Below are 215,592 nucleotides of genomic sequence, written 5' to 3'. Positions count from 1 at the left end.
AACGGTGCTGTTACTGTTACATTTACGGCTACTGATGAGTGTGGACTTACTAGTACTACTACAGCTACTTACTTAATTAAAGATACCGAAGCGCCAATTGTAGAGACAACTGCTGGTGATTTAGATAGAACTGTTGAGTGTTCTGATGCTAGTGCATTAACTACTGCACTTTCATTAGCTCCTACTGCTACAGATGATTGTAGTGCTACTGTTTTAAATTTAGTTAGTGATATTGTTAATCAAGATACAGATTGTCCTAATGGTTACGTACAAATTAGAACCTGGAACTTCACAGATTCTTGTGGTAATACTAGTGATAATTTTACACAAACAATAACAGTGGTTGATACTACAGCGCCAGAATTAATTTTACCTCCTAATGTTTCAGCTGAATGTAGTGACGATTTATCTCCTGCTTCATACGGAACAGCAACCGCAACAGATAATTGTGATGATAACCCTTCTGTAACTTTTTCCGATGCTATTACTGAAGGTAATTGTGTAGGCTCTTACACTATTACAAGAACATGGTCTACTACTGATGCCTGCGGAAATACTTTTGCTGCAGATCAAATTATAACAGTTTCAGATACAACAGCCCCTGAATTTGATCAGGCAGAATTACCTGAAAATATAACTGTAGAATGTAATGCAATACCAGAAGCGGTTGCATTAACTGCTACAGATAATTGTGGTGATGCTACTGTAACTTTTGAAGAAACTATTACTAACGGTAATTGTCCTTCAAACTACACAATAACCAGAACATATACCGCTACTGATAATTGTGGAATTACAAATACACACATACAAACCATTACTGTTCAAGATACCACTGCTCCAACATTTGTTGAAACCTTACCTGCAACTAATATTGTTGTTGAGTGTAATAATGTTCCTGAAGCAGAAACACTTACTGCTACCGATAATTGTGGTAGCGCTACAGTAACTGTTGAGGATGTGAGAACTGATGGTGATTGTGATTCAAATTATACATTGGCAAGAACCTGGACAGCAACTGATGCATGTGGGTTAACAACTACACACACGCAAATAATTACTGTTCAAGATACTACTGCACCAACATTTACTTCAGATTTACCAAGCAATATTACTGTTGAATGTGATGCAATTCCTGATGCTGAAACACTAACAGCTACTGATAATTGTGGTGATGCTACAGTAACAAGCGCAGATGCTATAACTAATGGTGACTGCCCTAATAATTATATTATTGCAAGAACTTGGACAGCAACTGATGCGTGTGGTTTAACAACAACGCATACACAATTAATTACTGTTCAAGATACAAAAGCACCGCTACCAACTACATCATATGATGAAAACTTAGAAGTTAGCTGTACTGATATACCTGAAATTCCGGAGTTAGAATTTGAAGATAATTGTTCTTCAAACTCAAACATCATAGTAGTTTTCAATGAAACTAGTACGTACCAAGAAGGTGTTTTTGAAGATTATCAAATAGTAAGAACATGGACCGTTAGAGATGAGTGTAATAATGAAGCAGTTTACACCCAAACTTTAGATGTAATACTTGATGAAGAAATTTTTAACATTGTAGCTCCCGATTGGTGTTTTGAAGAAGGTGTTATTGATATGAACACACTAATACCTGGTGATATAAACACAAATGGTACTTGGGAAATGATTGAAGGTGACACAAATGCCACCTTAACCCAGAACATTTTTGACCCTTCTACTTTAGAGTTGAGTTTAGACTTTTTACCTGATAGTGGTGGTATAAACTACCTATTTAGATATACCACAACACATGATGGTTGTATAAGTATAACTGAAGTAACCATGAATGTACATGCAGATTGTGTGGTTTTACCTTGTGGTGAAAAAGACGTAGAAATTTCTACTGCATTAACACCTAACGGAGACGCTTACAATGAAACATTTGAAATAGCTGGTATTGACTTGTGCGGATTTACATATCAAGTTCAAATTTATAACAGATGGGGCGCCTTAGTTTTTGAATCTGATGATTATCAAAATGATTGGGATGGATCAAGTTCAAAATCGGCTGTAGGTGCAGCTGGTAAAGTGCCTAACGGTACATATTATTACATAATAAAAATTAAAGATAGTGGTTTACCGCCATTTACAGGACCTCTTTACATTGGAACCAAATAAAACCTTAACCTATTATGACACGTATTAAACATTTAATAATAACTATAGTATTGTTTGGGAGTGCTTCTGGTATTGCACAGCAATTACCTCAATTCACCCAGTATATGTACAACACTATATCTATAAATCCTGCATACGCAGGTAGTAGAGAAGCTTTAAGCATTGTAGGTTTACACCGTAGCCAATGGGTTGGTTTTAAAGGTGGGCCAATTACGCAAACACTTTCTATTCATACCCCATTACGTAATGATAGAATTGGTTTAGGTTTATCATTTATTGAAGATGATTTAGGCCCGCAAAACTTCACCTATTTATATGGCGATTTTTCATATGCAATTCCTACAGGCTACAAAGGTAAATTAGCATTTGGTTTAAAAGCAGGTTTTACACAATTTAGCTTTGATACTGATTTTAGATTAGACCCTGATAACCAAAACGACCCATTAATTTATGGTACTGAAGATAGATGGACACCAAACCTTGGCGCTGGCATTTATTGGAGTACTGATAGAATTTACGCAGGTTTATCAGCTCCAAGAATTCTTAATAACGATTTTAGCAATAAAAACGATGACTTTGAAGCTTTAGAGCGTATTAGCTACTACTTTACCTTAGGTGGTGTTATAGATTTAAGTAACAGCATTAAATTTAAGCCCGCAGGTTTAATTAAAGCTACAAATGGTGCACCTTTATCTTATGATTTAACTGCTAACTTTTTATTTAATGAAAAATTATGGTTAGGTGGTTCTTACAGAATTAATGAACAAACAGCTGCTATTGGCGGTATTGCAGATTTTCAAATATCTAGACAATTACGTATTGGTTATGCTTATGAAAAACCAATTTCTGATATAGCAGATTACACTTCAGGAACACATGAGATACTTTTAATTTATGAATTCAAGTTCTTAAGTTCTAAACTAAAATCACCACGTTATTTCTAATTAAGGCATTTTATGAAATTAAAACATTACATATTAGTTTGTATAACGCTAACACTTAGTCTTTCTGTATTTGCACAACAAGGCAAGCAAAAAAGAGCCGATACACTTTTTAATAAGTTTTCATTTGTAAAAGCTGCTAAAGTTTACAGAGAACTTATTCAAAAAAACTATAATAAAGATTACGCAACAAGACGTTTAGCCGATTGTTACGCGTATTTAAGAGATCCTAAAAACGCTGCCAGATACTATAAAAGTGTTGTAAAACAAGACAATGTACCGGTAGAATATTACTATAGTTATGCACAAGCGTTACGTGGTATAAAAAAATATGAAGAATCTAATATTTGGCTTAAGCGCTATAAAGATTCTGGAGGCGTTGTAAATGCTAATGATTTTTCTAAAGACATCAATTTTATAACAAGTGTTTTTGGTGCTAAAAAACAATATTTTCTAGACAGAGTTAGGTTCAACTCTAAATACAGTGATTTTGGCGCTTTTGAGCATAATGGTAAAGTATATTTTGCTTCTGCAAGAGATGAGGGAGTGTCAATAAAACGTGTTTACGGTTGGAATGAACAACCTTTTCTAGATATTTATGTTACTGATGTAAAATCTAGAAGAAACGTAAATCATACCGGAAAATTAAAAGGAGATGTTAATTCTATTTATCATGATGGTCCAGTAACTATTACAAAAAATGGTAAGCACATGTATTTCTCAAGTAATAATTTCCAAAAAGATATTGAGAAAAAAGATAGTAAAGGTATGACAAATATGAAAATATACCGTGCAACATACCGTGATAGTACTTGGACTGATGTTGAAGATCTTTCAATAAACAGTGATAATTACTCAACACAACATGCTGCTTTAAATAAAGACGATTCTAAACTATACTTTGCGTCAGATAGACCTGGAGGTTTTGGCGGATCTGATATTTACGTAGTAGATATTAATCCTGATGGCTCTTTAGGTGAACCAAAAAACCTAGGAGGTATAATTAATACTGAAAGTGCTGAAGGTTTTCCTTTTATTAATCAAGAAGATGTATTGTTCTTTTCTTCCGATGGACATACAGGCCTTGGTTTGTTAGATGTTTTCGCAACTATTAAAGGTGAAAATGATGATTTTGTTGATGTTGTAAACCTTGGTATTCCTATTAATTCAAATAAAGATGATTTTTCTTTTACAATGAATCCTAACGGAATTACAGGTTATTTTGCATCAAACAGAAAAGGTGGTAGAGGTGATGATGATATCTATGCGTATCACCGAGAACCCACACTACATGTTGAAGGTGTGGTTAATGATGCTATTAACATGAACCCAATAGCAGGAGCCAAAATTACCTTATTTGATGATAAAGGTAATGAAATAGCCTACATGGAAACTGATGAAAACGGTTTCTATCAAATAAATATAGATAGAAATCAAGATTATAAAATAGTAGCAAGTCAAGAAAAATATATTGACGATTACAGAAATTTTACATCAAAAAACATACAAACAGAACTTGTTACTATTGATGCAAATATGCTTTTAAATCCTGTACAAGACGTTATAAAGCTTGCTGAATTAAACACCATTTATTTTGATTTTAATAGGCATAATATACGCGAAGATGCAGCCTTAGAACTTGATAAAATTGTTAACCTTATGCAAAATGATTATCCTGAAATGGTAATTAGAATTGAATCGCATACAGACTCCAGAGGATCTTTAACGTATAATGACAAATTATCAATTGACAGGGCAAATGCAACCTACGAGTATTTAATATCAAAAGGTATACACCCTGATAGAATTACAGCTCATGAAGGTTTTGGTGAACGTAGGTTAACCAACGGTTGTCAAGATGGTGAAAATTGTGAAGAAGAAGAACATCAATTAAACCGTAGAACTCAATTTATTGTTGTAAAAATGGAATAACCAATAAGCTAGTAATTACATACACCTTTACTAGCTTACTAGTAGTTTTTTAATTTAAATTATTCGCCCCTATGAAATTAAAAACATACATATTTAATGCTTTTGCTATACTAATTACCATAAATGCTTTTGCACAATACGGCGCGCAAAAAAAAGCTGATAACTTATTTAACACCTTTTCTTTTGCCAATGCTACAGAGGTATACCATAAGCTCATAGAAAAAAACTTCAATACAGAATATGCTACAAGGCAACTTGCTGATAGTTATGCTTATATGCGCAATGCAGATAGTGCTGTTGTGTATTATGAAAAAGTTGTAAAGCAAAACAATGCACCAACAGAGTATTTATACAAATATGCTCAAGTTTTGCGTGCAGTTGGCAAGTACAATGAAGCTAGAACATATTTACAAAAATTTAAGCAAGCTGGTGGCACAATTAATACCAATACATTAAATACCGATAAAGATTTTTTAAACACCATATTTAATGCCAAACAACAGTATTTTTTAAAAGATGTAAAATTTAACTCTAAATACAGTGATTTTGGTGCTTACCAAAATAATGGTACTATTTATTTTACATCATCAAGAACTGTTGGCGCATCAACTAAGCATGTATATGGCTGGGATAACGAACCTTTTCTAGATATTTACACAACAAATAGTATTACTGATAGTATTGTAAATAATAAATCTAAATTAAAAGGTAAAGTTAACTCTGTGTATCATGATGGGCCTGTTACCATTACAAAAAATGGTAAAACCATGTATTTTTCTAGAACATCTTTCAAGAAAAACAAATTAGATAAAGACAATAACGGCACAAGTAATTTAAAAATTTACAAAGCTACACTTGATAATGGTTCTTGGACAAATATTGAAGAATTAAGCTTTAATAACAATGCGTATTCAAATGCGCACCCTGCATTAAACCACGATGAAACAAAATTATATTTTGCTTCTGATATGCCAGGTGGCATTGGCGGATCAGATATTTATTATGTAGAAATATTAGAAAACGGAACTTATAGCAAACCTGTAAACCTTGGAAACACCATTAATACTGAAAAAAATGAGCGTTTTCCGTTTGTTAATAGCGAAGGTACTTTGTTTTTTGCCTCCGATGGGCACCCAGGCTTAGGTATGTTAGACATTTTTGCAGCAGTAAAAAATAGTAATAACAGTACTAATATTGTTAATTTAGGAATACCAGTAAATTCTAGTAAAGATGATTTTTCTTTTTTTATGAATGAAAATGGATTAACTGGTTTTTTTGCATCAAACAGACATGGAGGTGTTGGCGGCGATGATATTTATGCCTTTGATAGAATACCTCAATTAATACTTAAAGGCCATATTACAGATGCATCAACCAATACACCTGTAATAAACGCTAAAGTTATTTTAAAAGATTATAATGGCCATAAAATTGCCGAATTAACTACTGATGAAAATGGTAATTATGAAATAAATGTTGATAGAGACACAGATTATATGGTTGAAGTTACTAAAGATAATTTTATTGATAATGCTACAAAAGTTTCAACTAAGAACATTGAAAAAAGTACAACCACAATAACCAATAATGTATCTTTACAACCTGTACCTATTAAAGAAACTCCAAGTCTTGGTAATTTAAATACTATCTATTTTGATTTTAATGCTTCTAACATTAGAAAAGATAGTAGCGAAGAATTAGATAAAATAGCTGAAATAATGCTAATTAAGTTCCCTAATATTGATATAAAAATTGAATCGCATACAGATTCTAGAGGGCCAAGTAGTTATAATAAAGTATTATCACAAAAAAGAGCCAATGCTACGTTTAATTACTTAGTTAGTAAAGGTGTACCTGCAAATAGAATTAAAGAATATACAGGTTATGGCGAAGAACAATTGGTAAATAATTGTAACAATACTACTAAATGTAATGAAGCCGAACACCAATTGAATAGGCGTACGCAATTTATAATTATAACATCAAATGAAACCAATTAGAAATTCTATACATTTCTCACTTAAAAGCCTTTATATAATTTTATAAAGGCTTTTTTATGGACTAATAAAATATTTTAAAAACAATAAATCCTCCCTTATAAAAGAGAGGATTTATATACCTAAAGCTAAATTTAATAACCTTTTTAGTTATTAATATAACACTTAATAATGTAAAATAAACGTATAACGTGCCTATAAGCTATACGCTAATAAAATACATTATAAGGTTATGCTTGTACGTTACAATTAATTACTGTAACGTTATTTTTTAATGAAGATGTTGGTAAAATACCAACGCCCTTTTTCGTTTTGTTCAGCAGAAATATCACAATTTGTGAAATCGCCTTCAATGGTTGCTCTATGGCCATCACTTTTTAACCACGCTTTTACAACAGTTTCTGCAGAACTGTAGCCATAAGCTACATTTTCAGAAACAGACTTTGCACCAGCATTCGATTTTAAATAATCACTTCTAGTAAAAAAATTATGATGTGATACATCACCCGTATCAAGCATATAATCTGTATGTGTAAAAGCTACAGATTTTATTATTTGCAAATCATTTAAAGGATTTAATCCTATAGATAAGCGATGATTGTTAATGTGCTCTAAAACTTCAATTTCAATAGTTTTAGTTTGCGGAGTTATGGCACTTAACTCTAACGATTCAACTTTATCGTCAATGCTGTCTGTTGCGCATGATACGCATAATACAGCAAACAATGCCAATGTTGGCAGTTTAGCTAATAACTTCATAAGTAGGTAAATTTAGATTTGGTATTATAAATTTAAGCTTAACCTACTTATAAAGTGTTAACAGTATGTTAAAATCGATTAAAAACAAGCTCTTAATCGTATTATTATGTTTTTCATCGATTAATAGCAGTGGAAAATGTTAATAAAAAGCTTTTAAACGGTTATTTATGGAGATAATCGGTTTTTCAACCAATTATAATCATCTTGTAACTGATAGCGTATTCTATCATGAAGTCTGTTAGGTCTACCCTGCCAAAATTCAATTTCCACAGGTTTAACAATATATCCGCCCCAATGTTCTGGTCTTGGTATGTGCTTACCTTCAAATGTGTTTTCTAAATCTGAAAGTTTATTTTCAATATAGCTTCTATTTTCAATAATTTCACTTTGATTAGAAACCAAAGCTCCCAATTGACTACCTCTTGGCCTAGATTCAAAATAACCATCACTTAAATTTTTAGCTATCTTTTCAGCTTTTCCTTTAATAATTACTTGCCTTTCAGCTTTATGCCAAAAAAAAGATAAACAAACATTTGGGTTTTGTGCTATAGCTTTTCCTTTTTCGCTTAAGTAATTAGTGTAAAAAATAAAACCTTCATACGTGTATTTTTTTAGGAGTACTACCCTACTTTTTGGATAACCATCTAAACCAATTGTTGAAACAGTCATGGCATTATTTTCATCTTCAGTAAAAAACTTATCAACTTCAAAAAACCACTTTTGAAACAATTCCATAGGATTTTCTGGGGTATCATTTAAAAGTAGAGCGCCTTTTTCATAAGACTTTCTGTAATTACTTAAATCGTTTTCCATAAATTAAATTAATAAAAAACTTTACGTTATATTTTTATAAAATATTGTATATTAGTTACTAGTGTTAATTTTTGAAGCTAATATTGCTATAAGCGTCTCTCTTATTTTTTAAATACATTAACTATAACTAATTGTTTGTATTATGCGCTTCGAAACTACTAATTATTTCAAAAATAACCACAGCTATAAACATGTTTTATCATTTGGCACATTTTACTTGTGTGAAAATTTTTATGTAGCTGAAATTAATGAAGGTGCTCATGTTGACTATGAGAATTTGAAAGAATTAATGCAAGATTTAGTTAGCTTTTATGGTAAGAACTCTAAAATAGGTGTTATTGCCAACAGAATTAATGCCTATTCTACCAATCCACAAAGTTTTAATAAAATTGATGCAGAATTTAATATTGTATCGGCTAGTGCTTTTGTTTTATATAGTGATTTGGCATTTGGTAATGCATCAATTGAAAAAATGATTACCAACAAAAGCATTAAACGTTGTGAAAGTTTAGATGAAGCTATTGAATGGATTTCTAATTTAGAAGAGCTTGTGCTTAAAAGTTAAAAACTTTACCATCTTTTGCTAATACAACATTATCAAAAACTTGTTCAGCCTCTAATTTAAAATCGTTTATATCTTTATATCGTGTTGAATAATGCCCCAAAATTAATGTGCCTGCATTAGATTTTTTGGCTATTGTTGCTGCTTCTTTAGCTGTAGCGTGTTTTGTACGCTCTGTTAAATGTGCTTGCGATTCTAAAAAAGTAGATTCATGATACAATACATCAACGTTTTGTATTATGGGTACAATATCTTCTTTGTACATTGTATCACTACAAAACGCATAACTTTTGGGCTTTTTTGCAGGTTTAGTTACAGTTTCGTTTTTAATAGTAATACCGTTTTCATTAATTATATCAAACCCTTGTTTTAATTTACGGTAATAAGCCACATCAATATTAGCTTCATTTGCAGCATTAATATCTAGTCTTCTGTCGCCTTCTTTTTCTTTAAATAAAAAACCGTTTGTATATACTCTATGGTTTAATGGAATGGTATGCACTTCAACTTTATCATCTTGAAAAATACATTGTGAATTGGTTGTTGTTAATTCATGAAAAATAAGGTTATAGTTTGTCCATGAATCGGCTAACTTCATTTGTAAAGTAATGATTTCTTTAATGCCTTTTGGGCCATAAATATGTAAATCTGCCTCTCTACCTAATAATCTAAAAGTTGAAATAACACCAACTAAACCAAAAAAATGATCGCCGTGTAAATGCGAAATAAATATGTGTTTTATACGACTAAATTTTATTTTATGTTTTCTAAGCTGTACTTGTGTACCCTCACCACAATCAATTAAAAACATGTTTCCGCGCATCTCTAATACTTGAGAGGTTGGATTGGTTAAAATTCTTGGAGTAGCACTGTAACAGCCTAAAATGGTTAATTTCATAAAATTAAAATCCTAAGTCGCGTTCCATTTCTTCCATTTCAATAATATCATAGGCTTCCTGTAGTGTTGGAACAACAACAATTTCATCAGGAACTTCATCAAAATTTACTTTATTAGTAACTATTATAAATGAATGTTTTGAAGCTCTATGGGTATTTGATAATTGTAAAAACTCAATAAGTTCTTCTAGCTTTATAGGTTTTAACGTAGTTAAATTCACAATTACATTATTATTCTTAAACTTTGGGTATAATGCCTGAAGTTTTTTAACTAACTCAATTACAGTAGCTTTTTCTTGGGTTATTATAGTTGTATTGTCTTTTTGATCAAAAATCATAGCTTATTGTTTTATTTTAGAGGCTAACAAATAAATTACCGCCATTCTTATGGCTACGCCATTTTCAACTTGATTTAAAATTATTGATTGGTTAGAGTCTGCCACATCACTAGTAATTTCAACACCTCTATTTATAGGGCCTGGGTGCATTATTGTTATTTCTTTGTTTAGTGAGTTTAGCAGGGCTTTGTTTACTCCAAATTGTTGTGTGTACTCTCTGGTTGATGGAAAATAACTAATATCCATACGTTCATTTTGAACACGCAACATATTTGCTACATCGCACCAATTTAATGCTTTACGCAGGTTTGTTTCTACCTTTACACCTAACTCACTAATATATTTAGGTAACAATGTTTTAGGCCCGCAAACCATTACTTCTGCACCTTGTAATTGTAGTGCAAATATATTTGATAAGGCTACTCTACTGTGTAAAATATCGCCCACAATAACTACTTTTTTACCAGCAACATCACCTAATTTTTCTCTAATAGAATACGAATCTAATAAGGCTTGGGTTGGGTGTTCATGTGCTCCATCACCAGCATTAACAATACTTGCTTTTACATGTTTTGATAAAAATATACCTGCACCAGGATTTGGGTGACGCATAACTACCATATCAACTTTCATTGATAAAATATTGTTAACTGTATCAATAAGTGTTTCTCCTTTTTTAACTGAAGATTGCCCTGATGAAAAGTTTATAACATCGGCAGATAAGCGCTTTTCAGCCAATTCAAACGATAGTTTTGTTCTGGTTGAATTTTCAAAAAACAGGTTTGCAATGGTAATATCTCTAAGCGAAGGTACTTTTTTTATAGGCCTGTTAATCACTTCTTTAAAATGATCGGCTGTTTCAAAAATTAGCTCAATATCTTTTTGATTCAGATATTTTATTCCTAATAAGTGGTTTACACTTAATTCGCTCATTTTATTTGTTTAAATTTTAATGTTTTAAGTTTAAAATTATTTCATAATAAACTAAAACGTATTATTTTTCTATTAAATACACGGCATCTTCACCTTCATTTTCTTGCCAATGTACTATTACTTTTTCTTTATTAATGGCATCAACTTGCCTACCTCTGTAGTTTGGTTGTATAGGTAAATGTCTGCTAAAACGTCTGTCTATTAAAGTTAATAACTCAATTTCATTAGGCCTACCAAATGATTGAATTGCAGTTAAAGCGGCTCTTATACTACGGCCTGTGTATAAAACATCATCAATAAAAACAATGTTTTGGTTTTCAACTAAAAAGTTAACTTCGGTAGTATTAGCTTTTAAGGGTTTGTCACCTCTTCTAAAATCGTCTCTATAAAATGTAATATCTAACTGGCCTTGTTTAACATCTTTTACATTGTAAACGTTTTTAAGTATTTTAGATATTCTGTTTGCCAAATAAACGCCTCTTGGTTGTAAACCAATTAAAACGGTGTTTGAAAAATCGTTATGTTTTTCAATAAGTTGACAAGCCAATCGGTGAAGAATGATGTTTACTTCTTTTGTGTTTAGTAAAACTTTTTGACTCATATACTAATCCAAACGTGTTTGGAGAACAAAGGTAATGTAAAATTTTAGAAGTTGAAAGATTATATTGCTTAAGAAGTTTGATGTTTATAAAATGAAAAAGCCTTCAATTTCTTGAAGGCTTTTTAGTATTTGAATAGATTTTCGTTTTCACGAAAAATGAAAAGCTATTATTAAGCTTTACCGTCTAATTTATCTTTAAGAGCTTGTAAAGCATCATTAGCATCACCTAAAGTTGGTTTTGCTTCAGCAGCAGCAGCAGCAGCTTTTTTAGCAGCAGCTTTTACGTTTTTAGCTTCTTCTTCTCTAAAAATTGCTGTATGCGATGCTACAACACGTTTAAACTCTTTATTGAATTCAATAATTTTGAAATCAGCAGTTTCTCCTTTAGATAATTTACTACCGTCTTCTTTTTCTAAGTGTCTAGCAGGTACAAACGCTACTATATCTTCGTTAAATTTAACAGTTGCTCCTTTATCTACTAACTCTTCAATTGCGCCAGAGTGTGTAGTATCTAAAGCAAATTCAGTTTCGTATTTATCCCAAGGATTATCAGTTGTTTGTTTATGTCCTAAAGATAGTTTACGTCCTTCAACATCTAACTCTAAAACAACAACATCTAATTTGTCTCCAACAGCACAGAATTCACTTGGGTGTTTAATTTTCTTAGTCCAAGATAAATCAGAGATATAAATTAATCCATCAATACCTTCTTCTAATTCAACAAATACACCAAAGTTTGTAAAGTTACGTACAACACCTGTGTGTTTAGAGCCTAATGGGTATTTTTCAGTAATGTCAGTCCATGGGTCTGGAGTTAATTGCTTAATGCCTAAAGACATTTTACGTTCTTCTCTATCTAAAGTTAAGATAACTGCTTCAACTTCATCTCCTACAGAAACGAAATCTTGTGCTGAACGTAAGTGTGTTGACCATGACATTTCAGAAACGTGAATTAAACCTTCAACACCATCGGCAACTTCAATAAATGCACCGTAATCTGCAATTACAACTACTTTACCTTTTACTTTATCACCAACTTTAACCTCTTCAGCTAATGCTTCCCAAGGGTGTTTGCTTAATTGTTTTAAACCTAATTGGATTCTAGATTTATCTTCATCAAAATCAAGAATTACAACATTAAGTTTTTGGTCTAACTCAACAATTTCGTTAGGGTGGTTAATTCTAGACCAAGAAAGGTCTGTAATGTGAATTAATCCATCTACACCACCAAGATCAATAAATACACCGTAAGATGTTACGTTTTTAACAACACCTTCTAATACTTGACCTTTTTCTAACTGACCAATAATTTCTTTCTTTTGTTCTTCAATATCAGCCTCAATAAGTGCTTTATGAGAAACAACAACGTTTTTAAATTCGTGGTTAATTTTTACAACCTTGAATTCCATTGTTTTGTTTACGTACTGATCGTAATCTCTAATTGGCTTCACATCAATTTGAGATCCTGGTAAGAATGCTTCAATGCCAAATACATCTACAATCATACCACCTTTAGTTCTGCATTTTACAAAACCGTTAACAATTTCACCAGAGTCATGTGCTGCATTTACGCGGTCCCATGCTTTAATTACTCTTGCTTTTCTGTGAGATAATACTAATTGACCTGTAGCATCTTCACGTACATCAATTAATACTTCTACTTTATCACCAACTGCTAAGTTAGGGTTGTAGCGAAACTCGTTTAATGAAATTACACCTTCAGATTTTGCGTTGATATCAATAATTGCATCTCTATCTGAAATGTGTACAACTTTACCTTCAACAACTTCATCATTTAAAGTGTCTACAAAGTTTTCAGCTACTAATTTTTCAAATTCTTCAAGTTGTTTACCATCAACTTCATCAATACCTTCTTGATAATTGTGCCAGTTAAACTCTTTTAAAAATTTTTCAGGATTAGCTTGTGCTTCAGATACTACTGGAGCTTCTTTTACAGTTGAAGTTTCTTGAGTTTCAACTTCAGGATTTTTTGCTTCTTCAGCCATTTAATAAGTAAACAATGGTATTATTTTTTATATTGTAAATAAATACACATTGCAATTTGTATTCTGTATGCTTGAAAAGAATTAAGCAAATAACACACAGAAGTGTTAATTTTACTAGTGTTTCAGCCCTTTTATCTTTTCATAATTTGCTAAAAGGAGTGCAAAAATAAACATTTTTAACCTAAATACCTAAAAATGAAGTTATAATATTTTTTGTGACTAATAACTAAAACATGTGTCTCAATTAATGAAAACATAAATTTTAAATTAGTTTATACCTAATAAATTTAATTATATTTAACCTTAACATTAACATAAAATTTTAAACATGGCAGTAAAAGCAAAATACCAAGACGTTTTAGATTTAGGAGAATCTTTAAACATTCAAAACGGAGACGTACAAATTGAAGGTGATGTTCTTAAGGTGTGGGGAACAGCAAATACCCAGTACGAAAAGAACTTAATTTGGGATAAAATAAAAGAAATTGGTGGTGAAAACCCTGCAGATATTATGGCTGATATTAAAGTAGCCGACGAAACTGTGTACCACAGACACACAGTAAAAAGTGGTGAAACTTTAGGCAAAATAGCTAAGCATTACTACAAAGATGCCATGAAATACAAAGAAATTTTTGAAGCTAACTCTGATATTTTAAAAAACCCAGATGTAATTCACCCAGACCAAGAATTAATTATACCCAACCTATAATAAAGTACTTTTATTGTACATAAAAAAACATTAGTTTTACTAAAGTGCGTGTTTTGAAAGTATTTTTAAGCACGCATTTTTCATTCCTAAAACTCCTATTAAAGAAAACTAAAAAACTAAATTATTTATGATTAAAAAAATTACATACCTATTCCTATTACTACCTTTTACTTTAATAGCACAGCAAAAAATAGAAATAAAAGGTATTATTTTAGATGAATTTAATGAACCCGTACCCTTTGTGGCTGTTGGTATTGTAGAAAAATACATAGGAACAGCAAGTACTGAAGATGGTGAGTTTTCTTTTTTTATAACACAAAATGAACTTCAGGATTCTTTATCTATTTCTAGTTTAGGTTATGATCCCTTCAAAATAAAGGTAGAAGATTTTTTAAAATTGGAAAAAAAAGAAATCATCTTAAAAGAAACCGTTACCGAATTAAATGAAGTTACACTACTAATACCCAGCAACTATGTTGTTAATGCATTAAAAAAACTAAAAGAGAATACTATAAGTAAAACACATCAATTGGAGTTTTTATTTAGAACTGCCGTTACAGAAGGAGATCAAGCTAAACTTTTAGTTGAAAATTATATAAAAGTAAAAGACCGAGGTCCAGCTTTTTACTTTGGTGAAGTTGAAGTTGCTGAAAGTAGAAAATCTGCCGATTATCGTATATGGAAACCTAAACATAATTGGCATCAAATTAATGTTGTAGCACACATTAACCCTATAAGACCAAATGATTCTGGGCATGCTAGAAACATAAAAAAATTTATTTGGAAAAAAATTGGAGATTCATCATATGAAGGTGAAGATGTGGTAATTCTTGAAGGGCAAAACCCCAAAAAAAAATGGGAAAAAATAAAATTATTCATAGGTGTTGATACGTTTAAAATTTATAGAATTGAACGTGGTAATACATTATTTGTTTACAAAAATTATAAAAACGAAAAACTAGTTTTAAGTTATTATAAGCATGATTGGCACTTATCAAAAGACCGTATACCTAAAGAGTATTGGAACACACCAGTTATAAACTCTCATTTTAAAGGCGAAGCATTCTTATATAATGTTATTACAGATAAAAAGAATATTAAAGTTGTTCCTTACGGAATAAACGTTGATGCGCATTTAATTGATTTACCTTATAATGCCAATTTTTGGAATAATTTAAGTTTACCACCTGATACTAAATTTTATAAAAGTATTCGTGAAGGTTTAGAAGCAGCCTATGGTGTACCTTTAGAAAAACAATATGAATTAGTTAACGAAAAATAATTTTAGATAATTTCACAAAAAAAGCGCTTTATTAATAAAGCGCTTTTTTATGTTCATTCCGTGTCTTCTAAAGTCATTTTTACCAAGCCCAACACCTTATCAAATTGTTCATTTAAAGACAGTGTAGAGTTGTCTATTTCAATAGCATCATCTGCTTTTATTAACGGAGAGTCTTTTCTTGTAGAATCTAAATAATCGCGCTCTTGTACATTTTTAAGAACACTTTCATAAGTAATTTTATCACCTCTATCTGTTAACTCTTTGTAACGCCTTTGCGCTCTAGTTTCGGCAGATGCTGTCATAAAAATTTTTAATTCTGCATTTGGAAACACAACAGTACCAATATCTCGCCCATCCATAACAACGCCTTTATCTTTGCCTAATTGTTGCTGAATTGCTACTAATTTTTGTCTGACTTCAGATACTGCAGCTACTTTACTAACAAAACCTGATACTTCTAAGGTTCTAATACTTCGTTCTACATTACTGCCATTTAAATACACTTCAGCAAAACCTAACGCTTCATTGTATTTAAAACTAATTTCAACATTTTTTAACTGGTAAATTAAAGCTTCAACATTAAAATCATTGGTAGTAATTAAACCATTTTGCATGGCGTATAGTGTAACAGCTCTATACATTGCACCAGAATCTACATAAATGTATCCTAAATATTTGGCTATTTGTTTAGCTATAGTACTTTTTCCGGTTGATGAGACCCCATCAATGGCAATGGTTATTTTATTCATTTTTATAGTTTGAAGCGCAAAAATACTTCAATTTTACAGAAATTAATAACTAAAGCGTGTAAAGTAAACTTATTAATTTAAGTCTATTTGCAAACCAAAGAAGTTTGAATTTGCAGCACTTGTGTATTTTGCATGTGTATAACTAAAACGCATTTTATTCATTTTGATAGAAATACCTGCTGATAATCCTGAAAAATTGCGCTGATCTACAATACGCAACTCCTCTCCTCTTCTAAAATTATAGCCTAACCTAATGTTAAATCCGCCTTCTGGAAACAATTCAGCACCTAAAATGGTATGCCTAATAACTTGACCTAAGAAGCCAACTTTTTCATCAGATTGGTTTCCGTTTAAATCGCTAGTAATTCTTGCCGGGTTAGAACTTGCAATAGGCCATTGTTGTAAGTTTTCAAAAGTTACATGCCAACGAATAGGAACATTTTCTAACTTTTGCGATAAACCCAAACTTACTTCAAAAGGTAAACGTTCTTTTAAACCTGCATATGTTGTTATTTGGGTTCCAAAATTTCTAATAACTAAGGCAGCATTAAAATCTAAATACTCATTTATATATAGTAAGCCAACATCAACTGCTGCTCCAAATGATGTATATTGTTCTAGTTTTGAACTTATCAACTTTATGTTTCCACCTAAATAAAAATCTGAATATCCAATTTGACGAGCATAACCAAACGATAAAGCAGCTTCACCACCAGAAAATGTACCAGTAGCATTTCCTTGTTCATCATAACCATCAAAAGAGCCATAATTAATGTATGTTACACCTGCGTGAAATGTTTGGGTTCTTCTGTCTAAAGTATAAGCATATGCAGCGGTACCATAACTTATACCACCTAAATAATTGGTGTAATTTACAGCTAATTGGTTATCCATTTCTATATTAATTGTTGCAGGGTTAAATAAGGCCTGCGTAACATCATAATCTACGTTTGTTAGTACTTTACCGCCTAAAGCGGCTTGCCTTGGAGAAGTTATTAAGTTTAGAAATTGGTACGTATGTTCACCCCCAATTTGTGCAAAAATTATGGGGCAAAAACACAAACAATAAAACGTGATAATTTTTCTAAACATATATTTACTGTACAAATAACGTAAATCTATCTTAAAAACGATACTATGTTTTTTTTATTTCATAAAAAAATGTCATTGTAAACTGGGTGTTTAAAATGACATTTTTAACATTATGTATTTTTATTTAAAGTTTTTTAGCATTTTTTACTTTTTGATTTGTAAGTGCTATTTTAATAACATCGCTCATATCTTGCACGTAATGAAATGTTAAACCTTTTAAATATTCGGCTTTTATTTCTTCAATGTCGCGTTTGTTATCTTCACAAAGTAAAATTTCTTTAATTCTAGCGCGTTTTGCTGCTAAAATTTTCTCTTTTATACCACCAACTGGTAGTACTTTACCACGTAATGTAATTTCACCTGTCATGGCGATACTCTTTTTTACTTTACGTTGTGTGAATAATGAGATTAATGATGTTAACATGGTTACACCTGCACTTGGCCCATCTTTTGGAGTAGCTCCTTCTGGCACGTGAATATGCACGTTATACTTATCAAAAACCTCAGGATTTATACCAAATTCATCAGCGTGAGATTTTATATATTCCATGGCTATAGTGGCAGATTCTTTCATGACTTTACCAAGGTTACCCGTAATTGTTAAAGCGCCTTTTCCTTTAGATAAAATAGATTCAATAAACAAAATATCGCCTCCAACACGTGTCCAGGCTAAACCAGTTACAACACCGGCAACATTATTATTTTCGTATTTATCACGCTCTAATTTAGGGCTTCCTAATACATCAATAACATCTTCATTAGTTACTTTTATGTTGTAATCTTCTTCCATAGCTATATTTTTTGCTGCAAAACGCACCATTTTAGCTATTTGCTTATCTAAACCACGTACACCTGATTCTCTGGTATAACCTTCAACAATTTTTTCTAATTGTGGTTTTCCTATTTTAAGGTTATCGGTATTTAAACCATGTTCTTTTAATTGCTTTGGAAGTAAATGACGTTTACCAATTTCTACTTTTTCTTCAATAGTATAACCTGTTACATTTATAATTTCCATACGGTCTAACAACGCAGGTTGTATGGTTGCTAAACTGTTTGAGGTGGCAATAAACATAACTTTTGAAAGATCATACCCCATTTCTAAAAAGTTATCATAAAACTCATTATTTTGTTCAGGGTCTAAAACTTCTAACATTGCTGAAGAAGGATCTCCTTGATGCGAATTTGATAGTTTATCAATTTCATCTAAAACAAACACAGGGTTTGATGTGCCTGCCTTTTTTAAACTTTGAATGATACGCCCGGGCATTGCACCTATATATGTTTTTCTATGTCCTCTAATTTCAGCTTCATCACGCAAACCTCCCAAAGAAATTCTAACATACTCACGCCCTAAAGCTTCGGCAATAGATTTTCCTAAGGATGTTTTACCAACTCCTGGAGGACCATAAAGACATAAAATTGGCGATTTCATATCATTTCGTAGCTTTAAAACCGCTAAATATTCAATAATGCGTTTTTTTACATCATCTAAACCATAATGATCTCTGTCTAGTATCTTTTTAGCACGTTTTAAATCGAATTTATCTTTGCTAAATTCATTCCAAGGTAGATCTAAAAACAATTCTAAATAATTGCGTTGAATTGAATACTCTGCTACCTGCGGATTCATACGCTGTAATTTAGCTATTTCCTTTTCAAAGTGTTTAGCTACTTTTTCATCCCAATGTTTTTCTTGGGCTTTAGCTTTCATTTCTTCAATTTCTTCATCATGACTTACACCGCCTAATTCTTCTTGAATAGTTTTAATTTGTTGGTGTAAGAAATACTCGCGCTGCTGCTGGCTCATATCCATTTGAACCTTAGACTGAATATCATTTTTAAGCTCTAGCCTTTGGTACTCTACATTCATATGCTTTAATGTAGCTAAGGCTCGTTGCTTTAAATCGTTCATTTCTAAAAGAACTTGCTTTTCAGCAACAGATAAATTCATGTTTGAAGACACAAAATTTACCAAAAACGAATTGCTTTCAATATTTTTTATGGCGAAAGAGGCCTCACTAGGAATATTTGGACTTTCTTTTATGATTTCTAAAGCTAAATCTTTAATTGATTCAATTATAGCAGTAAACTCTTGATTGTTTTTGGCTGGTTTAGCTTCGGGTAAATCTCTAATAGTAGCATTCATGTAAGGGGCTTCTGTTAAAACTTCGGCTACCTTAAAGCGTTTTTTTCCTTGAATAATAACGGTTACGTTGCCATCGGGCATTTTCAAAACACGTAAAATACGAGCTACAGTGCCTGTTTCGTGAATGTCTTTTGCTGAAGGGTTTTCAACAGATTCATCTTTTTGAGCCACAACACCAATAACTTTACTGCCTTTGTTGGCATCATTTATTAGTTTTATAGATTTGTCTCTTCCTGCTGTAATTGGTATAACTACACCAGGAAACAAAACGGTGTTTCTTAAAGATAAAATAGGAAGCGTTTCTGGCAACTCTTCATTATTTATAGCCTCTTCATCTTCGGGTGTCATTAACGGAATTAACTCTGAGTTTTCATCAAATTCCTGAAATGACAAACTGTCAAGCGTTATAAAGTTAGATTTTTTCATATATATTTTTAAGTCAATATGTCATAATAAAACATACTCACTACTTTTTTTTTGATTACTAAAAACTATTAATCTTTTAAATATCAACACATTAACAATATAATGGTTGATATTTCATTATAATAAAGTCAATACTTATGCCATTAATTACATGTAGATATAAAACTTTTTTTTGAAGTACTAAAGTTTACCTGCGCGTTTTAAAACAAATAGCAATACAATTGGTACAGCCAATAATATTACCATGAGTAAGTTACGCTCAAACAACCATGATGCCATAAATAATGTTAATATATAACCACCAATAGCACCACCAAAATGCGCATCATGACCAATGTTGCCTAAACGTGTTTTCATGCCATAAATTGAATATAATAAATAACCAATACCAAAAACATATGCAGGAATTGGTATTGGAATAAAAAACATGTACAAACTCATTTCTGGTCTTAGTAAAATGGCAGCATATAAAACACCTGTTACTGCGCCGCTTGCACCTACAGCACTGTAATGATATTCGTTTTTATGAAAATAAAGTGATAATAAATTACCTAAAATTAAACTACCTAAATACACTAAAATAAAACCACCATTACCTAAAAAATCTATAACAATGTTAGCAAAAAAGAATAATGTTATCATGTTAAAAAGCAAATGTTGCATATCTACGTGTAAAAAACCAGAGCTAAACATGCGTATTTGCTCTCCACGTTGTATGCCTCCAACGTGAAACTTATATTTATCTAAAAAACCATAATCATTAAAACCTTTTAATGATACTACTACATTGGCTGCAATTATTACAATTGTTATTATATCTAAATTCATATTGAGTTAACGTTTAAAATTAAAATACCATATTTTTATTTTGTAAAAACATGTACTTTTGCGGCTACAAATCTAAAATTAATTCATGCAATTTATAATTTATATTATTGTTTATCCGCTATTATGGTTTATTTCTAAGTTACCTTTTAAATTGCTGTATTTAATTTCAGATGCTGTTTATGTGTTGCTTTATCATGTTTTTAGTTACAGAAAAAAAGTAGTAACCAACAACTTAAAGCTTGTTTTTCCTGATAAATCTGAAAAAGAAATAGTTTCTATAAGAAAAGCTTTTTACAAACACCTTTGCGATATGTTTTTAGAAATGGCTAAAACAATGTCTATTTCTGAAAAAGATTTAAAAAAACGATTTGCTATTAAAAACCCTGAAGCGTTAAAAAACCTTGAAAATTTAAATAAAAGTATTATAGTTTTATACGGACATTATGCTAGTTGGGAATGGTCTTTAGTAGTAGAAAAGTATATTAACTTTAAAGGACTTGGTGTTTATAAACCTTTGGCTAACAAATATTTTGATAAGCTTGTTAGATCTATTAGAGGTAAATATAATACCGAATTAATAAGCACCAAACAAACTATTAACAGAATTACCCAATTAGAAAATGCAGGCACCAAAACTATAACTGCTTTTTTAAGTGATCAATCTCCACGAGTAACCAAAGAAGTTTATTGGGGTAAATTTATGGGTATTGATGTGCCTTGTTTTACGGGTGCCGAACGTTTGGCTAAAAAACTAGATTTTACTACAGCTTATTTAAAAATAAACAAAGTAAAACGCGGGCATTATGAAGCCGAAGTTATTACGCTTGCTGAAGATTCAAAAAAATACCCAGACTACGCGCTTACCGATTTGTTTTTAGCCGAATTAGAACAACAAATATACAAGCAACCTGCTTACTATTTTTGGACACACAAACGCTGGAAACATAGCCACAAAAAACCTAAATAATTATTTTTTGGGGGTTGTATCTTCAAAATTTGGATTCATTAATACACGCCCTTCTTCTCTTGCCTTCATGTACACTGCTTTTGATGGTCTTGGGCGTATTCTGTATTTTGTAGGATACCCTGTTTCCCTAACAAAATCGTCTGGTGTTCTTTGTGTTGGTAAAAAATCGTTTGTGGTTTCACGCATGGTTTTTAATTTCATACGCATTTCATTTAAAACAAAATCATAATCGTTATTCTGCGCTAAATTATGCAACTCATAAGGGTCTTTTTCAATATCATAAAGTTCTTCTTCTGGCCTTGGTATTTCAAAACAATGCATTTGTGCTTTGGTTAAAGTACCTTTATTGCGCTCTTCCTTCATGCTTTTCCATGTTAAATCTCTAATAATATCTGCAGATGGCGTGTTTGGTAAATCTGGATAATAATTTTTAATGTACTTATATTTGCTGGTTCTAACAGCACGTGTATAATCTTCAAAATCATGAAAATGATCTTCAGCATACACATAATCTCTTACTTTTTTGCTTGTATCAATAAGTGTTGGTAGTAGATTAACACCTTCAAATTCAGGCAATGCTTTTAAACCTGCTATTTCTAAAAATGTTGGCGCAATATCAACTGAGCTTACTAAATTGGTATTTACAGTACCTGGTTTAATTTTAGCTGGCCATTTAATTATCCATGGTGTTTTTATACCACCATCATACAAGGTTGTTTTATCTCTTGGAAAAGCTCTACCGTTATCTGAAATAAATAATACAACGGTGTTTTCAGCAACGCCTTGTTTTTCAAGTTCTGCCATTACTTTACCAATGTAATCATCCATTCTAGAAATTTCATCATAATATAGGGCAAAATCTTTTTTTGTAGCTTCAGTTTCTGGCATGTATGGAGGAATTACAGCATCATCTGGACTGTAAGGATTATCACTAATACCCTCATAAAACGGACGGTGAGCATCAAAAGAAGCTAACCACGTAAAAAATGGTTTGTCTTTTGGTCTTTCTTTTAAAAGTTTAATCCATTCATCGCAACCACTGCCATCTCCTTTTAAACGTCTATCTAAACCAATTGGCGCGTCTATCCATTGCATTTCTAAAAGTGTATCAAAATCATCTCTTACAGGATCTCCCATATGATATTTACCTGCTAAACCTGTCCAATACCCTGCATTTTTTAAAGCCTGTACAAACGTGTTTTTATTTTCTGGTAATGGCCATGACAATTGTTCGGCATCAGTGTTGTGCGGATATAAGCCTGAAACAATACTTGTTCTGCTTGGGCTACAAGAACTTGTTGTTAAAAATGCTTCTTTAAAAAGCATGCCTTCATTAGCCATTTTATTTAAATGTGGTGTTTTTACACTTGGGTGCCCGTAAGGTTGTGTATCATCCCAACTAACATCATCTGCAATTATTAAAACTATGTTTGGTTTTTCAGTTTTTTGTGATGTATTTTTTTTTGAATTACACGATGTAAATACAATTGTAAAACAAGCTAGAACGTAAAATAAGTAGTTTTTTAATGTCATGGTAATATTGATGGTTTAGGTAAATTTAACCATAAAAAAAGGCCGTTTATACAAACGACCAATATTTACATAATTTCGATATTATTTTACTAATGTAGTATTTTAAATACCAGCAATATCACTAAGTTCTGTAATAAATTTATTAGCTAAGGCATCGGCTTCATCTTGTGATTTTGCTTCGGTATAAATTCTAATAATAGGCTCAGTGTTACTTTTTCTTAAATGTACCCAGTTTTCAGGAAAATCTATTTTTACCCCATCAATGGTTGTTAGTTGTTCATTTTGATATCTGTTTTCTATAGTTTTTAAAACAGCATCAACATCTAATTCTGGTGTTAATTCAATTTTCTTTTTACTCATAAAATAGTTAGGGTATGTGTTTCTTAGCTCACTAACCGTCATTTTCTTTTCAGCTAATAAACTTAAAAATAGCGCCACACCAACAAGTGCATCGCGCCCATAGTGAGATGATGGGTAAATGATACCACCGTTACCTTCGCCACCAATAACTACATTATTCTTTTTCATTAATTTAACAACATTTACTTCGCCTACAGCACTTGCTTCATAGGTGCCTCCGTGTTTTTCAGTTACATCGCGTAAAGCTCTGGTAGAACTCATGTTGCTTACTGTGTTTCCTGGTGTTTTACTCAATACGTAATCTGCACAGGCTACTAAAGTATATTCTTCACCAAACATATTGCCATTTTCATCCATAAAGGCTAATCTATCTACATCAGGATCTACTACTATACCAAAATCGGCATTGTGTTTTTTTACAGCCTCAGATAAATCGGTTAAATGTTCTTTTAAAGGTTCAGGGTTATGCGGAAAATGTCCGTTTGGTTCACAATACAATTTAATAACTTCAACACCTAAACGCTCTAAAAGTAGCGGAATTGCTATACCACCGGTTGAGTTTACACCATCAACAACCACTCTAAAATTAGCTTCTTCAATAGGTTTTACGGTTACTAAAGGTAAATCTAGCACTTCAATAATATGTAAATCTATATAAGCATCATTTTTAGTGATTTTTCCTAAACTATCAACGTTAGCAAAATCTGTGGTATTACTTTCTGCTAATTCTAATATTTTAGCACCTTCTTCAGCATCTAAAAATTCACCTTTTTCATTTAGTAATTTTAACGCATTCCATTGTTTTGGGTTATGGCTTGCTGTTAATATTATACCACCATCGGCATGTTCCATTGGCACTGCAACTTCAACGGTAGGTGTTGTAGATAATCCTAAATTAACCACATTAATACCTTGACCTATTAAGGTGTTCATTACCAAATTCTGTATCATTTTACCAGAAATTCTTGCATCTCTACCAACAACCACTGTGTAGTTGTCTTTTTTTCTGTTTTGTTTAACCCACGCACCATAAGCCGCTGCAAATTTAACAGCATCTATTGGAGTTAAATTTTCGCCAACTGCACCACCAATTGTGCCTCTAATTCCTGATATTGATTTTATTAATGTCATAATTATTAGTAGTTTTTGCAAACGTACATAATTTTTTTAGCTTGTATTTTAATTAAACTTAAAAAAATAAGAACAACATATTTACGTGAGGTTACGTAATTTATTAAGGTAATTATTTGTAATTTTCAAAAATGAATTATTTAGCCCACATCTACCTATCTGGCAACAATACCCTAATACAAATTGGCAATTTTATGGCCGATAGTATTAAAGGTAAAAAATACACAACTTACCCAAAAGAGATACAAATTGGTATTTTATTGCATAGACAAATTGATTTTTTTACTGATACACACAAAACTGTAAAAACAAGTAAAAAGAAGCTTCAAAAAAAATATGGGTTGTATTCTGGTATTATTGTAGATATTTTATACGATCATTTCTTGGCTAAAAACTGGAGTAATTATTCAAACACACCACTTGATGTTTATACCACTAAATTTTACAATAATTTAAATAAACATTATGAATTGCTACCAAGCCGCATAAAAAACATGATGCCTTACTTAATTACAGACAATTGGTTATTAAGCTACCAAACCACTAATGGCATTGCTAAGGTTTTAAACGGCATGAATAAGCGCACAAAAAACAGAGCTAAAATGAACGAAGCCATCATTGAACTAAATTTATTTTATGCTGAATTTGAAGTAGAATTCACATTGTTTTTTAAAGAATTAATTGTTTTTGCTGAAAACAAACTTGAAGAAATATCACTACAATTTGAAAATATTAGCTAGCTTTTTAACACCTTTAAATTGTCCTTTTATCTTATTTCTTTTTACAAATGAAATGTATTTAATAAATTAGTATTACAAACGAAATCACCTAACTCCCTATTCTACAGTGAAATTAAAAAAAGTTTTTAAAATTATATTTGGGGTAATTATATTTTTTACCCTACCAACTTTGCTTCTTTTTGGTTTTTTATATTTTAAATATAATGAAGATTTACCACAAGGAACCCAAGGCATTAAAGCCGATGCCCTTGCAAACAAAATGCTAGAGGCATTAAATTATGATGCCTATAAAAATACTGCTAATTTTGAATGGACATTTAAAAAAAGGCACCATTATAAATGGAATAAAGCCCTAAATGAATGTACTGTAATGTGGCAAGAGTATAAGGTTGTTTTAAATTTAAACAACCCAGAAAACCACAGTGCTTTTGTACATAGTTTTAAGGTTGATGGCGATTTAGCTGAAGAACTCATTGAAAAAGCTGTTAAATACTATAATAATGATTCTTTTTGGGTATTTGCACCCTACAAAGTATTTGACGAAGGTGTGCAACGTAAACTTGTAACACTACCTAATAATGAAAAAGGCTTGTTAGTAACTTACACAAAAGGCGGTAGTACACCTGGTGATTCTTACCTTTGGCTACTTGACACAAATGGTAAACCTAAAGCTTTTAAAATGTGGACCTCTATTTTACCAATTGATGGTTTAGAAGCCTCATGGGCAAATTGGACTACTACGCAAAGTGGTGCACAAGTACCAACCTTTCATAAATTACTAATTCTTGGTATTGAAATTACCGATATTGTTGGTGTTAAATAAAACAATAGCTATTTTACTTTTAAAACAATTTATTATTTACTTTTTTGGCCAACAAACTTGTGGGTATCAGATTTAAAAAGCACATTAAAACTGGTTAAACTACCGTAAATTCTTGTAATGTACTGTTGCAAGTCTACTTTTTGTTGTGCATCTAAATCACTAGCATTTATGCGTTGTTCCATAACACGCAATCTATCTCTAACCATTGTTATTTTATGAAAAAATTTATCAATAGGTAACTCATAAGGTTTTAAACTATCATCAGCTGGTTGTAAAATAAGTGTTCCTCCTTTGTACTTATCGGCAATTGCAACAACTTCGGTAGCGTCACTCCATTTCTTTAAAATATTAACCAAGCTTGTTTCAACATCTAAAAAACTAACAGTATCAACATCATCATGCGCTGCTTCAATAACATCAAAATCACTATTTAAATCAATAGTTTCTAATCCATTTTCAATAAATGTAACCCAATAATGTTGTGATGTAACATTGGTTATTACTCCTTTTCCGTATTCAGCATGGTTTATTCTAGAGCCAATTCCTAATAATTTCATATATCTATGTATTTAGTTCAAAATGTAACATCAAAAATAAAATAACCTTTATAATAGCAAAATAGTTAGTACTTTATTTTAACGCTTTTTAATTTCTTAATAAAACGTTAAATTTTTAAAAATAACATTAAAATAACAACCCCTTAATTTAGGTGGTTTAAAACTAGGTTTATCAAAAAAAGAACACAACAACATTCACAAAAAGCACCTTGAAAAACATATGAAAATATTTAACAAGCAGCACACCCATTAAAATTAAGGGGTGTGGGTAAAAACCAATAAAAAAAGGTAAAAGTTAAAGATTTCAAAAGCTATTTTTTTTATGATTTTCATGAATTATTTTCATTGAAAAATCAGTATTAACCATAAAAAATTAACATCATGAAAAAACTAAGTTTTGCCTTATTATTTGTTTTTGGAGTTTCATTTGCAAACAACACAAACCCTAACACCTTACCCCAAAGCGAACCAAAGGTTGGTGATGTTTTAGTTGTAAATGCTACCTCAAACACAAAATACAATCACGTTTTTTTTCCTAAACTAAATTTTATTGTGAAAAAAGGGAATTTAGCAACTTATAAGCCTGTACACGGTACAGAAGTGGTTGTTAAAGATGTAGAAAACAAAAACGGAAACACCTACGTTATTTTAGAGAAAAAGGATAATAGCAAATTCTTTGGCTACGTTAAACAAGTTAAAGCTAATTACAGTAGTTCTTTAAATTCTGGAGAGCTATCTAAAATGTAATAGTTTTAAAATATTTTAATTGACTAACTCACATAAAGCTGCATATATATGCAGCTTTTTTATTTAACAATTTTTAATATTTAACATAAACTACAAGCTATTTTTTTAAGAACGAAAGTTGTAAATTAGCACTTTTGCAAATTTATGAGTGAGTTTACAGATTTTATTGAAGTAAAAGGCGCCAGAGCCCATAACCTTAAAAATATTGATGTTGCTATTCCTAGAGAAAAGCTTGTAGTTATTACAGGGTTATCGGGTAGTGGAAAATCGTCTTTAGCATTTGATACTATTTATGCTGAAGGACAGCGTCGTTACATTGAAACCTTTTCTGCATATGCACGCCAATTTTTAGGAGGATTAGAACGTCCAGATGTTGATAAAATTGACGGCCTCTCACCTGTTATTGCTATTGAGCAAAAAACAACTAGCAAATCACCACGTTCTACCGTTGGTACTATTACTGAAATTTATGATTTTATGCGCCTCCTTTTTGCGCGTGCTAGTGATGCTTACAGTTATAATTCAGGCGAAAAAATGGTAAGCTACAGTGATGAGCAAATTAAAGAACTCATAAAAAAAGATTTTGAAGGTAAACGCATAAATATTTTAGCACCTGTAATACGCTCTAGAAAAGGACATTATCGTGAGCTTTTTGAGCAAATAGCTAAACAAGGCTTTGTGAAAGTAAGAACCGATGGTGAAATTAAAGACATCACCAAAGGCATGAAACTAGACCGTTACAAAACGCATGACATTGAAATAGTTATTGACCGATTGGTTGTAAACAACACACCTGACAACGATAAACGCCTTACCGAAACCATAAACACCGCCATGTATCATGGCGAAGATGTGCTAATGGTTATTGACCAAGACACACAAAAAGCACGTTATTTTAGTCGTAATCTAATGTGCCCAAGCTCTGGTATTTCATACCCAAACCCTGAACCCAATAATTTTTCATTTAACTCACCAAAAGGTGCTTGCCCAAACTGTAATGGTATTGGCGAACTTTACAAAGTAAACCCTAGCAAAATTGTACCAGATAATACACTTTCAATTAAAAATGGCGCATTAGCACCCCATGGCCCTGAAAAGAAAAGTTGGATTTTTAAACAATTTGAAACCATTGCTCAACGCTTTGATTTTAAATTAACTGATGCATACAAAGACATTCCTGAAGAAGCTAAACAAATGATTCTTTACGGTGGAAACGAAAAGTTTACCATTGAAAGTAAAACATTAGGTGTTACAAGAAATTATAATATAGATTTTGAAGGAGTTGCTAACTTTATTGAAAACCAATACAAAACAGCCGAGTCTACGTCATTAAAACGATGGGCAAAAGATTATATGGACAAAATTAAATGTCCTGAATGCGAAGGCAGTCGTTTAAAAAAAGAATCACTTTACTTCAAATTAAACAATAAAAATATTGCTGAACTAGCTAACACTGATATTATTGAGCTTGCTAATTGGTTTAAAGATTTAGATAAACACCTTTCTAAAAAGCAACTTAAAATAGCCGAAGAAATTCTGAAAGAAATAAAAGCTAGACTCCAATTTTTATTAGATGTTGGTTTAGATTATTTGTCTTTAAACCGAAGCTCAAAATCACTTTCTGGTGGCGAAGCACAACGCATTCGTTTAGCAACACAAATTGGTTCTCAACTGGTTGGCGTGCTATATATTTTAGATGAACCTAGTATTGGTTTACACCAACGCGATAATGAAAAACTTATAAATTCATTAGTATCATTGCGTGATATTGGCAACTCTGTAATTGTTGTTGAACATGATAAAGATATGATAGAACGTGCCGATTATGTAATAGATATAGGCCCAAAAGCAGGTAAATTTGGTGGCGAAATTATAAGTAAAGGCAATGTAAAAGAACTTAAAACACACAACACACTTACAGCACATTATTTAAATGGCACAAAAGCTATAGAAGTACCCAAAAAGCGCAGAAAAGGCAATGGTAACTTTTTAGAGCTAAAAGGCTGCACGGGTAATAATTTAAAAAATATATCGGTTAAATTTCCGTTAGGTAAAATGATAGGTGTAACTGGTGTTTCTGGCAGTGGAAAATCTACCTTAATTAATGAAACGCTCTACCCTATTTTAAATGCACATTACTTTAATGGTGTAAAAAAACCCATGCCCTACAAAAGCATTAAAGGTTTAGAGCATATTGACAAAGTTATAGACATAAACCAATCACCTATTGGGCGTACACCACGTAGTAACCCAGCAACATACACAGGTACTTTTAGCGAAATTAGAAGCCTGTTTGCTAAAACACCCGAAGCCATGATACGCGGTTACAAGCCGGGGCGTTTTAGCTTTAATGTTAAAGGCGGTAGGTGCGAAACTTGCCAAGGCGGTGGTTTAAGGGTTATTGAAATGAATTTTTTACCCGATGTTTATGTAGAATGTGAAACTTGCCAAGGCAAGCGTTTTAATAGAGAAACTCTAGAAATAAGATACAAAGGAAAATCTATTAGTGATGTTTTAGAAATGACTATTAATGAAGCTGTTGATTTTTTTGAACACATTCCTAAAATTTTCAAAAAACTAAAAACAATTAAAGATGTTGGCTTAGGGTACATAACGCTTGGACAACAAAGCACTACACTTTCTGGTGGTGAAGCACAACGCATTAAACTAGCCACAGAACTTAGCAAACGTGATACCGGAAACACATTTTATATTTTAGATGAACCAACCACCGGCCTTCATTTTGAAGATATTCGCGTACTAATGCAAGTTTTAAATAAATTAGCTGACAAAGGTAATACCGTTTTAATTATTGAGCACAATTTAGATGTTATAAAAGCCGTTGACCATATTATTGATATTGGTTATGAAGGCGGTAAAGGCGGCGGACAAGTAGTTGTTGAAGGCACACCCGAAGAAGTTGCTAAACATAAAAAAAGTTACACTGCTAAATTTCTTAAAAAAGAATTAAATTAGTCTGCACTACTATCAAAGCAAAACAATGTATTTTGCAAGTGTGTTTTCAGAAAAAAATAAAATAAAATATTGAAAATTATATGAGAAAAGAACTGCACCACAAAGGTTGGAACGAAATTAAAACAAACGATTCTTGGGCAATTTTTAAAATAATGGGAGAATTTGTTAATGGTTTTGAAAAAATGAGTAAAATAGGACCTTGTGTATCTATTTTTGGCTCTGCAAGAACAAAACCAGACCACAAATATTATAAACTTACCGTTGATGTTGCCGAAAAAATTGTACAATCTGGTTACGGTGTTATTACTGGTGGTGGCCCTGGTATTATGGAAGCAGGAAATAAAGGAGCGCACCTTGGTGGCGGCACATCGGTTGGTTTAAACATTGAATTGCCTTTTGAACAACATGACAACCCATACATAGACCATGATAAAAATTTAGATTTTGATTATTTCTTTGTGCGTAAAGTTATGTTTGTTAAATACTCACAAGGTTTTGTTGTTATGCCTGGTGGTTTTGGTACACTTGATGAACTTTTTGAAGCCATCACACTTATTCAAACACATAAAATTGGAAAGTTTCCAATAATTTTAGTGGGCACAGACTTTTGGGAAGGCCTTCTAGATTGGGTTAAAAAAACACTTTTAGATACCTTTAATAATATTAGCCCTAGCGATTTAGATTTAATTCACCTTGTTGACACTGCTGAAGAGGTTACTGAAATTTTAGATAATTTCTACAAACAATCGCAGCTTAGTCCTAATTTTTAAAAACACATAAAGCTACAAGCTAATTAATACTTACATAAAGTGATGTTAAGCTTGTAGTTTACTTATTTTGCTATATTGCAACCCCTTCAATATACTATTAACCTTTAATGTTTGCTAAATTTGAAGTTTCACTTTTTTAATTTTTTATTAATATCATTTACCTGTTGTTTACACAGTTTTAGTCAGAATAAAATTGACATAAAAGCTGCTTTTGATGTTGATAATAGAAACATAAAAATTTCACAAAACATAACATATTTCAACACTTCGCAAGACACATTAAAAACAATATACCTAAACAATTGGAGTAATAGTTACGCTACAAAAAAAACACCTTTAGCTAAACGTATTGCAGATGAGTATATAAACGATTTTCACCTTGCAAAAAGTGATGAACGTGGTTATAGTGTTGTAACTTCAATAACCCAAAATAATACGGCAATAGCTTATTGCGAACTGGAAAAACACCCAGACATAATTAAAGTAGATTTACAAGAACCACTTTTACCAAACACATTTTATAATATATCTTTAAATTATATTGTTAGAATTCCTGATGCTAAATTCACAAAATACGGCATTACAAACACCGGTGATATTAACTTAAGATATTGGTATATAACACCTGCTATTTACAACGGTAATTGGCAGTTTTACAGTAATAAAAATTTAGATGATTTGTATGTGCCTACTGCTAATATTTCTATGGAAATTGAATATCCGAAAGGCTATTTCGTTGCTTCAGAATTAAACACAGATAACCACACCCAAAACCATACAAATCAAACAATTACACTTTCGGGAAAAAACAGGGTTAATTCAAAATTATTTCTAACTAAAAACAAAATATTTAATACGGTTCAAAATGACAATATTGCATTAGTTTCTAGTATTAATGATGAAAAATTAGAGGTTATAGAAAAGGTTTTAATTACCGAAAAAATATTAAGTTTTATTGAAACAAATTTGGGTAAATACCCGCATGAAAAACTACTTCTAACACATGTAGATTATGACAAAAACCCTATTTATGGTTTAAACTTTTTACCAAAATTTTTAAAACCATACCCCAAAAATTTTCAATATGAATTAAAACTCTTAAAAATTTCATTATTAAATTATTTAGAAAATACGCTGTTAGTTAACCCACGCAAAGACCATTGGTTAATTGATGGCATCATGGTGTATTACTTAATGAAATATGTTGATGAACAATACCCAAACATGAAGTTTTTAGGATCTTTTGCCAATATTTGGGGCGTTAGGTCTTTTCATGCTGCAGATATGCAGTATAATGATAAATACAACCTTGTTTTTATGCTCATGGCCAGAACTAACCGCGACCAAAAGTTAACCATGGCTAAAGATTCATTACTAAAATTTAACACCAACATTGCTAATAAATACAAAGCTGGTATTGGTTTAAAATATTTAGATGATTTTGTAAATAATAATATTGTTGAAAACACCCTATCAGAATTTGTAAAAACCAACAAACTGCAACAAACTAATGCACTTGCTTTTAAAAATCTTATAAAATCTAAAACCACAAAAAATATAGATTGGTTTTTTACAGATTATATAAACACACGTAAAAAGATAGATTTCAAAATTAAAAAGATTTCAAAAACTGAAGATTCTGTAACCATAACTATTAAAAACAAACGCAACAATAGCATGCCCATATCATTGTATGCGCTAAAAGATGATAGTATTGTTTCAAAAACGTGGGTACAAAACATACAATTTAATAAAACACTAACTATACCTCGTAATAATGCCAATAAACTAGTTTTAAACTATAATGAAGTTATTCCTGAAATAAATATAAGAGACAATTGGAAATCTCTCAAAGGTTTCTTTTTCAACAATAAACCGCTACAATTTAGGCTGTTAAAAGACATTGAAGACCCACATTATAACCAAGTGTTTTTTATGCCCGTAGTAGAATTTAATAATATTTATGACGGATTAACTCTGGGTGTTAGAGCCTACAATAAAACCGTTTTACGTAAATTATTTAATTATAAAATTGAACCGCGTTACGCTTTAAAATCTAAATCTTTAACTGGTTCTGCCTCAATTTCAAACACGCATTATTTAGAAAACACCAATTTATACGCAATAAATTACGGTATTTCTGGAGGTTATGCCTCATATGCTGAAGATTTATTTGTTAGAAGAGTAACACCTTCATTATCATTTCTATTTAGAGATGATAGTGATTTTAGATCAAACAAACGGGCTTCTTTAGTATTTAGATATGTTGATATTCACCGCGATAAAGATGTAAATAATATACTAACATCAGATGAGCCCAACTACAGTATTTTTAATGCCAGATATATTAACTCTAATGATAATTTAATAAACTTTAACAAGTGGTATGCCGATTTTCAAATAGGAAAAAAATTCAGCAAATTATCGTTTAACTACGAATACAGAAAGCTTTTTGAAAGCAACAGGCAATTAAACATAAGGTTTTTTGGCGGTATGTTTTTAGAAAACAACAATGACCCTTCTTCAAACTTTTTCAGTTTTGCTTTAGATAGACCAACCGATTATTTGTTTGATTATAATTATTTAGGAAGATCTGAAGACACTGGAATTTTTAGTCAGCAATACATCACAGCCGAAGGTGGTTTTAAATCTAAGCTAGAAATACCCTATGCCAACCAATGGATATCAACCATGAATGTTAGTACAACCCTCTGGAAATACATTTTAGCATACGGTGATATTGGTTTCATAAAAAACAAACACAAGTCTGAGCATTTCATGTATGATTCTGGAATAAGACTTAATTTAGTAACCGATTATTTCGAAATATACTTCCCTGTATACTCCAATTTAGGTTGGGAAATTGGTCAGCCTAATTATGACCAGAAAATACGCTTTAAATTCACCGTAGATCCGCAAGTGCTACTTGGCCTGTTTAGAAGGCGATGGTTTTAATAATTATTAAATTATTATCAGTAAAACAGTGTTTTTTATTAAAAATATTCATTTAAAAACACTCATATTGAATATTTTTAAATATTCAACAACAACTTAGCACTTCAATATCTTGTAAAAAAGACAAATTTTTACTACTTTTGCAAAAGCACTAAAGCGTTCTTAATTATGCAAAGTATTCCTGATTTAAAAAACATTTCATTTGAAGATTTCAAAACCGAAGTTATAAATGATTATAAAGTTGCTGTTAGAAGTAGAGAATGTAGTTTATTAGGAAGACGCGAAGTTCTAACAGGAAAAGCAAAATTTGGAATTTTTGGCGATGGTAAAGAAGTACCACAACTAGCCATGGCAAAAGCTTTTAAAAAAGGCGATTGGAGATCTGGTTACTACAGAGATCAAACTTTTATGATGGCTATTGGCGAACTTACTGTTGAACAGTTTTTTGCAGGACTCTATGCCAATACAGATATTGAGTTAGAACCCATGTCTGCCGGTCGTCAAATGGGAGGCCATTTTGTAACACATAGTTTAGATAAAAATGGTAATTGGAAAGACCTTACAAAACAATTCAACTCTAGTGCCGATATATCACCAACTGCCGGCCAAATGCCACGTTTATTAGGTTTAGCACAAGCATCAAAAATCTTTAGACATGTTGATGGTATTAAAGCTTCAAATTTTTCTGTAAATGGTAATGAAGTGGCCTGGGGCACCATTGGAAATGCCAGCACCAGCGAAGGCTTATTTTTTGAAACCATAAACGCTGCCGGTGTTTTACAAGTGCCTATGGTTGTTAGTATTTGGGATGATGAATACGGAATTTCAGTACATGCTAAACACCAAACCACAAAAGAAAACATTTCTGAAATACTTAAAGGCTTTCAGCGCAATTCAGATGAAAAAGGTTTTGAAATACTACGCGTTAAGGGTTGGGATTACCCAAACCTTGTTGAAACTTACCAAGAAGCTGGTGCCATTGCCCGAGAAGAACATGTACCTATTTTAATTCACGTACAAGAACTTACACAACCCCAAGGACATTCTACATCGGGTTCGCATGAACGTTATAAAGGTCCTGAGCGCTTAGAATGGGAAAGACAGCATGACTGTAACCTAAAAATGCGTAATTGGATGATTGAAAGCGGTATTGCCACCAATGAAGCATTAACCGATATTGAAAGAACCATAAAAAGAGAAGTTCGCGAAGCTAAAAAGAATGCATGGAACACCTTTTTAAAACCAATAATTAAAGAAAAAACAGAACTCATTGCTATTTTAACACAACTAGCAGCAAAATCTGCCAACGGTGTTTTTATAACTAAACTTAAAGAAGGTTTAGTAAATATTGATGAGCCCGCTAGAAAAGATATTTTATCTGTAGCTAGAAAAGCTTTAAGATATACTATCACTGATACATCTGCTGAAAAAGAAATGCTTGCTAACTGGATAGATACCATCTTACAGCAAACACAACCTTTATTCAGTTCTCATTTATACTCTGAAACAGCTCACGCCAATACAAAAATATCTGAAGTTAAGCCAACTTATAATGATGATGCACCACTAGTTGATGGTAGAATTATTATTAGAGATAATTTTGATGCCATTTTCACTAATTATCCTGAAGCACTGGTGTTTGGTGAAGACACAGGTAATATTGGCGATGTAAACCAAGGTTTAGAAGGTTTACAAGCTAAATTTGGCGAACTTAGAATTGCCGATACTGGTATTAGAGAAGCTACCATTGTTGGCCAAGGCATTGGTATGTCATTACGAGGTTTGCGCCCTATAGCCGAAATCCAGTATTTAGATTATATATTGTATGCCATTCAAACCATTAGTGATGATTTAGCTACAACACATTACCGCACAAAAGGCAAACAAAAATCGCCTTTAATTATAAGAACCAGAGGTCACCGTTTAGAAGGTATTTGGCACTCAGGCTCTCAAATGGGCGGCATCTTACATTTAGCACGCGGGGTAAATGTTTTAGTCCCTAGAAACATGACCAAAGCTGCTGGTTTTTACAACACATTGTTGCAAGGCGATGATCCTGCTATTGTTGTAGAATGCTTAAACGGTTACAGGCTAAAAGAAAAAATGCCAAGTAATTTAGGGAGTTTAAAAACACCTATTGGTGTGGTAGAAACCATAAAAGAAGGAACTGATATTACTTTAGTTTCATACGGTTCTACCCTACGCCTAGTTGAACAAACTGCTAAAGAGTTACTTACTGTTGGTATTAATGCTGAAGTTATTGATGTTCAGTCGCTTTTACCTTTTGATATTAATCATGATATTGTAAAAAGTATTGAAAAAACAAACCGTGTTATGATTATTGATGAAGATGTTCCTGGTGGTGCATCGGCATATATTTTAGATGAAATTTTAAACAAACAAAAAGCATTTCAGTTTTTAGATAGTGAACCAAAAACATTAACAGCTAAAGCCCATAGACCCGCTTATGGTAATGATGGTGATTATTTCTCAAAACCATCGGCTGAAGATATTTTTGAAGCAATTTATGAAGTTATGCATGAAGTAAACCCTTCAAATTATCCAAAATTACGATAATGTCTAGCATTTATGAAAGCCGTAACTGTTAAGGAAATCAAAGCAGAACTTAATGAGCTATCACATAAAGAAATTCAAGAACTTTGTTTAAAACTTTCTAGATTTAAAAAAGAAAACAAAGAACTACTCACTTATTTACTTTTTGAAGCTAATAACGAAGCTGGATACATTAATAGTGTTAAAAACTATATTGATACAGAATTTGAAACCATAAATACTGATAGTTTTTATTACATAAGAAAAACTATTAGAAAAATTTTACGTAATATAAAAAAGTACATTAGATACTCTAAAAAGAAAGAAACTGAGGTTGAGCTTCTTCTCTATTTTTGTGAGAAACTTAAAAATTTCAAACCCAGTATTAGTAAAAGCACTCAATTACACAATATATATTACAGGCAATTAGAATTAGCCAAAAAACATATAAATACTTTACATGAAGATTTACAATATGATTTTAATGTAATGATTGAAAGTTTAAGTGAGTAACTACTTAGTTATCAGTATTATTAAACCCAATAGGTAAACCATATACCATTTTTACTATCTGACCTTGTTTTTTAGCCGGCTGCATTTTGGGTAAAAGTTTAATTATACGCTCTGCTTCATCATTTAATATTTTATGATCACCTCTTGTTCTAATATTTACAACTGCTCCTTTATCATCTACATCAAACATAATTAAAACTCTACCCTGTAATTTGTTTTTAATAGCTTCTTCTGGATACTTAAAATTACTAGATATATGAGCTCTAACCTTATTTTTAAAGCATGCTTTACTCTGTGAGTTTCCTTCGCAACCTGGTAAAACTGGTGCTATTTCAATGAGTTCAAATGGTATTGCTACATTTCTCATTTTTGCTGCTTCTTTTTCAGCTAATTCTTTTTCCACAGCTACTTTTTTTGCATCGGCAATTAATACCACAGGTTCATTGTTAATAGAGAATGCATTTAAAAACGTTCTGTTTGCATACCAATCATCTAAACGTGTATTAGTTAAATTATTAAAGGTCTTAACATAGCCTTCACAATCTTTAAATACCATATTAGTTAAACTAATATTTTTTAGGTTTTCAACTTCTGTATTAATTTTTTCATCAAATACAATTGCGGGTTTAAAACCTTTTATTTCACTATTGCTTAATTCAACTTTTGTATGTTCACCAATATAAACAGCTTCTTTAATTAAACCAGATGTCATATCTGATTTTACATTATCGCTATTATTTATGAATTTTAAATTTTCGGCTATCACTTGAGTGCCTTCTTTTGAAAAATCTATTTCTTCTCGTTTATTGTATGATTTAACAGTTAAACATCTAGAACCTGCACTACTTGATGCATAAGGATACCTAAAAGCTATAGCATTATTAATTTTTGATAGTGTTCCGGTGTTAAAACTAAAGTCGTTAGCGCTAGCTTTGTATGAAACAACATTTTTTAAGTTTACATTTCCTCCTAAAATTTTAAAAGAATCGCCAGCTGAATAACTAACCATAACATGTTCAATGGTAGTTTCGTTGCCAATACCAGCTAATAACAAACCACTTAAACTACCTGTACTACTATATGATTTTTTACCTGCATACTCAATTCTTACATATTTTAATATGCCCGAATTTTTAATAGTGCTAGCTCCACCATAATTTACAAGGCTGTAAAACTTAGGCTCTAAGTTTGAGTAGTAACGCATCATTGTGGCCATGCCAAAAGTATTTAATTTACCATCACCTAATAAAATTAGGCCACCCCAATCTCCTCCTCGCTTAATGCTTTTATTAGATGTAAAAACTATTGGGTCTGTTTCTGAGCCTTCAGCAATTAATTGTGCGCCTTTTGCTATAGTTAATGTGGCTTTGGTTTTATAATCACCCATAATTACAGTTCCTGGTTCTATACTTAAAGTAGTGCCTTCTTTTACAAACACATTGCCCACAAGTAAATACGTTTCGCGCTTGTAAAGTTTTGTATCTTGAGTTATTTCACCGCTTATAATTTGCGAAGGTTCATTATAACTTTTACTATTTGGATTAAAGTCTGTCCAAATTTGTAACCAATCTGTTTCTTTAACTAATGCCGCTTCTTGTTGTGAGAAACTGTTAATAATTGAAAAAAACACTACAAAAATTATCAAATAAAAATTTTTCATATTAAAAAAATGTTAATAATAGCTATTTCAAACATATAATTAATATAGTTTAAATACAAATTTAACAGGTAAAAAACATAAAAAGAACATTTTTTCTTACAATCATAAAGTTTTTTAATACACTTTAAATGAATACAAATACATGTACTTTTTTTGACTGCTTCTATCAATAGTTTTATATTTGCCATCTTAACTATATGTACACTTTATGAAGATTTCATACAATTGGCTAAAGCAGTTTATTAAAATAGATTGGACACCTGAAAAAACAGGCGAATTACTTACAGATTTAGGACTTGAAGTTGAAGGCATTGATACATACCAATCCGTTAAAGGCGGTTTACAAGGTGTGGTTGTTGGAGAAGTTTTAACATGTGAAAAACACCCTAATGCAGATAAATTAAAAGTTACTACCGTTAACATAGGTGAAAACACCCCATTACAAATTGTATGTGGAGCACCAAATGTTGCTTCTGGCCAAAAAGTACCTGTTGCCACTATTGGTACAACGCTTTACACACCAGAAGGTGAAAGTTGGACCATTAAAAAAGGAAAAATTAGAGGTGAAGAAAGCTTTGGTATGATTTGCGCTGAAGACGAATTAGGCCTTGGAAAATCTCACGATGGTATTATGGTTTTAAACGAAGACTTAAAAGTTGGAACGCCATGTGCAGATATTTTTAATATAGAAAATGATGTTGTTTTTGAAATTGGCCTAACACCCAACAGAGCCGATGCAATGAGCCATTTAGGTACCGCACGCGATTTAAAAGCAGGCTTGCTTCAAAAAGATATAAAACAAGAACTCATTACACCATCGGTTAGTGCTTTTCATGTTGATAACAGAACACTAAAAATTGATGTTGATGTAGTTAATAAAGAACTTGCCCCTAGATATTGTGGCGTTACTTTATCTGGTGTAAAAGTAAAAGAATCGCCTTCATGGTTACAACACAGATTAAAAGCTATTGGTTTAGCACCTATTAACAATATTGTTGATGCTACCAATTATGTGCTGCATGAATTAGGGCAACCTCTACATGCTTTTGATGCTGTTAAAATTGCCGGTGGTAAAGTTGAAGTGAAAACGCTAGAAAAAGGTACTAAATTTACTACCTTAGACGGTGTTGAGAGAGAGTTACATGAAGATGACTTAATGATTTGCGATGCCGAAAAACCAATGTGTATTGCCGGTGTTTTTGGCGGAGAATATTCGGGTGTTTCAGAAAGTACAACAAGTATTTTTTTAGAAAGTGCCTATTTTAATCCTGTTTCAGTTAGAAAAACAGCTAAACGCCATGCTTTAAATACTGATGCTTCATTTAGGTTTGAACGCGGAATAGACCCTAACATTACAAAATATGCTTTAAAAAGAGCAGCACTTTTAATTCAGGAGTTAGCTGGAGGTGAAATTACTAGTGATATTACCGATTTCTATCCTAATAAAATTGAAGATTTTCAAGTGCGTTTAGCCTTTGATAATGCTAAAAAATTAATAGGAGAAGAAATTCCTAAGGAAACTATTAAAAGTATTTTAACTTCTTTAGAAATTAAGGTGAATAACGTAACTGAAGCTGGTTTAGGGCTTACCGTTCCTGCTTACAGAAATGATGTACAACGTGAAGCTGATGTTATTGAAGAAATATTACGTGTTTACGGTTACAACAATATAAAAACTACTAAAAAGTTAAATGCTTCAATTTCAAGTACGTCAAAATTTGACGACTATAAAATTCAAAATATTGTTGGTAATCAATTAGTAGCGCAAGGGTTTTATGAAATAATGGCAAACTCTTTAACAACTTCAAAATACGTTGCATTAACAGAGCAATTAAAAGAGGAACATAATATTTCAATTTTAAACCATTTAAGTACAGATTTAGGTGTTATGCGTCAAAGTTTATTGTTTTCTGGTTTAGAAGCAGTTGCATACAACATTAACAGAAAACAAGATAACTTAAAACTTTTTGAATTTGGTAAAACATATCATCAATACAACGATGTAAGAGAAGAATTTAAACATTTATCAGTTTTTGTAACTGGTAACCGCACACAAGAACGCTGGACTAATACTGTACAAAAAAGCGATTTCTTTTTCTTAAAAGGTACAATTACTAGTATTTTAAGCAGGTTAGGCTTATCAAGATACAAAGTATCGCCAGTTAAAAACGATGTTTTTAGTGAAGGCATTAGCTTATCTTTAGGTAAAAATAAGCTTGTTGATTTTGGTTTAGTTAATAAAAAAATATTAAAGCATTTTGGTATTTCTCAAAATGTTTTATTTGCAGATTTTAGTTGGGACACTGTTTTAGACATGATTAAACACAATAGTGTTAAGTTTAAAGATATACCTAAATACCCAGCTGTAAGAAGAGATTTTGCATTATTATTAGATGATGCTGTAACATTTGAAGAAATTGATAGAATAGCTTCGCAAACGGAAAAACAACTACTTAAAGATGTTGATTTGTTTGATGTATACCAAGGAAAAAATCTTCCTGAAGGCAAAAAAAGTTATGCAGTAAGTTTTACTCTTCAAGATGAAAACAAAACACTTACAGACAAGCAAATTGATAAAATAATGAACAAACTACAAGTTAATTTTGAAAAACAACTTGGTGCAGAATTAAGATAAATACTTATGCAATTAAAACATTTTATTGTAGCGCTTATTGGTGTTTTACTTTTTAAAACAAGTATAGCCCAAAATGACAGTGTACTTTATAAAATAGACCAAGATACATCATCTACATGGACACTTTTAAAGTATGATGTAAACACCACTTGGCACGGAGTTAAAAACTCTTTTACCAAACCACTTTCGTGGAAAGAAAAAGACTTTTTAAAATTTGGTGGTTTAGTTGCCGGTACAGCTGCTTTATCTTTTGCTGATAGAAGTGTTGAAACTTTTATGGGGCACCAACGTGAAGGTTACCCTGAACTTTTAAGAGATATTGGTTGGTATTTTGGCAGTCCGCAAAACTATTTTATGGCCAATGCAGGTTTATATGGGTTTGGTTTGTTTACTAAAAATGCAAAAGTTAGGCGCACAAGTGTTTTAATTATTACATCATCTGTAACTACAGGCTTAATACAAACCATTGCAAAAAATGGGTTTGGTAGAGCGAGACCAGGTACAGGTTTAGGGCCGTATTTTTTTAAACCATTTTCAAAAGAGGCTGGTCATCATTCATTTCCATCAGGTCACACCGTTTTATCAATTACAATGGCACATGCCATTGCTAAACAATTTAAAAGCCCATGGACAAAAGCTGGTATTTATTCTGTTGGCGCAATTGCTCCGGTGTCTAGATTAATTGATGGTGCACACTGGCTTACAGATATTGCTTTTGGTGCTGCAATTAGTATTATTGTTGTTGATGGTGTTGATAAATTTTTGTTTAAAAATGAAGCACATAATATTACAAAATCTTTAAAACCAAAAACGGTATCTTGGAATCTGTCTTTTGGTGCTAACAAAATTGGTTTAGTAGGAGTTTTTTAAAACAAACTTTTTATGTTTTATGGTGAATATTTTGTAAATTTAAAAGAACTCAAAATTAGAATATCATGGCAAACTCAAACTATATTAAAGTTTTTACTGGAGATTTTATAACTGTACAGCGTATGTTAACAGAACTTGAAACTGAAAATATTAAAGCTGTGGTTAAAGATGAAACCGAATCTGGAAGGTTAGCAGGCTTTGGTGCTGCTATACAGGGTTTACAAGAAATTTATGTGCATACGGACGAAGTTGATAAAGCTGTGGTGATTATTGAAACCATAAACGCGCAATTACAAGCTTAAATATTAAAATATAAAAAACACCCGTTAGACTAGTATCTAACGGGTGTTCTATTTTAAATACATTGTAACAAACTAAGCAGTTACTGTGTACATTTTTTCTCTTAATTCTTTAACTTTTGGATTTTGCATGTACTCATCAAAAGTTGTATAACGATCTATAACACCATTTGGAGTTAACTCTACTACCCTATTAGCTACAGTTTGCGCAAACTCATGGTCATGTGTTGTAAACAAAATAGTGCCTTTAAAGTTTTTTAATGAGTTGTTAAACGCTGTTATACTTTCAAGGTCTAAGTGGTTTGTTGGTTCATCTAACATTAAAACATTAGCTCTTTGTAACATCATTCTACTTAACATACAACGCACTTTTTCACCTCCAGAAAGTACATTACTTTTCTTTAAAGCTTCTTCACCACTAAAAATCATTTTTCCTAAAAAGCCTCTAATATTAACTTCTTCACGTTCTTCTTCGGTTTTTGCCCATTGGCGCAACCAATCAACTAAAGTTAAATCGTTTTTAAAAAACTCACTATTATCTAACGGTAAGTATGATTGTGTTGTAGTAACACCCCAAGCAAAAGTTCCGTTATCAGCTTTTTCTTTATCATTTAAAATTTGATAAAAAGCAGTAGTAGCTCTAGAATCTCTAGAAAAAACAACAACTTTATCGCCTTTATTAAGGTTTAAATCTATGTTTTTAAATAGCAATTCGCCATCAATTGAAGCTTCTAAAGCTTCAACATTTAAAATCTGATCACCTGCTTCTCGTTCGCGTTCAAAAATAATGGCAGGATAACGGCGTGATGATGGCCTAATATCTTCAATATTTAGTTTGTCTATCATCTTTTTTCTACTTGTTGCTTGTTTACTTTTTGCAACGTTAGCTGAAAAACGACGAATAAACTCTTCAAGTTCTTTCTTTTTCTCTTCGGCTTTTTTGTTCTGCTGTGCTCTTTGGCGTGCTGCTAGTTGTGATGACTCATACCAAAATGTATAGTTACCTGAATAATGATTTATTTTTCCGAAGTCAATATCTGAAATATGCGTACAAACGGCATCTAAAAAGTGACGGTCATGTGATACTACAATTACACAATTATCATAGTTAGCTAAAAAGTGTTCTAGCCATGATATGGTTTCATAATCAAGGTCGTTAGTGGGCTCATCCATAATTAATACATCCGGATTACCAAAAAGTGCTTGTGCCAATAACACACGTACTTTTTGTTTACCATCTAAATCACCCATTAATGTGTAATGAAAATCTTCTTTTATACCTAAGTTTGAAAGCATTGCTGCAGCATCACTATCGGCATTCCAACCATTCATCTCTTCAAATTGTACCTGAAGCTCTCCAATTCTGTCGGCATTTTCATCAGAATAATCAGCATATAAAGCATCAATTTCAGTTTTAATTTTAAATAAAGGTTTGTTTCCCATTAAAACCGTTTCTAAAACCGTATGCTCATCATATAAATTATGGTTTTGCTCTAGTACAGACATACGTTTACCAGACTCTAACGATACGTGTCCTGATGTAGGCTCCATTTTGCCAGAAATAATCTTTAAAAAGGTAGATTTCCCCGCACCATTAGCGCCAATTACACCATAACAATTACCTTGTGTAAACGTTGTATTCACTTCATCAAACAAAATACGTTTTCCAAATTGAACCGAAAGATTTGATACTGATAACATATACTTACTTTAAATTTTTGCAAAAGTAGAAAAATGAATTGGTAAGCGGAAACTTATAACCGCTAATTTTAACTCCTAAATAAGCCGTTTTACCTAAAAACCCAACATTTAACAACGCATTAACAACACATTTTAATAGGTTGAAGTATTTTTGTGTTGTAATTTATAGCTAACGGGGGATTTTTATGAAATTTTACTTATGTTCAATACTTAGTTTGTTGGTGGTTTTTGGCTGCAAAAATAACAGCGAAAAAGCCAAAGAAAACTATGCCTATTTTGGTGGTGAAGTAATTAACCCCAATGCCCGTTTTGTTACACTTACTGATAGTGAACACCATACTGATACTATAAAATTAGACGGTAGAAATCGGTTTCTTTATAAAATTGACAATTTAAAAAAAGGCGTTTACACTTTTAAACATGGTGGAGAATTTCAAACCGTATTGTTAGAGCCTGAAGACAGTGTTTTGGTAAGGTTAAATACCTTAGAATTTGATGAATCTTTAGTTTTTACAGGTAATGGCGCAAAAAAAAACAACTACTTTATTAATGAGTTTTTAGAAAATGAATACATTGAAAAACACATTTTAAGGTTATGCCAATTAGAGCCTGAAGCTTTTGAAAAAAGTATAGATTCTATTAGAAATGCAAAACTAAAAAAATTAGAGCCTTACACTAAAAAATGTAGCGCATCAAAGCTTTTTAAAAAAATAGCAAAGGCTAATATAGATTTTCAATATTACTCTAGCAAAGAAGCATATCCGTTTATGCATTATGGGCAAGATAAAGGTGCTTTTTTAAAATCATTACCAAATGACTTTTATTCTTATAGAAAAGATATTAATTACAATGATACCTTTTTTAAAAGCTACCATAATTACCTCAGGTTTTTAAAACATAACATTAATACTTTAACGCTAGAAAAATACACTAGTTATCCGGATTATAAATCATTTAACTGGAACATTTTGCGTTATAATTTAGATAAACTTGAAATTATTGATAGTTTAGTTTCAAACCCTGAAATTAAAAATGAGCTGCTTTATCACTTTACAATGAAATTTATTTCATTTAATAATAACCAAGATAAAACTGATAGCGTGGTTAATTCTTTTTTAGAAAAAACTACTAACGAAAAAGCAAAAATTGCGCTTACTAACTATACTAAATCTTTAAAAAATTTAGAAATAGGCTCTAGCCTACCAGCCATTGAGGTTTTAGATTTTAATAATACCGAGCACAACATTAGTAATTTAATAAATAACACCCCAACAGTAGTTAGTTTTTGGTCGCATATTTATTACAATCATTTTAAAAAGAGTTATGCTAAAATAAAGGAACTCAAAATGAAATATCCTGAAGTTAATTTTATAACCATAAATATTGACGAAATTGATGTTGAAAAGCCTAAACAAACCTTTAAAACTTCAAAGTTTAGCTGCTCTAACCAATATGTGTTTAAAAACCCTGAGGCCAGTAAAAAAACATTAGCTATTTACCCAATGACAAAAACTATTATTGTAAATAAAAACCAAAAAGTTGTTAGCGCAAATGCCAATATTTTTTCTATAAATTTTGAAGAACAACTTTTAGGTGTAATAAATCAATAACCTAAAGTTTATAGTGATTCATTAGTAATTTTTCGTAAACCGTATCAGGTAAAATACGTTTTAGTACTATTGAAAACTTTTGCATAAACTCCCCTACTTTGTAGTGTATTTTTGGGTTTTTAGCATTAATAATCTTAAAAACTGCTTTAGCCATTTGGTTAGGGTCACTGCCAGCATCAACATGCGCATTCATTAAATTTAAAGTATTACCGTAAGGTGTTTTATATGGAGAATCATCTAATAACGGTGAATGATATCTTCCTTCAGCAATATTGGTAGCAAAATCACCAGGCGCCACATTTGTCATTTTTATATTAAAGTCTTTCAACTCCATTCTAAAAGCCTCTGTAATAAGCTCTAAAGCACCTTTACTAGCACTATAAACGCCTCTGTACGGCAATCCCATATAGCCAGCAATAGAAGTTACATTTATAATTAAACCATTATGTTGCTTGCGCATTTGGGGTAAAACTGCTTTAATAACATTTATTGGCCCAAAAAAATTAGTGTCAAAATTATTTTTAATTTCGGCCTCAGGAGTTTCTTCAATAGGCCCGGTAATACCTGCACCTGCATTATTAATTAAAATATCTAGTTTACCTTCTTTTTTTATTACTGTATTTACAGATGTATTAATAGATGTTACATCCTTTACATCTAAAGCTAAAATAGGAAATTTACTGTTTGTATATTTTTTTGGATGTCTGCTAGTGCCGTAAACAACATAGCCTTTTTCATTTAAAAATTCACCAATAGATTTTCCTATTCCTGAAGAACCACCAGTTATTAAAACAACTTTAGACATATTTATGACATTTTTTTTGAAAACAAAGCGCCAAATTACAATATAGATTACCGAAAAGAAAATTTAATTTTAGCGCATAAAAAAAGGCAAGCTACCTACATCACACCGCTACAACCGTATACCTTTGCTGCGTTCCCGCCCTGGAGGATTCTACAGGAGCTGGTTGTGTAGGACTTGCCGGCTGCAAAGATACAATCTTTTAAAAATATAACAATGATTTTTTAAACTGATTTTAAATAAATATCTTGCCTAAAAATATAAAAAAACCATGCGTACACTCAAATATCTATCAATCATATTATTAGCAACAATATCATTATCATGTGGTTCAAACTCTGGTGAAAAAAAAATAAATTTTTTAATTAAAACTAATGCTCAAAAAGGTAATATTAGTAATAATGAAACCTTAAAAGTATCATTAATTAATAAAAAAAACGCTGTTATAGATTCTATAACATATAAATTAAACAATAAAAAAATAACAGAAACAACTGCATTAAACAATTTTAAACTAGGAAAGCATACCATTGAAGCCACCATTTATTTTGAAGGCGATAAACAAACAGCTACTACACCAATTACAATTTTAAACAGTGAAGCTCCAAAAATTTTTAAGTACAATATTGTGAATGAATACCCACATGATATTACATCATATACACAAGGTTTAGAGTTTTACAATGGTGTTTTATATGAAAGTACAGGGCAATACAAAGAATCTAAATTAAGAACCGTAAATTATAAAACAGGCGAAGTTTTAAATAACATTGATTTAGCCGACCAATATTTTGGTGAAGGTTTAACTATTTTGAACAACAAAGTATACCAATTAACTTGGAAATCGGGTACTGGTTTTGTTTATAACGCTGAAACCCTAGAAAAAACTGGTAGCTTTAAATATGGAAATAGTAAAGAAGGTTGGGGTTTATGCAACCACAATAACATTATTTACAAAAGTGATGGTACCGAAAAAATATGGACACTAAACCCTGAAACTTTAGTAGAAGAAGACTACATACAAGTATTTACCAATAAAGGAAAAATTGTTGAAATTAATGAAATGGAATGGGTAGATGGAAAAATATTTGCCAACCGTTACCAAAAAGATGGTGTTGCCATAATTAACCCAAAAAACGGTGGCGTTATTGGTGTTATAGATTTTTCTCCATTAAAAAAGCTAGTAACACAGCACGAAAAACTTGATGTGTTAAATGGTATTGCTTACAACCCAGATACCAAAACTATTTTTGTAACCGGTAAACGCTGGGACAAACTTTTTGAAATTGAAGTTATTGAGTAAAAAAATGGTTTAGCCTACAAGCTAAACCATTTTTTAGTTATCTCCCTTTCTGTATTCATACTTGATTTGTGAATATACTCATTTTTTAAAGCGTTATATTCATAATCATCTCCCCAAGTAGCATAATTTTCAGCTACGTGCTTAATTGCATCACAAATAAATTCAATTTCTGTATTAGTCATTGTTGGGTGAATAGACATACGTATCCAACCTGGGCGTTCAATTAAACAACCGTCTAATATCTTTTTTTCAATAGCTTTTGATGTATTTTGATCTACATTAAGTAAATAATGGCCGTAGGTACCAGCACATGAGCAGCCACCTCTGGTTTGCACACCAAACCTATCATTTAATAATTTTACAATTAAATTGTAATGTACGTTTTCAATAAAAAAAGAAAACACCCCCAACCTATCTGTATGGTTTGGTGCTAAAATTTTCAGATTCTTAATTTTATTTAACCTATCAAAAACTATAGTGTTTAATTCGTGCTCACGCTTCAAAATATTATCAACACCCATTTGTTCTTTCAACCTAATAGAAAGCGCTATTTTAATGGCTTGTAAAAACCCCGGTGTTCCGCCATCCTCTCGGGTTTCAATATCATCAATATAATCGTGGTCTCCCCATGGGTTAGTATAAGAAACAGTACCACCACCAGGATTATCTGGCACTAAATTTTTATATAATTTTTTATTAAAAATTAACACACCTGATGAACCAGGGCCTCCTAAAAATTTATGAGGAGAAAACGTTATGGCATCTAAATATGCATCATCATTTTCAGGATGCATATTAATACTAACATACGGAGCAGAACATGCAAAATCTACAAAACACAATCCGTTATTTTGATGCATTATTTTGGCTACTTCATGGTAGTTTGTTCTTATACCTGTTACATTTGAACAGCCTGTAATAGCGGCTATTTTTATAGGGCACTCGTTATGTTTTTCTATGAGTTTTAAAAGCGCATTTGTACATGGCAAACCATCTGTATTTGAAGGTATGACTTCTACCCTTGCAATGGTTTCTAACCAAGACGTTTGGTTAGAATGATGCTCCATATGAGACACAAAAATTACAGGGCGCTTTTCTTCAGGTATTTCGGTATGATCTTTTAAATTCTCATTAAGTTTTATACCAAGAATACGCTGAAATTTATTTATAGCTCCTGTCATTCCTGTACCAACGGTTATTAAAACATCATCAGTTGAGGCATTTACATGCTTTTTAATAATACTTCTGGCATCATGATAAGCATGCGTCATGGCAGAACCCGTTATAGAGGTTTCGGTGTGAGTATTGGCTACAAAAGGCCCTATTTCATTTAATATTTTTGTTTCAATAGGACGATATAATCTTCCGCTAGCAGTCCAATCAGCATATATAATTTTTTTTCTTCCGTAAGGTGATACAAAATATTCATTGTTACCAACTATATTTTCTCTAAACGGTTCAAAATACGTTTCTAGGTTTGAAACAGCTATATTTGGTTTAGGTTTAAAAACTTTATTTATTCCTTTTATTATGGTATTCATATGATTAAATTTTAAAAAACCACCCCGGAAAAACAACATAACCAAGGCAGTTTTTTCACTAAAACAAAAACCTAGTTTTTATTGTTTTTTAAACTTTTTCACACCGTCTTTTAACCAATTAAAGTATTCGTCAACGTTTGGCGTGTAGGCTACTGGTGCGTTTAAATTAGCTTCATTATGGTCTATTAACACATATAGCGGTTGTGCATTAGATTTGTATCGCATAATTTGTAATTCTGCCCACTTGTCACCTATTTTTTTGAATGGTTTTCCTGGGTATAGATATTCTGAAATGCCTTGTTCGCTTTCGGTTGGCGCTCGTTTTTCATCAACATACAACGAAATCATGACATATTCGTTTTTAATAACATCAAGTACTTTTGGATCAGACCAAACATACTCTTCCATTTTACGACAGTTTACACAAGACCACCCTGTAAAATCGATAATAGCGGGTTTTCCAACTTTTTTCGCGTAAGCTAATCCTTTATCATAATCATGAAACATTACTATATCATGTACGCCGTAATGTGCATCTTCCGGTAATGCTTCATGGGTTGAAATTCCTCCTGATCCTAATTTAGTATAGCCAACTCCATATGGCGATTCGCTATAATTTAATGGTGGTGGAAAACCACTTATTAATTTTAATGGCGCACCCCATAATCCTGGAATTAAGTATACTGTAAATGCTAAAACTATTAACCCCAACCCTAAACGGCCAACAGATATGTGTGTTAATGGCGAATCATGTGGTAATTGAATTTTTCCAAATAAATACAAAGCTAGTGTGCCAAAAACAGCTATCCAGATAGCTATAAAAATTTCGCGCTCAAAAATATGTAATTGTAATACTAAATCGGCCGTTGATAAAAACTTAAATGCCAAGGCTAATTCTAAAAATCCTAAAACAACTTTTACTGTATTTAACCAACCACCAGATTTTGGTAATGAGTTCATCCAGCCAGGAAAGGCTGCAAATAATGCAAACGGTAATGCAATTGCTAATGAAAAACCTAGCATGCCAATTACTGGCCCAACTTTATCACCACCAGAAGCGGCTTCAACTAAAATAGTACCAACTATTGGCCCTGTACAAGAAAATGATACTATAGCTAATGCTAAAGCCATGAAAAAGATACCAACTAAACCGCTACGGTTAGATTGAGCATCTACTTTATTTGCCCAAGATTGCGGTAATGTAATTTCAAAAGCGCCTAAAAATGATAATGCAAATATTATTAAAATTAAAAAGAAAATTACGTTAAACCACACATTAGAGGCCAAAGCATTCATAGCTGCAGGACCAAAAATAGCAGATACTGCAACACCTAATAAAACATAAATTACCACTATACAAACACCATAAAATATGGCATTTCTGATACCTTTAGCTTTATTATCAGATTGTTTTGTAAAAAAACTAACTGTTAACGGTATCATTGGGAAAACACATGGTGTTAATAATGCTGCAAACCCCGATAAAAATGCTAAAAAGAATAAGGTTATTAAGCCTCGTTTTGATGATTCTGTACCTTCATTTACTGTTGAATTTACTTGGGGTGCTTCAGTGTTTGTTGATGATACATCATCTGTGTTAGTTACTGCTGTAGTAACTTTATCGTTGCTTAAATTAAATGTTAACGCAACTTCTTTAGGTGGCAAGCATCGTGTATCATCACAAACCATAAATTCTACAAAACCATTTACAGTATTTGTTTTATCTTTTACATTTATTATTTGTTGAAAAACAGCATTGTCTTCAAAAAAAGTAATAACCATATCAAAAACAGGATCATTAATGGTATAACCTTTTTCTTCTGTAGTGTTTCCAACTAAAGTAATGGCTCCGTTATTATCATCAAAAATAAAACTAGTGGCTATTGGTCCTCCCTCAGGAACATTTTGCGAGTACAAATGCCAACCAGCATCAATACTTGCATTAGCCACTAATTTGTATTGCGTTTCAGAAATTTTTTCAACAGAAGTAGTCCATTTTACTGGGTCTAATATTTGGGCATTACTATACGTTACAAACAATAACGCTAGTAAGAATAAAAACTTTTTCATTAGGTTAGTTTAGTTTGGTTTATTGAAGTTTAAAAACTAATTCTTTATCGGTTGGTGGTAAACAACGTGCATCATCACACACCATAAAAGTTACAGTTGCAGTTATAGGAAAGGCATTTGTATTTTTTAGTTTGATACGCTGTTCAAAAACCGTTTCAATTTCAAAATACTTAATTTTCATACCAAAAATAGGATCATCAACAACATGACCTTCCCCTTCATTAGTATTTCCTTTTTTTAAGTATGCACCATTACTATTGTAAGTAAAACTTGTAGCAATTGGACCGCCTTCAGGTACAGTTTGTGAGTATAAGTGCCAACCGTTTTCAATAACTGCTTTACTTATTAATTTATACTCTGTACTTGAAACTTTCTCTACTGATGTGCTCCATTTTACTGGATCTAAAATTTGAGAATACGCACTAGTTGTTAATACTAGTAAAGCAATTGCTATTAATTTTTTCATGTTTTGTGTTTTAAATTATTAATAATAAGGGTTATTTTTTTTAAATAACCCTTATTGGGCATCTTTATTAATTTTGGTGGTTGACTAACTCAAAATCAAAAAAACAACTAAAATAAACGTTAAAAAAGATGCTTTTAGTTTTTAGCTAATGGTTTTACTACAATTTCAAATGATTGTCCTTTTGTTTGTAATTTTTTAGCTAAGTTTTGTATGTCTTTTTTATTAATATTGTTAACTACTTCATCAAAATTACTAGGGTTTTCCATGTTATAACCATCTCTGTAAAAAGTGGTTAAAAGCGTCATGTCATACCCGTTGTTGCTTTTTGATTGTTCTCTAGATTTTTTATAACTAGTTAATGTTTTATCTAAATCTTCTTGTTTAATTTCTCCTTTAGCCATTTTAGAAATTTCATTATGTACAATGCTTACTAATTTTTCAGCTAAGTCTGGGTTACAGTCAAACTTTATAGATACGTATGATAATACTTTAGGCTCTTTAACTAAAAATGCACCGGCTCTTGGGCTGTAAACGCCACCTTCTTCTTCTCGTAATGTTTCGGTTAACCTTAATTGTAAAATATCACCTAATGCTTTTGTTACAAATTGATTTTTTACTGTATAATCTGTTTCAATTTTCAAGGCAATATTTACGTTAGTTTTTGGGTCTTCCATAGCTATACTAACATCTTCATCAACATTATTGCTTTTCCATTTTGGTGTTACATCTTTAAAAGTTTCTTTTTCTGAAGTAACTGGTATGCTTGCAATGTATTTATTTAAAAGGGGTTCTAAATCTTCTGCTTTAACATCACCAACAATAAAAAATTCAAAATCTGCAGCATTTTCAAATCTGCTTAAATACACCGCTTTTATTTTTTCAAAAGACACATCATTTGCAAAGTCTTTATCAAAAACACGCTTTCTGGGGTTATCATCACCGTATAAAGTAGTTGTTATTTTATCTTTTATTTGCTCATTGATATCTTTACTTCTTCTAATTATATAATTATCAATATTACTTTGTAACACTTTATATGCTTGCTCATCAAAACGTGGTTTTACAAAATATAAATGCGCTAATTGTAACATGGTTTCAACATCTTTAGTTGTTGAAGATCCATCTAAAACTTCAGTGGTTTCACCTAAACTTGGCGACATTGAAGCAGTTTTACCAGCTAAAATTTTTGGTAATTCGGTAGCTGAAAATTCACCTAAACCAGACATTTGTATTAGGTTACCTAACAATTCTGCCGATGGTAAATTATCATCATTAATTAATGATTTACCACCATGACTTATTGCTTTAAAAGCTACCGTGTTTTTTTGTTTATCTGCAAATTTATAATGCACTTTAATACCGTTGCTTAATGTATAGGTTGTTGATGCTAGCGCGTTGTTATTAGTTTTGCTAGCTATTTTACCTTCTGCAATATTTAGGCCAGAAATTAAAGTTTTACCTTCAAAAGCTTCAGTATATGCCGTTAAAGTGTTATTGTTTTCTACTTCATTTATAACAGCTAAAGCACGCTCTTGGGTTAGGTTATTTTTACCTTCAACGCCAGTAACGTTTAAAAACCTATTATGCTTTGTGTATAACTTTTTTATTGTATTGTGAAGTGCCTCTGGCGTTAACTTTGCAAATAATGTTTTAGCTATGCTATATTCTTTCTCAATATCAGTAATAGTTTCATTATCTAAATAATTGGCTTTAATAACATTAATTAATGCCCCGTGACTTTTATCATCTTTTTTAGCTATTTGAGTTTCATAATAATTAGAGAACTCTTTAATAGTACGTGATATTTCAGATGGTGTAAAACCAAACTTAACGGCTCTAACAACCTCAGTTAATACAGCTTTAAAAGCTGCTTCTTGCTGCCCTGGTTTTGGAGCAACTCTCATAGAAAATGCATTATTTGCCCTTGCTAAAGATTGATACCCAACGCTTGCTCCTAAAAATGCAGCATCTGGTTTTTGTGCTTCTTCAGATATTCTTGATGATAACATAGTTGTTACCATTGATTGTAGTAATGATTCTTGTAAATCTGCTACAGTTTGATTTTCTAATGATTTTTTATGACGAATACCAAACTCTATCATAGCGGTAGATATTTCTTTATCCATACCTAAACTATAAAGCATTTCTTGGTTATCGGGTATGGTTACAATAAAACGCTCACGGGCATTTTTAACAGCAGGTATTTTTGAAAATAATGCTTTTATTTTAGCTTCAATAGTATCTACATCAATATCACCAACTACAGCAATAGCTTGTAAATCTGTTCTGTACCAGTCATGGTAAAAATCTCTAAGTGCTTTGTATTCAAAGTTTTCAACAATACGCATTAAGCCTATTGGTAATCTTTCAGCATATTTTGAATGGTTAAACGTAATTGGTAGTGATGTTTGAAATAAACGCATTTGTCCATTTTGGCGTGTTCTCCATTCTTCTTTAATAACACCTCTTTCAGCATCAATTTCTTCATCGGTTAATAATAAATAGTTACACCAATCATGCAATACTAACAAACCTTTATCTATTAATTCTGGAGTTGTTGGAACATTATCAATGTTATAAACCGTTTCATCAAAACCAGTGTAAGCATTAATATCTCTACCAAAAACCAACCCTTTTTCTTGAAACGTATTTAAAATGCCTTTACCTTCAAAGTTTTCAGTACCATTAAAAGCCACGTGTTCTAAAAAGTGTGCTAAACCTTGTTGGTCATCATTCTCTAAAACAGATCCTACGTTTTGTATTATGTAGTAACTTGCTGCGTCTTTTACAACATCGGTACTTTTAATGTAATAGGTCAAACCGTTAGGTAAAACACCTTTTTTTATTGTTTCATCAACCGGAAGCGAGCTATTTAAGTCTTGCCCAAACATTAGCAAGCCTACAAATAGTAATAATAACGTTGTTAGTTTTTTCATGTATTTATAGATAATTTTATATGTTTTATTCTTAGACGCTGTATTTATTATTTTCCCTTATTAAAAAAATGTTAAAATTTTAAACTAATTCTAAAATTATAGAAATAACTAGGTGTTATTTAATTAATTTGATAGCTAAATTATTAATCAGTTAATTATTTTTCAATTAATTATTATTTAAATCATGTACATTATTAAAACAAAAAAGCATATTACATTATTATGCTTATTTTTTTGCGTATCGGTTATGGCATTTACTCAAAATAAAACCATAGATATTACAGGAAAAGTACTAGAACTTAGTAGTAAACAACCTGTTAATTATGCATCGGTTATAATTGTAGATGCTAAAACCAAAAAGAACATAAATGGTACTACTACGCATGATGATGGTACCTTTAATTTATCAACTAATAGTTCAAAATTTCATATTGAAATTAGCTTTATTGGTTACAAAACTAAAGTAATTAATGAGTTTATAATAAAAAATAACAGTATAAATCTTGGCACCATTTTTTTAACTGAAGATTTAGCGCAACTTAATGAAGTGATTGTTGAAGCTGAAGTTTCAAAAACACAATTTAAATTAGATAAACGTATTTTTAATATAGGTAAAGATTTAAGTAGCACAGGTGCTAGTGCTTTAGAAATATTAAACAATGTACCTTCGGTTAACGTAAATATTGAAGGCGCCATTAGCCTTAGAGGTAGCCAAGGAGTTCAAATACTTATAAACGGAAAACCATCGGTGATTGCTAGTGATGGTGGCAATGCTTTAGGTACAATAACAGCAGACATGATTGAACGTATTGAAGTTATAACAAACCCTTCTGCTAAATATGATGCCGAAGGAACTTCGGGTATCATTAACATTATATTAAAAAAAGAAGAACGAAAAGGCTTAAATGGTTCTGCTAGTTTAAATTTAGGAACTCCAACAAATCATAGTTTTGGATTGAGTTTAAACAGACGTACCGAAAAATTCAATTTATTCAGTCAGTTAGGGGTTGGGTATCGTAAATTACCTAATGATAGGTTAAGTATTAATAAAGATTTGATTAATAACACCACCCTAAATTCTAGCGGTACCGAATACCGAAACGAAACGTTTTATAATATAATTTTAGGTACAGATTATCATATAAACGATAACAATGTTTTAACATTATCTGGAAGTTATGCCTATGAAGTTGAAGACCAACCTTCGGCAACAAATTTTAGCTTTACAAATGAAAGTAACACAAACGCTTCCGTTTGGAAACGTACCGAGGAAACCGAAGCAACTAACCCTAAATACCAATATGAACTTCAGTATAAAAAAGATTTTGATGATTATGAAGACCACATGCTGCTATTTAGTGCTTTAGGGCGCTTTTTTGGTAAAAAACAGGCTTCAAATTTTGAAGACACTACCATAGCCGGTGATAACCGTGATAACTTGCAAAAAACCAGAACAGATTTTGATGAAGCTAATTACACCTTTAAACTAGATTACACCAAACCATTTAATGATGTGTTTACTATAGAAACTGGTGCACAATACGTATTAAATAATGTTAGCAATGATTACGAAGTTCAAAACTTTGAAAATGGTAATTATGTTACTGATGCCAACCAAACCAATATTTTTGATTTTAATCAAAACGTTTTAGGTATTTACGGAACTGCTGCTTACGAAGGTGAAAAATGGGGTGTTAAAATAGGTTTACGATTAGAAAACACAGATTTAGAAACACTTTTAAAAAACACCAACGCACAAAACAAACAAAACTACGCCAACCTATTCCCTAGCTTACATGCATCCTATAAAATAACTGATGCCTATTCGTTACAAATTGGATATTCTAAACGTGTTTACAGGCCAAGGTTATGGGATTTAAATCCGTTTTTTAACATTAGAAACAATTTTAACATAAGAACCGGAAACCCTGATTTAAAACCTGAATTTACAGATTCATATGAGCTAACAAACATATACAACATTGGGAAAGCCTCTATAAACTTTGGTATATATTACCGTTACACAACCGATGCTATTGAACGTAGCGTTTCTACTTTTGAAAACAACGTAAACACATTTAAACCTTTAAATTTAGGTACCACAAGTGCTGTTGGTATTGAGTTTAACGGAAAATATCCTGTTGCTAACTGGCTAATTTTTAATGGAGATATTAACTATAACGCATTTAAACGTAAAGGTACTTTTAACAACAGCTCAATAAATTTTGATGCAGACCAATGGACAAGTAAACTAACCAGTAAACTAAAGCTACCTGCCGATATAGATTTTGAAATTACCGGTAATTACACCTCTAAAACAGAAACTGTACAAGGTAATGAAGCCGAAGTAATTTTTGCTGACCTTGGTTTGCGAAAAAAAATACTAAAAGGTAAAGGCGTAATTAACCTTAGTGTTAGAGATATTTTTGCATCTCGCATTGAAAAATACGAAACCATACAACCTAACTTCTATTTATATAATGAAAACCAACGCGGACGCTTTATTACCCTTGGGTTAAGTTATGGTTTTGGTAAAGGTGAAGCTATGGAATATGCAGGAAAAAGGCGCTAAATTACAATGTAACCTAACGCCTTTTTTACTAACTACTAAAACATTTTTTATTCAGGTATGTAATTTTTATCCATAACTAACATCCATTTATCAAGCTCAAAACCATCTTCTCGCATTGAGAAAGAAACAATATATTCATCAGCTTTATCAAATGTTAATGTTATAGTTTGCTTGTAACCGCAATGGTTTTCTGGTACACGTTGCGCCGATGACCATGTCCATTTATTTTTTCCTTGGCATAATTGAATACGTTGTCCACTTTCTGGCCATTCACCATTCACACCAACATGCAAACCATTGTCTTCTGGACCAGATGAAAACGCTCTAACCCACACATAATAAGTTCCTGGTGTATTAATTTTAACTTTATAAGATACTATACCGCCAGTACCCGGCATAGGGAAAAAGTTTTCACCTACAATTAATTTATCTTTATGTGTTACTCTTGTATCTGGCATAGCTTCAATATAAGCTTTACCACTTGCTGTTTTAGCATGACTTCCATGTCTTGTTGTAAAAGGAAAATCTCCTTCATATGCATTTATATAAAACTTTCTTGGGCTACCATTGTTTGTATTGTAATGAAATGCTTCACCTTCAACTTCTAAGACACCGTTTTTCTCTTCAAAAGGGGTAACAGATTTTAATGTTTCTTTTAATTTGAAGATTTTAGGAGTTAACTCTAAAGACCTCCAACGACCTCTAGCCCAAGCTGTTTCATCGCCTTCAGGTATTCTTCCATTTGTAAGTGCTTTAGAGCCTATAGTTATAGTATCTCCTTGCTTTAAATATAGGGCTCCTATGGCTAAACGTGTATTTTTGAAAGATTCTGGCGCTTGCGGATTTTTAACCTTTTTTAAACCATCGTTATTTATTCTAATTTCATAAGTAGATTCACCGTCATTTTCAGCTACCGTATTTAAAACACCTGTGTAAAAGCCAGTAGCACCTTTAAAAACAGTAAAAGCTTTAGCTTGTTTATCACGCTGATCTTTTTTTCCTGCATTTATTGCAAATGTACCACGTTTATTTTCTGTATAATAAACAGCATCAGAAGTCTCATCTATTGTAAAATCTTGAATTGCATTTAACACTACAACATTATTTTTACTTTCAGTATTTTTTTTCTTTGATGTGTTTTTTATTAGAGCAACCCAATCACCTGTTTGTGAAGGTGGTAAGCCTATTGAAACGTTTTCACCAGACTTTACTGTTTTAACACTACCATATTGCAGGTTACCACCAGATTTAGCATTGTACCATTTTACTGAGTATTTAACTCTGCTTCCTGGTAAATTTAATGTTGTTTCTTCAACTTTAGGAAGGTATACCGCGTAAACATCACCTGTTTTTGCTAATACATAATCGTGTGTGTTTGGTGTTAAATTATCACTAGAAACCATTTGATCAAACGGTAAATGGGTATTAAAAAAATCTAAAGCATGTTTAGTTTGCTCCCACACATTGTTTCTAGAGCGCCAATCTTCGCAAGTTAAATCGTGGTGTGCAAATTTATAACCAAAATACCACTCTACACCGGCACCACCTGCCATTAAATTTCCCCATAAAACATGAGCTCTAATATCATCATGATCAGGATCATCAGCATCAGGTTTTGCACCTGTGTCTGCCGGCCCAATTTCATCTTGACAAACCACCCATTGTCTATTATAATTTGCAGATTCATTAATCCAATTAACAGTAATATCATGCACATTATGCGGATGATGGGTTTGCATTGAAGGGCCATCTAAATATTCATATCCTAAAAGTGGGGTTAAATATAAATTTTGAGCATTGGTATTAGCATGCGTATGTAAAACTACGAAATTATGATACGGATCATGCGTTTTTATATACTTAGCCATAGCCTTTCTATCTTTATCTGTTTGTCCCTTTGGGGTCCAAACCAACGGGCCATTTTCTTCACCTAAATTCCAAGTAACAGCCAAATGATGTGCAAAACGTGCAATTAATTCACGGTAATATAATTTTCGCATGGTTTTGGTTTCACCTAAATCTAGCAACAATTCATTTTCAGTTTCTTGGGTTACAATATGAAGCATTAAACCTAAATTATCCATATGATCAAAAACAATTTCCCATTGGTCTAGTTTACTACAATCAAAACGAAAGCGCTCATGCTCATTAGTCCAAGGCCACACATCTTTACCATCACCCTGAATATTCATTGTTAAAAAGTACACAGAATTCATGCCTTTTGAAGCCAAGTAATTTAAGGCGCCTATAATGTTTTTTCCTTTGCCATTTTGCCATGTAGGGTCACCTTGTTTAAAATCTTTTGCATGGGCTTCATATTTGTGTGATGCTGGTGTTTGATCAAACTCATAATATCCTAAAAAACTTTCAGGACTATCTGCGCCTCCTTTTAAAAATGCTTCATTTGTATCAGCATATCTTAAATAACGATTGCCTGTGTATTTTAATCTTCCTTTAGTTCTAAAATTATTTCCTGTTTTATCAGCTTCAGTAACTGTAAAACTACCTTTTGTTCCATTAAAGCTTACCGGTTTACCTGCATAAAAATCATCACTTACAGCTATGTTTTCACCTTTTCTAAATGATACCTCATAGCTCCACTCGCCTACTTCATCGGGCATAAACCTTACTTGCCAAACTTTTCCATATTTTGCACTTGTTTCGGCGGCATTACCATCGGCTGCAAAAAAGCCAGGAATAACCATTGTTTTTTTCTTGTGTTTAAAAATCACATTCAATCTGTAGTTTAAAAACGGATTTTCTTCATCACTTTCACTTAATTCATCGCCTTCAAAACTTAAAGTAATTTTATGCCATTTTTTTAAAGGCCCTTCTATTTTTTGAGCTTTCACATTTAATATTGTGAAAAGCATTATTGCTAGTAAAACAGATAGTTTTTGCATGTTTAATAATAGTTTAGTATGTAAATAGTTTGTTTTTTTTATATTAATTTATAAAACTACAGGAGCGTTAATTTGCGCAGATTTATATACTGCTTCTTGCACTTGTAATGTTTTTAAATAATTTTTTCCGCTGGTTTCAAAAGGTTCACCGGTGAATAGTTTATCAATAAAATCTTGTTGAAAAATATAGCAACAGTCGCCCGCAAAACCAACATCATTGTGCGTGTATTGATGTTCTTTTTCTGCTTCCCCTAATTTTTGAATTGTTATTTTTCCGTCAGAATACAAACGGATTGAGCCTTTTGAACCATCAATTAAATATTCACCAAAGGTATATCTAGATTTTTTAAAGTTATTTTCGTTATAACGGTTGGCATCCCAAATAGCATGCGCTTTATTTTCAAAATTTAGTACTACCAATCCTGAATCTTCACCTTTAATAACGGGGTTTAAGCGCTTTAAAATAGCATAGGCACTGGTTACTTCACCTGCATGGTAACGAAATGTATCAATAAAATGCACACCTGTTTCATAAATGAGTAGTTTTTTATAATCTCTAAAATAAGGTTGTCTTGCTAAATAAGCATCATTGCCCCAACCATCACCCATACGCGACCTGAAGTTTAAGCTAAAAATATCTCCAATATCGTTATTGTTTATAATTTTTTTTATTTCTCTGTGCCATGGTTGAAATCTGAAATTTTCGTGCACTACAAAACGTACACCCTTACTAGATACATAGTCTACTATTTTTTTAGATTCTTCAAACGTTGGCGCTAACGGTTTTTGGCAAATAATATGCACACCATTATCTGCAGCAAACTTGCACATTTCAAAATGTGTTTCGGGCGGTGTAATGATATCTACAAAATCTGGTTTTTCTGTAAGAATCATTTCTTTATAATCTGTGTAGTGTTTTTTAACACCGTAAGGTTCCATAATGCTTTTTGCGCGTTCTATATTTGAATTACAAAGGGCCGTAATTTCAACATCAGGAATACGTGTCCACGCTTCATATTGAAACTTACTAAAATACCCTGCACCAATGGCAACACCTTTTAATTTATTCTGCATTATTTAATTTTTTATTCGGATTCATAAAAGACCAACAAAAAATAGCAACAACGCCCAAAGCAGCTGCTACGTAAAAAAATGGCTCGTTAGACCCTGTCCACTCTTGTAAATACGGAAATGCTAACGCGGTTGTAAAAGATCCTAAATTACCTGCCATATTCATCATACCTGACACTTTTCCTGAGTTTTCTTCACCAATATCCATACAAAATGACCACGATGGACTTAAAGTCATATCTGCACCAAAAATTGCAACAGATAAACATAAAACTGCACCCAAAGCCGTATCCATGTATAAACTAGATAAAATACCAATAACCACTAAAACAAAACCAATGGTTGCGGGTAATTGTCTTGAACGTTTCCACTGTCCTTTTCGGTAAATACTATCAACCATAAAACCTGAGGTCCAATTTCCAAAAGCACCAGCTAATAATGGTAACATGGCGTAAAAACCCGTTGCAACAAGGCTTAACTCGTATTTAGCTTTAATGTAGGGAAATAACCAAGTAAGCATAAAGAAAAATATAAAATTACTGCCTATGTATTGTATCATGGCTAAAATTACATTTTTTGAAGTAAGCACTGTTTTTATTGGCAAGTTTCCACCTTTTTTTTCAACTTCATGCTGCCTGTTTTTAATTATAAATTCTTTTTCATTATCAGATAATCCTTTATGTTCTTCAGGTTTATTTCTAAAGAAAACAAAAAACCATATTGCAAAAATAAGCCCAATGACCCCAAAAAAGTAAAATATACTTCGCCAACCCCAAGCATCAATTAAATAGGCAACTAAAGGTAGAGCAAATGCCGCACCTAATCTAGAACCTGAAAAGTTAATACCCTGAAATACACCACGCTCTTTTGTTGGCACCCAAGAAAAAGCGGCCCTTGAAATATTTGGAAAAGCACCAGCTTCACCTGCACCAAAAATAAACCTAAAGAAAAGCATTGAAATATAATTCCATGCAGCACCGGTTAATGCTGTGAAAATTGACCATAATACCATAATGCTAGTCATTACTTTTCTAACGCCATATTTATCGCCCATGGCACCTCCTGGCACTTGAAATAATGCATAACCTAATGCAAAAGCACTAAGCACCCAACCCATTTGTATATCGGTTAAATTTAAATCGGAACTAATGGCATCTTTAGCTGAAGAAATACAAACCCTATCAATATATAAAAGAAGGGTTATTAAAAAAGAACCAGCAAAAAACCAATATCTTTTTTTTGGTATGGGTTTACTCATTATTTAGTTTAATTTAGTTATTACGTCTTTTAAAGTTTTGTTGGAGCCAACATTACCCGGAAAAACAATGTAAGGTAAGTTGGGAAATTTAGTTTGGTTATTCATTTTCCAAACAGGAATACCTGCCTGAATTTGCCCAATTACTTTTGAGCGTCTCATTTTTAAGCCTTTTGTGGCTAAATCATGCGATGTTATACCGCCTTTGGCAATTAAATATTTGGGTTGGGTGGTTAATCCTTCAACTATTTTTACCAAAGCATTTGAAATTACTGCTGCAATATTTATTGTTGTTGATGCATCAGTTCCTGTTATTAATTTTCTACTGGTAAAAACAATACAATCTTCACCTGATTTTAAAACAATATTTAACTTATTTACAAATGCTTGAATGTATTCATTAGAGTTTTCACTTAAAACCTTCTCAACATCAACTTCAAATGTGGTGGTAGCATTAAAAAGTTGTAATGCTTCTTTAAGTTGATCAGATGATTTTTTTACATAAGACCCTACAATAGTTAACCCTCCAGTATTGGTTTTTGTAACAATTACATCTTCAGCAGTTAAAATATCTTTAGGTTTTTGGCCAATGTATGACGGCACAAATGAACTTGATGTTCTGTAAATAATTTGCTTACCATTTTGTTGAGCCAATAAGAGTGCTTGGGTTACCTTATCTAAATCTGAATAATTAATACTATTAAAAATGCAGTAGCAACTTTTAGGTAAACTTGTTATGGCATCAGCCAATTCTTTAGTGCTTTTGGTTCTTATAGCTTCTAAAGAAAAAGAAATTACGCTGGATGCTTTAATACTTCCTTCAGATTTTTCTTCAATATACGCTTTAAGATTTGCTTTAGAATATTTAAACGAATGATCTTGAGCAAACGGTGTGTTATTAACAGGTGTTAAAATATCATCATCTAAAATGTAATGGGTATCATTAACCGTTACACGATTACCTTCAAACATTACAGGTAAAAACACTGTAATAGCATCTTGTAGTTTTAAATTAATTTTTAAAGTTGAAGGTTCCAACGGGAAATGGCCACGCAACGTAGAATCGCTTCTACTAATAATTACGAATTCACGTTTTGAAATTTTAGAAGCTTTTAAGATGTTTTGAGCAATTTCAGTATACACCTTTTTAGTTTCTTTAGCTGATAAACTTCTAGAATTAGTTAACACAAAAAACACAGGAGTGCCTTTGGTAAATTCTTCAATAAAAACCGTTTCGTTCCAATTGGTTAGCAACGGAATGTTGTAAACGGTTTGGTTACCCGTTGGATCATCATCAATTACAATACACGCCTTATTTAGTTTGTTGAATAGTTGTTGGTTTAAGCTTCTGTAATTGGTGTTTTCAGGCTTTGGTAATGTAGCTAATATGTTAGATAATACATTGTTCATTTAATACTTTTCTATAGCTATAACTCTTGCGGGAGCACCATCGCCTCCTTCAATTTTAAGTGGTAAAGCAATAAGCTCTACACAGTTGGTTGTTAATTGGTTTAGGTTGGTTAAACCTTCAACAATTACAACACTTTGCAATAATATTTTATGAATTTTTGTTACTTCATCAATGTTATTTACATCGGCAACCGATGGCGGTTCAACACCAAGTATTTTAACCGCATTTTCAACACACCAATGTGCTAAATTTTCACTAATTCGTGGTAATTCATTACGATATTTAGGTGTGTTTACATATTGAGACCATCCTGTTTTAAACACTAAACTATCGCCTTTTTTGTAGGCTTTTAGAATAGCTTCAGGAATATGAGACACTTCAATTAATCCCTTTGCACCCACATGTGTTACATTAATAACCCATGCTTTACTTACAAAGTTTGTAACTGGTATATTATCTATAGTTTGATTACTTACATTAAAATGAACTGGAGCATCCATGTGTGTACCACAATGTGAATAAAATGTAAGTGTACTTGCATTCCAGCCATCATTTTTAACAGTTTTAGCAGTTTCTTTTGAAAAACCACTAAAACTGTTTGAATATGTTAATGTAAGATCTACAATATTCATGTATACTTATAAATTTTTAATAACAGCATCGGCTACGTCAGAAGTACTAGCATTTCCACCTAAATCTACCGTCAACACACCTGCTTTTGTAGTTTTATCAATAGCTTCCATAATACTATTAGCAGCTTCGGTTTCACCTAAATGATTTAACATGATTGCTGCAGACCATATTTGGCCGTACGGATTTGCTATGTTTTTACCAGCAATATCAGGTGCAGAACCGTGAATAGGTTCAAACATTGAAGGAAATTCTTTTTCTGGATTAATATTTCCACTACCACCTAAACCAAGGCTTCCCATAACGGCACCACCTAAATCACTTAAAATATCGCCAAATAAATTAGTTGTTAAAACCACATCAAAAATTTCTGGTTTTAAAACAAACATAGCTGTAGAGTTATCAATATACATTTGCTCATGCTCTACATCAGGATATTGCTGCGCAACCTCTTTAATAACTCTATCCCAATAGCTTAAACTGTTAATTAAAGTGTTAGATTTTGTAATATGGGTTACCTTATTACGTCTAGTTCTAGCTAATTTAAATGCGTAATGCGCAACACGTTCAATACCTTTTCTGGTAAATACACTGGTATCTGTTCCCATACCATTGGCTTCATCAGGTAAGTACTGTCCGCCCATTTGCACAAATTCACCTTCGGTATTTTCTCTAACAATAACAAAGTCTATATGCTTTTCTGTTCGTAAAGGGCGCTGAACACCAGGATACGTTCTAACTGGCCTGTAATTTACATACTGATTAAAACCTGTACGTACTTTAAACGTATAATCTTTAGCAGGTAAGGTATCATCAACCTCAGGTAAACCAACAGACCCAAAATATACGGCATCAAACGCCTTAAGTGTTTCTAATCCATCTGCAGGCATAAACTCATTATTTTTTAAATAATAACCAGCACCCCAACCAAACGACTCAGTATCAATTGAAAAACCATGTTTTTTTGCTACTGCGTTTATAACGCGTAATCCTTCTGGTACAATTTCTTTACCTATACCATCACCTGGAACAACCGCTATTTTGTAATTTTTACTCATTTAATTTTTAATTTTCTTTTGCGCAAAATATTGCACTGTGTTAGTTGTTTTATCTAATTTGTTTTCAAAAATAGAAAAAAAACATAATAAAACATGATAAAACCACAATTTTTGACAAAAAATTTGCGCAATATTTTGCATAAAGTTTTTTTAAGATTTACATTTGAAAACCAATAAACTAAATTATATTGAAAAAGAAAGCTACATTACAAGACATTGCAAAAGCCTTAAATATTTCAACATCAACAGCTTCAAGAGCACTTCAAAATAACCCAAGGATTAGTGAACCTATGCGAAAAAAAGTGATAGATGTAGCTAATGAACTTAATTATTTTGATGCAAAATTTCCTGAAACCGTTATACCTAGAAAATTAAATGCTATTGGTGTTATTGTTCCTAAAATAAGTTACCATTTATATGCCATGGCTATAAGTGGTATTGAAAAAGTTGCCGAAGAAAACGGTATGCACCTCATTATTTGTCAGTCTAACGAATCTTTTGAGCGCGAAAAAAGCTTAATAGAAGAACTTATAGAGGTTGGCGTTTCTGGTTTAATAATATCTTTAGCCAGTGAAACCAAACAATTTGATCACTTTTTAGAGTTGAAAAAGAAACAAATTCCACTAGTGTTTTTTAACAGACAATGTGATGAAGTTGATACCGATAAAGTTGTAATAGATAATTTTAAAGCGGCTTATGATGCTACAGAACACCTAACATCAATTGGTTGTAAAAATATAGCTTTTATTGGTGGTCCGCCAATTTTACAAATTAGTAACACAAGGCAATTAGGCTATGAACAAGCTTTAAAAGACGCTAATATTAATAAAAACAACAAACTTATTGAATATTGTAATTTTACTAAAGAAAGTAACTTAAGTGCTGCCAGAAAATTATTGTATGCACCAACGCCGCCCGATGGTATTATAGCTTTTAGTGATCAAGTGGCTATTTCTGCAATGCTTGCTGCTAAAGAACGCGGATTAAACATTCCTGAGGATTTAGCCATTATTGGTTTTAACAATGAACCCGTAAACGAACTTTTAGAACCTTCATTAACAAGTATAGATCAACCTGCTTATCAAATGGGTTTTGAAGCGGCACAACTAATTTTTAGTAATATTAAAAACAAAACCACAACACATACGCAACACGTTTTAAAATCGGAATTAGTCATTAGAAATTCAACCAACAGAAATAAACGAAAATAACCGTTTGATTCTTAAAAAAAAACATTTGTTATAACCTTAGCGCTTGGGCATGCCTAATTTTGTTTTTAAATTCAAAAATTACCATGCATAAATTTCTTCTTATTATAACTATAGTTTTGTTAGTGGCTTGTTCTTCTAAAAGAAAAGAAAATACTTTAGAAAATACTGCACATTCTAAAATACAACTTGAAGCAAAAGTAGATTCATTAATAAAAAGTATGCCGCTAGAAGAAAAAATAGCACAGCTACAAGGTATTTGGATGAAAGATTTAATGGATGGTAAAAAATTATCATTAGATTCTTGCCGAACAAAAATTCCATACGGCATAGGGTATTTAGCACAGTTTTCAGGTAATTTAAAAACAAATCCAACTGAATTAAAAATTGCAATTGCAGATCTTCAAGATTATTTAATTAACGAAACAAAAAGTAAAATACCAGCCATTTTTTCAGAAGAAGCTATAAGTGGGTTTTCTACAAAAGGAGCTACAACTTTGCCTCAGCAAATTGGCATGGGCTGTTCTTGGAATCCTGATTTAATTGAAAAAAACAGTAATAATACTTCTAAATTAATGCGTAGTGTTGGAGCTACTCACGTACTATCGCCAATGTTAGACATTTGCAGAAATGCGCATTGGGGAAGAATTGAAGAAAGCTTTGGAGAAGAACCATATTTAACCGCTAGCATGGGTTTAGCTTTTGTAAAAGGTATGCAAACTAACAACTTAAAAAATGGAGTTGCTACAACCATAAAACACTTTGCTGGTTATGGCTACAAAGGTGATTTTGATGAAAAAAATTTCTATGAAGAAACACTACTACCGCATGAAGTGGCAATTAAACTTGGTAACGCACAAAATGCCATGGCAGGCTATCATCAAATTAAAGGCATACCTTGTTCTGCAAACCAAGAATTACTAACAACTATACTACGAGAAGAATTAGGATTTAATGGTGTTGTTGTATCAGATTTTTGGTCTGTTAAGCAAGTGTTTTCAAAATATAAACATGCTAAAACCGAACCTGAAGCAGGTATTTTAAGTTTAAAAGCAGGATTAGATGTTGAGCTCCCATTTGGTATGAGTTTCCCGTATTTAAAAAATGAAATTAATAAAGGCACAATTTCAATAAGCGTTATAGATAAAGCTTTAAAACGCGTGCTAATATCAAAAGGAAACCTTGGTTTATTAGAATATAAGCGACCAGAAACAAACCCTGTTGATTTAGATCCGCCTGCAAACCGCATTTTAGCTTATAAAGCCGCATGTGAAGCTATAGTTTTACTAAAAAACAATGGTATTTTACCACTTTCAAAAAACACAAAAAAATTAGCCGTTGTTGGCCCTAATGCCAATGCTGTTCAATCCTTATTAGGCGATTATACACATCAATCATTATCTACTTTTTTTAGATCGGAACCAGTAGACCCAAATAACCCTAAACTTGTTACTTTACTTGAAGGACTGCAGAATAAATTAGGAACCACTACTGAAATTAATTTTGAAAGAGGCTGTGATTGGACAAAAATTAACAACAAACAACCAAACGAAAAAATTGGTGATGAGCGTATTAAAAAGTTTGCATATATAGGGGTTAAAGATTTTCCTGAACCAAATACAAAACGCGCTTTGAAAATAGCAGCCGAAAGTGATGTAATTATTGCTGCTATGGGTGAACACCTATATTTAGTTGGAGAAGGCAGAGATAGAAAAGATATTCACTTACCGGGTGAGCAGGCAACTTTTGTAAAACAATTACAAGCCACAGGCAAGCCTGTAATATTGGTTATTTTTGGTGGTAGGCCACAAATTATTACCGAATTAGCTCCCAAATGTGCTGCTATTATTCAAGCTTGGTTTCCAGGAGAAGAAGGTGGTAATGCATTAACAGATATTATTACGGGAAAGGTTAACCCTTCAGCTAAACTAACTGTTACTTACCCTAAACATAATGAACAAGCCCCTATAGTTTACAGCAAAGGTTATGATAAAAATGATATGCCCATGTATCCTTTTGGATACGGACTAAGTTATGCATCATTTAAATATGCTAATTTAAAAATGCCTGAAACTGTTTCAATAAATACAAAAAAAATTCCGTTAACATTTACTATAACTAATAATAGCGCTTATAACGGAGCCGAAATTGCACAATTATACATAACACCACCAAAGGAAAACACACATTTAGAACCCATTGAATTGAAAGGTTTTACTAAAGTATATCTAGAAAAAGGGGCTACAAAAACTATTGAATTTTTAGTATCTCCGCAACAGTTAGCCTATTATAAAAATAAACAGTGGGTTATTGATCCTGGTGTTTATAAATTTAAAATTGGAGCTTCTTGTTTAGACATTAAATTATCAGGAAAAATAACCATTAATGGTAAGCAAGTGATTTTAAAAGAACGAAATGAGTTTTTCTCAAAAAACAATATAATTTCTAATTAAAATTTATTTATTAACCCTTAATACGTTTACATTTTCCTGAGTATATTTTGCCTTATTCACTAGAATGTCATCCCTAATTTTGATAATCCATGTGACAATAAACTACCTACACCACCATTTGCTCCGGTAATAACAATGTTTTCTCTCATTATTTTAAATTAAAAATATTTATAAAGTTTGTTGCATTATTATTAACAACAAAGTTTAAAGATAAGTGAATACTATGGGTTATTATTAATTAATTTTAGCACACTATAAAGAAAATTCACAGCACTTCTTGAGGCTTCTAATTGATTAAAAGTCCCCGAAATATAAGTATCTAATTGCGGACAATACCATAAAAAGGAAGCTGTAGATCCAGAATGACCAATAAGCTGCAAGTCACTTTCTGTATTGTTTAATTCACCTAAAGACACTTGTCTTATCCCAAAACCGTATTCCATTCCTTTTGTTTCAGTTACCCAATTTTGCATGGCTAAACGTGTGTCTTTCTTTACAATTTTATCGGTATTAAAGGCTTTTAAAAATGCTATTAAATCGTGAGTGGTTGAGACTAAACCGCCTCCGCCCCAATCGGCACTTAAGCTTTTAAGAGACGATAATTCATATTGACTCGCATAAAACTTAACGATTGGTAGTTTGTTTTCTGCAGGAAATGATTTTAAGTTAACATAAGTACTATGCATGTTTAAAGGTTGAAAAATGTTCTGTTGAAAGAATTCATCTAACGATAAACCACTTACTTTTTCAATAATTAAGGCTAAAAGCACATATTCAGTATCTGTGTAATGATAACCTTTACTAGGAACAAAATGAGGTGTCATTTTTTCTTTTGAAAACTGAATTAGTTCTTCTGCAGACCATGTTTTATTCGGGTTCATCAATAGTTGATTAATAATATTTAGACTTCCGTTTTTAGTTTTATCGGTGAAATAATCAGGTAAACCAGAGGTATGTTGTAATAGATGTGCTATGGTTAATTCTTCAGAATAGTTTTTGTCATTTAAAACATGAAGATTAGCAACCAAAGAATCTGGTAAATATCGAGTAATCTTATCTTCAAAATTTAATTTATTCTGATCCTTTAAAAAACCAATTGCTGTTGCGGTAAATAGTTTTGTAACGCTAGCTGTATAAAATGGGTGATTTATTGAAATAGCATCTTCTTTACTTTCAGCTAACTTGATATCGATACCACGAGATTCAGAATATACGTGTAGTATTCCACTTTTTATATTTTCCTTTTCTAATTCGGTTTTGAAGCGTTGTTTAATTGTAGATTCTTTTGTTTGCTGAGCAATAGCTGATAATCCAACTAAAAATATTATACCTAGAAATAGATGTTTCATAATGTTAGTTTTAGAAATTAAATTTTTATACCAATATAAAGATTAGGTTCAAATAGAAAATAAGAATCCCATTTATTGTCGAGTTGTTTAAATGAATCTGGTGTATTGGTGTCGAAATGCCAAACATTACAATGAAATTGTGGTTCTACAAAAAACTGTTTCTTTTTACCAAAAGCAAAATGATAACCAATATGATATGAGTTGTAGAGTTTAAAACCGTTGGCTATTTTCTTTTCATCAAGATCTAGATAGGTTTTATATAACGGTAAAACTTCAACCGAAGCAAATAGTCCTTTCCATAGCATACGTTGATATGAAACACCTATACCTGTTTCGCGTAAATAGCCAGGATAAAATTCGGTTTCAGAATCAATTTTATCCGTAAGTCCGTCCCACCATTGAATACCCATAGGTTGAAATAATCTCCATGTAGCAAATTTTACACCGATAATATTTTTTGAATCTAATTCACGCTTTACGTGAAATTCAATATGTTGTGTGTTGGTTCTTTCTCCTCCTTTTCCAATATTTCCTAAAATAATTGCCGGAAAACTAACTCTGTATTTTAAATCTGTGTCATGGTGCTTTTCTTGTTTTGAAATCTGTTGAGCAAAACCATGAATTGTGAATAATGTTAAGCAAATAATTATTAATTTTTTCATTGTGATTGATGTTTAAATTGTTCGTTTTTTGATTGATTATTTGATGTGACAAAGATGGGACAGAAGTGAATGTTAATCGTCCTGAATTATGATTTCAAACCTTTTTGAAATTCAGTACTTATTATTCAATTTGAAGTATTTTGAATAAAAAAAGGCTTAACACAATTAGTGCTAAACCTTTAATTAATTTTTAGAGTATTATTTTAAAACAACGTTTCAGGATGCGATGTAAGTTTATCTACATGTTTAGTGATTTTTTCAATCTCCCAATCCCACCATTTAAGTTCTAATAATTTAGAAATGGTGTCTTCTGAAAAACGTTTTTTAATAGGTTTAGCAGGATTGCCACCAACAATAGTATAGGGTTCTACGTTTTTTGTAACCACTGCTTTTGTTGCTAATATTGCGCCATCACCAATGGTTACACCAGGTATAATGGTAACATCGTGACCAATCCACACGTCATTACCAATAACGGTATCACCTTTGGTTGGATAACTTTTACCATCCATAGCGTGTTGCCATGCACCACCAAATATGGCAAATGGATATGCTGATGTTGCTTCTGTTAAATGATTTCCGCCATTCATAATAAAAGTTGCACCAGAAGCAATCATGCAAAACTTTCCAATGATGAGTTTATCGCCAATAAAATCAAAATGATACTTTACATTTTTTTCAAAATTTGAAACCGTTTCAAAATCGTCGTAATAGGTGTAATCACCAACCTCAATGTTCGGATTTTTAATGTAGTTTTTCAAAAAACAAAGCTTATTGTAATTGGCTAACGGGAAAACGGTATTTGGATCTGGAATGCTCATATTTATAGTGTATTAGCTTCTTCTCTAAAATAGTCTTTTAAATTATACTCACCATAAGTTGGAGCAATATTATCCTCAGCCATTAAGGCTAAGAAAAATTCAATAGGACCATATATTTTAACGCCGGTAAATGTTCTTAAAGTCCAAATGGTGAATCGTCTTATCCAATCTGGTAAATGCGTTATTTTTATTGGCTTTTTTAATGAGGTCAGTGCGAGTTTACTAATATCATTTAAGCTTAATATATCAGGACCTCCAACGGTTAATTCGTTATTGTAATCTTCTAAGTTATCGACAATAGCTTTTGCTAAATCCTCTCCATGAATTGGGTTGAATTTTTGATTTCCTGATCCAAATAAATATACACGACCCGATTTTGCCATTTGTAAAAAGTCTTTCATATCTGAGAAAAACCCGTTAGGTCTTACAATCGTGTAATTTAACCCTGAAGCTTTTAAAGCATCAACAAACTTTTCTTTGGCTTCAAAAATCTTCAAATTTCGATGTTTATCACCATTAATAGCAGACACATAAACAAAGTGACTTACACCAGACTTTTTAGCTTCAGCAAGTAAATTCATATTTGCTTGATAATCGACATCCATATAGGTTAAATCATCCTTCTGTCTCGTAATACCAACGGTTGAAATGACCGTATTTATCCCTTTGCAAATGTCTCTTAAAGTTTCTGGTTTGGTGACTTCAGCTTGCTTAATTTCCAGATAGTTTTCATTAGGATTATCTAGTTGGTTTGGCTTACGGACAATAGCAACCACCTGGTTTTGTTTCTCTATTAAAACCTTTAATAAATGTCTACCAAGATAACCAGTAGCACCAGCTAATAATATATTGGTATGTTGCATTTTGTGTGATGTTTAAGATTGAACCTTAATTAAACTCATTAGTTAACAGTTGCTGAATTATGGTATTGCGTTGTTCACCAGAATCGTCTTGTTGATTGCTTAATAATACAATAGTTGCGTTGTATTCTGGCACAAAACCAATCATGCTCCAATAACCGTCTATATCGCCACCATGCCAGTACAGTGTGGTGTTACCTTCTTGTGTTGTAAACCAACCCAAACCAAAATCTACATAACCACTTGGTACATCTTGAGCAAATATTTCATCTTTTTCTGCAGTTGTAAACCAGTTTGTTTTTACCGCATTTGTCCACGTTTCCATATCTTTTGGTGTGCTGCTAAAATCGCCAGCACCAAACGCTAAATTCATCGGGTAAACACTGTTTACATTACCATTGTTATAGCCTTCTGCATGTGTGTTTGAGTTAATATGATCTGTACCTCTGTACGTGTTTGTCATTTGCAAAGGGTTAAGAATATTTTGCTGAATGTACTCGTGATAAGACATATTAGTAAGTTCTTCAACCAACAACGCACCGATAAGGTAGTTGGAATTACTGTATTGTTTTCCTTCACCAGGTGTGAAATTGAGTCCGTTTTCTGTAATTATCTCAATAATAACTTCATAGATATCTTCTTCATCAAAAAAGTTTCCTTGTGCTGCAGCATCTTGAACCACAAATTGATAGTCTGGAATACCTGATTGATGCGATAACAGTTGTGCAATACTAATTTGATTACCGAGAGGAAACTCAGGATCAAATTCATCTAAAGTGTGATTAAAACTGTCAATGTATCCATCACGCTTTAATTGAACAATAGCTGCTGCTGTAAGCGTTTTAGATACAGAACCAATTCGGTATGCTAGTTCATAATCTTGAGGAAGTGCTGTGTTTTCATTTGCTAAACCAAAACCTTGTCGCACCAAATCGTTTCCATTTTTTGTGATAATGGCATACCCTTGAAAGTTGATATCGGTTAATAAATTTTCAGCGGTTGTGTAATTAATGGAAGGTGTGTTGTTGTCATCATCGGTTGAACATGATGTAAAAAGCATTACAATTGCAATTATAAATACCATTAAAAGTTTGTGTAAAATTGTCATAACTGTTCGTTTTTAATTGATTATTTGATACTGCAAAATTGAAGTATAAACAGTTATGCGTCGTGCTAAATTATAATTTAGAACGTTCGGAATTTATAAAAAGAAACGGTTTACTTAGAATGCTGCTGCACCCATTTGCTAGGTGTAATACCTTCTGTTTTTTTGAAAAAGGTATTAAACACACTTTTAGAATTAAAGCCACTATCGTAAGCTAAACCAAGAATGGTGATGTGTTTAAATTCTGGTTTTAATGCAATGGATTTAAAATATTCAAGACGATAGGTGTTAATAAAATCGTTGAAGTTTTTCTTGAAACTAGCATTGAGCAACCATGATAAATGATTTGGGTGCATGTCGATTTTATCCGCTAATGTGCGTAATGATAATGTAGTGTCCAGAAAACACACTTCATTTTTCATTAAGTCTAAAATAGCGGTTTTACAGTGTGCTATTTGGTCTTTAGAAAGTAGTTGTTTTTCAGTACTATCGGTTTGTGGTTTACTTTCGTTGGATAAAGCGAAAATGATGTCTAGCTGTTTTTTGAAGCGTTCAAGATCATGTAAAGGTTCTAACAACGGGTCTACTTTAACCAAAGTCATTAAAGGCTCTTTATGAGTGATGCCTTTATCAATTAAATCTAAAACCTTGTCATATTGCTTCAAAAGCGTGTAAATATAAATCAAGAAAAAGCGTACACGCTCTCGACTATCTGTGTTCAGTAAAGGTTCTAGTAACTCTAAATTCGCTTCAACATTTGCAGTGTCTTGCATTACTGCATGCGCTAAAGTTGTCATTATTAATTGCTCAATTTTAGAGCCTTCCATTTCAGGAATACTTTGGGCAACTTCAATAATATGCTTTGGTTGTTTGTGATACGATAAAGCCAATGCGTAAATACCATAACCAACAATAAACTTGTTATTGATTTCAAAACATCTTTTAAAATGCTTTTTTACAGCGTTTTCATCTTTATTAATATAGGCATTGTAGCCCATAAAATAGTTGTTTAAATCATTAAGTGGATCTAATGTATATGCAGTATTTATATGAGTGTTTGCTTCTTGTAGGTTTCCTTCTAAAATTAAGGTTATAAAGAGTTTTTGATGTGCATCGGAATAGCCAGGTTTTAATTCTAAGGCTTTTTTAAGATGACAAGCAGCCGCTTTAAAATCCCATTTTTTATTGAGTGCATCCCAACCTAAAGAATGATGAACTTCAGGTAAATCTACTTTTAGATTATGCGCTGTATCGAGATAGTATCCTCCAATTTCAAAAGCTTCTTTTACAGGCATTAAACCAGCAGCAGCAAGTATATTGTATGCGTAATGAATATGAACATGCGCCAATGCAAATGTTGGATACTGCTCAATAACCTGTTTTAATATTGTAATGCCTCTTAAAACATCATCCTTATTAAACCGCGAAATAAGCTTTTTTGCTTTTAAGTAATCGTGATAGGCTGTTGAGGAAATATTATGATGCCTCACTAGAGAATCATCAACATTAAAATGCCCGAAGTTTTCTCTTATTTTATCAGCAATCAAAAGACTGATTTCATCTTGAAGTTTGAAAATATCATCAAGCTCGCGGTCAAAGTTTTTAGACCAATAATGAGTACCATCTGCGGTGTCAATTAGTTGCGCAGAAATACGAACACGATTATTTGCTTTTCTTACACTGCCTTCTAATATGGTTGAAACATTTAATTCTTTCCCAACCTTTCTAACATCTACTTGTTTTCCCTTAAACGCAAAAGATGAGGTTCTTGCAATAACCTTTAATGCCTTAATATTAGATAACGCATTAATAATTTCTTCAGTTATACCATCGCTAAAATATTCATTGTCAATATCGTTACTCATATTAACAAAAGGGAGAACAGCTATGGATTTTTTGTTTATCTGCACTAAAGTTGATAGGTTATTTTCTGATACAAATATGAATTAATTTATAGCAATTACAAAAATACGCAACAAAACAACGCAATTTATTTACACAAATTTATTGTAAAACCTATAATTATAAGTAGATATGAAACATATTCTTAGTTATTATTGCAACTTAGTTGCTTTTATTGTTTCTTTATTTATATTTGCGCATCAATAATATAAAAAACCAAAACATGAAAAAGATTTTCTTTTTACCTTTTTTAGCTTCACTTATTTTATTTGCAAGCTGTTCAAGTGATGATGATGCTTCAATGGATGACCATAACCATCATGATGAACATAAAAATGTATCATTATTAATTTCAGATACAGAATCTAAAACCTTAAATTTTATCAATCCGTTTACTGATGAATTAAAAAAATTTGAAGCTGCATATGCTAAAGGAAGTATATATGCTACAGAATCTGGTAGATATGCCGTTATTACGCATAGAAATGATAATTTTACTGAAACCTTTAATATTGGTGGAGAAATTGACCATGGAGATCATAGTCATGATTTAGGCGAAACCGGTTTAGCTGCCGTTAGTTTTGTAAGCCAAAAACCAACACATTTTAAATCTGAACAAGGCTATGTTGCTGTATATAATGATGGGGATGCAACATTAAGTATTTTTAATGAAAAAACTATAGATAATAATGCTACAGTAAATACTATTACTACTGGTAGTGCAGCTCATCATGGAGCCATGGTAATTTTTAAAAATTGTAACATAGCTATTACTAACTTAGGTAACGGATCTGGTTTACCTGAAAAAGTTCAAATTATTAACCAAAGTGGTGAAATAGTATCAGAAGAAGCACAAAGCTTATCAACATCAGGAATTCATGGTAGTGCCGGAAATAATACAACAGCTGTATTTGGTTCTGGTACGGGTATTTTAGTTGTGAATGATAATGGCGAACAAAATATTATTAACTATCCTGATAGTTTTGAAGATGGTGTTTGGTTTGGAAGCCTTTTAGCAACAAATATTTCAGATTTATTTATAGGCTATACATCTAGCAAAGGTGCCTATTTTATTGATATTGAAAATGAAGCTATTACCCCTATTCATGAAACAACTGAACTATTTAAATGTATGGTATCTAAAAGCGGTAAAGAAGTTATTAGCTTAACAAAAAGTGGCGTACTAAAAATTACAGATGTTGCTACCAAAGCAGTGCTATTTAATGAAACACTATCAATAGTAATGGATACTGAATCTACAGGTCATGGTTCTGTTACTAGCAGTATAGATTATTTTGATGAATTTGTTTATATATCAGTTCCATCGGCTAAAAAAATTATACAGTATAATATTGATGATATGAAAATTACTGAAGAATTTGAATTAGCCATAACGCCATACCAATTTAAGGTTTTAGCTTATGATATAGAACATTAAAACTACTTAATTTAAAAACCGAGCTCCAACTCGGTTTTTTTATTACTTATTAAAAAAATAAAAACCCTTCTTGCTAAAAAACAAAACAAAATTTAATAAAAATTTGTAGTTTTAAGATATGAATTACACAGCAAACACGTACTATTTTGATTATGAAAATCCTGTTATAAATAACATAACAAAAGACTTTAAGCATTTAAATTCTAAACAAAAAATAATTGAAAGCTTATATATAAAAATACGCGATAATTGGCGCTATACTCCTTTTAATATAGGTTTAACAAAGGCACATTTTAAGGCTAGTACTATTGCAAAAAAAACTGATGGTCATTGCATTGATAAGGCCATTTTATACATAACGTGCTTACGTGCGTTTAATATTCCTGCTCGCTTACATTTAGCCAAAGTATCAAACCATATAGCTACTGAGCGTTTAGAAAAAATAATTGGTACAAATGAATTAGCACCACACGGTTTAGTTGATGTTTTTTACAATAAAAAATGGGTAAAATGTTCACCAGCATTTAATATTGAACTTTGTAAACTTTATAATGTTGATGTTTTAGATTTTGATGGTACTAATGATGCTGTTTTACAAGAATACAATAAAGATGACCACAAATTTATGACGTATATAGAAGATTACGGCCATTTTGAAGATGTTCCATTCAATTTTATTAAAGCAACATTTCAAAAAAATTACCCAAAACTTTATGAGCAGTTTAAAGATAAAACTGAAATGTCACTTTAAAATTTAGTGTTACTTCCCAATACAATATTTAACTATCCTTATGTCTATTGACGTTAAGGCATTTGGGCAACAAATAGGGTACAAAAAATACATAAAAAGAATAAATAAAGAGTAAACATCAATAAATTGAGCTACTAATATAGCACAAAAAAAACCGCTCGATTAGAGCGGTTTCCAAATAAAAACACCAAGCATTAATTAGCTGTACCAGAGCCTAAATAAATACTGTTTGATACTTGACTACCATCAGCAGTAATAAACGCCATAAATAGCTCTACCGTATCTCCTGCATAAGTTGTTGGGATTGAAACAATTTGAGAACCTACTGTTCTGTCTGCTCCATCAAGTAAAGAAATAGATTCCTTTTTTGAGGGATTGTAAACCAACAACATCGCTTTATCAGTTGCATTTGCGTTACCTTCGGCAGAGTTATCATCCCACCCAAAAGTTACTTCTCCAGCAGTTGCTAAATCAGTCGTCGGGTTTAACGCACCAGATAAACCCCCGCGACTTACTAAAGCGTTTGGATAGTCAACAACAAAGTTAGGTTCTGTACCTGTAATCGCATTATTCAACACATACGACATTGCAGCATTAAATTCTGTTTTCTTAACTGCTAATCCTTTATACCCTAACTTAATAAAAGGCTTTACAGCCTGTAAAAATTCTAAAGTGGCAGTAAACTTTGTTCTTTGGTTTACTTGACCAACAGTTCTTGGATTGGCTACACTTGAGGGTTTAATTCTAATGTAATCAATTCCTTTCCAGCTTCCACCGATAACGTTTCCAACCTTACCTGAAAGCCCTCCTAAAATACCTTGGGAAATTTTACCCATAACATAAATAATTTAAATGAAACTTATTTTTCTTCGGACTTGATACGGACTTAACACGAAGTTGTACCTTCCGACTGAATATATGGCAAGTTTTATGCTATTCGTTAGATATGGATTTTGTTGCTTTAGATTGCTTCTTTTTGCATTTTAGAAAATAAACTTTGAATGTATGATACTTTCAAATCTGCCATTTTTGAAATGACTTTTTGAAGTTCGGCTTCTTTTTTACTAATCGCTGACACTATATTAATATGCTTTTGCAATTGAAATTCATTATTTATTAATGATATAAAACTATTTTTTAGAGTATTTCTGCAATCATCTATTGAAATAAACGGAATTACACTTCCTTTTAAATGGTAAGCGTAAAAACCGCCTATTTGTAACATCATAGATAAGTGAAAAAGTGTGTGTTTTACCTCTTCTGTTGTAGTAGTGACAACGAAACAGTTAGCACAGGATTTTAAGAGTGTTTTTCCGCTGTTTAGCCCTTTGTTTAGTATAAAAAAATGAGGGTTTGAGTAAGCTTTTCCGACTTGGTGTGTTTTTAGTTCAAAAGTTGACATAGCTATCCAATTTAAAATTGCTTCGCTACGCTTCGCGCCATTTTTTTTTTGAAAAGAAAAAAGATAGCCATAGTTGTTGTGGCGTGGGTTAGGCTGTCAAGGTTTTTGGATAAAAGTTTTTTTATTGAATGACTAAATCAAAAGAAAAAGGGTTTTGAAAAAAGTTTTATTCAAAACCCGTAGGGCTTGACCTTTATAGCCTTGTGCGGTTGGCAGAGGTAGCCACATATATTTGCCATCTTTTTTATTTTAAATTTTCAAATTAGTTAAACTTGATTGAAAATGCCTTTAACTTTTCTGGGGAATTAACACTTAAAAAAATAGGTTTTAGTACCGTACTGAGCGTTGGGTGAAGCGTTTGTATGGGTAGCATTTTAAATAGTTGTTTGATAAAACAGCATTTAAACAAGCTACTTATACAGGACTTTTAGACAATAGCTTTTTGTTTTTTTGAGGCACGAGAAAAAGCAATATGCTATGGCGTAGCACTACACTTTATAAACCTATTTTTTTATAACCGCTGACTTGGGTTGTGGGGAAAAGTGGACTTTAATATTTGTTAACGAAATGAAACAAACAAAGACTTGAGGTAAGGAATACTTGGACTTAACGATGGTTTTGTGCAGCTTGAATGAGATAACGAATATTATTATCAATTAACAGAAACCTTAAAATGTTTAAATGTTTAATGTTAGTTCAAAATGTGGTTAAATGTTCGGAATTGCGCGTTGGAATTGCGGATATTTTACATAATACCAGTTATAGCTACGAAAATATAAGAATGCTGCGATAGCAAACCCTTGAAAGGATTTTTGCTACTATAACTTGTATTATGTAACATAGCTTGGGTGAGTTTAGGGTTTTATGATATAATAATAACAGAATAGCTTATTGCAGTTTGGTTTGATTTTATGAAAACCAAAGCTGTAATATGCTATTACCTTAAAGACAAAAAAACGCTAAACTTGTTAGGTGAGCGGAACAACACAAAAGACAGAGGATTTTGAGGTACGAAAAAACTGGGTTTTGGGTTGTGGGGAATAAAAAAGAGCCTTCCGAAAAAGACTCTTTCATTATTGCTTAATGGTCGTGATTTGAATGGTCATCACTTTCTTCTTCACCAGATTGATTCATCATCATTTCGTGGTCGTATTTACAACAACCTGGTAAACCATCATATGCTTCTTCATCACCTGCTACTTTTTCGGTATCATATCCTGAAGCTGCGATTGCTTTATGGATTGCCATTGCATCGGTTTTTGTATCATCAAAAGACACATCAATCTTCTTTTTATCGACATCCCAATTAGCACTTGTAACACCTTCAACACCGTTAGCTGCTTTTTCGATAGTGTTTTTACACATTCCGCAATTTCCTCTTACACCAAAAGACAGGTCTGTCATTGCCATATCTTTTGACATTTCAGTAGTTGTGGTTTCTGTTTCTTTTTTGGTTTCGTTTTTACAACTTGTTAAACCTAATGCTGCTATTACAGCTACACTTAAAATTACTTTTTTACTCACGTCGATTACATTTTTGTTTTTGTGTTCGTGATTTTTCTTTGAAAAATTCATTGTTTAAAATTTAATTGTTATTACTTGATTTATTATTCTATTACTTGTTTTACTTCACCACAGGTTAGCATTGCTTCGCCAAAGTATGGATTGATTACTTTTTCTTCTTTGCTTAACCAATAAGCACCATTATTGTTATCTGCCATTGGACAAAATTCTACATAGACCTTTTCATTGATACCAAATAGTTGTACAGCATTGATTAGATGTGATGATAAATGTTTAAAATGGTCTCTTTGTGATTTTATATCGGACGTTTCAGAAATTGAAGTTGCAGAAGATTTTATTTCGCCTTCTAATGACATCCAATGGTTATGCGCCTTATTATCTGACAACAATTTCATATCTACTTTGTTCAATTTATTTAATAAAGTTGTTGCGTTTGCTGAAGTACTTATTGAATCTTCTTTTACTAAAGCATCTTTTAAATTGATATACGCATTGTAAACACTATTTAACTGTTGTTGAAATTTCTCTGATACTTCCAAACGCTCATTCATATTAGTGTGGTCACTTTCTTTGTTAGATGCATTGTTATCCATACCTAAATGACCTTCGTGTCCAGTCATTACTTTACCACCATCTTTATTCATCATAGACTTTTTGCCTTGTAATTGTGCTGCTGCATCAACCGTAAATGTTCCGTTAGTCACTATTTCATTTCCAACAAATAAACCTTCTACAACTTCATATTCATTACCAATTTGATTGCCTAATTTAATTTCACGCATTTCAAAAATAGGTTGGTCTGGATTTGTTTTAAGGTACACCACAGAACGTTCACCTGTCCATAATACAGAAGATGCAGGAATTGATATTACTTCATCATTTTTAGCTGTACTGCCTTCAATATTTGCGGTTACAAACATTCCTGGTTTAAATACATCGTCCTTATTGCTTAAAACAACACGTAAGGTTACAGTTCTTGTTTTCGTGTTTAAAACTGGGTCAATGAAATCAACTTTACCTTTAAACTCTTTATTAGGATAAGCATTGGTTGTTATCATCACTTCCTGTCCTTTTTTAAAGCGGTCAATCTGATTTTCATACACATCAAAGTTTCCCCAAACTGTGTTGAGATTGGCAATTTTTAATAAGGGTTGTCCTTGTTTGATGTAATCGCCTTGCTCTACCAATTTTTCTGTAACAGTACCCGAAACGGTTGCATAAACAGGAAAGTTTTCTTTTACTTTTCCTGTTTCTTCAATCTGGTTGATTTGATTTTCAGAGAGTTTCCATAATTTCAATTTATTACGGACTGCTTTGTATAAAGCAGGTTGAGATTCTTTTAAAGAAGCTGCTGTGATTAATTCTTGTTGTGCTGCATAGAGTTCTGGCGAATAAATGGTTGCCAATAATTGACCTTTACGAACTTCTTCGCCTGTAAAACTCACATTCAAACGTTCAATTCTTCCAGCGAAATAACTTACCTGTACTGCATTGGCTTCTTCGTTTTCGGCAATTTTTCCTGAAAGTTTTATGATTCCATTTTCTACTAAACCATTACCAACCACCGTGGTTTGAATGTTTGCTAAAGCCATAGCATTAGTGGTTAATTTAAACTGATCTGCTGTTAAACCATCTGCTCCACTTTCGGCAGGAATTAAGTCCATCCCACAAATAGGACAATCGCCTGGTTCAGGCTGCATAATTTGTGGATGCATAGAGCAAGTCCACATTTGATTGGTTTGTTCAACTTCATTGTGATTATGGTCTGCTTCTTCTTTTGATGAACCACCGAAAAGCAACCAACCCAATAATAGACCAACTGCTAATAATCCTAAATAGATTAATATTTTATTTGTTTTCATTTTCTAATCGTTTTATCATTGCTTTCATTTCTTCTATTTCCTTGCGTTGTGCTTCAATAATATCTTCTGCCAGTTTTTTTACTTCTGGGTCTTTTATATCTGCTCTTTCACTTGTTAAAATAGCGATAGAATGATGCGGTATCATTGCTTTCATCCAAAGGACATCACCAATTATTGGTGATTGTGCTCTTACTAACCCCAAAGCCCCTATAAACAGAATAAAACTACCTGCAAGAATTGCTATGTTTTTCTTTCTATCATTATACATTTTTCGCATAAAAAACCACATTATTACTGCCATTGTTGAAATCCCTAAACACGTCATATAGAATCGTGTTAGACTAAACCATACGTGGTCTATGGAATAGGTGTTTAAATACATTGTGATGTACATTGCTACAAATGAGCAAGCCAACATTATAAAGAAGGTTTTGTAATTTCCTTTGTTTGAGTGTTCTTTTGAATTTTCCATATTTTTTTATTTTATAGTTAAACTTTTTACTTACTTAATTTTAATATCCTGAATGCACCTTGTATCACCAATCCAAATACAATGATTCCTATAATTAAATCTGGAATACCAGAATGCAGCCAATTGACTAAAACGCCTGCTGTAATTACGCCAAGATTTATTATAATATCGTTAGAGGTAAAAATCATACTGGCACGCATATGTGCTTCTTGACTTTTAGATTTTTGTAAGAGGTACAAGCAAATGCCATTTGCAATCAAAGCAAATACTGAAACTATAATCATTGTTGAAAATACAGGTAAAGCTTCATAGCCTAAAAATCTACGTATTACCTCAACGATTCCGATAATTGCAAGTGTTATCTGAAAATAGCCTGCATATTTTGCAATCCGTTTCTTTTTTAAAACTGTACCACCAACCGCTATTAAACTCAATCCGTAAACAAATGAATCTGCCAACATATCTAAACTATCAGCAACTAATCCCATTGATTTTGAAATAAGTCCTGTACTCATTTCGATAATAAAAAATGCAAAATTGATGATTAGAACTGTCCACAACAGTTTGGATTGACTCCTTGTAGATTCAGTAATAATTGTGTCTGTATCTTCTGAACTGATTAAACTTTCATTTAATTTTAATTCATTTAAGGCATTACCAATTTCATTTACATTTGAATTATGATATAGTGTTAAGATTCTTTCTTCTAAATTAAAATCAAGTTGTTTGATACCATCTATATCAGATAGCTTCATCTTAATTAGATTTTCTTCAGAAGGACAATCCATTTTTGATATTTTGAAAACTGTTTTCTGCATATAATTAAATGTTTTTTGTTCTTAATCGTAATGCGTTACCTATTACCGAAACCGAACTAAAACTCATTGCTAAAGCTGCTATCATTGGCGAGAGTAGTATTCCGAAGAATGGAAACAACACACCTGCTGCAATAGGCACACCTAAAGTGTTGTAGATAAGTGCAAAAAATAGGTTTTGCTTAATGTTCTTCATTACAGCATTACTTAAATTTTTTGCTTTTACAATACCGTGTAAATCGCCTTTTACGAGTGTTATCATAGCACTTTCTATCGCTACGTCTGTTCCAGTTCCCATAGCAATACCGACATCACTTTTAGCCAATGCTGGTGCATCGTTAATACCATCACCTGCCATAGCAACTACTTTTCCGTTTTCTTGTAATTTTTCTACTTCTTTGAGTTTGTCCTCTGGTAACATACTGGCTTTAAAATCTGCAAGATTTAGTTCTGATGCTACTGCTTGTGCTGTATCGTGATTATCACCTGTAAGCATTATAACATCAATCCCTTTATCTTGAAGTGCTTTAATGGCTTTAGCACTTGTTTCTTTTATCTTATCGCCTATAACTACATATCCAACGACGGTTTCATCTATTGACAAATAAGAAACTGTTTTACCCTGTTTTTGGTAAGATTTAGCTTCGTCTTTCATTGTCGATGTAACATCTGCTTTAGCATATTCCATCATTTTAGGATTACCTAATGTTACTTTTTTATCTTTTATTGTCGCTTCAACACCTTTTCCTGTGACTGCACTAAAATCTTCGGACTTTAAAATTTCTGTGTTGTGTTCTTTGCCATATTTAACTGTCGCTTCTGCCAAAGGATGTTCGCTATTGGTATTTAATGAAACGATGTATTGTAACACTTCTTTTTCGCTTAAAGCAGCATTAAAAGCTCCAACGGTTTCAACTGTTGGTTTTCCTTCGGTAATTGTTCCTGTCTTGTCAACGATAAGCGTATTTACCTTATCCATTTTTTCAAGAGCTTCAGCATTTTTAATCAATACACCATTTTGAGCACCTTTACCCACACCAACCATTACAGACATTGGTGTTGCTAAACCTAAAGCACAAGGACAAGCAATGATTAGTACTGCAATTGCATTGACAAACGCATACACATAAACTGGTTCTGGTCCCCAAATAGACCATACAATAAATGTGATAATAGAAATAAGAACTACAACTGGCACAAAATAGCCTGAAACTTTATCTGCTAAATTTTGAATAGGTGCACGACTTCTACTGGCATCATTAACCATATGAATGATTTGTGATAATAAAGTGTCACTTCCTACCTTTTCTGCTTTCATTAAAAAGGATTGATTCCCATTAATGGTTCCGCTACTTACTTTATCTTCTTGAGATTTGTTTACAGGAATGGGTTCACCTGTAATCATAGATTCGTCAATGGTTGTTTCACCTTCGGTTATCATACCATCTACAGGAATTTTATCTCCTGGTTTTACTTTTAGAATATCATTAAGTTCTATCTCGTCAATACTGACTTCAACTTCTTCACCATCTACTATTTTTATGGCCTTATTAGGTGCTAATTTCAACAGTTCTTTTACTGCCGAATTGGTTTTACTATGGGCACGAGCTTCTAACAACTGACCTAAAAGCACTAACGTTAAAATCACAGTTGCTGCTTCAAAATAGACGTGAACTGCGCCTGATTCAGTTTTAAATTGTTCAGGAAATACATCTGGAAACAACATCCCAAATACACTAAATAACCAAGCCACACCTGCACCAATCCCAATAAGTGTAAACATATTGAGATTCCACGTTTTTATGCTTCTATAAGCACGCTCAAAGAACATCCACGTAGCGTAAAAGACAACTGGAATGGATAAAACAAACTGAATCCAGTTCCAATATTTCTGTTCCATTATATCGTACAACGGATTGTTATTGAGCATTTCGCTCATAGCCATTAAGAAAATGGGCAAGGTAAATGCTGTGGCAATCCAAAATTTCTTTAATAGCTTTTTATACGTTTTTTCTTCTGCTGAACTATCTGCTTCCATTGGGACTAAATCCATCCCACAAATAGGACACGAACCTGCTTCTTCTTTTACAATTTCTGGATGCATCGGACACGTCCATTGTTCCTTTGAAGTTGCTGATAGATTTTGTTCTTCCACCAAATCCATTCCGCAAACAGGACAATCGCCTGGTTTATCATAAGTTTTATCGCCTTCGCAATGCATAGGACAATAAAATGTGCCTGTGCCTTTCCCTTTTTGTTGCTTTTCCTTTTTACCTTTGGTATGATGATGATGATGTTCACCTTGATTATGGATAGTGTATCTATCACTATCTTTTTTTAAGGCTTCTTGAAATGTTTCTATAGGTATGTGTGATTCCATTTCTATGGTAGCTTCTGCCTTTTCTAAATCGACTGTTGCTTTTGAAACGCCTTCTACTTTAGAAAGTGTTTCCTCAACGTGACTGCGACAACCGTTGCAGGTCATTCCGTGTATGTGATATGTGTGTTTCATTGAATTTATTTTTTCTTTTCTTTAAAGAAAAATGAACTAATCCATTCTACTTATATCAGAATTTTAATTTAAACTATCTTTAATTTGTTTCATATAACCAATTATAAGTTCTTTTTCACCTGTCGATAAAAGGGCATTTTTGTGAATTAGCGTATAAGACCAAAGGGGCATTTCGCCATTTTCAATTTGATTGATGATGGATTTTAGTTTACTGTTTTTTCTTCTATTTGAATAATCATCCCATTCATTAAAATTTAATTCTGCCTTGCCTTCTTTGATATGGTCTTCAAGAAACCAGGCTACCGGTTGCACCTTATTGTACCAAGGATATATTGTATTGTTACTGTGGCAATCATAGCAAGAGACTTGTAATTTGTTCTTGATATCATTTGGGACATCATTTACCAACATAAAGTCGGTTTTTGGAACAACTTCACTTTGGTTGCGCGTTGTGGGGATAAATTGAATCCCCACAAACGCCACCAACAACACTATTGCTATGATTTTTAAAATCTTCATTTAGTTAATTTCCTTTTGGACTTTTCCACAGTTCAACATCTTGCTTCCATAATAGGGATTCTTAATATCCTTGCTCATACTTAACCAAGCTGAACCACCATCGTACATTGGACAAAATTGCTCATATAGTTTTACTTGTGTTCCTGTAATAGCTACCATATCAGTAATATCCTTACTTAAAACTTTAAAGTGCTCACGTTGATGTGCTATTGGACTTTCTGAAATATGTTCTGCGTGTTCCGTAGCATCTTCGATAATGTCCTTTAATTCTGATTGCTGGGCATCTGTAAATTTTGAAATGTCAAGCTTTCCTAATGACGTTGCGAGGGTTGCACCCAATTCTTTAGCTTTGGCATTATCATCTACCACTAAGGCATCCTTTAAATTGAAATAGTCATTTAATATTGTTTGAGAATTTGTATCTCCATTCATTGCCATTTTCTTTTTCTTACCATCGTGATGACCATCGCTATTGTCGTGATTCATTTCTGTATTATGACCTTCATCGTTGTTATGTTCTTTTTTTGCGTCTTTACAAGACATTGTTGTTAGGCTTATAAAAGCCATTACCATAATTGTTGTTACTAATTTTACTTTTTTCATTTTGACTTACTTTTAAGATTAATATTTGTTTATATAAAATTGTTATTTATTATTAAAATCGAACTAATAGTCCGCCACCCCAACCATATCGGTTATTATAATTCCCTTGAATTGAAAAATTTCGAGATAAGATGTATGATGCTCCAATTAACCATTGCGTTTCACCTTCATAAGATTTGTTGTTTTCTAACTCATTAACCCATCCAAAATCTGCTCTGTATTCGTATTCTCCTTCGAGAAAAATTCTAGGAAAAATCAATAGTTCTCTGTCTAAACGTATTCTTGGGCGCAGTTGATGGTCCATACTCACATCGACATTAAATCTGTAAGGCGTGAAATATTTAACTCCAACCAATCCCACAGTATTGAATGTATCATAAGAATCTGGTGTTGAAGTTTCAGTATTTACGCCTGCATATACGCGTACCCAATCATTGAGATATCTGTTATAATTTACTTCTATCTCGGCATTTTGGTTATAATCAAACTCGGCACGTAGTGCAAATTCGTTACGGATGCTGCTTGACATCAATAAAAGTTCATTAAAGTTTGAACCTCCACGAAGCATTCCCCACGAATAGTAATGGTCTGTCTCGTCAATTAGGTTTTGTACTGGATAAGGTTTCATCCTTTCATCTCGTGGTGTATCATAGCTAAATACTCTTGCCATACCACCCATCATATGATATAACACGTGACAATGAAAGAACCAATCACCATATTCTTCGTTATAAAATTCGATGACCACTTTTTGCATAGGTGGTACATTGACGGTATGTTTTAATGGGGAACGTTCGCCATTTTCATTGATGACCCTAAAGTAATGTCCGTGTAAGTGCATTGGATGATGCATCATTGTTAGGTTATTCAAAGTAATTCTAGTAACCTCTCCACCTTTAATTTTAATTTTGTCTGTTTCCGAAAGTGGTATGCCATTCAAACTCCAAACATAACGTTGCATATTACCTGTTAGATTAAGTAAAAGGTCGGTTACAGGTATGTCTGCCTTATAAGTCGTGTTTTCTTTTGCCTTTAAAAAATCATAATTGAAATAGGTTTTACGTGTGTCATAATTAAATGAAGTGGTGTCCTTTTGCATTGTAGACATCATATGATTCATTGGCGTCGCATCCTTTTTCATTTCCATATTCATATCATTATCCATCTTCATCTGTCCGTCTTTCATATCCATCTTCATCTTCATTCCATATGTCTGCATCAAAAACTCTGGTGTTTTTTTCTTGTGATTGCCCACCATTGCAGGTGCACCCATCTTCATATCCATTTTTGCCATTTGCTTCATCATAGCCACTTTATCTGGTCTGTCTATTACAGTAGCTGGATACAATTTTCCGCTACCCAAACGGATTGAGGTGTTGCCAGAACCATCTTGGGCTGTTGCGGTAATTTCTAATGTACCTTCTGGGATAGTTACTATAACATCATAGGTTTCGGCAATTGCAAAAAGAAATCGGTTTTTATATTCTGGTGTTACATCTACACCATCACTCGCAACTATCATCGGGTTACCACCACCAAAATCCACCCAATAATAAGATGAAGCAGATGCGTTGATAAAACGTAATCGTACTTTTTCACCTGTTTTAAACTCTGAATATTCTGCAAGTTTTTTACCATTAGCTAAAAACGCAGGATAATAGACGTCCGCAATGTCTGCACCTTCCATTCTATCGCGCCAAAATTTGAATTGTGCGCCTAATGCACCTTCTTTAATAACTCTGCTTAATGGTACTGCTGTCCCTTTTTTAACCTGATACCATTCGTTTCCCCGTTTAAGGTTTCGTAACACATTCATTGGCTTTTCGTTTGTCCAATCGGAAAGGACTACGACTAAATCCTTATCATAGTCCAAGGTCTTTTCTTTAGGATGAATGACTATTGAGCCATAAACTCCTTTTTGCTCTTGCAACATCGTGTGGGAATGATACCAATATGTGCCAGATTGGTTTATAGGTATTCTATATTGAAATGTAGTATTTGCTTTTATAGGTGGCGTAGTTAAATAAGGTACACCATCATAAAAATTAGGAAGTATTAAACCGTGCCAATGTACAGAGGTTTCTTCATCCATTTTATTGGTTACATTAATAATAGCGAGGTCACCTTCATTAAATTCTAATGTAGGACCTGGAATTCCACCATTAATGGTCATTCCGTTTGCGGTGACACCTCCAAGCGTCATTTCATTTTTTTCTATGGTAAGGTTATATTCTCTAATTGGGCGTCCTTCTTCTTTTCTGTCTTCACCATTTGTTCCAACTTGGGCGAATGCCATTGAAGTTAAGAATAAGAGAAGTATTGTGTTAAATGTTTTCATTGTTTACTTAATTAAATAATTAATGATTGTACTTTGCACATAGTAAGTCTTCACAGATTCTATCTGGTTCATTTGAAACTTTAATTGCAACTCTTGAATATCCAAAACATCATTAAAATCAATGGTTCCTGTTTCGTAACTTTTTATTAGAATGTCTTCTGCATCTTTAGCCTGTTTTAGGTTTTTGGCTTGGGTAGCATAACTTATTCTTGCAGAAATGCGTTCGTTAATCGCCTTGTCTAAAAGCGTTTCCAATGCATTTAAACGTTCCTGTTTTTGAGCAGTAATTTCCTGCTGTTGCAAATCATTTTGTTTGGTTTGGGATTTATATTTCTTATTGAAAATTGGGATAGATACCGAAACCATTGGCATTACAATATCCTTTCCGTTATCGCTGAAATCCATATTTGGTCTTTCAGCAACATTGATATAATCTAATCCAAAACCAATCATTGGACTGCTTTCTTTTTGATTCAATAATTCTGATTGCTCTATGGATTGATAGAGTTTATCAAATTTTAGTAATTCAGGATGCAATACTAATTTTTCAAAAGTAATATCAAAGTCTTCAGAAGGTATAATTAAGCTATCTACCATATTGACTGTAACATCATTTTCCCTATTCAATAGGTTGTTAAATTTGGTCTGTTCTGCTAAAAATTGTTGGTGCAATACGTCTTTTAATTGTTGCATTTCGTTCTGACGCATTTGTAATCGTAATACATCTACTGCAGATGCTTTACCAACCTCAACAGAAGTCAAAGCCATTGTTTCATAAGTTTCTAACAGATTGATATTCTCTGTTAATACCTTTTGTTTTGCTTTATTAGCATATAGTCTATAATAAGATTGTGAAACTGAAGACATTAATTTTCGCTTCGCAATTACAATATCTTCATACTTAACATCTGCTAACGAACTAACGTAATTTTCTCTTGCCGAAATATTACCAAACCACGGTAACATTTGTTTTGCAGACACCTTAAAGCGTTGAGCACCTGTTCGAGTTTCTGGTTCACTTACAAAATAACCAACTCCAAATTCGGTATTAGGAATGGTGTTGACCTCGTTTACCTTTTCGGAAGCTCTTTTGTATTGTAACTCAAACTTTTGAATTTCTGGATTGTTTGTTAAGGCTTCATCGATAAGTATTTCTAATTGTTGAGCGTTCGCAAAAAGACTCAAGAAACAAGAGCCAAGAGCCAAGACGATTTTTATTTGTATTGATTTATATTTCATTTTGATGTTCTTTTAAGTTGAACTTCTGCTTTCCAGCTATACAATACTGGTACAACAAACAAAGTGATTAAGGCTATAAGCATTCCACCAAAACTTGGTATTGCCATAGGTATCATAATATCACTACCTCTTCCTGTAGATGTTAATACTGGTAATAATGCCAATATGGTAGTAGCAGTTGTCATTAAACAAGGTCTAATACGTTTTTCTCCTGCTTCTACTACTGATGCTCTGATTTCTTTTTTATTTTCTGGTGTATTTCTATCAAATGTTTGTGTTAAATAAGTTGCCATTACAACTCCATCATCGGTTGCGATACCAAATAGTGCAATAAACCCAACCCAAACCGCTACACTTAAATTAATGGGGTGCATTTGAAATAAATCGCGCAGATTTTCACCAAAGACATTGAAGTTTAAGAACCAATCTTGACCATAGAGCCATATCATTACAAAACCACCAGCAAAAGCAACTGCAATACCTGTGAATACCATTAGTGATGTCCCTACTGAACGAAATTGGAAATACAGAATTAAGAAAATGATTGCCAACGCTAAAGGCACAACAACCGACAAGGTTTTTTCTGCTCTTAATTGGTTTTCATACGTTCCCGTAAATTGGTAGTTGATACCTTTTGGGACTACCAATTCGCCACTATCTATCTTTTCTTGAATTAAGGTTTGTGCATTTTCTACCACATTGACTTCTGCAAAACCATCCATTTTATCAAATAACACATAGCCAACTAAAAAAGTGTCTTCACTTTTAATTACTTGTGGACCTTGTTCATATTTTATAGTCGCTAATTCACTTAAAGGAATAGGGCTTCCTTTTTCAACAGGCACATAGATTTGTTTTAAATCGGTTGGATTTGCTCTTAATTCTCTTGGGTAACGAACTCTAACACCATAACGCTCACGACCTTCTACTGTCTGTGTTAATACCATACCACCAACAGCCACTTTCAAAACATTTTGAACTTCCTCAATGGTTACGCCATAACGAGCAATTTTCTCTCTATCAATATCAATTAACAAATAGGGTTTACCTACAATACGGTCTGCAAAAACAGCTTCATCTTTTACACCTTCAGCTTGTTTTAAAATATCTTCTAATCGCATTCCAAACGCTTCAATCTGCTTTAAATCTTGCCCTTTTATTTTAATACCCATTGGTGCTCGCATTCCTGTTTGCAACATTACCAATCGGGTTTCAATAGGTTGTAGCTTTGGTGCAGACGTTACGCCTGGTAATTTGGTCACTTTTACAATTTCGTTCCAAATATCATCTGGTGATTGTATTTCAGGTCTCCAATTTCGATAGAACTCGCCATTATTGTCTGGAATGAGTTGAGACCTTTCGACTGTGCTCAAGGTGACATTTTCTGTATTATTTGGATTTGCGATAAATCGACCATCTTTTAATTCAAACAAGCCATCATTATTCACTTTGTAGCGTTGACGTTCTCGGTTTTCATTCAGCATATATTCTGACTTATACTGAATAACATTTTCATACATTGATAGTGGTGCTGGGTCTAATGCAGATTCTGTACGACCTGCTTTTCCAACTACAGTTTCGATTTCAGGAATACTGGCAACTGCCATATCTAACTGCTGTAAAACACGCTTATTTTCTTCTACACCAGAATGTGGCATAGAAGTAGGCATCAATAAAAAAGAACCTTCATTTAACGATGGCATAAATTCTTTGCCTGTGTTTTTCATAATGAAAAAACCAGCAATGACAATTGCAGTTGGAATTGAAAGAAATAGTAATTTATTATCTAAACACCATCTTAAAATTCGAGTATAATACCTGATAAACAATGAGAAAACACCCAATAAGCCAAAGCAAATGACACCAACAAAGATGAGGTTCCAGAAGATACTTTTATCAACTCCTAAAGGTCTCCAATATTCCGCTAACAGAAATACTATTGCAGTTGTACATATTATGATATTAATTAAGTTGGATTGTTTTTCTGTTATTTTATTTTGAGTACTTAACAATGCTGTGATACCAAAAGCTATCAATATTAATCCTAACCAATAACCATAGATTATTGCTATTATCCCTAATACTATTAAAACGCCATTTAAAGCATATTTAAAATGCGTTTTTATGCTTTTCTTTCTGAATAAAAACGCTGCAAAAGGTGGAATTAAAAACAATGCTACAATTATTGAAGCTGTTAATGCAAAGGTTTTTGTGAATGCTAATGGTCTGAACAATTTACCTTCAGCGCCAATCATTGTAAATACAGGAATGAAACTTATAATTGTAGTCATTACTGCGGTTACGATTGCACCAGAAACTTCGGCTGTTGCGTTGTAAACTACTGTATTAATGGATTGTGTTCCATCATCTTCATCTAAATGCCGAATGATATTTTCTGATAGTATAACACCAACATCGACCATTGTTCCGATAGCAATTGCAATACCAGATAATGCGACAATATTAGCATCGACGCCAAAGAGTTTCATCGCAATAAATACCATTAAGACTGCAACTGGTAATAATCCTGAAATCAAGACAGAAGCTCGAAGATTAAACACCATAATGATTATAACCAAAATGGTAATCAATATTTCAAGAGTTAAGGCTTCATTGAGTGTACCTAAAGTTTCTTGTATCAATTCTGTTCTGTCATAAAAAGGCACTATGGTAACTTGTGATGTTCTTCCATCTGCCAAAACTTTTGAAGGTAATCCTGCACTTAATTCATTAATTTTTTCCTTTACGTTATTAATGACTTCCATTGGGTTTGCTCCATAACGAGCCACCACAACAGCACCAACAACTTCAGCACCTTCTTTATCCAATAAACCTCGTCTTGTTGCTGGACCTAATGAAACTTTTCCAATGTCTTTAATTTTTATTGAAGTGAAATTTTCAGAATCAACTACAGCATTTTCAATATCTGCAATGGATTTTACATACCCCAAACCACGAACTAAATATTCAGCTTGGTTAATTTCCAAGGTTTGTGCGCCAATATCCTTATTACTTTCTTTTACAGCTTTAACAATATGATGTAACCCAATGTTATATTGACGCATTAGTTCTGGGTTTACATCCACTTGGTACTCTTGAACATAACCACCAATTGATGCAACTTCAGAAACACCGCTTGCAGAGGACAAGGCATATTTAACATAGTAATCTTGAATACTACGTAATTCGTGTAAATCCCAACCACCTGTTACATTACCGTTCTCATCACGACCTTCAAGTGTGTACCAAAATATTTGTCCTAATCCTGTGGCATCTGGACCTAACGCTGGATTAACACCTTCGGGTAATAAACCACTTGGTAAGGAATTAAGTTTTTCGAGAATACGACTTCTGCTCCAGTAAAATTCTATATCCTCTTCAAAAATGATATAGATGCTTGAAAACCCAAACATAGAGGAACTACGAATGGTTTTCACTCCAGGAATACCCAATAATGATGTGGTTAATGGATAGGTTATTTGGTCTTCTATATCTTGTGGGGAACGACCATCCCACTTGGTAAATACGATTTGTTGATTTTCACCTATATCGGGAATAGCATCTACTGCTACAGGGTTACTTGGCAAAAATCCTGTATCCCAATTAAAAGGTGCATTAACAGTTCCCCATCCAATAAAAAGGACAAGTAGTAAAACTGCAACGAGTTTGTTTTCTATTAAAAATTTGATGCTTTTATTTAGCATATGATTGATTTTAAACAATTAGACAATAGTGTTGTAAAAACACCGAATACAGTAAATTATCCTTACGACATTGCAGTCATAGGATAAAAGAGTCTATTGTTTAAAAATCAAATTAAGTATGTCTCGTCAATCTTGTAGAGTTGCCTTATGACGAGTGGTGGTTTGTATTCTTCGTAGGTAGATACATTACTGTCTAAACCTTCAAAAAGGTTAATGTAAGTATAAACAAATGAAGCGATGAATACTTGTTGCTCAAACGTGATTTTGTCAACTTGCAATTGTAATTCGTCTTGACCTTCAATTGCTAATTGTTTATCATCACAACAATTTTTCTTGGTAATAGAACATTCTTCGGTTGAAGGCTTTTCCATTTCCATTCCGCAACCTTTGGCTTTTTGAAAGATAGCAGATTCTACTAAAGTATCTCCACAATAATGCATATTCACAGTAAATGACATTGTAGAGAATAACACTACAAAAGTCATTGCTAAAGACATTATTTTATGGAAAATCTGCTTCATATTGATTGCGAAGTTACGAAATTTTAACAACTATTGATTTTGTTTAACAGAAGTTTAATTGATTAATCTGCTTAATCCCATTTCATTTTCTGCAATCGAACTGCATTTAAAATTGCTAATAATGCTACTCCTACATCTGCAAAAACAGCTTCCCACATTGTGGCTAAACCACCTGCTCCTAATATCAAGACAATAACTTTAACTCCAAACGCTAAAATGATATTCTGCCAAACTACTTTGCGTGTAGAACGACTAATTTTAATGGCTCTCACTACTTTTGAAGGTTGGTCGGTTTGAATGATAACGTCTGCTGTTTCAATAGCTACATCACTACCCAAACCACCCATTGCAATTCCAACGTTACTTGCTGCTAAAACAGGCGCATCGTTTATACCATCCCCTATAAATGCTACTTTATTTTCAGGATTCTTTTTTAATATTTCAACTTCGTTTAACTTATCTTCTGGAAGTAAATCACCTTTTGCATTTTCGATGTTCAACTCTTTAGCGACTTGTTGAGTAATGGAATCTTTGTCACCGGAAAGCATCATAATATTTTTGATACCAACTTTTTGTAATTTGACAATTGTTTCTTTGGCATCTTCTTTTAATTCGTCTGCTATTACCACATAACCAGCAAACTTGTTATCTATTGCAACTAATACAATAGATTCTACAATATTTTCCGTTTCCGCTGGGACTTCTATATTATTAGCAATCATTAATGCTTTATTACCTACTAAAACTGTTTTACTATTTACAATTCCTTTTAATCCTTTACCTGCAATTTCAGAAACGTCTTGAGCTTCAAAATCTTCTCCTTCTGATTTATACTCTAAAATTGCTTTAGCAATTGGATGCGTGGATTGTTCTTCCATCGCCATTAAATATTGCATAAATTCGGTTTCTTTCCAATCAATTGCTTTTACTTCTTTGATTTTAAAAACACCTTTAGTTACGGTTCCTGTTTTGTCCATTACCAAAGTATTTATCTTGGTCATTGCATCTAAAAATGAAGCACCTTTAAATAATATTCCATTTTTTGAAGCTGCTCCCAATCCACCGAAATATCCTAATGGAATTGAAATCACTAACGCACAAGGACAAGATATTACCAAGAATATTAATGCTCTGTATAACCAATCTCTAAATATATAATCATCTACAAAAAAGTAAGGTATAAAAGTAACACCAATAGCCAAGAACACTACAATTGGTGTGTAGATACGAGCAAACTGTCTAATGAATAATTCTGTTTTAGACTTACGAGCTGTAGCATTTTGAACCAAGTCTAATATTCTCGCAATAGAACTATCTTCAAACTTGTTGGTTACCTCAACTTCAATAACACTTTCTAAATTGATACTACCTGCGTAAACCTTTGCTTCTTTCTGAATGGAATCTGGTTTGCTTTCGCCTGTTAATGCTGCGGTGTTTAGAGATGCTTTTTCGGATAATAAAACACCATCCAATGGAATTTTTTCACCTACTCGAATTTGAATTTTTTCTCCAATGTTTACATCTTTTGGCGAAACACTTTTATAATCTCCCTCACGAAATACATTGGCTTCTTTAGGTCTAACATCTAATAATGCTTTTATATTTCCTTTTGCACGATTTACAGCAGCACTTTGAAATAATTCGCCTACTGCATAAAATAGCATTACTGCAACACCTTCGGGATATTCACCAATAACAAATGCACCAATGGTTGCTATAGACATTAAAAAGAACTCTGTAAAAACATCACCTTTTTTAATACTATTCCAACCCTCTTTCACAACAGGAAGGCCTACAGGTAAATATGCAATACCATACCAAGCAATACGAATCCAATCCTTAAAGAAGGAAACATCAAAATAATCTAAACCTATACCAATGATAAGCATTGTAAAACTTATGATTGCAGGTACATAGGTTTTGAATGCACTACCATTACCGTGATTATGACCATCATCGTGAGAATGTTGTTCTTCTGAATTTGGTTTTAAATCTCTTAAATTGACTTTCTTTTTTTTCATTTAGTTTTGTTTTAGCAACAACTTTTGTTTTGTTGAATTGGTGGACAAGGAACTGTACCATAAGAACAATACACACAACAATCACCTTCGTTTGGTTTTAGAACCGTTTTACAATGCTCACACTCGTAAAAGAATTGACAAGCGTTAGTTGGCATATCTTCCACTTTTTTAAGACCGCAGTTAGGGCAAGTGATTTCCGATTTTAATATGGTTTGCATCAATTTTCTTTTTTATCAGTTACTTTATAACCTGTAGCATTAATTGCTTTCTCAATCTCCAATTCATTGGTTTTAGTTTCGTCAAACTCAATGATTGAGTTACCATTTTCGTATGATGTTTTTGAGTTTACAATTCCGTTAAGTTTATTTACTTCGTGGTTTACGTGAGCTTCACAACTGGCACAGGTCATACCACTTATTTTATACTCTGTTGTTTTGATATTTGAGTTATTAACTATTATGATTTGTTTTTCGGTTTTTGGATATAACATACTTGAGTAGTATGGGAAAGCCAACATCACAATTGCAAATGCTGTTACCACTCCTAAAAAGGTTTTTGAATGCATAAATTTTGGTTTTTCATCCGTTTCACATTCGCCGCAGTCTATTTCTTTTTCTGGCTTGAATTTTTGATACCAAGCAAAGAGAAGAACTACTATTGTTAGCCCAATTAAGTAAGGTCTAAATGGTTCTATCCAAGAAAAAGTTGAAGCTACACCGCTTGTTCCTGCTATTAAAGCCAAAACAGGTGTTATACAACATAATGAAGCTGTAATTGCTGTAAGCAAACTTGTTATCGCTAATTTACTTTTCATAATTACTTAATTCTTTGATTACAAAAATGCAATTAAAAAGCGTGCAATGGAAGTGCATTTATTATCCACTACACTTATCACATATACCTTTTACAACCAAGTTTACATTTTCTGAAACAAATCCGTTAGGCACTTTTATTTGTGGAATTTTATGGTCAGTTAAACAAGTTGTTTCTTTACAATTATTACAATGAAAATGTAAATGCAAATCGTTTTTAATATCACAATTACATCCCTCTTCGCATAACGCATATTTTGTTATCCCTGTGCCATCGTCTATTTGATGGACTATTCCTTTATCTTCAAATGTTTTAATAGTTCTGTATAAGGTAGTTCTATCTGCTTTTTCAAAAGCATTTTCAATGTCACTTAATGTTACTGCTATTTCTTTTTCTGCAAGAAACTTATAAATTAACATACGCATTGCTGTAACACGAATATTTTTTGACTCTAATAATTGTTCTATTGTCTGCATAATTAATGTTCGTGTTCTGCTTCTCCTTTTTTCATTTCTGCGTTAAGGTAATAAGCATTGTTATAGGCAAATTGTGTGTTACTTTCTATATCTTCAATAAATTGAACCGATACCCAATCACCATCTTTAGTACCTAACACAACTTCGATAGGTTTAAAGCTCCAATCGTCATTTTCTTTTTCTACTGAAAACACATAATATCTTTCGCCTTCTTTTATAATTGCACTTTCTGGTAAAGCTTTTGTTTGGGTATTATCTACTTGAATTTTACCTTGAATATACATACCAGGAATTAAATTACCTTTTTTGTTTTCTATTTCTGCGTGAACGTGAACTGCTTTCGGGCTGTCTTCAAACGTTTTACTCACGGAATAGATTTCTGCGGTAAGTTCTGTATCTGGTATAGATTGTACCGTAAAGTTTACTCTTTGACCCTTCTGTACTTTATGGACATCTTTTTCAAAGACCATAAAATCGGCGTGAACGTGATGCGTATTTACAATTTCAAATAATTCGGTTTGTGGCTCTACATATTGACCTGTTTTTACTTCAACTTTTTGCACAAAGCCTTCTATTGGACTTCGCAATGCTATGCGCTGTGCAATTGTGCCATTGCGAACTGATGTAGTGTTAACGTTGAGTATTCTTAATTGCGCTTCTAAACCATTAACCATTGCTTTTGATGCTTGATATTCTGCTTCTGCTTTCTGGAAATTAGCACCAGAACCAACACCAGCATCGTATAATTTTTGTTGACGTTCATAATTTTTCTTTGCAAGCTCGCTATTGCTATAAGCGTTTAAATAATCCGTTTGCGCTTGTATGATATTTGGGTGCGATAGATAAGCCACTACTTGACCTTTATTAACCTTATCACCTTCAATCACTTCAATTGAAACGACATTTGCACCAACAACAGTAGTAATAGCTGCTTCGTTTTGTGGTGGTACTTCTAACGTTCCGTTTGCTTCTACATAGCCGCTCATATTACGTAATGCCAACGTATCTATTTTCATTTTTAAAGCATCGAATTGCTGTTGTGATAGCATTACTTCTTCGCTTTCATTATGTTCTTCATTAACTTCTGTTTTTTCTTCCTCATCGTGGGAATGGCCATCATTCTCGTTATGATTTTCTTTATTTCCGCAAGCTGAAACAAAAATGGTTAACACCATTACGGTAAGAATTTTATATATTTTATTTTTCATTGTCTTATTGATTAAAATATTGTAATTGAAATGTGCTTTCTAAATAGTTTACTAATGCAGTCTGTGCTTCAAGTTCCGATTGAATTGCTTCTTTTATCAACTGCGTAAATGCAGTATAATCAATTTCGCCTTCTCTATATGCCAGTAATGCACCTGTTTTTTGCTCTTTTGTTAATGGTAAAACTTGGTCTTTGTAAAACTCCCAAGACGTTTTCCATTTGAAATAATTTTCTTTAGCCTGAACAAACCTTGATTGTACTTCCTGTTTTTTGAACGCTACGTTGGTTTCTGCTATTTCTTTATCAATTCTGGCACTTCTAACTTGTGCTTTGTTAGAACCTGATAAAAACGGAATTGAAATTCCTGCTTGATAGGTGTAAAATCCTGAATTGCCATTGACACGCTGTAAGCCACCTTGAAGATTGAACTTCGGTAAATTATCTGCCTTTGCAGCTTTATATTTGGCTTCTGCTTCATCTACAATGTTCTGCGACATACTGTACAATGGATGATTTTCAATACTGAACGTTTCCATATCATTCTCCATCACTACGTCAAACTCATCTGAAACTGTAAAAACTTCTTCTGATACCAACCACAAATTGAATTGTTGTAAGGCAATAAGATAATTACTATAGGCTTGCGCTTTTTTATTCTGAATTTGAAACGCTTGATTTTTTGCTGCTGAATATTCTAATTTAGAAATGGCTTCGACTTCATAATTTAAAGCTACTGCTTGTTCAAATTTGGAATAAATGGAATCCAGTTCTTTATACAAGTTATAGTTCCGTTTCATTTGATAGCATTTAGACCACGCTTTTTTTACTTCCAATTCCAGTTCCAATTCGGAAAGTTGAAAGGCTTTTTGTGCTAACTGAATGCGTTGTTCTTGTAACTTCCTTTTTGAACCAATACCAAACACATCAATATTAGATTGACCAATACCTATGGTTGTATAAATACCATTGCCACTATTAACTTCTTCTCCACCTGTAAAAATTTGAGTCGTTCCGAAATCATAGGCAGTCGCTTTTAATTGTTCTTGTTTTGTAATTTCCAACTGCTTTTGCTTCAATAATGGATAATTACTTTTTGCGAGTTTAACAGCTTCCTGTAATGAAATTTCGGGAATTGTATCATTCAACTCTTGTGCATTACTTTGTGGTGAAAAGCCAAATAGTAATAATACAACTGCTGTTGCTGTTACTAACTTTTTATTTGGCTTAAACGTAAAAGATTTGTTTTCTACCCAATGATATAAAATTGGTAAAACAAATAAGGTAAGCAAAGTTGAAGTTAATAATCCACCAATAACTACAGTTGCCAAAGGACGCTGTACTTCTGCACCAGCTGATGATGAAATAGCCATTGGTAGAAAGCCTAATACATCTGTAAAAGCAGTTAGCATAATAGGTCTGATTCTTCGTTTAGTACCTTCAACTATTCTATCCTTTAAATTGGTTACACCTTCTTCTTTTAATTCGTTGAGTCCGCTTATCATTACCAATCCATTTAATACCGCAACACCAAACAACACAATAAAACCAACACCTGCCGAAATACTAAATGGCATATCACGCAACCATAAGGCTACTACACCACCAATAGTTGCCATTGGGATGGCTATATAAATCATTAAGGTTTGAGGTAGTGATTTTAATGCAAAGTATATTAGTATAAATATGAGTAATAAGGCGATAGGAACAACGGTTTGTAATCGGTTGCTGGCACGTTCCAGATTTTCAAATGCACCACCATAGCGAATAAAATAACCCGATGGTAGTTCCAATTGTGCATCTAATTTTGATTTTATTTCAGTTACCAACGATTTTACATCTCGACCTCTGACATTGATACCTACATAGGTTCTTCTGTTGGTATTGTCTCTACTTATTTGCATTGGTCCTGCTTTGTAACTTACATCAGCTACTTCGCGAAGTGGAATCTGTGCACCAGAAGGTAAGTTGATAAACAAATTTTGCACATCTGTTATGTCTTTACGATTATGAGAACTTAACCTAACCACCAAATCAAATCGCTTTTCTCCTTCAAATATAGTACCTGCTACTCCTCCTGCAAAAGCTGATTGCACAATTTGATTTAACGTGTTTATTTGAAGTCCGTATTGTGCCAATTTATTTCTATTGTAAGTAATGGTCATTTGTGGCAATCCTTTCGTAGCTTCTGCTCGCATATCACCTATACCTTCAGTACCTGCAATAATTTTTGATATTTCCTCTGCTTTTTGAGCGAGGATGTTTATATCTTCGCCATAAAGTTTAACAGCAATATCTTCTCTAATACCTTCAAGCAACTCGTTAAAACGCATTTCAATAGGTTGGGTAAACTCATAATTAACGCCAGGAATAATTTCGACTGCCTCTTTTATTTCTTCAATGAGTTCATCTTTTGAAGACACTGTTGTCCATTCGCTTTTAGGTTTTAGGATTACAAAAATATCCGCAAAATCCATCGGCATTGGGTCTGTAGGCACTTCGGCAACACCAATACGACTAACAATTTTTTCTACTTCTGGAAATTTTGCTTTTACTATTTGCTCTATTTTAGTGGTAGTTTCAATGGTTTCAGTAAGGGAACTACCTGGTTTTAAAATAGCGTGAAATGCAATATCACCTTCATCGAGTTGCGGGATAAATTCACCACCCATTCTTGAAAACATAAAAACGGTTATCCCAAACAACACAACTGCAATACCAATTACCCATTTACCTTTTCGCAAGGCTCTAACCAATATAGGTTGATATTTGTCTTCAACCCAATGTACAAATCTATCTCCATAAGATTTTTTATCATTTTTTGGTGCTCTTAACACTAAAGCAGACATCATTGGCACATAGGTTAAACACAGTACCATTGCACCAATCATAGCAAAAATAAAGGTCAATGCCATTGGTTTAAACATCTTTCCTTCAATACCTTGTAAGGCTAAAATGGGTAGAAAAACGATAAGGATAATCAACTGACCGAAAAACGCAGCGTTCATCATCTTTTTTGAAGCATTAGACGCCACTTTATCTCGCTCTTTGGATGTAAGCTGTTTCTTTTTTAGTACTTGTGATGCAATGAGAAATACTGTACTTTCTACAATAATTACAGCGCCATCAACTATAATACCGAAATCTATTGCTCCCAAACTCATTAAGTTTACCCAAACATCGAACACGTTCATTAAAATAAAAGCGAATAATAAGGATAATGGTATTGTTGAAGCAACGATTAAACCACCTCGCCAATTACCCAATAAGAAGATAAGCACAAAAATAACTATCAATGCACCTTCAATAAGATTTGTGGTTACAGTAGAAGTTGTTTCTCCAATTAATTTACTTCGGTCTAATAAGGGTTCAATAATTACACCTTCAGGTAATGACTTTTCAATTTGAGTCATTCGCTCTTTTACATTGGCAATAACATCATTGGAATTTGCACCTTTTAGCATCATCACCAATCCACCTACAACTTCACCTTCACCATCTTGGGTTAATGCACCGTAACGTATGGCAGAACCGAATTGCACAGTTGCAATATCATTAATAGTTACAGGAATATTATTAACGGTTTTTACCGTAATTTTTTTAATGTCTTCTAAACTCCGTACCAAGCCTTCTCCACGAATAAAATTAGCCTGATGGTTCTTTTCAATATATGCACCACCTGTATTTTGATTATTGGCTTCAAGTGCATTAAAGACATCTGTAATGGTCAATCCAATTGCGTTTAAATCGTTTGGGTCAAACGCGACTTCGTATTGTTTAATTTTACCGCCTATGGCGTTAACCTCAACCACACCTTCTACCATTGCCATTTGACGTTGTACAATCCAATCCTGCATTGAGCGTAAATCTGCAATGTCGTATTTGTCTTTATACTCTGGTGCTACTTTTAAGGTGTATTGATAAATTTCCCCTAATCCTGTGGAAATAGGTCCCATAGTAGGTTCTCCAAAACCAGCTGGAATTTGTTCTTTGACTTCGTTTAGTTTTTCGGCTACTAATTGACGAGGTAGATAGGTTCCCATATCATCGTCGAATACGATGGTAACAACCGATAAGCCAAAACGAGAGATTGACCTAATTTCCTTTACATCAGGCAGGTTGCTCATTGCAACTTCCACAGGGTAGGTTACAAATTGTTCAATATCTTCTGTACCTAAATTAGGTGCTTGTGTAATAACCTGTACTTGGTTATTGGTAATGTCTGGAACAGCATCGATTGGCACTTTGGTCATACTCCAAATACCTGCTCCAATTATGGTAAGCGTAAGCAAACCAATAATGAATTTGTTATTGATTGAAAAATCAATGATTTTATTAATCATAGTAAAATTTTAATTCAGTTAAACATATCATTTTGCGCTTCGCGCAAAATAAAAGCGAAGCAATGCTTTTGTTAAAAAGCATTGCGTAAGGATATAGCTATCCTTTAAAAAACTGAATTATACTTTAGGTGGCTGGAAAAGTGATTCCAAATATCTGGAAGTGAAGTTTACTTTATGTAAATTATATTGTTTTTTCTTTTCAAACTTTAGTCGATTGGTTAAAGCCAAATTATTGTTAGCTATAATTAACACTAAAGGGTGACAACATTGATTATGGGAATGGACTGGTGTATTCTCCTTATCTGGGTTATGATGATGCTCTCCATTTTTAGAATCGCCGTCAATGTAGTCTTCAACTACATAATCAAGGAAAGAGTCTCCATAAATTTTATGGTCTTGATAATGGGTAATTACATTTGAAATTTCTTTAATTGGACCACAAAAGTCCATATCTATGCTTATCCCTTGAAAAAAGAATAAAATAGACATTGATATGGAAACAAATATTTTCATATAATTTATACAAATATACAAATTATTGAATGCAATGGTGTTGCAAATAAATTGATTGGTAAATTACAAAAACCATAGAGCATCTTTAGCATCGTCTGGAACACCATTATTAAATCGTGGTGCTATTTGTGCTACCATTTCTGGGTATTTTATGGTAATAGGTACATTTTGTTGTCGAAGTGATTTCCAATACAATCTGCTAAATTGATATACCTGTGTTAATAACTCTAAAACCACGTCTGCATCTTCAAAAGCATCTTCATCTGGACTGCTTATTTTTATCTTTATTGGAAATGGATAACCGTCTGTATCAGAATAAAAACGGTCGTTTGGATAGCGTGCATTATTGAAAAGTAAAAATTTATTTAAACCTATACGAATGTATGTACCACTTACGGGCATTAATTTATCTCCCCAATTTACATCGTAAGCAATCATGTCTTCTGCTTCGGTTTTATTGATATTCAAAATATATAAAGGCACTCCTAATTTTAGTTTGTTCATCCCATCAATAATTGGTTTTAGTTCTTCATAGCTCATTTCTTTATAAAAATGAATGACTACTTTATCTGCTTGACTTACGGACGTAAAATCTCTAATTGCCTTTAATATGCTGCCTGCTAATAGTTCTGTTTCGTTTTGGTTGAAGTATTCAAAATTTCTGAATAATCCATTATTTTGAAAACTAAAAGCACTTGCTATATACCTTCTGTTTTCGCCTTGATTGGTAAATGCTCCTACACCTATAACCAATTCTTTCTTATCGGTTACTGCCAGCTTCCAAGGTGCTCCGCCTAATTTGGCGTGAATAGCTAATGCCATATTTTGTAATGAAAACTGAAAATTGTATTGGTCTTGGATGTTTACAATCATTTTTTCGTAATCCACTACTTGGGTTACAATGCCTTCATTTAAAAACAATTCTTTAATGTGGATGTAAATTTCCCTATCGTCTGGATGTGGTGTAAATTTATCGAAAGGACTGATGTAAAATGCTGCATACTTTATATTGTCGTGGTCAAACGTTAAACTTTCGAGTTTTTGAACGATTTCTGGAATTGGGTCGTTTTCATTTGTGAATTCAATAAAGTGTTCTTTTGAAGCTGTAGCCTTGATATTTACATAGGCTTCCAATCCTTTATAATAGTTTTTTGCGGTATTTACACCTTCTTTTAGATTTTGATAGAAAGACAACACAGAATCTTTATGTGAGGTATGGCAAATGAAAAAAATCTTGATATTTTGATTGTTTGGCCGTCTGTAAGGATTTAGGATATTCATTGCCTTTTTAGGCACAAGATGGGTTTTCTTATTACCATATTGGTCTTTACCAAACTCTAATAAACCCAAGTTAGGATTTATATGGTTTATTCGGTTACCAGGAACATCTATAAAAGCATCTTCCTTAAAAGGAAATAAGGCTTTAAATTCTTCTGTAAACAAATATTTTTCTGCAAATTTGGAAATAAGTGCTATATACTTTTGGTATTTGTTGGCTGGTCTTACTGGTTCTTCAATAGGTATATCTAATGCTCGTGCTAATGGTAAACTAAAAATTGGGAATGCTTGGTCAAACTGAATAGCATTGTAAAATTCTTGTTTTTCCTCTGTGTCGAGGTCCATTTGGTAATTGAACGTTTTTTGACCATATACACAACGCCTTATTAACTCTGAATCCTCTATATCCTTAACCGACGTTGTAAGGACTTTTGATGTGCCATCATACGATACAATAAGTTCTGGTAAGTCGGTTAATTTTGCAAATTGTATTTTAAATGAAAACTTGTAATATAAATTATAATGTTCTGTATTCCCTTTAAGAGAAGGCATCCACACTTGCACATCACCAACAAAGTTTTTTACAACTACATAGTCTTTTGCTTTAAAATAGTTTCTTAATTGGTGTTTAAGGTATTGCTTATATATTCTTAATTCTCTACCATCTACTAAATTGAGTTTAATACTTGATGCATCTGGTACTTCTGTTGTAAATGTTGTAAATATTTGGTCTGTGTTAGATAAGTCTGCATCTGGAAACACCTCTTTAATCTGCCTTGAAAATTTAGATTTATGTATAGGATGACTACCTTCAATATCTTCTATAGTTAAATAAATGGTAGGCGCACTATTAGGCCATTTAAAGTTAAGTATGTTCGTTTTGAGGTGTTCTTGCATTGGTATTATAATTTTCTACATAAAATGTTCTTATATATTAAAGTTTAGCGTCAATTTTTGCTTTTATTTCTTTAAGCTCATTTATACTATCATTATCAGGACTGAAATAATTATTAAATTGTTTTTCAATATCACCTGCGTATTGTAAACTATAAACCTCAACATCCCAAATTTTCTTTCTTATTGTAGAAGCTAATTCTATTATATCGCGACTTCCTAAATCATCATAACCTACATCTCTTCTAATATCCATTGCATTTTTAATAAATGGTAATAAAAGATTATCTGAAATATGTCTAAAATCTGGGACTTCACCAGCATCTTGGATTTCCTGTAAATAACCATAATGTGCCGGATTATACTCGTTAATTAGACTTGACCAAGGATGTGATAAATAATCTTGTGGACCAAATTTTATTCTATAATCATCTACCAATCTTGCGTTAGCGTTTAGTAGTTCCATCATATCAGCAGCAATTTGTTTTTGTTTTGACACCTTATCTTCAATATGAAACGTATATTTTTTCTTTAAATCTTTAAACGCTTCATTGTAAAAATCTGATATTTCATAAAGGTTAACGAATTGCTTTTGCCAATCTTCTGCATCTTCACTAAAAAATGCTTGAAAAACCTTGAAATTAGATAAAATATCCATTTCGATAACTCTTTCAAAATTCTTATTAGTATTGAAATACATCGTATTCATTGCTGAAGGTTTATCTTTTTCTGACTTATAAAAAACCGCCATTCTTTCACCGTGCTTAACAATGTCCTTTTCTAAAGTTTTCAGATAATTAGTTAATAATAACAAGCGGTCTTTTAAATCTTGCTGTTTATCGTTAGCAGCATCTTGCCTTTCTATAATTATTTGCTCTCTCTGTTCATAAACTTGATAAAGCACAAAAAGAATTGACAGGAAAGCTAATATTCCACCAATTAATGAGCCATAGGCAGATATTATATGGTCTCTTGTATTGAAATCTACATCAAAGAGTTTCCAATTATCTGTTTCATATATAGCTTGAAAAGTAAGAAATACAATTAATGCTAACGTTAACCAAAACACCCATTTGATTATTTTTTTATAGCGAGATAGCGATTCCATAATAACTACTTTTTAGGTTTGCTATCTTTTGGTTTAAGCGAATTAGATGGTTTAGTGGTAGTTCTTCCTAAATCAATTTTGACATTTTTCGATTTACTTGAATTTTTCTGTTTTGCCATAGCGTCTATTTTTTAGGTTTTGAGTCTTTTGGTTTTAAAAAAGTAGGTGGCTTTGTAGTTGTTCTACCAGCTCCTACATTATCCCATATTGTATTAGGGTTTGATTTTGGTAAATTTTTGTCCTTGTCTTTCATAATTATTTCTTTTTAGGCTTATTGCTTAATTGAGATGTTGGTAATGGTGTCGTTCTGCCTTTTTGATTCTGCCGATTTTGTGCAGGATTTTGTTTTGTATTCGTCTTGGGTTTCTGTTGTGATGTGATTTTTTTTGCCATTGTATGCGTTTATTGATGTATATATTAATATGCAGAATAGACCTATAGCCAAAGTGTAAATTGAAGCTAAATTTAATCTGTTCATTTTTTTATTTCTCGAATTTATGCCACTAACTATCTCATCATATTCTTTTTCATCATCAATATCTTGAACTGCTTTAGTATTATTTTTACTTGCTATATAGTGCGATAATAAATTGATAAATAATGTTGTAGTTAACAGAAACCAACCAATAGAAATAATCCAAATACAAATAGCGTTTTCTAAAGGACTTATTTTGTCTATAAATGTAATAGTAAGACCTAAAGCGCCAGACGCAATTATTGTAATGTATTTCTCGAAATGGTCATCACTTTTACTCTTCTCTAACAGTAATGATAGTCGATAGTCATCCCAAGCCTTTATTTGTTTTTTAGTTTTTTTCAAAATGTTACATCTATGTTCAGTAAACTTAATTCATCAATCTTACTAATTTTTTCTTCAGCTATTTTGAGGATTTCCGTACGCTCTTTTTCATTTTTTAGCATTAGTACAATTTGTTCCGACATCCATAGCTTAATTAATTCGTTCTCGTCTTCTTTTAATGTTTTGGCAAATGCGACTACTTGTTCGCGTCTTGCCATACGATTTCCTCGTTCTATTTTACTTAAATAAGCAACGTCCATATTTAGGTTTGCAGCCATTTCTCTTAATAGCAAATTGCGTTTTTCACGCAATGAGCGTATATACTCTCCAAACTCCATAATAGAATTATTTAGACTTGTCAAATTTTGTCTAATTTAAGAAAAGGAAAGAAAGAAGTAAGAAAAAGATATTAACAGTTATCAACAAGGTAATGAGGAAGTTAAGGATTTAAGGAAGCCCTATCAATTTTATCCTTAAATCCTCAAAATCCTTAACTATGTCTTTGCAGGATTTGAATAGTTGTTGTGCGCTTCTCTATGTATTAAACCTGCTTCTACAAATTTGGTAATATAGCCTTCTGCGGTTTTATGTGGGATGCTCTGTTTTGCGGCTAAATCTAAATAATCTTGCCTGATAAATTGCTTTGGTAAACTTTCTAAAAAGCGTTCTTTTCTATTTAAACGTTTTGTTACTTTTTTCTCTATTGGTAAGCCGTTAAATACTTTACTACTGTGTTTTACTAAAATTGAAATTATGGTTAATGCGTTTTCAAAATCTACATCCTCACATTCTTTAGTTGCATTTACATCACCATCTTCCATAATTCGGAATGCTGTGAATAGCATCATTATCCTAAACGCAATTAAGCCTAATCGCCTTATTGTTGCGATGTACTCTTCAGGTTGTAGGTTGATGTATTTGGTCTGTAAGGATTCAAAAAAGGTATTGAATTGCTGTTGTTGAGTTGTGGTTAATCGTATTTCAATCTCTGGATTGTTTTTTAGCGTTTTGTACAATTCTAAAAACTCACTACCTAATTGGTTATAGTAATCATCTAAACCTACTTTATTGCTATTTTGAAACACGTTTTTCCAAGTTGGTTTTATATTCATATAGTAAAACATAAAACGACTAAACAAACCATTTTCTGCGTTGGGTATTAAGGTTGCCACTTGTTTAGGTGTGCCTGATAATACTGTTGACAAACACGGTTTCTCAATATCTACATATTCTCTATCTGTTCTGCGATAATAGCTTATAGTTTCGTGATGAAAGGCTTTACGAAAACCATCGGAATAATTACCATAATCGCTTTTAAAGGCTTGTGCTAACGTATCGCCTTCGGTTTCAAAAATTAACCCTCTGCCTTTATTATCAGAAATTAATTGATATACGCCTGTTACACTATTGTTGGCAGGAATAAACAGCATTCTTTCTGGTGGTTTACTTGGTTTTTCCAAGTTTTCATCTTTACCCTTGTTCATATTATAAGTTGCCATTTCTGTATTAAATTGTTGCTTTAGAACTTTGGCTTGCTCACGTTTTAACTTGTGAACAGGTTCTACCAAATTTTTAATTTGATTAAGCCTGCCTTTACCTGCAGATGCAGGTGCAGTTACAAAAAGATATAAATTAGCAAACACCTTACGTTGGTCGTAGATACCAAAGAGTTTAGGAAAGCAGGCACTAAAAGCCGTTAAAGCTCCTAACAACAAAATGTCCTTTTCCTCTTGACTGCTCGCTGGATTTACAACTTGTTGTAAAAACTGCGGTAAGGTATTAAATACCTCATCCGGTATTGTTGGCATTGCTTGGTTGGGTGTATCAACAATAGTTGCAACGTTTGTTGCAACTTCGTTGTTGTACTGTTGTTTGGTCGGTTTGATACCTGATTGATGTGCGTTATGGTAAAAGGTAGCAATAGTAATTCCGTGTCCTTTTGCATTTAAGCATTTGTTGAATTGTTCATCACATTCTTTTGAATCATAGCCCGCATAGTTTTTGCTTATTCGGTGGAAATAATCTCTTCCTGTTTCTCCATATTCTTCAGCTAAAGCAAAACCTAAATCTCTCCAAGTTGCATAGTTTCCTGTTATGTCCAAACCTGATTGCTCGATTGCTGAAATGTAGGATTCAATGTCGTTATCAGCAACAGCAACAACATTAGTTGTTGCCGTGTTGCTTTTTGGTTGAGGTTGCTCTTTAGGAACTTCTAACCAATCTTTTGGGTTAAATATTTTTGTCATAATGCTTGATGTCTTTTATGTAGAAAGGCTGTTGGGTCATATGGTAAAAAACACGCTCTGGAAACGTCTTTACCTGACTGGTCAACCTCAATGTTATAATTGTGTTTAATGTAATTTGCTACTGCTGTGAAATATTCTGAATGTGATACTTCTGAAACATCTATTCTAATAATCCATTTTAAACCATCACCAGATGGTGATATGAATAGCATTTCGGTTTCAAAATATTCATCATTTAAGAGTTGTGTTCTTAACTCTTGTAAATTCTCTAAATGGTCAAAATCAATCGTTAATAGATTAGAATGCTTTAGCAAATTGTTATCACTTCGTTTTTCAAATGTTCCTGAAAGTGTTACGTAATCAAAGCGATTTGCTTTGAATTTACGTGCTTCTTTTACATTGGTAATTGCTCTTAATTCTTCAGTAATCCTTTTGTATTTATCACTTGTGATTAATGCAAATATTTGATGCAGTCGCAATGTTTCCGCAGGAAATACATTACGAACAGGTGCTTTGAAAAAGCTACAGTAAGCATACCAGGTATCGTCTGGTTCGTTTAACCATTCTAACTCGTCATTTTCTTTGATTTCTAAATTCAGATGTACTGCTTCATTTATTTTCTGCAATAAATCAGCTTCATCAATAGTTTTAAAATGATATTTGGCAAATTCAAATACATCACCGTTAAAGGTTTTTAGTTCGGTATCTCTATGGGTTGCAATCACTCCATCAATATGAATCCGTAAAGTTTCTTTTCCACCATTAAATGGGTTACGAGTTATCCCGCAGTCCCTTCCTTTTACGGAAAGGACTGTTGTATCAGGATAATACTGTCTTAACACATAGGCATAAATCTTTAAGCCATAATGTGTTTTGTCTAAAATTGCTTCTCTACTTATTTCCATCTTGCTTGAAATTATGGTTGTAGTAGTTATCTTGAAGCAATTGCTCTATGTCAGCAACTCTATAGTAAAATTTACCTTTTACTTTGCTGTAAGGCAAAGTGCCATTGGTTCTTAAAGTTTGCAACGTACGCTTACTAATATGTAAAGTCTGCAATACATCTTGATTGTCTATCCACGTATCCTTTAATACTTCTGCTCTCGATTGTCGCAACAATTCGATACGTGCTTTTAAGTCCTTGATATCTTGCGAGAGTGCCAAGATTAAATCGATTATTTCAGTCATAACTTCACCGCTCCTTTCTTAATTAGGTAATCGGCAGCTTGCTGTTCGATTTCATCTTGTGAATCAACACGGTTACTTAATAACCATTCTTCTAATTCGACTCTGTTAAAATAAATTTTCTTTCCATTCGGTTTATAATGTGGAATGGTTCCTGTACTTGTAAGTTTGTATAAATGGGATTGTGATAATTCCAAAAACTTACACGCTTCGTTGAAGCTCAATACGTTTTTTACAATAATGTTTCTGTCTAAAACGTGCTGTTCAATAATTTTGAGACGTTCTAATATTTCGTCCATAACTAATAAAATTTTAGTTTATAGTAAATGGACATCTGGCCAAATGTCATTCTTGGTTTTCAAGAACAGGACAAAGGTTCAAAATTGGCTTCTCGATTTTAGTAAGAGTGTAAAACAAGGGTAAGACAACAGTAAGGTTTCTTACTATTCTTACTGTTTTTTATTGCAGTTGTTGGATAATTTTATCTATTTCTTCCTTTTCTTTTGGGTTATGAACTTTGTTTTTGTGAAGATTATTAGCCTTTAATAGCGTACCTGTTTTGGTAACAAATTTTCCAGAACGTTCTATTGCCGTAGGATTGAAATAAATAAAAAATGGTTTAAGTTTTGTTACAAGGTAACTAAACTGTGTCGTCTCGCATTGAAGATAAATTTGCGATTCTGTATTTGTGAAATCTTTTGCTAATAAGAGTTCGTGCAACTGTTCTACAGTTGTACGGTTATCTAACAAATCTATTTTTAGATTTACCAGTTTGAGCACAGTTAGCAAAGTTGAAGTGTCATTACTTTTATATCCGAAAGAAGTCTTTGGTTTTGCTTTCGTTTTTGATGTTTTTTTGGTAGCAACTTTTTTAGTGGTGCTCTTTTCTATCACATTAACATCAAAAGTTTCATCATTAAAGTATTTTTCTGCAATTTCTGAAATAGAAAATGTTGTGTTTTCTGAAAACTGACCGTATTGCTCTTGTAGTTCAGCATACAATCTTATAGCAGACACTTTTAAGTAGTTTATGATATAATTATCATCATTATTTAAATCTGCTGTTATTCCTCTCTTATTGATATAAGTTGCAATGTCATTTAAGTACTTATCAAATTTATTAAGTAGAATAGTATAGCTATATTTATTTTCCGGTGTAGTTGCATTTACGGGAAATTCTTTTGAAAATGATGCTACTGTATTTTCTGTTTCAATAAAGATTAGCTTTTGGTAGTATTCTTTTTTCGCATTTAAAGGCTTTTTAAAGTTTACTTTAAAAACTGCATTATTGGCTTTTGGATTCAATTTAAAATCAGACAGTAGGTATTTAAAATCCTTTTTTTGTCTATTATCTCTATGTAAGCCATTGGTTATAGAAACCAAACTTGAAAATACACTTCCTTTCATTATAAATCCAGTTGAATACGGTTAGCAGCTTCTTTCTTTTTATCGTCAATTACTTTAGCATATATCTGTGTAGTGCGTAACTCTTTATGACCTAATAATTTTGATACTGTATATATGTCTGTACCCAATGTTAATTGTAAGGTAGCGTAGGTATGGCGCGCGCAATGGAAGGTTATATTTTTAGTAATACCTGCTTTCATCATCCATTGTTGTAGCTTTAAGTTAGACCAGGCACTATAATGTAAGCCATCAAACACTTTATCATCTGGATTACCTTTTTCTCCTAATAGATTTCTTGCTTGGTCTGATATTGGTAAGGTTTCTACACCTTTAGTTTTCTTTTGTCTAAATCGGATATAATATCCCATTTCTTTAGAGTGCTGGATTTCTGACCATATTAGTTTTTCAATATCTGACCAACGTAATCCGGTTAAAGCTGAAAAAATAAAAGCATTTTTTAAAATAGGTAGTTCACATTCTGTATTAACTGCCTTTTGTAATTCATCAAGCGTTAAAAATTCTCGTTGAGGTTCGCCTTGTTTAAAGTATTCAACACCATTTGCAGGATTTACTTTTAATATACCATCCTTTACAGCCTGTTTTAATGCTGCTGAAAATTTCCCGAAATATGAATATTTTGAATTTTGAGACAATTGCTTACCTGCTCTACCTATTGCATCTTTATCTAAATACTCTTTGAAACGCTCAACAAATGATTTGTCTATATCTTGAAAACTAACATCAGTTGGACAAAACTTTTTTAAATGTTTTAGCATACTATTCCAATTACCATAATTGCCAGAGCTTGTATTTTTCTTTTCTGCTAAAGCTGTGATGTAAGTAATAAAACTGCCTTTTAGCTTTTCAATATCTTGAAAACCATAAATACCATTTTGAATTTCTATTTGTCGCTGTGCACATATAGTTTCAGCCAATTGTTTGGTTTTCTTATTAACTTCTCTTTCAGTTTTGGTTTTAGGATTAGGTGTAAGGTATAAGCGTAAGTATTCTGTTTTACGTTTGCCTTTATGATAGTAATCTAAATACAGACTTATTTTGTAGTTCTTCTTGCGTTGTCTTAATGTTACTTTCATAATGGAATTAATTAAAGAGGTTTTCTATTTGCCATCTTGCCACAATACGCTTTCTACCAAAAGGAACTACTTTTAAACGTCCTTGTTGAATCATTCTTTGAATGGTCCATCTACTCACGCCAATAAGTTGTGAGGCTTCTGTTACGCTTAAAAAATCTTTGTTATTTACAGCATTAGGATTGTGAACTTCAACAACTTGTTTTTGCTGTTGCATATCTTTAGTAAGAGTAGCTTGGATTTTTTCTTGACGTTTGCGTGCCTTATAGGCTCTTTTTGCACAAGTATCGCCACAGTATTTAGTAACTGTTGTACGTGCTGTGAAGGCATTACCGCAATGCTTACAAGTTTTAGGAATGAATAAATTACTGCTCATAAATGGTGCTTTATGTAGCGTAATGGTGCAACGTGGTGCGTTATGGTGCATCATTTCGCCTTTATTTTGCCAACAGATTTGGGCAACAAATCCATATTTAAGGCAACAGATATACAACAAATTTAATCAAAAAAGAGTAAATAAGCAACAAATAAAAGAAGATAAAACACTATAAAATCAACAATAACAAGGGATTAACAAATAAAAGAAAGTAAGTTACTTCCCGATACAAAAATTAGCAAAAATATTTCCTAACAAATCATCATTAGATATTTCTCCAGTAATTTCACCAAAGTAATATAAAGCCTGACGGATGTCTATAGCTAGCAAATCGCCAGATAAGCCTGTTTCAAGGCCATATTTTACCTTTTGTACCTCTTCTAAAGCCTTCAGTAAAGAATCATAATGTCTTGTATTTGTAACAATGGTATCATTATTTTTTAAAGCACCTGTATTTACAAAACTTAAAAGTGTATTTTTTAGTTGCTCTACACCGTGATTTGTTTTAGCCGATAACATTTGAGCTTGAGTTTTCTTTCCTGTTTTAGAAATATGTATAAGTGCTTTATTTAATTCTGAAAATTGTACATCAGAGAGTTTATCAGATTTATTTGCAATAATTAGCAATGGTTTTTGCGGATACTTGTTTTTAATTTTCTCTATTTCAATGTTCAGTAATTTTGACTTTTTGGTATCACTCACAAACACATCAGCTTCAAAAAGATAAATAACAACTTGCGCTTGTTCTATTTTTTCAAACGTTTTTTTAATTCCAATACTTTCAACCACATCTTTGGTGTCTCTAATACCCGCTGTATCAATAAACCTAAAACCAATACCACCAATAGAAATTTCGTCTTCAATAGTATCGCGCGTAGTACCTGCAATGTCACTTACTATAGCGCGTTCTTCATTTAAAAGTGCATTTAACAAGGTAGATTTGCCAACATTTGGTTCGCCAACAATAGCTACAGGTATTCCATTTTTAATAACATTCCCTACAGCAAAAGAATCTATTAATCGCTTTAAAACCGATAAAATACGGGCAGTTAAATCTTTAAATTGGGTTCTATCGGCAAACTCAACATCTTCTTCAGCAAAATCAAGCTCTAATTCAATTAAAGAGGCAAAATTTAATAACTCTTCACGTAATTTGGCAATTTCACTAGAAAAACCACCTCGCATTTGTTGCATAGCAATTTGGTGCGAGGCTTCATTATCACTAGCTATTAAATCGGCCACTGCTTCTGCTTGACTTAAATCTAATTTCCCATTTAAAAAAGCACGCAGTGTAAATTCGCCAGCAGTAGCCATTCGGCAACCATTTCTTAAAAACAGTTGTATTATTTCTTGTTGAATGTAATTAGAACCATGACATGAAATTTCTACTACATTTTCTCCTGTATATGAATTGGGGTTTTTAAAAACAGACACCAAAACTTCATCTAAAGTTCTAGTGTCATCAACTATATGCCCTAAGTGTATAGTATGTGTTGGTTGTTTAGTTAATTGTTTGCCAGAAACTGATTTAAATTGTTTTTGGGCAATAGTTATAGCATTTTCACCAGACAACCGTATAACCGCAATGGCACCTGCTCCTGAGGGTGTTGCCAAAGCTACAATAGTATCATTATTAATCATGCTGCAAAAGTATAATATTATTTAGTGCTTTAGCACATTTGTTTTATTGATATGTCCATTTGAAGTATTAAAAATATATAATAAACTTAAAATTTGTAATACTAAACTAAACAACTATACAATGATTAAACAAAAGCTGATATTTATAAGCTGTTTAACTGCCGGTTTATTAATTACAAATTGTAGTAGCAGTAATGATGATAACAACACGCCAACTGCCGATACTGTTAAGCCAACAATTAACTGCCCGGAAACAATAACTATATCTGTTGATAATTTTACTACTGAAACCACAGTAACATACACAACGCCTGTTGGTACAGATGATAATGATGGGGCTATAACAACACAAATTAGCGGTATTGCATCGGGTGAATTATTTCCTTTAGGAACTACCACCAATACTTTTGAAGTTAAAGATGCTGCCGGAAACACTAGTACTTGTAGTTTTGATGTTGTTGTTTCTCAAAATACACCCTCTGAAAATATGCCATTTTTTGTTGAAACGAATTATACACCTAACGGAAAAAAATGGGTTAAGGTTGATGCTATGTCTGATGAGTTTAACTCAACAAATTTAGATGAAACTAAATGGAAAAATACCGATCCAAATCAATGGATTGGAAGACCTCCTGGGCTTTTCAAAAAAAATACAGTTTCTGTTGAAAATGGATATCTTAAATTAACTGCCGATATTTTACCAGAACCAGAAACTGTTAACGGAAAAGAATTTACTCATGCTGGTTCTTACATTACATCATTAACATCAATTGGACCTGGGCATTATTTTGAATGCCGTATGAAAGCCAGCAAAACATTTATGTCTTCAACTTTTTGGTTAATAAACAAGCGAAACGAAGGTAGCGGTTGTGAAAGACGTGTAACTGAGTTTGATATACAAGAATGTGTTGGAGAAATAACAACTGATGCTGCTTGGGCTCAAAGCTTTGATAACAGTATGCACTCTAACACACACAGTAGAAATGCAGATTGCACTGAAACACCAACAGGTTCAAATGGAAACTCTGAAGATACTTCATCAAAAGTGTATGATGAATTTCATGTATATGCTGGTTGGTGGAAAAGTCCAACTGAAGTAGAATTGTTTTTAGATGGAATTAAAGTTGGTACTGTAACACCTCCTTCAAACTTTGATTTACCAATGTATATGAAAATGGTTGTTGAAACTTATGATTGGAACCCTGTGCCAAATGGTGGTGGAATGAATGGAACTGCCGAAGAAAGAACAACGTCATATGATTGGGTTAGAACATGGAAATTAGAAGACCAATAATTTATTCTTTTAGAACATTAAAATAGAGTATATTTGCGCCCCATTTTTATATATGCAATATGCTTGTAAAAAAATCATTTTTAGAAAAAAAAATAATAGCAGAAAAAACAATACCTATAGGTAGTTTGTATTTTTTTGAAAATTTTTTAGTAGCTGAATTTAATGAAGGCGTTGTTGTTAATTTTGAAAGTTTTAATGACGCAACAACACTGGTTAAAGAATTTTATGGCAACAAACCTTTTGGTTTTATTAGCAATAGAGTAAACTCATATGCCATTGATTTGTATGATGCTCCTTTATTTATGAAAGAATTTACTAATTTAGAGGCTTATGCAACTGTAATTTACAACGCAATAAACAATAAGCTTTTTGAATTAGAAAAGCGCTTTTTTAAATTCAATAAAGAAAATTTTACCGATTTAAATTTAGCAGTTAATTGGGTTGAAACGTGTATTGATAATAACTAACCTTGTTTCACCAAATAAATACCATCAGTTTTAATATCTATTTGGCGTTGTTTATACAAAGTTCCTATAGCTTTTTTAAAGCTTTTTTTACTCATTTGCAACGCCTCTTTTATGTGTTCTGGGTCTGATTTATCAGTTAAATTTAAAAAGCCGCTATTATCTTCTAACATTTCTAAAACACGTTTAGCATTGGGCTCAATATTTCTGTAACCTATTTGCCCTAAAACAATATCTAGCTTATTGCCGGGTCTTATTTTTTTAACAATAGCCTTAAAAGTATCACCTACATTTACATCAGTAAAAATAGTGTCCTTAAAAATTAAGCCCGTATGTTTTTTATTTACAATAACATTCCAACCGATATCTGATGGGTGCGAAACAATAACATCAACTTCATCAAATTGATTTACTGTTAAATTTTTATTGCTTAAAAACCTGTTAGTTTTACTAGAGGCTACTAATCTTTCAGTTTTTTCATCTAAATAGCAATATACCAAATACCAACCGCCTGGTTTCATTTTAAAAGCTTGCTCTTTAAAAGGGCAAAAGAGTTCTTTTACCAAACCCCAATCTAAAAACGCACCAAAATTATTTACTTGGCTACAGCGTACTAAAGCAAAATTGCCTAAAGTTATATAAGGCACATCGGTTGTGGCTACAAGTCTTTCTTCATTATCTAAATACACAAAAACATCAATTTTATCCCAAATTTTAAATGTACTTGGCACATAACGGTTTGGTAGTAAAACTTCGTTATTTTCTTCATCTACTAAATAGACGCCGTGGTCTGTTTCGCGTAGTATTTCTAAGGTATTTATTTTTCCTAATTGCATAATGCGGCAAAGGTAGTAATATAAACTAACAAATTGTGCTTTGCGTTAAGGATTGAAGCAAGTTACCGTGTAACGCGGAAAGCCTGACCCCTATTTTTCATAGGGGTAACGCCCAAATACGTGTTTTAAGTTTACCGCATAAAAAAAGCGCTACTATTTGCAACGCTTAATATATTTTATAAGAATTTCTATTTATGAGTAAATAGCTTCTTTATTAAAATGCTTAGTTAATAGATAATAAACTACAGCTCTGTACTTTGTTCTGTTTGATTTTCCGTATTGCTCAATTACACTTGCAATGGCGCCATCTAAATCATCAGATTCACTTAAACCTAATTTTTTTATTAAGAAGTTGTTTTTTACGGTGTCTAATTCTTTTTGGTCTGAACCTGAAACGGTTGAAGCATCGGCATTGTAAATTGATGGCCCACAACCAATAGTTACTTTAGTTAATAAGTCCATGTCTGCATCAACTCCACATTTTTCTTTTAAATCTGCTTCATATTTTGCAATAAGTTCGTCACGTTTACTCATGATAAATTTAATGTTTAAGTGTTAGTAAATATTTTAATTGATAACTTTTTTAAAGATACAATTTTTAGACACAGATGTAAAAAATAAGTCACATTTTTACTTTATAAACTTAAAATAATGTAGCAAAATTTCGTCATTAGTATTTTTAGGCGTGAATATTTCTAATAATTTTGGGGTGCTATCATCATTAAAAAATGTTTTTAAAGCGCTTTTTAATGATGCATCATCATGGGCTTTTTCATAATTAAAACCGTACATAGCACATAAATGTTTTGCATTTAAATGGTGTGTGGTTTCAAAATATGTATCAAAATTTTCAGTGTTTTTATGGCCTGGTAAAATCCTGAAAATACCGCCACCTTGGTTATTTATTACAATAATTCTAAAATTAGTTGGTATATAGTTATTCCAAAGCGCGTTGCTATCATAAAAAAAGCTTAAATCGCCTGTAATGAGTGTAGTTTGTTTACTTGTTACTGATGCAAAACCTATGGCTGTAGCTGTACTACCATCAATACCACTTGTACCACGATTACAATACACTTCTAAGGTATTATTTAATGTGAACAATTGCGCATAACGTATGGTTGAGCTATTACTTAATTGTAAAACAGAATGATTTGGTATAGCTTGCAATATGATGTTAAAAGCAGTAAAATCTGAAAATGGAATGCTTTTTAAATACTCTTTGTGTTTTAAAAGTCTATGCGTTTTAATGTTTTGCCAATACGTTTTATAATTACTTTCTACAACATGTGTTCTGGGTAAAAATGCGTTAAAAAATGTATTTGGTGTAGTTTCAATTATTTTATTTAAACAAAAAAATGTGTTGTTGGCTCTTGTATTGCCAATATGCCAATGTTGTTTAGGTTTGTATGTACGTAAAAAAGCTTTTATTTTTTTTGACACTATTAAGCCGCCAAAAGTGAGTAATATATCTGGTTGAAGCTCATTGAAATCATCTGCATTTAAAGGCGCAATTATTTGATCTATACTCGGAAAAAACGCAGTATTGTGAATGTTTGATGTAGTTTCAGTAAACACCAAAACACTGGCATCATTTGCTAACACATTAAGCCATTGCTGTTCTATTTCATTGGGGTTGTTTACACCCACTAAAATCATTTTTCGCTTTGCGTTATTCCAATCTTCAACACAGGTATTTAACACATCAGCACTAACCGTATCATTTTTAATTTTAGGCGCTACAACCTCTGGGTTAACCGTTAAGCTTTCAACACGATCATACAAAGGCTCATTAAAAGGCACATTTATATGTACAGGTCCTTTTTTTTCTATTGAAACGTTAATGGCTTTGTTAATTTCGGTTTCATTATAAGTTTGAATAGACTGCTTTAAACCCAATAATGTTTCAATTTTATGTTCTATATTTTTAAAAATTGGTAAATCTTCAGTTTCGTTATTTGTTTCATTTTCATTTAAATCTTGCTTTAAATTAGCTGAATAATGAATATGATTTTCAAAAACATGAGGCTGATTAATGGTTTGTCCATCACCTATACCAATTAAGTGTTTAGGACGGTCTGCCGATATTACCACTAACGGAATATGGCTATAAAACGCCTCAGCAACTGCCGGATAATAATTTAATAACGCACTACCCGATGTACAAACCACCGCTGTAGGTTCTTGCAACTTTTGTGCTATACCAAGCGCAAAAAAAGCGGCACAACGCTCATCTACAATACTGTAGCATTTAAAAAAGTTATTATTTGAAAACCCAATGGTTAATGGCGCATTACGGCTACCCGGAGATAAAACTATATGTTTGATACCTTTAGCTTTACAAAGTTGAATAACGGTTTGTGCTAACGGAATTTTAGGATACATCATAGAATAATAAAATGTAATACAAAATTACAAAATAGTGTGAAAACTTTACGCTAAAACAGGGGTTAAAGCTTTTATAAAACCGATTTAATTACTAATGATTTTGCAACGGTTTCCTCCCATTCTTTTTCAGCATTTGAATGTTTTGTAATACCACCGCCAATATACAATAACGCATTATTGCTTTTTAGTTGCATGCACCGCAAATTAACATATAGCTGCGTGCTTTTTTTGGTTATGGCGTAAGCTCTATTTTCAATATTGCGTTTTCCAGAGCGTGGTTTTGCAGTAGTTTCTATGTGTAATTCACCTAAAAAGCCTGTATAAAACTGGCGATTGTAAGGCTCATAGTCTAAAATAAATTGTTGGGCTTTTTGTTTTGGCACACCGCAAACGGCTGGTGTTGGGTGTATGGTTTTTATAACATCATTTAAATTGGCTGTTTGCTTTAATTGTGCCACTATCATGGTTTTTAAATGTAGTAAATTACCTGCTTTAACTGTATTGGTTTTAGAAACCGAAATACTTGTGGTGGCTGGTTTTATATTTTCAACAACATAATCTGTTACATATTGCTGTTCTTGTAATTCTTTGTTTTGCCAAACTACATCTAAACTGCCATTATAAACTTGGGTGCCTGCCAATGCCATTATTGAAAATCTATTACCTTCAATTTTAACTAATGTTTCTGGTGTGGCACCTAACCACAAACCTACTTTTGGATGATACCAGCAGTACACAAAAGCCGATTGGTATTTTTGCAATAAACGCTTAAAAATTAAAAACGGATTGTTTGTTGTTGCAACACTTTCAACTCTAGATACTACTACTTTTTTTAATGCATCTGTTTTTAAAACCTCAATAGCTTTTTCAACCAATGCTATATGTTGTTCTTTTGCTGTAGTAGTTACAACACTGCTTGTTTTACTTGTATGGTTTAATGTGTCTGTATAGTTATTTAATAAAAACGTTTTACAATTTTCTAGAGGAAATAATACCGTTTCTTGTGTGTCATCAAAAGGAGAAAATACAAAACCTTGTTCTGTAAAATCAAATGTTTTGTACAATGCATCTGTTTGTTGTAATAAAGCCTTAACCTTGGTTTCATTGGGTTTGCGATATATTACAAAAGGCAAATGCTGTTTGTAGTGGGTTTCAATAGTATTAAAAAACACTTCAGATGTCATTAACTACTTATTTTTAGGAAGTGAAATAGTTGTTAATTTACATACAGATATTAAGTTATCATCATCGTCAGTAATTTTAATATCAATAAGCTGTGTGGTACGGCCTTTATGTAAAAATGTAGCTTTAGCATATACAAAACCAGAACGCACACTTTTTAAATGGTTTGCTGTAATTTCTAAACCACGAACAAACATGTTTTCAGTATCAATAAAAATATGCGATGCAAAACTACCCACAGTTTCAGCTAAAGCAGCTGTAGCGCCACCATGTAAAACACCATCGGGCTGATGTACTTTTGGTGTTACAGGCATGCGGGCTATTAAAAAATCGTCACCAAAATCAATCATTTTAATATCTAATGTTTCCATTAAAGTATTTTTGGTAGCGTTATTTGCTTGTTCTAAAACCATTTCTTTAGATAGTTGCATGCTAAATGTTTTTTTAATTTTAAGTTTGTAAAAATACAAAACTAAATGCATTAGTATTTGGTTTGCTAAACAGCATTTCTACTAAATTAACATATTGTTTTTATGAATTCACTTATTTTAGAAGACAACCGTGTAAAACTCACACTTTTAAATTTAAATAATTATTCATACTTAAAAGAAGTTGCTGCACAACCTAATTTACTGCAATATTCGCCCAGTTCAATTCATACACCCGCATACTTAAAATTATATATTGAAAACGCTTTAGAAGCTTTTAATCAAAAAACAGCTATCCCATTCATTATTTTTGATAAATTACACAATGCCTACGCAGGCTCAACAAGGTTTATGTCTATAAACTGGAACCATAAAGTATTAGAAATAGGCGCTACATGGATTGGAAACCAATTTCAAGGCACAGGATTAAATAAACACATGAAGCAGTTAATGCTTAACTATGCTTTTAATGATTTAGATTTTGAAAAAGTTGAATTTAGAATAGATGAACGCAATATAAAATCTAGAAAAGCCGTTGAAAAACTAGGTGCAACTTTAGAAGGGGTTTTACGTAAAAATGTATACTTAAATGATGGTTTTAAACGAAATTCTTGCTGTTATGGCATTTTAAAAGAAGAATGGTTTATGTAGCACTACCACTTTTATCTATTAAATTCACATTTAAACTATAATAAAGCATAATATTTAAAAAAGTTTTTAAAATTGAGTAACCAAAAGTAAATCAACCAATTATGAAAACTTTTTTGCTATTAGCAACCCTTATGGTTTGCACCGTCTCTCATGCACAATTTCCTTCAGAAGATGATAAACTACACATTATTGCAGGTGCTGTTATTTCAACGGGTGTTTATACTATGGTGTATATTAAAACAAAAGATAAGAAAAAGGCTTTTTGGTATAGTTTAGGTGTGGCAACCATTGCTGGTATTACTAAAGAAACTATAGATAGTGGTAAACCTAATAACAAATTTGATACCGGTGAAGCTGCTGTAACAGCATTAGGAGGCTTAGCAGCTAGTTTTACTTTACATATTTTTACAGGAAAAAAGAAAGCTAAAAAAAAGCAAGCGTTTTTGCTAACTAATTAAACCTTTAACAATAGCTTTTACAGGTAATATGGCCTTGGTATATTCTATACTTGGTCCTGCAACCCAAACCGTTTTATAAGTTGCTTTGGTAGCAGCATTTTTAGTAGCATTCATGCCTATTGAAAACCGTATCATTTTAACCCATTTTTTAAGTTTTCGGTTTTTGTTTAATAGGTTTTCAATCCAAGTAGATTTTGTACCAATTTTTTTCACATAAGGGGTGTTTATAACGGTACATGGTGTGCCCGAAATACGCTCTGTCATTACTATATCATCAGCACCATAATCAACACAAGCTTGTTTATATTCTTTAGTTACATTAGCTTCAACAGATGCTATAAACGGACTACCAACAGATACACCCGAAGCGCCGTAACTTAACATTTTATCTACATCTGCTTTACAACCAACACCGCCAGCAGAAATAACAGGAATATTACAATTAGCTACCAATTCTGTTATTAAATCTTTAGGTGAAATATTACCACGGTGGCCACCTGCTTCGTTATTTACAGCAATAATAGCATCGGCACCTAAAGCTTCCACTTTTTTTGCAAACTTTAAATCGGTAACATCACAAAACACTTTTATACCTGCTTTGTGAGCTTGTTTTATGGTTTCTTCAGGGCTACCCAATGAGGTTATAATAAAATCGCAGCCCGCTTCACACAATACATCTAACTGCGCCTTGTATTTTACATTCGATTTATTTACAATTAAATTAAACCCAAATGATCCACCCGTAGTTTTTGCTTTTTTAAGTGCTTGTATCGCCTCTCGTAATTCATCTAAAGTACGGTAATTTAATGCTGGTATACAACCTGCTATACCGCTTTTCATAGCCTCAGTTACCATAGCTACATTTGATACCAAAAACATTGGTGCTTGTATAATTGGGTGTTTTATATTTAAAATATTGGTAATACTTGCAGACATATTTTTTCAATTTTAACAAATATAATAAATATTATGCATGCATAACAAATTATTATTTTTATAGATTTTAAATTACTGATAACATGATATATATCATAAAATTATTATGCGTGCATAGTTAATTTTATTAAAAATTAAAACAGCAAGTATCATGAAACTATTAGTAACCAACCTTTTAACCCTTTTTGCTTTGTTTATTGTAAACGCGCAAACTATAACATTACCCAATACAGTAATTACAGTAAATAGTGATTATGCATCAACTTTTGAAGACCTAAATGCATTATGCATAAAAAAATTACAAACCATTGTTACTGATTTTAATTGTGAAACTATTGCTGAATTATACGATAAGAAAGATGATGTTTATAGTGTAAACTTCACCACAAATAATGGCGAAATAGTAGCTTATTACACAAAAGATGGCAACATAGTACGTGCTTATGAAACTTTTAATAATGTGAGGTTACCGCTTGAAGTGTCACAAGCCGTTTGTAAAAAATACCCTAATTGTTGTATTGTTGAAGATGTTTATGTACTAAAATACAATGCTAAAAAAGGCATAGCAAAAAAAGAATACAAAATTACATTAAAACTTAACAATGAAATTATAAAGATAAAAACGAATGAACGCGGTGAATTCATTTAATTTTTAAACCTATAATAACCACATTTTAAATAAGCACCTTCAAAAAAAGCTATAGGATGATCGGTATCATGAGTTGTTTTCAAAATAAGATTGTATGAACGCTTAACGTTATTTAAAACCGAAGCATTTATATCAAAAAACACGTTGGCTGTTACTCTAGATGAACAGGATGCCAATACTAAAAGTCCGTTTTTAGCTGTTAACTTTTCGCCTAATTCTGCTAATTGAGCGTATTTTTTTTGGGCCAAAGCAATTTCAGAAGCTTGTTTTGCAAAACTTGGTGGGTCTATAACAACTACATCAAAAGTAACCTGGTTTTTAATAAGTTTATTTAACGCCTCAAACGCATCGCCTGCAATGGTTTTATGGGTACCGGTATATGTATTTAATTTTCCGTTTGCAACAGCTATTTCAAGTGCTTGCTTACTAATATCTAAACTGGTAACTTCTTTAGCGCCATTGGCTAATGCATGCACCGAAAACCCACCAGCGTAACTAAAAACATCTAAAACTGTTTTATTTTTGCTCCACTGCCCTACTTGTTTTCTGTTAGCACGATGATCTAAAAAATAACCAGTTTTATGCCCCTTTATAACATTTGCTGAAAAATTAACACCGTGTTCAACAAATTTTACAACATCATCTTGTAAAGTGCCGTAAATAACATGGCCATCAGTAAAATTATGAGCTTTTGAGTTTTGCAAATTTCGGCTCAAACGAAGCACCACTGTTTCAGCTTCTGAAATTCGTTGCAAATCTTCAAAGATAGATTCTAAATACGGTAACCAAATTTCAGAATAAAGTTTTACAACTAAAACAGAGGCATACACATCAACTATTAACCCCGGAAACCCATCGTTTTCACCAAAAATTAAGCGATAACTATTGGTATTAGTTTGTAATAAACTTTGGCGTTTATTAAACGCTTTTTGTATTTTATTTTTAAAAAAAGCGGCATTAATTTCAACCTTTTCAGCACCACTATAAAGCATTTTTATACGAATGGGAGAATTGGCATCGTATAAACCTAAACCAATAACCTTGTTTTTGTTTTTGCTAAAAACAATGGCTAAATCGCCTGTTTTAGCATCATTATTAATTTTTACAATGCTATTTGAAAACACCCACGGATGTTTTTTAAGTACAAATTGTTCTCCTTTTGCATTTAGCTTTACTGCTAATCGTTTGGGTTTGTACAAAGATTTTATTTGTTTAGAAAACACTAACGCTATTTTTCTATTGTATTAATTGTAACGTATTTTCTCTGTGTATTTTTCCTGAAAGCGTTTCAGCAAAATTAGGTAAATAATAAATTTCTTTTGGGATTTGATATTTATCTAAACCATTAAAAACAGCAGGGTTTACACAGTTCTCTTCACCTTCTACTATTAAAATAAGCTTATCTCCTAAAGTATCATCAGGTAATGATGTAACAAAAAATTGTTCTTTAATTTTCGATTGTAATTTTTCTTCAATTTGTTCAGGATATAACTTAATACCGCCAGAATTTATAACATTATCAAAACGCCCTAACCATTCAAACGTATTATCAGAATGTATTTTAACAATATCATTAGTTACCACGGTATCATCTGATATGTGTGGTGCTTCAATAACCAAACAATTTCTATCATCTGTAGAAATTTTAATACCTGGTAATGTTGTGAAACATACTTTTGAATCTTCTTCTGTAAAATGATTAAGTTTTCTAACGGCAATATGGGTAACAGTTTCTGTCATGCCATAGGTTTCATATACCTGTGTTGGTTTATCTTGAATTAAAGCCTTTATAGGCTCAGATACACGTCCACCGCCAACAATAGCTGTTTTTAAAGCCTTTAAATGTTGTGCAAAATTTTTAAGCTGCATGGGTGTAAAGGCACAAAAATCATAATCTTTTTTAAGGTCTATTCTTGGTGCTACCGATGGTTCAACCATATCTAATTCTAAGCCCAAAATAATAGCCCTAACAATCATCATTTTTCCTGCTATAAAGTTTGAAGGTAAGCAGTTTAATAGCTTCTTTCCAGGTGTTAAATTAAAAAAATCGCCTGTGGCAATGGCAGAGTTTACCATGGCCTGCTTTTTAATTTGCAACTTTTTAGGTTTACCTGTAGAGCCAGAGGTTTGCACCTCAATGTAGTCTTTATTATCTAACCAATCTAGTAAAAAAACACCTAATTCACGTTGATACGGCACCCCTTCTTTTGTAAAACTGTAGGCTACCTCCATGAGGTCTTCAAATGAATAATGATAGTTGTTTAACTTAAACCTTAAGTGTACGTTTGTGTAAGTAGGAATCATTGTGTTGTGTTTTTATGGTTGAAAATCTATATCTTCTAAAACTTTATAATCTTCTTTTGGAGGTGGAGCTACGTTACCAAATAATTTGTCTTTCCAGTTTGTCCATTTATACTTTTTTGATAAAATAAATAGTAAAATTGGAAATATTACAAAAACAGGTAAAACAAGCTCCATAAACCCAATTTGTTCAGGATCTGAAATATCTTTTAAAACGGAATGGGTTTGAAACGCTGTCCAGTCTGCTGTAAGTAATAAGGCTGCAAATAAATTATTGGCTGCGTGAAACCCAAGCGCTAATTCCATACCTTCATCCATAAGCGTTATAATTCCCAAAAATAAACCTGTACCAATGTAGTAAACCATTATAAAATAGCCTAATTTTTCAACCTCAGGATTTGCAATATGTAACAAACCAAATACCACTGATGTAATTACTAGCGGAACCCATTTATTTTTGGCAATAACCCCTATACCCTGCATTAAATACCCTCTAAACAAATATTCTTCAAAACTGGTTTGTAGCGGCACCATTACAATGGCAATTACGCATAAAATTATAAAAGGTACTAATTTAAAGTTTAGTTCATAGTTTTCAGGTGCGGCAACATATTCTACAGCTATTAAAGCACTAGAAATAACGCCCCAAACCACAAAAATGAACCAAAAGCGTTTCCAGTCTATTTTTTTTCGGCTAGTAGTTAAATGTGTAAATGATTGCTTATGCAAGTATTTAGAAACTAAAATAACTACCAATAAACCCGCTGCAAACGATAGTAACATTAAAAACAAACTTAAATTTGGCTCTAGCAACCCAAGCATTTTAGTTTGATCTAAATTTGCCATGTTTTCTCCACTACTAAATGCTTTTACTGCAACAGCAATTGTAAAAGGCAATTGGCCTATTACAACACCAATTACAACAAATAATACGCCTACTAAATAACGCCACCAATCATGTAAAATATTAAACGCTTGTGCTATGTACATACTTATATTTTGTTTGTTAATAATTCTAAATTCCAAGTAGTGTTTTTATTGTATTGCAATGTACCATTTTTTACTTGCAACGGACTACTAAAGTTGTTAGTAAATAAACCACCTGTGCCTAAACCTTGTGGTAAAGCACTTTGCTTGTTAAAGGTATATTGTGCAATGGCATTTAAGCCTATATTGCTTTCTAAAGCACTGGTAATCCACCAACCAACATTCTGTTTTTCAGCAGCATGTATCCAAGCATCACTACCACTAAAACCACCTACTAAACTGGGTTTTAAAATAATATATTGTGGTTGTATTGTTTGTATCAATGCCTCTTTTTTTGTTACAGAAAACACGCCTATTAATTCTTCATCTAAAGCAATGGGTAATGGTGTTACACTACATAATTGCGCCATGGCTTCAATTTGACCTTGTTTTATAGGTTGCTCTATAGAATGTAAATTGAAATTTGATAGTATTTGTAATTTCTCTAGAGCTTCACCGGGTGAAAAAGCACCATTGGCATCAACGCGTAATTCTATATCATTTGCAGAAAATGATGTGCGTATTGATTTTAACAGTTTACATTCAACATCAAAATCTATAGCACCAATTTTCATTTTAATACACGTAAAACCTGCTTTAATTTTGGCTTCAATTTGTTGTTTCATAAAGGTTTCAGAGCCCATCCAAATTAAACCATTAATGTTTATTGAAGCTTGGTTTTGTGTAAATTTTGAAGGAAATAACGTAAAAGAATCACTTGCTTGTAACGATAAAAAGGCCATTTCTAAACCAAACTGAATGCTTGGAAACTCGGTTAAAGCCTCTAATAGTTTGGGCAACTCTAAATGGATGTTATTACAAACCCATTTTAGTTTTTCTTCGTAATCTGGCCTATCATCAATTGATAACCCTCTAAATAAACCACATTCGCCTATACCTTTTTTTTCTTCCGAAGTTAAAATAATAAACCATGTTTCTTTGGTTTTTAAAATACCCCTAGAAGTTCCGCTAGCGTGTTTAAAATTTAAAATATATTGTTGGTAACTGGCTTTAATCATTTATAATTCAATAGATTCTCCAATATTCAACAGCATCAATTCTTTGTTATTTTCAAAGAATGTTTTCTTTGCAGCATCATGGTCTATTTCAATATAACCAAAAGTATCATAATGATAGCCTAAAATTTTATCACATTCTAAAAAATTACTGGCTATAACAGCATCATCAACCCCCATTGTAAAATTATCGCCAATAGGTAAAATGGCTAAATCTAACTTGGTTTGCATGGGTATTAATTTCATATCAAACGTAAGTGCGGTATCACCGGCTATGTAAATATTTTTGTGCGCACCTTCAATTATAAAACCTCCGGGTTGCCCACCATAACTACCATCAGGAAATGACGATGTGTGTATGGCATTAACGTATTTTACTTTACCAAAATCAAAATTCCATGAACCTCCATGATTCATAGGGTGCCCTTCTAAATTTAGAGCGCCGTAGTGGTTAACAATTTCATAGTTTGATATTATTTTAGCACCTGTATGTCTTGCTATGGCTTCAACATCTAAAATATGATCTTGGTGTGCATGTGTTACTAAAATATAGTTAGCATGTAAGTTTTCTATTTTTATGTTTGAAGCTTTGGGGTTTCCGGTTATAAAAGGATCAACCAAAATATCAATATCGCCAATTTGAATGGCTAAACTTGCGTGACCTAGAAATGTAATTTTCATGATGTTTGTATTATGTACTATTTACTAGCTAAAATTACAAAAAGTAATCATTATAATAAATGCCCAACGCCTAAAAGTATAGCTAACAAAACGGTTGTTAATGCTAGCTTTATTAATTCAGGATCTAACAACTTGGGTTCTTTGTTATTTTTAACGGTTTTTAAATGAAAATATAAAGGCACGTAAGCCACCATAAAAATAAGATTTAAAGGTGATGTATAATATAGTATACCGAATAAAGCCGATAATAGTATAGCTACTATAACAAGGGTATAATGGTATGTTTTAGCATGTTTTTTGCCTAATTTTACAGCTAGGGTTATTTTATTTGATTTTTCATCAGATTGTATATCGCGCATGTTGTTTAAATTAAGCACTCCTGCGCTTAATAAACCAACAGTACATGCTGGCAAAAACACTACATGATGCAACGTTTTTGCATATAAAACATAGCAACCACAAACACTTACCAAGCCAAAAAATATAAACACAAACACATCACCCAACCCACGGTAACCGTAAGCTTTACCGCCAACGGTATAGCGTATAGCAGCCACAATACTAGCCACACCTAAAATAAAAAAAGTAAAGGTTAATAAAAAATGGTGTACACCAAAGGCTGTAAAAATGAGCATTAGTGCTAGCACAATGGCTATAAGCACATTTATTTTAATGGCATTAAACATTTCATTGGGTGTTAGTTTACCCGATTGTATAGCGCGTTGGGGTCCTATTCTATCATCATTATCTGTGCCTTTTACACCATCACCATAGTCGTTAGCCAGATTAGATAAAATTTGCAAACTCAACGTAGTTAAAATAGCCAGTATAAAAATACTCCAACTAAAAACACCATTGTAAGCCGCTAAACACGATGCTATTATAATACCAGAAATTGAAAGCGGTAACGTGCGTAACCGCATTGAGGATACCCAAATAGAAAATTTGCTCATATTTTAAGGAATCCATTTTTTTTCAAAGTTAGGCGCTCGTTTTTCTAAAAATGCATTACGGCCTTCTTTAGCTTCGTCTGTCATATAAGCCAACCTTGTAGCTTCACCTGCAAAAACTTGTTGGCCTACCATACCATCATCAGTTAAATTCATGGCAAACTTTAACATTTTTATAGATGTTGGCGATTTTGCCAAAATTTCTTGTGCCCATTCATAAGCTGTATCTTCAAGTTCATCATGTGGTATTACAGCATTTACCATACCCATTTCATACGCCTCTTGTGCGGAGTAATTTCTACCTAAAAAGAATATTTCTCTAGCTTTTTTTTGGCCTACCATTTTAGCTAAATACGCAGAACCATAGCCGCCATCAAAACTAGTAACATCGGCATCTGTTTGTTTAAAAATAGCATGTTCTTTACTTGCTAGTGTTAAATCGCATACTACATGTAAACTATGGCCGCCACCAACTGCCCAACCTGGTACTACGGCTATGACTGCTTTTGGCATAAAACGTATTAAACGCTGTACTTCTAAAATGTTTAATCTGTGGTAACCATCTTCACCAACATACCCTTGATGGCCACGGGCTTTTTGATCACCACCGCTACAAAACGAATAAACACCATCTTTTGTTGAAGGTCCTTCAGCAGACAATAAAACAGCGCCTATATTTACATCTTCATTAGCATCATAAAAAGCATCATAAAGCTCGCTTGTTGTTTTTGGCCTAAAGGCATTTCTAACATTTGGCCTATTAAATGCAATACGCGCAACGCCATTGCATTTTTTGTAAGTTATATCTTCATATTCTTTGGCTGTAACCCAATTAGCTTTCTTCATATTTCATATTTTTCTCAAAAATAATTTTTTTAAACAAATAGCACATCTAGAATTAAATAATTTTCCTGTTAATAAATTAACAAATTACATTTTATGTTAGGGGCATTTTAAACATTTGTTAATTATGATAAATAAGTACTATCACGTATTGGTTTGTAGTACTTTATTTATTAGTTTTGCAATATAGTTATCAATTTATTGATATTTTATGTTTTTTATCAACCAAAAAATGTATTTTATCGTAAACTTAAAACCCAGTCGCCTATGCTATTAACAATTACCCTAACAGTTGCTACTTTAGTTTTAATTAACTTTTTATTGTTAATTTTTAGTGTTAATAAAGTTAATAAAAGCAAAAAAGACAAACGAATTGTTGTGCTTAACTCAACAAAAATACGCACAACCTTACAAAAAGAAGTTTTAGCCCCTACGGGAAGCTAGTAACTACCATTTAATAGGTGTTTTATGCACCTTTTTTAATAGGGCATTGGTTTTACTAAAATGCTTATTACCAAACCAATACCCTCTATTAGCACTTAAAGGTGAAGGATGCCCTGAAGTTAAAATATGATGTTTAGCCTTATCAATTAGCTTTACCTTCTTTTTAGCAAATCCGCCCCACAATAAAAATACTACATCATTTGCATGCGTGCTAACTGTTTTAATAACAGCATCGGTAAATGTTTCCCAACCTTGTTTTTGATGACTTCCTGCCTCGTGTGCTCTAACCGTAAGCGTTGCATTTAAAAGTAAAACGCCTTGTTGAGACCACCTAATTAAATTACCACTTTTAGGATACGCCACCCCTAAATCTGTTTCTATTTCTTTAAAAATATTAATTAATGAAGGCGGATGCGCAACACCCTCATGCACTGAAAAACATAAACCATTAGCTTGGTTGGGGCCATGGTATGGGTCTTGTCCTATTATAACAACTTTAACATCATTAAAATGGCATTGGTTAAAGGCATTAAATATAGCATTACCTGGGGGATAACACGTATGTTGTTGGTATTCGTGTTTTACAAATGCTACTAGTTCAGAAAAATAAGGTTTATTAAATTCTGTTTCCAAAAAAGGCTTCCAACTTTGGTGTATATCAACGTTCATTTGTATATTAATTTAAAATACCTGCAAGCAATTCTTTTAACAAATCGCCTTGCGGTACAGCATTAGCACCTACCCCTTTTCCTTTTACATCAAAGGTTCTTAAAAGTGCCACAATAGCACTAACATTTCGCATGGGGTAATTTTTAGCAGCTGTAACATACTCGTTTACAAAATACGGATTGATTTTAAGTGTGGCCGCTACATGTCTTGGCGATTTATCTGTCATGCCATGAAACTGTAATAATTGCGAAAAAAAGTTAAACAACAATGCCACGGTAACCACCATGGGGTTGTCTTTAGGGTTTTCGGCAAAGTAATTAACAATTTTATAAGCCTTTACCGCGTTTCTTTCGCCAATGGCTTTACGTAACTCAAAATTATTAAAGTCTTTACTTATACCTATGTTTTCTTCAATATGCTCTGGTGTAATTTGGGTATTATCAGGTAATATAATTTGAAGTTTTTCAAGCTCATTATTAATTTTACTTAAATCGGTTCCTAAAAATTCTACCAGCATTTGTGCAGCTTTTGGCGAAATAGCATACCCTTTAGGAGATAGCACCCGCCGTATCCAATCGGCTACCTGATTTTCGTAAAGCTTTTTACTTTCATAAATAACGCCCGTTTTTTTTAAGTTTTTATAAAGGGTTTTACGCTTATCAATTTTTTTGTATTTGTAATTAACAACCAATATGGTAGTTGGCTGTGGGTTCAGCGCATAAGCTGCCAATTTTTCTATGGTTCTAGAGAGGTCTTGGGCTTCTTTCACAATAACAACCTGGTATTCAGCCATCATAGGAAACCGTTTGGCATTACTAACAATATCTTCAATAGTTACATCTCTGCCATATAATACCATTTGGTTAAAACCGCGCTCTTCTTCGGTTAAAACAGTATCTTCAATAAAATCTGATATTTTATCAATGTAATAAGGCTCTTCGCCCATTAAAAAATAAATGGGTTTTAATTGCTTGTTTTTTATAGCTGTTACCAGTTGCTTAACCTCGTCCAAAAGTTTAAAAATTTTTAATGGTGTGTATGTACGCTAGGTGTATTTAACTACTATTATACGGTTTTTATATCAACTATTTTATAATAAAAATAACTTAAAGTGCCATTAATAGTTATAAATTTGTAGCGTGCAACAACTTAATTTCCCTACATATTCGTTTCGTTTCAAAAGTAACGAAAATAAAATTTCTATATTCGATAGTATTCGCAAAAAGTTTGTGGTTTTACAACCCGAAGAATGGGTGCGCCAACATTGTGTGCACTATTTAATGGCTGAAAAAAACTATCCGCAATCGCTTATAAATGTTGAAAAAGAGCTGATTGTAAACGGTTTAAAAAAACGGTATGATATTGTGGTGTTTAACCCCAACGGTAGCATTTTGCTAATTGTTGAGTGTAAAGCGCCAAAAATAACCATAAACCAATCCACTTTTGATCAAATTGCACAATATAACTTAGCGCTTAACGCCACATATTTAATGGTTACAAACGGATTAAATCATTATTATTGCCAAATGGATTTTGATAATGAGCGTTATAATTTTTTAAAAGACATTCCTAATTACAAAGTATGAAAATAGCCGTTGTTATATTAAACTGGAATGGAAAACAGTTATTAGAACAATTTTTACCATCGGTAACAAAACACACGCCCGAAGCCACCATTTATGTAGCTGACAATGCCTCAACAGATGCTTCGGTAGCTTTTGTAAAAGCCCACTACCCCAACATAAAAATTATACAAAACCCTGAAAATGGGGGCTACGCCAAAGGTTATAATGATGCTTTAAAACATGTTGAAGAACCACTATTTTGTTTGTTAAATAGCGATGTTGAAGTAACAAAACATTGGTTAAAACCCATTATTACAGCCTTTGAAACAGATGCTAACACCGCTATTATTCAGCCAAAAATATTAGATTATAAACAAAAAGACCACTTTGAATATGCGGGTGCTGCTGGTGGATTTATTGATGCCTTTGCCTACCCATATTGCCGTGGTAGAATTTTTAATACCATTGAAAAAGATGTTGGGCAATACAATGATACCGCCCCTATTTTTTGGGCATCGGGTGCTTGTTTGTTCATTCGTAAAACAGTGTTTAATACCTTAAATGGGTTTGATGCTTCATTTTTTGCACACATGGAAGAAATTGACCTTTGCTGGCGTGCTATAAACATGGGCTACCACATAAAATATGTAGGCGCATCAACGGTATATCATGTGGGTGGTGCTACATTAAACAATACAAACCCTAAAAAAACCTACTTAAATTTTAGAAATAGTTTATTTACACTCACAAAAAACACACATGGCACACTTTTTGGTGTAATTTTCGCTAGGTTATTGCTAGATGGTGTTGCTGGTATTAAATTTTTATTTGAATTAAAACCACAACATACCCTTGCAATACTTAAAGCGCATATACATTATTATGCACATTTAAACCAATTATTAAAACAACGAAAAACCATTAAACCAAAAAAAACGTATATACATGTAAAGTCTATAGTATTTCAATACTTTGTTTTGAGAAAAAACAGGTATAACAAATTATAAAAACACTACGTAAAAGTTTTGTTAACTAGCAACTTTTAACAGTTTTTTTTATATACTTTTGTATCACAACTAAAAAATTAATCCTTATAAAATTACTTAATAACTTATGAAAAAATTCTTATTATTTAGCTTATCTTCAGTATTATTGTTAAGCTCATGTGTATCTAAAAAAGAGTACACCGCCTTACAAGAAAAACAAAAAGAAACTCAAGATTTGCTTAACTCTGCTACTGTTAAATTAAATTCATGTTTAGAGGAAAAAGCATCGGCTTCAGCAAGATCAAAAGCCTTAGAAGAGCAAGTGGCAGATTTACGTAAGTACAATGATAACCTACAAATATTATCAGCCAAAGGTGCTAGCAATGTTGAAAAAACATTAGAAAGCATTAAAGAAAAAGATTTAAAAATTACACGCTTACAAGATGCACTTACTAAAAAAGACAGTGTAACATTAGCCTTAGTAACTAGCTTAAAACGCGAAGTGGGTATTAACGACCCAGATATTGAGGTAAATGTTGAAAAAGGTGTGGTATTTATTTCTATTGCCGATAAATTATTATTTAAAAGCGGTAGCTATATTGTAACATCGCAAGCTAAAGATGTATTAGCTAAAGTGGCTAAAGTAGTAAATAGCAAGCCTGATTTTGAGTGTATGGTTGAAGGACATACTGATAACGTACCTTACAGAAAAGAGCCTTTATTAGATAACTGGGATTTAAGTGTTAAACGTTCTACATCTATTATTAGAGTGTTAGAAGATTTAGGTGTTAACCCAAGCCAGTTAATTGCTGCAGGACGTAGCCACTACGTACCTTTAGTAGATAACAATACTGCTGAAAACAGAGCAAAAAACAGACGTACACGTATTGTTGTATTACCTAAAATTGATCAGTTTTACGACATGATTGAAAAAGAAATGAAAAACTTATCTGCTACAAACTAGTAGTTAGTTAAAAACATATATGTACTAAAGCCCAACCTTTGTTGGGCTTTTTTATGTAAACCGTTTAGGTGATACTATATTTAGTGATGGTAAAATAATTTTTTAAAAATTGATGTTAACCTTTTTTAAAAATGGACATAAATACATAAAACCATATTTAAAAATTACTTATCATGAAACAATTACAATTAAAAATGACTTACCTATGCTCCCTTTTATTTTTATCACTTACAATAGCTTGCTCCCCTGAAGACGGTGCTGATGGTGAACAAGGCCCACAAGGTGCTCCTGGTAATGCCAATGTTATAATGAAAACGGTAAACAACGTTAGTTGGACAGAAGGATTCTATTTAGGCGCTCCTGCAAACGTTTTTGAAATAAATGACCCTGATTTAAATGAAGAAACTATTAATAATGTGCTAATACATGCATACTTTAAGCTAAGTTTTGATGATGCTTGGTACCCAATAACCTATTCTTTTCCAAATAACTCTGGAGGACAACAGGTTATTGCTTTCACCTATAAACCCAATGTAATTACAGTATACGCATTAAAAAATGGAGATATTTTAAATGCAAGCATATCAGAAATAAGATACTTTATTATAGAAGCATCAAACACGCTTACTTCAAAACAAGACCTTAAACACTTAACATACAAACAAGCACATGCACTAGCAAAAAAATAGTTGTTTGTAACTTAATAAAAAAAGACAAGCTTTATAGGCTTGTCTTTTTTTGTAGTTTTTTTTAGTCTCACACCGCTATTTTAAATTAATGTGCGTATTGGTGGCTACGTTTGGTTAGTTTTTTATTTTTATGGATAATTCACAGGTAAAAAATTCATCATTTACTATTTCGGCATGTTGTGAATTGCTTTATATCACTGATATTATTTTAAATTAATGTGTTCATCGGTCGCTACGCTTGGTCAGTTCTTTATTTTTTGGATAATTCACAGGTCTGTGAATTTTTATTAAAAACACTTTAATACTTACTATCAATAAGTTATACACAACTAAAAACAAGCTGCTATTTTTTTAAGAGAGAGTTGTTAAATATATGAAATTTCTTAAATAAAACACACTACAATCAGCCAGTAATTTATAGGCTTTTTAAACAACACTTCTACTGTAAAAAAACCTAAAAAAAATACCCTGCTTGAAGGTTGTAAAAAATCATGCGGACGAATCATTTTATTCGTCCGCATGAATGCGCCAAACGGTACGGACGAATCAATTTGTTCGTCCGTACCGTTCTTAGCCCCTTATTTTACTGGGGTTAACAAGGCTTTTTTTTGAAAAAACACGGTAGTAGTAATATAGCAGTAAACTTGTGTTTTTTGGAGGTATAAAAACGGTTAAAATATGTTTAAAGTGCCTTTACCTTCACGTACCACTTCGGGGGTATCATTTGATAAATCAATAATGGTAGATGGCACATTATCGCCATAACCACCATCAATAACCACATCTACAATATTGCCCCATTTTTCAAGTATAAGTTCAGGGTCTGTGGTGTATTCTATAACAGCATCTTCATCATAAATAGAGGTTGAAATAATGGGGTTCCCCAATTGCTTTACCAGCTCTAAAGTTATGGCATTATCGGGCACACGTATACCAACGGTTTTACGTTTTTTAAACGGATTTGGTAACGATTTTGCACCGGGCAATACAAAAGTATAGGGCCCTGGTAATGCACGTTTAAGTATTTTAAAAACCGAGGTGTCTATTTGCTTTACATAATCACTTAAATTACTTAAATCATGGCATACAAATGAAAAGTTAGCTTTTTCTAATTTCACGCCTTTTATTTGTGCTACACGCTCTAAAGCTTTAATATTGGTAATACTGCAACCCAAACTATACACCGTATCGGTTGGGTAAATTATTAAACCGCCGCGTTTTAAAATAGCAACCGCTTTTTCAATATCTCTTGCATTGGGGTTTTCTTCGTAAATTCTTAAAAATGTTGCCATAACACCTTAGTATTTTATTAATAAATAACAATTTAAAACAATTTCTTGTAACATACACCTACTTAAAGCGTCTTTTAAAGTATATGCAAAGGCTTTTTTACATGCTTTCTTTTATTTTAATTAGCAGCAAAGCGCTTGCTAATACAGGCATTGTACCTCCTATTACGTTTTCAAAAGCCGAAAATATTAACAAATATACTACTAGAATTCCGTTTAAGCTAGTAGATCATTTAATGGTTGTTGAAGCCGAATTGCTTAATAAAAAAGGTAATTTTATTATAGATACAGGGTCTGAAAGTTTCATTTTAAACAAGACACATTTTCAAAATGTATATGCCTTTAATAAAAAAGAAGGTAACACTACAGGCGTGCTTCACAATATTGAAAATTTACACCAAAAACATATAAAAAAGATAGCTTTACAGGGCTTTACTTTAGAAAATAAAACATCGGATGTTATTGATTTATCGCATATTGAAAACACTAAAAAACTAAAAATTTTAGGTATTATTGGGTATCATATTCTTAAAGATTATGAAGTGTTTATTGATATGTACTTAAACCAAATAACACTTACAAAAACAGACCATGTTGGCAACAAACTAACACCACATGTATACCTTGAAAAAATTACTGATAGCCTTAACTTTACCCTAAAAAAACATACCATTGTTGTTAATGGTTTTATAAATAACCATTTTGTAAAATTGGGTATAGATAGTGCGGCAGAATTTAACCAAATTAATAAACGCATTAACGAAAAGGCTTTAAAGTATTTTATTCCTAAAAAAAGACTTATATTAACTGGAGCTAGTAAACATAAACGTATTGAAGTATTAGCCGGTAAATTACACCGTGTTAAACTAAGCAAACGTATTTATTTTGGCCCTATGTTAACCGTATTAACAAATTTAAGTAACATGAATGAAGCCTTTGGCACAGATTTAGACGGTATTTTAGGGTATGAATTTTTTGCGCAAAAACGCACTATTATTAATTACAAAAAAGAAACTTTATATTTTATAGATTTTCCGTTACCAACACATTGAAACCATTAATTACACATATACTGTTTTTAACCATTGCCGCCTTTTCTTTATCTACTTTTGCACAAAAAAACACATTTAAAGGTTATAAAATTGAAGGCGATACGGTGGTATTTACTTTTGATATAAGAGATTACCAAAAATTTACCCAAGAGCATACAGGGCAAGTTTTAGAATTTAAAGATTTTGATATTGAAAATGTGGTAGTTGCTGGCGAATTCAATTTATGGTCTAGAAACCACTGGAAAATGGCAAAAGTTGACCAATACGTATATCAACTTAAAAAAAGCATTCTAGATTTTTCTGATAATTTTGCATACGAATTTAAGTTTATAATAAACAACAGTTATTGGGCTGAGCCTTCTAAACAAATACCCAACATTGCTAAAGCCAAACAACACAATGTAAAGCTAAAAGGTATTTACAACTTAAAAATGTATACGGCCTACCCTGATGATAATGGTAATGTACATTTTAAATTAGATGGTTACAAAAACGCAAAGCGTGTTATTTTAGCGGGGTCATTTAATAAGTGGCATGAAAACTTGTTTAAAATGAAAAGCACCCCTACTGGTTGGGAACTTACATTGCAAATGAAACCCGATGTGTACCAGTACCGCTTTATTGTTGATGGGCACTGGATTGAAGATCCACACAACCCCAATAAAACACCTAATGAGTATGGTGAATTCAATTCGGTTATAGATATAAAAGCCTACACAGCTTTTAAACTAAGAGGTTATACAAATGCTAAAAAAGTGATACTGTCTGGTTCTTTTAATAACTGGAATACGTATTTATATAAAATGCGCAAAACCGATTATGGTTGGAAATACGTAGTACCGCTTTCGGGTGGTAAACACCACTACAAGTTTATTGTTGATGGGCAATGGATTACAGACCCTAATAATAGCGTTAAAGAATATGACGGTTCTGGTAATGTAAACTCTGTTTGTATGGTTAAATAATTACACTTAATTTATAACACATCAGTTCAAATGATTTTGAAGTACAAAACCATTGTATAGAGCACAAATTATACATAAAACCATAATTTAGCTATTGCGTGTAATGAAGTAATAGTCTTATTTAAAAAGAAAACGATTACTTAGTTATATTTATTAGTTAGTGATAATGCACGAAAAATCGAAATAATGCAAAACATTAAAATCTTATTACTTGTCTTGATTGGGTTAATCTTAATTAATTCTTGCTCAAGCGATGATGACAATAATAATACTTGTCCTCAATCTGAAATTATATCTATGAAAATTAATGGCGAACTGAAACAATTTGAAGTTAATGGTTGGGGTATTGATTTAGATTATGATGATTCGGGGCATACTTTAAGTTTATGGTTATTTTCAGGTAAATTTCAACCACAGCAAGATTCTTATGCAATAACACTAAAACTTCCTTACAAAAAAACAGACACAAACATTATAGAAGAATTTAACTATTTCAGAGTACAAAAAGGGACTTCTGCCGAAAGTGATTTTGTTGTTGAAGGTAAACTAGAAAGTAATGTACTTGTAAATACTAATTCGTGCTTTAGTGCTACATTTTCTGGAAACGCAATTGTAAACGGAAATGAAATTGTTATAACAGACGGAATTGTTAAACATATTTACAATGAGCCTTTTGACTGATAAACACTGTTACCAACAACGCGAAACAAAACCATTAAAACACACCTCTAATTAGCCTATTACCTCTAATTTAGCAAACCTTAGCAATAGTTTTTTAACACCAACACCTGTAAATTTAATTTCGGCTTTAGTATCGGCACCTGTGCCTTCAATTTTTAAAACTTCGCCTGTACCAAAACGTTCGTGCTTAACCATATTACCTGCAGCTAAATTACCATCAAATAAATTGGTGTTTGCAGCACTACTTGTTGCGCTAGATACCCGTTTTAAATTTTTAGGTGTTGGTGCTTGGTATTTTTCTGGTGCTTGTTTGGTTTGTCCTTTTTTAAAAGTAGGCTGTTTTGCTGGCTTAAAACGTACTTTGTTATACACCGTTTTGTGTCCGTTTGAATCAACATCACCAAAAATATCGGCGCTAAGCATAGGATTAATACGTTGTTCTTCAATGGGTGTTTGAATATCTAAATATGCCTCGTCAATTTCTTGAATAAATCTACTTGGTTCAGAATCTACTAATTTCCCCCATCGGTAACGTGATAATGCATAGGTTAAATACGCTTGCTTTTCGGCTCTTGTTAAAGCTACATAAAACAAACGGCGTTCTTCTTCTAACTCGCTACGGGTATTCATACTCATAGCACTTGGAAATAAATCTTCTTCTAAACCAACTATATATACATACGGAAACTCTAAACCTTTTGCTAAGTGAATGGTCATAAGTGCCACTTTATCACCATCATCTTTATCATTATCCATATCGGTAGCTAGGGCAACATCTTCTAAAAACTCGGTTAAAGACCCTGTGGCATCGGCAATTTCTTTTTGGCCTTCAACAAAGTCTTGCATACCATTTAAAAGTTCTTCAATATTTTCCATTCTGGTAACACCTTCGGGTGTTCCATCTTTATTAAATTCTTTTATTAAACCACTGCTTTTGGTAACGTGTTCTGCTAGCTCAAACACATCGGCTGTTTGGTTCATTACTTGGTAACTTTCTATTAAGGTTACAAAATCTAACAATTTATTTTTGGTGCCCGAATTTACTTTAACATTGGTTTTATCAATGTTTTTCATAACCTCAAAAATAGAACGGTTGTAGCCATTGGCTGCTACCATTAATTTATCTATGGTTGTTTGCCCTATACCTCGTGGCGGAAAGTTTATAACACGCTTTAAAGCTTCTTCATCTTTAGGGTTAATTATAAGCCTTAAATAGGATAGTACATCTTTAATTTCTTTACGTTGGTAGAATGATAAACCACCGTAAATTCTATATGGAATATCGCGCTTACGTAAGGCATCTTCAATAGAGCGTGATTGTGCGTTGGTTCTATACAGAATGGCAAAATCGCTGTTTTGAAGTTGATGATTCATTTTATTATCAAAAATAGTACTCGCTACATAGCGTCCTTCATCGGCATCGGTTAATGAGCGGTGTACTACAATTTTACCACCATCATCATTGGCCGTCCAAACCACTTTGTCTAGTTTGGTTTGGTTTTTATCTATTACAGAATTTGCTGCGTTTACAATGTTTTTGGTTGAGCGGTAATTTTGTTCTAACCTAAACACTTTAACATCATCATAATCTTTTTGAAAGTTTAAAATATTATTAATGTTTGCCCCACGGAATGCATAAATACTTTGGGCATCATCACCCACAACGCATATATTTTGAAACTTATCTGATAGTGCGCGTACTATTAAATATTGTGAGTGGTTGGTATCTTGGTACTCATCAACTAAAATATATTTAAAACGGTTTTGGTATTTGGCTAACACCTCTGGGTAGCGCGTTAAAAGTTCATTGGTTTTAAGCAGCAAATCATCAAAATCCATAGCGCCTGCTTTAAAACAACGCTCTACATAGGCTTTGTAAATATCGCCCATGCGTGGTCTGCGTGCCATGGTATCAGCCTCAATAAGTTCAGGATTTTGAAAATACGCACGTACCGTAATTAAACTGTTTTTGTATGATGAAATTCTAGAACGTATTTGTTTATACTTATAAACATCTTTGTCTAGTTGTAATTCTTTAATAATATCGCGTATTAACCTATCAGAATCTTGTGTATCATAAATAGTAAAATTACTTGGGTAGCCTAATTTATCGGCTTCACTACGTAAAATTCTAGCAAATACCGAGTGAAATGTTCCCATCCATAGGTTTTTAGCTTCGGTACTACCCACAATACTGGCAATACGCTCTTTCATTTCGCGTGCTGCTTTGTTTGTAAATGTTAATGCTAAAATATTAAAGGCATCAATACCTTTACTCATCATGTATGCAATTCTATACGTAAGCACTCTAGTTTTACCAGAACCTGCTCCTGCAATTACTATCATAGGGCCTTCAATTTGTATGGTAGGCTGTAATTGCGCATCATTAAGTTGGCTTAAATACTTTTCCAAATCATCATCATTTTTAATCACGTGAAAATAACTATTGTTTCGGTTTTAACTAAAGCTATTTATTAATAATTATAAACAATATTGCAAAAACCACTTAATACTAGTAAAACAATACTTAAGGTTGTGTTAACACAGTAAGTTATAAACTTTAAATATTTTTAACTTTACAGAAAAAAGTTGTTTTCAAAATTACATATAATGGATTCTATTTTAAATACGCTTTCTAACATACCATGGTGGTTATGGGTATTAATTGTTTTAGCACTTGTTGCGTTTCGTGATATTTTTATTCAAAAAAGGCACACCATTAGTCATAACTTTCCTATTGTAGGGCATTTACGCTACTGGCTAGAAAGTATAGGCCCTGAAATGCGCCAGTATTTTGTAGCTAATAACCGCGAAGAATTACCATTTAACCGTATTGAACGTGGTTGGATTTACGCCTCGGCTAAAAACGAAAATAACTATGAAGGTTTTGGTACTGATAGGGATATTTTTGAGCATCAGCACATTTTTATAAATAATGAAATGATGCCCTATAAAATTGACAAAAACCATCCCAATGCTATAGATAAAAGCTTTTTACCCTGCGCCAAAGTTATGGGCGCTTATAATAAGCGAAAAAAACCTTACAGGCCAGCATCTATTATAAATATATCTGCCATGAGTTTTGGCTCATTATCTGCCAAAGCTGTGGAGTCTTTAAACAAAGGTGTTAAAATTGCCGATGCTTACCATAATACTGGTGAAGGTGGCCTATCACCATACCACAGAAACGGTGGCGATGTTATTTTTCATTTTGGTACGGGTTATTTTGGTGTGCGTGATAAAGATGGTAATTTTTCTATGGAAAAAATGAAACAGTTGGTTGAAGACAATCCGTTTATTAAAGCCATTGAAATAAAACTATCACAAGGGGCAAAACCGGGAAAAGGCGGTGTATTACCTGGTGCAAAAATAACCAAACAAATTGCAGATATACGTGGTGTTGAAATAGGTAAAGATGTACTATCGCCTCCAAATCATTCGGCGTTTTCTAATGTTAAAGAAATGGTAGATTTTATAGAAGCCATTGCCGAAGCTACAGGATTACCCGTTGGCATTAAAGCTGCTATTGGTAAATTAAACCAATGGAATGAATTAGCCAATATTATGCTTAAAACGGGTAAAGGACCTGATTTTATTACTGTTGATGGTGGCGAAGGTGGTACGGGTGCTGCACCACCTAGTTTTGCAGACCATGTATCATTACCTTGGGTATACGGCTTTAGTGATTTGTATAAATTATTTAAAAATAAAGGCTTAACAAACCGTATTGTATTTATTGGCAGTGGCAAGTTAGGGTTTCCTGCTAAAGCAGCTATGGCGTTTGCTATGGGTGCAGATTGTATTAATGTTGCCCGTGAAGCCATGATGAGTATTGGCTGTATACAGGCGCAAGTTTGCCACACTAACCGTTGTCCTGCTGGTATAGCCACACAAAGTAAATGGCTACAAAACGGTATTAATATTCCTTTAAAATCTGAACGTTTAGCGCAATACTTTAAAACCTTTAAAAAAGAGTTAATTGAAATTACACATGCTGCTGGTTATGAGCACCCATGCCAATTTAAAATGACTGATATTGAAGTAAATGTTGATGACCACAACCTAAGTAAAGAGTTAAGCCGTACGTATATGTATGAAAAAGATCCCGTGCCATTTTCTAGCATGCAACATTTAAAAGATTGTTTATATTTGGGCGGAAAACAAAACGCTTAATTTAATAGTATGGAATTAACCAGAATTTTTGATTTATTTCTTTTTGCTGTACCTACATTAATTACTGGTATAATAGCCTATAAATTTTTTAAAGCACACACTAAAAACGAAGATGGTCGCAGACGTTTTTTACTTAAGAAAGATTTACAAGTAAGCGCCCTACCCTCTAGACTACAGGCCTATGAACGTATGGCGCTGTTTTTAGAACGCATTACGCCTTCAAAATTATTATTAAGAGTATCACCGAAAAGTGATGATAAAAACATGTACGAAGCGCTTTTAATACAAAGTATTGAACAGGAATTTGAACATAACCTATCTCAACAAATTTATGTTACAGATAAATGCTGGAGCATTATTGTGGCAGCTAAAAATGCTACAATTCAATTAATTAGAAAAGCTAACCTTTCAGAAAAAACAGACTCTGCTGATAAATTACGTGAAATTATTTTAACCGAAATGATGGAACGAAAAGCACCTAGTGATACGGCACTCATGTTTATTAAAGATGAAGTTTCTAGCCTTTGGTAAACCAAAATTAATCGTCCTCTAAACGGAGTTCGTTATTTTGTGCTTGGGCGCATTTATCTTTTGCATACTCAAAACCTTGTTGCCACCAATTTCGCATTAATTTTTTATTAAATATTAATGAGTTTTCTGTAAGTTTTGATGGCGTATAGTATAAATTAAGTTCTACATCTTTAGCTATTGCTGCTAATTTGCCTATGGTAACATCATTACGCTCCATTCTATCTAACAAATGCCCAAACAGGCTAATCATAAGTGAAAATGGGTTTTTACCCAACACTTTATTGCCTTGCATTGATTCTGCTTTAAGCACAATAGCATCTACCTGTGTTGCACCTCTTAAAATAGCTTCGCGTATGGGTACAATACAACCTAAGCCACCATCGGCATATTCAAAATCGTTTTTTTTTACTAAAGACATAAATGGAATGTAATTACATGAAATCCAAATCCATTCGCAAAACTCTTCATATGAATAATCATTAATAGATTTATATTCTACACTGTTTTTAGTAAGGTTAGATACGGTTATAACCACATCATCTTTTGTTTGCTTTATTAAGTTATATTCTTCTTGGGTAAACTTTCGTTTAATAAGTTTTTTTAAGTTTTTACTTTCACCAAAGGTGCGTTTCATTCTAATAAATTGCCAAATGGTGTTTAAAAAATCTATAGATACAAACTCTCTGTCGCCTTTTTTTCTTATAACAAAAGGGTTTACACTAAAAATACTGTCTTGGTTAACATTGGTATACACATCAAACAACTTATCAATTCTACCTGCTGCTAAATGTGGCACTAGCAAGCTACCAGTTGAAGTACCTAAAAACATATCGTAGTCGTTTTTTTGTTCTTCAATTAAATACTGCGCAACACCGCCTGCAAAAGCGCCTTTACTACCACCGCCAGATATTACTAATGCTTTCATAAAATAAATTAATGTTTAAATATAGTAATTATGGTATGAGATAGTAAGCTAGCTTCTAGCTTTTTTTTAAAGGTTGGTAGTTTATAGATTAAAAAGGCCGTACCTCTAATTTAATTTAGTATGCAAAAAAAGAATATCTATTTTAGTATCAGCTATTAACCATAATCCTAACACTGCGTATGCTTAAGAAATTTTTTCTTGTTGCATTGTTCTCTGTTGTAATAATTGCATCACTATCTGCACTAAAATCGCATCAAATTACATTAGCGTCATCATTTTCAAATAGTACATCACATGCACTACCACCTCCTGTTATAGATTTTACGTTTAACAATAGTGGTGCCTGTTCTGGAACGCAAGTAAATTTCACCTCATCGGTGTCTGGAGCAGGTCCTTTTACGTATCTATGGAATTTTAGTGATGATGGTAGCACAAGCACTAACAATAACCCATCGCATACTTTTAATGCAGTAGGTTGTGGCACTAGAAATGTAAATGTTACGCTAACAGTAACCGATACTAATGGCGAAACCTCATCTATAACCAAAGCAGTACCTTTACTTGAAAAACCCAATTTAAATTTTTATGATATTGATGCGGAAGCTAATTTTACACCTCAATTTGATAACTGTGGAAATAACACTTCAGACCCCTCGTATACTGTTAATGTTGGCAACAGATCTACCGGAAGCTGTATTACATCATATGATATAGATTGGGGTGATGGTAATACTGATACAAATGTAAGTTTTCCATTAACACACACCTATACACAACTTGGTTCATACAACATGCGTATTACAGGTAATGGCACAAACTGTAACAATACCGTAACCTACTTAATAAAAAATTCTAGCAACCCTACAGGTGCTATTGTAAATCCTGGTAACACGGTTAATTTATGTGTGCCAATTGCACCTATAGACTTTGCTATTGGTTCATGGGGCACTAACCCACCAGATACTAATTATCAAGTTGATTTTGGCGATGGTACTATTGAAAGCTACACACAACAACAACTAGAAAGCTCAATATATTTTAACAGCGCAGACCCTGCTAATTCTCAAGATTTTCCTATTCCTCATGAATATACAGAATCTAACTGCCCAAACTTTAGTTATACGGTGTTTTTATACATTACAACATCATGTGGTGCTACTAACTTAACAGCAGGCCCCATAATTATATTAAAAAAACCAGATGTGGCTTTTGAAAACCCACCAACAGGCTGTGTTAATTCTGCTGTACAATTTACCAATACATCACAAACGGGCTACAACCAAAATTGCGATACCAATGCAGGTTATTTTTGGGATTTTGGCGATGGTAACACCTCTAATTTAAGAGATCCTTCGCATACCTATACAATGCCAGGTACATACACTGTGTCTTTATACGCTCAAAACTTTTGCGGCACTACCAATACAGTAACAAATACCATTTGTATTGAACCCGAATTAACCCCAACCTTTACTTTAGATACTAGTAACGGCTGTTCACCCTTAAATGTACAAACAACCAACACCACTAATTTAGCTAATAGTTGCGGTGGTGAAACCTATTTATGGCAAGTAAGCTACACCCAAGGGTTTTGTGCTACAGGCATAGCACAATGGAGCTTTACTGGGGGCACTGATGAAAATTCTTCAGCACCTAGCTTTGAATTTATTAGTGCAGGCACCTACACGCTAACATTAACAACTACCAATGCTTGTGGCAGTAATTCAACATCGCAAACTGTAGAGGTTAAACAACCACCATCTGTAACCATTAACACATTAACTGATGCCTGCGGAACAGCTTCAATAAACCCAACGGCTACAATTAACACCTGTGCACCAGCTACTGAAACTATTACATATAATTGGAGTTTCCCGGGGGGAACGCCAGCTACAGCTACCACCGAAAACCCCGGAACCATTACTTACAACACACCCGGAAATTACCAAATTACCCTAAGTGTAACTTCTAGTTGTGGCACTACAACCGCCACTGAGAACTTTACTATTAATAACGTACCAAGCATTACTAATACTAATTTAACACAAACCATTTGCTCTGGAACACAAACCACCGAGGTAAATTTAACATCAAGTATAGCGGGTACTACGTACAGTTGGTCTGCCACAGCACCTGCGGGTGTAACAGGTTACACAACAAGTGGCACTTCAAACACTATTCCTGTTCAAACTATTACAAATACTAATACCACCTCAGAAACAGTAACGTATACCATAACACCCTATAATGGCAGTTGTGATGGCGCTCCCGTTAATTTAGTAATAATTGTAGACCCTGCCCCAGAATTCACTAGTCAGCCACAAGATGAAACCATATGTCTTAACGGCAGCACTAGCCTGCTATCAGTTTCAGTTAACGGCCCCGGCACACCAACTTATCAGTGGTATGAAAACACCACAAATAACACTACAACAGGCACTGCTATTGCAGGTGAAACTAGCAGTAGTTTTACACCACCAAACAATCCTGTTGGTTTAATGTATTATTATGTAACAGCATCATTTACATCAGGCGCAGGCTGTGATGAAATAACCTCTAACACTGCCCAAGTTGAAGTTGTTGAAGGCCTACAAATAACCACACAACCAACACCCTCAGAAAGCTTATGTATTGGTGGTAGTTTGCCCTCTAGTTTAGCGGTTACACACACAGGAGGCACAGGCGTTTTAAGCTATCAATGGTATTCAAATACCACAAACAGCAATACTGGTGGTACAGCTATAACGGGCGCTACAAATTCTAGTTACAATCCGCCAACTTTCAATACAGCTGGCAACTACTATTATTATGTAATTATTACTGCTGCTGGTAGCGGCTGTAATGCGGTTACAAGCAATGTTTCAGAAGTTATTGTAGTTACCGATCCTGTTATTAATACACACCCCATAGCTACACAAACCATTTGTGAAGGCATTACACCTACAGATTTAAGCGTAAGTGTTTCTGGTGGTTTGGGGTCAACATACAACTATCAGTGGTACAGCAATACTACCAATTCAAATACTGGAGGCACACTATTAACAGGCGCTACTAACAGCGCTTTTACACCGCCTAACACCACTGTTGGAACGGTGTATTATTATGTTGAAGTTACTCAAGCAGGTATTGATTGTGCGGTTACAAGTAACACATCAGAAGTTATTATAAATGAAGCTGCCACTATTACCAATCAGCCACTTTCAGAAATCATTTGTTTTGGTGATAGTTTTAACACCTTATCAGTTAGTTATACAAATGGTGTTGGCACACCAAACTATCAATGGTTTTCTAACACTACAAACGATAATACTACAGGCACTCCAATTACTGGCGAAACAAGTTCTAGCTTTACACCATCAGCAACAACTGTTGGCACTGTTTACTATTATGTGGTTTTAACATTTGCTTCGGGTGGATGTACAGAAATTGCATCAATACCAACAGAACACACGGTTAACCAAACACCTAATATTAGTAATAAAACGGCTATTATTTGTAGTGGTAATAGTTTTTCAATAGCACCAAATTCATCAGGTAGTGATATAGCGCCTACAGGAACAACATATACTTGGACTACTCCTGTTATAAACCCTAATGGCAGTATTACAGGTGCTTCTGAAGAAACAACCCCACAAAATTCTATAAATCAAACACTAACAAACACAACAAACAATCCTGCTACAGTTACATACACTGTTACACCTAGGTTGGGTAATTGTGTGGGTGCTACTTTTCAGGTTGAAATTACCGTAAACCCTTCAATAAGCATTACGCCTACACAAATAAACAGTAATTGTTTTGCAGCTAATGCTGGTTCATTAGACATAACAATTGCTGGCGGCGTGCCATTTTCATCGGGTAATCCTTACCAAATTACATGGACAGGTCCCAACGGATTTACGAGTAGTAATGAAGATATTTCAAATTTAGAACCAGGTAGCTATACGGTTTCTATTTTAGATGATGGTGGTTGTCCCTTTTCAGAAACATTTACTATTACCGAACCTGATGAATTGGTGTTTAGCAACATAAATTTTGATACAGAAACTATTAGTTGTTTTCAAGCCAACGATGGTAATATTGCAATTGATATTAGCGGTGGCACCCAGCCTTATACCTATAATTGGACTAGAAACAATATGCCCTATAGCACAGATGAAGATTTAACAAACCTTGCACCAGGAACCTACGAAGTTACTGTTACCGATGCTAATAATTGCTCCCCTATAACGCAAAGCTTTTCAGTAATTGAGCCCGCTGAACTTATAGTGTCTTTAAACAATAAAGTTGATGTTATTTGTTATGGCGAGGCTACTGGCGAAATTTATATTGATGTAACAGGCGGACGCCTAATTGAAACTAGTCCTAGTGTTTTTGAATATACGTATGCTTGGTCTGGGCCTAACGGTTTTACTAGTACCAACCAAAACCTAACAGGCTTACGTGCCGGCACCTATACAGTTACAGTAACCGATAAATCTGGCTGTACAAGCACATTGAGTGTTGTTATTAATCAATCAGACGAGATTATTATTGACTACACCGCCACCGAAATTGCATGTTACGGTGATAATGATGCCTCAATAACCATTAACGCTATTACAGGAGGTAATGCCCCTTACACCATTACTTGGAGCAACTTAGGCACTGGCAATACACAAACCAACTTATCTGCTGGTACTTATGTAATTACAGTAACCGATGCCACCAATTGCCAAAAGCAAGCCACTATTGTTATTGATGAAGCACCGCTTTTTAGAATAACGCCACAAGTAGAAAACATATCATGTTTTGGTGAAAACGACGGACGTATTATTTTAAATTTTGAAGGCGGCATAGCACCCGTTAACTTGGTTTGGGATGACGACTCCTCCGCTGGGGTTGAACGTAACAATTTAGCGCCTGGAACTTACACCGTAACCATTACAGACGGAAAACCGTGTGTAATAAATGAAACCTTCACAATAACACAACCTGATGCGCTAAACATTTCTGGTATTAAAACCGATGCTTTAAATTGTGATGATGCAAACTCAGGTGCTATAAATGTAATTGTTACAGGTGGTACACTACCATTAACTTACAATTGGTCTCATGGTGCTACCACCGAAGATTTATCTAACATCCCTCCAGGAGCATATACTGTAACTGTTACAGATGCTAATAATTGTGAAATTTCAGAAACTTTCAACATCAATAGATTTGAACCCCTAGCGGTAGAAGTTGTTACTGAAACCACTCATAATTGTGATACCAAAGAAATTACCCAAAACTTTATTGCAAAACCTAGTGGTGGTGTTCCACCCTATCAAATATCATGGTCTAGTGGCATTACAAGTGGTATTAATAATGAAGTGATGCACACCACGCAAAATGGCCTTGTTATAATTGATGTAATAGATGCTGCTGGTTGCTCATTTTCATATTCATACAACGTTGATATTCCTGAATTAGGTGATGCAGACTTTACAATACATTCTGAAGCTTTTGATGCTTATGGTTTTTATTCCATAGAAGCTCCAATAACATTCACAAATACCGCTACGGGTAGTTATGTTGGTATGTCATGGAATTTTGGCGATGGTAATTTTTCAAGTAATGAAAATCCGTCACACACATACAAAACCGTTGGTACTTACACCATAACACAAACAGTAACATATCCTTTTAACTGTGTGTACACCAAAAGCATTACCATAAACATTCAAAAAGGTTACAGCTTAATTGTGCCTAATGCTTTTACACCTAATAAAGATGCTTTAAATGATGTTTTTCTACCCGAACAAATAGCACTTTCAAACATGAAACTGCACATTTACAATACTTGGGGTAATATGATTTATTCTGAAGAAGGCGAAAGTATACGTGGTTGGGATGGAAAAATTAATGATGCCGAAGCTGAAAACGGCAATTATTACTACACATTTTCAGGCAATACGTTTTACGGAAAAACCATTACCAGCAAAGGCGTTGTTGTATTAATTAGATAAAATATCATGAAGATAAAACTATTTATTATTTTAATAACTACGTGCTTATGTTTTAAAGCACCAGCACAAGACCCCATTTTTAGTCAGTATTTCATGGTACCTGAAACTATAAACCCTGCGTTTTCAGGTTTTGAACAGGCCACCTATTTTGGTGTTTTACACCGTACACAATGGCCTTATTTAGATTTGCAAGTTGATACCAATTATGCCTTTTTTAACACATGGTTAGATACAGCAAGTAACGGTATTGGTATTGGTGCTAGTGTTTTAAATCAGCGCGAAAGCAGCACAAGTTACAATCATTTTCAGTTTAATACTAACTTCACATATATTATTGGTTTGAATAACGACTGGTTTTTTAGACCTGCTATTGAAATTGGTTATGGCATGAAATCGTTTAACTTCAGAAATTTATTATTATCAGATCAAATTAACATCAATGCTGGCACTGTAAATGCTAATTCAAACGATCCGTTTGCTGCCAATGCTAATGATAAAATTGGTTTTGTAGATTTTACTGCAGGTTTTGTATTTGATAAAAAAAACAGAGGAAATGATACAGATTTATGGTTGGGTGCAGCTATTAAACACTTAAACAGGCCTAACATTTCTTTTTTAAACAATGGTAATGTACCCTTAGATATTTTATACACGATACATGCTAATTATAAATTTCCGTATTTTGATTATAATGATATGATACTTTCGGCAAATTACATGCAACAAGGTGCGTATAATAGGTTAGATTTAGCCGCTACAGCAAAACTAAACAAGTTATTTTTAGGAGCTATGGCAGTAACAAATCCTGCTAAAAATAGTGGTAATAGTCATTTACTAACATCAATTAACGCATTAGTTGGTGTAGAGTTTGAGCGCTTACGTTTTGGTTTTTCATATGATTTTAACACATCAAACATAGGTAGAACAGATGGTGTTTATGAACTTTCTATAACTTATTTAGCGGCATGTTTGGTTTGCAGAAACCCTACAAATAATGAGCGCAGAAAATAACTAATCTTGCATTAATTTAAGCAGCTTAGTTACATAACTTTTAAAGCGCCAATTATGATGCGTTTTTGCTTGTTCCAAATAATCTTTACAAACAGCCGTACAAGCCTCTATTTGATGCAAATATTGAAAGGCGTTTTGCCGCACCTCAAAACCATATTTAGGGCTTGCATAGTTTGTTAATTCAGCAAAGTATTGCGCTTTATTATTAGTTTCAAAATCATCGGTAATTAAAGCCAATGTTAACCAAAGTATTCTTATGTTTTTATTTTGAAAGCCAATTATTCCCTTTGTTTTATTGAGATATTTTGAGCGGTCTTCAGGAAAATTTCGCCATAAATTAAATAATGCAGTTTCTATGGTTATGTATGAAGCATCATTTAAAAGCGATTCATATGATGTTTTTAATGCTGAAGGAATCTCAACAAGGTTTTGCACAATAGCTTGACGTACTTTTAAAGGATTATTAAAACTGGTTTTATTAATTATAGCTGGTTTTTGGTTAATTATTTTAATTTTAATTTCATTTGAAGCGTTTGATGCTAATAAGTCTTCACAATTATTATTAGCACTAATGCAATCAACTTTTACATAATTATTTATAAATGCTGATTCTTTTAAAATTTGTAGCGCTTCATCATAATTAAACACCTCATTTTTTAACCACCTTTCAACAAAATTGTTTAAACACTGTTTGCTTACTTTTTCAACTTCAGTTATAAAATCAGTTGTTTCAACATTTTTATATTGGTGTTTTAATAAATAACGTTTCACTGCTTTTTTAAAGGCATTATCCCCTACTTTTTTACGTAAAGCATACAAAACCCAAGCGCCTCTTTTATAAAATGTAGTGCTACTTGCTTTAGGATTTAATACTGATGTGCCCGCCTTAGCCTTATCTTGTTGCTGTAATTCTTGCGCGTATTCATACAACTGCCAATAAAAGTAATTGTTGCCAAATACTTCTTTTTCGGCTAACAAGGCATAATAGGTTGCAAAGCCTTCTTGTAGCCAATGGTGTGTACCAGATGTTTCTGTTACTAAATTACCAAACCACTGGTGTGCCAACTCATGTGCATTTACATTTACATAATTTTTATCAGTAAACGCAATAGAATCTGTTACAAAACTATCAGCAAAAATAGTTGTACTTGTGTTCTCCATACCAGCATATAAAAAATCTTTTACAGGTATTTGCTTATAATTTTGCCATGGATATTTTACACCTATTTCTGTTTCTAAAAAATCAAACATACGTTTAGTATAGCGGTATGTTGGTTCAAATTTCAAAGAATCTTCAGCGTAATAATACATTTCTAACGGAATACCACTTTTTGATACTTCAACCTTTTTATGATATTTACCAACAACCAATGCCACCAAATAACTTGCCATAGGCTTTTGCATATTGTAGTGCCAAGTGGTTACAGTATTTGTTGTTTGTTTTTCTATTAATTTACCATTGGTGATAACTTCATAATCTTTATGAAACGTGATAGATAAATTGAATTCTATTTTATCATTCATATCATCAATACTTGGCAACCAATTGCTGGTATATTTACCTTGACCTTGCGTCCAAATTTGATGTTCTTCATCTTTAGCTATAAAATACAATGCTTTTGTGGGGCTTGCTTCATAATCAAAAGAAATCGTGTATACGTTTCCTTTTTTAAATGTTTTATGAAGCACATATTTACTATTGGTATTTACAACACTATCTAATGTAATCTGTTTGTTTTTTTCAATTAAACGCGCATTAGAAAACTGCATGTTTTGAGCATCTAAATACACCGCATTTGTTTTTTTCAAAACATGAAACGTATACACAACATTACCTATTACCTTTTTTTTAGAAACATTGAAACCAATAGTAGCTTTACAGGTTTTAAAATCAACAACATCAGTTTGTTGCCCAAAACAAGCTAATGATACTAAAACTAATAATAAAATCCACGTGTTTTTCATAGAGTGAATATAGCAAACTTTAGTACAAAAAGCCACTTGCAATTTATTTCAAAAGAATTATTTTAGTTCCATGAATACGGCTTTTTTACAAACTCCCATAGATTATCTTAAAGGTGTTGGCCCTAACCGAGCCGATTTACTTCGTAAAGAGCTTAATATTCATACGTTTCAAGATTTACTCAACCTATTCCCTAACCGATACATTGACCGAACGCGGTATTACAAAATAAACCAAATACAGCAAAGTAATGCCGAAATACAAGTTATTGGAGTTATTAAAAACTTTAAAGAGGTAGCGCAAAAACGCGGCAAACGATTAGTAGCCACATTTCAAGACGAAACAGGCACTATGGAGCTCGTTTGGTTTAGAGGCCATAAATGGATTAAAGACAGTTTAAAATTAAACACGCCGTATGTTATCTTTGGAAAAACCAATTGGTTTAATGGTAAGTTTAGCATGCCGCACCCCGATATTGAAACAACCGAAGACCACAAAAACGGTTTAAATAACGGCATTCAACCCATTTATCCTTCTACCGAAAAACTAACAAATAAAGGTATTAGCAATAGGGTTGTTAGTAAAGTTGTACAGCAATTATTTTTAGAAACCAAAGGGCGTTTTACAGAAACGCTTTCAAATGAACTCATTTCAGATGTAAAACTTATAAGTAAAAGTGAAGCGCTTTTAAACATTCATTTTCCTAAAAATCAAGAGCTATTAGCAAAAGCACAATTACGTTTAAAATTTGAAGAGTTGTTTTTTATTCAACTACAACTCATTATTAAAAACTTAATTCATAAAACAAAAATTAAAGGGTTTACCTTTAATAAAGTTGGCACATATTTTAATACCTTTTTTAATAACCATTTACCTTTTGAATTAACCAATGCGCAAAAACGTGTTTTAAAAGAAATTAGAGCAGATTTAGGAAGCAATGCACAAATGAATAGGCTACTGCAAGGTGATGTTGGTTCAGGCAAAACTATTGTAGCATTTATGTGCATGCTTATGGCCATAGATAATGGTTTTCAGGCCTGTTTAATGGCACCTACTGAAATTTTGTCAGTTCAACACTATAACGGCTTATTAGAATGGTGTAAAAAACTGAATATCAACATAGAAATACTCACGGGCTCAACAAAAACTTCAAATAGAAAAACCATACACAAAGACCTAGAAAGCGGTGATTTACAAATATTAATAGGCACACATGCGCTCTTAGAAGATAAGGTTAAATTTAAAAATTTAGGACTCGCTATTATTGATGAACAACACCGCTTTGGAGTAGCACAAAGAAAAAAACTTTGGGATAAAGGCATATCAAACCCGCCTCATATTTTAGTTATGACCGCTACGCCAATTCCACGCACCTTGGCCATGTCTGTTTACGGTGATTTAGATATTTCTGTTATAGACGAATTACCTCCAGGGAGACAAGCCATTAAAACCGTACACAGATTTGATAAAAACCGCCTTAATGTTTTTAAATTTATTAAAGATGAAATAAAAAAAGGCAGACAAGTGTATGTGGTATATCCATTAATTCAAGAAAGTGAAAAAATGGATTATAAAGATTTAATGGATGGTTACGAAAGCATTTCGAGAGATTTCCCCATGCCTGAATATCAAATATCTATTGTTCATGGTAAAATGAAACCCGCCGATAAAGACTATGAAATGCAGCGTTTTGCCAAAGGCGAAACACAAATTATGGTTGCTACAACAGTAATTGAAGTAGGCGTTAATGTGCCTAATGCATCGGTAATGATTATTGAAAGCGCAGAACGCTTTGGCTTATCACAACTACACCAATTACGAGGACGCGTAGGTAGAGGTGCTGAGCAAAGTTATTGCATACTTATGACAGGACATAAACTATCTGATGATAGCAAAACACGGTTAAACACTATGGTTAAAACCAATGATGGTTTTGAAATTGCCGAAGTAGATTTAAAACTAAGAGGTCCTGGTGACGTTATGGGTACCCAGCAAAGTGGCGTTTTAAACCTTAGAATAGCCGATATTGTGAAAGATAAAGATGTATTACAACATGCGCGGTATTACGCTAAAAAAGTACTTAAAGAAGACCCCTCATTATCGCACCCAAACAATGTAAACATTTTAAATACCTATAAAGCGCTATCCAAGTACAAAAACATTTGGAATTATATAAGCTAAAAAACCCAACTGTTTCCAATTGGGTTTTTCACTTAACTGTTCGATGTTTGATTAATGTTTGCTTTGTTTAATTATATTAGCAAAGTACACACAAAACCAGTAGGTTAACGTTATAAATGTGTTAAAAAATTCTTTAGCATTGTTAATTAACAACAATTAAGCTACACAAAACCACACACACCTTTAAACATAATGCTTAAATTTGCAGCCTATTTAGCATTTCAGAATGATAAACATTCATAAAAAAACATTAGAAGACTTAGAGTTTTACACCGTTTTACAACAAGTAAGCCAACACTGCATAACACCACTTGGCACAGAGCGTGTTTTAAAAACAAATCCGCTTAAAACCAAAGAAGCTGTTATGTTTTCATTAGCACTAACCAATGAGTATGTGTCATCATTTTATAATGATAACCGCATACCAAATCACGGTTTTGAAGATATAAACAAAGAATTGAAGTTATTAAACATAGAAAACACATATTTAGAGGTTTACAGTTTTAAAAAAATAGCTTCACTATCGGCAACCACAAATGATATTGTGCTGTTTTTAGAAACGTTTAAAGAGTACTATTTACAGCTAAATAATTTAAGTTCGCGCATTGAAGTAACCAAAGTAATTATTGAAAAAACCGAGCATGTTATTGATAAATTTGGTGAAATTAGAAACAATGCATCGCCGTTACTTTATAATTTAAGGCAATCAATTAATGTTATTAAAGGCAAAATAAACCAAAGTTTTACAGCCGCTTTAAATCAATACAGTAGTCAGGATTATTTAGATGACATTAGAGAAACCGTTATTGAAAACAAGCGTGTTTTGGCCGTAAAAGCTATGTACAGGCGCAAAGTACGCGGCTCTATAATGGGAAGTAGTAAAACAGGAAGTATTGTTTACATTGAACCCGAAACAACTTTACAACACACCCGAGAGCTAAATAATCTAGAATACGAAGAAAAAGAAGAAATTACACGTATTTTAAAAGAGCTTACCAATTTTATTAGGCCATTTGCAAACCATTTAAAAGACTCTCAGGCATTTTTAGTAACTATTGATGTAATTGCAGCTAAAGCCAAATACGCACGCTCAATGAACGCTATTTTACCCGAAATAACCGAAGAGCGCCACCTATTTTTACGCGATGCCTACCACCCTTTATTATATTTAAACAATGTAGCTAAAAACGAGGAAACGTTTCCGCAAACTATAGAACTTAAACAAAACAGCCGTATTATTGTTATTTCTGGGCCAAATGCTGGCGGTAAAAGTATTACGCTAAAAACCATTGGTTTGCTACAAGTTATGTTGCAAAGTGGCATTTTAATTCCGGTACATGAGCGTAGTAAAGTGTGTATTTTTGATAGGGTTTTAAGTGATATTGGCGACAACCAATCTATTGAAAATCATTTGAGTACCTACAGCTACCGCTTAAAGCAAATGAATTATTTTTTGCGTAAATGCAATAAAAACACACTTTTTTTAATTGATGAATTTGGTACTGGTAGTGATCCAGAGCTTGGTGGTGCCTTAGCCGAAACCTTTTTAGAAGAGTTTTACTACCGTGAAGCTTTTGGTATTATAACCACACACTACTCTAACCTTAAAATATTAGCTACCGAACTGCCCTACATGCAAAACGCCAACATGCTATTTAATGAGCGCACATTAGAGCCTATGTTTAAACTAGTAGTTGGGCAAGCTGGTAGTAGTTTTACATTTGAAGTTGCGCAGAAAAACGGTATTCCGTATAGCTTAATTAACCGCGCTAAAAAGAAAATTGAACGTAGTAAAGTACGTTTTGATGCTACTATTGCGAAACTACAAAAAGAACGCTCTAAACTTGAAAAAACAGGACAATCGCTTAAATTAAACGAAAAGAAAAAAAGCGAAGAGGCTGATAAATTAGAAGAAATTAATGCCCGCATACAAAAGAAACTTGAAAGCTACCAAGAGCTGTACGATAGTAACCAACGCTTAATTTACTTAGGGCAAAAAGTTGATGATTTAGCTGAAAAGTATTTTAACAACAAACAAAAGCGCGATTTAATGAACGAGCTTTTTAAGTTGGTGCAAATTGAAAACTCTAAGCGTAAACGTATTTCTGCCAAACAAAAGAAAGCAGAAAAGGCTAAAGAAAAACAGGTTAAGAAAGAGGTAGAAAAGAAAGTTGAAGTGATTCGTGAAAAGAAAAAGAAAGAAAAAGAACTAAAAGCGAAACAACCGCCTAAACCCAAAGCAATACTTAAACTTGGAGACCGTGTTAGAATGGAAGATGGCAGAGCCATTGGTACTATTGATAAAATTGAAAAAAACAAAGCGGTAGTTAATTACGGCATGTTTACTACCAATGTAAGTTTAGATCAGTTAGAGTTGGTTGAAGCTGTTAAGAAATAAAACAGCAAGCTGTAAAAGTAAGCCGTAGTTGGTGGTAGTTGTTTTTATGTTTGAAATTACTTTTGCTGGTAGTTGTGTTAGGGATTGAGGTATTTGTTGGAGCTCCTTGACGCAGGAGAGAGCGACTACCGAAAGCCCGACCCGACCTTAGAAGGGTAACACCATAAAAAAATTATAGTTAAAATTTTCTTATATTAATTAACAGCCAGCACCAAGTTGTTGAATCTACAACTTTAGGCACCGACTGCTTTTTATAAATATATTAGTAAACTCGCCATGCATAAAAGTAGGTACGCATATCAATATCTTTATCTTCTGTTAGAAGCAATCTAACATAATCGTCCTTGTCACTGCCATCATTATCATCATCTTTACCGTTTTGCACATCTTTTAGTAAAATTTTCATTTCGGTTTTACCTAAATAGTCATTACCACCTATAGCATCATCTTCAGTAAATTCTGCAGAAAGGAATATATAATCGTTCTCTAAATCTGGCATATACAGCTCAATTTCTTGGGTTTTATCTATTGGTATAGGCCAAAACTTACCTTCCTCTGGTATAATGTAATTATTTCTAGTACGTGTGTAAGACTCTGACGCCATAACATTACCATTTTGGAAAACTTGTGCTTTCATATTACCGTGTAAACGTATACTGCCTCCGTTATTTTTAACTAAGTTTATACCGTAAAGCTGAATGCCAAACTTATGATAGGCTTCATAACATGTTCTAATGTTATACTCGCTAGACAATACCACATTGGCTACAGGAAAGCCTTTTCTAATGTATCTAAGTGTATACCCTAATGGTGCTCCTGGAGAATCTGCAGAGTACTCTCCGCCTTCAGTTATATAATTGTATACACCTTCAGGACCGGTAACAACTTGTGCGGCATCACCCGATGAGCCTCCAACCACCAGTGCTTTTACAGTAGAACTGTTCCAAAAAGCCTGGTGCTCTCCATTACCACCTGCAGATCCGCCGTTAAATGCCGCATTAAATGCTGCTTGTGTATCTGTAAACTTTGAATTGGTTTCTACGGTATAAATTAACATTCTTCCATATTTAACCGATGATACTATTACAGGGCTTGTGCTATTTAAATTTGGTGAAGATGAAAAAAGTTTACCTGGGTTCTCACTATCTTCTATAGTTAAATCTATAGTATAATATACCTGCAGATATTTAATAACATATTTATGCTTTTTTTCTGAACTATTAAAATTGAAAGATCCAGACACACTATTTTTTCCTTTTGAGTAACTAGCACCTAAAGCAATACTTAAATGTTCTTCAGAATAGACTTCCTCGGTAGTGAAATTAACTTTAGCCGATGCGGAACCTGTAACACCTTGTTGCAACATATCTTTTACACCTGTTCTTACGGTATTTACATTTGGATTCTCTATGTAAGCCGAAGGTTTTCCGTTTAAATTCTCTAAAGACACCGATAAGGTTATAGGCGCTCTGTTACCTGTTATACCAATATATTCTCCTGTTGGAATAGATTCGCCTTTAAGCATAGCTCCAGGATAAATAACATCGCTTGTAGGATCTAGTAAAATCATTTCGCTAAAACCCGGTGCTAACTTGTATTTGTTTACTACGCATTCGTTTTTTTGCCCTTCACGTTCTTTACTTACTTCTTCAACAAATTTTTGATTTGCATCTGCGTCAGGTTGTTCAAAATTGTTTAGGCTTGCCAAAAGGTTATTTACTTCTAAGAGTGCTTCTCCTGAAACTTCTTTGTTCGTGTCTGTTTCTACACTTTCTGAACTACATGAATTACATGAAAGTAAAATAGTGGTTAATACCAATAGCATTGGCTTCATTGTTAATAGCTGTGTTTTCATAATTTCAAATTTTTGTGATTCAACAGTTCAAACTTATACACCAATGCAAGTGAAAACTAATTTTTAGCATGGACAAACCATGGACAGCATTACCAAAAACAGCTTAAAACACACATGGACAAAGCTGAAACATGTAATTTTTAAAACCAACACAAACAACTGATTATCAATAAAATAATTTTTATAATAATTACAAAACCCAAGCCAGAAACATAGATTTATTATGGACAAGACTATTTTTTAAGAAAACTTCTTATATGGAAATTAAAAGGTTTATTAACTATATTAGTTGTGTAATTAAACATCCTAATAATGAAAAAGTTAGCCACTTTATTTCTTCTTTTATTTATGAACTCTTTTTGTTTTTCACAATATGATGCTTCACCAAAACAAATTGATAGCCTTATAAATATTTTAAACAACACACCGGAGACAACAGAAAGAACACCTGTATTAACTAATCTTTGGAGAGCCTATATACAAAGAGATAGTGATAAAGCCTTTGGATATGCTCAACAACTTATAGATTTAGGCAAAAAATTAAACGATGTGCCTACAACCTATACTGGTTACCAAAGAATGGCTATTGCATATTCTTATACCGACGACTTAGAAAACTCTAATAAATATTACAGAAAAGGCCTAAAATTAAGTACTGAACATAAAGAACATAGTTGCATTGCTGCAATGCACTTAAATTTATCTCTTAATCATGCAATTATCAACCGACATGATAGTACTTTATATCATGCAACTAAAGCTGAAAAACACTTTCTTATAGCCCACGATACTACAGGTTATGCCGGAGCACTTGAAAAGAAAGCTATTGTTTATAATGATTTAGGACAATTTAAATTAGCCCTAGAAAACAATTTAAAAGCCATGAGAATTTACGAGCAATATTCTGATGATAGAGCCATAAGAAGTACTATTAGCGCTATGAATGCCATTGGTTATAACTACTTAAAAATGAAGGACACTTTAATGGCAATTAATTACTATGAAAAAGCACTTAATAAATACAAAGAAAGAGATGATAAGCTTGGAGTTATCTTTGGGCTCACCCAATTAGGTGTTCTTAATCTTAGCAACAAAGCACATTACAATACCTCTAAAACAATGTTGTTAGAAGCCAAAGATCTTGCTATTAGTATGAAAAGCCCGGGCAGACTATCTATGGTGTATTACGGTTTAGGACTCTACTACAAAAAAGGAAAAATATATAAAGAAGCAAACAAATACTTCAACCAGTCTTTAAAGATATCAGATTCTCTACAAGAAACAGCTAGGGTTACCAATAATCAAATTCAAATGGCTGAAATTGCTTTTATAGAAAATAATTACAACAAAAGTATTAGGCTTTCAGAAAAAGCATTAGCCCTTGCAAAACAAAAAAACTTATTAGAAACACAGCTTAATACTTACAATTTACTCTTTAAAAATTATGAAAAATTAAACCAAACCAATAAAGCTTTTTCATACCATAAGCTTTACAAAAAAATAAACGATAGTATTTACAATATTGAAAACGGACAAAAACTATCTGAATTACAAACCATTTACGAAACCGAAAAAAAAGAGGCCGAAATTGCTTTTCAACAAAAAGAAATAGAAACCTTAAACCAAAAAATTGAAATTGGTAATCTTAAAAAAGGGCTTTACGCTGGCGGTATGTTTACATTTCTTGCTGTTTCTAGTTTGTTGTATTTTGGTTTTAAGCAACGTATAAAGAAAAATAAAATTGAGCGTAAAAAACAAGAAGAAATATACAAACAGGAAATTGCATTTAAAAAGAAAGAACTTGCTTCGCAAACACTACATTTAGTTCAAAAAAACACGTTTATACAAGAACTAAAAGAGAATTTAGAAAAGATAAAAAAATCTCCAGAATTATTTAAGGTTGAGTTCCGGCGTTTAGTAATGTTGCTAAAAAAAGAAAGTGCTGAAGATAAAGACTGGGAAATATTTAAAAGCTACTTTACCGAAGTGCACAATAATTTTGATAACAAACTAAAAGCCATTTATGCAGATATTACCGAAAAGGAAATTCGTTTAGCTTCCTTTTTACGTATGAACTTGTCTACAAAAGAAATTGCATCAATGCTTAACGTATTACCTGAAAGTGTTCTAAAAAGTAAATACCGACTTAAAAAGAAACTTAATTTAAACAAGGAAACCGACTTAGGTAGTTTTTTAAATGGTTTGTAAAAGGCGTATCTTTGTGACGTGAAAATCAACATACCAAAAAATAAAAAACTAATCCTTTTTGATGGTGTTTGTAACCTCTGTAACAGTTCTGTGCAGTATGTTATAAAACATGATAAAAATAACGTGTTTTTATTTGCGCCTTTACAAAGTAACATTGGGCAGGCACTTATTAAAAAGTATGATTTAGATACTAAGGTTATTGATTCTGTTTTACTATACTCTCCTGAGAATGGTATTGTTTATAAGTCATCGGCTGCATTAGCTATTGCTAAACATTTGGGTTTTCCTAGAAACTTACTGGCTGTTTTTTATATAATTCCGGCGTTTATTAGAAATATTGTTTATGATTTCATTGCTAAAAACCGCTATAAATGGTATGGTAAAAAGGAGGCTTGCATGATACCTACACCTGAGTTAAAAAGTAAGTTTTTAAGCTAACATCTGTTGATAACTTTTCTTTCAATACACATTGTAAATATTGGCTTTTCATTATTAAAATTTTAATTTCGTTTATCAGTAGATATAAATCATTGAAACGGATTTATATCTTAATCGATAAACGCAAATCAAAAATTCACTTCAAACTCTTTAAGGTAAAAACCCAATTAGTAACTACAATATAAAGTGTGGTGCAATATTTACTAATTAAACATAAAACTTAGTGAGCATCACTTTAAATTCCGTAAAATAAAATCTACCGTTTTATTGGTATTATTATTAACCGCGTAAGCATCGGTAATATGTTTTGCTGGTGTAGCTAAACCTAAATTTATAAGTGTTTGTATTTGATTTGCATACTCTAAAGTTACTTTACCTGTTAGCAACAAACTTAAATCTTTGCCTTGGTTATAGTAGTCATAAACTTTTTTTAAGCCTGTTAAATACAAATAATCTTTAGTAAAACCACCACCACGATGTACTCTAAGCGTTATAAAAAATGCCTTTTCTCTATTTAAATCATATTGATTATGCAATAGCCTAAAGGTTTTTGAAAACGAATACCCTTTGGCCAAACTATCAACAGCAATAACCCTGTAAGCCAACTCTTTTAAGCGTTTTATTGTAAGGTTATTGCTCATATATTCTGAAAAAACAGCTAATCCTTCTTGTGTTTCTTCATTATTTGGAAACCCATGCGAAAATATTTTTAGAGTATGCAATTGCGCATTCATGGTGGTTACCATATGTACGCCAATTTCATGATTAGTTAACACTGCTATTTCATTATCAGAATAGGTGTAATTACTATTTAAAACTAATGTTTGTACATTATTTAACACCATTGCAATGGCCGAAATTTTATTGGAGTGCGCTATTTTATAATCAAAATCATACCGTTTTGAATAGTCTCTAAAAAAAGATTCAGCAGCTTGTGCACTGTACTTTGGTTCAAACATACCCACATCACTAGGCTCATCTTCAAAATGTAAAATAAACTTTGCGTTTTCAACATCTTGCTCTGTAGGTGTGCCAAAACAGCGTAAACAATCGTAATAAAACTTTTTACCACTACCTATGTTTTCTATACACTGAATTAAACCTGAATATTGATAAATAATATCTTCATACAATTTTCTAATGGCATTATCTTCAATAGCTTCTATGTTATTTTCAAACAGTTTACGGTGCAGTTTATACCTATCAAAATTTATATTTGGATATTTAAAAACAGGATCTGTTAAATATTTAGAAGCAAAAAAACGTTGTTTCTCTTCTTCAATATTAACAGGATTAACAAAACTTAAAAGCTCTATTTGTTTTACTAACTTATCAATATTAGCATCAATAGTTATTAGCGCTTTGTTGTCTATATTGTTTTTAATATTCATAATGTGTTTTTTGAATAATTTACCGTATTATGAAGTTTTTACATTGTACTCACCCTCTAGCATTGTATAATATTAATACCGTGCTTTATAAATGTAGTTGGCGTGTTCTTTAATACGTGTTTTTAATTGAGTTTCAACAGCTGAAACAACCTCAGGATATATTATTTGGTTACTTTCACTGCAATATACTTTGGCTATTTCAGTGGCTAAAACCAACGTATTTTTAAAATGTTTGGTTATGTATTTTAAAAAATAGCCGTTACCAAAAAACGTATCGTTTATTTTAGCAGTTTGTGCTATGTTATTGGGTAATTTAATACCGGCTAGACTTTTGCGCCACATTTCAATAGCGTTACCAAAGCGTTCATTATCAAGGTTAGTTGTTCCTAAATTCCATGTGGGCACTTCCCTATCCCAACGTTCCCAATTATAACTATGCATATCATAAACCGTACAGAAACCAAAACTTTTTTCTAAAGTTTCAATAAGCGCGTGTACAACTTTATAAAAGTTTGCATGCTTATTTAAGCTTTGGGTTTTAGCCTCATTAGTTAATGGTGCTTTCCATAGCGCTTTACCCCAAGCTGTTGTAAATACAGCTTCTTCTGGCGGACGGTTTAAATCGTATTCAAACCGCGAATCGCAACCAGCTATAACAATTGGGTGGCTTTGTACCATGGTTTTTGTTTCGGGGTCTTCTTCATACCAACGTTCATAAGCAGTATGAAAACAATTACTCCAAAGTTCCTTTCTAAATTGATGTCCGTTATGTATAGCTGCACAAGCATATGGCACATAACTATCAATTTTTATAGTAAAACTATAATCTGAAGCCACTGCATGAAACGTTTTTTTATTGGCTATATTAGTAATTATATTTGCTATACTTAGTTTATCCATGCTTTAATATGTGGCGTAATTGGTTGTAAACCATTTGTTCCATGGGTTTAAAATCTCCATCGGCAAAAGCCATTAGTTTAATATCGGCAAATAAATCGGCTAAGTCGTTTCTAAAATAATCATGTGCTTTTACAGCTTCAATAATATTTTCAATGCTTTGGTAATCGTTATCTTTTTCAAAACGTTCATACACTAATTTGTATACATTGGTATCAACTCTATTTAAAATATAGGCTTTTTCTTTATTGCTTTCATTTAAATCAGAATGCGCAACATAAAGTAAAATATAGGCTATTAGTTGTTGTTTTGTCCATGTGCTAGGGCGTTCCATACTTGCTGGCACTAATGTGCCCCACTCTGTCCAAGAACCATCATAAACTGCTAAGTTTTTATATCCTGAAATTTCAGCACCTAAAGCCAATACACAAGCTGTTATGCCAGATCCGCATGAAAAAATTACAGGTTCGTTTTTACTTTTTATTACGTTTGAAAATGCTTTAGCTATAGTTTCTTCTTCTTTTAACGCTCCATTTTTCAACAAATTTGTAAATGGCAAATTAACAGAATTTGGAATGGTACCCGAACGTAAACCTTCTCTTGGTTCAGGGTCTTTTCCTGAAAATCTACCTGAAGAGCGTGCATCAATAATTGTATGTGTTTTGTTGTTTGATGCTTGTTTTACATCATTAAAAAACATCATACATTCAGATTGTAGATTGGCAATAAAATTACCTTTTTCGCCAGTATATAATTTAGCGTTTTCAGTTTGAAAATTATGTTTTAACCATGCCGGTAAACCACCATCTAAAACCGCTACATTATTGTAACCAAACGCTTTAAACAACCACCAAACACGGGCACTAGAATAGATGCCTTTATCATCATAAACTACTATAGCGCTATCATTATTAATACCTAAGTTTTGAGCCTCAGTTTGAAACTGTGTTTGCGATGGGAATGTACTTGGAAATGGCGCATTTACATTACTAAATGTTTCTTTAATATTAAAAAAACGTGCTTTAGGAATTTGCTGAGAATCTGCGTTAAATACTTTTGCAATTGTACCATCTAAAACCACTAAATTTGTAGCATTCAGGTTGTTTTTTAACCATGTAACTGATACAACTGGGTACAATAATGTTAAGTAATTACTCATAACAATTTATTATTCAATGAATGCTTTATAGGCTTCTGGTATAAAAATCCATTTATCATCAACTTTAAAAAAAGCATCTCTTTCCTTTATTAAATTTCCTTCGCTATCTATAAACTGAAGGCCGTAAACAGTTATATCATCATAAATAAACTCACTTAAAACATTATACTTTATAGGTACACCTGTCATGTGCCTCCAATCTACCAATTGCATTTTATTAGATGCAACAATGGCAACTTTATCTGATTTATTTTCTAACATCATCAGTTTTTTAGAAAACAAATCAACATTTTGCCATATTTTTTTTGAGTAATCATTTAATAACTCTATAAAAAAACTATCTCTAACTATTTTTTTTATGTCTTCTTTATTAGGTTCTAAAGTTTTTAAATAATAAAAATCATTATCAGTTTGTAGTTTAGTAACAATACTTAATAATTCTTGATTACTTGTTTGTGGTTTTTTACACGAACTTAACAATATACCAAAACAGGCAAAAACAAATACTATTCTTCTATTCATTTTATAAATTTTAAGCATCTTGAACTGCTTTACGCAAGCGTTGTCTTCTATCAAAAGCTTGAAGTTTATCAAGCACTTTCATTTCAAGAAAATCTACTACTTTTTCTTCAATTTTAGTTTTTAATTTATATACTTTATTTATGTATGTAATGCCTCCTGGCGACATAACATTGACTTCAACAAGCTTACCGCCAATAACATCAATACCCACAAAATAGAGTCCGTCATTTACTAACTTTGGCCCAATTTGTTTGCATAGCGCTTTTTCTTCTTTACTTAAGGTATGCCTTTGTACACTACCTCCTGCTGTTATATTTGATCTGTGATCTTCACTTCCAGGAACACGTTTCATAGCACCAATTGGCTCGCCATTTAAAAGTAAAATTCGTACATCGCCTTTATCTGCACCTTCAATATAATCTTGTAAAATAACGTAATTTTTAGTGCCATCTCTATTTGTAATATAAAAATCTAGCAATGAGTTTATGTTACTCATAGCCGATTTTTCAATAAGAATAACCCCTGAACCACCATAACCATTTAATGGTTTTAGTATCATTTTATCAGACTTAGATTCTTTTATCTGCCTAATCAAATAATTTTTACTTTTTGAAACATGTGTTGCAGGTATTATATTGCTGTGAGCATCACCAAAAGCTGCTGTATAAAGTTTATTATTTGCTTCGCGAAGTCCCTCTAAAGAATTCATTACAAATACATCATCTTTTACTGAATCTAGAAAATTAAGCATTAACGGATCTAGTGGCGGATTTGCTCTAAAAAATATAACATCAAAACCCGCTAGCGGTAACATTTCTTTTCGTAATTCAACCTTGTTGTAAAACGATTTTTGTGCTGCTGGTGTTTTTTCCATACGCTTAATAACCGAGCAATTTGCTGTTGTTACACTGTTTCGTATGGTTAAATCTGCTGGTACGCACATGGCTACACCATGATTACGTTTTACACATTCTTTAATTAATGCTAATGTTGAATCTTTTTCTGGGTCTATTTCTTCCCAAGGGTACATTAAAAAGCAAACATTCATGTTTGTTATGTTTTTAAGGGGTTTAATTTATTTATAGCTTAAAGTTAACTATTTTTTTTAGTTACTTAAAGCCTAAGTACTTTTTTAACCTGCTTTTAATAACACCGCAATTTTAAATGAATTAAGCTGATTTTTTTATAAAACCACAAAAAATTAGCATAACATATTATGAATACATCATGCTGTATGTATTAGTATAATTTACAACACTACACAATATTTAATGTGTATAAGAATATGTTAACCTGAAAAAGTAAGACCTATTGGGTGTGCATTTTATTTATTAAGTAGTAATCTGCTAAAACTAAAGCTGCCATAGCCTCTACAATAGGTACTGCACGTGGAACAACACAGGGATCATGACGTCCTTTTCCTTGCATTTCAACCGTTTTGCCATGTTTATCAATAGTTTCATATTTTTGAATTAATGTGGCTACTGGTTTAAAGGCTACATTAAAATAAATATCCATACCATTGCTTATACCGCCTTGTATACCACCTGAATAGTTTGTTTTTGTGCTTCCATCGTTATTAAAAGCATCATTATGCTCACTGCCATACATGGTGCTTCCGTGAAAACCACTACCGTATTCAAATCCTTTTACGGCGTTTATTGATAGCATAGCTTTACCTAATTCGGCATGTAATTTATCAAAAACAGGTTCGCCTAAACCAACTGGTACATTTTTAATAACACAGCTAACAATACCGCCTACGGTATCTCCTTTACTTCGCACCTCTTTTATGTAGCTTTCCATTTGTTTAGCCATTTCAGGGTCTGGGCAACGTACAATATTTTCTTCAGCGTTTGCTAAATTTAGCGCAGTGTGTGGCTTATTTAATTTCATGGTACCAACACCAGATACGTAGGCTGTTATTTCAATACCTTTAAGTAATTGTTTTGCTATGGCACCTGCTACTACTCTACAAGCGGTTTCGCGTGCAGAACTGCGTCCGCCACCACGGTAATCTCTAAAACCATATTTTTTATCGTACACATAATCGGCATGACTTGGCCTGTAACTATCTTTTATATGCGAATAGTCATGCGACTTTTGGTTGGTGTTTTCTATAACAAAACCAATGGGTGTTCCTGTAGTTTTACCTTCAAAAATACCAGAATGAAACTTAACAGTATCTGGTTCTTTGCGTTGTGTTACAATGGCAGATTGCCCTGGTTTGCGCCTATTTAATTCATGTTGAATTGCATCTAAATTTAACGTTACCCCAGATGGGCAACCATCAATTACACCACCTAATGCGGTACCGTGTGACTCTCCGTAAGTAGTTAAATTAAATAGTTTTCCAAAGGAATTTCCTGCCATAACTAAAATTTTTCGCTAATGTAAATGTTATATAACAGAAACAAAAATGAAATTACCTGAAACATACTATAAAAACTGAAAAAAAGCATAACAATTGCTTAACAATATTCTCATATATAAATAATTATAGGTTAATGATTACATAATAGTAAAAGTTGTTATTTGTATAAACCATTAACTCCCTCATATTGAAAGTAAAAAGAAAAATAGAAATTGCCGTAATATCAGATGTTCACTTAGGAACTTACGGATGCCACGCTAAACATTTACTTACTTACCTTAACAGCATTGAACCTAAAAAATTAATACTTAATGGTGATATTATTGATGTTTGGCAATTTAGCAAACGTTATTTCCCCAAATCACATTTAAAAGTGATTAAAAAAATAATGGACATGGCTTCTGATGGCGTTGAAATTTTCTACATTACTGGAAATCATGATGAAATGCTACGCAAATTTAGTGGTACAAGCATTGGTAATATTGCCATAGTTGATAAACTTGTTTTAAATTTAGATGGTAAAAAAGGGTGGTTTTTTCATGGCGATGTGTTTGATGTTTCAATACAACAAGCAAAATGGGTTGCAAAACTAGGTGGCTATGGGTATGATTTACTTATTCTAATAAACAGACTTGTTAATTGGTATTTAGAAAAACGTGGTAAAGAGCGTTATTCTTTCTCAAAAAAAATAAAAAATAGCGTTAAAAAAGCGGTTAAATTTATTAATGATTTTGAAACCGTAATATCTGATTTAGCCATTGAAAACGGTTACGATTATGTGGTTTGTGGCCACATACACCAGCCAAAAATGGAATACAAAGAAAACAAACATGGTAAAACCATGTACCTAAACTCTGGCGATTGGGTTGAAAACTTTACCGCCCTAGAATACCAATTTAAACGCTGGAAAATATACAACTACAATAAAGATAAATTAGCACCTTTTTACATTGATGAGTCTATGGAAGACCTTGAAGTAAAAGATTTAATTGCTGCCATTACCATTGTTGATAAACACGAAAAAAAGTAAAACACACCTCACACTCAAGAAACTAATAATCAGCATCTTATAAATTATGTTTCGTTTTTTAAAATAAAAGATACATGTAAAATTGTTTTTGGCTTTATTTTTGACAAAAATCTAAAAACGATACTTTAACGTATCTAGTATTAGAACATCAATTAAAACAAAAAACAATCTTTATGAAAAAACTTTTTATTACAACAGTTGCACTTTTAGCATTGGTATTTACTAGTAATGCTCAAAGCATATCAGAAAACGCATTAGGCTTACGCTTAGGTGATAGCGATGGCTTTGGGGCCGAAATTTCATACCAAAGAGCACTTGGTGATAACAACAGGTTAGAATTTGATTTAGGCTGGAGAGACGGAAATAATTATGATGGTTTTAAACTTGCCGGATTATACCAATGGGTTATGCCTTTAGATGGTAACTTTAACTGGTATGTTGGTGCTGGTGGTGGTATTGGCTCTTTCAGCATAGAAACACCTGGTAATGATGTTACTGACACCTTTATTTTTGCCGCTGGTGATATTGGTATTGAATATGATTTTGATATTCCGTTACAATTATCTTTAGATTTCAGACCCGAAATTGGCTTTGGAGATGATGTTTATGATAACAACGATTTAGATTTTGATATTGCACTTGGTATACGCTATCAATTCTAAAAAACACCAAAAATATTCAAAAGCGCCTAATTATGGCGCTTTTTTTATTGTATAATTTTTCCCGGTGAAATAATTTAAACTTCCAACTAAGCTTAAATACTTATATTTAAAGTTCAATTACACTAAATATTACACCATGAATCTTAAACACTTTTGTTATCTTTTAATGTTTTCACTTTTAATTATTAATTGTAAAAACAACACTAACAAGCAACCTGAAACATCACAAAAACCAAAACTAAAAGCATTAATTTTAGATGGCGAAAACAACCATGGTGTATGGCCTAAAACAACATTTATGATGAAAAGTTATTTAGAAGAAACAGGCCTTTTTGAAGTTGATATTAACAGAAAAGCATACACCTGGATTGGGCCACATTATAATGAAATTGAAGGCGTTACTGATATTAATGAGCTACTTACCTTATACCCCTTAAATGACGGTGTGAATAGAACACCCGTTGAAGAACCAAAAGAAGATCCTGATTTTAATCCAGATTTTGACAACTATGATTTGGTCATTAATAATTTAGGTTGGAAATCTTCAAATTGGCCAAAAACTACCAAAACAAATTTTGAAAACTACATGAAAAACGGTGGTGGTTTAGTAGTTGTTCACGCGGCCAATAACGCTTGGGGGCAATGGGATGAATACAACAAAATGATTGGTTTGGGCGCTTGGGGCGATAGAGATGCAAAAACGGGCCCGTATATTTTTTATAACAATGCTAATGAAGTTGAACACGACCCATCTGAGGGTATATGCGCTTCACATGGTGCTCAATATGAATTTCAAATTCAAACCAGAGCTGAAAATCATCCAATAATGAAAGGGTTACCTAAACTTTGGTTACACACAAAAGATGAACTTTATGATAGAATGCGTGGTCCTGGAAACAACATGACTATTTTAGCTACCGCTTATTCTGATGTTGAAAAAAATGCGCCGCCATGGAAAAAAGATGTAACCGGAACTGGCAGGCATGAACCTATGCTTATGGCTATTAACTATGGTAAAGGCAGAGTATTTCATTCTGCACTTGGGCATATGGACTACTCATTTGAATGTGCCGGTTTTATTACAACATTTCAACGTGGTGCAGAATGGGCTGCAACAGGTAATGTAACGCAAAAAATTCCTAAAGATTTTCCAACAGCTGATAGCATTAGCGTTAGAAAGTGGACACACAAACCTTAAACTCAATTTACGGTGAAACTAATTACAAATAAAAATGTTGGTATTGTTTTTAATAGCTATCCAGAACATGTAAAACCTAAAATGGATGCTTTAAGAGAATTTATAATTGATGTAGCAAAAAATATTGAAGAAATAGATACGCTTGAAGAAACCTTAAAATGGGGAGAACCTAGTTACATAACCAAACACGGAAGCACATTAAGAATAGATTGGAAAGCTAAAACACCCAACACATACCACATTTACTTTCAATGCAATAGTAAACTAGTAACCACATTTAGGTTGTTGTACAAAAACATGCTAAACTTTAATGGAAACAGAGCTATTGTTTTAAATTTAAATGACACACTGCCAAAAACCCTTTTAAAACCGTGTATTGTAGCAACGTTAACATATCATAAAGTTAAACACTTGCCATTTCTAGGTATTTAATAGTATCTTTATAAAAAAGAATATATTGCTGCATAAAATACCCAAAAACATAACAAGCGAAGTAAAAAAAGCGCTACTATATTTTCCTGAATTAGAAAACACACCTATTGAATTTAAATTCAAAAAAAACATAAAAAAATCTACCATGCAGGCTCAACCTAAATTGGGTAGTTTTTTTAAACCAAAACATAAAAGAAGCTATATTATTTTAATTAGTGAAACTTTTAAAATAGCCGATAAAACGTTTTTAACAAAACATATACCTTCTGATGTTTTTACAGGTTGGATTGGACATGAATTAGGGCATATAATGGATTACCAAACCCGTAGTAATTTCAATTTAATACAATTTGGTATTAAATACTTACTGTTTGAAAAGCACATAATTGAAGCTGAAAGAACTGCCGATACGTATGCTGTAAACCAAGGAATGGAGGCTTTTATTTTGAAAACAAAAAACTTTATTTTAAACCACGCTGATATTACTGAAAGTTATAAAAAACGCATAAAAAAATACTATTTATCTCCTGAAGAAATTATGGAATTGGTTAACAACCGCAACAACACATAAAAAATTAGTATTGTGCTTTTATAAACGTTTCCCAAGCCTTAAAAGTTTCTTCTCCCATAACGCGTTCCATTTTAACTTGTCCGCCTTTTTTCTTGTTTTTAGCGTTCCATTCATAAAACATATCAGGGCTTACCAATGTAACTTTTACGCCTTTTAATGCTTTACTTCTGGCTACTTTATAATTTTTGTTAGCTGTTTTTAAGGCATCATCTAAAGCTATAGCAACATCAGTTTCATTTAAATTTGTATTATCTGCTCCAATGTACCAAAAATGATAAAACTCATTATCTTCGGCACGTTTAGCACAAATGGTATATTCTGTAATTTTAGTAGAAAACGTGTTTTCTAAAGTTTTCATAGCTGCATCCATTTTATTAACAGATAATTGAGAGCCTACAGTGTTTAAAAAGAATTTTGTTCTGCCTGTAATTTTAATTTCAGCACGTTCAATATCAGTAAACTCAATGGTATCTCCTATCAAATAGCGCCATGCACCACTAACAGTGCTTATAATTAGCACATAATCTTGTTCTAATTCAACATTTTCTAAAGTAACAACTGGTGCATTTTGAGTTAAAGAACCATCTTGATTTATAAATTCTGGTTTAAACGGCACAAACTCAAAATAAATACCATGGTTGGTATTTAGTGACATAGCTGAGCTTTCAGGCCTTGTTTGGGTAGCTAAGTAGCCTTCGGAAGCCAAATAGGTATCAATAACCGTAACTGGTTTTCCCATTAAAGCGTGGAAACTCTTTTCATAAGGGCCAAAAGCTACACCGCCAGATGTATAAACTGTTAAGTTTGGCCAAATATCATGAATGGTATTTAAATTATGGTAGTCTATTACTTTTTGAAGCATTAACTCAATCCATGACGGAATACCACTTAATGCACCAATATCCCAATCTTTTGCACGCTTAGCTATTTGTAAAACACGTGTATCCCAATCATCAATTTTAGCAATGTTTTCACCGGGTTTATAGTAACCTTTAAACCAAAAAGGAATATTACTTGCACTTATACCACTAATTTCGCCTTCAAGAAAATCGTTATGCTCATTTAAATCGGTTGAGCTGCCTAACATCATAATTTCTTTTTCAAAAAAATCTGCTGGAAAGTCAAAGTTTTTTAAAGCTAAAACTTGTTTAATTCCTGATTTTCTAATGGCAGCTATCATAGCATCAGTTACAGGAATTCGTTTACTGGTTTTACCTGTTGTGCCAGAGCTTAAAGCAAAATACGTTAAATCTCCTGGCCATGTTACATTGATTTGGCCATCATGTAATTTATACCACCATGATTGGTACATGTTATGATAATCAAAATACGGAACTGCTTTTGAAAAGGCTTCTTCTATATTTTCTGAGGCTAAAATGGCCTCAAAATTATAATGTTTACCAAAAGCCGTATTTTTTGCTGTTGTTAAAAGTTCTTTTAATACATTTTTTTGAGATTCAACAGGATTTGTTTCCGAAGAAAACGTATCAGACAACTCAATAAAACCTTTAATTAAACTTCCTAAAACGGCCATGTATGTGTTTTTAAATTATTAAAGTACTAAACATTTACTTAAAGTATCTTGGTAAATAGCTTCGTATTGTGGTACTATTTTATGCAAATCGAATTTTAACGATTCTTTTCGGGCATTATCTTTAAATGTTTTCAATCGTTCATCGTCACTTAAAATATGAAGTGCATTTTTTGTCATATCATCAATATCTCCAACATCACTTAAAAACCCTGAATAACCATGTACATTTACTTCGGGTATGCCGCCGGTGTTACTTGAAATTACAGGAACCCCTGATGCCATAGCTTCAAGAGCTGCTAAGCCAAAACTTTCGGTTAATGATGGTAGTAAAAACAAATCACTAAAACATAATATTTTATCAATTTCATTACTTCTTCCAAAGAAAATAACCCTATCTAAAATACCTAAATCTGCACATTGCTTTTCAATATTTTCTTTTTCAGGACCTTCACCAATAAACATTAGTTTAGCAGGAATTTGTTTTTGAATATTATAAAACACGCTAATAACATCATGCGCACGCTTTACAGGGCGCAAATTACTTATATGAGTAATTATTTTCTCGTCTTCATTTGCCATAATATGACGTTGGCAATCTGTAAAACTGTGGTTATTATACTTTTCTAAATCAATAAAATTTGGTACTACATTAATTGTGCTTTTAATATCAAATAACCTTAAAGTATCATCTTTTAAACTTTGAGAAACGGCCGTTACAGCATCAGATTTGTTTATGCTAAAAGTAACTGCTGGTTTGTAAAACGGATGACTGCCAACCAGTGTAATATCTGTACCGTGTAGTGTTGTTACAATAGGCACATGGATACCTTCTTCCTTTAGCATTTTTTTTGCCATGTACGCAGCATAAGCATGCGGTATTGCATAGTGTACGTGTAAAATTTCAATATTATGAAGCTTTACCATATCTACCAATTTACTTGACAAAGCCAACTCATAAGGTTGATAATGAAATAATGGATACTCTGGTACAGTTACTTCATGATAATGCACGTTATTACTTATTAACTCTAGCCTAACGGGCTGATTGTATGTTATGAAGTGAATTTCATGCCCACGCTTAGAAAGTTCTAACCCTAACTCTGTTGCAACTACACCACTACCACCAAATGTTGGGTAACAAACTATGCCTATTTTCATTGGTTATATTTTAAGCTTTATTAATTTTCTTCAATAGCTTCATAAATAAAGCGTTGAATTTCTGTTCTTATATTTTCTCTTAGCAATAAATTTTTGCCTGCATTTGGGTATGTTCTATTTGCTAAAAACACATACACTAAATCGGCTTCTGGGTCAGCCCAAGCATAGGTGCCTGTAAAACCAGAATGCCCAAAACTTGTCATAGACACACAGCCACATGTTGGCCCTTCTTCATCTAGCTGTGGTTTATCAAAACCAACGCCGCGTCTGTTTTTATTTTCACAAAAATAACAGGTATTAAACTTATCTATTGTTTCTGGTTTAAAATAGCGCTTACCGCCATAAAAACCTTTTTGTAAAAACATTTGCATAATTTTAGCCACATCATTAGCATTACTAAAAATACCTGCATGCCCACCAACACCGTTTTGCATTGCAGCCCCCATATCATGTACAAAACCATGTACTTTTTGGTGACGGTAATAATCATCAATTTCAGTAGGTACAATTTTTTTGCTGCTTATTTTATAATACGGATTATAAAGCGTGTTGTTTGCTCCTAATGACTGATAAAAATGATCTTGTACTAACTCGTCTAAAGGTTTGTCGTAATGTGTTTCAATAAATTTCTTTAGAATGTAATAAGGAAAATCACTGTACCTATAACGTAGTCGGTCTAACAAATCTGAATCTTTAATTATTTTCTGAATAGAGTCTTGATAATCAGATCTTAAATATAGATTTTTAGTGACTTCAATATTAAACTGATCACTCTTTTCTGAACGGTAATATTTTTTACTTGGCTTTTTTGTTACACTATCTAAAGTATGATAATAAAAAGGCTCCCAAGGACGTAATCTTGCATAATGCGATAGCATTTGCTTTATTGTAATATTGGCTTTATTACTGGTTTTGTATGCAGGTAATATTTGAGACAACTTAGTATCTAAAGATACAATACCTTGTTCTTCTAACTCCATTAGTAATGGTAACGTGGCTAATATTTTTGTTAGTGAAGCTACGTCATATATAGCATCAAACGTTACTTTTTGTTTGCCTTCATAAGTATGCTTTCCGAAATTTTTATTGTAAACAACCTTGCCTTTTCTGGCTATTAATAATTGTATACCTGGTGTCATTTTACCATTAACGGCTAGGTTTGCTATAGAATCTACTTTTTTTAATTTTTCTGAACTCATGCCCACACGTTCTGGTACGGTATACCCTAAACGGCTTATTTGATTGTAATGAATTCCTTCATTTTCATTAAAATGCCCAACAGAAACTGGTAAATTTCCTTTAGCAGGTAATGCGCCAAATATTATTTGAGCCGATTTTTCTTGAGCTATTTTACTGTTTTGGTAACTAACAACTATACTTTCTATGTTTTCTATACTTTTTATGCTTGATAATGCATACGGACGCACAAAAACATCTAAAATTACATTGTGGTTTCTAGCTATTTCTTGTAACCAAACAATTTCTTGATTTGTAAATTTATAAGATTTCCATGGATTTGCGTTAGAACGATGCAAACCTATAACTACGGTATTGTAAGCCTTTAATTTATGTAATAAATCATCTAATTTATCAGATTTTATGTGATGTACTTTAGTGTATTTTTTAAGTTCATTATAAAAAACACTTCCATCATCATCACCCATTTGAACATATGCTATAGTTTTAGTTTCTAACTGCATTAAAGGCAATAAATTATCACTATTTTTTACAACTGTAACAGCGTTTTCAATTAGTTCTTCGTATAAGATATCATCTTTTTGTCTGTTTAAATCTTCAACTAAATTATGAATTCCAATGGGCTTATAATTGTTTAAACCAACTTTGTATTTTGCTTGAAGTATTTTTTTAACGGAATGTGCTAATCTATCTTCAGAAATTATTTTATTGTTGTAAGCATAAACAAATCTGTTAATGGCTTGCTCGGGGTTTTCAGACATTAACATAACATCATTGCCTGCTAAAAAGGCCATTAAATCAACCTCGCCACCTTTAGGCATTGTTTTAGGAGCAATACCATCAACGGCTTTTTCTGCAAAATCTGCAGCTCCTTTCATTGTTAAAGCATCAGTAAATATAAGGCCTTTAAAACCTAGCTTTTCTTTTAAAATATTAGTAACTATGTGTTTAGATAAAGACGAAGGATAATTTGTTCGAGGCTCTAAACTTGGTACGCTTAAATGGGCTACCATAACACTAGAAAGGCCTTCTTTTATAAGCTTTCTGTATGGGTAAAGTTCAATAGAATCTATGCGTTTTTCATCAAAATTAATACTTGGTAAGGTTTTATGAGAATCTGTTTCAGTATCACCATGACCAGGAAAATGTTTTGCATTTGCTAAAACGCCGGCACCTTGCATACCTTTCATAAAGGCTAATGCTTTTTCTGTTACGTTATCTCTATCTTCGCCAAAAGAACGATTTCCAATTATTGGATTGTTGGGGTTTGTATTAATATCTACAACAGGTGCAAAGTTAAAATGTACCCCTAACCTTTTGTTATGCTCGCCTATATGTTTACCTGCGCGTTCAACTAATTTAGTATCTTTAATGGCTCCCAAAGTCATATTCCAAGGAAATGCATACGTAGAATCTAAACGCATGCTTAAACCCCACTCTGCATCCATACCAATAAGTAAAGGTACTTTGGCCGCAAATTGTAATTCGTTATTAAGTTTTGCTTGCCTTACTGGGCCACCAGTTGAATAAATAATACCACCAATATGCGATTTTTGAATGAGTTGTACTACCTTATTTTTTTCAGCTAAACTTTGGTTAGACATTACTTGCACCATAAACAACTGCCCTACTTTTTCTTTTAAAGACATGCTGTTATAAATACTATCAACCCATTTTTTTTGGGCTTCGGCATCATTTGTTAATAATGGGTTTGGTGTATTTTGTGCATATAATGCACTGAAAATAAATAAGTAAAAACTATATAGAAAGATTTGACGCATACATGTATGTTTTGGCTTATTAGCTTTGTTTTATTTACACTAATAATCATGCCAAAATACTACTTTTAGCAACAAGATAAAAAGACTTTAAGATAGTTTTATAAATAAGAAATTAACCACGTTTTGGGTTACTCTATTAAATCGATATGCCTATCGTGGTAGCCTAAAAGATACAGCACACCATCTAAACCTATACTTGATATTGAGCTTTGTGCATTATCTTTTACTTTTGGTTTTGCATGAAACGCAATACCTAAACCAGCAAGGTTAAGCATTGGCAAATCATTAGCCCCATCACCTACTGCTATAGTTTGGCTAATATCAATACCTTCTTTTTCGGCAATTAGTTTTAAATATTCAGCTTTCTTTTCACCGTTTACAATTTCACCTAAATAATTACCTGTTAAAGCACCATTTTTAATTTCTAATTGGTTAGCATACACGTAATCTATACCCAATTCTTTTTGTAAGTAATGGCCAAAATATGTAAAACCACCAGATAAAATAGCAGTTTTAAACCCGTAGTTTTTAAGTGTATCAATTAAACGTCTGGCTCCTTTAGTTATTGGTAGGTTAACAGCAACATTTTGTAAAACATCTTCACTTAAACCCTCTAATAATTTCATGCGTCTTTTGAAACTTTCATTAAAATCAATTTCACCTTGCATTGCTGCTTCAGTAATGGCTTTAACTTGTTCACCAACACCTGCTAATTCTGCTAATTCATCAATAACTTCAGTTTGGATTAAGGTAGAATCCATATCAAAACACACTAAGCGTCTGTTTCTTCTAAATATATTATCTTCTTGAAATGCAATATCAACATCTAATTCTTGTGATATTTGCATGAATTTTTCAGTGAATTCAGCTTTGTTATCAATTCTTCCTCTAATTGATAATTGGATAGATGCGCGTGGATAATCGTCTTTTTTTACTAATGATAAACGCCCTGTTAGGCGCTTAATAGCATCAATATTTAGGTTTTTTTCAGAAATTATTTCTGTAACTCTAGATATTTGTTCTGCTTTTAGTTTTTCACCTAAAATAGTAACAATATACCTGTTTTTACCTTGTTGGTTTACCCAATCTTCATAATCTTCAAGTGAAATTGGTGTGAATTTACAGTTAATACCTAACTCATAGGCTTTAAAAAGTAAATCTTTTAATACGGCTGCCGATTTTTTTTTAGATTTCACTTCAAACATCATTCCTAAAGAAAGCGTATCATGTATGTTTGCTTGCCCAATATCTAACACTTTTGCATTGTATTGTGCTAATACGGCCGTTAATGCCGATGTTAAACCAGGTTTATCTTGTCCGGAAATATTTAGTAAAAAAATTTCTTTAGCCATAATTTAGTTGTTTCACTTTTACGGTTGTAAAAATGAATATTCTATTTGAAATATAAAAGTGATTTTATGCAGAATTAATTATTTGATAAATCTACTGTGCCAGCTTTCGCTTGCTGGAACTTCCCAGTTTTCTTCAAACTCTGCTTTATTTGCTACGAGATTATTAAAAACAATGGTGTTTTTAGATACGGCTTTGTCTTTAGCCATTTGTTTGAAATCTGTTAAAGATTTATAGGCAATGAATGCACCTTGTTTGTATGATACATTCATTTTATCCATTAAATCAACATTATATGTTTTTTCTAACTGTTGAATAAAATGTACCGAAGCATCAATAGAACAGCCTGTAGCTGCATTTAAATTTTGATTTAACCCCAGTATTATAAATCGTTTGTATTTAATTTGATAGCCCGCTTGCAAATCTGCACCATGCGCGGTCCAGTTTTCAATAAATGTATCTAGTTTTGATGAAATTTCAGCAATTTCGTCTTCAGTAAACGAACGGTTTGCTTGATATATCCAGACTCTTGAAGCTTCTGGTAATGTATTAAAATCTACTAACATTGTATGATTTGTGAATTTACATAAGTTATAATTCTTCAGAATTTGCTATAAGTTCAGCAATATCTAAAACACTTATTTCGGCTTCTTTTTCTTTTGCTTTTACACCATCGGTCATCATTGTATTACAATACGGGCAGCCCGTTGCAATGATATTTGGTTTGGTTTCAAGGGCATCTTCAGTTCTTAAAACATTAATGTCTTTATCTCCTTTTTCTGGTTCTTTAAACATTTGAGCTCCACCAGCACCACAACATAATGCGGTTTGTTTGTGGCGTTTCATTTCAATAATTTCGGCATTGGTGTTTTTTAGTACCTGTCTTGGTGCATCAAACTCATTGTTTGCTCTTCCTAAATAGCACGGATCATGAAATGTAATACGTTTGCCTTTGTATAAATTACCTTGAAGTGTTAAACGGCCCTCTTTTATTAATTGTTGTATAAATTGAGTATGATGTAATACATTATAATTACCGCCTAAACTTGGGTATTCATTTTTTAAACAGTTGTATGAATGCGGATCGCAGGTTACAATTTTTTTTACCTCATAAGCGTTTAATACTTCAATATTCATTAAGGCTTGCATTTGAAATAAAAATTCGTTTCCTGCACGTTTGGCAACATCACCTGTGTTACTTTCTTCAGTGCCTAATACTGCAAAATCTACATTTGCTTTATTAAGAATTTTTACAAATGCTTTTGTTATTTTTTTTGCTCTATCATCATAGCTTCCTGCAGAACCAACCCAAAATAAAATTTCTGGTTGTTTGCCTTCGGCCATAAATTCTGCCATTGTTTTAACTGTCATACTCAATGGTTTTAATTAGTTCTCTGTTTTCTTTTTACTTTCAAACATTAAATTTTGCTTATAAGTTTTGGCTGCTTCAAGTAAATCTGACGATAATACTTGATAAAACAACGGTGAATTAGCGTCATAATTAACAACAACCCATTCGTTTTTTGTGGCATCTTCTTTTAAGAAAATGGTTAATCTATCGCGCATTAAAACGTTCATACTATTACTTGAAGTAAACGTTACGTCCATACCTTGAGCTTTCATTATTGGAATCATCATTTTTTTTGATTCTTCGTCAAACTCTTGCTTTTTAAAGGTCATATTCATAGCCATATCATAGGTTACAAACGCATATTCTAAATTATTATTTTTGCCTTTAAACACTTCAGATATTTTATAAGAAGGCGTTTCTTTTGGTAATTCAACTGAAAACTCATCATTACCTTCAAACGTACTTTTTATAATGGGTAGCATTTGTTCTTTTGGTACTAAATCAAACACTTTAGGATGTGTCATATTTAGTAAAGATTCAAAATCTTTATTTAAAACATCGGCAAACATTTTATCTACCATTGCTTTAACTTCAGCTTGTTGTGCGTGTATTGATAATGGCAAAAATGCTATTAAAAATGCTAGTGCTTTAAAAAAGGTTTTCATGTATTTTGGGGTTAGTTAATTATTCGTCTTTCCAATTTAATCTGTCCATTTGGTTATATGGCCATGGTGCACCATTGTTTTCAATATTAGTCATCATATTATTTAATTCAACGGGTGCTGCACTTTGTTCCATTACTAAATAACGACGCATTTCTAGAATAATAGACAACGGATTGATGCTTACTGGACATTCTTCTACACAGGCATTACAAGTGGTACATGCCCAAAGTTCTTCATTTGTAATATAATCACCTAAAAGCTGTTTACCATCATCTTTAAATTCGCCATTATTGGCATCAATGTTTTTACCAACCTCTTCAAGACGGTCTCTGGTGTCCATCATAATTTTTCTTGGCGACAGTTTTTTACCTGTTAAGTTTGCAGGACAAGCCGATGTACACCTACCACACTCTGTACATGTGTAAGCACTTAAAAGCTGTACCCAGTTTAAATCTTGTACATCACTTGCACCAAATTTTGCGGGCATTGCTGCTTCAGCACCTTCTGGTGGGGCAGCAAAAGGGTCTGCGTTAGGGTCCATCATCATTTTAACCTCTTTGGTAACAGACTCTAAATTATTAAACGCACCTTTAGGTTTTAAACTACCGTAATATGTGTTTGGAAATGCTAATATTATATGAAGGTGTTTTGAAAAATATAAATAGTTTAAAAATATTAAAATACCTGCTATATGTAACCACCAAGCAGCTCTTTCTATAATATGTAACGTGCTTTCTGGCATACCACTAAATAATGGTGCAATAAATTGGCTAATTACATTACCATTATTCATGTTTTGAAATGAAACATCAGTAGCATTCATAACTAAAAACAGCGTCATTAACACCATTTCAAAATAAAGAATAAAGTTACCGTCATTTTTTGGCCATGTGGTCATTTCACTTTTCCAAAAACGGCTAAGTTTCATTACGTTTCGTCTTATCCAAAAAATAACTACAGCTACAAATACTAAAAACGCTAAAATTTCAAAAATGCCAATTAATACGCCATAAATAGGGCCAATGCCCGAAAAAGCTCTATGTGTGCCAAAAAGCCCATCAATTATAATTTCTAAAACTTCAATATTTATAATTATAAAGCCAACATATACTATAATGTGTAAAATACCAGCAATGGGGCGTTTTACCATTTTACTTTGCCCTAAGGCAATCATTGCCATGTTTTTGAAGCGTTCCTTTTTATTATTTGAAACGTCAACATCTTGACCAAGCTTTATATTTCTTATTAGCTTTTTTACGTTTTTTGCAAAATATCCTATAGCTACAGTTAGCAGGATAGCAAAAATGATATTTGGTAGGTATTGCATACTATTAATTTTCTTTAGAATATGGAATTTCTTTTTTAGAAAGAATTCTAAAATAACGTTTTGGATGTAATTTAATATCTCTTAAAAGTTCTTCTAACTCGCCTGTGGCGCCTTCTAAATTGTTGTACAAACCATCTTCTTTTAAGAGCTTGCCCATTGAGCCTTTACCACTTTCAACACTTGCTAAAATATTGTTGAAGTTTTTTAAAGTAGCTTCTAAATTTGCAACGGTTGCACCAATATTGGCATTTGCTAAGGAATCGGACATTTTTGAAAAGTTTGCCGAAATATTATCTACATTACTAAGTGTATTGTTTAACTTGGTTTTATTTGCCGTAACAATATTATCAAGCGTACTAGATGTTTGCTTAAAATTAGCAAGCACCGCATTTAAATTAGCTAAACTGCTTTTTAAATTAGCTTTTGTTTGGGCATCAAACACATCATTTATATTTTTTAAAAGTTCTTCGGCTCGTACTAGTGTACCGCCTAAACTTTCTTGTAATGGTGTTAGTTTTTGGTTTACTAGCTCACTTAAACCGGCTTTTATGGTGCCTTGTAAATTATCACCATTTTTAGCGTTTTCAGCATTATCAAAAGCGGGCACTATGGCTACAGCTTTTCCGCCAATTAAACCAGCCTCATACAACTCTGCCTTACTATTTTTTGAAAATTGATAATCACTATCAACCAAAAGTGTTACTCTTAATTTTGCAGACCCATCACCTTTAAAACTTATATCTGTTACCTTACCAACTATTAAACCGTTAATAGTAACCGGCATTGAAGGTGTTAAACCTTCAACATTGTCATATTGTGTGTAAAACGTTCTTGAATTATCTAATAAATTTTGACCTTTTAAATAATTAAAACCAAATATTAACAGTACAATGCCTGATATTACTAATAAAGCTGTTTTTACTTCTCTAGATATTTTCATTGGGTTGGTTTAGTTTTATTGATTTTGGGCAGTTGTTTTAGCCATAAATATAAAGCAAACTATGTTGCAATTAAACACAATTTAGCTTTTATAGCAAATTTAGAATAATTTTGAATAGAATAATTTTTAATTGGCTGTTGTTTTTAAGGCTTCGGCTAAAGTAATTTTTTTACCGTTTTTAAAAGCTACAACAAAACTAGATTTGTAACCTTTACTTTTAGCTTCTTCTTCTAATTTTTTTGTGCTATTGTAGTTGTGCGTGCTACCGTAAAAATATTTGTATAAATTACCTTCTTTAACGCGCGAAATACTACTTAACCCCTTAAAGTTGTATGGTTTAGTTTCTAATGCTTTTGAGCTTGCTGCTATTTGAATTTTATATTCAATAGAAGTGTCAACTACAGTTTCTGTGGTTTCAGCATGTGGTGTACTTGTACTTACTGAAACACTTTTTTTATTTAAATTGAAGTATTTAATATAGTTTTCAACAGCGTTGTATAATGATTTTGTCATTAACGCTTTTCCCTTTTTAGAATTTAAAAAATCTTCTTCTTTTTTATGTGTTAAAAAACCAAGTTCTACTAAAACACTAGGCATGTATGTGTAAGCTAAAACATAAAATATATTTTGTTTTACACCTCTACTTCGGCGTTTTGCGGTTACTTGAAACTCATCTTCAATATATCTTGCTAATTTTATACTGCGGTCTAAATATTCTTCTTGGGCAATCATTAGTCCTAAAACAGATTCAGGTGAATTAGGATTAAAATCTTTATAAACCTCAGTATCATCTTCTAAAGCAATTACACTGTTTTCTCGTTGCGCTACTTCTAAATTTTGTTTGTTTTTAGTTAAACCTAAAACATACGTTTCAGAGCCATATGCTGTACCTTTTTTTCCGGGTTGTGCATTACAGTGAATAGAAATAAATAAATCTACATCCTTTTTGTTAGCCAACACCGTTCTTCCGTTTAAGGTTGGGTAAACATCTTTACTTCTGGTGTAAAGCACTTTAACGTTATCTAGATTTTTTTCAATCATTTTACCCAAATCTAATGACACATCTAAAGCTATATCTTTCTCAGTGGCTTTGTAGCGTCCTGTACCTGGCGTACCAGAATCTTTACCACCATGCCCAGGATCAATCATTATTACAAATGAATTTGAAGCAGCTTGCGCCTGTACATTGTTTAAAGAAAATGTTAATAGTGAAATTATAAATACGAAAAAGGATATTCTGTACGTTTGCATAAATGTTTAAACAACTAAAAAATTGAATTATTGCTCTGGTTTTTTATTGTGAATATTTTTATTTTAAATTTTAAATCAATCACACAAAAAATATATGTAATTTTGGCATTTCAAAAACCGAGCCATACTTTTACAAAAATACATTAAAAGCGTTGCATACAAACAACTTTAAAATACTTTTTGCGCTAAGTTTTACAGTGTTTATTAACACGTTAAGCTACAGCCAAGACATTCCCCAAAAAGGTAAATCTATTGGCGCAACAGTTAAAGATTCTACAGTGGTTAATCTTAATAAACCCGCTGAACCCGAAACTTTAAATGCCGAAAAAGCTGCTGATACTACCGTTACAGATAGTGTTAAACCCAAAGAGTTACTAGAACATATTGTAAAGTATAGTGCTACAGATTACACCAAATTCAACAATAAAAAACAGCAATTATACCTTTACAACAATGCTAAAATTGATTATGGCGATATGAATATTACCGCCGGAAGTATCACTATAGATTATGGTACAAATACAGTTTACGCACGCGGCATTACCGATACTATTGAAGGTTACACACAAAAACCAGTGTTTACACAAGGTAGCAATGTAGTTGAACCAGATTCTATTGTTTTCAATACAAAATCTCAAAAAGCTTTAATTTATAATTCTGTTACAGAACAAGGCGAAGGCAACGTTATTGCTAGAGTTACTAAAAAGGAAAACGACTCGGTTTATTTTATTAAAAATGCCAAATATACAACTGCCGAAAACCTTGAAGACCCCGATTATTATATAAGGCTTTTAAAAGCCAAAATAGTACCAGGAAAAAAAATAGTTACAGGGCCTGCAGGTATTTATATTTATGATGTGCCCACACCAGTTTGGTTACCTTTTAGCTTTTTTCCGCAAAGCGAAAAACACACATCTGGTATTATAATACCAACTTTTGGCGAACAAAACGATAGAGGATATTTTTTACAAAACGGTGGTTACTATTTTGCTATAAGTGATTATATGGATTTAGCTGTTTTAGGCGATTATTATACCAACGGAAGTTTTGGTTTACGTTTAGAAAACACCTATGCCAAACGTTACAGGTTTAGAGGTAATTTAGCCTTTAGGTATGAAAACCTAATTACCAGTGAGCGTGGTTTTCCAGACTATGCCCGTAACACCATATACAACCTACGTTGGTCTCATAGTCAAGACTCTAAAGCCAACCCAAGTTCACGCTTTTCTGCATCGGTAAATTTAGGTAGTAGCACGTATTACAGAAACTCTATAAACCAAATAAATGCTGGTAGTAACTATTTAACAAACACATTATCATCTTCGGTTTCATATTCTAAAACATTTGAAGGCGAACCACAAGTTAATTATAGTTTAACAGCTACACACAGCCAAAATACCAACACACAAACTATAAACATGACACTGCCAACATTTCAAGGTAGCGTTGGTAGAATGTATCCGTTTGCTTCAAAATCTGGCTCTAAAAAAGGTATCATTCAAAATATAAACCTTCAGTACAACGTGCGAGGTGAAAACAGAATAGCTACTGTAGATTCGCTTTTCTTTAAAAAAGAAATGTTTGATGATGCACGTGCTGGTTTTCAGCATACCATTCCTATTAGTACAAACTTTAAAGTATTTAAACATTTTAGTGTAAGTGCAGGTGCAAATTATAATGAGGTTTGGACGTTTAAAACCATTGATAAACGTTTTAACACTGTTTTAGGTGAAGAAGAAGTTGAAACCATAAATGGGTTTGATGCTTACAGAACATACAATTTTAGCACCAGTATTGGTACTACTGTTTACGGTATGTTTAATTTTGAAAAAGAAGGTAAAGACACTAAACTTAAAGCCATAAGGCATGTTATGCGTCCATCAATTAGTTATAACATTAATCCGGCTTTTGATAAATATTACAACACATACGAAGAAGAAGTTATTACTGCCGATGGTTTAACCACCAGAGATGTTGAATTTTCAAGGTTTGAAGATGCTATTTTTGGAGCGCCAAATAAAAACTTTTCAAGCTCAATGGGTATTTCTTTAGCTAATAACTTTGAAGCTAAAGTTAAAGACCGTGACAGTACAGCCACCGAACCTAAAAAAATCAAACTATTAAATAGTTTAAACTTTTCATCGGCCTATAATTTTGCTGCAGACTCATTACAATGGAGTCCGGTGCGTGTTAGTGGTAGTACACAGCTTTTTCAAAACCAAATGAGTATTAACTTTGGTGCTACACTAGACCCTTACGCGCTAGATAACAATAACACACGTATTAATACTTTTAACATTGATAATGGCGGCAGTTTATTTAGGCTTACAAGCGCCAATTTAACAGCTAGTTGGTCTTTATCAAATAAAAACAAAGGAAAAGACAAAAGTAACAATGTCGCCAGTGATAATCCAGAAGATTTTTTACCCAAAAACATGGATTTTTCAAACGAACAAATAAACGAATACCAAAATAATAAAGACAGTAAAAAGGGTAATAAAGATGACAATGAAGAACCATCAAAATTCTTTAATCATAAAATACCCTGGAATGTGCGTTTAGCCTACGCTGTAAATTATGCAAATTCCCGAAGGCAAAATGAAATTTCATCGCACTCACTTATGTTTTCAGGTGATATTGAGTTAACAAGCAAATGGTCTATAGGCGCTTCATCTGGTTACGATATTAAAAACCAAGGATTTACATACACGCAATTTAGATTTCAAAGAGATTTAGAAAGTTGGAATATGAATTTCAGTTGGATTCCGTTTAGCGATAGAACCTCTTGGAATTTCTTTATTGGAATAAAATCTAGTATTTTAAAAGATCTTAAATACGAAAAACGCAGACAACCAGACCAACAATTATAAAACCTCATGAAAACAATTATAACTACACCAAACGCTCCTGCTCCACTTGGGCCTTACAATCAAGCTATTTTAAGTGGCAACACGCTTTATATTTCTGGGCAAATAGCCATTAACACACAAACAAACACACTTGTTTTAAGCAATATAAAAGCAGAAACAACACAAGTAATGCAAAACCTTGAAGCCGTATTAAAAGCGGCTAACATGACTTTTGAAAACGTTGTAAAATCATCAATTTTTATAAGTAATATGGATGATTTTAATACTATAAATGAGGTTTACGGAAGCTATTTTAATGAAGCTACAGCGCCTGCAAGAGAAACTGTGCAAGTTGCTAAACTACCAAAAAATGTTAATGTAGAAATTAGTATGATAGCTGTTAAATAGCCTATTTACTTTTTTGCATATTGTATAAGCAACGCTTTTAACTTATCAAGTTCAATTGGTTTAGCTAAAAAGGCATCCATACCTGCCAATTTAGCCTTGTTAATATCTGCTTCAAAAGCACTAGCTGATACGCCTATTACAGGTGTTTTAGTTTTAGTATATTTTTCAGTTTTTTGTATTAATTGTGTAGCTTCATAACCATCCATGTCAGGCATATAAATATCCATAAACACCATATCAAAATCTAAAATTTTATAAAGTTCCAATGCTTCTAAACCGTTTTTTACAAAGGTACAATCGGCTCCTAAACGTTCTAATAAAAACTTAATAACCTTTTGGTTCATTCGGTTATCTTCAGCAACTAAAACATTAAATTTATTGTTTAATATTGGTTTAAAATTATCAGCTTCATTTTTAATATTCAATGTTTTTTTAAGCTGCAAACTGAAGTAAAATGTAGAACCTTCATTCTCTTTGGTTTCTAATTTAAGCTCACCGCCCATAACATGCACTAATTGGTGCGAAATTGACAAACCAATACCGCCACCTCTGTAATCTGCCGCCGATGTGCTTTGTTTAGAATTTTCGGCATTCTTAAAAATACGCCTAACCTCATGCGGGTGCATACCAACACCGGTATCTTTTATGTAAAATGTTATTATTTGCTCATTATCAATACCTACTGATTGGTCTACAATTACCGATATTTTTCCAGAATTAGTAAATTTTATGGCATTGTTAATTAAGTTTATTAAAACTTGTTGAATGCGCGCGGAATCTCCCATTACCAAAAACTTATCGGTTTCTTTTGATAAAAATTTATACTCAAACTCCAAGCCTTTTTCCCATGCTTGGTATTCAAAAACCTTAAATAAACGTGTAAGATCTAATTTTAAATCTATAGCCGATTCATTTAATTGCAAGCTACCAGTATCAACACTAGCGTTATTAGTAACCATGTCTACCAATTGCAACAAGTATTTTGATGAGTAAAGTGCTATTTCAGCCTGTGCTTGTTGGTCTGTATTTAATTCTGTTTGCATGAGCATATTAAGCATTCCCATAACGGTACTTAACGGTGTTCTAACCTCGTAACTCATGTTTTCTAAGTAAATAGATTTGTGGTCGGCTAATTTTTCACTTTCATCAAGTGCACTTTTTAATTCTTTAATTCGAGTTAATAAATTACTTCTATTAAAATCGTTTTTTAATTGATTTTTAAAAAAATACTGAAGCGTAAATACCTGAATAATTGCTAATACAAAAAGCGTAATTACAATAATTTTAGCATCTAAAAAACCTTCAAGAAAAGTATATCCTAAAAAAAGGATTAAAACTATAGAAGCAAAAATTAAAAAAGACAATACCTTTTTGGTATTAGATCTCATAAATTTTAGGAGAATATTCATTTAATGTAAGAGTTAGGCAAACATATTTATAAATATAACAAATATCAAAATAATAGCGCTATTAGGCTTTGTAAAGATGCCATAATAATATAAATTATTGTACTTTTATTTAGAGAAAATTTAAGTAATAATGCGTATAGAATATGAGATTAAATTAGGGTTTAAAGATGTTATGATTCGCCCTAAACGATCTACTTTAAAAAGCAGATCGGAAGTAAACTTAGAAAGAACATTTAAATTTTTACACAGCCCTTTAGTTTGGTCTGGCATACCCATAATGGCTGCAAACATGGATACTGTTGGCACTTTTGAAATGGCTAACGCCTTAGCTAACAAACAATTATTTACCGCAATACATAAACACTACACTGTTGCCGATTGGAATGCGTTTTCAGCTAATTTACCACAAAGTTACACCAATTACGTGGCTATTAGTACAGGCATTAGTCAGCAAGATTCTATTAAACTAGCAGAAATAATTAAGTATAACCCGCAGTTTAAATTTATATGTATTGATGTTGCCAATGGCTACTCAGAATATTTTGCAGATTTTGTAAAACAAACCCGTGAAAAATATCCTGATAAAGTAATAATTGCTGGTAATGTAGTTACTGGCGAAATGGTTGAAGAATTACTGTTATCTGGCGCCGATATTGTAAAAGTTGGCATTGGCCCAGGGTCTGTTTGTACTACAAGAGTTAAAACTGGCGTTGGATACCCACAACTTTCTGCTATTATAGAATGTGCTGATGCTGCACATGGTTTAGGCGGACAAATAATTAGCGATGGTGGTTGCGCCATACCTGGTGATATTGCCAAAGCATTTGGTGCTGGTGCTGATTTTGTAATGCTTGGAGGCATGCTTGCCGGCCATAATGAAAGTGGCGGACAAACCATTGAAAAAGATGGCAAAACCTACAGGCAATTTTACGGCATGAGTTCTGCTACAGCCATGGAAAAACACGTTGGCGGTGTTGCTGAATACAGAGCTAGTGAAGGTAAAACTGTTGAAGTGCCCTATCGTGGTGCTGTAGAATCTACATTGCAAGACATTTTAGGTGGTTTAAGAAGTACTTGCACCTACGTTGGTGCACAACGTTTAAAAGAACTTACTAAGCGTACCACATTTATAAGAGTTGCTGAACAAGAAAATACAGTATACTCTAAATAATTTGTTTTCCTGTAGAGCCAGTTTTGCTTGGAGATAGTTGGTAAATAAAATCTGGTTTTAAGCCTGCTTCTTCTCTATGCGACACATACAGTATTGCTGTGTTTGTTTCTGTAGCTATTTTATTTATTAAGCTTGTAAACATAAGTGCATCAGTATCATCTAAACCATTAGTTGGTTCATCTAAAATTAACAATGGTGGATGCTTTACCATAGCTCTGGCTATTAAAACCAAACGTTTATGACCCGATGATAATGTTTGAAAACTTTTGCTTTTTATACTTTTCATTCCTAAAAGCGCTAACCATTGTTGTGCTATTGCAATTTCAGATTCGTTTGGATGTTTATATAGGCCTACAGAATCATAAAACCCAGACAAAATCATATTTTCAATGCTTTCGTGTTTTTTAAAACCTCTAAGCATATCAAAACCAAAAAAACCAATTTGTTTTTTTATATCCCAAACACTTTCACCACTACCCTTTTTGTTTCCGAAGAGATAAATATTTTGATTGTAAGCTTTAGGGTTATCACCTGAAATTAATGATAAAATGGTACTTTTTCCTGAACCATTAGCGCCTTTTAAATGCCAAAATTCACCTTGATTAATTTCCCAATTTATATTTTTAATAATCATCCTATCAAAATATGCTACTGATACATTTTCAAACTTTACAAGTGTTTTAGTTTGTAATACTATTGGTTTGTGTGGTTTTGGCAAGGTATTTATAAAGTAGTTTTTAGTATTTTTTTCATCTTCAGTGTGTATTAAGGGTTTTAATGTATTTTCTGAAAATTGAAAAACAGTGTCTATAAAACTTAAAACATCTTGTAGCCGGTTTGTAATTTGAATAATTATTGTTGATTTATTTAATTTATGAAAAAGTAATTTGATATTTTTTTGAGTTTCAACATCTAAATTTCCATAAATATTATCGGCAATTATATATTCTGGCTTGTTTGAAATTATATGCTGCAATAATGCTTTTTTACGCTCACCTTCAGATGCGTGAGCTAAACTATTTTTATTAGCCGCAGTTATAAATACATGCCCATAACGTCTTTCTAAATCAATATGTTTATTAATTACATATTCTGAAAAAACTGCACCTTTTAAAGGTTTCAAGTTGGGTAAGAGTTCACCTGAAAGTATATTATTTAAAAGTAATTGTTTATTATTGTTACTAGTAATGTAAATGGCTACATGCGTTTTTAACATACGTAATTATTGGTTACTAAAAAGCCTTTAAACAATAATGTTACTGCTTAAAGGCTTTATATTTTATTGTATATTTTTACTATAAATTTTCAGTGTGAAATGGTACTAAAGCATCAATTGGTCTTCTTACAAAGTTACCAACGTTAAAACCCATTTCAGCTGCAACTTCTTTAATTTCGTTTTGAGAAAAATAGGCTATTGAACCTGCAAAATGTACAGGAACAGTTTTTAGTTCTTCTTTAAACTGCATAATCATGTTTTTTGCAAATACACGTATACCGTTTTTTATTAAGTTTACTGTGTACTCTGAGTCTTTATGTAAAAACATAAACTCTGCAAAACTTGCCAAATAAGCATTTGGGTTGGGTTGTTTATAAAGGTTATATTTTATAAAATCAGACTCTAAATTATATTTAGCACCAAATGCAACTTTTACATTTTCAGGCATATGATTAAAGTAATAATCTCTTATTAATTGTTTACCGTAGTAGTTACCTGAGGCATCATCCATTAATGTATAACCTAAAGAGTTTACACGTTGGTGTAGCGCCTTACCATCATAATAACTACAATTTGAGCCTGTGCCCATTATACAAACTACGGCGGCCTCAGTTGGGTTATTTATGGTTGCATACACTGCTGCTAAGGTATCTTCGTTTACAGATACTTCGGCATTAGGAAAAAAATCCTCTAAAACACCTTTAAGCGCTAACCTTGGTTTTTCAGTACCACAACCAGCGCCATAAAAAAATATGTGTGTTACTTTTTCGTTATTACTAGAAAGCTCTTCACTTTTATTAATTGTTTTGTACAGCTTTTTTTCACTTAAAATAGCTGGATTGAGCCCTTGGGTTCTAATTTTTTCTAAAAGTTTATTTCCATGCTTGTCTACAGCCAACCAATCTGATTTTGTAGAACCACTATCAACAATTAAAATCATAGACTTAAATATACAAAAAACTCCACAGTTAATGGGTTTTTACACCTTCTGTGGAGTTTTTAAATTATTATTGAAAATTAAATTTTGCTTATGTGTTGTGCTAAGTCAATTAATTTAGTTGAATAACCAAACTCATTATCATACCATGATACTAACTTAAGGAAATTGTCATTTAAAGCAATACTTGCACCAGCATCAAAAACACTTGTTAATGATTCTGAAACGAAGTCTTGAGATACTACAGACTCTTCAGTGTAACCTAACACACCTTTTAATTCGTTTTCAGAAGCATTTTTTAAAGCAGCTTTAACGTCATCCCAAGAAGCAGATTTTTCAATTCTTACAGTTAAATCTACAACAGAAACATCTGGAGTTGGTACTCTAAATGCCATACCTGTTAATTTTCCGTTTAATTCAGGAATTACTTTACCTACAGCTTTTGCTGCACCTGTAGAAGAAGGAATGATGTTAGCTAATGCGCTACGACCACCTCTCCAGTCTTTTCTAGAAGGCCCATCAACAGTCATTTGAGTTGCTGTTGTAGCGTGAACAGTTGTCATTAAACCTTCAACAATACCAAAGTTATCATTAATTACTTTAGCTAAAGGCGCTAAACAGTTGGTAGTACATGATGCATTTGATACAATAGTATCTGCAGCTGTAATTTTATCGTGGTTTACACCCATTACAAACATTGGTGCATCAGCAGATGGTGCTGAAATTGCTACTTTTTTAGCACCTGCTTTAATGTGTGCTTGTGCTTTATCTAAAGTTGTGAAAATACCAGTACAATCTAAAACTACTTCAGCTCCAACAGCGTCCCATTTTAAATCTTCTGGGTTACGTTCAGCAGTAATTCTAATTTCGTTACCGTTTACAACTAAGTTACCGTTTTTAATATCTACAGTTCCGTTAAATCTTCCGTGAACAGAATCGTATTTTAATAAATATGCTAAGTGTTCAACGTCTAATAAATCGTTAATTGCTACTATTTCAACATCTGGTCTAGAAGCTGCAACTCTAAATGCAATTCTACCAATTCTACCAAATCCGTTAATTCCTAATTTTAATTTTGACATAATCTCTTATTTAATAAGTGTTTTAAGTAGTCATTATATCTGACACTCGTAATAATTCTAAATTTATTTTTGTTTTTCCTTTAATGGCTTTTTCTAAAGGTGTAAGTTCCATTTTACTATCTAACAAACCAACCATGTAATTAGTTTTACCTTCAAGTAAAGACTCTACTGCTTTTACGCCCATACGGCTTGCTAAAACTCTATCAAAACATGATGGTGCTCCGCCACGTTGCATATGCCCTAAAACAGATACGCGTACATCATATCCTTCCATATTTTGGTCTACATATTCTTTTAATTCAAATATGTTTTTTCCAATTTTATCACCTTCGGCAACTACAACAATACTTGATGTTTTACCAGATTTTCTGCTTTTGTTAAGTGAATCTACAAGTCTGTCTAATCCTAAATCTTCTTCAGGAATTAAAATTTCTTCGGCACCACCAGCAATACCAGCATTTAGTGCTATATGGCCTACATCACGCCCCATAACTTCAATAAAAAATAATCTGTTATGCGAACTTGCTGTGTCTCTAATTTTATCAATGGCATCAACAACGGTATTTAAAGCGGTATCAAAACCTAAGGTATGTGTTGTACCGTAAATATCATTATCAATTGTTCCTGGTATTCCTATTACTGGAAATCCAAACTCTTGGTTAAACACTAAACCTCCTGTAAAAGAACCATCACCACCAATAACTACTAAGGCATCAATGTTATGTTTTAACAGGTTTTTATGTGCTTTTTCTCTTCCTTCTTTAGTACGGAACTCTTGTGAGCGTGCAGATTTTAAAAACGTACCTCCTTTGTTAATTATACCTTTAACACTACGCGCATCTAAGGCAGTGAACTCGTCATCAATCATACCTTGGTATCCTTGGTAGATACCAATACATTCTACATCATGGTAGGCACATGTTCTAACCACAGAACGTATAGCTGCATTCATTCCAGGTGAATCTCCTCCAGAAGTTAAAACTGCTATTTTTTTAATTCTATTTGGCATATACTTTATTTGTATTTGCTTGTAAAATTATAAACAAAAACCAAAAAAACATAGCTTTTAGCGCTTTTTAATGCATAGTTAACACTACAACGTTTTAGTTAATAATAGTTTTATAATTGCCTAAAAAACAACTAAAAAGAAGACGCTTTAATTTTGCGAAGTTTGTTTATGTGTTATAAAATCTGGCGAGGTGTTTTCTTCAATAATTTCTTCGTTGGGTTGTGCTTCTTTTTTACTTTTAAATAAATTTTGAAGTAATTCTTTAAATGTATCAAAATCTACATTATACGATAAACCAACACCTTGTGTGTAACCAATTTGTTCTCCAAAATTTTGGATACTATTTTCTCTATTAAATACTTTTGCTACTAGTGTGCCTTCTTCATTTAACAGAAATTCTATTTGCACATCGCCGGCTACTACAGTGTTTGTAGCGTCACTACCGCCAATAGGCACACCAACTTTACCGTTAATAAGTACTCTATCACTTATTTGGGTTTGTAGTGTTAAACCCACTCTATCATTGGTTTGATAATCGGGTCTGTTTTGGCCAGCTTCATAATTTAAACCTAAGTTAAGTTTACCATCACCGTTTGAAAAAATACCGTTTATAATGCCGTTGAGTCTTTCAGCTATAGTTCCAGAAAAATTCAACTCATTTAAACCTCTTGAAAACGAACCTGTAGAAATTAAATACAGGGCTTGGTTTTGCATATCTTCAGGAGAATCTAATCTATATTGAAGCTCAGATTTTACTGCAGAATTTACATTAGGAAATTCAAAACTAAACTCGGGGTCTGGTTGTTCAAGTTCTCCTGTTAGTGCAATATTTAATTCAACGGGAATGCTTCTGTTTATAGGATTATCAAGTAAAGGCGATGGGTTTGCTTGTGTTTTGTAAATGGCTAGCATATCAATTCTAGCTTTTAACGGATCTCCTTCCCAGTTTATTGATCCACCGGGTTGCACAATAAATTGTTTTTGCACCAAACCACCGTAAGCAAAATTGTAAACACCTTTAAATACCGAAAAATCTCCCCACATATCAAACTTTCCGTTTGTATTTATTTCAACTAAAATACCTCCGCGGCCATTACCTTTTAATGAATGCCCAGTACTTTTGTCTATTATAATCTCTAGGTCTGCATCTTCTGTAATATCAACATCAAAATCTAATTCTAATCCTTTTATATCATCAAAAACGTAGGCTTTGTTTTTGTTTTTGGCTTCTTTTTCTTCTTTTGAAACCAGCCTTATAAAGGTATTATCACCAAACGATTCAGTGTCATTTAAAGGAATTTTAAATACAGTTCCGGGTTTTGTTTGCGCTACCACACTAATAGTTAATTGATCTGTAGGACCAAAAATTTTAGCTTCACCACCTATAAAACCACGTCCATAATACAGCGCATCATCGGTTTCTTGGGTATCTAAAACTAGCAATCGTTTTGTATTAATATCTAAATCTAAATCCCATTTTGATAAATTAACATGGTTTAATGTACCGTTTAATGTACCGCCAGAGTTAAATTTTGTATCAATTAATTCAATATTATTAAAAATAAAACTTTGCGCTTTTAATGTTACTTGTTCTTTATTTTTAAAGGCATAATCAACATTTAAATAGGGTATTGTAAAACCTGCGTCGGCTAGGGTTAATGAGCCGTTAATATTGGGTTTTTTAGTGTCTCCAATAAGTTTTACTTTACCCGAAACTTCACCCCTAATATTTGATAAAACATCATAAAGCAGCGGGTTTAAGGGTGCTAGTTTGAAATCATCAAACATTAAATCTACATTAAGGTTAGATTGCCGCCTATTTACTACAATATCTCCTTTTGCTGTAAAGGATTTTGATATGTTATTTTTTATTGAAGCATCAACTAAATAATGTGTTAAATTGTCATTTCCTGTTATTTGGGCATTAAAATCGCCTAAGGGAAAGTTGTTTACTGCAAAATCATTAATTACTATGGTTGAATTGGGTAAATAGCTGCCGTTTTTTTGAAGAATATCTAATTTACCATTTACGTTTCCTGCTAAAGATAAACTATCAATATCTGGTGTTATTTTAGCAAGATTTACATTTTTAAAGTTGAGTTTTATGTCTTTTTGAGTAGAATCTTTTAAAAAGCCTGAAAGTTTAATTTCCTCGTTTTTATGATTTATTTTAAAATTATCTACATTGAATTTTGATAACGATTTATCAAACGATATTTTGTTAAACCTATCACCAGCTTCATTAATAAACCATTTGCGATTTTTTACTGTAAAATCTGATTTTTTAAAACCTATAACCGATTCTTTATTTTCATTAATTGTGTGATAAAAACTTAGGTTAAAATCATCATCATTTCGTTTACCTCCTTTGAATTCAGACCGCATAAATAGCGTATCATTTACAGTAACATTAATTAAATTAAATTTTGATACGTTGTAAAATTTGGTATTTAAACTATCTATTTCTACATAGGTATTAAAAAGTGGATTACTGTTATCTACCTGCACCTCAATGTTATCTGCAAAGTAATTATACACTTTAATTTGAGGCGATTTAAACGTTAGTTTAAACTTGGTTTCATCACTCTCAACACGCCCTCGTATAAAGGTGTTTTTACCTAACTCTATTTCAGGAAAAATAACTTCGGCTATTTTATTATAAATTTTAAAATTAAAATCTATGCCCTGATTTGTACGTACTTTATGTGGTTGATAATTGGTGTAAATATGGCCAATTGAGTTTTCAAAAAGCTTTTTTAAATCTTTAAAAACAAAGGTGCCTTTTAAATTGCCCTCAACAATATCGGGCGATTTAAATTCAATATAACGCGTGGTATTTTCAAAACGTGAAGAAATGTCAAATTTTTTGAAATAGTAAGTATCGTGTTCATTTTTGTAGGTTGTGTTGCTAAATGATATTACACCCTTAGCATCATCTAAACTACTACTATTCATATTCATTTTAACCCTACTTTTAAAAATTGAAATACTGTCTTTTTTTACAAAGTTTAGGGTGTTTAGGTTGGCATAATCTACTTTTGCCTCAAAATCGTATTTTTTTACTTCTTCAGAAAAATCTACTAAACCATTAAAATTTAATTGTAAGTTTCTGTCATTTACAATTAAATTACCATCAAAAATTTTATTTATTACTTTACCGGCTACTTTTATTTTGTTGTAATTATAGTTGTTATAAATTACATTAAAAACATCGCCACTTACTTGTGTGTTTAAATTTTCGGTAATAAAACCATTTCCGTTCACATCAAAATTAAGTGAGCCTATGCCAATTTTTGGTTCGTCTAGAAAAGTACCAAAATCAAAATCTTTTAAAGCTATATTTCCTTTATATGTTGCGTTGTCAATGTCATTTACCTTATTTATTTCAAGGTTAGAATCTATAAAACCAATATCAGTATTAATTTCTACATCGGCATTTATAAGTGTTGATGTTATTTGGGTATTTCCAACTATGGTAAAGCGGCCTAACCTATCAAAGGTTGAAGGTATGGCATCACCAATTACATTGGGTAATAAATTGGTTAAATCTTGATAGGTAGAGGTTAAATTTGAAAAACGCCCATTCATGTAAAAGTTATTTTCTTTACTATTAAATAGGTTTTCAAAATAAATATTGCCTTGTATTTTAGTGCTTCGGCTAGTACTTAAATTTAAATTTGTAGCTTTTAAGTTATTTAAAGTTCCTGAAACCTCAGTACTAAATTCTGCTCTTTGTGTTTTACCAAATTCGTTGTAAAGAATATTTAATTCATTTAACAGAATATTTGAGTCTTTAAAATTAGCGTTAATTTGAACTTTATCTGTAAAGTATTGCAAATCTTCGCGGTTGTATGTAAATTTAATATTACCGTTTAAAACCGATTCTGGTGTTTTAAGCACCAGGTCATTAAAAGTCATGCTTGTTAAAGTATACTCAAAATTAGTCATCATATCTTTAACTACTAATCCACGACTATCAACAAATGCTAGTTTATTAATTCTGGTACTAACATCACTTCCTTTTATTAAAAAATTAGTGCCGTTAATGTTTAAGTTTGAAAAATCTAACCGTTTTGGGGTTTCGCGGTTTTCATCAATAAGTCTAAAAATACCGTTGTAAATTGATACATCACTAGATGACAAAAGAAAAGTACCGCTACTTTTTTTAGGGTTATCACCTTCTAACTTGGCTATAAAAACATCTAAATTAGTATCGGTTTCGCCTTTATAGGTTTTAATATTTAATATTAAATCAATAATATCAATATCACCAAAAGTCATTTTATTATTAACTAAATTTCTAAAACTTAAAATAGAGGTATTAAGCTCAGTAATGCCAATTAAGGTGTCTTTTTTATAATCTTCAACATAAATATTTTTAAACTCTACATCGCCATTAAACTGTAAACCAACTTTTTCAATATTTATATTTGTGCCAAATTCTTTATTTAGCTCTTTAGTAGCATAATTACCTAAACTTGTTTGAATTGAAGGAATAGAAAACACCAACACCAAAATGATGAACAAAAGCAGGAAAATCCCCGCTATTTTAAGTGCTATTTTAAGTGCTTTTTTGATATGCGATAAAATTATTGATATTATTAAGAATAAACTATTTTTGTACTTACGTTTATTAAAATAGTTTTAGACGTTTATTATAATGCCAAAATTAACAATTATTGTGCCTAATATTTATTAATGGATTCACAAAATATTTATATACTAGGAATAGAGTCTTCATGCGATGATACCGCTGCCGCTATAATACACAACGGTAAAATTTTAAGTAATGTTATTGCCAACCAAAAAATACACGAAGCATATGGTGGTGTTGTACCAGAATTAGCCTCTAGAGCACACCAACAAAACATTGTACCTGTTGTGCACCAAGCTTTAAAAAAAGCAGGAATTACCAAAGAAAACTTAAACGCTGTAGCCTTTACACGTGGCCCTGGTTTAATGGGTAGTTTACTTGTGGGTACATCATTTGCAAAATCTTTGGCCTATGGCTTAAACATTCCGTTAATTGATGTTAACCATATGCAAGGCCATATTTTAGCACATTATATTGATGAAGAAGGTTTTGAGAAACCACCATTTCCGTTTTTAGCCATGACCATTTCTGGCGGCCATACACAAATAGTAAAAGTGAATCATTATTTTGATATGGAAGTTATTGGTGAAACTATTGATGATGCCGTTGGCGAAGCATTTGATAAAAGCGGAAAAATTTTAGGCCTTGGTTATCCTGCTGGCCCTGAAATTGATAAGCGTGCCAAACTTGGTAACCCTAAAGCGTTTAAATTTACTAAACCAAAAGTTGATGGTTTAAACTTTAGTTTTTCTGGCTTAAAAACAGGTATTATGTATTTTATTCAGCGTGAAACAAAAGAAAACCCCAATTTTATTGAAGAAAATATAAATGATATTTGTGCATCAATACAATACACCATTATTGGTATTTTAATTGATAAATTGAAAAAAGCATCAAAAGAAACCGGTATAAAACACATTGCTATTGGTGGTGGTGTATCTGCCAATTCAGGAATACGTCAGGCTTTAAAAGATGGCGAACAAAAATTTGGCTGGACTACCTACATTCCTAAATTTGAATACACCACAGATAACGCTGCTATGATTGCCATTGTTGGTTATTTAAAATACTTAGAAGGCTACTCCACAGCTCAAAACATAATGGCTTCTGCCCGATTAAAAATATAAAACATTTATACTTTAAAAACCCCAAATTTACATTATGAAAAAAACATTACTTTTTTTATTTACACTAACTTTTACACAATTATTTGCACAAAGCACTACCGAAAAAGAGCTTGAAACCATTGAAACACCAGAACAAATAGAAAGTTATTTAGCTACTAAAAATTCTAAAAAAAATAAGGTAATTACGTTTAACGAAGAAAAGCATAAAACCATATTAGCTAAAGCTCTTTTTAAATTAGGTATTGGTAGAACAAAAACAGTTGAAAACGAATTTGAAAAAACCTTTTACAAAGTAGTTGCTAAAAAAAGTAAAACGTATTATCGTGCTTCATATATTTATTTAGATGGTTCAAAATACACACTTGAAAGTATTAATGATTTAAGAAAAAATATCATTGGGCGCTACAATGCAGGAGCAACTTTTAATTTTTTAGCTAAACAATATTCCATGGATGCTAATGCCAACAAAGGAGGCGATTTAGGTTGGTTTACTAATGGCGATTTACATCCCGATTTTGAACAAGCAATTTTAAAAAACACACATACCATTGGTGAAGCTTTCACCCTAGATATTCCATCACAAAACTGGTATTATGTGGTTGTTTTAACTGAAGAGCCTAAAGAAATTCCTGAAATTGAAGTGCTAAAAATTGTAGAGCCTAAAGTTTAATTTTTTAGAAAAGCATAATACAAAATTAAACTTAAAATAACTCGCAGTATTAAAAATAGCATCAATTTTAGGCAAACAAATTGATACTATGAACAAACATAACAGCAGAAGACATTTTCTTCAAAAAGCGCTATTTGCAACAGGCGGCATTATTTTAGCCCCAAATTTTATTAGTTGTAAAAGTGATGACGATTTAGGTTTTAATTTTGATACTACTAACTTTACAACCACCAAATTTAAAGAAGGTGTTGCTAGTTTTGATCCTACGGACTCTAAAGTAATTATATGGACGCGCTACAGTGGTACAACCCAAGAAATTGTATGGGAAATTGCTACTGATAGTAACTTTAAAAATAAAATTAGAGACGGTAAAGTAACTACAAATGCTGATAGAGATTTTACTGTAGCTATAGAAGTTACTCAACTAGAGGAAAATCAAAAATTATATTACCGCTTTGTTAACATTGAAGACCAAGAAGTATCTGTTATTGGTGAAACTATAACGTTACCCAAAGATGCCTCTAGCGCAAAATTAGCAGTGTGTTCTTGTTCAAACTATCAAGCAGGTTTGTTTAATGTTTATGATGCCATGGCTAATTCTGAGGCAGACATTATAATTCATTTAGGCGATTATTTTTATGAATATGCCGCTGGCGGATATGGTTCTACAGCAGAAAATGCCAGTTTAAACAGGTTTCATGAACCAGACAGAGAAGTTATAACTTTAGAAGATTACAGAACACGTTTCAAACAATATAAATCTGATGTTTCATTACAGTTAGCCCACCAAAAAAAACCATTTATTTGCGTTTGGGATGACCATGAAATAGCTAACGATGCTTATAAAAACGGTGCTGAAAACCATGACGAAACTACTGAAGGAAGTTTTGAAACAAGAAAGCAAAATGCCCTAAAAGCATACAGTGAGTTTTTACCTTTTTCTAGATTACAACAAGATGATAATAGTTTAATTTACAGAAACATAAACATAGGAAACCTTGTTAACTTAATAATGCTAGATACCCGTTTAATAGGTAGAGATAAACAACTAGACATTTTTAGTTATTTTGGTACCTCAGGTTTTGATGTAGCCGCATTTCAAACAGATATAAGCAACCCTAACAGAAGCATTTTAGGCGAAACTCAGCGTAATTGGCTATTAAACCAAATAAATGCAAGCAACGCAAAATGGCAAGTTTTAGGGCAACAGGTTTTAATGGGCAAAATGTATATTCCTGCTGAAATGCTTACTGCTTTTGGCGCTTCTAATTTTACCGAAGTTTTAACAGAATTAGTAACAATTAAGTCTAGGCTTTTACAAAACGATCCTACATTAACCGAACAAGAAAAAGCCCGTGTAACTACTGTTTTACCTTATAATTTAGATGCTTGGGATGGTTACCCAGCAGAACGCGAAATTATTTACAACGCTTTAAACGGTAAAAAAATAATAACCCTAGCCGGTGATACCCATAACGCTTGGAGCAACACATTAAAAACACTAAATAACACTGAAGTTGGTATAGAATTAGCAACAGCCGGTGTAAGTTCTCCAGGTTTTGAAAGCTTTATTGGTACAGACCCTACAACAGTGGCTAGTTTTGAACAAGCCTTAACCATTTTAATAGATGATTTAAATTACTTTGATGCCTCAAAACGTGGTTTTTTAATGGCTACTTTTACAAGTACCGAAGTAAAATCTGAATGGATTTTTGTAGACACTATTTTAACATCAAACTACAGAACCGAAATAGGAAATACCATAACCTATTCTTAATAAAAATATACATTTTTAAAATGAAAAGCTGAGTTTGTTAAAACTCGGCTTTTTTGTTTTTATACTTTATTAATAACTTGTCTTTTTTAAATACCTTTGCTTAAAACACAAGGTTTTAAATGCAACTATTTTACAATCCTGATATTACTGAAAACACAACCCAAATCATCTTTCCTAAAGATGAAAGTAAGCATATTATTAAAGTACTACGCAAAAACATAGACGATGTTTTAAATATTACAAATGGTAACGGTTGGTTATTTAAAGCCCAAATAACAATGCCAAATATTAACAAATGCATTGCTAATATTATTTCAAAAGAAAAACAAGATAAAAAAAACTACAGCTTGCATTTAGCTGTGGCTCCAACCAAAATGAACGACCGCTATGAGTGGTTTTTAGAAAAAGCCACCGAAATTGGCATTGATAGTATTACACCTATTATTTGCGACCATAGCGAACGAAAAGTAATAAAACCGGAACGCTTTGAGCGTATTTTGCAATCGGCCATGAAACAATCATTACACTATTACATACCTAAACTTAATAACGCTGTAACGTTTAAAGATTTTATTACTCAAAATTTTGAAGGCAACACATACATTGCACATTGCGAAGAAACCGATAAAAAATCACTTAAAAGTGAACTAAAACCACATACAAATGTTACCATTTTAATTGGTCCTGAAGGCGATTTTAGCACACAAGAAATAGAAACTGCTTTAGCAAATAAATTTATTCCTGTAACTTTGGGAAATACCAGATTAAGAACAGAAACCGCTGCCATTGTTGCATGCCATTCTGTTGCTTTTGTTAATGAATAACCATGAAAAAACTAGTATTTCTTTTAACCTTTTACTCATTTATTTTAAATATAAATGCGCAAGAATTAGCTGTTTTAAAATATAGTGGTGGTGGCGATTGGTATAGCAACCCAACAGCATTACCCAACCTTATAAACTACTGCAATACGCACATTAACACCCAATTAGAAACCAATGTACAAAATGTTGAAGTTGGTAGTACCGATATTTTTCAATTTCCGTTTGTGCACATGACAGGGCATGGACACGTTTTTTTTAGTGATGATGATGCTGAAAACTTAAGGAATTACTTAACTTCTGGTGGCTTTTTACATATTGATGATAATTATGGCATGCAGCCTTTTATAACTGATGAATTAAAAAAAGTTTTTCCAGATAAGGAATTGGTTGAATTACCCGCTAACCATAAAATTTTTAATATAGCTTATAATTTTCCAAATGGGTTACCTAAAATACATGAGCACGATGGTAAACGCCCACAAGCTTTTGGTATTTTTGAAAAAGATAGGCTTGTATTATTATTTACTTTTGAAAGTGATTTAGGTGATGGTTGGGAAGATGAGGCTGTGCACAATGACCCTGCCAATGTGCGAGAAAAAGCACTAAAAATGGGGGCAAATATTATTAAGTATGTTTTTGAAAACTAACATTAATAGTAAACTTAAAATTTAAAAATATTTTGCAGCTAACCCATTATAACACTAAATTTTCAAAACAAATATTTCCTGTTACTGTGGTTTGTAACAACGTAACTAATGCTCCAAATATTGGAAGCTTATTTAGAATTTGCGATGCGTTTGGTGTTGAAAAACTTATACTTTGTTGTGAAAACATTCCGTTTGGGCGTAAAATGACAAAAACATCAAGAGCTACCCAAAAGTCTGTTAATTATCATATAGAATCAAACATTAGCAACACCATTTCAACATTACAAAACAAAGGCTATTATATAATTTCATTAGAAATAACTAACAACAGTAAACCTATTCATACATTTAATTTTTCTGAAGTAAAAAAACCTATTGCTTTAATTATTGGCGATGAAAATTTTGGAGTTTCACAGAATATTTTAGAAATTTCAAACGCTGTCATTCATATTAATATGTTTGGGCAAAACAGCAGCATGAATGTTGTACAAGCCACAAACATAGCCCTTTATGAAATTACAAAACAGTTATTGTAACAATTTATGGGCTAAAAAATGATATTATTATATATTTACTAAATGAACTCTAAAATAATTGCCAACGGTATTTTACGTGCTATAGCCATAATTTGTGGTATATTTTTAGTGCTATTGTTTTTGTATAAAATTCAATCGGTTATTGGATATATTGCCATTGCCGCTGTAATATCGTTAATTGGCAGACCTATTGTGTTGTTTTTAGAAAGGCGCCTAAAATTTAAAAACACCATAGCTGTAGTTGTAACCATGGTGCTTCTTTTAGGTATATTTGCAGGTTTAATTAGCTTGTTTATTCCGTTAATTATTAAACAAGGGCAAAATTTATCATTATTAAACATCAATGAATTACAAAGTGATATAGAAACACTATACACTGAAATAATTACGTATTTTGATTTACATCAAATTGATGTTGAGCAATCATTAAAAGACTCCAATCTGTTTTCAAAACTAGATTTCTCGGTAATTCCAAACTTTTTAAACTCGGTAATTAGTGGCTTAGGCAGCTTTAGTATTGGGCTTTTTTCGGTGTTATTTATTTCATTTTTCTTTTTAAAAGACAGTCGTTTATTTGAAAACAGCATATTAACACTTATACCTGATAATAAAGAAACACGCTGGAAAGCGTCTTCTGAAAAAATAAAAGATTTACTATCACGCTACTTTGTTGGGCTAATTTTTCAAATACTCATTTTGTTTATTATTTACATGATTGGGTTGTTAATTATTGGTGTTGAAAACGCTGTAGTTATTGCCTTTTTATGTGCTTTACTAAATTTAATTCCGTACGTGGGCCCATTAATTGGCGGCCTTTTAATGGTTACCTTAACCATGACAAGCTCACTTGGGCAAAGTTTTAGTGACGTTATATTACCAAAAACATTGTGGGTATTACTTATAATTGCTATTGGCCAATTGGTTGATAATTTTGCTAGCCAGCCTATAATTTTTTCAAAAAGTGTAAAATCGCACCCTCTAGAAATATTTTTAGTTATTTTAATTGCAGGTATTTTATTTGGTGTTTTAGGGCTAATAATTGCTGTACCTGCTTACACTGCTATTAAAGTAATTTTAAAAGCCTTTTTATCTGAAAACAAAATAGTTAAAAAACTTACAAAAGATTTATAGTTACTATTGAATTTAGCCATTTTAAATACTGAAGTTCAGGAATTTATTTCAGAAAACCTTCAAACAGATATTAACGCAATACTACTAAAAGGTACTAATTTTGAAGGTGTTGATACTAAAGCTATTGTTGCGCAAATTGAAGCTAAAAAACGTTGTAAAACCAAACTTAGCACATGGTTTAATACCACCAACATTTATTACCCAAACAAATTAAATATTGAACAAACCTCATCAGAAATAACAGCTAAATACAAAGCTGAACTAATTTCTGGCAATACTATTATTGATGTAACTGGTGGTTTTGGTGTAGATTGTTTTTATTTTTCAAAACACTTTAAGGCTGTTACACATTGCGAAATAAACGAAACCCTATCTGAAATTGTAGCGCATAACTACAAACAACTTCAAATAGAAAATATAACTACTGTTAAAACCGATGGGATTGCCTATTTACAATCTGAACCAAAAACCTATGATTGGATATATATTGATCCATCACGCAGGCATGACAGTAAAGGGAAAGTCTTTTTTTTAAAAGATTGTTTACCTAATGTACCAGAACATTTAGAGTTACTTTTTAAAACAGCAAAAAACATACTTGTAAAAACATCGCCATTATTAGATATTTCAATTGGCATTAACGAGCTAAACCATGTTAAAACCATACATATTGTTGCTGTAAATAATGAAGTAAAAGAACTACTTTGGGTTTTAGAGCATGATTACAACAATGCTATTACTATTAAAACGGTAAACATAAAAAAAGACACCAACGCTTATTTTAATTTCAACTTTAGCATCTCAACACATGCTAACTATAGCAAACCACTTTCTTTTTTATATGAACCCAATGCTGCTATTTTAAAATCAGGGGCTTTTAACCAAATTACACAACAATTGCCCGTTTTTAAGTTACATCAACATTCACATTTGTATACCAACGAAACGATGTTAGAAACATTTCCTGGGCGCATTTTTAAAATAGAAAACAACATAGCTTATAACAAAAAAGTATTTAAAAAATTAGGCATTTCAAAAGCAAATATTACCACCCGAAACTTCCCGGAAACGGTACAACAAATTAGAAAAAAATTACATATTAAAGATGGTGGTAGTTTGTATATTTTCTTCACAACAGATATTGATAATAATAAAATAGCGTTACTTTGCAGCAAAGTTTAAAGGCAAATGACGGTAAATGATTTAGAAGGCACATATACCATTATTGGTACCAACCAAAATGAAACCAATATACAATACAGAGGCACACTTACACTAACTACTGATGATTATAATAGAGTTGTTGCTAAATGGCTTATTAACAACCAACAAAAACAGACAGGTTATGGCTTTTTTAAAGACCACATTTTAGTAATTAATTTTGAATATTTAGGTGTTGATAATGATGTGTTTACAGGCGTAGTTGTTTATAAATGTTTAACGAAAGATATTTTAGAAGGTTTTTGGTCTGAAACCTATGGCGACCCCAATTTTTTAGGAACCGAGCGGTGCTTTAGAGTAAAAACGGAAGCTCATGTTAATTAACTTCGAGGTTTACTTAACTGCCTATCATACATTACAATACTACCTGCAACTGAAACATTTAAACTTAAAGTTGACTTGAATTTAACTAAAAAATGCGATTTTTCAATCGCTTCTTTAGTTAACCCATGATCTTCAGCTCCTAATAAATATACACATCGCCTTGGGTGATTAAAAGTCTCTAAATCTTGAGCGCTCTCATCTAATTCTACCCCAACAATACGTGTACCTTTGGGTAAATTATTAAAAAAGTCTTCAAAAGTGTTGTAGTGATAATAAGGCATTGATTTAACAGCGTCATGTGTATCACACGCTTGTTTGGCATACCTGTTGCCAATAGAAAAGATAAAACTAGCACCTAAGTTTTGGGCAGATCTCCATAAAACACCTAAATTTTCAGGAGTTTTACCATTTAAAATACCAATTCCAAAAAACTCATTTATAAAATTATTGTTCATACCACAAAAGTATCAAACAATAACAAACTTAGCTTCTTTAATTATACAAAACTACATAGGCATTTAAGCTAGTAGCAATGGTCATCCAAATTAAGTAAGGTAAAATAAATAACGTATTATAGCTAAGATCTTTTTTAAACTTAAACGTAAAATATCCTATTATTAACCAAAGCAGTGTTATGATTACTAAACCAATAGCTGTAAGGTGTTTGTTAAAAAAGAATAAGTTCCAACTTACATTTAAAACCCATTGTAAAGAATATAAAAGAATTAGTTTTTTATCAAAAAGATAAAATTGAAAGCTTAGTTTGGTCATGTAAAGCGCAAATAAAACCATTATGGTAGTCCATGCTGCACCAAAAACCCAACCGGGTGGCGTCCACGGAGCTTTATTTAAATTTTGATACCAAGGAGTTTGTGGTCCTTCATTCATCAATAAAGTACCAATGTACAATGCCAAAAAATTAGCAACTAAAAATATAAAAAAACGAATTATTGGTTTAAACATGTAACTAATTTAATAAATTTTGATAGAATCTATCAATAACTTAAAGCTTTCGTCTTTTTTATTACCGATTAATAGTGCTATCTCTTCAATATTTTCTGATGAAAAGTTAGCTATATCTAGCTTTCTTCCTCTAAAAGATGGATAAAAATCGTTTAGCAATAAGGTAATCTCTTCCCACTCGCCTGTTGTATTAAATGTTTGTATGTACCAATAACGTTGATATATATTAGATTTTATTCTAAACTGATATTTTTTTCCGTCCCCTTTAACTTTTAAAACTATTTTAGAATGACTTTTATCAAAATTGATGGATTCTGTATGTCTTGTCATAGCAAAACCTCCATTATTTTTGGTGGAAACATCTCCTGAAAACACAGCATAGCCATCACTAGTTAAACTCATAGAAGAATTTGATAGGCCTCCCATAACAACATCATTAGTAATATTCCATGATTCTATAGGGTATGAATTTGAAAAATCTGCTATCATAATATGTGTTTGTATAAATAATAAATTTAAAAGATAAAGGAACATCATATTATTATAATTTTAAACTAACAATACCTGCGTCTATTGGAAATACTTGTCCTGAAATAGCCAAAGCGTTATCTGACAATAAATAATTTGCTAAACTCGCAACATCAGTAGGTTGTAAATAGGTTTTTAATGGATGTCTATTCTCCATGTTTTCTTTTTGTTTGTCGTTTCTTAATAGTTTGTCTGCTAATGATGTTTCTGTAACAGTAGGTGCAATACAATTAAAACGTACCTTGGTAGCAAATTCTCCGGCCAGTGATTTTGTTAAACCTTCTACGGCAGATTTACTTGCTGCAACACTTGCATGAAAAGGCATTCCTAACTTAGTTGCTACCGTACTAAACAATACTACACTACCGTTGTTATTCTTTAAATTATTAACATATTTTTGAATAACCTTAACAGCTCCTAAAACATTAATCTCAAAATCAGCTCTAAAATCATCTAAACTTAATAGGTTAATAGGTTTTAAATTAATACTACCTGGGCAATACACTAATCCATTAATTGTCGATTCTATTTCTGGCAGCTCGTCCTCTAAAACATTTACGGCGTAATTGGTAACATTAGTATGTGATATTGCTGCTGTTCTACTAATGTTAATAACCTTATGAGTATCTTTTAAGCTGTTTATAATGGCAGCTCCAATACCTTTACTCCCTCCTACTACTATAATTGTTTTCATATTTTATCTTTTAGATATTTTATTATTAGATATATTTCTTTGTCTTGAACATTTAAAACGACCTTTTATAAATGCTCTTTTAGCTTCATGTTTTGTAGCTCTACCTTGAACTCTTTTGCGCCACATTTTAAAACTAGAAGGCTTCATTTCTCTTCGCATTAAGTTAATAACCTCCTGCTCTTTTAAACCAAATTGAAACTGAATAGCATCAAAAGTGGTTCTATCTTCCCAAGCCATTTCAATAATTCTATCGATTTCTCTATCCGTCATAATAATCTAGATTTAGATATTCATTTTTATAATCAATCATTTTTGAAATGAATTTCTTATTCTCTGAATAGTTTTTGTTTTTTAAAAATTTTATAAAACTTCCTTCGGCATGAATGCTAAAAAACGAAGCGTTGTACACTACTAATTTGTGGTATGGAATACACCATGAAAAGCGCTCTAATCTGTTTGTAAAATGCACTAAAATACCTTTAGGACGCATTTCGATGTTTCCATAATTTAATTCTGAAAATTGAACTTTCTTTGATTTTAATTTCTGGCTTACTTCTG

177 protein-coding genes and 1 other RNA gene (1 of these 178 only partly in view) are annotated in these 215,592 nt (G+C 32.5%); 63 read left to right on the top strand and 115 right to left on the bottom strand.

The features are described 5' to 3' along the window. The 4 genes from FUA26_RS01645 to FUA26_RS01630 form a co-directional block, all read left to right on the top strand. Positions 1-2,160 (top strand): gliding motility-associated C-terminal domain-containing protein (locus tag FUA26_RS01645; RefSeq protein WP_147130776.1); only part of this gene is annotated, 2,160 nt, incomplete at its 5' end. A 14-nt stretch (positions 2,161-2,174) separates the two neighbouring features. Beyond that, a complete protein-coding gene (locus FUA26_RS01640; RefSeq protein ID WP_147130774.1) occupies positions 2,175-3,104 on the top strand; it encodes a PorP/SprF family type IX secretion system membrane protein in 930 nt (309 codons plus the stop codon). A gap of 12 nt (positions 3,105-3,116) precedes the next feature. After that, complete coding sequence (locus FUA26_RS01635; RefSeq protein WP_147130772.1) at positions 3,117-5,033, top strand: OmpA family protein; 1,917 nt, start codon at positions 3,117-3,119, stop codon at positions 5,031-5,033. 71 nt (positions 5,034-5,104) lie between these two features. Continuing rightward, positions 5,105-7,033 carry an OmpA family protein gene (locus FUA26_RS01630; RefSeq protein WP_147130770.1) on the top strand — a complete coding sequence of 643 codons (1,929 nt, stop codon included), beginning with the start codon at positions 5,105-5,107 and terminating at the stop codon, positions 7,031-7,033. Between the two features lie 261 nt (positions 7,034-7,294). Here FUA26_RS01630 and FUA26_RS01625 read toward each other — a convergent pair whose 3' ends face one another. Continuing rightward, positions 7,295-7,789 carry a CAP domain-containing protein gene (locus FUA26_RS01625; RefSeq protein ID WP_147130768.1) on the bottom strand — a complete coding sequence of 165 codons (495 nt, stop codon included), beginning with the start codon at positions 7,787-7,789 and terminating at the stop codon, positions 7,295-7,297. A gap of 165 nt (positions 7,790-7,954) precedes the next feature. Then, positions 7,955-8,602, bottom strand: a complete 648-nt coding sequence (pdxH, locus tag FUA26_RS01620; RefSeq protein WP_147130766.1) for a pyridoxamine 5'-phosphate oxidase — start codon at positions 8,600-8,602, stop codon at positions 7,955-7,957. 142 nt (positions 8,603-8,744) lie between these two features. Here pdxH and FUA26_RS01615 point away from each other — a divergent pair, with 142 nt between their 5' ends. After that, positions 8,745-9,167 carry a hypothetical protein gene (locus FUA26_RS01615; protein WP_147130764.1) on the top strand — a complete coding sequence of 141 codons (423 nt, stop codon included), beginning with the start codon at positions 8,745-8,747 and terminating at the stop codon, positions 9,165-9,167. Here FUA26_RS01615 and FUA26_RS01610 read toward each other — a convergent pair. From FUA26_RS01610 to rpsA, 5 genes are all read right to left on the bottom strand, one after another. Then, positions 9,157-10,062 (bottom strand): ribonuclease Z, encoded by a 906-nt coding sequence (locus FUA26_RS01610; protein WP_147130762.1) that lies wholly within the window; start codon positions 10,060-10,062, stop codon positions 9,157-9,159. The two genes, FUA26_RS01615 and FUA26_RS01610, sit on opposite strands and share 11 nt — an antisense overlap. 4 nt (positions 10,063-10,066) lie before the next feature. Then, positions 10,067-10,399, bottom strand: a complete 333-nt coding sequence (locus FUA26_RS01605) for a ribonuclease Z (RefSeq protein WP_147130761.1) — start codon at positions 10,397-10,399, stop codon at positions 10,067-10,069. Positions 10,400-10,402: 3 nt separating this feature from the next. Continuing rightward, positions 10,403-11,332 carry an aspartate carbamoyltransferase catalytic subunit gene (locus tag FUA26_RS01600; protein WP_147130759.1) on the bottom strand — a complete coding sequence of 310 codons (930 nt, stop codon included), beginning with the start codon at positions 11,330-11,332 and terminating at the stop codon, positions 10,403-10,405. A gap of 61 nt (positions 11,333-11,393) precedes the next feature. Further along, positions 11,394-11,933, bottom strand: a complete 540-nt coding sequence (gene pyrR / locus FUA26_RS01595) for a bifunctional pyr operon transcriptional regulator/uracil phosphoribosyltransferase PyrR (protein ID WP_147130757.1) — start codon at positions 11,931-11,933, stop codon at positions 11,394-11,396. Between the two features lie 170 nt (positions 11,934-12,103). Beyond that, positions 12,104-13,939, bottom strand: a complete 1,836-nt coding sequence (rpsA, locus tag FUA26_RS01590) for a 30S ribosomal protein S1 (RefSeq protein WP_147130755.1) — start codon at positions 13,937-13,939, stop codon at positions 12,104-12,106. A 328-nt stretch (positions 13,940-14,267) separates the two neighbouring features. On the opposite strand from rpsA, the gene FUA26_RS01585 reads away from it, so the two are divergent. Together FUA26_RS01585 and FUA26_RS01580 are read left to right on the top strand one after the other, a co-directional pair. After that, entirely contained in the window at positions 14,268-14,648 is a 381-nt protein-coding gene (locus FUA26_RS01585) for a LysM peptidoglycan-binding domain-containing protein (protein ID WP_147130753.1), read from the top strand. Positions 14,649-14,775: 127 nt separating this feature from the next. Further along, positions 14,776-15,930 (top strand): carboxypeptidase-like regulatory domain-containing protein, encoded by a 1,155-nt coding sequence (locus tag FUA26_RS01580; RefSeq protein WP_147130751.1) that lies wholly within the window; start codon positions 14,776-14,778, stop codon positions 15,928-15,930. A 53-nt stretch (positions 15,931-15,983) separates the two neighbouring features. On the opposite strand, the gene cmk is transcribed toward FUA26_RS01580, so the two are convergent. The 4 genes from cmk to FUA26_RS01560 form a co-directional block, all read right to left on the bottom strand. Beyond that, positions 15,984-16,679: a (d)CMP kinase gene (cmk, locus tag FUA26_RS01575; protein ID WP_147130749.1), complete on the bottom strand. Its 696-nt coding sequence runs from the start codon at positions 16,677-16,679 to the stop codon at positions 15,984-15,986. Between the two features lie 72 nt (positions 16,680-16,751). Further along, positions 16,752-17,771 (bottom strand): type IX secretion system protein PorQ, encoded by a 1,020-nt coding sequence (gene porQ, locus FUA26_RS01570; protein ID WP_147130747.1) that lies wholly within the window; start codon positions 17,769-17,771, stop codon positions 16,752-16,754. 124 nt (positions 17,772-17,895) lie between these two features. Then, complete coding sequence (gene lon / locus FUA26_RS01565; protein WP_147130745.1) at positions 17,896-20,346, bottom strand: endopeptidase La; 2,451 nt, start codon at positions 20,344-20,346, stop codon at positions 17,896-17,898. A gap of 180 nt (positions 20,347-20,526) precedes the next feature. After that, positions 20,527-21,174, bottom strand: coding sequence for a rhomboid family intramembrane serine protease (locus FUA26_RS01560; protein WP_147130743.1), 648 nt, complete (start codon positions 21,172-21,174; stop codon positions 20,527-20,529). Positions 21,175-21,259: 85 nt separating this feature from the next. Here FUA26_RS01560 and FUA26_RS01555 point away from each other — a divergent pair, with 85 nt between their 5' ends. Continuing rightward, the gene (locus FUA26_RS01555) at positions 21,260-22,141 is read left to right on the top strand and encodes a lysophospholipid acyltransferase family protein (protein ID WP_147130741.1); all 882 of its coding nucleotides are present in this window, start codon (positions 21,260-21,262) and stop codon (positions 22,139-22,141) included. Here the strand turns inward: FUA26_RS01555 and FUA26_RS01550 are convergent, their stop codons facing one another. Further along, positions 22,142-23,674, bottom strand: a complete 1,533-nt coding sequence (locus FUA26_RS01550; protein ID WP_147130739.1) for a sulfatase family protein — start codon at positions 23,672-23,674, stop codon at positions 22,142-22,144. Positions 23,675-23,776: 102 nt separating this feature from the next. Beyond that, positions 23,777-25,165 (bottom strand): phosphoglucosamine mutase, encoded by a 1,389-nt coding sequence (gene glmM, locus FUA26_RS01545; RefSeq protein WP_147130737.1) that lies wholly within the window; start codon positions 25,163-25,165, stop codon positions 23,777-23,779. A 131-nt stretch (positions 25,166-25,296) separates the two neighbouring features. Here glmM and FUA26_RS01540 point away from each other — a divergent pair, with 131 nt between their 5' ends. Both FUA26_RS01540 and FUA26_RS01535 read left to right on the top strand, forming a co-directional pair. Beyond that, complete coding sequence (locus FUA26_RS01540; RefSeq protein WP_147130735.1) at positions 25,297-25,905, top strand: acyl carrier protein phosphodiesterase; 609 nt, start codon at positions 25,297-25,299, stop codon at positions 25,903-25,905. 106 nt (positions 25,906-26,011) lie between these two features. Then, entirely contained in the window at positions 26,012-26,728 is a 717-nt protein-coding gene (locus FUA26_RS01535) for a hypothetical protein (RefSeq protein WP_147130733.1), read from the top strand. Positions 26,729-26,760: 32 nt separating this feature from the next. On the opposite strand, the gene FUA26_RS01530 is transcribed toward FUA26_RS01535, so the two are convergent. After that, the gene (locus tag FUA26_RS01530) at positions 26,761-27,285 is read right to left on the bottom strand and encodes a hypothetical protein (protein ID WP_147130731.1); all 525 of its coding nucleotides are present in this window, start codon (positions 27,283-27,285) and stop codon (positions 26,761-26,763) included. Positions 27,286-27,666: 381 nt separating this feature from the next. Between FUA26_RS01530 and FUA26_RS01525 the strand changes: the two genes are divergently transcribed. From FUA26_RS01525 to FUA26_RS01500, 6 genes are all read left to right on the top strand, one after another. Continuing rightward, the gene (locus FUA26_RS01525; protein WP_147130729.1) at positions 27,667-28,032 is read left to right on the top strand and encodes a hypothetical protein; all 366 of its coding nucleotides are present in this window, start codon (positions 27,667-27,669) and stop codon (positions 28,030-28,032) included. A 144-nt stretch (positions 28,033-28,176) separates the two neighbouring features. Then, on the top strand, positions 28,177-31,008 hold the full coding sequence (gene uvrA / locus FUA26_RS01520) for an excinuclease ABC subunit UvrA (RefSeq protein WP_147130728.1): 2,832 nt from the start codon (positions 28,177-28,179) through the stop codon (positions 31,006-31,008). A gap of 80 nt (positions 31,009-31,088) precedes the next feature. Continuing rightward, positions 31,089-31,778 (top strand): LOG family protein, encoded by a 690-nt coding sequence (locus tag FUA26_RS01515; RefSeq protein ID WP_147130726.1) that lies wholly within the window; start codon positions 31,089-31,091, stop codon positions 31,776-31,778. A gap of 120 nt (positions 31,779-31,898) precedes the next feature. Further along, positions 31,899-34,733: a gluzincin family metallopeptidase gene (locus FUA26_RS01510; RefSeq protein ID WP_246109048.1), complete on the top strand. Its 2,835-nt coding sequence runs from the start codon at positions 31,899-31,901 to the stop codon at positions 34,731-34,733. A 168-nt stretch (positions 34,734-34,901) separates the two neighbouring features. Next, positions 34,902-37,310, top strand: coding sequence for an alpha-ketoacid dehydrogenase subunit alpha/beta (locus FUA26_RS01505; RefSeq protein WP_147130725.1), 2,409 nt, complete (start codon positions 34,902-34,904; stop codon positions 37,308-37,310). Positions 37,311-37,322: 12 nt separating this feature from the next. Further along, positions 37,323-37,799, top strand: coding sequence for a hypothetical protein (locus FUA26_RS01500; protein WP_147130723.1), 477 nt, complete (start codon positions 37,323-37,325; stop codon positions 37,797-37,799). Between the two features lie 4 nt (positions 37,800-37,803). Here the strand turns inward: FUA26_RS01500 and FUA26_RS01495 are convergent, their stop codons facing one another. Next, positions 37,804-39,459: an energy transducer TonB gene (locus FUA26_RS01495; protein ID WP_147130713.1), complete on the bottom strand. Its 1,656-nt coding sequence runs from the start codon at positions 39,457-39,459 to the stop codon at positions 37,804-37,806. Positions 39,460-39,667: 208 nt separating this feature from the next. Here FUA26_RS01495 and pheT point away from each other — a divergent pair, with 208 nt between their 5' ends. From pheT to FUA26_RS01480, 3 genes are all read left to right on the top strand, one after another. Continuing rightward, on the top strand, positions 39,668-42,094 hold the full coding sequence (gene pheT / locus FUA26_RS01490) for a phenylalanine--tRNA ligase subunit beta (protein ID WP_147130711.1): 2,427 nt from the start codon (positions 39,668-39,670) through the stop codon (positions 42,092-42,094). 6 nt (positions 42,095-42,100) lie between these two features. Then, positions 42,101-42,964 carry a phosphatase PAP2 family protein gene (locus FUA26_RS01485; protein ID WP_147130709.1) on the top strand — a complete coding sequence of 288 codons (864 nt, stop codon included), beginning with the start codon at positions 42,101-42,103 and terminating at the stop codon, positions 42,962-42,964. 65 nt (positions 42,965-43,029) lie between these two features. Then, a complete protein-coding gene (locus FUA26_RS01480) occupies positions 43,030-43,266 on the top strand; it encodes a putative signal transducing protein (RefSeq protein ID WP_147130707.1) in 237 nt (78 codons plus the stop codon). Between the two features lie 72 nt (positions 43,267-43,338). Here FUA26_RS01480 and FUA26_RS01475 read toward each other — a convergent pair whose 3' ends face one another. Further along, on the bottom strand, positions 43,339-44,964 hold the full coding sequence (locus tag FUA26_RS01475) for an ABC-F family ATP-binding cassette domain-containing protein (RefSeq protein ID WP_147130705.1): 1,626 nt from the start codon (positions 44,962-44,964) through the stop codon (positions 43,339-43,341). A gap of 185 nt (positions 44,965-45,149) precedes the next feature. Between FUA26_RS01475 and FUA26_RS01470 the strand changes: the two genes are divergently transcribed. Further along, positions 45,150-46,574 carry a hypothetical protein gene (locus tag FUA26_RS01470; protein ID WP_147130703.1) on the top strand — a complete coding sequence of 475 codons (1,425 nt, stop codon included), beginning with the start codon at positions 45,150-45,152 and terminating at the stop codon, positions 46,572-46,574. Between the two features lies 1 nt (position 46,575). Here the strand turns inward: FUA26_RS01470 and FUA26_RS01465 are convergent, their stop codons facing one another. Next, positions 46,576-47,379 (bottom strand): SDR family oxidoreductase, encoded by an 804-nt coding sequence (locus tag FUA26_RS01465; protein ID WP_147130702.1) that lies wholly within the window; start codon positions 47,377-47,379, stop codon positions 46,576-46,578. A gap of 81 nt (positions 47,380-47,460) precedes the next feature. Further along, positions 47,461-47,559, bottom strand: an RNA gene (gene ffs, locus FUA26_RS01460) — signal recognition particle sRNA small type. An 88-nt stretch (positions 47,560-47,647) separates the two neighbouring features. Between ffs and FUA26_RS01455 the strand changes: the two genes are divergently transcribed. After that, the gene (locus tag FUA26_RS01455) at positions 47,648-48,679 is read left to right on the top strand and encodes a glutaminyl-peptide cyclotransferase (RefSeq protein WP_147130700.1); all 1,032 of its coding nucleotides are present in this window, start codon (positions 47,648-47,650) and stop codon (positions 48,677-48,679) included. Positions 48,680-48,693: 14 nt separating this feature from the next. Here the strand turns inward: FUA26_RS01455 and FUA26_RS01450 are convergent, their stop codons facing one another. From FUA26_RS01450 to FUA26_RS01435, 4 genes are all read right to left on the bottom strand, one after another. Then, positions 48,694-50,220, bottom strand: a complete 1,527-nt coding sequence (locus FUA26_RS01450; protein ID WP_147130698.1) for an aminotransferase class V-fold PLP-dependent enzyme — start codon at positions 50,218-50,220, stop codon at positions 48,694-48,696. Between the two features lie 78 nt (positions 50,221-50,298). Continuing rightward, positions 50,299-52,290, bottom strand: a complete 1,992-nt coding sequence (locus tag FUA26_RS01445; RefSeq protein ID WP_147130696.1) for a protein-disulfide reductase DsbD family protein — start codon at positions 52,288-52,290, stop codon at positions 50,299-50,301. 19 nt (positions 52,291-52,309) lie between these two features. After that, the gene (locus FUA26_RS01440; RefSeq protein ID WP_147130694.1) at positions 52,310-52,756 is read right to left on the bottom strand and encodes a protein-disulfide reductase DsbD domain-containing protein; all 447 of its coding nucleotides are present in this window, start codon (positions 52,754-52,756) and stop codon (positions 52,310-52,312) included. Between the two features lie 134 nt (positions 52,757-52,890). Next, complete coding sequence (locus tag FUA26_RS01435; RefSeq protein ID WP_147130692.1) at positions 52,891-55,692, bottom strand: M16 family metallopeptidase; 2,802 nt, start codon at positions 55,690-55,692, stop codon at positions 52,891-52,893. A 184-nt stretch (positions 55,693-55,876) separates the two neighbouring features. On the opposite strand from FUA26_RS01435, the gene FUA26_RS01430 reads away from it, so the two are divergent. After that, positions 55,877-58,264: an outer membrane beta-barrel family protein gene (locus tag FUA26_RS01430; protein ID WP_246109047.1), complete on the top strand. Its 2,388-nt coding sequence runs from the start codon at positions 55,877-55,879 to the stop codon at positions 58,262-58,264. 47 nt (positions 58,265-58,311) lie between these two features. Here the strand turns inward: FUA26_RS01430 and FUA26_RS15755 are convergent, their stop codons facing one another. The 6 genes from FUA26_RS15755 to FUA26_RS01395 are packed head-to-tail and all read right to left on the bottom strand — an operon-like array spanning position 58,312 to position 66,592. Further along, complete coding sequence (locus FUA26_RS15755) at positions 58,312-61,167, bottom strand: DUF5060 domain-containing protein (protein ID WP_222611741.1); 2,856 nt, start codon at positions 61,165-61,167, stop codon at positions 58,312-58,314. 48 nt (positions 61,168-61,215) lie between these two features. Then, positions 61,216-62,241, bottom strand: a complete 1,026-nt coding sequence (locus FUA26_RS01415; protein WP_147130690.1) for a Gfo/Idh/MocA family protein — start codon at positions 62,239-62,241, stop codon at positions 61,216-61,218. Beyond that, entirely contained in the window at positions 62,231-63,496 is a 1,266-nt protein-coding gene (locus FUA26_RS01410; RefSeq protein WP_147130688.1) for an MFS transporter, read from the bottom strand. Before FUA26_RS01410 ends, FUA26_RS01415 begins: the two co-directional genes overlap by 11 nt. 3 nt (positions 63,497-63,499) lie before the next feature. Further along, complete coding sequence (locus FUA26_RS01405) at positions 63,500-64,903, bottom strand: four-carbon acid sugar kinase family protein (RefSeq protein ID WP_147130686.1); 1,404 nt, start codon at positions 64,901-64,903, stop codon at positions 63,500-63,502. Beyond that, positions 64,904-65,536 carry a cyclase family protein gene (locus FUA26_RS01400; protein ID WP_147130684.1) on the bottom strand — a complete coding sequence of 211 codons (633 nt, stop codon included), beginning with the start codon at positions 65,534-65,536 and terminating at the stop codon, positions 64,904-64,906. Between the two features lie 6 nt (positions 65,537-65,542). Continuing rightward, the gene (locus FUA26_RS01395; RefSeq protein WP_147130683.1) at positions 65,543-66,592 is read right to left on the bottom strand and encodes a tartrate dehydrogenase; all 1,050 of its coding nucleotides are present in this window, start codon (positions 66,590-66,592) and stop codon (positions 65,543-65,545) included. A gap of 188 nt (positions 66,593-66,780) precedes the next feature. Here FUA26_RS01395 and FUA26_RS01390 point away from each other — a divergent pair, with 188 nt between their 5' ends. Then, positions 66,781-67,803 (top strand): LacI family DNA-binding transcriptional regulator, encoded by a 1,023-nt coding sequence (locus FUA26_RS01390; RefSeq protein ID WP_147130681.1) that lies wholly within the window; start codon positions 66,781-66,783, stop codon positions 67,801-67,803. 83 nt (positions 67,804-67,886) lie between these two features. After that, positions 67,887-70,253 (top strand): glycoside hydrolase family 3 N-terminal domain-containing protein, encoded by a 2,367-nt coding sequence (locus tag FUA26_RS01385; protein ID WP_147130680.1) that lies wholly within the window; start codon positions 67,887-67,889, stop codon positions 70,251-70,253. 221 nt (positions 70,254-70,474) lie between these two features. Here the strand turns inward: FUA26_RS01385 and FUA26_RS01380 are convergent, their stop codons facing one another. The 6 genes from FUA26_RS01380 to FUA26_RS01355 form a co-directional block, all read right to left on the bottom strand. Next, the gene (locus tag FUA26_RS01380; protein WP_147130678.1) at positions 70,475-71,602 is read right to left on the bottom strand and encodes a serine hydrolase domain-containing protein; all 1,128 of its coding nucleotides are present in this window, start codon (positions 71,600-71,602) and stop codon (positions 70,475-70,477) included. A gap of 17 nt (positions 71,603-71,619) precedes the next feature. Then, positions 71,620-72,264 carry a hypothetical protein gene (locus FUA26_RS01375; RefSeq protein ID WP_147130676.1) on the bottom strand — a complete coding sequence of 215 codons (645 nt, stop codon included), beginning with the start codon at positions 72,262-72,264 and terminating at the stop codon, positions 71,620-71,622. Between the two features lie 203 nt (positions 72,265-72,467). Then, positions 72,468-73,085 carry a CatB-related O-acetyltransferase gene (locus FUA26_RS01370; protein WP_147130674.1) on the bottom strand — a complete coding sequence of 206 codons (618 nt, stop codon included), beginning with the start codon at positions 73,083-73,085 and terminating at the stop codon, positions 72,468-72,470. A 2-nt stretch (positions 73,086-73,087) separates the two neighbouring features. After that, positions 73,088-73,948 carry an SDR family oxidoreductase gene (locus tag FUA26_RS01365; protein WP_147130672.1) on the bottom strand — a complete coding sequence of 287 codons (861 nt, stop codon included), beginning with the start codon at positions 73,946-73,948 and terminating at the stop codon, positions 73,088-73,090. 25 nt (positions 73,949-73,973) lie between these two features. Continuing rightward, positions 73,974-75,053, bottom strand: a complete 1,080-nt coding sequence (locus FUA26_RS01360; RefSeq protein WP_147130671.1) for a serine hydrolase domain-containing protein — start codon at positions 75,051-75,053, stop codon at positions 73,974-73,976. A 110-nt stretch (positions 75,054-75,163) separates the two neighbouring features. Then, positions 75,164-76,915 (bottom strand): helix-turn-helix domain-containing protein, encoded by a 1,752-nt coding sequence (locus FUA26_RS01355; protein WP_147130669.1) that lies wholly within the window; start codon positions 76,913-76,915, stop codon positions 75,164-75,166. A gap of 260 nt (positions 76,916-77,175) precedes the next feature. Here FUA26_RS01355 and FUA26_RS01350 point away from each other — a divergent pair, with 260 nt between their 5' ends. Continuing rightward, the gene (locus FUA26_RS01350) at positions 77,176-78,390 is read left to right on the top strand and encodes a hypothetical protein (RefSeq protein WP_147130667.1); all 1,215 of its coding nucleotides are present in this window, start codon (positions 77,176-77,178) and stop codon (positions 78,388-78,390) included. Between the two features lie 118 nt (positions 78,391-78,508). Further along, positions 78,509-79,141 (top strand): transglutaminase-like domain-containing protein, encoded by a 633-nt coding sequence (locus FUA26_RS01345; RefSeq protein WP_147130665.1) that lies wholly within the window; start codon positions 78,509-78,511, stop codon positions 79,139-79,141. 194 nt (positions 79,142-79,335) lie between these two features. Here the strand turns inward: FUA26_RS01345 and FUA26_RS01340 are convergent, their stop codons facing one another. The 33 genes from FUA26_RS01340 to mnmE form a co-directional block, all read right to left on the bottom strand. Next, positions 79,336-79,977 carry a DUF6266 family protein gene (locus FUA26_RS01340; protein ID WP_054851354.1) on the bottom strand — a complete coding sequence of 214 codons (642 nt, stop codon included), beginning with the start codon at positions 79,975-79,977 and terminating at the stop codon, positions 79,336-79,338. A gap of 125 nt (positions 79,978-80,102) precedes the next feature. Beyond that, on the bottom strand, positions 80,103-80,543 hold the full coding sequence (locus FUA26_RS01335; RefSeq protein WP_106688420.1) for a DUF6943 family protein: 441 nt from the start codon (positions 80,541-80,543) through the stop codon (positions 80,103-80,105). A 1,080-nt stretch (positions 80,544-81,623) separates the two neighbouring features. Beyond that, positions 81,624-82,118, bottom strand: a complete 495-nt coding sequence (locus FUA26_RS01330; RefSeq protein ID WP_106688419.1) for a heavy-metal-associated domain-containing protein — start codon at positions 82,116-82,118, stop codon at positions 81,624-81,626. A 32-nt stretch (positions 82,119-82,150) separates the two neighbouring features. After that, positions 82,151-83,929 (bottom strand): efflux RND transporter periplasmic adaptor subunit, encoded by a 1,779-nt coding sequence (locus FUA26_RS01325; protein WP_147130664.1) that lies wholly within the window; start codon positions 83,927-83,929, stop codon positions 82,151-82,153. Then, entirely contained in the window at positions 83,916-84,401 is a 486-nt protein-coding gene (locus FUA26_RS01320) for a DUF305 domain-containing protein (protein ID WP_106678902.1), read from the bottom strand. The genes FUA26_RS01325 and FUA26_RS01320 overlap by 14 nt, the downstream gene beginning before the upstream one ends. A gap of 26 nt (positions 84,402-84,427) precedes the next feature. Continuing rightward, a complete protein-coding gene (locus tag FUA26_RS01315) occupies positions 84,428-85,219 on the bottom strand; it encodes a cation transporter (protein WP_027879802.1) in 792 nt (263 codons plus the stop codon). Positions 85,220-85,223: 4 nt separating this feature from the next. Continuing rightward, positions 85,224-87,728: a heavy metal translocating P-type ATPase gene (locus FUA26_RS01310; RefSeq protein WP_147130662.1), complete on the bottom strand. Its 2,505-nt coding sequence runs from the start codon at positions 87,726-87,728 to the stop codon at positions 85,224-85,226. 63 nt (positions 87,729-87,791) lie between these two features. Continuing rightward, positions 87,792-88,247 carry a heme-binding domain-containing protein gene (locus FUA26_RS01305; protein ID WP_027879800.1) on the bottom strand — a complete coding sequence of 152 codons (456 nt, stop codon included), beginning with the start codon at positions 88,245-88,247 and terminating at the stop codon, positions 87,792-87,794. Then, complete coding sequence (locus tag FUA26_RS01300) at positions 88,248-88,850, bottom strand: DUF3347 domain-containing protein (protein WP_106688415.1); 603 nt, start codon at positions 88,848-88,850, stop codon at positions 88,248-88,250. It lies immediately after the preceding gene. 52 nt (positions 88,851-88,902) lie between these two features. Continuing rightward, positions 88,903-91,188: a multicopper oxidase domain-containing protein gene (locus FUA26_RS01295; protein ID WP_106688414.1), complete on the bottom strand. Its 2,286-nt coding sequence runs from the start codon at positions 91,186-91,188 to the stop codon at positions 88,903-88,905. Positions 91,189-91,191: 3 nt separating this feature from the next. After that, positions 91,192-92,427, bottom strand: a complete 1,236-nt coding sequence (locus tag FUA26_RS01290; RefSeq protein ID WP_106688413.1) for a TolC family protein — start codon at positions 92,425-92,427, stop codon at positions 91,192-91,194. Then, a complete protein-coding gene (locus tag FUA26_RS01285; protein ID WP_106688412.1) occupies positions 92,424-96,131 on the bottom strand; it encodes an efflux RND transporter permease subunit in 3,708 nt (1,235 codons plus the stop codon). Before FUA26_RS01285 ends, FUA26_RS01290 begins: the two co-directional genes overlap by 4 nt. A 107-nt stretch (positions 96,132-96,238) precedes the next feature. After that, positions 96,239-96,652, bottom strand: coding sequence for an HYC_CC_PP family protein (locus tag FUA26_RS01280; RefSeq protein WP_036122971.1), 414 nt, complete (start codon positions 96,650-96,652; stop codon positions 96,239-96,241). Positions 96,653-96,723: 71 nt separating this feature from the next. Continuing rightward, the gene (locus tag FUA26_RS01275; protein ID WP_106688411.1) at positions 96,724-98,673 is read right to left on the bottom strand and encodes a heavy metal translocating P-type ATPase; all 1,950 of its coding nucleotides are present in this window, start codon (positions 98,671-98,673) and stop codon (positions 96,724-96,726) included. An 11-nt stretch (positions 98,674-98,684) separates the two neighbouring features. Next, positions 98,685-98,891: a GDCCVxC domain-containing (seleno)protein gene (locus FUA26_RS15785; protein WP_147130660.1), complete on the bottom strand. Its 207-nt coding sequence runs from the start codon at positions 98,889-98,891 to the stop codon at positions 98,685-98,687. Further along, positions 98,891-99,487, bottom strand: coding sequence for a mercuric transport protein MerTP (gene merTP / locus FUA26_RS01265; protein ID WP_027879793.1), 597 nt, complete (start codon positions 99,485-99,487; stop codon positions 98,891-98,893). The genes FUA26_RS15785 and merTP overlap by 1 nt, the downstream gene beginning before the upstream one ends. Before the next feature lie 61 nt (positions 99,488-99,548). Continuing rightward, on the bottom strand, positions 99,549-99,962 hold the full coding sequence (locus FUA26_RS01260) for a Fur family transcriptional regulator (RefSeq protein WP_147130658.1): 414 nt from the start codon (positions 99,960-99,962) through the stop codon (positions 99,549-99,551). A 2-nt stretch (positions 99,963-99,964) separates the two neighbouring features. Beyond that, the gene (locus tag FUA26_RS01255) at positions 99,965-101,170 is read right to left on the bottom strand and encodes an efflux RND transporter periplasmic adaptor subunit (RefSeq protein ID WP_147130656.1); all 1,206 of its coding nucleotides are present in this window, start codon (positions 101,168-101,170) and stop codon (positions 99,965-99,967) included. A gap of 4 nt (positions 101,171-101,174) precedes the next feature. Continuing rightward, positions 101,175-105,509, bottom strand: coding sequence for a CusA/CzcA family heavy metal efflux RND transporter (locus FUA26_RS01250; protein ID WP_147130654.1), 4,335 nt, complete (start codon positions 105,507-105,509; stop codon positions 101,175-101,177). A 117-nt stretch (positions 105,510-105,626) separates the two neighbouring features. Further along, on the bottom strand, positions 105,627-106,022 hold the full coding sequence (locus tag FUA26_RS01245; RefSeq protein WP_223878838.1) for a hypothetical protein: 396 nt from the start codon (positions 106,020-106,022) through the stop codon (positions 105,627-105,629). Between the two features lie 63 nt (positions 106,023-106,085). After that, complete coding sequence (locus tag FUA26_RS01240) at positions 106,086-108,197, bottom strand: Piwi domain-containing protein (protein ID WP_147130652.1); 2,112 nt, start codon at positions 108,195-108,197, stop codon at positions 106,086-106,088. Between the two features lie 37 nt (positions 108,198-108,234). Beyond that, on the bottom strand, positions 108,235-109,302 hold the full coding sequence (locus FUA26_RS01235; protein ID WP_106688408.1) for a hypothetical protein: 1,068 nt from the start codon (positions 109,300-109,302) through the stop codon (positions 108,235-108,237). Between the two features lie 124 nt (positions 109,303-109,426). Next, positions 109,427-109,555 carry a hypothetical protein gene (locus FUA26_RS15830; RefSeq protein ID WP_255457248.1) on the bottom strand — a complete coding sequence of 43 codons (129 nt, stop codon included), beginning with the start codon at positions 109,553-109,555 and terminating at the stop codon, positions 109,427-109,429. Positions 109,556-109,573: 18 nt separating this feature from the next. Beyond that, the gene (locus FUA26_RS01230; protein ID WP_106688407.1) at positions 109,574-110,122 is read right to left on the bottom strand and encodes a hypothetical protein; all 549 of its coding nucleotides are present in this window, start codon (positions 110,120-110,122) and stop codon (positions 109,574-109,576) included. After that, positions 110,119-110,439, bottom strand: coding sequence for a helix-turn-helix domain-containing protein (locus tag FUA26_RS01225; protein WP_106688406.1), 321 nt, complete (start codon positions 110,437-110,439; stop codon positions 110,119-110,121). The genes FUA26_RS01230 and FUA26_RS01225 overlap by 4 nt, the downstream gene beginning before the upstream one ends. A 156-nt stretch (positions 110,440-110,595) precedes the next feature. Beyond that, the gene (locus tag FUA26_RS01220) at positions 110,596-112,347 is read right to left on the bottom strand and encodes a DUF3987 domain-containing protein (RefSeq protein ID WP_147130650.1); all 1,752 of its coding nucleotides are present in this window, start codon (positions 112,345-112,347) and stop codon (positions 110,596-110,598) included. After that, the gene (locus FUA26_RS01215) at positions 112,344-113,252 is read right to left on the bottom strand and encodes a BT4734/BF3469 family protein (protein WP_147130649.1); all 909 of its coding nucleotides are present in this window, start codon (positions 113,250-113,252) and stop codon (positions 112,344-112,346) included. Before FUA26_RS01215 ends, FUA26_RS01220 begins: the two co-directional genes overlap by 4 nt. Next, a complete protein-coding gene (locus FUA26_RS01210) occupies positions 113,239-113,466 on the bottom strand; it encodes a helix-turn-helix domain-containing protein (RefSeq protein WP_246109046.1) in 228 nt (75 codons plus the stop codon). The genes FUA26_RS01215 and FUA26_RS01210 overlap by 14 nt, the downstream gene beginning before the upstream one ends. 65 nt (positions 113,467-113,531) lie before the next feature. Then, entirely contained in the window at positions 113,532-113,831 is a 300-nt protein-coding gene (locus FUA26_RS01205) for a helix-turn-helix domain-containing protein (RefSeq protein ID WP_036122936.1), read from the bottom strand. Between the two features lie 160 nt (positions 113,832-113,991). Continuing rightward, positions 113,992-114,939: a DUF6617 family protein gene (locus FUA26_RS01200; RefSeq protein ID WP_105473072.1), complete on the bottom strand. Its 948-nt coding sequence runs from the start codon at positions 114,937-114,939 to the stop codon at positions 113,992-113,994. Then, positions 114,939-116,033: a site-specific integrase gene (locus FUA26_RS01195; RefSeq protein WP_106688403.1), complete on the bottom strand. Its 1,095-nt coding sequence runs from the start codon at positions 116,031-116,033 to the stop codon at positions 114,939-114,941. The genes FUA26_RS01200 and FUA26_RS01195 overlap by 1 nt, the downstream gene beginning before the upstream one ends. A 7-nt stretch (positions 116,034-116,040) precedes the next feature. Next, entirely contained in the window at positions 116,041-116,460 is a 420-nt protein-coding gene (locus FUA26_RS01190; RefSeq protein WP_223878836.1) for a helix-turn-helix domain-containing protein, read from the bottom strand. A 162-nt stretch (positions 116,461-116,622) separates the two neighbouring features. Further along, positions 116,623-118,047 (bottom strand): tRNA uridine-5-carboxymethylaminomethyl(34) synthesis GTPase MnmE, encoded by a 1,425-nt coding sequence (gene mnmE, locus FUA26_RS01185; protein WP_147130648.1) that lies wholly within the window; start codon positions 118,045-118,047, stop codon positions 116,623-116,625. A gap of 121 nt (positions 118,048-118,168) precedes the next feature. On the opposite strand from mnmE, the gene FUA26_RS01180 reads away from it, so the two are divergent. Continuing rightward, a complete protein-coding gene (locus FUA26_RS01180) occupies positions 118,169-119,341 on the top strand; it encodes an HYR domain-containing protein (protein WP_147130646.1) in 1,173 nt (390 codons plus the stop codon). A gap of 59 nt (positions 119,342-119,400) precedes the next feature. Further along, on the top strand, positions 119,401-119,808 hold the full coding sequence (locus tag FUA26_RS01175) for a hypothetical protein (protein WP_147130644.1): 408 nt from the start codon (positions 119,401-119,403) through the stop codon (positions 119,806-119,808). Here the strand turns inward: FUA26_RS01175 and FUA26_RS01170 are convergent. From FUA26_RS01170 to FUA26_RS01150, 5 genes are all read right to left on the bottom strand, one after another. Further along, on the bottom strand, positions 119,805-120,644 hold the full coding sequence (locus FUA26_RS01170) for a CvfB family protein (protein WP_147130642.1): 840 nt from the start codon (positions 120,642-120,644) through the stop codon (positions 119,805-119,807). The two genes, FUA26_RS01175 and FUA26_RS01170, sit on opposite strands and share 4 nt — an antisense overlap. Before the next feature lie 189 nt (positions 120,645-120,833). Further along, the gene (locus FUA26_RS01165; RefSeq protein ID WP_147130640.1) at positions 120,834-121,175 is read right to left on the bottom strand and encodes a DUF2853 family protein; all 342 of its coding nucleotides are present in this window, start codon (positions 121,173-121,175) and stop codon (positions 120,834-120,836) included. A gap of 96 nt (positions 121,176-121,271) precedes the next feature. After that, positions 121,272-123,029 (bottom strand): 2-succinyl-5-enolpyruvyl-6-hydroxy-3-cyclohexene-1-carboxylate synthase, encoded by a 1,758-nt coding sequence (gene menD, locus FUA26_RS01160; protein WP_147130638.1) that lies wholly within the window; start codon positions 123,027-123,029, stop codon positions 121,272-121,274. A 71-nt stretch (positions 123,030-123,100) separates the two neighbouring features. Beyond that, the gene (locus tag FUA26_RS01155) at positions 123,101-124,213 is read right to left on the bottom strand and encodes a chorismate-binding protein (protein ID WP_147130637.1); all 1,113 of its coding nucleotides are present in this window, start codon (positions 124,211-124,213) and stop codon (positions 123,101-123,103) included. A gap of 3 nt (positions 124,214-124,216) precedes the next feature. Then, the gene (locus tag FUA26_RS01150; RefSeq protein WP_147130636.1) at positions 124,217-124,642 is read right to left on the bottom strand and encodes a PaaI family thioesterase; all 426 of its coding nucleotides are present in this window, start codon (positions 124,640-124,642) and stop codon (positions 124,217-124,219) included. 102 nt (positions 124,643-124,744) lie between these two features. Between FUA26_RS01150 and FUA26_RS01145 the strand changes: the two genes are divergently transcribed. Next, on the top strand, positions 124,745-125,290 hold the full coding sequence (locus FUA26_RS01145) for a GNAT family N-acetyltransferase (RefSeq protein WP_147130634.1): 546 nt from the start codon (positions 124,745-124,747) through the stop codon (positions 125,288-125,290). Between the two features lie 101 nt (positions 125,291-125,391). After that, positions 125,392-125,748: a hypothetical protein gene (locus tag FUA26_RS01140; RefSeq protein WP_147130632.1), complete on the top strand. Its 357-nt coding sequence runs from the start codon at positions 125,392-125,394 to the stop codon at positions 125,746-125,748. Here the strand turns inward: FUA26_RS01140 and FUA26_RS01135 are convergent. Continuing rightward, positions 125,737-126,684 carry an NAD(P)H-dependent flavin oxidoreductase gene (locus tag FUA26_RS01135; protein ID WP_147130630.1) on the bottom strand — a complete coding sequence of 316 codons (948 nt, stop codon included), beginning with the start codon at positions 126,682-126,684 and terminating at the stop codon, positions 125,737-125,739. The two genes, FUA26_RS01140 and FUA26_RS01135, sit on opposite strands and share 12 nt — an antisense overlap. A 151-nt stretch (positions 126,685-126,835) precedes the next feature. Here FUA26_RS01135 and FUA26_RS01130 point away from each other — a divergent pair, with 151 nt between their 5' ends. Further along, entirely contained in the window at positions 126,836-127,333 is a 498-nt protein-coding gene (locus FUA26_RS01130; RefSeq protein WP_147130628.1) for a hypothetical protein, read from the top strand. On the opposite strand, the gene FUA26_RS01125 is transcribed toward FUA26_RS01130, so the two are convergent. The 9 genes from FUA26_RS01125 to holA all read right to left on the bottom strand — a co-directional run bounded on the left by FUA26_RS01125 (position 127,330) and on the right by holA (position 136,275). Then, complete coding sequence (locus FUA26_RS01125; protein ID WP_246109045.1) at positions 127,330-128,532, bottom strand: class I SAM-dependent rRNA methyltransferase; 1,203 nt, start codon at positions 128,530-128,532, stop codon at positions 127,330-127,332. The two genes, FUA26_RS01130 and FUA26_RS01125, sit on opposite strands and share 4 nt — an antisense overlap. 37 nt (positions 128,533-128,569) lie before the next feature. Then, on the bottom strand, positions 128,570-129,637 hold the full coding sequence (locus FUA26_RS01120; protein WP_147130624.1) for an AMP-binding protein: 1,068 nt from the start codon (positions 129,635-129,637) through the stop codon (positions 128,570-128,572). Positions 129,638-129,649: 12 nt separating this feature from the next. Then, entirely contained in the window at positions 129,650-130,624 is a 975-nt protein-coding gene (locus FUA26_RS01115; protein WP_147130622.1) for a CPBP family intramembrane glutamic endopeptidase, read from the bottom strand. 2 nt (positions 130,625-130,626) lie between these two features. Next, entirely contained in the window at positions 130,627-131,676 is a 1,050-nt protein-coding gene (locus FUA26_RS01110) for an o-succinylbenzoate synthase (protein ID WP_186826830.1), read from the bottom strand. A 3-nt stretch (positions 131,677-131,679) separates the two neighbouring features. After that, positions 131,680-132,357: a metal-dependent hydrolase gene (locus tag FUA26_RS01105; protein WP_147130618.1), complete on the bottom strand. Its 678-nt coding sequence runs from the start codon at positions 132,355-132,357 to the stop codon at positions 131,680-131,682. 50 nt (positions 132,358-132,407) lie between these two features. After that, positions 132,408-133,310, bottom strand: coding sequence for a 1,4-dihydroxy-2-naphthoate octaprenyltransferase (gene menA, locus FUA26_RS01100; RefSeq protein WP_147130616.1), 903 nt, complete (start codon positions 133,308-133,310; stop codon positions 132,408-132,410). A 3-nt stretch (positions 133,311-133,313) separates the two neighbouring features. After that, positions 133,314-134,153: a 1,4-dihydroxy-2-naphthoyl-CoA synthase gene (locus FUA26_RS01095; protein WP_147130614.1), complete on the bottom strand. Its 840-nt coding sequence runs from the start codon at positions 134,151-134,153 to the stop codon at positions 133,314-133,316. A 444-nt stretch (positions 134,154-134,597) separates the two neighbouring features. Next, complete coding sequence (locus tag FUA26_RS01090; protein WP_147130612.1) at positions 134,598-135,263, bottom strand: uracil-DNA glycosylase; 666 nt, start codon at positions 135,261-135,263, stop codon at positions 134,598-134,600. 7 nt (positions 135,264-135,270) lie between these two features. Next, complete coding sequence (holA, locus tag FUA26_RS01085) at positions 135,271-136,275, bottom strand: DNA polymerase III subunit delta (RefSeq protein WP_147130611.1); 1,005 nt, start codon at positions 136,273-136,275, stop codon at positions 135,271-135,273. Positions 136,276-136,402: 127 nt separating this feature from the next. Here holA and FUA26_RS01080 point away from each other — a divergent pair, with 127 nt between their 5' ends. The 4 genes from FUA26_RS01080 to FUA26_RS01065 all read left to right on the top strand — a co-directional run bounded on the left by FUA26_RS01080 (position 136,403) and on the right by FUA26_RS01065 (position 139,467). Continuing rightward, positions 136,403-136,849, top strand: a complete 447-nt coding sequence (locus FUA26_RS01080; RefSeq protein ID WP_147130609.1) for a type I restriction enzyme HsdR N-terminal domain-containing protein — start codon at positions 136,403-136,405, stop codon at positions 136,847-136,849. Continuing rightward, positions 136,846-137,835: a glycosyltransferase family 2 protein gene (locus tag FUA26_RS01075; RefSeq protein WP_147130607.1), complete on the top strand. Its 990-nt coding sequence runs from the start codon at positions 136,846-136,848 to the stop codon at positions 137,833-137,835. Before FUA26_RS01080 ends, FUA26_RS01075 begins: the two co-directional genes overlap by 4 nt. Before the next feature lie 106 nt (positions 137,836-137,941). Continuing rightward, complete coding sequence (locus FUA26_RS01070; protein WP_147130606.1) at positions 137,942-138,778, top strand: OmpA family protein; 837 nt, start codon at positions 137,942-137,944, stop codon at positions 138,776-138,778. Positions 138,779-138,951: 173 nt separating this feature from the next. Beyond that, positions 138,952-139,467 (top strand): hypothetical protein, encoded by a 516-nt coding sequence (locus FUA26_RS01065; protein ID WP_147130603.1) that lies wholly within the window; start codon positions 138,952-138,954, stop codon positions 139,465-139,467. A gap of 671 nt (positions 139,468-140,138) precedes the next feature. Here the strand turns inward: FUA26_RS01065 and FUA26_RS01060 are convergent. Next, a complete protein-coding gene (locus FUA26_RS01060; protein ID WP_147130601.1) occupies positions 140,139-140,759 on the bottom strand; it encodes an L-threonylcarbamoyladenylate synthase in 621 nt (206 codons plus the stop codon). Positions 140,760-140,860: 101 nt separating this feature from the next. Between FUA26_RS01060 and FUA26_RS01055 the strand changes: the two genes are divergently transcribed. The 3 genes from FUA26_RS01055 (at position 140,861) to FUA26_RS01045 (ending at position 143,454) form a co-directional block, all read left to right on the top strand. Next, positions 140,861-141,808 (top strand): hypothetical protein, encoded by a 948-nt coding sequence (locus FUA26_RS01055; protein WP_147130599.1) that lies wholly within the window; start codon positions 140,861-140,863, stop codon positions 141,806-141,808. Next, entirely contained in the window at positions 141,805-142,773 is a 969-nt protein-coding gene (locus FUA26_RS01050) for a hypothetical protein (RefSeq protein WP_147130597.1), read from the top strand. Before FUA26_RS01055 ends, FUA26_RS01050 begins: the two co-directional genes overlap by 4 nt. Positions 142,774-142,959: 186 nt before the next feature. Next, complete coding sequence (locus tag FUA26_RS01045) at positions 142,960-143,454, top strand: hypothetical protein (RefSeq protein ID WP_147130595.1); 495 nt, start codon at positions 142,960-142,962, stop codon at positions 143,452-143,454. Positions 143,455-143,505: 51 nt separating this feature from the next. On the opposite strand, the gene FUA26_RS01040 is transcribed toward FUA26_RS01045, so the two are convergent. Continuing rightward, entirely contained in the window at positions 143,506-145,866 is a 2,361-nt protein-coding gene (locus tag FUA26_RS01040) for an ATP-dependent helicase (protein WP_147130593.1), read from the bottom strand. A 198-nt stretch (positions 145,867-146,064) separates the two neighbouring features. Between FUA26_RS01040 and FUA26_RS01035 the strand changes: the two genes are divergently transcribed. Next, on the top strand, positions 146,065-147,627 hold the full coding sequence (locus tag FUA26_RS01035) for an FMN-binding glutamate synthase family protein (protein WP_147130592.1): 1,563 nt from the start codon (positions 146,065-146,067) through the stop codon (positions 147,625-147,627). 9 nt (positions 147,628-147,636) lie between these two features. Next, positions 147,637-148,158, top strand: coding sequence for a DUF7935 family protein (locus tag FUA26_RS01030; protein WP_147130590.1), 522 nt, complete (start codon positions 147,637-147,639; stop codon positions 148,156-148,158). Between the two features lie 7 nt (positions 148,159-148,165). Here the strand turns inward: FUA26_RS01030 and FUA26_RS01025 are convergent, their stop codons facing one another. After that, on the bottom strand, positions 148,166-149,083 hold the full coding sequence (locus tag FUA26_RS01025) for a patatin-like phospholipase family protein (protein WP_147130589.1): 918 nt from the start codon (positions 149,081-149,083) through the stop codon (positions 148,166-148,168). A 179-nt stretch (positions 149,084-149,262) separates the two neighbouring features. Here FUA26_RS01025 and FUA26_RS01020 point away from each other — a divergent pair, with 179 nt between their 5' ends. Both FUA26_RS01020 and FUA26_RS01015 read left to right on the top strand, forming a co-directional pair. Beyond that, positions 149,263-155,073: a PKD domain-containing protein gene (locus FUA26_RS01020; RefSeq protein ID WP_147130587.1), complete on the top strand. Its 5,811-nt coding sequence runs from the start codon at positions 149,263-149,265 to the stop codon at positions 155,071-155,073. Between the two features lie 6 nt (positions 155,074-155,079). Continuing rightward, positions 155,080-156,084, top strand: a complete 1,005-nt coding sequence (locus FUA26_RS01015) for a PorP/SprF family type IX secretion system membrane protein (protein ID WP_147130585.1) — start codon at positions 155,080-155,082, stop codon at positions 156,082-156,084. On the opposite strand, the gene FUA26_RS01010 is transcribed toward FUA26_RS01015, so the two are convergent. Continuing rightward, positions 156,085-158,049 (bottom strand): M1 family metallopeptidase, encoded by a 1,965-nt coding sequence (locus FUA26_RS01010; RefSeq protein WP_147130583.1) that lies wholly within the window; start codon positions 158,047-158,049, stop codon positions 156,085-156,087. A gap of 70 nt (positions 158,050-158,119) precedes the next feature. Here FUA26_RS01010 and recG point away from each other — a divergent pair, with 70 nt between their 5' ends. Continuing rightward, positions 158,120-160,228, top strand: coding sequence for an ATP-dependent DNA helicase RecG (gene recG / locus FUA26_RS01005; protein ID WP_147130581.1), 2,109 nt, complete (start codon positions 158,120-158,122; stop codon positions 160,226-160,228). Positions 160,229-160,454: 226 nt separating this feature from the next. Next, positions 160,455-162,626 (top strand): endonuclease MutS2, encoded by a 2,172-nt coding sequence (locus FUA26_RS01000; RefSeq protein WP_147130579.1) that lies wholly within the window; start codon positions 160,455-160,457, stop codon positions 162,624-162,626. 262 nt (positions 162,627-162,888) lie between these two features. On the opposite strand, the gene FUA26_RS00995 is transcribed toward FUA26_RS01000, so the two are convergent. Then, positions 162,889-164,481, bottom strand: coding sequence for a thiol-activated cytolysin family protein (locus FUA26_RS00995; RefSeq protein WP_147130576.1), 1,593 nt, complete (start codon positions 164,479-164,481; stop codon positions 162,889-162,891). 312 nt (positions 164,482-164,793) lie between these two features. Between FUA26_RS00995 and FUA26_RS00990 the strand changes: the two genes are divergently transcribed. Then, complete coding sequence (locus FUA26_RS00990; RefSeq protein WP_147130574.1) at positions 164,794-166,689, top strand: tetratricopeptide repeat protein; 1,896 nt, start codon at positions 164,794-164,796, stop codon at positions 166,687-166,689. 18 nt (positions 166,690-166,707) lie between these two features. Next, on the top strand, positions 166,708-167,127 hold the full coding sequence (locus tag FUA26_RS00985) for a thiol-disulfide oxidoreductase DCC family protein (RefSeq protein WP_147130572.1): 420 nt from the start codon (positions 166,708-166,710) through the stop codon (positions 167,125-167,127). Positions 167,128-167,357: 230 nt separating this feature from the next. Here FUA26_RS00985 and FUA26_RS00980 read toward each other — a convergent pair whose 3' ends face one another. The 6 genes from FUA26_RS00980 to aroC form a co-directional block, all read right to left on the bottom strand. Next, positions 167,358-168,518 (bottom strand): flavohemoglobin expression-modulating QEGLA motif protein, encoded by a 1,161-nt coding sequence (locus tag FUA26_RS00980; RefSeq protein ID WP_147130570.1) that lies wholly within the window; start codon positions 168,516-168,518, stop codon positions 167,358-167,360. A 72-nt stretch (positions 168,519-168,590) separates the two neighbouring features. After that, positions 168,591-169,418 (bottom strand): N-formylglutamate amidohydrolase, encoded by an 828-nt coding sequence (locus FUA26_RS00975; protein ID WP_147130567.1) that lies wholly within the window; start codon positions 169,416-169,418, stop codon positions 168,591-168,593. Continuing rightward, positions 169,411-170,574 (bottom strand): rhodanese-like domain-containing protein, encoded by a 1,164-nt coding sequence (locus FUA26_RS00970; protein ID WP_147130565.1) that lies wholly within the window; start codon positions 170,572-170,574, stop codon positions 169,411-169,413. Before FUA26_RS00970 ends, FUA26_RS00975 begins: the two co-directional genes overlap by 8 nt. Positions 170,575-170,583: 9 nt before the next feature. Further along, a complete protein-coding gene (locus tag FUA26_RS00965; protein ID WP_147130563.1) occupies positions 170,584-171,096 on the bottom strand; it encodes a hypothetical protein in 513 nt (170 codons plus the stop codon). 10 nt (positions 171,097-171,106) lie between these two features. Then, a complete protein-coding gene (gshB, locus tag FUA26_RS00960; RefSeq protein WP_147130561.1) occupies positions 171,107-172,144 on the bottom strand; it encodes a glutathione synthase in 1,038 nt (345 codons plus the stop codon). Between the two features lie 260 nt (positions 172,145-172,404). Continuing rightward, complete coding sequence (aroC, locus tag FUA26_RS00955) at positions 172,405-173,469, bottom strand: chorismate synthase (RefSeq protein WP_147130560.1); 1,065 nt, start codon at positions 173,467-173,469, stop codon at positions 172,405-172,407. Positions 173,470-173,657: 188 nt separating this feature from the next. Between aroC and FUA26_RS00950 the strand changes: the two genes are divergently transcribed. From FUA26_RS00950 to FUA26_RS00930, 5 genes are all read left to right on the top strand, one after another. Further along, positions 173,658-174,500, top strand: coding sequence for a UDP-2,3-diacylglucosamine diphosphatase (locus FUA26_RS00950; protein WP_147130558.1), 843 nt, complete (start codon positions 173,658-173,660; stop codon positions 174,498-174,500). A 173-nt stretch (positions 174,501-174,673) separates the two neighbouring features. Then, entirely contained in the window at positions 174,674-175,162 is a 489-nt protein-coding gene (locus FUA26_RS00945; protein WP_147130556.1) for a porin family protein, read from the top strand. Positions 175,163-175,328: 166 nt separating this feature from the next. Next, complete coding sequence (locus FUA26_RS00940; RefSeq protein ID WP_147130789.1) at positions 175,329-176,360, top strand: ThuA domain-containing protein; 1,032 nt, start codon at positions 175,329-175,331, stop codon at positions 176,358-176,360. Between the two features lie 12 nt (positions 176,361-176,372). Next, the gene (locus FUA26_RS00935; RefSeq protein WP_147130555.1) at positions 176,373-176,792 is read left to right on the top strand and encodes a DUF1801 domain-containing protein; all 420 of its coding nucleotides are present in this window, start codon (positions 176,373-176,375) and stop codon (positions 176,790-176,792) included. A 25-nt stretch (positions 176,793-176,817) separates the two neighbouring features. After that, on the top strand, positions 176,818-177,363 hold the full coding sequence (locus FUA26_RS00930) for a hypothetical protein (RefSeq protein WP_246109044.1): 546 nt from the start codon (positions 176,818-176,820) through the stop codon (positions 177,361-177,363). 4 nt (positions 177,364-177,367) lie between these two features. Here FUA26_RS00930 and FUA26_RS00925 read toward each other — a convergent pair whose 3' ends face one another. From FUA26_RS00925 to FUA26_RS00880, 10 genes are all read right to left on the bottom strand, one after another. Beyond that, a complete protein-coding gene (locus FUA26_RS00925) occupies positions 177,368-178,897 on the bottom strand; it encodes a GH3 family domain-containing protein (protein WP_147130551.1) in 1,530 nt (509 codons plus the stop codon). An 18-nt stretch (positions 178,898-178,915) separates the two neighbouring features. Continuing rightward, on the bottom strand, positions 178,916-180,055 hold the full coding sequence (bshA, locus tag FUA26_RS00920; RefSeq protein WP_147130549.1) for an N-acetyl-alpha-D-glucosaminyl L-malate synthase BshA: 1,140 nt from the start codon (positions 180,053-180,055) through the stop codon (positions 178,916-178,918). 20 nt (positions 180,056-180,075) lie between these two features. Further along, complete coding sequence (locus FUA26_RS00915; RefSeq protein ID WP_147130547.1) at positions 180,076-183,033, bottom strand: glycoside hydrolase family 3 N-terminal domain-containing protein; 2,958 nt, start codon at positions 183,031-183,033, stop codon at positions 180,076-180,078. A gap of 128 nt (positions 183,034-183,161) precedes the next feature. Continuing rightward, a complete protein-coding gene (gene serB / locus FUA26_RS00910) occupies positions 183,162-184,385 on the bottom strand; it encodes a phosphoserine phosphatase SerB (protein WP_147130545.1) in 1,224 nt (407 codons plus the stop codon). A gap of 78 nt (positions 184,386-184,463) precedes the next feature. Beyond that, positions 184,464-184,949 (bottom strand): ABC transporter ATPase, encoded by a 486-nt coding sequence (locus FUA26_RS00905; protein ID WP_147130544.1) that lies wholly within the window; start codon positions 184,947-184,949, stop codon positions 184,464-184,466. Between the two features lie 25 nt (positions 184,950-184,974). After that, positions 184,975-185,754: a (Fe-S)-binding protein gene (locus FUA26_RS00900; RefSeq protein WP_147130542.1), complete on the bottom strand. Its 780-nt coding sequence runs from the start codon at positions 185,752-185,754 to the stop codon at positions 184,975-184,977. Between the two features lie 15 nt (positions 185,755-185,769). Then, positions 185,770-186,399 (bottom strand): hypothetical protein, encoded by a 630-nt coding sequence (locus FUA26_RS00895; protein ID WP_147130540.1) that lies wholly within the window; start codon positions 186,397-186,399, stop codon positions 185,770-185,772. 19 nt (positions 186,400-186,418) lie between these two features. Next, the gene (locus FUA26_RS00890; RefSeq protein WP_147130538.1) at positions 186,419-187,726 is read right to left on the bottom strand and encodes a (Fe-S)-binding protein; all 1,308 of its coding nucleotides are present in this window, start codon (positions 187,724-187,726) and stop codon (positions 186,419-186,421) included. Between the two features lie 4 nt (positions 187,727-187,730). Further along, a complete protein-coding gene (locus tag FUA26_RS00885; RefSeq protein WP_147130536.1) occupies positions 187,731-188,666 on the bottom strand; it encodes an MlaD family protein in 936 nt (311 codons plus the stop codon). 126 nt (positions 188,667-188,792) lie between these two features. Further along, a complete protein-coding gene (locus FUA26_RS00880; RefSeq protein WP_147130534.1) occupies positions 188,793-189,917 on the bottom strand; it encodes an N-acetylmuramoyl-L-alanine amidase family protein in 1,125 nt (374 codons plus the stop codon). Positions 189,918-190,069: 152 nt separating this feature from the next. Between FUA26_RS00880 and FUA26_RS00875 the strand changes: the two genes are divergently transcribed. After that, positions 190,070-192,787, top strand: a complete 2,718-nt coding sequence (locus FUA26_RS00875) for a putative LPS assembly protein LptD (RefSeq protein ID WP_317131279.1) — start codon at positions 190,070-190,072, stop codon at positions 192,785-192,787. 6 nt (positions 192,788-192,793) lie between these two features. Beyond that, positions 192,794-193,174: a Rid family detoxifying hydrolase gene (locus FUA26_RS00870; RefSeq protein ID WP_147130532.1), complete on the top strand. Its 381-nt coding sequence runs from the start codon at positions 192,794-192,796 to the stop codon at positions 193,172-193,174. Positions 193,175-193,179: 5 nt separating this feature from the next. On the opposite strand, the gene FUA26_RS00865 is transcribed toward FUA26_RS00870, so the two are convergent. Continuing rightward, a complete protein-coding gene (locus FUA26_RS00865) occupies positions 193,180-194,562 on the bottom strand; it encodes a response regulator (RefSeq protein ID WP_186826829.1) in 1,383 nt (460 codons plus the stop codon). 151 nt (positions 194,563-194,713) lie between these two features. On the opposite strand from FUA26_RS00865, the gene FUA26_RS00860 reads away from it, so the two are divergent. Beyond that, positions 194,714-195,754 (top strand): GMP reductase, encoded by a 1,041-nt coding sequence (locus FUA26_RS00860; RefSeq protein ID WP_147130528.1) that lies wholly within the window; start codon positions 194,714-194,716, stop codon positions 195,752-195,754. Here the strand turns inward: FUA26_RS00860 and FUA26_RS00855 are convergent. The 5 genes from FUA26_RS00855 to FUA26_RS00835 all read right to left on the bottom strand — a co-directional run bounded on the left by FUA26_RS00855 (position 195,747) and on the right by FUA26_RS00835 (position 204,504). Continuing rightward, positions 195,747-196,970, bottom strand: a complete 1,224-nt coding sequence (locus FUA26_RS00855; RefSeq protein WP_147130526.1) for an ATP-binding cassette domain-containing protein — start codon at positions 196,968-196,970, stop codon at positions 195,747-195,749. The genes FUA26_RS00860 and FUA26_RS00855 overlap by 8 nt on opposite strands. A 79-nt stretch (positions 196,971-197,049) precedes the next feature. Then, positions 197,050-197,910: an N-acetylglucosamine kinase gene (locus FUA26_RS00850; RefSeq protein WP_147130524.1), complete on the bottom strand. Its 861-nt coding sequence runs from the start codon at positions 197,908-197,910 to the stop codon at positions 197,050-197,052. 77 nt (positions 197,911-197,987) lie between these two features. Continuing rightward, the gene (gap, locus tag FUA26_RS00845; RefSeq protein WP_147130523.1) at positions 197,988-198,989 is read right to left on the bottom strand and encodes a type I glyceraldehyde-3-phosphate dehydrogenase; all 1,002 of its coding nucleotides are present in this window, start codon (positions 198,987-198,989) and stop codon (positions 197,988-197,990) included. Between the two features lie 22 nt (positions 198,990-199,011). Continuing rightward, positions 199,012-199,998 carry a 6-phosphofructokinase gene (pfkA, locus tag FUA26_RS00840; RefSeq protein ID WP_147130521.1) on the bottom strand — a complete coding sequence of 329 codons (987 nt, stop codon included), beginning with the start codon at positions 199,996-199,998 and terminating at the stop codon, positions 199,012-199,014. 147 nt (positions 199,999-200,145) lie between these two features. Next, a complete protein-coding gene (locus tag FUA26_RS00835) occupies positions 200,146-204,504 on the bottom strand; it encodes a translocation/assembly module TamB domain-containing protein (RefSeq protein ID WP_246109043.1) in 4,359 nt (1,452 codons plus the stop codon). Between the two features lie 192 nt (positions 204,505-204,696). Between FUA26_RS00835 and tsaD the strand changes: the two genes are divergently transcribed. From tsaD to FUA26_RS00790, 9 genes are all read left to right on the top strand, one after another. Further along, on the top strand, positions 204,697-205,719 hold the full coding sequence (tsaD, locus tag FUA26_RS00830) for a tRNA (adenosine(37)-N6)-threonylcarbamoyltransferase complex transferase subunit TsaD (RefSeq protein WP_147130517.1): 1,023 nt from the start codon (positions 204,697-204,699) through the stop codon (positions 205,717-205,719). A gap of 34 nt (positions 205,720-205,753) precedes the next feature. After that, on the top strand, positions 205,754-206,389 hold the full coding sequence (locus FUA26_RS00825; RefSeq protein WP_147130516.1) for a peptidylprolyl isomerase: 636 nt from the start codon (positions 205,754-205,756) through the stop codon (positions 206,387-206,389). Positions 206,390-206,477: 88 nt separating this feature from the next. Continuing rightward, on the top strand, positions 206,478-208,166 hold the full coding sequence (locus tag FUA26_RS00820) for an alkaline phosphatase D family protein (RefSeq protein ID WP_147130514.1): 1,689 nt from the start codon (positions 206,478-206,480) through the stop codon (positions 208,164-208,166). Between the two features lie 119 nt (positions 208,167-208,285). Next, positions 208,286-208,990 (top strand): 16S rRNA (uracil(1498)-N(3))-methyltransferase, encoded by a 705-nt coding sequence (locus tag FUA26_RS00815; protein WP_147130512.1) that lies wholly within the window; start codon positions 208,286-208,288, stop codon positions 208,988-208,990. 2 nt (positions 208,991-208,992) lie between these two features. Beyond that, positions 208,993-209,637 (top strand): DUF4159 domain-containing protein, encoded by a 645-nt coding sequence (locus tag FUA26_RS00810; protein WP_147130510.1) that lies wholly within the window; start codon positions 208,993-208,995, stop codon positions 209,635-209,637. A gap of 32 nt (positions 209,638-209,669) precedes the next feature. Next, positions 209,670-210,173: a TrmH family RNA methyltransferase gene (locus tag FUA26_RS00805; RefSeq protein ID WP_147130508.1), complete on the top strand. Its 504-nt coding sequence runs from the start codon at positions 209,670-209,672 to the stop codon at positions 210,171-210,173. Between the two features lie 42 nt (positions 210,174-210,215). Next, positions 210,216-211,304, top strand: coding sequence for an AI-2E family transporter (locus FUA26_RS00800; protein WP_147130506.1), 1,089 nt, complete (start codon positions 210,216-210,218; stop codon positions 211,302-211,304). 6 nt (positions 211,305-211,310) lie between these two features. After that, a complete protein-coding gene (locus FUA26_RS00795; RefSeq protein ID WP_147130504.1) occupies positions 211,311-212,486 on the top strand; it encodes a THUMP-like domain-containing protein in 1,176 nt (391 codons plus the stop codon). A 6-nt stretch (positions 212,487-212,492) separates the two neighbouring features. Further along, positions 212,493-212,849, top strand: coding sequence for a hypothetical protein (locus FUA26_RS00790; protein WP_147130502.1), 357 nt, complete (start codon positions 212,493-212,495; stop codon positions 212,847-212,849). Here the strand turns inward: FUA26_RS00790 and FUA26_RS00785 are convergent. The 6 genes in view from FUA26_RS00785 to FUA26_RS00760 are tightly spaced (at most 37 nt apart) and all read right to left on the bottom strand, a layout consistent with a single transcriptional unit that may run on beyond the window. After that, positions 212,846-213,304, bottom strand: a complete 459-nt coding sequence (locus tag FUA26_RS00785; RefSeq protein WP_147130500.1) for an RNA methyltransferase — start codon at positions 213,302-213,304, stop codon at positions 212,846-212,848. The genes FUA26_RS00790 and FUA26_RS00785 overlap by 4 nt on opposite strands. Positions 213,305-213,341: 37 nt before the next feature. Continuing rightward, positions 213,342-213,812, bottom strand: a complete 471-nt coding sequence (locus tag FUA26_RS00780) for a TspO/MBR family protein (RefSeq protein WP_147130498.1) — start codon at positions 213,810-213,812, stop codon at positions 213,342-213,344. 9 nt (positions 213,813-213,821) lie between these two features. After that, positions 213,822-214,349, bottom strand: a complete 528-nt coding sequence (locus FUA26_RS00775; RefSeq protein ID WP_147130497.1) for a CIA30 family protein — start codon at positions 214,347-214,349, stop codon at positions 213,822-213,824. A gap of 4 nt (positions 214,350-214,353) precedes the next feature. Then, positions 214,354-215,034 (bottom strand): SDR family NAD(P)-dependent oxidoreductase, encoded by a 681-nt coding sequence (locus FUA26_RS00770; protein ID WP_147130495.1) that lies wholly within the window; start codon positions 215,032-215,034, stop codon positions 214,354-214,356. Between the two features lie 3 nt (positions 215,035-215,037). Beyond that, positions 215,038-215,304 carry a TIGR03643 family protein gene (locus FUA26_RS00765; protein WP_147130493.1) on the bottom strand — a complete coding sequence of 89 codons (267 nt, stop codon included), beginning with the start codon at positions 215,302-215,304 and terminating at the stop codon, positions 215,038-215,040. Next, on the bottom strand, positions 215,294-215,592 hold the 3' portion of the coding sequence (locus FUA26_RS00760) for a hypothetical protein (RefSeq protein WP_147130491.1). It continues 127 nt past the right edge of the window; the window shows 299 of its 426 coding nt (coding positions 128-426); the start codon falls outside the window, past its right edge; its stop codon occupies positions 215,294-215,296. The genes FUA26_RS00765 and FUA26_RS00760 overlap by 11 nt, the downstream gene beginning before the upstream one ends.

It is taken from the genome of Seonamhaeicola algicola, assembly GCF_007997385.1.
Classification (GTDB): Bacteria; Bacteroidota; Bacteroidia; order Flavobacteriales; family Flavobacteriaceae; genus Seonamhaeicola; species Seonamhaeicola algicola.
The sequence above is the reverse complement of the archived record's forward strand: the minus strand, read 5'-3'. Positions and strand labels throughout refer to the sequence as shown.

Coding starts and splice junctions, on each gene's coding strand:
- FUA26_RS01640 (WP_147130774.1), top strand. CDS start 2,175: ATGACACGTATTAAACATTTAATAATAACTATAGTATTGTTTGGGAGT.
- FUA26_RS01635 (WP_147130772.1), top strand. CDS start 3,117: ATGAAATTAAAACATTACATATTAGTTTGTATAACGCTAACACTTAGT.
- FUA26_RS01630 (WP_147130770.1), top strand. CDS start 5,105: ATGAAATTAAAAACATACATATTTAATGCTTTTGCTATACTAATTACC.
- FUA26_RS01625 (WP_147130768.1), bottom strand. CDS start 7,789: ATGAAGTTATTAGCTAAACTGCCAACATTGGCATTGTTTGCTGTATTA.
- pdxH (WP_147130766.1), bottom strand. CDS start 8,602: ATGGAAAACGATTTAAGTAATTACAGAAAGTCTTATGAAAAAGGCGCT.
- FUA26_RS01615 (WP_147130764.1), top strand. CDS start 8,745: ATGCGCTTCGAAACTACTAATTATTTCAAAAATAACCACAGCTATAAA.
- FUA26_RS01610 (WP_147130762.1), bottom strand. CDS start 10,062: ATGAAATTAACCATTTTAGGCTGTTACAGTGCTACTCCAAGAATTTTA.
- FUA26_RS01605 (WP_147130761.1), bottom strand. CDS start 10,399: ATGATTTTTGATCAAAAAGACAATACAACTATAATAACCCAAGAAAAA.
- FUA26_RS01600 (WP_147130759.1), bottom strand. CDS start 11,332: ATGAGCGAATTAAGTGTAAACCACTTATTAGGAATAAAATATCTGAAT.
- pyrR (WP_147130757.1), bottom strand. CDS start 11,933: ATGAGTCAAAAAGTTTTACTAAACACAAAAGAAGTAAACATCATTCTT.
- rpsA (WP_147130755.1), bottom strand. CDS start 13,939: ATGGCTGAAGAAGCAAAAAATCCTGAAGTTGAAACTCAAGAAACTTCA.
- FUA26_RS01585 (WP_147130753.1), top strand. CDS start 14,268: ATGGCAGTAAAAGCAAAATACCAAGACGTTTTAGATTTAGGAGAATCT.
- FUA26_RS01580 (WP_147130751.1), top strand. CDS start 14,776: ATGATTAAAAAAATTACATACCTATTCCTATTACTACCTTTTACTTTA.
- cmk (WP_147130749.1), bottom strand. CDS start 16,679: ATGAATAAAATAACCATTGCCATTGATGGGGTCTCATCAACCGGAAAA.
- porQ (WP_147130747.1), bottom strand. CDS start 17,771: ATGTTTAGAAAAATTATCACGTTTTATTGTTTGTGTTTTTGCCCCATA.
- lon (WP_147130745.1), bottom strand. CDS start 20,346: ATGAAAAAATCTAACTTTATAACGCTTGACAGTTTGTCATTTCAGGAA.
- FUA26_RS01560 (WP_147130743.1), bottom strand. CDS start 21,174: ATGAATTTAGATATAATAACAATTGTAATAATTGCAGCCAATGTAGTA.
- FUA26_RS01555 (WP_147130741.1), top strand. CDS start 21,260: ATGCAATTTATAATTTATATTATTGTTTATCCGCTATTATGGTTTATT.
- FUA26_RS01550 (WP_147130739.1), bottom strand. CDS start 23,674: ATGACATTAAAAAACTACTTATTTTACGTTCTAGCTTGTTTTACAATT.
- glmM (WP_147130737.1), bottom strand. CDS start 25,165: ATGACATTAATAAAATCAATATCAGGAATTAGAGGCACAATTGGTGGT.
- FUA26_RS01540 (WP_147130735.1), top strand. CDS start 25,297: ATGAATTATTTAGCCCACATCTACCTATCTGGCAACAATACCCTAATA.
- FUA26_RS01530 (WP_147130731.1), bottom strand. CDS start 27,285: ATGAAATTATTAGGAATTGGCTCTAGAATAAACCATGCTGAATACGGA.
- FUA26_RS01525 (WP_147130729.1), top strand. CDS start 27,667: ATGAAAAAACTAAGTTTTGCCTTATTATTTGTTTTTGGAGTTTCATTT.
- uvrA (WP_147130728.1), top strand. CDS start 28,177: ATGAGTGAGTTTACAGATTTTATTGAAGTAAAAGGCGCCAGAGCCCAT.
- FUA26_RS01515 (WP_147130726.1), top strand. CDS start 31,089: ATGAGAAAAGAACTGCACCACAAAGGTTGGAACGAAATTAAAACAAAC.
- FUA26_RS01505 (WP_147130725.1), top strand. CDS start 34,902: ATGCAAAGTATTCCTGATTTAAAAAACATTTCATTTGAAGATTTCAAA.
- FUA26_RS01500 (WP_147130723.1), top strand. CDS start 37,323: ATGAAAGCCGTAACTGTTAAGGAAATCAAAGCAGAACTTAATGAGCTA.
- FUA26_RS01495 (WP_147130713.1), bottom strand. CDS start 39,459: ATGAAAAATTTTTATTTGATAATTTTTGTAGTGTTTTTTTCAATTATT.
- pheT (WP_147130711.1), top strand. CDS start 39,668: ATGAAGATTTCATACAATTGGCTAAAGCAGTTTATTAAAATAGATTGG.
- FUA26_RS01485 (WP_147130709.1), top strand. CDS start 42,101: ATGCAATTAAAACATTTTATTGTAGCGCTTATTGGTGTTTTACTTTTT.
- FUA26_RS01480 (WP_147130707.1), top strand. CDS start 43,030: ATGGCAAACTCAAACTATATTAAAGTTTTTACTGGAGATTTTATAACT.
- FUA26_RS01475 (WP_147130705.1), bottom strand. CDS start 44,964: ATGTTATCAGTATCAAATCTTTCGGTTCAATTTGGAAAACGTATTTTG.
- FUA26_RS01470 (WP_147130703.1), top strand. CDS start 45,150: ATGAAATTTTACTTATGTTCAATACTTAGTTTGTTGGTGGTTTTTGGC.
- FUA26_RS01465 (WP_147130702.1), bottom strand. CDS start 47,379: ATGTCTAAAGTTGTTTTAATAACTGGTGGTTCTTCAGGAATAGGAAAA.
- FUA26_RS01455 (WP_147130700.1), top strand. CDS start 47,648: ATGCGTACACTCAAATATCTATCAATCATATTATTAGCAACAATATCA.
- FUA26_RS01450 (WP_147130698.1), bottom strand. CDS start 50,220: ATGAATACCATAATAAAAGGAATAAATAAAGTTTTTAAACCTAAACCA.
- FUA26_RS01445 (WP_147130696.1), bottom strand. CDS start 52,290: ATGAAAAAGTTTTTATTCTTACTAGCGTTATTGTTTGTAACGTATAGT.
- FUA26_RS01440 (WP_147130694.1), bottom strand. CDS start 52,756: ATGAAAAAATTAATAGCAATTGCTTTACTAGTATTAACAACTAGTGCG.
- FUA26_RS01435 (WP_147130692.1), bottom strand. CDS start 55,692: ATGAAAAAACTAACAACGTTATTATTACTATTTGTAGGCTTGCTAATG.
- FUA26_RS01430 (WP_246109047.1), top strand. CDS start 55,877: ATGTACATTATTAAAACAAAAAAGCATATTACATTATTATGCTTATTT.
- FUA26_RS15755 (WP_222611741.1), bottom strand. CDS start 61,167: ATGCAAAAACTATCTGTTTTACTAGCAATAATGCTTTTCACAATATTA.
- FUA26_RS01415 (WP_147130690.1), bottom strand. CDS start 62,241: ATGCAGAATAAATTAAAAGGTGTTGCCATTGGTGCAGGGTATTTTAGT.
- FUA26_RS01410 (WP_147130688.1), bottom strand. CDS start 63,496: ATGAGTAAACCCATACCAAAAAAAAGATATTGGTTTTTTGCTGGTTCT.
- FUA26_RS01405 (WP_147130686.1), bottom strand. CDS start 64,903: ATGAACAATGTATTATCTAACATATTAGCTACATTACCAAAGCCTGAA.
- FUA26_RS01400 (WP_147130684.1), bottom strand. CDS start 65,536: ATGAATATTGTAGATCTTACATTAACATATTCAAACAGTTTTAGTGGT.
- FUA26_RS01395 (WP_147130683.1), bottom strand. CDS start 66,592: ATGAGTAAAAATTACAAAATAGCGGTTGTTCCAGGTGATGGTATAGGT.
- FUA26_RS01385 (WP_147130680.1), top strand. CDS start 67,887: ATGCATAAATTTCTTCTTATTATAACTATAGTTTTGTTAGTGGCTTGT.
- FUA26_RS01380 (WP_147130678.1), bottom strand. CDS start 71,602: ATGAAACATCTATTTCTAGGTATAATATTTTTAGTTGGATTATCAGCT.
- FUA26_RS01375 (WP_147130676.1), bottom strand. CDS start 72,264: ATGAAAAAATTAATAATTATTTGCTTAACATTATTCACAATTCATGGT.
- FUA26_RS01370 (WP_147130674.1), bottom strand. CDS start 73,085: ATGAGCATTCCAGATCCAAATACCGTTTTCCCGTTAGCCAATTACAAT.
- FUA26_RS01365 (WP_147130672.1), bottom strand. CDS start 73,948: ATGCAACATACCAATATATTATTAGCTGGTGCTACTGGTTATCTTGGT.
- FUA26_RS01360 (WP_147130671.1), bottom strand. CDS start 75,053: ATGACAATTTTACACAAACTTTTAATGGTATTTATAATTGCAATTGTA.
- FUA26_RS01355 (WP_147130669.1), bottom strand. CDS start 76,915: ATGAGTAACGATATTGACAATGAATATTTTAGCGATGGTATAACTGAA.
- FUA26_RS01350 (WP_147130667.1), top strand. CDS start 77,176: ATGAAAAAGATTTTCTTTTTACCTTTTTTAGCTTCACTTATTTTATTT.
- FUA26_RS01345 (WP_147130665.1), top strand. CDS start 78,509: ATGAATTACACAGCAAACACGTACTATTTTGATTATGAAAATCCTGTT.
- FUA26_RS01340 (WP_054851354.1), bottom strand. CDS start 79,977: ATGGGTAAAATTTCCCAAGGTATTTTAGGAGGGCTTTCAGGTAAGGTT.
- FUA26_RS01335 (WP_106688420.1), bottom strand. CDS start 80,543: ATGTCAACTTTTGAACTAAAAACACACCAAGTCGGAAAAGCTTACTCA.
- FUA26_RS01330 (WP_106688419.1), bottom strand. CDS start 82,118: ATGAATTTTTCAAAGAAAAATCACGAACACAAAAACAAAAATGTAATC.
- FUA26_RS01325 (WP_147130664.1), bottom strand. CDS start 83,929: ATGAAAACAAATAAAATATTAATCTATTTAGGATTATTAGCAGTTGGT.
- FUA26_RS01320 (WP_106678902.1), bottom strand. CDS start 84,401: ATGGAAAATTCAAAAGAACACTCAAACAAAGGAAATTACAAAACCTTC.
- FUA26_RS01315 (WP_027879802.1), bottom strand. CDS start 85,219: ATGCAGAAAACAGTTTTCAAAATATCAAAAATGGATTGTCCTTCTGAA.
- FUA26_RS01310 (WP_147130662.1), bottom strand. CDS start 87,728: ATGAAACACACATATCACATACACGGAATGACCTGCAACGGTTGTCGC.
- FUA26_RS01305 (WP_027879800.1), bottom strand. CDS start 88,247: ATGAAGATTTTAAAAATCATAGCAATAGTGTTGTTGGTGGCGTTTGTG.
- FUA26_RS01300 (WP_106688415.1), bottom strand. CDS start 88,850: ATGAAAAAAGTAAAATTAGTAACAACAATTATGGTAATGGCTTTTATA.
- FUA26_RS01295 (WP_106688414.1), bottom strand. CDS start 91,188: ATGAAAACATTTAACACAATACTTCTCTTATTCTTAACTTCAATGGCA.
- FUA26_RS01290 (WP_106688413.1), bottom strand. CDS start 92,427: ATGAAATATAAATCAATACAAATAAAAATCGTCTTGGCTCTTGGCTCT.
- FUA26_RS01285 (WP_106688412.1), bottom strand. CDS start 96,131: ATGCTAAATAAAAGCATCAAATTTTTAATAGAAAACAAACTCGTTGCA.
- FUA26_RS01280 (WP_036122971.1), bottom strand. CDS start 96,652: ATGAAGCAGATTTTCCATAAAATAATGTCTTTAGCAATGACTTTTGTA.
- FUA26_RS01275 (WP_106688411.1), bottom strand. CDS start 98,673: ATGAAAAAAAAGAAAGTCAATTTAAGAGATTTAAAACCAAATTCAGAA.
- FUA26_RS15785 (WP_147130660.1), bottom strand. CDS start 98,891: ATGCAAACCATATTAAAATCGGAAATCACTTGCCCTAACTGCGGTCTT.
- merTP (WP_027879793.1), bottom strand. CDS start 99,487: ATGAAAAGTAAATTAGCGATAACAAGTTTGCTTACAGCAATTACAGCT.
- FUA26_RS01260 (WP_147130658.1), bottom strand. CDS start 99,962: ATGCAGACAATAGAACAATTATTAGAGTCAAAAAATATTCGTGTTACA.
- FUA26_RS01255 (WP_147130656.1), bottom strand. CDS start 101,170: ATGAAAAATAAAATATATAAAATTCTTACCGTAATGGTGTTAACCATT.
- FUA26_RS01250 (WP_147130654.1), bottom strand. CDS start 105,509: ATGATTAATAAAATCATTGATTTTTCAATCAATAACAAATTCATTATT.
- FUA26_RS01245 (WP_223878838.1), bottom strand. CDS start 106,022: ATGAAAATATTTGTTTCCATATCAATGTCTATTTTATTCTTTTTTCAA.
- FUA26_RS01240 (WP_147130652.1), bottom strand. CDS start 108,197: ATGCAAGAACACCTCAAAACGAACATACTTAACTTTAAATGGCCTAAT.
- FUA26_RS01235 (WP_106688408.1), bottom strand. CDS start 109,302: ATGGAATCGCTATCTCGCTATAAAAAAATAATCAAATGGGTGTTTTGG.
- FUA26_RS15830 (WP_255457248.1), bottom strand. CDS start 109,555: ATGAAAGACAAGGACAAAAATTTACCAAAATCAAACCCTAATACAATA.
- FUA26_RS01225 (WP_106688406.1), bottom strand. CDS start 110,439: ATGGAGTTTGGAGAGTATATACGCTCATTGCGTGAAAAACGCAATTTG.
- FUA26_RS01220 (WP_147130650.1), bottom strand. CDS start 112,347: ATGACAAAAATATTTAACCCAAAAGATTGGTTAGAAGTTCCTAAAGAG.
- FUA26_RS01215 (WP_147130649.1), bottom strand. CDS start 113,252: ATGGAAATAAGTAGAGAAGCAATTTTAGACAAAACACATTATGGCTTA.
- FUA26_RS01205 (WP_036122936.1), bottom strand. CDS start 113,831: ATGGACGAAATATTAGAACGTCTCAAAATTATTGAACAGCACGTTTTA.
- FUA26_RS01200 (WP_105473072.1), bottom strand. CDS start 114,939: ATGAAAGGAAGTGTATTTTCAAGTTTGGTTTCTATAACCAATGGCTTA.
- FUA26_RS01195 (WP_106688403.1), bottom strand. CDS start 116,033: ATGAAAGTAACATTAAGACAACGCAAGAAGAACTACAAAATAAGTCTG.
- FUA26_RS01190 (WP_223878836.1), bottom strand. CDS start 116,460: ATGATGCACCATAACGCACCACGTTGCACCATTACGCTACATAAAGCA.
- mnmE (WP_147130648.1), bottom strand. CDS start 118,047: ATGATTAATAATGATACTATTGTAGCTTTGGCAACACCCTCAGGAGCA.
- FUA26_RS01180 (WP_147130646.1), top strand. CDS start 118,169: ATGATTAAACAAAAGCTGATATTTATAAGCTGTTTAACTGCCGGTTTA.
- FUA26_RS01175 (WP_147130644.1), top strand. CDS start 119,401: ATGCTTGTAAAAAAATCATTTTTAGAAAAAAAAATAATAGCAGAAAAA.
- FUA26_RS01165 (WP_147130640.1), bottom strand. CDS start 121,175: ATGAGTAAACGTGACGAACTTATTGCAAAATATGAAGCAGATTTAAAA.
- menD (WP_147130638.1), bottom strand. CDS start 123,029: ATGATGTATCCTAAAATTCCGTTAGCACAAACCGTTATTCAACTTTGT.
- FUA26_RS01155 (WP_147130637.1), bottom strand. CDS start 124,213: ATGACATCTGAAGTGTTTTTTAATACTATTGAAACCCACTACAAACAG.
- FUA26_RS01150 (WP_147130636.1), bottom strand. CDS start 124,642: ATGCAACTATCTAAAGAAATGGTTTTAGAACAAGCAAATAACGCTACC.
- FUA26_RS01145 (WP_147130634.1), top strand. CDS start 124,745: ATGAATTCACTTATTTTAGAAGACAACCGTGTAAAACTCACACTTTTA.
- FUA26_RS01140 (WP_147130632.1), top strand. CDS start 125,392: ATGAAAACTTTTTTGCTATTAGCAACCCTTATGGTTTGCACCGTCTCT.
- FUA26_RS01135 (WP_147130630.1), bottom strand. CDS start 126,684: ATGTCTGCAAGTATTACCAATATTTTAAATATAAAACACCCAATTATA.
- FUA26_RS01130 (WP_147130628.1), top strand. CDS start 126,836: ATGAAACTATTAGTAACCAACCTTTTAACCCTTTTTGCTTTGTTTATT.
- FUA26_RS01120 (WP_147130624.1), bottom strand. CDS start 129,637: ATGATTCCTACTTACACAAACGTACACTTAAGGTTTAAGTTAAACAAC.
- FUA26_RS01115 (WP_147130622.1), bottom strand. CDS start 130,624: ATGTACATAGCACAAGCGTTTAATATTTTACATGATTGGTGGCGTTAT.
- FUA26_RS01105 (WP_147130618.1), bottom strand. CDS start 132,357: ATGAAAATTACATTTCTAGGTCACGCAAGTTTAGCCATTCAAATTGGC.
- menA (WP_147130616.1), bottom strand. CDS start 133,310: ATGAGCAAATTTTCTATTTGGGTATCCTCAATGCGGTTACGCACGTTA.
- FUA26_RS01095 (WP_147130614.1), bottom strand. CDS start 134,153: ATGAAGAAAGCTAATTGGGTTACAGCCAAAGAATATGAAGATATAACT.
- FUA26_RS01090 (WP_147130612.1), bottom strand. CDS start 135,263: ATGAACGTTGATATACACCAAAGTTGGAAGCCTTTTTTGGAAACAGAA.
- FUA26_RS01075 (WP_147130607.1), top strand. CDS start 136,846: ATGAAAATAGCCGTTGTTATATTAAACTGGAATGGAAAACAGTTATTA.
- FUA26_RS01070 (WP_147130606.1), top strand. CDS start 137,942: ATGAAAAAATTCTTATTATTTAGCTTATCTTCAGTATTATTGTTAAGC.
- FUA26_RS01065 (WP_147130603.1), top strand. CDS start 138,952: ATGAAACAATTACAATTAAAAATGACTTACCTATGCTCCCTTTTATTT.
- FUA26_RS01060 (WP_147130601.1), bottom strand. CDS start 140,759: ATGGCAACATTTTTAAGAATTTACGAAGAAAACCCCAATGCAAGAGAT.
- FUA26_RS01055 (WP_147130599.1), top strand. CDS start 140,861: ATGCTTTCTTTTATTTTAATTAGCAGCAAAGCGCTTGCTAATACAGGC.
- FUA26_RS01045 (WP_147130595.1), top strand. CDS start 142,960: ATGCAAAACATTAAAATCTTATTACTTGTCTTGATTGGGTTAATCTTA.
- FUA26_RS01035 (WP_147130592.1), top strand. CDS start 146,065: ATGGATTCTATTTTAAATACGCTTTCTAACATACCATGGTGGTTATGG.
- FUA26_RS01030 (WP_147130590.1), top strand. CDS start 147,637: ATGGAATTAACCAGAATTTTTGATTTATTTCTTTTTGCTGTACCTACA.
- FUA26_RS01025 (WP_147130589.1), bottom strand. CDS start 149,083: ATGAAAGCATTAGTAATATCTGGCGGTGGTAGTAAAGGCGCTTTTGCA.
- FUA26_RS01020 (WP_147130587.1), top strand. CDS start 149,263: ATGCTTAAGAAATTTTTTCTTGTTGCATTGTTCTCTGTTGTAATAATT.
- FUA26_RS01015 (WP_147130585.1), top strand. CDS start 155,080: ATGAAGATAAAACTATTTATTATTTTAATAACTACGTGCTTATGTTTT.
- FUA26_RS01010 (WP_147130583.1), bottom strand. CDS start 158,049: ATGAAAAACACGTGGATTTTATTATTAGTTTTAGTATCATTAGCTTGT.
- recG (WP_147130581.1), top strand. CDS start 158,120: ATGAATACGGCTTTTTTACAAACTCCCATAGATTATCTTAAAGGTGTT.
- FUA26_RS01000 (WP_147130579.1), top strand. CDS start 160,455: ATGATAAACATTCATAAAAAAACATTAGAAGACTTAGAGTTTTACACC.
- FUA26_RS00995 (WP_147130576.1), bottom strand. CDS start 164,481: ATGAAAACACAGCTATTAACAATGAAGCCAATGCTATTGGTATTAACC.
- FUA26_RS00990 (WP_147130574.1), top strand. CDS start 164,794: ATGAAAAAGTTAGCCACTTTATTTCTTCTTTTATTTATGAACTCTTTT.
- FUA26_RS00980 (WP_147130570.1), bottom strand. CDS start 168,518: ATGAATATTAAAAACAATATAGACAACAAAGCGCTAATAACTATTGAT.
- FUA26_RS00975 (WP_147130567.1), bottom strand. CDS start 169,418: ATGGATAAACTAAGTATAGCAAATATAATTACTAATATAGCCAATAAA.
- FUA26_RS00970 (WP_147130565.1), bottom strand. CDS start 170,574: ATGAGTAATTACTTAACATTATTGTACCCAGTTGTATCAGTTACATGG.
- FUA26_RS00965 (WP_147130563.1), bottom strand. CDS start 171,096: ATGAATAGAAGAATAGTATTTGTTTTTGCCTGTTTTGGTATATTGTTA.
- gshB (WP_147130561.1), bottom strand. CDS start 172,144: ATGAATGTTTGCTTTTTAATGTACCCTTGGGAAGAAATAGACCCAGAA.
- aroC (WP_147130560.1), bottom strand. CDS start 173,469: ATGGCAGGAAATTCCTTTGGAAAACTATTTAATTTAACTACTTACGGA.
- FUA26_RS00945 (WP_147130556.1), top strand. CDS start 174,674: ATGAAAAAACTTTTTATTACAACAGTTGCACTTTTAGCATTGGTATTT.
- FUA26_RS00940 (WP_147130789.1), top strand. CDS start 175,329: ATGTTTTCACTTTTAATTATTAATTGTAAAAACAACACTAACAAGCAA.
- FUA26_RS00925 (WP_147130551.1), bottom strand. CDS start 178,897: ATGGCCGTTTTAGGAAGTTTAATTAAAGGTTTTATTGAGTTGTCTGAT.
- bshA (WP_147130549.1), bottom strand. CDS start 180,055: ATGAAAATAGGCATAGTTTGTTACCCAACATTTGGTGGTAGTGGTGTA.
- FUA26_RS00915 (WP_147130547.1), bottom strand. CDS start 183,033: ATGCGTCAAATCTTTCTATATAGTTTTTACTTATTTATTTTCAGTGCA.
- serB (WP_147130545.1), bottom strand. CDS start 184,385: ATGGCTAAAGAAATTTTTTTACTAAATATTTCCGGACAAGATAAACCT.
- FUA26_RS00905 (WP_147130544.1), bottom strand. CDS start 184,949: ATGTTAGTAGATTTTAATACATTACCAGAAGCTTCAAGAGTCTGGATA.
- FUA26_RS00900 (WP_147130542.1), bottom strand. CDS start 185,754: ATGACAGTTAAAACAATGGCAGAATTTATGGCCGAAGGCAAACAACCA.
- FUA26_RS00895 (WP_147130540.1), bottom strand. CDS start 186,399: ATGAAAACCTTTTTTAAAGCACTAGCATTTTTAATAGCATTTTTGCCA.
- FUA26_RS00890 (WP_147130538.1), bottom strand. CDS start 187,726: ATGCAATACCTACCAAATATCATTTTTGCTATCCTGCTAACTGTAGCT.
- FUA26_RS00885 (WP_147130536.1), bottom strand. CDS start 188,666: ATGAAAATATCTAGAGAAGTAAAAACAGCTTTATTAGTAATATCAGGC.
- FUA26_RS00880 (WP_147130534.1), bottom strand. CDS start 189,917: ATGCAAACGTACAGAATATCCTTTTTCGTATTTATAATTTCACTATTA.
- FUA26_RS00870 (WP_147130532.1), top strand. CDS start 192,794: ATGAAAACAATTATAACTACACCAAACGCTCCTGCTCCACTTGGGCCT.
- FUA26_RS00865 (WP_186826829.1), bottom strand. CDS start 194,562: ATGAGATCTAATACCAAAAAGGTATTGTCTTTTTTAATTTTTGCTTCT.
- FUA26_RS00860 (WP_147130528.1), top strand. CDS start 194,714: ATGCGTATAGAATATGAGATTAAATTAGGGTTTAAAGATGTTATGATT.
- FUA26_RS00855 (WP_147130526.1), bottom strand. CDS start 196,970: ATGTTAAAAACGCATGTAGCCATTTACATTACTAGTAACAATAATAAA.
- FUA26_RS00850 (WP_147130524.1), bottom strand. CDS start 197,910: ATGATTTTAATTGTTGATAGTGGTTCTACAAAATCAGATTGGTTGGCT.
- gap (WP_147130523.1), bottom strand. CDS start 198,989: ATGTCAAAATTAAAATTAGGAATTAACGGATTTGGTAGAATTGGTAGA.
- pfkA (WP_147130521.1), bottom strand. CDS start 199,998: ATGCCAAATAGAATTAAAAAAATAGCAGTTTTAACTTCTGGAGGAGAT.
- tsaD (WP_147130517.1), top strand. CDS start 204,697: ATGGATTCACAAAATATTTATATACTAGGAATAGAGTCTTCATGCGAT.
- FUA26_RS00825 (WP_147130516.1), top strand. CDS start 205,754: ATGAAAAAAACATTACTTTTTTTATTTACACTAACTTTTACACAATTA.
- FUA26_RS00820 (WP_147130514.1), top strand. CDS start 206,478: ATGAACAAACATAACAGCAGAAGACATTTTCTTCAAAAAGCGCTATTT.
- FUA26_RS00815 (WP_147130512.1), top strand. CDS start 208,286: ATGCAACTATTTTACAATCCTGATATTACTGAAAACACAACCCAAATC.
- FUA26_RS00810 (WP_147130510.1), top strand. CDS start 208,993: ATGAAAAAACTAGTATTTCTTTTAACCTTTTACTCATTTATTTTAAAT.
- FUA26_RS00800 (WP_147130506.1), top strand. CDS start 210,216: ATGAACTCTAAAATAATTGCCAACGGTATTTTACGTGCTATAGCCATA.
- FUA26_RS00790 (WP_147130502.1), top strand. CDS start 212,493: ATGACGGTAAATGATTTAGAAGGCACATATACCATTATTGGTACCAAC.
- FUA26_RS00785 (WP_147130500.1), bottom strand. CDS start 213,304: ATGAACAATAATTTTATAAATGAGTTTTTTGGAATTGGTATTTTAAAT.
- FUA26_RS00780 (WP_147130498.1), bottom strand. CDS start 213,812: ATGTTTAAACCAATAATTCGTTTTTTTATATTTTTAGTTGCTAATTTT.
- FUA26_RS00775 (WP_147130497.1), bottom strand. CDS start 214,349: ATGATGTTCCTTTATCTTTTAAATTTATTATTTATACAAACACATATT.
- FUA26_RS00770 (WP_147130495.1), bottom strand. CDS start 215,034: ATGAAAACAATTATAGTAGTAGGAGGGAGTAAAGGTATTGGAGCTGCC.
- FUA26_RS00765 (WP_147130493.1), bottom strand. CDS start 215,304: ATGACGGATAGAGAAATCGATAGAATTATTGAAATGGCTTGGGAAGAT.